Source organism: Priestia sp. P5 (genome assembly GCF_029522155.1).
Classification (GTDB): Bacteria; Bacillota; Bacilli; order Bacillales; family Bacillaceae_H; genus Priestia; species Priestia megaterium_E.
In genome coordinates, this window is the sequence record NZ_JAKWFJ010000002.1 from 519,043 (window position 1) to 749,728 (window position 230,686).

The 230,686-nt window shown below is 38.4% G+C and carries 230 protein-coding genes and 7 riboswitches (2 of these 237 running past the window's edge); of the genes, 161 read left to right on the forward strand and 69 right to left on the reverse strand.

What is annotated here, in order from left to right; genetic code table 11:
• The 25 genes from MMB69_RS19420 to MMB69_RS19540 all read left to right on the forward strand — a co-directional run.
• Positions 1 to 353, forward strand: partial view of a hypothetical protein gene (locus tag MMB69_RS19420; RefSeq protein WP_277448266.1) — the final stretch only. The gene continues 562 nt to the left of window position 1, outside the view; only the last 353 of its 915 coding nucleotides appear in the window; the start codon falls outside the window, past its left edge; its stop codon occupies positions 351 to 353.
• 65 nt (positions 354 to 418) lie between these two features.
• Complete coding sequence (locus MMB69_RS19425; protein ID WP_277448267.1) at positions 419 to 1,606, forward strand: glycosyltransferase family 4 protein; 1,188 nt, start codon at positions 419 to 421, stop codon at positions 1,604 to 1,606.
• A gap of 189 nt (positions 1,607 to 1,795) precedes the next feature.
• Positions 1,796 to 3,346: a lipopolysaccharide biosynthesis protein gene (locus MMB69_RS19430; protein ID WP_277448268.1), complete on the forward strand. Its 1,551-nt coding sequence runs from the start codon at positions 1,796 to 1,798 to the stop codon at positions 3,344 to 3,346.
• Positions 3,336 to 3,887 carry an acyltransferase gene (locus MMB69_RS19435; RefSeq protein WP_277448269.1) on the forward strand — a complete coding sequence of 184 codons (552 nt, stop codon included), beginning with the start codon at positions 3,336 to 3,338 and terminating at the stop codon, positions 3,885 to 3,887. The genes MMB69_RS19430 and MMB69_RS19435 overlap by 11 nt, the downstream gene beginning before the upstream one ends.
• Before the next feature lie 74 nt (positions 3,888 to 3,961).
• Positions 3,962 to 4,975 (forward strand): acyltransferase, encoded by a 1,014-nt coding sequence (locus MMB69_RS19440; RefSeq protein ID WP_277448270.1) that lies wholly within the window; start codon positions 3,962 to 3,964, stop codon positions 4,973 to 4,975.
• Between the two features lie 302 nt (positions 4,976 to 5,277).
• Positions 5,278 to 6,597 carry a UDP-glucose dehydrogenase family protein gene (locus MMB69_RS19445; RefSeq protein ID WP_277448271.1) on the forward strand — a complete coding sequence of 440 codons (1,320 nt, stop codon included), beginning with the start codon at positions 5,278 to 5,280 and terminating at the stop codon, positions 6,595 to 6,597.
• Positions 6,598 to 6,680: 83 nt separating this feature from the next.
• Positions 6,681 to 8,069 (forward strand): sugar phosphate nucleotidyltransferase, encoded by a 1,389-nt coding sequence (locus tag MMB69_RS19450; protein ID WP_277448272.1) that lies wholly within the window; start codon positions 6,681 to 6,683, stop codon positions 8,067 to 8,069.
• Between the two features lie 67 nt (positions 8,070 to 8,136).
• Positions 8,137 to 9,240, forward strand: a complete 1,104-nt coding sequence (locus tag MMB69_RS19455) for a glycosyltransferase (protein ID WP_277448273.1) — start codon at positions 8,137 to 8,139, stop codon at positions 9,238 to 9,240.
• A complete protein-coding gene (gene manA, locus MMB69_RS19460) occupies positions 9,237 to 10,247 on the forward strand; it encodes a mannose-6-phosphate isomerase, class I (protein ID WP_277448274.1) in 1,011 nt (336 codons plus the stop codon). Before MMB69_RS19455 ends, manA begins: the two co-directional genes overlap by 4 nt.
• A gap of 203 nt (positions 10,248 to 10,450) precedes the next feature.
• On the forward strand, positions 10,451 to 11,206 hold the full coding sequence (locus MMB69_RS19465; RefSeq protein WP_277448275.1) for a YveK family protein: 756 nt from the start codon (positions 10,451 to 10,453) through the stop codon (positions 11,204 to 11,206).
• Positions 11,196 to 11,906, forward strand: a complete 711-nt coding sequence (locus tag MMB69_RS19470) for a CpsD/CapB family tyrosine-protein kinase (protein WP_277448276.1) — start codon at positions 11,196 to 11,198, stop codon at positions 11,904 to 11,906. The genes MMB69_RS19465 and MMB69_RS19470 overlap by 11 nt, the downstream gene beginning before the upstream one ends.
• A 393-nt stretch (positions 11,907 to 12,299) precedes the next feature.
• Positions 12,300 to 13,067 (forward strand): tyrosine-protein phosphatase, encoded by a 768-nt coding sequence (locus tag MMB69_RS19475; protein WP_277448277.1) that lies wholly within the window; start codon positions 12,300 to 12,302, stop codon positions 13,065 to 13,067.
• Between the two features lie 20 nt (positions 13,068 to 13,087).
• Entirely contained in the window at positions 13,088 to 13,258 is a 171-nt protein-coding gene (locus MMB69_RS19480) for a hypothetical protein (RefSeq protein ID WP_157876213.1), read from the forward strand.
• Positions 13,259 to 13,318: 60 nt separating this feature from the next.
• Entirely contained in the window at positions 13,319 to 14,443 is a 1,125-nt protein-coding gene (gene wecB / locus MMB69_RS19485) for a non-hydrolyzing UDP-N-acetylglucosamine 2-epimerase (protein WP_277448278.1), read from the forward strand.
• Between the two features lie 24 nt (positions 14,444 to 14,467).
• Positions 14,468 to 15,349 (forward strand): UTP--glucose-1-phosphate uridylyltransferase GalU, encoded by an 882-nt coding sequence (galU, locus tag MMB69_RS19490; protein WP_043979854.1) that lies wholly within the window; start codon positions 14,468 to 14,470, stop codon positions 15,347 to 15,349.
• A gap of 58 nt (positions 15,350 to 15,407) precedes the next feature.
• Positions 15,408 to 16,661 (forward strand): glycosyltransferase family 4 protein, encoded by a 1,254-nt coding sequence (locus tag MMB69_RS19495; protein ID WP_277448279.1) that lies wholly within the window; start codon positions 15,408 to 15,410, stop codon positions 16,659 to 16,661.
• Positions 16,655 to 17,941: a glycosyltransferase gene (locus MMB69_RS19500; RefSeq protein ID WP_221813185.1), complete on the forward strand. Its 1,287-nt coding sequence runs from the start codon at positions 16,655 to 16,657 to the stop codon at positions 17,939 to 17,941. The genes MMB69_RS19495 and MMB69_RS19500 overlap by 7 nt, the downstream gene beginning before the upstream one ends.
• Before the next feature lie 23 nt (positions 17,942 to 17,964).
• On the forward strand, positions 17,965 to 18,222 hold the full coding sequence (locus MMB69_RS19505) for a hypothetical protein (protein WP_043979847.1): 258 nt from the start codon (positions 17,965 to 17,967) through the stop codon (positions 18,220 to 18,222).
• The gene (locus MMB69_RS19510; protein ID WP_277448280.1) at positions 18,222 to 21,734 is read left to right on the forward strand and encodes a CgeB family protein; all 3,513 of its coding nucleotides are present in this window, start codon (positions 18,222 to 18,224) and stop codon (positions 21,732 to 21,734) included. Before MMB69_RS19505 ends, MMB69_RS19510 begins: the two co-directional genes overlap by 1 nt.
• 10 nt (positions 21,735 to 21,744) lie before the next feature.
• On the forward strand, positions 21,745 to 22,746 hold the full coding sequence (locus MMB69_RS19515; protein WP_071276413.1) for a glycosyltransferase family 4 protein: 1,002 nt from the start codon (positions 21,745 to 21,747) through the stop codon (positions 22,744 to 22,746).
• A gap of 72 nt (positions 22,747 to 22,818) precedes the next feature.
• Positions 22,819 to 25,509: an accessory Sec system protein Asp2 gene (locus MMB69_RS19520; protein ID WP_277448281.1), complete on the forward strand. Its 2,691-nt coding sequence runs from the start codon at positions 22,819 to 22,821 to the stop codon at positions 25,507 to 25,509.
• 35 nt (positions 25,510 to 25,544) lie between these two features.
• Positions 25,545 to 26,822, forward strand: coding sequence for a nucleotide sugar dehydrogenase (locus MMB69_RS19525; RefSeq protein WP_277448282.1), 1,278 nt, complete (start codon positions 25,545 to 25,547; stop codon positions 26,820 to 26,822).
• On the forward strand, positions 26,819 to 27,622 hold the full coding sequence (locus MMB69_RS19530; protein WP_049163404.1) for an ABC transporter permease: 804 nt from the start codon (positions 26,819 to 26,821) through the stop codon (positions 27,620 to 27,622). Before MMB69_RS19525 ends, MMB69_RS19530 begins: the two co-directional genes overlap by 4 nt.
• A 16-nt stretch (positions 27,623 to 27,638) precedes the next feature.
• Entirely contained in the window at positions 27,639 to 28,604 is a 966-nt protein-coding gene (gene tagH, locus MMB69_RS19535; protein ID WP_057241646.1) for a teichoic acids export ABC transporter ATP-binding subunit TagH, read from the forward strand.
• A 75-nt stretch (positions 28,605 to 28,679) separates the two neighbouring features.
• Positions 28,680 to 29,060 carry a triple tyrosine motif-containing protein gene (locus MMB69_RS19540; RefSeq protein ID WP_043979836.1) on the forward strand — a complete coding sequence of 127 codons (381 nt, stop codon included), beginning with the start codon at positions 28,680 to 28,682 and terminating at the stop codon, positions 29,058 to 29,060.
• Positions 29,061 to 29,097: 37 nt separating this feature from the next.
• Here MMB69_RS19540 and tagU read toward each other — a convergent pair whose 3' ends face one another.
• The gene (gene tagU / locus MMB69_RS19545; protein WP_277448283.1) at positions 29,098 to 30,060 is read right to left on the reverse strand and encodes a polyisoprenyl-teichoic acid--peptidoglycan teichoic acid transferase TagU; all 963 of its coding nucleotides are present in this window, start codon (positions 30,058 to 30,060) and stop codon (positions 29,098 to 29,100) included.
• Positions 30,061 to 30,255: 195 nt separating this feature from the next.
• Here tagU and MMB69_RS19550 point away from each other — a divergent pair, with 195 nt between their 5' ends.
• Positions 30,256 to 31,017, forward strand: a complete 762-nt coding sequence (locus MMB69_RS19550) for an SGNH/GDSL hydrolase family protein (RefSeq protein WP_277448285.1) — start codon at positions 30,256 to 30,258, stop codon at positions 31,015 to 31,017.
• A gap of 45 nt (positions 31,018 to 31,062) precedes the next feature.
• Here MMB69_RS19550 and MMB69_RS19555 read toward each other — a convergent pair whose 3' ends face one another.
• Entirely contained in the window at positions 31,063 to 31,794 is a 732-nt protein-coding gene (locus tag MMB69_RS19555) for a DUF6270 domain-containing protein (protein ID WP_098239346.1), read from the reverse strand.
• A gap of 313 nt (positions 31,795 to 32,107) precedes the next feature.
• On the opposite strand from MMB69_RS19555, the gene MMB69_RS19560 reads away from it, so the two are divergent.
• The 4 genes from MMB69_RS19560 to MMB69_RS19575 all read left to right on the forward strand — a co-directional run bounded on the left by MMB69_RS19560 (position 32,108) and on the right by MMB69_RS19575 (position 37,353).
• Positions 32,108 to 32,860 (forward strand): CpsB/CapC family capsule biosynthesis tyrosine phosphatase, encoded by a 753-nt coding sequence (locus MMB69_RS19560; protein ID WP_277448286.1) that lies wholly within the window; start codon positions 32,108 to 32,110, stop codon positions 32,858 to 32,860.
• A 279-nt stretch (positions 32,861 to 33,139) separates the two neighbouring features.
• Positions 33,140 to 33,907: a tyrosine-protein phosphatase gene (locus MMB69_RS19565; RefSeq protein WP_221813102.1), complete on the forward strand. Its 768-nt coding sequence runs from the start codon at positions 33,140 to 33,142 to the stop codon at positions 33,905 to 33,907.
• 100 nt (positions 33,908 to 34,007) lie between these two features.
• Positions 34,008 to 35,729 (forward strand): pyruvate oxidase, encoded by a 1,722-nt coding sequence (locus tag MMB69_RS19570; RefSeq protein WP_277448287.1) that lies wholly within the window; start codon positions 34,008 to 34,010, stop codon positions 35,727 to 35,729.
• A 43-nt stretch (positions 35,730 to 35,772) separates the two neighbouring features.
• Positions 35,773 to 37,353, forward strand: coding sequence for an FMN-binding glutamate synthase family protein (locus MMB69_RS19575; protein WP_277448288.1), 1,581 nt, complete (start codon positions 35,773 to 35,775; stop codon positions 37,351 to 37,353).
• 24 nt (positions 37,354 to 37,377) lie between these two features.
• Here the strand turns inward: MMB69_RS19575 and MMB69_RS19580 are convergent, their stop codons facing one another.
• The gene (locus MMB69_RS19580) at positions 37,378 to 38,004 is read right to left on the reverse strand and encodes a GntR family transcriptional regulator (RefSeq protein WP_098525367.1); all 627 of its coding nucleotides are present in this window, start codon (positions 38,002 to 38,004) and stop codon (positions 37,378 to 37,380) included.
• A gap of 293 nt (positions 38,005 to 38,297) precedes the next feature.
• On the opposite strand from MMB69_RS19580, the gene garR reads away from it, so the two are divergent.
• The 4 genes from garR to MMB69_RS19600 all read left to right on the forward strand — a co-directional run bounded on the left by garR (position 38,298) and on the right by MMB69_RS19600 (position 42,720).
• A complete protein-coding gene (gene garR, locus MMB69_RS19585; protein WP_277448290.1) occupies positions 38,298 to 39,200 on the forward strand; it encodes a 2-hydroxy-3-oxopropionate reductase in 903 nt (300 codons plus the stop codon).
• Positions 39,197 to 40,636: a four-carbon acid sugar kinase family protein gene (locus MMB69_RS19590; RefSeq protein ID WP_277448291.1), complete on the forward strand. Its 1,440-nt coding sequence runs from the start codon at positions 39,197 to 39,199 to the stop codon at positions 40,634 to 40,636. Before garR ends, MMB69_RS19590 begins: the two co-directional genes overlap by 4 nt.
• A 106-nt stretch (positions 40,637 to 40,742) precedes the next feature.
• Positions 40,743 to 42,101: a GntT/GntP/DsdX family permease gene (locus MMB69_RS19595; protein ID WP_013055857.1), complete on the forward strand. Its 1,359-nt coding sequence runs from the start codon at positions 40,743 to 40,745 to the stop codon at positions 42,099 to 42,101.
• A 139-nt stretch (positions 42,102 to 42,240) separates the two neighbouring features.
• A complete protein-coding gene (locus MMB69_RS19600) occupies positions 42,241 to 42,720 on the forward strand; it encodes a competence protein ComK (RefSeq protein ID WP_277448292.1) in 480 nt (159 codons plus the stop codon).
• A 106-nt stretch (positions 42,721 to 42,826) separates the two neighbouring features.
• Here the strand turns inward: MMB69_RS19600 and MMB69_RS19605 are convergent, their stop codons facing one another.
• Positions 42,827 to 43,318 carry a sigma-70 family RNA polymerase sigma factor gene (locus MMB69_RS19605; protein WP_257041167.1) on the reverse strand — a complete coding sequence of 164 codons (492 nt, stop codon included), beginning with the start codon at positions 43,316 to 43,318 and terminating at the stop codon, positions 42,827 to 42,829.
• Between the two features lie 471 nt (positions 43,319 to 43,789).
• Here MMB69_RS19605 and MMB69_RS19610 point away from each other — a divergent pair, with 471 nt between their 5' ends.
• The 5 genes from MMB69_RS19610 (at position 43,790) to MMB69_RS19630 (ending at position 49,725) form a co-directional block, all read left to right on the forward strand.
• Positions 43,790 to 44,536 (forward strand): SGNH/GDSL hydrolase family protein, encoded by a 747-nt coding sequence (locus tag MMB69_RS19610; protein WP_277448293.1) that lies wholly within the window; start codon positions 43,790 to 43,792, stop codon positions 44,534 to 44,536.
• Between the two features lie 726 nt (positions 44,537 to 45,262).
• Entirely contained in the window at positions 45,263 to 47,677 is a 2,415-nt protein-coding gene (gene nirB / locus MMB69_RS19615; RefSeq protein ID WP_277448294.1) for a nitrite reductase large subunit NirB, read from the forward strand.
• A gap of 18 nt (positions 47,678 to 47,695) precedes the next feature.
• Positions 47,696 to 48,022, forward strand: coding sequence for a nitrite reductase small subunit NirD (gene nirD, locus MMB69_RS19620; RefSeq protein ID WP_264387927.1), 327 nt, complete (start codon positions 47,696 to 47,698; stop codon positions 48,020 to 48,022).
• Between the two features lie 71 nt (positions 48,023 to 48,093).
• Entirely contained in the window at positions 48,094 to 48,864 is a 771-nt protein-coding gene (gene cobA / locus MMB69_RS19625) for a uroporphyrinogen-III C-methyltransferase (RefSeq protein WP_221813083.1), read from the forward strand.
• 24 nt (positions 48,865 to 48,888) lie between these two features.
• Positions 48,889 to 49,725, forward strand: coding sequence for a formate/nitrite transporter family protein (locus tag MMB69_RS19630; protein ID WP_277448295.1), 837 nt, complete (start codon positions 48,889 to 48,891; stop codon positions 49,723 to 49,725).
• Positions 49,726 to 49,941: 216 nt separating this feature from the next.
• On the opposite strand, the gene MMB69_RS19635 is transcribed toward MMB69_RS19630, so the two are convergent.
• Positions 49,942 to 50,268 (reverse strand): cyclic-phosphate processing receiver domain-containing protein, encoded by a 327-nt coding sequence (locus MMB69_RS19635; protein WP_075422303.1) that lies wholly within the window; start codon positions 50,266 to 50,268, stop codon positions 49,942 to 49,944.
• Between the two features lie 455 nt (positions 50,269 to 50,723).
• Between MMB69_RS19635 and MMB69_RS19640 the strand changes: the two genes are divergently transcribed.
• From MMB69_RS19640 to MMB69_RS19670, 7 genes are all read left to right on the forward strand, one after another.
• Positions 50,724 to 51,701, forward strand: coding sequence for a carbohydrate kinase family protein (locus MMB69_RS19640; RefSeq protein WP_016763311.1), 978 nt, complete (start codon positions 50,724 to 50,726; stop codon positions 51,699 to 51,701).
• A 455-nt stretch (positions 51,702 to 52,156) separates the two neighbouring features.
• Positions 52,157 to 53,020 (forward strand): GRP family sugar transporter, encoded by an 864-nt coding sequence (locus MMB69_RS19645; RefSeq protein ID WP_050691765.1) that lies wholly within the window; start codon positions 52,157 to 52,159, stop codon positions 53,018 to 53,020.
• A 274-nt stretch (positions 53,021 to 53,294) separates the two neighbouring features.
• Entirely contained in the window at positions 53,295 to 53,753 is a 459-nt protein-coding gene (locus MMB69_RS19650) for a VOC family protein (protein WP_277448296.1), read from the forward strand.
• A 405-nt stretch (positions 53,754 to 54,158) separates the two neighbouring features.
• On the forward strand, positions 54,159 to 55,292 hold the full coding sequence (locus MMB69_RS19655) for a DUF2087 domain-containing protein (protein ID WP_277448297.1): 1,134 nt from the start codon (positions 54,159 to 54,161) through the stop codon (positions 55,290 to 55,292).
• A 62-nt stretch (positions 55,293 to 55,354) separates the two neighbouring features.
• On the forward strand, positions 55,355 to 56,677 hold the full coding sequence (locus tag MMB69_RS19660) for an MATE family efflux transporter (protein WP_277448418.1): 1,323 nt from the start codon (positions 55,355 to 55,357) through the stop codon (positions 56,675 to 56,677).
• Positions 56,678 to 56,787: 110 nt separating this feature from the next.
• Positions 56,788 to 57,432 carry a cupin domain-containing protein gene (locus tag MMB69_RS19665; protein WP_277448298.1) on the forward strand — a complete coding sequence of 215 codons (645 nt, stop codon included), beginning with the start codon at positions 56,788 to 56,790 and terminating at the stop codon, positions 57,430 to 57,432.
• Between the two features lie 131 nt (positions 57,433 to 57,563).
• Positions 57,564 to 57,836, forward strand: a complete 273-nt coding sequence (locus MMB69_RS19670) for a hypothetical protein (protein WP_277448299.1) — start codon at positions 57,564 to 57,566, stop codon at positions 57,834 to 57,836.
• On the opposite strand, the gene MMB69_RS19675 is transcribed toward MMB69_RS19670, so the two are convergent.
• Both MMB69_RS19675 and MMB69_RS19680 read right to left on the reverse strand, forming a co-directional pair.
• Positions 57,787 to 58,617: an LCP family glycopolymer transferase gene (locus MMB69_RS19675; RefSeq protein WP_277448300.1), complete on the reverse strand. Its 831-nt coding sequence runs from the start codon at positions 58,615 to 58,617 to the stop codon at positions 57,787 to 57,789. The genes MMB69_RS19670 and MMB69_RS19675 overlap by 50 nt on opposite strands.
• A 76-nt stretch (positions 58,618 to 58,693) precedes the next feature.
• A complete protein-coding gene (locus MMB69_RS19680) occupies positions 58,694 to 59,065 on the reverse strand; it encodes a PilZ domain-containing protein (RefSeq protein ID WP_277448301.1) in 372 nt (123 codons plus the stop codon).
• A gap of 614 nt (positions 59,066 to 59,679) precedes the next feature.
• Here MMB69_RS19680 and corA point away from each other — a divergent pair.
• Positions 59,680 to 60,651 carry a magnesium/cobalt transporter CorA gene (corA, locus tag MMB69_RS19685; protein ID WP_013055874.1) on the forward strand — a complete coding sequence of 324 codons (972 nt, stop codon included), beginning with the start codon at positions 59,680 to 59,682 and terminating at the stop codon, positions 60,649 to 60,651.
• Positions 60,652 to 60,690: 39 nt separating this feature from the next.
• Here the strand turns inward: corA and MMB69_RS19690 are convergent, their stop codons facing one another.
• Positions 60,691 to 63,879 (reverse strand): S8 family peptidase, encoded by a 3,189-nt coding sequence (locus MMB69_RS19690; RefSeq protein ID WP_277448303.1) that lies wholly within the window; start codon positions 63,877 to 63,879, stop codon positions 60,691 to 60,693.
• Positions 63,880 to 64,333: 454 nt separating this feature from the next.
• Here MMB69_RS19690 and MMB69_RS19695 point away from each other — a divergent pair, with 454 nt between their 5' ends.
• The 3 genes from MMB69_RS19695 to MMB69_RS19705 all read left to right on the forward strand — a co-directional run bounded on the left by MMB69_RS19695 (position 64,334) and on the right by MMB69_RS19705 (position 65,721).
• Positions 64,334 to 64,843 carry an SUKH-4 family immunity protein gene (locus tag MMB69_RS19695; RefSeq protein WP_223546654.1) on the forward strand — a complete coding sequence of 170 codons (510 nt, stop codon included), beginning with the start codon at positions 64,334 to 64,336 and terminating at the stop codon, positions 64,841 to 64,843.
• Between the two features lie 140 nt (positions 64,844 to 64,983).
• On the forward strand, positions 64,984 to 65,235 hold the full coding sequence (locus MMB69_RS19700) for a YesK family protein (RefSeq protein WP_277448304.1): 252 nt from the start codon (positions 64,984 to 64,986) through the stop codon (positions 65,233 to 65,235).
• Positions 65,236 to 65,262: 27 nt separating this feature from the next.
• Positions 65,263 to 65,721 carry a GNAT family N-acetyltransferase gene (locus tag MMB69_RS19705; protein ID WP_277448305.1) on the forward strand — a complete coding sequence of 153 codons (459 nt, stop codon included), beginning with the start codon at positions 65,263 to 65,265 and terminating at the stop codon, positions 65,719 to 65,721.
• Positions 65,722 to 65,778: 57 nt separating this feature from the next.
• On the opposite strand, the gene MMB69_RS19710 is transcribed toward MMB69_RS19705, so the two are convergent.
• From MMB69_RS19710 to nagA, 6 genes are all read right to left on the reverse strand, one after another.
• Positions 65,779 to 65,913: a hypothetical protein gene (locus MMB69_RS19710; RefSeq protein ID WP_260506576.1), complete on the reverse strand. Its 135-nt coding sequence runs from the start codon at positions 65,911 to 65,913 to the stop codon at positions 65,779 to 65,781.
• A 98-nt stretch (positions 65,914 to 66,011) separates the two neighbouring features.
• A complete protein-coding gene (locus MMB69_RS19715) occupies positions 66,012 to 66,524 on the reverse strand; it encodes a DUF6241 domain-containing protein (RefSeq protein ID WP_277448307.1) in 513 nt (170 codons plus the stop codon).
• 353 nt (positions 66,525 to 66,877) lie between these two features.
• The gene (locus MMB69_RS19720) at positions 66,878 to 67,603 is read right to left on the reverse strand and encodes an SIS domain-containing protein (RefSeq protein ID WP_047751446.1); all 726 of its coding nucleotides are present in this window, start codon (positions 67,601 to 67,603) and stop codon (positions 66,878 to 66,880) included.
• Positions 67,604 to 67,618: 15 nt separating this feature from the next.
• Positions 67,619 to 68,344 carry a GntR family transcriptional regulator gene (locus MMB69_RS19725; protein WP_277448308.1) on the reverse strand — a complete coding sequence of 242 codons (726 nt, stop codon included), beginning with the start codon at positions 68,342 to 68,344 and terminating at the stop codon, positions 67,619 to 67,621.
• Between the two features lie 143 nt (positions 68,345 to 68,487).
• Positions 68,488 to 69,219, reverse strand: a complete 732-nt coding sequence (gene nagB, locus MMB69_RS19730) for a glucosamine-6-phosphate deaminase (RefSeq protein WP_277448309.1) — start codon at positions 69,217 to 69,219, stop codon at positions 68,488 to 68,490.
• Positions 69,220 to 69,221: 2 nt separating this feature from the next.
• Positions 69,222 to 70,406, reverse strand: a complete 1,185-nt coding sequence (gene nagA, locus MMB69_RS19735; RefSeq protein WP_277448310.1) for an N-acetylglucosamine-6-phosphate deacetylase — start codon at positions 70,404 to 70,406, stop codon at positions 69,222 to 69,224.
• 330 nt (positions 70,407 to 70,736) lie between these two features.
• Between nagA and nagE the strand changes: the two genes are divergently transcribed.
• The 4 genes from nagE to MMB69_RS19755 all read left to right on the forward strand — a co-directional run bounded on the left by nagE (position 70,737) and on the right by MMB69_RS19755 (position 74,426).
• Positions 70,737 to 72,614, forward strand: coding sequence for an N-acetylglucosamine-specific PTS transporter subunit IIBC (gene nagE, locus MMB69_RS19740; RefSeq protein WP_269871770.1), 1,878 nt, complete (start codon positions 70,737 to 70,739; stop codon positions 72,612 to 72,614).
• Positions 72,615 to 72,803: 189 nt separating this feature from the next.
• On the forward strand, positions 72,804 to 73,523 hold the full coding sequence (locus tag MMB69_RS19745) for a DUF554 domain-containing protein (protein WP_269871769.1): 720 nt from the start codon (positions 72,804 to 72,806) through the stop codon (positions 73,521 to 73,523).
• A 131-nt stretch (positions 73,524 to 73,654) separates the two neighbouring features.
• Complete coding sequence (locus tag MMB69_RS19750; RefSeq protein ID WP_269871768.1) at positions 73,655 to 74,029, forward strand: VOC family protein; 375 nt, start codon at positions 73,655 to 73,657, stop codon at positions 74,027 to 74,029.
• Positions 74,030 to 74,108: 79 nt separating this feature from the next.
• Entirely contained in the window at positions 74,109 to 74,426 is a 318-nt protein-coding gene (locus MMB69_RS19755) for a hypothetical protein (protein WP_013082157.1), read from the forward strand.
• Between the two features lie 54 nt (positions 74,427 to 74,480).
• On the opposite strand, the gene MMB69_RS19760 is transcribed toward MMB69_RS19755, so the two are convergent.
• The gene (locus MMB69_RS19760; protein ID WP_176344415.1) at positions 74,481 to 74,798 is read right to left on the reverse strand and encodes an iron-sulfur cluster biosynthesis family protein; all 318 of its coding nucleotides are present in this window, start codon (positions 74,796 to 74,798) and stop codon (positions 74,481 to 74,483) included.
• 517 nt (positions 74,799 to 75,315) lie between these two features.
• Between MMB69_RS19760 and MMB69_RS19765 the strand changes: the two genes are divergently transcribed.
• From MMB69_RS19765 to MMB69_RS19780, 4 genes are read left to right on the forward strand one after another with little or no spacing between them, the layout of a single operon-like run.
• A complete protein-coding gene (locus MMB69_RS19765; RefSeq protein ID WP_277448312.1) occupies positions 75,316 to 77,010 on the forward strand; it encodes a DUF6583 family protein in 1,695 nt (564 codons plus the stop codon).
• 14 nt (positions 77,011 to 77,024) lie between these two features.
• A complete protein-coding gene (locus tag MMB69_RS19770; protein ID WP_277448313.1) occupies positions 77,025 to 78,248 on the forward strand; it encodes an ABC transporter permease in 1,224 nt (407 codons plus the stop codon).
• Positions 78,245 to 79,390: an ABC transporter permease gene (locus MMB69_RS19775; protein WP_277448314.1), complete on the forward strand. Its 1,146-nt coding sequence runs from the start codon at positions 78,245 to 78,247 to the stop codon at positions 79,388 to 79,390. The genes MMB69_RS19770 and MMB69_RS19775 overlap by 4 nt, the downstream gene beginning before the upstream one ends.
• Complete coding sequence (locus tag MMB69_RS19780; RefSeq protein WP_221782284.1) at positions 79,387 to 80,097, forward strand: ABC transporter ATP-binding protein; 711 nt, start codon at positions 79,387 to 79,389, stop codon at positions 80,095 to 80,097. Before MMB69_RS19775 ends, MMB69_RS19780 begins: the two co-directional genes overlap by 4 nt.
• A gap of 52 nt (positions 80,098 to 80,149) precedes the next feature.
• Here MMB69_RS19780 and MMB69_RS19785 read toward each other — a convergent pair whose 3' ends face one another.
• The 3 genes from MMB69_RS19785 to MMB69_RS19795 form a co-directional block, all read right to left on the reverse strand.
• Entirely contained in the window at positions 80,150 to 81,505 is a 1,356-nt protein-coding gene (locus tag MMB69_RS19785) for a hemolysin family protein (RefSeq protein WP_116737495.1), read from the reverse strand.
• Positions 81,506 to 81,564: 59 nt separating this feature from the next.
• Positions 81,565 to 81,930, reverse strand: coding sequence for a MerR family transcriptional regulator (locus tag MMB69_RS19790; RefSeq protein WP_481861926.1), 366 nt, complete (start codon positions 81,928 to 81,930; stop codon positions 81,565 to 81,567).
• A 228-nt stretch (positions 81,931 to 82,158) separates the two neighbouring features.
• Complete coding sequence (locus MMB69_RS19795; protein WP_029325051.1) at positions 82,159 to 82,359, reverse strand: hypothetical protein; 201 nt, start codon at positions 82,357 to 82,359, stop codon at positions 82,159 to 82,161.
• A gap of 147 nt (positions 82,360 to 82,506) precedes the next feature.
• On the opposite strand from MMB69_RS19795, the gene gloA2 reads away from it, so the two are divergent.
• Both gloA2 and MMB69_RS19805 read left to right on the forward strand, forming a co-directional pair.
• Complete coding sequence (gloA2, locus tag MMB69_RS19800) at positions 82,507 to 82,905, forward strand: SMU1112c/YaeR family gloxylase I-like metalloprotein (protein WP_277448316.1); 399 nt, start codon at positions 82,507 to 82,509, stop codon at positions 82,903 to 82,905.
• A gap of 5 nt (positions 82,906 to 82,910) precedes the next feature.
• Positions 82,911 to 83,777, forward strand: a complete 867-nt coding sequence (locus MMB69_RS19805; protein WP_277448317.1) for a gamma-glutamylcyclotransferase family protein — start codon at positions 82,911 to 82,913, stop codon at positions 83,775 to 83,777.
• 144 nt (positions 83,778 to 83,921) lie between these two features.
• Here the strand turns inward: MMB69_RS19805 and MMB69_RS19810 are convergent, their stop codons facing one another.
• Positions 83,922 to 84,797, reverse strand: coding sequence for an aldose 1-epimerase family protein (locus tag MMB69_RS19810; protein WP_277448318.1), 876 nt, complete (start codon positions 84,795 to 84,797; stop codon positions 83,922 to 83,924).
• Positions 84,798 to 84,937: 140 nt separating this feature from the next.
• Here MMB69_RS19810 and MMB69_RS19815 point away from each other — a divergent pair, with 140 nt between their 5' ends.
• Positions 84,938 to 85,384, forward strand: a complete 447-nt coding sequence (locus tag MMB69_RS19815; protein WP_221782293.1) for a YndM family protein — start codon at positions 84,938 to 84,940, stop codon at positions 85,382 to 85,384.
• Positions 85,385 to 85,420: 36 nt separating this feature from the next.
• Here the strand turns inward: MMB69_RS19815 and lepB are convergent, their stop codons facing one another.
• The 3 genes from lepB to MMB69_RS19830 all read right to left on the reverse strand — a co-directional run bounded on the left by lepB (position 85,421) and on the right by MMB69_RS19830 (position 87,429).
• On the reverse strand, positions 85,421 to 85,972 hold the full coding sequence (lepB, locus tag MMB69_RS19820) for a signal peptidase I (protein ID WP_013055900.1): 552 nt from the start codon (positions 85,970 to 85,972) through the stop codon (positions 85,421 to 85,423).
• Positions 85,973 to 86,163: 191 nt separating this feature from the next.
• The gene (locus tag MMB69_RS19825) at positions 86,164 to 86,499 is read right to left on the reverse strand and encodes a LapA family protein (RefSeq protein WP_014461129.1); all 336 of its coding nucleotides are present in this window, start codon (positions 86,497 to 86,499) and stop codon (positions 86,164 to 86,166) included.
• Between the two features lie 591 nt (positions 86,500 to 87,090).
• The gene (locus MMB69_RS19830; protein ID WP_013055902.1) at positions 87,091 to 87,429 is read right to left on the reverse strand and encodes a YmaF family protein; all 339 of its coding nucleotides are present in this window, start codon (positions 87,427 to 87,429) and stop codon (positions 87,091 to 87,093) included.
• 253 nt (positions 87,430 to 87,682) lie between these two features.
• On the opposite strand from MMB69_RS19830, the gene MMB69_RS19835 reads away from it, so the two are divergent.
• Entirely contained in the window at positions 87,683 to 88,090 is a 408-nt protein-coding gene (locus MMB69_RS19835) for a DUF1259 domain-containing protein (RefSeq protein WP_277448319.1), read from the forward strand.
• Between the two features lie 212 nt (positions 88,091 to 88,302).
• Here MMB69_RS19835 and MMB69_RS19840 read toward each other — a convergent pair whose 3' ends face one another.
• Positions 88,303 to 89,055 (reverse strand): M48 family metallopeptidase, encoded by a 753-nt coding sequence (locus MMB69_RS19840; protein WP_028414208.1) that lies wholly within the window; start codon positions 89,053 to 89,055, stop codon positions 88,303 to 88,305.
• A gap of 301 nt (positions 89,056 to 89,356) precedes the next feature.
• On the opposite strand from MMB69_RS19840, the gene MMB69_RS19845 reads away from it, so the two are divergent.
• The 5 genes from MMB69_RS19845 (at position 89,357) to MMB69_RS19865 (ending at position 94,021) form a co-directional block, all read left to right on the forward strand.
• Positions 89,357 to 89,551 carry a hypothetical protein gene (locus tag MMB69_RS19845; protein WP_260506578.1) on the forward strand — a complete coding sequence of 65 codons (195 nt, stop codon included), beginning with the start codon at positions 89,357 to 89,359 and terminating at the stop codon, positions 89,549 to 89,551.
• Between the two features lie 203 nt (positions 89,552 to 89,754).
• Positions 89,755 to 90,261 (forward strand): GNAT family N-acetyltransferase, encoded by a 507-nt coding sequence (locus MMB69_RS19850; protein ID WP_221782298.1) that lies wholly within the window; start codon positions 89,755 to 89,757, stop codon positions 90,259 to 90,261.
• 47 nt (positions 90,262 to 90,308) lie between these two features.
• Positions 90,309 to 91,463: a M20 peptidase aminoacylase family protein gene (locus MMB69_RS19855; RefSeq protein WP_277448320.1), complete on the forward strand. Its 1,155-nt coding sequence runs from the start codon at positions 90,309 to 90,311 to the stop codon at positions 91,461 to 91,463.
• 63 nt (positions 91,464 to 91,526) lie between these two features.
• Positions 91,527 to 91,628, forward strand: a riboswitch (SAM riboswitch).
• 68 nt (positions 91,629 to 91,696) lie between these two features.
• Positions 91,697 to 91,939: a hypothetical protein gene (locus tag MMB69_RS19860; protein WP_028414204.1), complete on the forward strand. Its 243-nt coding sequence runs from the start codon at positions 91,697 to 91,699 to the stop codon at positions 91,937 to 91,939.
• 468 nt (positions 91,940 to 92,407) lie between these two features.
• Positions 92,408 to 94,021 (forward strand): M20/M25/M40 family metallo-hydrolase, encoded by a 1,614-nt coding sequence (locus tag MMB69_RS19865; RefSeq protein WP_221782302.1) that lies wholly within the window; start codon positions 92,408 to 92,410, stop codon positions 94,019 to 94,021.
• Positions 94,022 to 94,039: 18 nt separating this feature from the next.
• Here MMB69_RS19865 and MMB69_RS19870 read toward each other — a convergent pair whose 3' ends face one another.
• Together MMB69_RS19870 and MMB69_RS19875 are read right to left on the reverse strand one after the other, a co-directional pair.
• Positions 94,040 to 94,837: a VOC family protein gene (locus MMB69_RS19870; protein WP_277448321.1), complete on the reverse strand. Its 798-nt coding sequence runs from the start codon at positions 94,835 to 94,837 to the stop codon at positions 94,040 to 94,042.
• Positions 94,838 to 94,984: 147 nt separating this feature from the next.
• A complete protein-coding gene (locus tag MMB69_RS19875; protein ID WP_277448322.1) occupies positions 94,985 to 95,389 on the reverse strand; it encodes a CotG/ExsB N-terminal domain-containing protein in 405 nt (134 codons plus the stop codon).
• A gap of 113 nt (positions 95,390 to 95,502) precedes the next feature.
• Between MMB69_RS19875 and MMB69_RS19880 the strand changes: the two genes are divergently transcribed.
• A complete protein-coding gene (locus MMB69_RS19880; RefSeq protein ID WP_221782308.1) occupies positions 95,503 to 95,964 on the forward strand; it encodes a GNAT family N-acetyltransferase in 462 nt (153 codons plus the stop codon).
• Here MMB69_RS19880 and MMB69_RS19885 read toward each other — a convergent pair.
• Both MMB69_RS19885 and MMB69_RS19890 read right to left on the reverse strand, forming a co-directional pair.
• Complete coding sequence (locus tag MMB69_RS19885) at positions 95,891 to 96,151, reverse strand: hypothetical protein (RefSeq protein ID WP_221782390.1); 261 nt, start codon at positions 96,149 to 96,151, stop codon at positions 95,891 to 95,893. The genes MMB69_RS19880 and MMB69_RS19885 overlap by 74 nt on opposite strands.
• 94 nt (positions 96,152 to 96,245) lie before the next feature.
• Positions 96,246 to 97,415: an MFS transporter gene (locus MMB69_RS19890; protein ID WP_221782310.1), complete on the reverse strand. Its 1,170-nt coding sequence runs from the start codon at positions 97,413 to 97,415 to the stop codon at positions 96,246 to 96,248.
• Positions 97,416 to 97,589: 174 nt separating this feature from the next.
• Here MMB69_RS19890 and MMB69_RS19895 point away from each other — a divergent pair, with 174 nt between their 5' ends.
• Complete coding sequence (locus MMB69_RS19895) at positions 97,590 to 97,784, forward strand: hypothetical protein (RefSeq protein WP_013082184.1); 195 nt, start codon at positions 97,590 to 97,592, stop codon at positions 97,782 to 97,784.
• 31 nt (positions 97,785 to 97,815) lie between these two features.
• On the opposite strand, the gene MMB69_RS19900 is transcribed toward MMB69_RS19895, so the two are convergent.
• The 3 genes from MMB69_RS19900 to MMB69_RS19910 form a co-directional block, all read right to left on the reverse strand.
• Positions 97,816 to 99,117 (reverse strand): NCS2 family permease, encoded by a 1,302-nt coding sequence (locus tag MMB69_RS19900; protein WP_014461116.1) that lies wholly within the window; start codon positions 99,115 to 99,117, stop codon positions 97,816 to 97,818.
• 218 nt (positions 99,118 to 99,335) lie between these two features.
• Entirely contained in the window at positions 99,336 to 100,286 is a 951-nt protein-coding gene (locus MMB69_RS19905; RefSeq protein ID WP_277448324.1) for a sensor histidine kinase, read from the reverse strand.
• A 17-nt stretch (positions 100,287 to 100,303) separates the two neighbouring features.
• Positions 100,304 to 101,002: a LytR/AlgR family response regulator transcription factor gene (locus MMB69_RS19910; RefSeq protein ID WP_016763353.1), complete on the reverse strand. Its 699-nt coding sequence runs from the start codon at positions 101,000 to 101,002 to the stop codon at positions 100,304 to 100,306.
• A gap of 175 nt (positions 101,003 to 101,177) precedes the next feature.
• Here MMB69_RS19910 and MMB69_RS19915 point away from each other — a divergent pair, with 175 nt between their 5' ends.
• From MMB69_RS19915 to msrA, 7 genes are all read left to right on the forward strand, one after another.
• Positions 101,178 to 101,915 carry an ABC transporter ATP-binding protein gene (locus MMB69_RS19915; protein WP_098333623.1) on the forward strand — a complete coding sequence of 246 codons (738 nt, stop codon included), beginning with the start codon at positions 101,178 to 101,180 and terminating at the stop codon, positions 101,913 to 101,915.
• Between the two features lies 1 nt (position 101,916).
• Complete coding sequence (locus tag MMB69_RS19920; RefSeq protein ID WP_269871753.1) at positions 101,917 to 103,083, forward strand: ABC transporter permease; 1,167 nt, start codon at positions 101,917 to 101,919, stop codon at positions 103,081 to 103,083.
• Between the two features lie 114 nt (positions 103,084 to 103,197).
• Positions 103,198 to 103,377, forward strand: coding sequence for a hypothetical protein (locus MMB69_RS19925; RefSeq protein WP_269871778.1), 180 nt, complete (start codon positions 103,198 to 103,200; stop codon positions 103,375 to 103,377).
• A gap of 66 nt (positions 103,378 to 103,443) precedes the next feature.
• Positions 103,444 to 103,755, forward strand: coding sequence for a hypothetical protein (locus tag MMB69_RS19930; RefSeq protein ID WP_277448325.1), 312 nt, complete (start codon positions 103,444 to 103,446; stop codon positions 103,753 to 103,755).
• 273 nt (positions 103,756 to 104,028) lie between these two features.
• Positions 104,029 to 104,529 carry a MerR family transcriptional regulator gene (locus MMB69_RS19935; RefSeq protein WP_107917835.1) on the forward strand — a complete coding sequence of 167 codons (501 nt, stop codon included), beginning with the start codon at positions 104,029 to 104,031 and terminating at the stop codon, positions 104,527 to 104,529.
• A 202-nt stretch (positions 104,530 to 104,731) separates the two neighbouring features.
• Positions 104,732 to 105,160, forward strand: coding sequence for a MarR family winged helix-turn-helix transcriptional regulator (locus MMB69_RS19940; protein ID WP_221782318.1), 429 nt, complete (start codon positions 104,732 to 104,734; stop codon positions 105,158 to 105,160).
• Positions 105,161 to 105,313: 153 nt separating this feature from the next.
• Positions 105,314 to 106,276, forward strand: coding sequence for a peptide-methionine (S)-S-oxide reductase MsrA (msrA, locus tag MMB69_RS19945; RefSeq protein ID WP_269871751.1), 963 nt, complete (start codon positions 105,314 to 105,316; stop codon positions 106,274 to 106,276).
• A 25-nt stretch (positions 106,277 to 106,301) separates the two neighbouring features.
• Here msrA and MMB69_RS19950 read toward each other — a convergent pair whose 3' ends face one another.
• From MMB69_RS19950 to MMB69_RS19960, 3 genes are read right to left on the reverse strand one after another with little or no spacing between them, the layout of a single operon-like run.
• Positions 106,302 to 107,426: a GerAB/ArcD/ProY family transporter gene (locus MMB69_RS19950; RefSeq protein ID WP_221782321.1), complete on the reverse strand. Its 1,125-nt coding sequence runs from the start codon at positions 107,424 to 107,426 to the stop codon at positions 106,302 to 106,304.
• Between the two features lie 12 nt (positions 107,427 to 107,438).
• On the reverse strand, positions 107,439 to 108,524 hold the full coding sequence (locus MMB69_RS19955) for a Ger(x)C family spore germination protein (RefSeq protein ID WP_221782323.1): 1,086 nt from the start codon (positions 108,522 to 108,524) through the stop codon (positions 107,439 to 107,441).
• A 14-nt stretch (positions 108,525 to 108,538) separates the two neighbouring features.
• Positions 108,539 to 110,059: a spore germination protein gene (locus tag MMB69_RS19960; RefSeq protein ID WP_221782324.1), complete on the reverse strand. Its 1,521-nt coding sequence runs from the start codon at positions 110,057 to 110,059 to the stop codon at positions 108,539 to 108,541.
• A gap of 202 nt (positions 110,060 to 110,261) precedes the next feature.
• Between MMB69_RS19960 and MMB69_RS19965 the strand changes: the two genes are divergently transcribed.
• The 5 genes from MMB69_RS19965 (at position 110,262) to sigI (ending at position 118,744) form a co-directional block, all read left to right on the forward strand.
• Positions 110,262 to 111,917, forward strand: a complete 1,656-nt coding sequence (locus MMB69_RS19965; RefSeq protein WP_277448326.1) for an alkaline phosphatase — start codon at positions 110,262 to 110,264, stop codon at positions 111,915 to 111,917.
• A 751-nt stretch (positions 111,918 to 112,668) separates the two neighbouring features.
• On the forward strand, positions 112,669 to 113,412 hold the full coding sequence (locus MMB69_RS19970; RefSeq protein WP_221782328.1) for a LytR/AlgR family response regulator transcription factor: 744 nt from the start codon (positions 112,669 to 112,671) through the stop codon (positions 113,410 to 113,412).
• Positions 113,413 to 113,571: 159 nt separating this feature from the next.
• Positions 113,572 to 116,595, forward strand: coding sequence for a PAS domain S-box protein (locus MMB69_RS19975; protein WP_260506581.1), 3,024 nt, complete (start codon positions 113,572 to 113,574; stop codon positions 116,593 to 116,595).
• 76 nt (positions 116,596 to 116,671) lie between these two features.
• Positions 116,672 to 116,767, forward strand: a riboswitch (yybP-ykoY riboswitch).
• A 95-nt stretch (positions 116,768 to 116,862) separates the two neighbouring features.
• Positions 116,863 to 117,678: a TerC family protein gene (locus MMB69_RS19980; RefSeq protein ID WP_221782331.1), complete on the forward strand. Its 816-nt coding sequence runs from the start codon at positions 116,863 to 116,865 to the stop codon at positions 117,676 to 117,678.
• Between the two features lie 355 nt (positions 117,679 to 118,033).
• Positions 118,034 to 118,744 carry an RNA polymerase sigma factor SigI gene (sigI, locus tag MMB69_RS19985; protein WP_221782333.1) on the forward strand — a complete coding sequence of 237 codons (711 nt, stop codon included), beginning with the start codon at positions 118,034 to 118,036 and terminating at the stop codon, positions 118,742 to 118,744.
• Between the two features lie 52 nt (positions 118,745 to 118,796).
• Here sigI and MMB69_RS19990 read toward each other — a convergent pair whose 3' ends face one another.
• From MMB69_RS19990 to phaQ, 3 genes are all read right to left on the reverse strand, one after another.
• Positions 118,797 to 118,994 carry an alpha/beta-type small acid-soluble spore protein gene (locus MMB69_RS19990; protein ID WP_013055933.1) on the reverse strand — a complete coding sequence of 66 codons (198 nt, stop codon included), beginning with the start codon at positions 118,992 to 118,994 and terminating at the stop codon, positions 118,797 to 118,799.
• Between the two features lie 143 nt (positions 118,995 to 119,137).
• Positions 119,138 to 119,650 (reverse strand): polyhydroxyalkanoic acid inclusion protein PhaP, encoded by a 513-nt coding sequence (gene phaP / locus MMB69_RS19995; RefSeq protein WP_014461097.1) that lies wholly within the window; start codon positions 119,648 to 119,650, stop codon positions 119,138 to 119,140.
• 168 nt (positions 119,651 to 119,818) lie between these two features.
• Entirely contained in the window at positions 119,819 to 120,259 is a 441-nt protein-coding gene (gene phaQ, locus MMB69_RS20000; RefSeq protein WP_013055935.1) for a poly-beta-hydroxybutyrate-responsive repressor, read from the reverse strand.
• Between the two features lie 392 nt (positions 120,260 to 120,651).
• Here phaQ and phaR point away from each other — a divergent pair, with 392 nt between their 5' ends.
• The 8 genes from phaR to MMB69_RS20040 all read left to right on the forward strand — a co-directional run bounded on the left by phaR (position 120,652) and on the right by MMB69_RS20040 (position 125,910).
• The gene (gene phaR, locus MMB69_RS20005; protein ID WP_057238759.1) at positions 120,652 to 121,251 is read left to right on the forward strand and encodes a polyhydroxyalkanoic acid synthase subunit PhaR; all 600 of its coding nucleotides are present in this window, start codon (positions 120,652 to 120,654) and stop codon (positions 121,249 to 121,251) included.
• A gap of 81 nt (positions 121,252 to 121,332) precedes the next feature.
• Positions 121,333 to 122,076, forward strand: coding sequence for an acetoacetyl-CoA reductase (phbB, locus tag MMB69_RS20010; RefSeq protein ID WP_216142587.1), 744 nt, complete (start codon positions 121,333 to 121,335; stop codon positions 122,074 to 122,076).
• 76 nt (positions 122,077 to 122,152) lie between these two features.
• The gene (locus MMB69_RS20015) at positions 122,153 to 123,241 is read left to right on the forward strand and encodes a class III poly(R)-hydroxyalkanoic acid synthase subunit PhaC (RefSeq protein WP_013055939.1); all 1,089 of its coding nucleotides are present in this window, start codon (positions 122,153 to 122,155) and stop codon (positions 123,239 to 123,241) included.
• A 121-nt stretch (positions 123,242 to 123,362) separates the two neighbouring features.
• Positions 123,363 to 123,647: a hypothetical protein gene (locus MMB69_RS20020; protein WP_221782392.1), complete on the forward strand. Its 285-nt coding sequence runs from the start codon at positions 123,363 to 123,365 to the stop codon at positions 123,645 to 123,647.
• 118 nt (positions 123,648 to 123,765) lie between these two features.
• Positions 123,766 to 125,145, forward strand: a complete 1,380-nt coding sequence (locus MMB69_RS20025; protein WP_264409228.1) for a TrkH family potassium uptake protein — start codon at positions 123,766 to 123,768, stop codon at positions 125,143 to 125,145.
• Between the two features lie 126 nt (positions 125,146 to 125,271).
• Entirely contained in the window at positions 125,272 to 125,451 is a 180-nt protein-coding gene (locus tag MMB69_RS20030; RefSeq protein ID WP_221782335.1) for a hypothetical protein, read from the forward strand.
• Positions 125,452 to 125,575: 124 nt separating this feature from the next.
• Positions 125,576 to 125,734, forward strand: coding sequence for a hypothetical protein (locus tag MMB69_RS20035; protein WP_025749458.1), 159 nt, complete (start codon positions 125,576 to 125,578; stop codon positions 125,732 to 125,734).
• 2 nt (positions 125,735 to 125,736) lie between these two features.
• On the forward strand, positions 125,737 to 125,910 hold the full coding sequence (locus MMB69_RS20040; protein WP_013082205.1) for a thiamine pyrophosphate-dependent enzyme: 174 nt from the start codon (positions 125,737 to 125,739) through the stop codon (positions 125,908 to 125,910).
• Positions 125,911 to 125,937: 27 nt separating this feature from the next.
• Here MMB69_RS20040 and MMB69_RS20045 read toward each other — a convergent pair whose 3' ends face one another.
• The gene (locus MMB69_RS20045; RefSeq protein WP_221782337.1) at positions 125,938 to 127,707 is read right to left on the reverse strand and encodes a B12-binding domain-containing radical SAM protein; all 1,770 of its coding nucleotides are present in this window, start codon (positions 127,705 to 127,707) and stop codon (positions 125,938 to 125,940) included.
• A 193-nt stretch (positions 127,708 to 127,900) separates the two neighbouring features.
• Between MMB69_RS20045 and MMB69_RS20050 the strand changes: the two genes are divergently transcribed.
• From MMB69_RS20050 to MMB69_RS20085, 8 genes are all read left to right on the forward strand, one after another.
• Positions 127,901 to 128,620, forward strand: a complete 720-nt coding sequence (locus MMB69_RS20050; protein WP_014461089.1) for a FadR/GntR family transcriptional regulator — start codon at positions 127,901 to 127,903, stop codon at positions 128,618 to 128,620.
• Positions 128,621 to 128,758: 138 nt separating this feature from the next.
• Positions 128,759 to 130,279, forward strand: a complete 1,521-nt coding sequence (locus tag MMB69_RS20055; protein WP_277448328.1) for a nicotinate phosphoribosyltransferase — start codon at positions 128,759 to 128,761, stop codon at positions 130,277 to 130,279.
• Positions 130,280 to 130,314: 35 nt separating this feature from the next.
• Complete coding sequence (nadE, locus tag MMB69_RS20060) at positions 130,315 to 131,145, forward strand: ammonia-dependent NAD(+) synthetase (RefSeq protein WP_221782340.1); 831 nt, start codon at positions 130,315 to 130,317, stop codon at positions 131,143 to 131,145.
• Positions 131,146 to 131,533: 388 nt separating this feature from the next.
• Positions 131,534 to 132,253: a (Fe-S)-binding protein gene (locus MMB69_RS20065; RefSeq protein ID WP_277448420.1), complete on the forward strand. Its 720-nt coding sequence runs from the start codon at positions 131,534 to 131,536 to the stop codon at positions 132,251 to 132,253.
• 17 nt (positions 132,254 to 132,270) lie between these two features.
• Positions 132,271 to 133,710: a LutB/LldF family L-lactate oxidation iron-sulfur protein gene (locus MMB69_RS20070; protein WP_221782342.1), complete on the forward strand. Its 1,440-nt coding sequence runs from the start codon at positions 132,271 to 132,273 to the stop codon at positions 133,708 to 133,710.
• On the forward strand, positions 133,688 to 134,401 hold the full coding sequence (locus MMB69_RS20075; protein ID WP_269871743.1) for a LutC/YkgG family protein: 714 nt from the start codon (positions 133,688 to 133,690) through the stop codon (positions 134,399 to 134,401). Before MMB69_RS20070 ends, MMB69_RS20075 begins: the two co-directional genes overlap by 23 nt.
• Positions 134,402 to 134,806: 405 nt before the next feature.
• Positions 134,807 to 136,987: a PAS domain S-box protein gene (locus tag MMB69_RS20080; RefSeq protein ID WP_481861927.1), complete on the forward strand. Its 2,181-nt coding sequence runs from the start codon at positions 134,807 to 134,809 to the stop codon at positions 136,985 to 136,987.
• A 19-nt stretch (positions 136,988 to 137,006) separates the two neighbouring features.
• Positions 137,007 to 137,504: a methylated-DNA--[protein]-cysteine S-methyltransferase gene (locus MMB69_RS20085; RefSeq protein ID WP_277448331.1), complete on the forward strand. Its 498-nt coding sequence runs from the start codon at positions 137,007 to 137,009 to the stop codon at positions 137,502 to 137,504.
• Positions 137,505 to 137,507: 3 nt separating this feature from the next.
• On the opposite strand, the gene MMB69_RS20090 is transcribed toward MMB69_RS20085, so the two are convergent.
• From MMB69_RS20090 to MMB69_RS20110, 5 genes are all read right to left on the reverse strand, one after another.
• A complete protein-coding gene (locus MMB69_RS20090; RefSeq protein WP_013055953.1) occupies positions 137,508 to 137,672 on the reverse strand; it encodes a hypothetical protein in 165 nt (54 codons plus the stop codon).
• 74 nt (positions 137,673 to 137,746) lie between these two features.
• Positions 137,747 to 137,986: a hypothetical protein gene (locus tag MMB69_RS20095; RefSeq protein WP_221782348.1), complete on the reverse strand. Its 240-nt coding sequence runs from the start codon at positions 137,984 to 137,986 to the stop codon at positions 137,747 to 137,749.
• Positions 137,987 to 138,113: 127 nt separating this feature from the next.
• Entirely contained in the window at positions 138,114 to 139,172 is a 1,059-nt protein-coding gene (mtnA, locus tag MMB69_RS20100) for an S-methyl-5-thioribose-1-phosphate isomerase (protein ID WP_277448332.1), read from the reverse strand.
• 35 nt (positions 139,173 to 139,207) lie between these two features.
• Positions 139,208 to 140,380 (reverse strand): S-methyl-5-thioribose kinase, encoded by a 1,173-nt coding sequence (gene mtnK, locus MMB69_RS20105; protein WP_277448333.1) that lies wholly within the window; start codon positions 140,378 to 140,380, stop codon positions 139,208 to 139,210.
• Positions 140,381 to 140,515: 135 nt separating this feature from the next.
• Positions 140,516 to 140,666, reverse strand: a riboswitch (SAM riboswitch).
• A gap of 91 nt (positions 140,667 to 140,757) precedes the next feature.
• Positions 140,758 to 141,540 carry a carbon-nitrogen family hydrolase gene (locus MMB69_RS20110; protein WP_028414170.1) on the reverse strand — a complete coding sequence of 261 codons (783 nt, stop codon included), beginning with the start codon at positions 141,538 to 141,540 and terminating at the stop codon, positions 140,758 to 140,760.
• A gap of 111 nt (positions 141,541 to 141,651) precedes the next feature.
• On the opposite strand from MMB69_RS20110, the gene MMB69_RS20115 reads away from it, so the two are divergent.
• The 10 genes from MMB69_RS20115 to MMB69_RS20160 all read left to right on the forward strand — a co-directional run bounded on the left by MMB69_RS20115 (position 141,652) and on the right by MMB69_RS20160 (position 151,873).
• Complete coding sequence (locus MMB69_RS20115; protein ID WP_277448421.1) at positions 141,652 to 142,824, forward strand: pyridoxal phosphate-dependent aminotransferase; 1,173 nt, start codon at positions 141,652 to 141,654, stop codon at positions 142,822 to 142,824.
• Between the two features lie 130 nt (positions 142,825 to 142,954).
• Positions 142,955 to 143,061, forward strand: a riboswitch (SAM riboswitch).
• An 80-nt stretch (positions 143,062 to 143,141) separates the two neighbouring features.
• Entirely contained in the window at positions 143,142 to 144,386 is a 1,245-nt protein-coding gene (gene mtnW, locus MMB69_RS20120) for a 2,3-diketo-5-methylthiopentyl-1-phosphate enolase (RefSeq protein ID WP_277448335.1), read from the forward strand.
• On the forward strand, positions 144,383 to 145,048 hold the full coding sequence (locus MMB69_RS20125) for a 2-hydroxy-3-keto-5-methylthiopentenyl-1-phosphate phosphatase (RefSeq protein ID WP_277448336.1): 666 nt from the start codon (positions 144,383 to 144,385) through the stop codon (positions 145,046 to 145,048). Before mtnW ends, MMB69_RS20125 begins: the two co-directional genes overlap by 4 nt.
• Positions 145,045 to 145,683, forward strand: a complete 639-nt coding sequence (locus MMB69_RS20130; RefSeq protein ID WP_042992255.1) for a methylthioribulose 1-phosphate dehydratase — start codon at positions 145,045 to 145,047, stop codon at positions 145,681 to 145,683. Before MMB69_RS20125 ends, MMB69_RS20130 begins: the two co-directional genes overlap by 4 nt.
• A 15-nt stretch (positions 145,684 to 145,698) precedes the next feature.
• Positions 145,699 to 146,214, forward strand: coding sequence for a 1,2-dihydroxy-3-keto-5-methylthiopentene dioxygenase (locus tag MMB69_RS20135; protein ID WP_277448337.1), 516 nt, complete (start codon positions 145,699 to 145,701; stop codon positions 146,212 to 146,214).
• Positions 146,215 to 146,336: 122 nt separating this feature from the next.
• On the forward strand, positions 146,337 to 147,413 hold the full coding sequence (locus tag MMB69_RS20140; RefSeq protein WP_277448338.1) for a sugar ABC transporter substrate-binding protein: 1,077 nt from the start codon (positions 146,337 to 146,339) through the stop codon (positions 147,411 to 147,413).
• A 16-nt stretch (positions 147,414 to 147,429) separates the two neighbouring features.
• On the forward strand, positions 147,430 to 148,935 hold the full coding sequence (locus MMB69_RS20145) for a sugar ABC transporter ATP-binding protein (protein WP_277448339.1): 1,506 nt from the start codon (positions 147,430 to 147,432) through the stop codon (positions 148,933 to 148,935).
• Positions 148,932 to 149,966 (forward strand): ABC transporter permease, encoded by a 1,035-nt coding sequence (locus MMB69_RS20150; protein ID WP_277448341.1) that lies wholly within the window; start codon positions 148,932 to 148,934, stop codon positions 149,964 to 149,966. Before MMB69_RS20145 ends, MMB69_RS20150 begins: the two co-directional genes overlap by 4 nt.
• Positions 149,967 to 150,052: 86 nt before the next feature.
• Positions 150,053 to 151,393 carry a CoA-disulfide reductase gene (locus tag MMB69_RS20155; RefSeq protein ID WP_277448342.1) on the forward strand — a complete coding sequence of 447 codons (1,341 nt, stop codon included), beginning with the start codon at positions 150,053 to 150,055 and terminating at the stop codon, positions 151,391 to 151,393.
• A gap of 240 nt (positions 151,394 to 151,633) precedes the next feature.
• Complete coding sequence (locus MMB69_RS20160) at positions 151,634 to 151,873, forward strand: aspartyl-phosphate phosphatase Spo0E family protein (RefSeq protein ID WP_013082228.1); 240 nt, start codon at positions 151,634 to 151,636, stop codon at positions 151,871 to 151,873.
• Between the two features lie 64 nt (positions 151,874 to 151,937).
• Here the strand turns inward: MMB69_RS20160 and MMB69_RS20165 are convergent, their stop codons facing one another.
• Complete coding sequence (locus MMB69_RS20165) at positions 151,938 to 152,669, reverse strand: ZIP family metal transporter (protein WP_221782362.1); 732 nt, start codon at positions 152,667 to 152,669, stop codon at positions 151,938 to 151,940.
• A gap of 156 nt (positions 152,670 to 152,825) precedes the next feature.
• The gene (locus tag MMB69_RS20170; RefSeq protein WP_025749436.1) at positions 152,826 to 153,593 is read right to left on the reverse strand and encodes a DUF4931 domain-containing protein; all 768 of its coding nucleotides are present in this window, start codon (positions 153,591 to 153,593) and stop codon (positions 152,826 to 152,828) included.
• Positions 153,594 to 153,792: 199 nt separating this feature from the next.
• Between MMB69_RS20170 and MMB69_RS20175 the strand changes: the two genes are divergently transcribed.
• On the forward strand, positions 153,793 to 154,263 hold the full coding sequence (locus MMB69_RS20175; RefSeq protein WP_221782364.1) for a MarR family winged helix-turn-helix transcriptional regulator: 471 nt from the start codon (positions 153,793 to 153,795) through the stop codon (positions 154,261 to 154,263).
• A gap of 170 nt (positions 154,264 to 154,433) precedes the next feature.
• Positions 154,434 to 156,128, forward strand: a complete 1,695-nt coding sequence (locus MMB69_RS20180; protein ID WP_277448422.1) for a M3 family oligoendopeptidase — start codon at positions 154,434 to 154,436, stop codon at positions 156,126 to 156,128.
• A gap of 25 nt (positions 156,129 to 156,153) precedes the next feature.
• Here the strand turns inward: MMB69_RS20180 and MMB69_RS20185 are convergent, their stop codons facing one another.
• On the reverse strand, positions 156,154 to 157,737 hold the full coding sequence (locus MMB69_RS20185) for a PAS domain S-box protein (protein WP_277448344.1): 1,584 nt from the start codon (positions 157,735 to 157,737) through the stop codon (positions 156,154 to 156,156).
• 340 nt (positions 157,738 to 158,077) lie between these two features.
• On the opposite strand from MMB69_RS20185, the gene MMB69_RS20190 reads away from it, so the two are divergent.
• Positions 158,078 to 158,344 (forward strand): hypothetical protein, encoded by a 267-nt coding sequence (locus MMB69_RS20190; protein WP_013055972.1) that lies wholly within the window; start codon positions 158,078 to 158,080, stop codon positions 158,342 to 158,344.
• A 50-nt stretch (positions 158,345 to 158,394) separates the two neighbouring features.
• Here MMB69_RS20190 and MMB69_RS20195 read toward each other — a convergent pair whose 3' ends face one another.
• Positions 158,395 to 160,509 (reverse strand): ATP-dependent Clp protease ATP-binding subunit, encoded by a 2,115-nt coding sequence (locus tag MMB69_RS20195; protein WP_277448345.1) that lies wholly within the window; start codon positions 160,507 to 160,509, stop codon positions 158,395 to 158,397.
• A 420-nt stretch (positions 160,510 to 160,929) separates the two neighbouring features.
• On the opposite strand from MMB69_RS20195, the gene nhaC reads away from it, so the two are divergent.
• The 3 genes from nhaC to MMB69_RS20210 all read left to right on the forward strand — a co-directional run bounded on the left by nhaC (position 160,930) and on the right by MMB69_RS20210 (position 163,700).
• A complete protein-coding gene (nhaC, locus tag MMB69_RS20200) occupies positions 160,930 to 162,312 on the forward strand; it encodes a Na+/H+ antiporter NhaC (protein WP_264409003.1) in 1,383 nt (460 codons plus the stop codon).
• Positions 162,313 to 162,605: 293 nt separating this feature from the next.
• Entirely contained in the window at positions 162,606 to 163,487 is an 882-nt protein-coding gene (locus tag MMB69_RS20205; RefSeq protein WP_277448346.1) for an alpha/beta hydrolase family protein, read from the forward strand.
• An 87-nt stretch (positions 163,488 to 163,574) separates the two neighbouring features.
• A complete protein-coding gene (locus tag MMB69_RS20210; RefSeq protein ID WP_013082238.1) occupies positions 163,575 to 163,700 on the forward strand; it encodes a DUF6254 family protein in 126 nt (41 codons plus the stop codon).
• A 65-nt stretch (positions 163,701 to 163,765) separates the two neighbouring features.
• On the opposite strand, the gene MMB69_RS20215 is transcribed toward MMB69_RS20210, so the two are convergent.
• Positions 163,766 to 164,485: a 3-ketoacyl-ACP reductase gene (locus MMB69_RS20215; protein ID WP_277448347.1), complete on the reverse strand. Its 720-nt coding sequence runs from the start codon at positions 164,483 to 164,485 to the stop codon at positions 163,766 to 163,768.
• Positions 164,486 to 164,692: 207 nt separating this feature from the next.
• Between MMB69_RS20215 and MMB69_RS20220 the strand changes: the two genes are divergently transcribed.
• From MMB69_RS20220 to MMB69_RS20260, 9 genes are all read left to right on the forward strand, one after another.
• The gene (locus tag MMB69_RS20220; protein ID WP_221785713.1) at positions 164,693 to 166,291 is read left to right on the forward strand and encodes a spore germination protein; all 1,599 of its coding nucleotides are present in this window, start codon (positions 164,693 to 164,695) and stop codon (positions 166,289 to 166,291) included.
• A 24-nt stretch (positions 166,292 to 166,315) separates the two neighbouring features.
• Positions 166,316 to 167,515: a Ger(x)C family spore germination protein gene (locus MMB69_RS20225; protein ID WP_221785712.1), complete on the forward strand. Its 1,200-nt coding sequence runs from the start codon at positions 166,316 to 166,318 to the stop codon at positions 167,513 to 167,515.
• A gap of 11 nt (positions 167,516 to 167,526) precedes the next feature.
• Complete coding sequence (locus MMB69_RS20230) at positions 167,527 to 167,763, forward strand: hypothetical protein (RefSeq protein ID WP_013055980.1); 237 nt, start codon at positions 167,527 to 167,529, stop codon at positions 167,761 to 167,763.
• 26 nt (positions 167,764 to 167,789) lie between these two features.
• Positions 167,790 to 168,911 (forward strand): GerAB/ArcD/ProY family transporter, encoded by a 1,122-nt coding sequence (locus MMB69_RS20235; protein WP_221785711.1) that lies wholly within the window; start codon positions 167,790 to 167,792, stop codon positions 168,909 to 168,911.
• A 72-nt stretch (positions 168,912 to 168,983) separates the two neighbouring features.
• A riboswitch (PreQ1 riboswitch) is annotated at positions 168,984 to 169,027 on the forward strand.
• Positions 169,028 to 169,257: 230 nt separating this feature from the next.
• On the forward strand, positions 169,258 to 169,920 hold the full coding sequence (gene queC, locus MMB69_RS20240) for a 7-cyano-7-deazaguanine synthase QueC (RefSeq protein ID WP_221785719.1): 663 nt from the start codon (positions 169,258 to 169,260) through the stop codon (positions 169,918 to 169,920).
• Positions 169,920 to 170,360 carry a 6-carboxytetrahydropterin synthase QueD gene (gene queD, locus MMB69_RS20245; protein WP_013055983.1) on the forward strand — a complete coding sequence of 147 codons (441 nt, stop codon included), beginning with the start codon at positions 169,920 to 169,922 and terminating at the stop codon, positions 170,358 to 170,360. The genes queC and queD overlap by 1 nt, the downstream gene beginning before the upstream one ends.
• Positions 170,353 to 171,084 carry a 7-carboxy-7-deazaguanine synthase QueE gene (gene queE / locus MMB69_RS20250; protein ID WP_025749424.1) on the forward strand — a complete coding sequence of 244 codons (732 nt, stop codon included), beginning with the start codon at positions 170,353 to 170,355 and terminating at the stop codon, positions 171,082 to 171,084. Before queD ends, queE begins: the two co-directional genes overlap by 8 nt.
• A 98-nt stretch (positions 171,085 to 171,182) precedes the next feature.
• On the forward strand, positions 171,183 to 171,680 hold the full coding sequence (gene queF, locus MMB69_RS20255; protein WP_013082243.1) for a preQ(1) synthase: 498 nt from the start codon (positions 171,183 to 171,185) through the stop codon (positions 171,678 to 171,680).
• A 68-nt stretch (positions 171,681 to 171,748) separates the two neighbouring features.
• Positions 171,749 to 172,450 (forward strand): NAD(P)H-binding protein, encoded by a 702-nt coding sequence (locus MMB69_RS20260; protein WP_013055986.1) that lies wholly within the window; start codon positions 171,749 to 171,751, stop codon positions 172,448 to 172,450.
• Between the two features lie 33 nt (positions 172,451 to 172,483).
• Here the strand turns inward: MMB69_RS20260 and MMB69_RS20265 are convergent, their stop codons facing one another.
• Together MMB69_RS20265 and MMB69_RS20270 are read right to left on the reverse strand one after the other, a co-directional pair.
• Positions 172,484 to 172,711, reverse strand: a complete 228-nt coding sequence (locus MMB69_RS20265) for a hypothetical protein (RefSeq protein ID WP_029325093.1) — start codon at positions 172,709 to 172,711, stop codon at positions 172,484 to 172,486.
• 313 nt (positions 172,712 to 173,024) lie between these two features.
• Positions 173,025 to 173,210, reverse strand: a complete 186-nt coding sequence (locus MMB69_RS20270; protein WP_013082245.1) for a YkvS family protein — start codon at positions 173,208 to 173,210, stop codon at positions 173,025 to 173,027.
• 307 nt (positions 173,211 to 173,517) lie between these two features.
• Between MMB69_RS20270 and MMB69_RS20275 the strand changes: the two genes are divergently transcribed.
• From MMB69_RS20275 to MMB69_RS20295, 5 genes are all read left to right on the forward strand, one after another.
• A complete protein-coding gene (locus MMB69_RS20275) occupies positions 173,518 to 174,363 on the forward strand; it encodes a patatin-like phospholipase family protein (protein WP_013055989.1) in 846 nt (281 codons plus the stop codon).
• Positions 174,364 to 174,380: 17 nt separating this feature from the next.
• Positions 174,381 to 174,575 carry a hypothetical protein gene (locus MMB69_RS20280; RefSeq protein ID WP_013055990.1) on the forward strand — a complete coding sequence of 65 codons (195 nt, stop codon included), beginning with the start codon at positions 174,381 to 174,383 and terminating at the stop codon, positions 174,573 to 174,575.
• A 147-nt stretch (positions 174,576 to 174,722) separates the two neighbouring features.
• On the forward strand, positions 174,723 to 175,049 hold the full coding sequence (locus MMB69_RS20285; RefSeq protein ID WP_014461050.1) for a hypothetical protein: 327 nt from the start codon (positions 174,723 to 174,725) through the stop codon (positions 175,047 to 175,049).
• Positions 175,050 to 175,361: 312 nt separating this feature from the next.
• Positions 175,362 to 176,063, forward strand: a complete 702-nt coding sequence (locus tag MMB69_RS20290) for a cell wall hydrolase (protein WP_221813071.1) — start codon at positions 175,362 to 175,364, stop codon at positions 176,061 to 176,063.
• Between the two features lie 130 nt (positions 176,064 to 176,193).
• Positions 176,194 to 176,448 (forward strand): hypothetical protein, encoded by a 255-nt coding sequence (locus MMB69_RS20295; protein WP_264409006.1) that lies wholly within the window; start codon positions 176,194 to 176,196, stop codon positions 176,446 to 176,448.
• On the opposite strand, the gene MMB69_RS20300 is transcribed toward MMB69_RS20295, so the two are convergent.
• Positions 176,401 to 176,760: a YueI family protein gene (locus MMB69_RS20300; RefSeq protein WP_221785677.1), complete on the reverse strand. Its 360-nt coding sequence runs from the start codon at positions 176,758 to 176,760 to the stop codon at positions 176,401 to 176,403. The genes MMB69_RS20295 and MMB69_RS20300 overlap by 48 nt on opposite strands.
• Before the next feature lie 675 nt (positions 176,761 to 177,435).
• Between MMB69_RS20300 and MMB69_RS20305 the strand changes: the two genes are divergently transcribed.
• From MMB69_RS20305 to MMB69_RS20325, 5 genes are all read left to right on the forward strand, one after another.
• On the forward strand, positions 177,436 to 177,732 hold the full coding sequence (locus MMB69_RS20305) for a hypothetical protein (RefSeq protein ID WP_221785676.1): 297 nt from the start codon (positions 177,436 to 177,438) through the stop codon (positions 177,730 to 177,732).
• Positions 177,733 to 177,962: 230 nt separating this feature from the next.
• Entirely contained in the window at positions 177,963 to 179,261 is a 1,299-nt protein-coding gene (locus MMB69_RS20310) for an NCS2 family permease (protein ID WP_221785675.1), read from the forward strand.
• 174 nt (positions 179,262 to 179,435) lie between these two features.
• Entirely contained in the window at positions 179,436 to 179,810 is a 375-nt protein-coding gene (locus MMB69_RS20315) for a cytochrome-c oxidase (protein ID WP_277448351.1), read from the forward strand.
• A gap of 204 nt (positions 179,811 to 180,014) precedes the next feature.
• Complete coding sequence (locus MMB69_RS20320) at positions 180,015 to 180,278, forward strand: hypothetical protein (protein ID WP_013055998.1); 264 nt, start codon at positions 180,015 to 180,017, stop codon at positions 180,276 to 180,278.
• A 48-nt stretch (positions 180,279 to 180,326) separates the two neighbouring features.
• The gene (locus tag MMB69_RS20325) at positions 180,327 to 180,533 is read left to right on the forward strand and encodes a hypothetical protein (RefSeq protein WP_013055999.1); all 207 of its coding nucleotides are present in this window, start codon (positions 180,327 to 180,329) and stop codon (positions 180,531 to 180,533) included.
• A 57-nt stretch (positions 180,534 to 180,590) separates the two neighbouring features.
• Here the strand turns inward: MMB69_RS20325 and MMB69_RS20330 are convergent, their stop codons facing one another.
• The 3 genes from MMB69_RS20330 to MMB69_RS20340 form a co-directional block, all read right to left on the reverse strand.
• The gene (locus MMB69_RS20330) at positions 180,591 to 181,388 is read right to left on the reverse strand and encodes a Cof-type HAD-IIB family hydrolase (protein ID WP_013056000.1); all 798 of its coding nucleotides are present in this window, start codon (positions 181,386 to 181,388) and stop codon (positions 180,591 to 180,593) included.
• Between the two features lie 325 nt (positions 181,389 to 181,713).
• The gene (gene metH, locus MMB69_RS20335) at positions 181,714 to 185,157 is read right to left on the reverse strand and encodes a methionine synthase (protein WP_277448353.1); all 3,444 of its coding nucleotides are present in this window, start codon (positions 185,155 to 185,157) and stop codon (positions 181,714 to 181,716) included.
• Positions 185,158 to 186,996, reverse strand: coding sequence for a bifunctional homocysteine S-methyltransferase/methylenetetrahydrofolate reductase (locus MMB69_RS20340; RefSeq protein WP_221785674.1), 1,839 nt, complete (start codon positions 186,994 to 186,996; stop codon positions 185,158 to 185,160).
• A 107-nt stretch (positions 186,997 to 187,103) separates the two neighbouring features.
• Positions 187,104 to 187,210: riboswitch (SAM riboswitch) on the reverse strand.
• Positions 187,211 to 187,553: 343 nt separating this feature from the next.
• Here MMB69_RS20340 and MMB69_RS20345 point away from each other — a divergent pair.
• The 9 genes from MMB69_RS20345 to ptsP all read left to right on the forward strand — a co-directional run bounded on the left by MMB69_RS20345 (position 187,554) and on the right by ptsP (position 198,176).
• Positions 187,554 to 188,588: a YkvI family membrane protein gene (locus MMB69_RS20345; RefSeq protein WP_260507798.1), complete on the forward strand. Its 1,035-nt coding sequence runs from the start codon at positions 187,554 to 187,556 to the stop codon at positions 188,586 to 188,588.
• A gap of 107 nt (positions 188,589 to 188,695) precedes the next feature.
• Positions 188,696 to 188,846: riboswitch (FMN riboswitch) on the forward strand.
• Positions 188,847 to 189,124: 278 nt separating this feature from the next.
• On the forward strand, positions 189,125 to 189,784 hold the full coding sequence (gene ribE, locus MMB69_RS20350) for a riboflavin synthase (protein ID WP_013056005.1): 660 nt from the start codon (positions 189,125 to 189,127) through the stop codon (positions 189,782 to 189,784).
• A 16-nt stretch (positions 189,785 to 189,800) separates the two neighbouring features.
• Positions 189,801 to 190,994, forward strand: coding sequence for a bifunctional 3,4-dihydroxy-2-butanone-4-phosphate synthase/GTP cyclohydrolase II (locus tag MMB69_RS20355; protein ID WP_097824380.1), 1,194 nt, complete (start codon positions 189,801 to 189,803; stop codon positions 190,992 to 190,994).
• A gap of 91 nt (positions 190,995 to 191,085) precedes the next feature.
• Positions 191,086 to 191,556, forward strand: a complete 471-nt coding sequence (gene ribH, locus MMB69_RS20360; protein ID WP_013056007.1) for a 6,7-dimethyl-8-ribityllumazine synthase — start codon at positions 191,086 to 191,088, stop codon at positions 191,554 to 191,556.
• A 435-nt stretch (positions 191,557 to 191,991) separates the two neighbouring features.
• Positions 191,992 to 192,864, forward strand: a complete 873-nt coding sequence (locus MMB69_RS20365; protein WP_221812805.1) for a hypothetical protein — start codon at positions 191,992 to 191,994, stop codon at positions 192,862 to 192,864.
• Positions 192,865 to 192,995: 131 nt separating this feature from the next.
• Positions 192,996 to 193,844, forward strand: a complete 849-nt coding sequence (gene glcT / locus MMB69_RS20370) for a glucose PTS transporter transcription antiterminator GlcT (RefSeq protein WP_013056009.1) — start codon at positions 192,996 to 192,998, stop codon at positions 193,842 to 193,844.
• A 271-nt stretch (positions 193,845 to 194,115) separates the two neighbouring features.
• Entirely contained in the window at positions 194,116 to 196,170 is a 2,055-nt protein-coding gene (ptsG, locus tag MMB69_RS20375) for a glucose-specific PTS transporter subunit IIBC (protein WP_098900754.1), read from the forward strand.
• An 18-nt stretch (positions 196,171 to 196,188) separates the two neighbouring features.
• Entirely contained in the window at positions 196,189 to 196,455 is a 267-nt protein-coding gene (locus MMB69_RS20380) for a phosphocarrier protein HPr (RefSeq protein WP_013056011.1), read from the forward strand.
• Complete coding sequence (gene ptsP, locus MMB69_RS20385; RefSeq protein WP_277448357.1) at positions 196,455 to 198,176, forward strand: phosphoenolpyruvate--protein phosphotransferase; 1,722 nt, start codon at positions 196,455 to 196,457, stop codon at positions 198,174 to 198,176. Before MMB69_RS20380 ends, ptsP begins: the two co-directional genes overlap by 1 nt.
• A gap of 41 nt (positions 198,177 to 198,217) precedes the next feature.
• Here ptsP and MMB69_RS20390 read toward each other — a convergent pair whose 3' ends face one another.
• The 3 genes from MMB69_RS20390 to MMB69_RS20400 form a co-directional block, all read right to left on the reverse strand.
• Positions 198,218 to 198,904, reverse strand: coding sequence for an LrgB family protein (locus tag MMB69_RS20390; RefSeq protein ID WP_013056013.1), 687 nt, complete (start codon positions 198,902 to 198,904; stop codon positions 198,218 to 198,220).
• Positions 198,901 to 199,269 carry a CidA/LrgA family holin-like protein gene (locus MMB69_RS20395; protein WP_013082263.1) on the reverse strand — a complete coding sequence of 123 codons (369 nt, stop codon included), beginning with the start codon at positions 199,267 to 199,269 and terminating at the stop codon, positions 198,901 to 198,903. The genes MMB69_RS20390 and MMB69_RS20395 overlap by 4 nt, the downstream gene beginning before the upstream one ends.
• 496 nt (positions 199,270 to 199,765) lie before the next feature.
• Positions 199,766 to 200,641 carry a LysR family transcriptional regulator gene (locus MMB69_RS20400; protein ID WP_013056015.1) on the reverse strand — a complete coding sequence of 292 codons (876 nt, stop codon included), beginning with the start codon at positions 200,639 to 200,641 and terminating at the stop codon, positions 199,766 to 199,768.
• Between the two features lie 241 nt (positions 200,642 to 200,882).
• Between MMB69_RS20400 and MMB69_RS20405 the strand changes: the two genes are divergently transcribed.
• A complete protein-coding gene (locus MMB69_RS20405; RefSeq protein ID WP_033578396.1) occupies positions 200,883 to 201,659 on the forward strand; it encodes a hypothetical protein in 777 nt (258 codons plus the stop codon).
• Between the two features lie 139 nt (positions 201,660 to 201,798).
• Here MMB69_RS20405 and MMB69_RS20410 read toward each other — a convergent pair whose 3' ends face one another.
• A complete protein-coding gene (locus MMB69_RS20410) occupies positions 201,799 to 202,494 on the reverse strand; it encodes a GNAT family N-acetyltransferase (RefSeq protein ID WP_221785670.1) in 696 nt (231 codons plus the stop codon).
• 144 nt (positions 202,495 to 202,638) lie between these two features.
• Here MMB69_RS20410 and MMB69_RS20415 point away from each other — a divergent pair, with 144 nt between their 5' ends.
• The gene (locus tag MMB69_RS20415) at positions 202,639 to 203,424 is read left to right on the forward strand and encodes an SDR family oxidoreductase (RefSeq protein WP_221785669.1); all 786 of its coding nucleotides are present in this window, start codon (positions 202,639 to 202,641) and stop codon (positions 203,422 to 203,424) included.
• A 36-nt stretch (positions 203,425 to 203,460) separates the two neighbouring features.
• On the opposite strand, the gene MMB69_RS20420 is transcribed toward MMB69_RS20415, so the two are convergent.
• The 5 genes from MMB69_RS20420 to MMB69_RS20440 form a co-directional block, all read right to left on the reverse strand.
• On the reverse strand, positions 203,461 to 204,072 hold the full coding sequence (locus MMB69_RS20420) for a nitroreductase family protein (protein ID WP_014461024.1): 612 nt from the start codon (positions 204,070 to 204,072) through the stop codon (positions 203,461 to 203,463).
• Positions 204,073 to 204,224: 152 nt separating this feature from the next.
• A complete protein-coding gene (locus MMB69_RS20425) occupies positions 204,225 to 205,388 on the reverse strand; it encodes an aminotransferase A (protein ID WP_016763417.1) in 1,164 nt (387 codons plus the stop codon).
• 96 nt (positions 205,389 to 205,484) lie between these two features.
• Positions 205,485 to 205,706 (reverse strand): IDEAL domain-containing protein, encoded by a 222-nt coding sequence (locus MMB69_RS20430; protein ID WP_028414125.1) that lies wholly within the window; start codon positions 205,704 to 205,706, stop codon positions 205,485 to 205,487.
• 203 nt (positions 205,707 to 205,909) lie between these two features.
• Positions 205,910 to 206,104: a hypothetical protein gene (locus MMB69_RS20435; protein WP_013056022.1), complete on the reverse strand. Its 195-nt coding sequence runs from the start codon at positions 206,102 to 206,104 to the stop codon at positions 205,910 to 205,912.
• Positions 206,105 to 206,217: 113 nt separating this feature from the next.
• Entirely contained in the window at positions 206,218 to 206,817 is a 600-nt protein-coding gene (locus tag MMB69_RS20440) for a TetR/AcrR family transcriptional regulator (protein WP_277448360.1), read from the reverse strand.
• Positions 206,818 to 207,113: 296 nt separating this feature from the next.
• On the opposite strand from MMB69_RS20440, the gene MMB69_RS20445 reads away from it, so the two are divergent.
• A complete protein-coding gene (locus tag MMB69_RS20445; RefSeq protein ID WP_221785666.1) occupies positions 207,114 to 208,019 on the forward strand; it encodes a chemotaxis protein in 906 nt (301 codons plus the stop codon).
• A gap of 49 nt (positions 208,020 to 208,068) precedes the next feature.
• Here MMB69_RS20445 and MMB69_RS20450 read toward each other — a convergent pair whose 3' ends face one another.
• Positions 208,069 to 208,536, reverse strand: a complete 468-nt coding sequence (locus tag MMB69_RS20450) for a YkyB family protein (RefSeq protein ID WP_013056025.1) — start codon at positions 208,534 to 208,536, stop codon at positions 208,069 to 208,071.
• Between the two features lie 255 nt (positions 208,537 to 208,791).
• Complete coding sequence (locus tag MMB69_RS20455) at positions 208,792 to 209,304, reverse strand: L,D-transpeptidase family protein (protein WP_221785665.1); 513 nt, start codon at positions 209,302 to 209,304, stop codon at positions 208,792 to 208,794.
• 109 nt (positions 209,305 to 209,413) lie between these two features.
• On the opposite strand from MMB69_RS20455, the gene MMB69_RS20460 reads away from it, so the two are divergent.
• Positions 209,414 to 210,940, forward strand: a complete 1,527-nt coding sequence (locus MMB69_RS20460) for a Ppx/GppA family phosphatase (protein ID WP_277448361.1) — start codon at positions 209,414 to 209,416, stop codon at positions 210,938 to 210,940.
• Positions 210,941 to 211,013: 73 nt separating this feature from the next.
• A complete protein-coding gene (locus MMB69_RS20465; RefSeq protein WP_221812803.1) occupies positions 211,014 to 213,137 on the forward strand; it encodes an RNA degradosome polyphosphate kinase in 2,124 nt (707 codons plus the stop codon).
• Between the two features lie 39 nt (positions 213,138 to 213,176).
• Here the strand turns inward: MMB69_RS20465 and MMB69_RS27335 are convergent, their stop codons facing one another.
• Complete coding sequence (locus MMB69_RS27335; RefSeq protein WP_075420657.1) at positions 213,177 to 213,485, reverse strand: hypothetical protein; 309 nt, start codon at positions 213,483 to 213,485, stop codon at positions 213,177 to 213,179.
• A gap of 145 nt (positions 213,486 to 213,630) precedes the next feature.
• Complete coding sequence (locus MMB69_RS20475) at positions 213,631 to 214,497, reverse strand: metallophosphoesterase (RefSeq protein WP_221785662.1); 867 nt, start codon at positions 214,495 to 214,497, stop codon at positions 213,631 to 213,633.
• 171 nt (positions 214,498 to 214,668) lie between these two features.
• On the opposite strand from MMB69_RS20475, the gene fadH reads away from it, so the two are divergent.
• From fadH to MMB69_RS20490, 3 genes are all read left to right on the forward strand, one after another.
• Positions 214,669 to 215,433: a 2,4-dienoyl-CoA reductase gene (gene fadH, locus MMB69_RS20480; protein ID WP_277448362.1), complete on the forward strand. Its 765-nt coding sequence runs from the start codon at positions 214,669 to 214,671 to the stop codon at positions 215,431 to 215,433.
• Between the two features lie 105 nt (positions 215,434 to 215,538).
• Entirely contained in the window at positions 215,539 to 216,750 is a 1,212-nt protein-coding gene (locus tag MMB69_RS20485; RefSeq protein ID WP_050689396.1) for an EAL domain-containing protein, read from the forward strand.
• A gap of 156 nt (positions 216,751 to 216,906) precedes the next feature.
• Positions 216,907 to 217,377: a DUF3993 domain-containing protein gene (locus MMB69_RS20490; protein WP_277448363.1), complete on the forward strand. Its 471-nt coding sequence runs from the start codon at positions 216,907 to 216,909 to the stop codon at positions 217,375 to 217,377.
• Positions 217,378 to 217,418: 41 nt separating this feature from the next.
• Here the strand turns inward: MMB69_RS20490 and MMB69_RS20495 are convergent, their stop codons facing one another.
• Entirely contained in the window at positions 217,419 to 217,655 is a 237-nt protein-coding gene (locus MMB69_RS20495; RefSeq protein WP_013056034.1) for a glutaredoxin domain-containing protein, read from the reverse strand.
• 280 nt (positions 217,656 to 217,935) lie between these two features.
• On the opposite strand from MMB69_RS20495, the gene MMB69_RS20500 reads away from it, so the two are divergent.
• The 6 genes from MMB69_RS20500 to MMB69_RS20525 all read left to right on the forward strand — a co-directional run bounded on the left by MMB69_RS20500 (position 217,936) and on the right by MMB69_RS20525 (position 222,411).
• Positions 217,936 to 218,172, forward strand: coding sequence for a YkuJ family protein (locus tag MMB69_RS20500; protein ID WP_013056035.1), 237 nt, complete (start codon positions 217,936 to 217,938; stop codon positions 218,170 to 218,172).
• A gap of 382 nt (positions 218,173 to 218,554) precedes the next feature.
• Positions 218,555 to 219,010 carry a cyclic-di-AMP-binding protein CbpB gene (gene cbpB / locus MMB69_RS20505; RefSeq protein WP_013056036.1) on the forward strand — a complete coding sequence of 152 codons (456 nt, stop codon included), beginning with the start codon at positions 218,555 to 218,557 and terminating at the stop codon, positions 219,008 to 219,010.
• Between the two features lie 99 nt (positions 219,011 to 219,109).
• On the forward strand, positions 219,110 to 219,988 hold the full coding sequence (locus tag MMB69_RS20510; RefSeq protein ID WP_013056037.1) for a LysR family transcriptional regulator: 879 nt from the start codon (positions 219,110 to 219,112) through the stop codon (positions 219,986 to 219,988).
• Positions 219,989 to 220,117: 129 nt separating this feature from the next.
• Positions 220,118 to 220,837 carry a 2,3,4,5-tetrahydropyridine-2,6-dicarboxylate N-acetyltransferase gene (dapD, locus tag MMB69_RS20515; RefSeq protein WP_013082280.1) on the forward strand — a complete coding sequence of 240 codons (720 nt, stop codon included), beginning with the start codon at positions 220,118 to 220,120 and terminating at the stop codon, positions 220,835 to 220,837.
• 144 nt (positions 220,838 to 220,981) lie between these two features.
• The gene (locus MMB69_RS20520) at positions 220,982 to 222,109 is read left to right on the forward strand and encodes an N-acetyldiaminopimelate deacetylase (RefSeq protein WP_277448367.1); all 1,128 of its coding nucleotides are present in this window, start codon (positions 220,982 to 220,984) and stop codon (positions 222,107 to 222,109) included.
• A 56-nt stretch (positions 222,110 to 222,165) separates the two neighbouring features.
• Positions 222,166 to 222,411, forward strand: a complete 246-nt coding sequence (locus tag MMB69_RS20525) for a YkuS family protein (RefSeq protein ID WP_013056040.1) — start codon at positions 222,166 to 222,168, stop codon at positions 222,409 to 222,411.
• A gap of 36 nt (positions 222,412 to 222,447) precedes the next feature.
• On the opposite strand, the gene MMB69_RS20530 is transcribed toward MMB69_RS20525, so the two are convergent.
• Positions 222,448 to 223,311, reverse strand: coding sequence for a mechanosensitive ion channel family protein (locus MMB69_RS20530; RefSeq protein ID WP_043979565.1), 864 nt, complete (start codon positions 223,309 to 223,311; stop codon positions 222,448 to 222,450).
• A 356-nt stretch (positions 223,312 to 223,667) separates the two neighbouring features.
• Between MMB69_RS20530 and MMB69_RS20535 the strand changes: the two genes are divergently transcribed.
• The 6 genes from MMB69_RS20535 to MMB69_RS20560 all read left to right on the forward strand — a co-directional run bounded on the left by MMB69_RS20535 (position 223,668) and on the right by MMB69_RS20560 (position 230,600).
• Positions 223,668 to 224,216, forward strand: a complete 549-nt coding sequence (locus MMB69_RS20535; RefSeq protein ID WP_014461006.1) for a peroxiredoxin — start codon at positions 223,668 to 223,670, stop codon at positions 224,214 to 224,216.
• A 102-nt stretch (positions 224,217 to 224,318) separates the two neighbouring features.
• Complete coding sequence (locus MMB69_RS20540) at positions 224,319 to 224,765, forward strand: redoxin domain-containing protein (protein ID WP_013056043.1); 447 nt, start codon at positions 224,319 to 224,321, stop codon at positions 224,763 to 224,765.
• A gap of 187 nt (positions 224,766 to 224,952) precedes the next feature.
• Positions 224,953 to 225,849, forward strand: coding sequence for a phosphogluconate dehydrogenase (NAD(+)-dependent, decarboxylating) (gene gnd / locus MMB69_RS20545; RefSeq protein ID WP_013056044.1), 897 nt, complete (start codon positions 224,953 to 224,955; stop codon positions 225,847 to 225,849).
• A 375-nt stretch (positions 225,850 to 226,224) separates the two neighbouring features.
• Positions 226,225 to 227,961, forward strand: a complete 1,737-nt coding sequence (locus MMB69_RS20550; protein WP_277448372.1) for an ABC transporter ATP-binding protein — start codon at positions 226,225 to 226,227, stop codon at positions 227,959 to 227,961.
• Between the two features lie 15 nt (positions 227,962 to 227,976).
• Entirely contained in the window at positions 227,977 to 229,782 is a 1,806-nt protein-coding gene (locus MMB69_RS20555) for an ABC transporter ATP-binding protein (RefSeq protein ID WP_221785658.1), read from the forward strand.
• 155 nt (positions 229,783 to 229,937) lie between these two features.
• Positions 229,938 to 230,600, forward strand: coding sequence for a potassium channel family protein (locus tag MMB69_RS20560; protein WP_013056047.1), 663 nt, complete (start codon positions 229,938 to 229,940; stop codon positions 230,598 to 230,600).
• A 42-nt stretch (positions 230,601 to 230,642) separates the two neighbouring features.
• On the opposite strand, the gene rnjA is transcribed toward MMB69_RS20560, so the two are convergent.
• Positions 230,643 to 230,686, reverse strand: partial view of a ribonuclease J1 gene (gene rnjA / locus MMB69_RS20565; RefSeq protein ID WP_013056048.1) — the final stretch only. The gene runs 1,624 nt beyond the window's last position; 44 of the gene's 1,668 nt are visible here — the last part of the coding sequence; the start codon falls outside the window, past its right edge — the gene reads right to left on this strand; it ends in the stop codon at positions 230,643 to 230,645.

The window sequence follows — 230,686 nt, forward strand, 5'->3', positions numbered from 1 at the left end:
AATATGAATCAAATTATTTTAATATACCTACTAAACTATTATTTGCTACAGGTGTAGGAGGAGTGTTATACCCTCCAGGATGTTTGGATCAGAGAGCATTTGACATCAAATTGATACGCGAGTTGTGCTTAAACGCAGATGATATTTGGTTAAAAGTGATGGGAACATTGAATAACAAATCTGTAGTGGCTATACCATCAACAAAATCAAAATACGTAGTGGGAATTATTAACGCAGAAAAAATTTCATTATCGAAAAATAATGTGCTTCATTCCGATAATGATTTTTATATAAAAAAAGTATTTGAAAAATTTAATGTAAGTTATAAGGACTTTAAGGAAACTAATATTTGAATTTTTATAACTGTGAATAGAAATCATTATAAAAAATTAAGGCTACTACAAGGAGCACGTGAATCATGAGGAAAGTATTATTTGTCCCCTCTCCGACACTACCTTTTCCTCCAGTTAATGGAGGAGCAGTTCAAAACCTACTAAATTTTCTTGTTGAAAGTAACGAGATGAATAAAAATTACAATATTGAAATCACTAGCATATTTGATAGTGAAGCAAAAAAAATATCTGACAGATATTTAAACTGTAAAGTGCATTATATTAATATCCCTAATTTACTTGTTCAACTACGCGATAAACAAATACGTTATTTATCAGGAAGGTTTTCAAGTTTTATCGAATATGTTTATCTAAACGGAATCAAAAAAATACTAACTTCTAACAAGTACGATATAGTAATCTTTGAAAATACTCATAAATACGCCTACTTGTTAAGAGGTTATTTAGAAAATACTTACAAGTTACTTCATTTGCATAATGATTATCTAAATAGTCAGATACGTAATGCTGAATTATATACCAATGCTTTTGATGAAATAATATGTATTAGCAAATACATTCAAAAACAAGTATTGAGTATTGGTAACAATATTAAGACTGAGGTTGTTTATAATGGAATTGATACATCAAAATTTCAAAAGAATACTAGGGCTAGAAGTATAATAAGAAGTCAGTTAAAGATTGATGACAATACCAAAGTCGTTTTATTTTCAGGAAGACTCGTCAAGGAAAAAGGTGTATTAGAATTAGTAAAAGCATTTAGTAAAGTAGATGAAAAATTAAACACTGTCCTACTAATAATTGGAAGTAAGACGTATGGAACAACCATAAAAGATAAGTATCTGAAAGATTTAGAAAAAATGGTTGGTTCTTCAAAAATGAGGATTATGTTTACTGGTTATGTTAACTATAACGAAATTGCTGACTATTATTCAGTATGCGATATAGGTGTAATGCCAACTACTTTGTATGAGGAAGCTTTATCACTCTCGGTTATTGAATATATGAGCATGGGTATGCCAGTTTTAATTAGCAATTCAGGCGGTATGGTGGAATTGATAGATCATAATTGTGGTTTTGTAATTGAAAGAAATGAAGAGTTTATAAGTAATTTAACAGCTAGGATGGAAATGTTAATCAGAGATGAGAATAAGTTTAAACTTTATTCTGAGGAAGCATCTATCAGAGCAAATCAATTTGACAAAAAAATATATTGTGAATCTATGTGGAATGTTATAAAACGTAGATTATAAAGTTAAATCATCTAATTATGGAGCAAAGATGAATTTTACTACACCACAAATGTTTTGAAGATAATGGTATTTTAAACACTTCCTCTCTAAAATAAAACCAGATGAGTTTTTGAGATTTATTTTCAATTACAATTCATTAGAAATATTGAAGAAGGAGACCACGAAGAATTTTAGTAGGGAGACTTTAAAGTGAAGTCAAGAACATATAACGTAATAAGAAATACAGCATCTGCATTAATTTCTCAAGGCGCAGCTAGCGTTCTAACTTTTATAACTAGAACAGTATTTATTAACCAACTGGGTAAAACGTATTTAGGGCTAAACGGACTTTTTAGTGACATTCTTTCTCTCCTATCACTTGCGGAATTAGGTATAGGAACGGCTATTATCTATTCAATGTACAAGCCTATAGCTGAAAGTGATGAGAGAAAGGTAAGTGCATTGATGAGGCTGTATGGAAAAATATACACATTCATTGGATTATTTGTGACAGGAATAGGGTTGTGTATAACTCCATTTTTATCTTATTTTATTTCAGATATGCCTGATATTCCGGAACTTAGTTTAATTTATTTATTATATCTATTTAATACGACATTTAGTTATTTTTTTGTATATAAAAAAAGTATACTTATCGTGACTCAAAATTCTCATATCTTATCCATAACGCAAATTTTAACTGCTATTATACAGAATGTTGTTCAAATTTGTGTATTAATAGTATTTAAAGATTTCATTACTTATTTAATAATACAAGTAGTGTGTGTGTTATTAAATAACATCTTTATGTCAATTTATGTTGATAGAAAGTACAGGTTTTTAAAAAAATATAAAGATGAAAAAGTTGATAGTGAAACAAAAAGAGAAATCAAAAAAAATGTTGCAGCAATGTTTTTAAGTAAGGTTAGTTCAGCTATTGTTACCTCTACTGATAGTTTATTAATTTCAGGTTTTGTCAGCACTATGCTCTTAGGAGTTTACTCAAATTATACCCTATTCATAAACTTAATACGTCAAATCTTTACAAAAATATTTGAATCGATAACAGGGAGTGTAGGAAATTTAGTAACTATCGAAGAGAAAGAAAAATCTCATGAAATATATCAAAATATCTTTTTTGTTAATTTCTGGATGATTAGTTTTTGTAGTATAATGCTTTTTGTGAACATAAATCCATTTATTAATTTATGGCTTGGGAAATCATACTTATTAAAAACGAGCGTAGTTTTCATTATTTGTTTAAATCTTTATATGAGATTTATTAGGGATGTATCGCTAGTGTTCATTGATACATACGGTCTTTTTTGGAATATTAAATGGAAATGTGTTGCTGAGGCTGTATTGAATTTAGCTTTTTCTTTATTCTACTTAAAATATTTACATATGGGAATATTTGGAGTGTTGCTAGGCACATTAACAAGCAATGTTTTAACAAATATATGGTATGAACCACATGTGATTTATAGATATAAATTTCACCAAAGAACAAAATCTTATTTTTTGAAATTTGCATCATATTTATTTGTAACTCTTTTTATCGGAGGAGTTCTGTTTGAACTCTGTAATATAATAGTAATTGTTAATAAATATGTAGATATTGTAGTAGATATTGTGTTTGGTTTTATATTTGTTAATGCCATGATTACTATTATATATAGAAATACAAATGAATTTAAATATTTTATTTCTATATTAAAAAGGATTTTGAAAAGAAAAGGAGTTAATACAGTTGAAAAGTAATTGGTTTAAAATTTTCCTGCGGATCAATAAGGTTAACTACGGGAAAAACTTGAAATTAAGAGGAGTACCAGTCATTTTTAGTAGGTCTGGTAATAAGTTGTTTATCGGTAATGATGTTACTATTAATTCCTCTTTTTTATCTAACCTGGTGGGCTTGTATCAAAGAACCATTATAGTGACACGATCAATAGATGCTGAAATCTGTATTGGAAACAATGTGGGGATTTCTGGAGCTACCATTTATGCTCGTAGAAGTATCAAAATTGGTAATAACACCCTAATTGGTGGTAATACTAAAATTATTGATAATGATTTTCATCCTACTGACCCAGAGGTGAGAAGGAATACGCCAAATGAACGCATGGAAGTCCAACCGATTGAAATCGGTGATAATGTATTTATTGGATGTAATTGTTTAATTCTAAAAGGTGCGAAGATTGGTGAAAATACAGTTATAGGTGCTGGCAGCGTGGTTATTGGTAAAATACCAGCAAATTGTATAGCGGCAGGTAATCCAGCAAGAGTTATAAGACATTTATAGACAAGAGAAAAAATACTTAATAGGATAGAGTCAAACTCTCCGTAATTATATTATTTTTGAAGGAGATTTAGTAAATGAATATGCCTAGGCAGAGTAATTTAGAATTACTTAAAATTGTTGCCATTCTAATGGTGATTATACTCCATTATTTTAACGCTGACATGGGAGGTGGTCTGAAATATGTTAATTCGGGAACTTTTAATTATTATGCTATGAATTATATAGAAAGTTTAAGCATTATTGCAGTTAACTGCTTCGTATTAATTACAGGCTATTTTTTGACTGGAAAAGAGACAATAAGGGTGAAAAAGGTAATAGATTTAGTTTTTGTTACTATATTTTATGGATTGCTTTTTTTCTTTTTTATAAGTAAACACCAGGCTATCAGTTTACAAGGAGTGATCCATGCAGCTATACCTTTCTACGTATCAAATTGGTATGTTGCGTCGTATTGTGCTTTGTACATGCTTAGTCCTTTTCTAAATATACTAATAAGGCAACTAACAAAAGGACAATTTCAACAACTTATTATAGTAGGAATTCTCTTCTTTTCTCTTGTTCCAACTTTTCTATCGAAAGTTTCTTATAATGATAATGGATATGGTGTTTTAAGTTTTCTTTTACTATATTGTATTGGATCATATATTAAGACTTATTCTGTGGGGAATAAAAGTAAATGGGTTTATTTAACTATATACCTTTTATCTACAACAATTACATTTATCATTTTTAATTTAGCATATAATACAATCTTTACAGTAATTAGCTCTATATCATTATTTTTGTTTTTTTCAAAGCTCTCTTTGCATTCTAAAATTATTAATTATCTTGCATCTTTTACGTTTGCTGTGTATATCATTCATACAAACGAATTCTTTACAAATATTATCTTTCATAAAATATTAAAAACACAATTGTTCTGGAATAGTTCTTGGTTCTTGTTGCATATAGTTTTTTCGGTAATACTAGTTTTTATAATATGCATGGGTATTGAGATAATAAGAAGGATGTTAGCTATACTACTTTTGGGTAAAATTAAAATACCTTTTCTTGAAAAGCTAACGGTTGGCACACAAAAATCATTTTAATAGTTTTTTATTTCAATGAAGCACTAATTAATATATGGAAATTTGGTGATTAAGCGTACAAATTAAGTATGCAAAAAAGCGGAATTTACGAAATCTCTAAAGGAGCATAATAATAGAAACTAACTCTTCATATGGTAAGTTAGTATGTTTAAATAACTGTTTTGGACATTAATTAAGATCTAAGCAAGATATTCTAATATATTTCTATTACAGAAAACAATTCGATTAAGTAGATATTAATACCTGTATTAAGTACTCTAGTATATTCATCTAAATTTAAAAATGCGATAGGGAGAGAACCAATGAAAATAGCAGTAGCTGGAACGGGATATGTAGGCTTGGTCACCGGAGTCTGTCTTGCAGAATATAGACATGCTGTTACTTGTGTAGACATAGACGATAAAAAGGTAGAGTTAATGGAAGCTGGAATTTCTCCTATTTATGAACCAGGTCTTGAAGAATTAATGAACAATAATATGGAACGTTTGCATTTTACAACTGACTATCAAGCAGCTTATAAAGATGCAGACGTTATTTTTATAGGTGTTGGTACTCCAGAAAAGTCAGATGGTTCAGCGAATTTAAGCTATGTTTATGGTGTAGCTGAGCAAATCGCGGCTAGCATCGAAAAAGACTGTGTAGTAGTAGTGAAATCAACTGTGCCAATTGGTACAAATGATAAAATTGAAAGTTTAATTAAATCTCAGTTAAAACATAATGTGAATGTATACATTGCGTCGAATCCAGAATTTTTATCTCAAGGAACGGCTGTAAGCGATACGCTGCATACTTCACGAATTGTAATTGGAGTAGAAGAAGAAGCTGCGGGTGAGACATTAAAAGAAGTATATAAAAACTTTAATGCTCCAATTGTATTAACAAATAGAAAAAGTGCTGAAATGATTAAGTATGCATCTAATGATTTCTTAGCGTTAAAAATATCCTTTATCAATGAGATTGCGAATTTGTGTGAGATTATTGGTGCAGATATTGAAGACGTGGCGCTTGGGATGGGGTACGACGGTCGTATTGGTAACAAATTCTTAAATGCAGGAATTGGCTACGGGGGATCTTGTTTCCCTAAGGACACGAAAGCATTGCATTGGCTGGCGAATTTCCATGATTATGAGTTGAAAACGGTTAAGGCTGCAATTGATGTAAATGAAAATCAAAAGCTCAAGCTTATTAAGAAATCCCGCAAGTACTTTGATAGTTTAAAAGGATTAAATGTAGCCGTTCTAGGACTAACGTTTAAACCAGGAACGGATGATTTAAGAGAAGCACCTACGCTTGTAAATATTCCGCTTATGCTAGAAGACGGAGCAAATGTTAAGGCATGGGATCCGATTGGTATTGATAACTTTAAGAAAGTACATCCGGAAGATGTGACATATTGTTATTCAATTGAAGAAACGCTGCAAGATGCAGATGTTTGCTTTATCTTTACAGAGTGGGATCAAGTAAAGCACTTTGATTTAGCAAATTACAGCAAACTAATGAAAAATCCAATTGTCATTGACGGTAGAAACTGTTACGACTTAGAAAGCGTAAAAAGTACAACTATGGTATACGACTCTATTGGAAGAGAGACGATTCATAACTTAGAGGTTTCATTAATTTAATAATGTAAGTCTGAAATGAATTTAAAATAAACTAAACGCAAGAGCTGCACAGAAGTAGGTCTTTTTTTATTGGAGGGAAATAAATGAAACTTGTATTGTTATCGGGTGGATCTGGTAAGCGTCTATGGCCATTATCAAATGATACGCGTTCGAAGCAGTTTTTAAAGGTATTAGAAGGACGAGATGGACAGAAAGAGTCAATGGTTCAACGCGTTTGGAATCAAATTGAAACGGTTGGGTTGAACGAATCAACAGTCATTGCGACGTCTAAGCTTCAGCGTGATATGATTCGAGGTCAGGTCGGAACCGACATTCCGCTAATTATCGAGCCTGAGCGCCGTGATACGTTTCCAGCGATTGCTTTAGCTGCTTCTTATCTTCATTCCGAGGAACAAGCATCTGAAGATGAAATCGTTGTGGTGCTGCCAGTTGATCCGTACGTGGAAGACGGATTTTTTGAACGAGTAAAAGATTTAGAAAGCGTGCTTCGTGATTCAAAAGCGGATTTAGCGTTGATGGGGGTTACCCCTACGTATCCTTCATCTAAGTACGGGTACATCGTGCCGGAAGGAAAGGTACAAGGGGACAGTTATTTTACAGTGGATTGTTTTACAGAAAAGCCGAGTGAAGAAGCAGCTGTTGGATTAATTAATCAGCGTGCGCTTTGGAACTGCGGCGTTTTTGCGTTTCGCTTAGGTTATTTGCTTCAAATTTTACAAGAGAAAAAACTTCCACTTCAATTTGAAACGCTACATAAAGAATATGCAACATTGCCTAAAATTAGTTTTGACTATGAAGTGGTGGAAAAGGCAAGTCATATTGTCGCGCTTCCGTATGATGGGTACTGGAAAGATCTCGGTACATGGAATACGTTAACGGAAGAAATGGCGACATCTCAAATTGGAAAAGGTGTATTAACGGAAGACTCAGCTAATACGCATTTAGTGAATGAATTAGATATTCCGGTTACGGTATTAGGCGTAAAAGATGTAGTTGTTGCCGCTAGTCCAGATGGAATCTTAGTTGCGGATAAAGCATCTAGTCCTAAGATTAAAGAAATTATTGGCGACTGGAACTATCCTCCAATGTATGAAGAGCGCCTGTGGGGCTGGTCACGCGTGTTAGATTATGCGAAGTATGATGAAGAAACTGAAATGGTGACAAAACGTATTCATATTTCTAAAGGAAAGAACTCGACGTATCACTATCATAACTTACGTGATGAAGTATGGACAATTGTACGCGGAGAAGGAGAGCTTGCGCTTGATGATTACATCCGCCGCGTAAAAGCAGGGGATATTATTCATTTGCCGGCTGGCAAAAAACATGGAATTCATGCATTAACCGACCTTGAATTTATTGAAGTTCAAACGGGAAAAGTCATTTCAAATGAAGATAGTATTCGCCTTATCTATGAATGGAACGATGTGATTAAACAATTCCAATCATCAAGACCGCAGGTGATTTTATAAAAAGTAGAAGCTTAGATATAGTCAAAGCTTCTATTTTTTTATGTAACTAATGAGGAGGTGCTTCTGGTTGAAAACAATTGCCTATTATATTTCAGACTACGGATATGGTCATGCGACTAGAAGCACGGCCATTATTCGTGAATTATTAAAGAAAAATGAAGAAATAGAAATCATTATTTGTCATTCATTTGCGATTGAGTTTCTTAGACAATCTTTTAGACATGAACATCGTGTGAGGTTTCGAGAGATTTTAACGGATGTTGGCTACGTGCTAAGAGAAAATTCTCTAGAACCAGACGCTGATTTGTTAAATCATAAAGTTGCTTCTTACGTCTCAAGCTTTCATACAAAGCTTATGTATGAAAAGCGATTTATGAAAGTAGCCAATGTTTCATTTGTGATTTCGGATATTTCTCCGTTAGGGATCTCAGGTGCCTATCTATTAAACCTGCCTTCTTTAGGAATATCAAATTTTACTTGGTTTACAGCATACGAAGGGTTAATTGGAGAATTATCGCTGGAATTTTTAGAAAAACGTTATGAACAGATGACGTATCAGTTTTCGCTAGCGTGCAGTGATGAGCCGCATTGGGGCATCAAAGAAAATCAAAGCTTCGGTTTTTATTCAAGAGAAATAAACGATACTGAAGTACAGCGTATTCGTAAAGAGATTGACCCTGAAGGTGACAGTCACATCATCTACTTCGGCCTGGGGATGAAAGTAGATATTGAAACATTGTCGGACTTGCCCATTTGGCAAAGTCCAAACTGCAAGTTTATCGTTTCATCGAATGTTGATGTTACTCGTCCAAATGTATATAAAATTCCTCAAGGTGAAACAGAAACGCAGCACTATGTAGCAGCGGCTGATCTTGTTTTAACAAAAGCAGGCTGGGGGACGATTAGTGAAGCGGTTTGCGCTGGTGTGCCGCTACTGATTACAAATCGCAGCAGCATGAAAGAAGATCGTCATACGATTGATTATTTAGTTCGTCATCAGCTATGCGACTTAATAGAGTGGAAAGAGTTAGAAGGTTTAGTAGTAACTCCTTCGCTTATTGAGACATGCAGGCGGCAGCAAATCAATTGCTATAAAAATGAAGCGACGCATATCGCCGAAGAAATCAATAAAAAAATAAACAGTAAGCAAGGAGTTCATTCAAAACGATGAAAAAAGCACCTATTTTTTTAGCGCCTCTATTTCAAGAACGTATCTGGGGTGGAACGGAGTTGGAGAGTCAGTACGGGTATCGTATACCTTCTGCTCAGACGGGCGAGTGCTGGGCGATTTCTGCTCATCCAAACGGTCCGAATACAGTTCGAGAAGGTCATTATGCCGGCAAAACGCTAGGTGAGCTTTGGGATGAGCATCCAGAAATATTTGGGCATTTTAACAGCCCAAGATTCCCTCTTTTAACAAAAATTTTAGATGCAAATGATGATTTATCCATTCAAGTGCATCCAGGTGATGAGTATGCACAGGAGTTCGAAAATGGTGAGCTCGGGAAAACAGAATGTTGGTATATCCTAGACTGTAAAGAAGATGCGACGATGATTTTTGGTCACCGTGCACAAAGCAAAGAAGAATTTATGCAGTTGGTAAACGAAGGTCACTGGAATGATTTATTGCAGCGTGTAAAAATCAAGCCCGGTGATTTTTTCTATGTTCCAAGCGGTACGCTGCATGCTCTTTGTGAAGGAACTCTAGTGCTTGAAACGCAGCAAAGTTCAGATACAACGTATCGTGTGTATGATTACAATCGTCTTGGCCAAGAAGGGGAACTGAGAGAGCTTCACTTAGAAAAAGCGATTGATGTGACGACTATCCCACATACTGCAACACATATAGAGCCTATTAGTATTCAAGAAAAAGGTGGCACCATCACTACTTTTTTAGAAGAAGATTATTTTTCTGTTTATAAATGGGACATAAAGTCTTCACTTGAGTTAGTTCAAACTCACCATTTTACATTAGGAAGTGTAATTGAAGGAAACGGGGTGCTTTGGACAGAAGAAGGAGAATTTCCGTTGCAAAAAGGAGAGCATTTTATTTTGCCAAATTCGATTGAAACATTTACTTTAACAGGCCAGCTCGAAGTTATTGCTTCTCATCCAAATGAGAAGAGTAAGCGTATGTACGAAGCTGCAAATGTTTTGGAAGATATGGCGAGGATCTAATGGGGTGTGTAAGAGAATAGTAGGTCATTTGTCATGAATAGTATAAATATTTTACATGCTATGTCGATATAAAGATAGAAAGAAAAAATAAGAACTGTCAATATTTCATTTAATTTACAAAAGAATATAGTAAAAGAATCTTTTGTCAACTATAATGAACAGTATATTGAATTTTTAGAAGTTACTAAGTTCGGAGGTCAACTATGGAAGAGACAATTAGTTTGCGAGAGTTGTTTGCAGTGCTTCGTAAGCGTCTTTGGCTTATTGTACTGATTACAATTATCGCTGCAACCGTAAGTGGAGTGATTAGTTTTTTTGTGCTAACGCCTGTGTATCAATCGAAAACGCAGATTTTAGTGAATCAAGCAAAAAGTAATGAACAATTGTTATATAATACGCAGGCTGTTGAAACGAATGTGCAGCTTATTAACACGTATAATGACATTATCACAAGCCCGGCTATCTTAGATAAAGTGGTCAAAGAGTTAAAAATGAACAAGTCCGCTCAATCTCTAAGCGGTCAAATTCAAGTAACAAGCGCGCCGGACTCGCAGGTAGCGCAGATTGTCGTACAAGATACAAGTGCAAAACGTGCAGCTCAAATTGCGAATACGACGGCTTCGGTTTTCCAAAAACAAGTGCCTAAGCTTATGAATGTAGACAATGTCAAAGTGCTGTCAAAAGCAACGCTTGGCGAAAGTGCAAGCCCTATTAAACCTCAGCCGCTTTTAAATATTGCCATTGCAGTAGTAGTTGGCTTAATGGTAGGTATCGGGCTATCATTCCTGCTTGAGTACTTAGACAATACGTTAAAAACGGAGCAAGATATTGAAAATATTCTAGAACTTCCTGTGATTGGAGTCGTCACGAATATTAAAGATGTGCCTAAGCCAACAAACGTATCGCGCCCAGATGTAGCTGCTCGCGTACCGCAAAGAGGTGAAACGTATGGCTCGTAAAAACAAAGCTCAAAAAAATGATAAAATGCTGACGTTAAAAAGACGTTTGCTTGCTCATAACAGTCCAAAAGATCCCGTAGCTGAACAGTACCGTACGATTCGTACAAATATTCAGTTCTCAAACGTTGATCAAGATATAAAAACAATTGTCTTAACATCAAGCGGAGCGGAAGAAGGAAAGTCTACGACTTCTTCTAACCTAGCAACGGTTTACGCGCAGCAAGGTTTAAAAGTACTACTAATTGATGCTGATTTACGTAAACCAACGGGTCATTACACGTTCCGATTAGAAAACCACATTGGTCTTACGAATGTATTAACTCGTCAATCTACGTTAGCGCAAGCGGTTCAAGAATCAGAAATTCCTCATCTTTCTGTTCTAACAAGCGGTCCTATTCCGCCAAATCCATCTGAACTGCTAGCATCTGTTCAGATGGCTGAGTTGTTAAAAGAAATGAAAGAGCAGTTTGATATGATCATTTTTGATACGCCTCCGATTTTAGCTGTAGCTGATGCGCAGATTTTAGCGAATCAAGTAGACGGCACGATTTTAGTCGTCAGCAGCGGTAAAACAGAGAAAGACGCTGCGTTAAAATCAAAAGATCTGTTAAGTAATGCGCAAGGCAAACTGCTTGGGGTTGTGTTAAATAACCGCAAAGTAGAAGAAGGAAACTACTACTATTATTATGGTAGCAATTAATCAAAGCCTCCCCGCTAGCATCTGCTAGCGGGGAGGCTTTTTGACGTATTTTTATAGAAAAAACATATAAGAAATTATGACTATTGTTATAAAAAGCTTAAAATGTGAGATTTTTCATAGGTGAAGTATTTATAAAGAATTGGTAAAATTTTTCTATTTGTTTATGTATTGATAAGATAGCTAAAAAGTAGGTTTTTCTCGATAAACAGCGCTTTTTAGGGCTTGTTTAGTAGTTCAAATGAAATGAATAGTTTTATTCAGACTATTCTTAAATATTTACAGGGCGTTGATTCGCAGATGTTTCGACAAAAAAAGACATAGAAATACATGTTATAATATGCTAACATAAGTATTGCTTTTATTAGGTCTTAAGAAGGATAGGGGTGAGGGTAGATGATTGACTTACATTGTCACATTTTGCCTGATGTGGATGATGGTTCTGCAAGTGACGAGATGAGTATTGAAATGGCAAAACAAGCGGTATCAGAAGGCATTACGGCTATTGTTGCTACGCCTCATCATCAGAATGGCAGATATCATAATGAAAAAGAAGCTATTTTACAGAGTGTTGAACAGTTAAATAGTTTATTAGTTCGTGAAGGAGTGCCATTAACCATTTTACCTGGTCAAGAAAACCGTATTTATGGTGAAATCTTAGACGACTATCATCAAGACAAAATTCTCACTTTAAACAATACGGGAAAATACTTGTTTGTTGAATTTCCTTCGAGTCAAGTCCCTCGATATGCGGAGCGGCTGCTGTTTGATATTCAATCACAGGGAATCATCCCTATTATCGTCCATCCAGAAAGAAACAGTCGGTTGTTAGAAGACCCTGATCTTCTCTATAACTTTATTAATAAAGGAGCATTAGCTCAAGTTACAGCTTCTAGCTTGGTTGGACACTTTGGAAAGAAGATAAAGAAATTTTCTCACCAGTTAATAGACGCCAACCTCGTGCATTTTGTTTCCTCAGACGCCCATAACCTCCAACATCGCTCTTTTCATATGCAAGCGGCGATTGATGTGATTGAGAGTGAGCATGGAAGAGATTATTATTATATGTTTCTAGAAAACGCTCAATGCGTTATCGACGGTACACAGTGTTACAAGGAATCTCCAGAAAAAATTATGCGGAAAAAGTTTCTAGGTATTTTTTAATGCCTAGAGGGTAGAAGCTATTGAGCAGTATAGAAATTATGAAAGAATTTGATCATTTACCTAAGAGCGTAAAAAAGGCTGTGCGGTATATTTACCAAGATGCATCTTACGATCAGCTGCTGATTTTAAAGAAACATTTAGCACATGCCATTCAGCAGAAAGAACAAGAACTTTATAAAAAAAGAGACTAGTATTTTCTATTAAAAATACTAGTGCTTTTATACATAATTTAATGAAACTAGGTGACTGCATTGCAACAGCGTATTAAAGTAATGACGATTTTTGGAACACGTCCAGAAGCCATTAAAATGGCTCCCCTTGTATTAGAATTAAATAAACGTTCAGAAGAATTTGAATCTATTGTAACGGTGACAGCTCAGCATCGTGAAATGCTAGATCAAGTGCTGCGTGTATTTGATATTACACCGGATCACGATTTGAACATTATGAAAGACCGTCAAACGCTTATGGACGTAACAACACGCGGACTTCAAGGACTAGATCAAGTCATGAAAGAAGTTCAGCCTGATATCGTACTTGTTCATGGCGATACAACAACAACCTTCATTGCAGGTCTTGCGGCTTTTTATAATCAAATCAAAGTGGGTCATGTAGAAGCGGGTCTTCGTACATGGAATAAATACTCTCCGTACCCGGAAGAAATGAACCGCCAGTTAACAGGTGTATTAGCGGATCTTCATTTTGCTCCTACTACAAAGTCTGCTCATAACTTATTGCAGGAAAACAAAAAAGAAGAAACGTTGTTTATTACAGGAAACACGGCAATTGATGCTCTAAAAACAACTGTGTTAGAAGAATATTCTCACCCCGTATTAGATCGTGTAGGCGATGACCGTTTAATTCTATTAACCGCTCACCGTCGTGAAAATCTTGGTGAACCAATGCGCAATATGTTCCGTGCGATTAAACGAATTGTAGAGGAGCATGATGACGTACAAGTAGTCTACCCTGTACATTTAAATCCTGTTGTTCGTGAATTGGCAGATGAAGTGTTAGGAAATGATCCTCGCATTCAATTAATTGAACCTCTAGAAGTAGTAGACTTCCATAATTTCGCTTCACGTGCTCATATCATTTTAACGGATTCAGGCGGCGTGCAAGAAGAAGCTCCTTCATTAGGTGTGCCGGTATTAGTACTTCGTGATACAACCGAACGTCCTGAAGGTATTGAAGCTGGAACGTTAAAGCTTGCAGGTGTAGAAGAAGAAACGATTTATTCACTTGCTAAAGAGCTTCTAACAAATGAAGAAGAATATGCACGTATGTCTAAAGCGTCCAATCCGTACGGTGATGGCCTTGCTTCAAAACGTATTGCCGATGCGATTAGCGAATATTTTAATACTCAAAATAAGTAATTAGTAGATGGGGGAAGTTTAATCATGTCAAAAGTAAAAAAAGCAATTATTCCAGCTGCTGGATTAGGTACACGTTTCTTACCGGCAACAAAAGCAATGCCAAAAGAAATGCTTCCAATTGTAGACAAACCGACTATTCAGTACATTATTGAAGAAGCCATTGAATCTGGTATTGAAGATATTATTATCGTAACGGGTAAAGGAAAACGTGCGATTGAAGATCATTTTGATAATGCTCCAGAATTAGAACAAAACCTAGTAGAAAAAGAAAAGTTCGAACTTCTAGAAAAAGTGCGTCAATCAGCGAACGTAGAAATTCACTACATCCGTCAAAAAGAGCCAAAAGGATTAGGACACGCGGTTTGGTGTGCGCGTAAATTTATTGGAGATGAGCCGTTTGCGGTACTGTTAGGAGACGACATTGTTCAAGCTGAAACGCCTTGCTTGCGTCAGTTGATGAATCAGTATGACGAAACGTTATCTTCTGTGATTGGTGTGCAGACGGTTCCAGAAAACGAAACAAATCGTTATGGTATTGTAGATCCTATTTCAAGCAACGGCCGCCGTTATCAAGTGGATACATTTGTTGAAAAGCCGGCATTAGGAACAGCACCTTCTAATCTAGCTATTATGGGACGTTATATCTTTACACCTGAAATCTTCAAGTTTTTAGAACAGCAGGAAGTAGGCGCAGGTGGAGAGATCCAATTAACAGATGCAATTCAAAAGCTTAACGAAATTCAGCGCGTATTTGCTTACGACTTTGAAGGCAAACGTTACGACGTAGGTGAAAAGCTAGGATTTATTCAAACGTCGCTAGAATTTGCTCTTCAGCATGAAGATTTACGTGATGATTTACTTACATTTATGGATGAGCTATTACAAAGAGAAAACGTAAAAGCTTAATTGATGTTTCACTAGTTCGCTTGGCGAGCTAGTGAAATTGTATTGGAGTGAAGTTGCTTTGACAAAAAGGGTACTTGTGATTTCTCAACATTTTTATCCTGAAATCGGTAGTGCAGGAAATCGTATAAAAAATATATATAAACTCTTAAAAGATGAAAATTATGACGTAAATGTACTGACGACTGAGCCCACATATCCAAATAAAAAGATCTATCATGACGAACAGTTTTGGGATGATGAGTCAATTGATGAAGAAAATGATGTAACGCGCATTGGTGTGAAAAATCGCAAGTATTCTAGAAGTATTATCAATCGTTTAATGTATTATTTAGAAATTGCTTTTAAAATGATGTTATTCATTTTAACTGACCGAAAACAGTACGATGTGGTTTTCGTTACGTCTCCGCCTATTTTTATTGCTGTCGTCGGGCTGCTTGCCAAATATCGTTATCGAAGGCCGCTTATTTTAGACATTCGAGATTTATGGCCTGAATCGTTAAAAGGGGTAGGGGTATTCAATTATCCGGTCGTTATTTCTGTGTTCAGCCGCCTTGAGAAAATTCTCTATGTGAAAGCTGATCATATTATTGTAAACAGCGAAGGCTTTATTCGGTTTATGACAGAGAAATATGCTATTCCGTTAAATAAAATTCATTTTATGCCTAATGCTGCAAATCGTAATGAAATTTCAATGATTGAATCCGGAAGCGATGTATTTAAAGTTATGTATGCAGGCAATATTGGTTTAGCACAAGATGTAACGGTTCTAATGGACCTTGCAAAAGAACTAAATGAGTATAATATTGAATTGACGGTTATGGGATATGGATTTAAAAAGAAAGAATTTGTGAGCTTTGCCAAAGAGCATAAGTTAACAAATGTTCGATTTATTAAGCCAACTACCCGTCAAGAATGTTTACATATTATTTCTGAACATCATATTGGAATTGTGACGTTGAACGGCAAGCAAGTATTTGAAACGGTTCTTCCTGGTAAGATTATTGATTACATGACTTGTGGAATCCCGATTGTCGCATCGGTTTCTGGCTATGCCAAAGACGTAATTGTTTCACATGAAGCTGGAATTGTATCAGAGACAAATACAGCAGATGAGATGCTCAGACATATTCTGTACTTGTATCAGCATCCTTCTAAAAGAGGTCAAATGTCTCGCAATAGCTTAAATTATGTAAAAAAGCATTTCTTCTGGGAGAAAAATATCGAAGTATTAATACGTTTAATTGAGAATAAAAGTTCTGAACCGCTGCACGTGGAGCAGACAGAATCAGTGGATAAGGTTGAAGTATTATGAGAAAAAATGTCTGTATGTTTGTATGGAATCATTTTACCAATGATGCGCGCGTCCTGCGCGAATGTACGGCTTTATCAGAGAATGGTTATGCCGTTGATTTAATTTGTATTCATGATCCGAACAATCCGGATTTAAAACAGTATGAAGAAGTAAATGAACATTTTCACGTTCATCGCGTAAAGCGTTATCCTTCTTCGCTGCTTTTTATGAAAAAAGCGTATCGTGCCCTTCTAAAATATAAAGTGCTCGCTCTGATCGCTTTATTGCTGTGGTTAGGAGCAGCGTACGTAGCTCCTTATGTAGTTCTTCCTGTTACGATCGTAGCCGCACTGTTATTAAAAACGAAGCTGCAAGTGGTTTGGGTAAGAGGAAGCATTATCTTAAGGATGATTTTAAAAGGCAGGAAGAAGAAATACGAAATTTATCACTCGAATGATTTAAATACGCTTCCTCAAGGGTTTATCTGCTCCAAGCTTCGCTTTAAGCGCAAGTACCTTGTCTATGATTCTCACGAGGTGCAAACGAGTAGAACGGGCTATGACAGCGGCGTATACGCAAAAATGGAGTCGTTCTTTATTAATAAAATTGACTCTATGATTGTAGAAAATCATACACGTGCAAAATACAATGAAGATTTATATGGCTTTTATCCAAACGTTGTCTATAACTATCCGTTTAGACCAAAAAATAAGCAGCAGCAACAAGTGAATTTACACGAACGCTTAGGGCTTCCTGAAAATGAAAAAATTCTGTTGTATCAAGGCGGTATTCAGACGGGACGAGGCCTTGAAAAGCTTGTTAAAGCCGCGCCATTATTTAAAGAAGGAACGTTAGTCTTTATTGGAGACGGACGTATCAAACCAGAGCTAGAGCGTATGGTAGCTGAAATGAAGTTAGAAGATAAAGTGAAGTTTATTCCAAAAGTGCCCTTGCAAGACTTGCCGAAGTATACAAAAAATGCGTACTTAGGTTTTCAAGTATTAAATAATGTGTGCTTCAATCACTATTCGGCTTCTTCAAATAAGTTGTTTGAATACATCATGAGCGATGTACCGGTAGTAGCATGCGACTTTCCGGAGATTAAAAAAGTAGTAGAAGGCGAGCATATTGGATTGTGTGTAGATTCGCATGACTATAAAGAGATTGCGAGTGCTGTTAATCAGTTATTACGAGATCCTGTGCTGCGTGCAACGATGAGCAACAACTGTAAAACAGCGAAGTTCAAGTACAACTGGGAAAGTGAACAAGTTCAATTTTTGAAAGTCTATCAAGCAATATAACGTAAAAGGAGGAACTTACGCGTATGGGTGTCAAACTCCATAGCCATGTATCTGTAGAAGTTCTGGAAAAAGAACTTCAAGTGGTTAAATCGGAACTAATCGAACAATTAAACATAAGAGAAAAAGAATTAAAAGAGTACCAGGATTTGCAAAAACGTTATACGATGCTAGAAAAAAGATATGCGGCTATCAGCCGTTCTTTTCTAGGAAAGTTAACGCTAAAGTATTGGACGGTTCGAAAGCGAATGGGTACAAATAAAGCAACAAAGGGGCATAGATAATGATCAGTGATATTCAAAAGCGTATGAAGTCGATTACGCAAAAAAGAGATTGGGCAAAAGCACATCGCATTCCAAGCCTAGAGTTTTCAGAAGTCGAAGCGAATAGCGGCTGGTTTAAAAAGAATCAAGTTGCTGTTTCATTTAATGAAGACGACCGAAGTTTTACTGTTGATTTGAATTCTAACAACTATACGTATCTAACTTATCGCGAGCAGAATATCGACTTTCAACAAGCTCCTGTAGAAGAAAATATTGCGTTTGACTTTTCAAGTCAGCAAACGCTTGTCTTCAAAGGGACAAAAAGTGAAAGTGTCTCCGTCGAGTTATTCATTATTGAATATAAAAATCGTCAAAAAGTAGGTATACATAGATTTGAAATGAACAGTGAAGGCATTATACCGTTCTCTCAATCTACTGATTCTATCCGCTTAGCGCTGCGCGTGAAAGGGCAGGGAACATTTAAAATTGAGAGCATGTTAATTAATGACCGAGGATTCTGGAATCAAAGCGAACTTTTGACAGAAGGAAATTATATTGTTTTAGAACAAAATCAGTGGTACATGCCTAAGTCCGATCAATTATACTATGATCCATTTAACAAAAAGTTCAACGTAAGTTTTGAAGATAAGCAATTCGCGTATGTAACGCACAGAGAAGGAAATGCTGCTTTCTCTGCTCAGCCTGCAAGTCCAGTGGCTGTTCATGACGATACGCTATCGGTTTGCTTCCAAGGCGAGAAAGAGAATTCTGTTGATGTACGTCTTGCTATTGTCTTTTACCAAGACGGGAAAAAAGTAGGAACAGATGAATTAAAGTTAAACAATAAAAAGCTGATTCATTTCCAAGAAGAATATAACGCTATTCGTCTAGCAGTGAGAGTATCTGGTAAAGGTGAATTTAAGCTTGATGATATCATCATCAACAACGTGTCTTATTGGTGGGTTCATGATGTTGAAGTAACCGTTCCTAAAATGACGGTTGATGCACCTATTAAATATGCTCTTAACGAACACTCTCTTAAAGGATGGCAAGAGTCAAACAATGGTGTTATTTATCATCCTTGGAACCAGCTGTTTCAATCTAAGTTAAAAGGGCAGGAATTCATTCATTTAACAGCTCAGCACTTTAACACAAGTGAAAATATCTCAGTAGCTGTTGATCATGATTCTACGTATGTTATTACGCCAGCAGGTGAAGTGTATGAAGGTATTGAGTTAGTTGTATATGCCGTAGGATATAAAAACAGCAAGCAAAATGAAATTCATCAGCTTGAGCTAAATGAAAAAGCTGAACTGCGTTTCAAAAAAGATACGGAACACGTTGAGTTTTTAATACGTGTGACGGAGAGCGGATTCTTTAAAGGCTTGCAGATTAACATTCAAGAAAAGCCAATTGAAATTACCAACAGTGCACAGCTAGAGTTACAAGCTTCAGATTGGTTTGCAAGCGCGAAGAAATTAGTACAGCTTTCTACATCAGAAAAAGGGCTCCGCGGTTCAGTAAATATTGAAGCTGGCAAAAACAGCTATATTTCGTATAAAGAAACAAATAATAGTTTTAAAATGCTTCCGACTCACCATATCATGACGATGCAAAAAGGATTTGAATATGAGTTCACTGTAAAAGGTAAAGCAGATGAAGATGTAGCTGTGATTCCAATGTTTATTGGGTATTCAGATGAAGAAAAGCTTCAAGTGCTGCAGCTAAAATTTAACTCAATGACAAAAGTGCAAATTCATCCTGACATTACACAGTTCCGAATTGCTTTACGCGTTTCTGGAAAAGGTGAATTTGATGTTCATACGATTTCTATTAATGAAATGAAAAGCATTGAACGAGAGCAGTCATTAGATTACGTAGCAAAACAAGAAGTAGATGCATTTAACATGCTTCCTCCAAAGCCAATCAAAGAAATGAAGATGGCAGTTATTTTTGACGAATTTACGACGGCTTCTTATGAACATGAGTGTAAATTAATTAAAATGACTCCGGATAACTGGCTTGAGGTTATGACAAAAGAACAGCCAGACTTGCTAATGGTTGAATCTGCTTGGCGTGGTAACGGAGGCGTTTGGAATAAGCGTGTTGGTTACTACGGAGAAGAGAATATGAAGCCTCTTTACTCACTGTTAGCTTGGTGCAAAGAGCATAATGTGCCAACCGTATTCTGGAACAAGGAAGATCCTGTTCACTTTAATCGTTTTATTGAAACAGCTAGACGATTTGATTATATTTTCACAACGGATGAAAACATGGTTCCTTACTACCAAGAAAGAGCTGGACATCAAAACGCATTTGCGCTGCCGTTTGCTGCGCAGCCGGCTATTCATAACCCGATTAAAATCGTGGATGAACGCGAAAACAAAGCATGTTTCGCTGGATCTTATTATCGTCATCATGAAGAAAGATGTATTGATATGGACCGATTATTAGATGCCGCGGCTAAAGTGGGATTAGATATTTATGATCGAAACTATATTCAAAACTTAAAAGGGCTTATGCCAAATCATCAATTCCCGGATCGCTTTGTTCCTTATGTAAAAGGAAACTTAAAGTATTACGAAATTGATAAAGCATATAAAGGCTACAAAGTTATGATTAACGTAAATACAGTAAAAGAATCTCCGACGATGTTCTCTCGCCGTGTATATGAAGGGTTAGCATGTGGAACACCTGTTATTAGTACGTATGCACAGGGAATTGGAGAAATTTTCGGCGATCTTGTTTATATGTCTGAAGATCCAACGAGTTTGCATGAAGAATTCAAACAGCTGTTAGAAGATGAGCGTTACTACGAAGAAAAAGCTTTAACGGGTATTCGAGATGTATTAACTAAGCATACGTATACGCATCGCCTAGAGTACATCATTGAGAAAGTGGGCTTAAACTTTGCTTTTGAACTGCCAACAGTTACGGTAGTTGCGATTGCTAATACGCGTCAAGAGTTTGAGAGCATCGTTGATCAATTTAACCGTCAAGCTTATGAAAATAAGCAATTATATATTCTAGTAGATACATTCGATGGCTATTTAGACCTTTACAATAAGTACAACACAAAAACCATTCACACGTTTGTTCGCAGTTATATGCACAACTACTTAAACATTCGCGACTGGATTTCAAGTGAGTATGTAACGTACTTTGGCCAAGGTAGCTATTATGGGCAAAATTATTTACTAGACTTAATGCTGAGTACAACGTTTACGGACAGTGACTTTATTGGTAAAACAACTCACTACAGTGTGGAAAACGGAAAGCTTGAAGAGAAAAATGCAGGTCAAGAATACGAGTTTGTAAGAGAGTTATCGTCACAGAGCTCCGTTGCTAAAACAAATGTATACAGCAATCTTTCACTTGAGCAAGTAATTAATCTCTTTGAACAAGATCAAAGTCTTGCGTCATATGCTAAATACGGCAAGCAGTTCTTTAGTAATGACAAATTTAATTACTTGAAATTAGAAGATAGCAGCAAGGACGACATCACTGCTATGGTAAATAAAATAGAGCTGTGAGGTTACAAAAATGAAAAAGATATTATTTGCAGGACATGATTTAAAATTTGCACGTATCATTATGGACCGTTTGGCAAGCCGTCCTGGGTTTGAAATTAAAACGGACGAGTGGAGTGGCCATAATGCTCATGATGAAGAACAGAGCCAAGCTTGCTTAGAATGGGCCGACGTTATTGTTTGCGAATGGGGACTTGGAAATGCAGTGTGGTATTCTCATCATAAAAAGCCTCATCAGCAGTTAATTGTACGCATGCATCTTCAAGAGCGTGATACGATTTACCCTCATAGTTTTAACATGGAAAATATCGATAAAATTATCGCGATTTCTCCATACGTATATGAAGAGTTTTATCGAACGTTTAATTTTCCGCGTGAAAAGATGACGATGATTTATAACGTAGTAGATACAGAAAAAGTGGATGGCTCCAAAACGGAAGACGCTAAATATCATTTAGGCATTATTGGAATTTGTCCACAGCGAAAGCGTCTAGACTTAGCTGTAGATATGCTAGATAAGTTATGGCATCAAGATAATCGCTATAAGCTGTTTGTTAAAGGAAAAATGCCGCAGGAATATTCATGGCTGTGGAATAAAGAAGAAGAGCGTGAATATTACGAAGCAATTTTTAATCGTATCGAAAAAGCTCCGTGGAAAGACGCTGTTATTTTTGAAGGGTTCGGTGATATTTCTGAATGGCTTTCAAAGGTAGGAATTATTCTATCAACAAGTGATTTTGAAAGCTTCCACCTTTCACCAAGTGAAGGAATGGCTTCAGGCGCTTATCCAATTATTCTCAACTGGGATGGCAGTGATACGATCTATCCTAAAGAGTATCTTCTATCTGATGTGGAGGAAGCAGTAGCACGTATTCTAGCACTGAACTCAAAAGAAACAGATGCAGAGCTTCAAGCTTCTTTAAAAGAGTATGTAAAGCAGCACTTTGGAGCTGAAAAAGTAGCGAATCAATGGGAAGAGTTAATTGTGAACGTTGCGGAACCTGTTTTAAGTTAATCTATAAGTTCCTTTTGAAATTTATAGTTTGTATGCGTACAGCGCGCATATGAGAAAGTGGGAAATGACTGAATGATAAATACAAAAAAAGCATTAACGGCATTGGATGAAGAAAAAATTCAAAAGCTGATGAGGATCTTACCGAAAAGTCGGAATAAAGATCCGCTAGCAGCTGCTAAAAACATTATGGGTAATAAATATCCGCTTCCGCCTTTTGGGGTCATTCGATACCCAAAAGGAATTCTATGGAATGAAGATAAATCTAGAAGTTTTTTACGCTTGATTCATGGTCATACTTTTTTAGGATGTTTGACGGATGCTTACGAAGAAACCAAAGAAGAGCAGTACAAAGATAAAGCCATTGGTTTAGTCAAAGATTGGATTCAAAAAAATCCTTATCCTAATGGTTCAAATGAAATGGCTTTTCACGATGAAACAACGGCAATGCGTTTGCAGTATTGGTTGAGATTATACATCTTAGCGAAGGACAAGCTTGCTTCGTCGGATGAACAGCTTATCTTAGAGAATATGGCTAAAACAGCTAATTTACTGTCTCAAGATGATTTTCATTCAACAAATACAAATCACGGCATGTTCCAAGATATTTCTTTGCTTGCTTACGCGATGTATTTCGAAGAGGCAGATAATGAGTCGGATCGTTATCGTGATATTGCATTAAAGCGTCTCGTTGATTACTTTACCTATGTGTATACAGAAGAAGGCGTACATAAGGAACATTCGCCGTCGTATCATTTTCTTGTATCTAATTATTTAAATAAATTGGTCGTATGGCTGAAAGATTTGAGCCCTAACCATGCAAAGTTTTTTGTTGATTTATTTAAAAAGACAGAAAAATATGCAACCTATATTATTCGACCAGACGGACTGTTCCCGCCTCTTTGTGATACAGAATCGAAGCCTGTTGTAAACAGCAGTTACCGAAGCTTGTACAAAAGTGAAGAGTTTCTATATGCAGTTCACCAAGGTAAAGCTGGGAGAATGCCTGTAGAAAAAGATGCGGTGTTCAAAGACTCCGGTTATGCGATTTTCAGGAGCGGATGGGAAAGAAAAGAAAAAGAAACGTACGTACTGTTTTCTGCAGCTTATCACACTAGTTACCATAAGCACAGTGACGACTTAAATATGCACATTTATTCAAACGGTGATATCATTACGGAAGCTGGGCCAAATGGATATAATTACAAAGATAAGTTTACGAAATATGCATATTCTTCATTTGGACACAACACGCTAATCGTGGATGGCCGCGGTCTTCCTCGAGTGGATCATCAGCACGAAAAAGTATATATAAAAGATTATCAGCTAACGGAAGACTACTCGGAAGCAACGGGAGTGAATGAACGTTATAGTGGAGTTACCCATACGCGTAACGTACGCTATAACAAGCAGCTTGAGCATATCACTGTACGTGATCAAATCGCTTCAGAAGATACTCATCAATACAAGCTGTTTTGGCATGTAGCTCCGGACTTAGAAGTTCACGTAAGAGATCAAATTGTGGAGTTATTTAGAAACAATAACAAAGTAGCTGAACTTGAAATTACGTCTACTACAGACGTGAATATACGAGCAGTGCGTGAACAAACAGTTCCGCACGTGCAAGGATGGGTATTTCCTAAAATGGAATCGAAACAGCCTGCTACTGTGCTGGAACTGGATTTCAGCAGCGGCAAAGATTCCGTTGAAGTAGTAACAGAATTCCGCTTGGCGAATTATAAAATCGCAGCAAGAGATCAAGGGCCATTTGAATTAGAGTCACACTATCAATCTATGAATGGCGTGAAGTATCATTTTGTTCCAGCAGCTGATGAGACATTACAGGATAAATTGGTTATTGTCTTTTCTGCTTTAGCTAATAAATATCATTATGTATATAATTATATGAAAACGTTAGATGAAGTTGGAGCAAATAAACTTTTCATTTTAGATGATTTTGGTGAACAAGGATCTTACTACTTAGGCAAAAATAGAAATCATGTGATTGAAACAAGCGTATCTTCGCTTATTCAATATATTATGTCCAAGCACGGTTTTACGCACAAAAATGTTATGACCGTAGGCTCGTCTAAAGGCGGCTATGCGGCGTTATACTATGGAATTAAGTATCATTTTGGACAAGTAATTGCCGGTGCTCCTCAAAGTAAATTAGGAGACTTTTTGATTGATCAGGCAGAGCATGTCAACATTGCAGAGTATATTTCAGGCTCGGATAATGTAAACAAAGAATACTTAAATCAAATTCTATTTAACTTACTAGATCAGCCTGTAGATAGCGCACCAGACATCCGTTTGTATGTAGGAACGTGGGATTATCATCACAAAAGTCATGTTCTTCCGCTGTATCACCAGCTAAAAGACAGAGGGTATAAAGTAACGCTAGATTTAGAAGATCGAGCAAACCATAAGGATTTGAAAGGTTATTTTCCTCTGTATCTTGGCCGAACGATTAGCGAAATTTTAGATGTGCAGTATGTCGAACATGTGCCATTTAAAATTAAAAGAGCTCTTTTAAAAGATAACAAGAGCTACTTTATTGCAAGATGTGATACAGAAGGCCACGGCAATTTGGAGTACGCATACTACATTTACAAAGACGACAAAATCGTTCACAAAACGTCTTATATCGAGGAAGAAATTTTTCGTTACAAGCCAAGAGCTAAAGGCGAATACAGATGTAGAATTTTTGTAAGAAATCAATACAAACAAAAAGCGGTTAGAGACACGAATAGTGTCTTTATATAAAACATTATTAAGCAGTTAACACAGGAGGAAATAAAATGAAACTTTGTACAGTAGGATTAGGATATATTGGATTACCAACGTCTATTATGTTTGCAAAACATGATGTGGACGTTGTGGGTGTCGACGTAAGTCAACGCGTAATTGAATCATTAAACAATGGGAAAATCCATTTAGAAGAGCCTGGTCTGCAGGAAGCATTAAATGAAGTAATTGAAAAAGGTACATTCCGCGCAGCATTACAGCCGGAAAAAGCAGATGCATTCATCGTAGCTGTACCAACACCAAACCATGATGACCAACACAAATCTTGTGATCTATCATATGTATTAAGCGCTGTAAGCAACGTTATTCCTTACTTAGAAAAAGGAAACGTATTAATCGTAGAATCTACAATCGCACCGCGCAGCATGGATGACCATGTGAAACCGTTAGTAGAAGCAGCTGGCTTTGAAGTTGGAAAAGACGTGTTCTTAGTACATTGTCCAGAACGTGTACTTCCAGGACAAATCCTTCATGAACTAATCCACAACAACCGTATTGTTGGAGGACTTACGCCAAACTGTACAGAAGCTGGTGCAATGGTATACAGCACATTTGTAAAAGGTGAAATCATTAAAACAGATGCAAAAACAGCAGAAATGTCAAAACTAATGGAAAACACATTCCGTGACGTAAACATCGCATTAGCAAACGAATTAACAAAAGTATGTAACGAATTAGAAATCGATGCGTTAGAAGTTGTTCAAATGGCTAACAAGCATCCGCGTGTAAACCTTCATACACCAGGACCAGGTGTAGGCGGGCACTGCTTAGCTGTAGACCCATATTTCATCGTTGCAAAAGCGCCTAAAACAGCGCAGCTTATTAATCTAGCAAGAACAATTAACACATCTATGCCTCAATACGTAGTAGACAACACAAATGCTCTAATGGAAAAAGTAGACGGACGCGTTGTGACAGTATTCGGTTTAACGTATAAAGGAAACGTAGACGATATCCGTGAAAGTCCGGCAATGGAAATCTATGATTTATTAAAAGCAGAAGGCAAATACGAAATTCGCGCATTTGATCCTCACGTAGAACAAGATTGGGTTGAACAAGATATCAAGGAAGCTGTACGCAATTCTGATCTAGTTCTTGTGTTGACAGACCATAATGAATTTAAAGAATTAAACTGGAGCGAATTGGAAGGTATGGCAACAAAACGTATTTTCGATACGAAAAACGTGGTAGCTAACCGTTCTGACGATTTCAGCTACATTAACTATGGTAACCTACATGCATTCCTTAAGAAGGAAGAAGTAATGGCATGAATTCTGTAGGGAGGATTTTGAAAGAACAATCCTCGAATTTTCATTTAATATTGAGATTATCTCTTTATGATGCAAAAAGTAAATACCAAATGCACTATCTTGGAGCTGTATGGCAGTTTTTAGGACCTGCCATACAGATTCTTCTGTACTGGCTTGTTTTTGGATTAGGAATTCGTGGAGGAGCACCCGTACACGGAATTCCATTTTTTGTATGGCTAATTGCAGGGTTAATCCCTTGGTTTTTTATTAGTCCTTCCATTACTCAAGGTTCAAACAGTGTGTATGCAAGGGTAAGTTTGGTTTCAAAAATGAAGTTTCCAGTCAGTGTACTGCCAACTGTCACGATTGTCAGTAACAGTTTTCAGTTCATCATCATGATGCTGGTTATGGGAGTTATCTTTGTCATTTACGGAATTAATCCGGGATGGTATTTACTTCAATTGCCATATTATTTAGTAGCATTATTTGTGTTTTTATTTGCACTCACGCTGCTAACATCAACTATTTCAACGTTAATAAGAGATTTTCAGCAAATATTACAATCATTAATGAGAATGGTGCTTTACTTATTGCCTATTTTATGGGATACGTCTAAATTGTCACATGTATATGAAACGATTTTAAAATTAAATCCACTCTTTTACATCGTGCAAGGATTTAGATATTCATTGTTAGGTTACGGTTGGTTTTATGAGGATTGGATATACACATTATATTTTTGGGTTATCACATTATTAATACTAACAGTAGGATCAATCCTACATTTGAAATTCAGAAATAAATTCATCGATTACTTGTAATCTAGGAGCGTAATCTATGGCACTAAAAGTTCAGTTTGAGAACGTTAGTAAAAAGTATGTTTTATATAAAAAAAGATCCGATAAACTGCTTGAAATTTTCTTTCCAAAAAAGAAAAATGAAAGCTTTTACGCACTAAGAAACATTTCTTTTTCTGTAAATGAAGGAGAAACAATTGGTGTTGTAGGAATTAATGGATCGGGAAAATCAACTCTTTCTAACTTGCTGTCGCAAGTTGTGCCTCAGACGTCAGGTGATATTAAAATCAATGGTGAAACATCATTAATTGCTATTTCGGTAGGGTTAAATAATAACTTAAATGGATTAGAAAATATCGAATTGAAGTGTCTGATGCATGGACTAACGAAAGAAGAGATTAAAAAAATCACTCCTGATATCATCGAATTTGCTGATATCGGAAAATTTATTACTCAGCCTGTTAAAAACTATTCGAGCGGTATGAAATCAAGGCTTGGATTTGCCATTTCGGTTCATACTAATCCTGACATACTGGTAGTCGATGAGGCTTTATCAGTAGGAGATCAAACATTTTACGATAAGTGTTTGAAAAAGATTAATGAATTTAAAGAACAAGGTAAAACTATTTTCTTTATCAGTCATTCGTTGACTCAAATCCGCAGTGTATGCAACAAGGTCATGTGGATTCACTTTGGAGAGTTAAAGCAATTTGGCGGCACTCGTGTTGTTTTAGAAAAATATAAAGAGTTTGTTAAATGGTTTAATGGATTAACTGATGAAGAGAAAAAGCAGTATAAACTAGATATGCTGGCTAATCAGGCAAAAGATGAATATGCCTTGATGAATGAAAAGAGTGAGTATAATCAGTCATTATACTCGTTAGAGCAGCGTACGAAGCGACGTGAACGGAAAAAAGAAAGACGAAAAACGTTCAAGCTTTATTTTCAAGTAGGCATTTTATCTATGCTGTCTTTGTTTTTAGCGATTTTAATGTTTTATACATAAGGTTTATAAAGCATTTTAATAATATTGAGAATAGATATGTAGATTGATATATCTACTATTCAAGGAGGATCTCTAATGAAAGCAAAAGTATTAATTCCAATCGTAGCAGGTGCACTATTATTCACAGGCTGCAGCAATGACAAAGAAACTGCAAGCAAACCAACTAAAACGGAACAAACTCAACAAGAAAAAACAGCATTAAACAAGGTCTCTATTAAAAACGTAGGAGACAAACGCTTAGAAGTAAAAACAACAGCGGAAGGGAAAGACCTTAAATACGCTTATTCCGTTTATAAAGACGGAAAGCTATTCCAAAAAATCCCTTATTCATCAAAAAAAGAGTTGGCTTATAAGCTAACGAAGTCTGGCGACTATCGTGTACGCGTATACGTGAAAGCTGGAAAAGAAAAAGCTGTTGCTAAAAGCACAGAATTAGTAAAAGTAACGAAATCATAATAAAAAAAGATCACGGGATACATCCCGCGATCTTTTTTTATTTTAGATTTAAACTTTCTTTTAATTCAGCAGATAGTTGGTTACGCGTGTCATCAGATACGGCATAGTAATAGATACCGTTAATCTTTTGGCCTTTTCCATCTATTTGAAGCTGTTCTGAATGTTTACGTGCGTCTTTATAGTTTGATTGAATTTGCTTCATATCATCAAACGTAAGGTTTGTTTTTACATTTTGGCCAATTGCATCTAGAATTGTACCGTAGTTTGTTAAAGACTGAACGCTAGCTCCTTCGTCAATAACGCCTTCAATTACTTGACGCTGACGCTGTTGACGTCCAAAGTCACCGCGAGGGTCTTGTTTACGCATACGTGTGAAAGCCAATGCTTCTTTACCATCTAACGTTAGAGGGCCTTTTTGGAAGCTGTAGCCGTCATAATCAAATGCAAGAGTATTATTTACAGTTACGCCGCCAACAGCGTCTACAATGTCTTTAAAGCTTTCCATATTCACTTGAACGTAGTAGTCTACAGGAACGTCTAAGAATTTTTCTACCGTATTTACGGACATGTCTACGCCACCAAAAGCATAAGCATGGTTGATTTTATCTTGTGTGCCTTTTCCTACAATTTCAGTTCGCGTATCACGTGGAATACTCACCATCTTCATAGACTGTGTCTTTGGGTTTACCGTCATTAAAATAGTAGAATCTGAACGTCCGCGGTCACCGGCACGCTGATCTACTCCTAATAGTAAAATAGAAATAGGATCTCCATTTGCTAAGCTCACTTTATTTGAGCGCTTTTCAGATACATCACGTTTTAACGGTTCGTGAGTTTGTGTAAATGTCTTTTCAACGGAATGCCATATGCTATATGCATAGCCTGCTACACCTAGAATTAATACTAAAATAATACCAAGAATAATTTTAAACGCGCGTTTCTTTTTCGGTTTTTTTCGTTTGCGTCTGCGCGCGTTTGAAGGTTGTACTTGTTCTTCCATGTGGAACCTCTCTTCCTTTTCCTTATGTATTGATAAAATAAATGTCTTCTATGTAAGCCATTATTCTTATCTTATTCATCAGAAAACACGTCAAAATGATTAAAAAAATGACAAATTTAATCAAATTTCTTCATGTACTTTAAAATTATATTATAATAAAAGAAAAAAAGAAAGATATAGTAAGGGAGACATTTTATGAAAATTTTAATTAATGCATTTGCTATTCTCATCTTTATCTCGTCTTTAGTAGCAGGAAAGATGTATTGGAATCATCAATTAGACAAACAGTTTGAAACGAAGCCTATAAGAGTAAGCGCAGCCGAAACAAAAAAGGATCTGCAAACCGAGACTAAGAATCTGCCGGAATCAATTGTAAAGAAATTAGAGAATGCAAAGAAAACAGGAAATCCCGTAAAACTTGTAATTGCAGGATCCGCTCCCGAGAAAGATGTAAAGACATGGGGAACTTTATTGAAAGATAAAGTAGAAGATACATATGGGACAGATTTAATAAATGTAGAGTTGTATGAATACAAACAAATGAATACATTACAATTTGTGAAATCAAAAACGTATGAAGAAATTACAGAAGCAAAGCCTGATATCTTGCTTTTTGAACCATTTTTATTAAATGATAACGGCGTAGTAGGTATTAACAATACAATTGATAACTTGCAAATTATTATGAATCATATTGAAAGTGAAAATAAAGACCTAGTTACTATTTTTCAACCATCTGCTCCGGTCTATCAAGCTCAAAATTATCCTAACGACGTAAATGCTTTAGAAACCTTTGCTAAAGAAAATGGATACGAGTTTGTAAATCATTGGAGTGCATGGCCAGATTATAATGAGGAAGGCATTTTAAAGTATTTATCTGATGAAAATGGTCAACCGAACGAAGAAGGTGAGAAGGTATGGTTCAAATTTCTCTCTGAGTATTTTACCAATTCATAATGAAAAAGCACGCTACCTTATAAAGAAGGTGCGTGCTTTTATTTTTTAATTTGCTGCAACAAGTAAAAGTAAAGCGTTAAGCTGTTCTAAAAATCTTTCATAATAAGCTGGCTGATAGTGTCTTGGCGTAAGACCCCATTTGTGATTTTCATCTGCCATAAATTCTTCTTTTATTTCAAGGTATGTACTATTGTTAATTTTGTTGCCAAGGTATGTATACATATACTCTAATTGCTGATTGTGACGCTGAATTTCGTCTTGATTTTCAAAAACTTGAACGTTTCCTTCTTTATCTACATATTTTTCTTTCCAAAACGCTTTATGAATAATGACTTTTGAAATGCTGCTTGCGTTGATTCTTTCGCATATTTTATCAGCAGAGCTTTCCCATAATTCATCAGTGCGTTCTACAATTCTTTTACTTTTTAAATCATTCATTAAATTAGATTGAGCAAATTCTTTAGAAAGAGCGATGTAAGATTCTCCGCGTTTCATAAGTCTTAATCTTTCAGAGAGTAAGTCAATGATTAACGTGTCGGCAGGCTCTTCATCCACATGTTTTAAGAAAAGTTTATTAAGATCATTGTATACACTTCTACGCTGGAATTTGGACTCAATGTGGATGCCTCGAATGGAAAGTCCAACAGGTTTGGATGCTAGCGATATAATATTCGTTCTAGCAAAATACTCATTAATTTCATATTGATGGTCAAACATAGCAAAAGGGTCTCTAGAAACGCAGCTTCCTAGAATGTCAATTTTCTTCTTCAAATTCATCTACAACTCCTACAATATTTTCTCATTTTTAGACACATATAGAAAAACTATAAACGAAGAAGAAGAGAAAAGTCAATCAGTGTTTAGGTATATTTACTCATTTTCTATCTTGTACATTTTGAATCGTTTCTTTTTAACATTTTCTTCAAGAAAAGAATGTTGCATTTCATTACAAAATGAACGTCTATCAACCCCAAAAGAGAGCATGAGCAAAAATAGATACTTATGCTAGAAGATAGAAAAAAAGCCCTGTGATATAATATAATTCATGGAATACTATCCATGATCTGAGGCATAGAAAGAGGAGAAAAAAATGATAGATATATATACCAATATCTTGCCAAATGTGAACAGTGGTCCCAAAAGTGTAGAAGAGTTTTTAGAAATGGCAAATGTATTAGTGAAACAAGGAGTAACAGAAGTCGTAGCAGCACCTCTTTATGACGGAAAAGATTCCAGCTATAAAGAAGGCGTGGATCTTGCGAATGAATGGTTAAGAAAATCTTCTATTTCGTTAAGCGTTTTACCAGGTCAAAAAGTAATTGCCTCTACCAATATGATTGTATCAAACGAAGAGTATTACACGATGACAATAAATGAAAATGAAAAATATATGTTTTTACACATTCCACAAGACGTGGAAATTGAAGTGTTAGAAAATATTGCTTACGAGCTTCAGCTAAAAGGTATTGTACCGGTTTTAAATGAGCCTGAGTGTCATTCATTATTTGTGGAGAACCCTCCGCACTTGTACAAGCTCGTAAAAAATGGAGCAGTCGTTCAGCTGTCTGCACAAAGTGTGCTGGGCCGCAACGGCAGTAAAGCTAAAAAAGCAGCTTATCAGTTCATTGATCACGGATTAGCACACGTTATTGCATCAGGTGTAAATCGTGAAAATTACCAGCAGTACGGCCTGCAAAAAGCCTATTCAGCCGTTTCTAAAAAATACGGCAACAGCAAGCTCTATCATTTCATGGAAAATGCTGAGGCTATTGCGAGTGGAAAGGCTGTTTATAAACAAGAGCCTGAACGCATCAAAAAAACAAAATTTCTAGGAATCTTTTAACTTTTCCCTTTGTACCCTGATTAACTTCTGTTTAATCAGGGTATTTGCATACAAAGACCTATTTAAATCCCTTCTTTTATCATCATTATTTGGAGTTATTTTACAAATTTTGTTTGCGTTCTCACATAGAGTGATAGTAAAATATTGTTAGTTAAGTAGATGACAGGAAAGTACGCGGTTTTCCGGGGTTCGTGGAGGTAAATGTCGAGAAGAATACATAGTTTCACACTAGAAATCGTCGTAGAATAGAGCTATACAAGACGCAGGGAGGGAAATAAAGTGATTGATATTCATACGTACATATTGCCTAATATCGATAGCGGACCTGAGGAAGTAGACGGCTTTTTGAAGATGGCACGCTCCTTAGCGGATCAAGGTGTTCAGTCCGTGGTGGCGACGCCGCTTTATGATAGCGATCAAGAATTTATGAAACACCATTTATTTCTCTATGTAAATGCAGCTAATGAATGGCTCACAAATTCATGTGTTCCTCTACAAGTATTACCAGGTCAGCTTGTCCCTTTATCGCCTCAGCTTCTGCGAAACTATGAGCGAAATCAGCTTCTTACACTTAATCACACCGATAAATATTTGTTTCTTTCACTGCCTGAATATGATATCTCACCTTATTTTGAAAAAACGCTGTATGATCTTCTCACAAAAGGCGTTGTGCCTATTCTACGTTCACCAGAATGTCATCCGATTTTCCGAGATCACCCTGAGCGTTTGTATGAGCTTGTTAAAAAAGGCGTACTCGTTCAGCTAAGCGCCGCTAGTATTCTTGGTTTAAACGGAAAAAAAGAAAGAAAAGCGGCGTGTATGTTTATTAAATACCGCTTAGCCCACGTGATTGCCTCTGGCGTTCATGCTCGCAATTACCACGACTATTCACTTTCAAAAGCGTATGATTACATTTCCGATATGTACGGTGCGTCAGAACTTTATTTTTTTATTGAAAATGCAGAGGCGATTATCGACGGTCGTCCGGTTCATCAATTAGAGCCTGAGCCAATGAAAAAATTTAGTTTATTTAAATTATTTAGCTGAAAACAAGGGACTTTTCCATAAAAACGGGAAAGTCCCTTGTTTTGTCTTTCTTTCATTGTGGTATGGAATAGAAACAAAGTTAAAGAAAGGAAGGCTGAATATGATAAAAACTACAGCTGGAAAAGCAGCTATGTCCGTGTTAAAAGAATGGAAGATCGATCACATTTTCGGTATGCCGGGAGATTCAATCAATCATTTTATGGACAATCTGCGCAGTGAAAAAGATGAAATTGAGTTTATTCAAGTCCGTCATGAGGAAGTAGGCGCACTTGCGGCATCTTCTTACGCTAAAATCACGGGTAAAATCGGCGTGTGTCTATCAATTGGAGGGCCGGGTGCGATTCATCTGTTAAACGGCTTATATGATGCCAAAGCAGACGGTGCACCGGTGCTAGTGCTAGCCGGACAGGTGCCACGTGCAAAGCTTGGCAATGAATCATTTCAAGAAGTGAATTTAGAACGTGTTTTTGACGATGTGTCGGTGTTTAATCACCGCGTAGACTCGCCTGAATCATTTCCGCATCTGCTGCAGCAAGCCATTCGAACGGCTTATGCGAAAAAAGGCGTTGCGGTTCTAGTTATTCCAGATGATATTCCGTCTTCAACGATTAAAATTGATGAAAAAACGCCAATTGCTAATGTCTCAAAATCCATTTCTCACAGTGACCCAGAAGATGTAGCTAAAGCGCTTCTAGCCATTAAATATGCGAAAAAACCGGTTATTTTAGCAGGAACGGGTGCAAAGCATGCGAAGCTTGAGTTAGCACAGTTTGCGGAAAAAATCGCGGCGCCGATTATCTTTACGCTTCCGGGTAAAGGCATACTGCCTGATCATCATCCTTATAACCTCGGTCAGCTCGGGCAGATTGGGACAAAGCCGGCGTATGAAGCAATGGAAGAAACCGATTTGTTAATTATGATTGGAACTTCGTTTCCATACCGTGAGTTTTTACCAGATGGAGTCGAAGCAATACAGCTAGATTCCGATGCCACACAAATTGGCAGACGCTATCCTGTATCGATTGGATTAGTCGGAGACTCGAAAACGACGCTGTCGCAGCTTGCGCATAATTTAGATTATCAAGAAAACCGCCGTTTCTTAGAAGAGTGTCAAGTTAATATGGAAAACTGGTGGAAGCACGTAGAAAAAGAAGAAAATGAAGTGAGTACGCCAATCAAGCCGCAGCAAGTCATTCCTAAGCTGCAAAAAATCGTAGATGATGATGCGATTGTATCTGTTGATGTCGGGAACGTGACGGTATGGATGGCGAGACATTTCCGCATGACGAATCAAAAATTTGTCATTTCCAGCTGGCTGGCAACGATGGGCTGCGGACTTCCGGCTGCGATTGCAGGAAAGCTTGCCCATCCGGAAAAACAATCGGTAGCCGTGTGCGGTGACGGAGGCTTTACGATGGTCATGCAAGATTTTGTGACGGCTGTGAAGTACAAGCTGCCAATCGTTGTAGTCGTCCTTAATAACAGTGAAATCGGGATGATTAAATATGAACAAGCGATTCAAGGTCATTTGGATTACCAAACGCAGCTTGGTGAAATGAACTTTGCAAAGTTCGCTGAATCGTGCGGAGGGATTGGCTATCGTGTTGAAAAACACGAAGAGCTCGAAACAGCATTTGAAAAAGCAGCGCTTGCGAATGTCCCTGTTGTGATTGATGTCGTTATTGCGGATGAACCGCCGCTTCCAGGCAAAATTTCATTTGGACAAGCAGCGAATTATTCAAAGCACATCATGAAAAAGTTTTTCAAAGAACATGAGCTCGAAATGCCGCCGCTTCGTAAAGGACTAAGCAGAATGCTTTAATCAGTGACTCTCCGCATAGGAGAGTCTTTTTAGGAGGGATATCATGGGAGTGTTTGAAATCATTTTACTTATTTTTGGTGCGGTCATGATGCTTGTGATTGTAGTGCCGGTTATTATCGCTATTATTCTTTGGATGAAAGATGAAAAACAAGAAGAGCATTCGGTTTTGAGAAACTATCCGCTGCTCGGGAAAATGCGCTATATTTTTGAGAAAATGGGGCCTGAACTGCGTCAGTATTTATTTTTAAATAATAACGAAGGCAAGCCGTTTTCTCGAAATCAATATGAACAAACCGTTAAGTCAGGCAAGTATCTCAACCGAATGATAGGATTTGGCTCAGAGCGTGATTTTAGCGAACCGGGCTACTACATTCGAAACGCGGTGTTCCCAAAGCAGCGCGACGAAATGAAAGCGGATAATACGCAAAAAATTAAAACGAAAGTATATAAAATGGACGCGGATAACTTATTCAGCCGAAGAGAGCACCGAGAAGAAAAAGAAGCGGATCCGTTTTATTTGCGGGATGAAGAAGCGGTCGTTATAGGGCCTTCATGCAAAAAGCCGTTTGTTGTAAAAGGATTAATCGGCCAATCCGGCATGAGTTTTGGTGCGCTTGGTGACCATGCGATTACCGCTTTATCATTAGGATTAGGACGAGCAGGCGGCACGTGGATGAACACGGGAGAAGGAGGCCTGTCACCGTATCATTTAAAAGGAAACGTCGATATTATTTTTCAAATTGGGCCAGGGCTTTTTGGCGTTCGGACAAAAGAAGGCGAATTTTCCTGGGAAGAATTTAAAAAGAAAAGTGAAATGAACCAAATCAAAGCGTTTGAAATCAAGCTGGCGCAAGGAGCCAAAACGCGAGGCGGTCACGTGGACGGTTCAAAAGTAACGGAAGAAATCGCCAAAATCCGCAACTTGAAGCCAGGAGAATCGGTAGACAGTCCAAACCGTTTTAAAGAGTTTGCTTCGTATCCTGAAATGTTCCAGTTTATTGAAAAACTTCGAGATGTAGGGGGCAAGCCAGTAGGCATTAAAATGGTTGTCGGAAACACAAATGACCTTGAAGAAATGGCGGCGTATATGAAAGAGACAGGAAGCGGTCCTGACTTTATTACGATTGACGGAGCAGAAGGAGGAACGGGCGCATCGTTTCAAGAATTAGCGGACGGAGCGGGGGTACCGCTGTTTTCAGGACTTCCTTTTGTAGATGAACTGCTTAAAAAGTATGGAGTTCGCGATGAAGTGAAGCTTTTTGCATCCGGCAAGCTGCTAACGGCTGATAAAATTGCAACTGCTTTATCACTGGGTGCCGACTGCGTTAATATTGCCAGAGGCTTTATGTTTTCTGTTGGCTGTATTCAAGCGCAGGTTTGTCATAATAATAGGTGTCCCGTGGGCGTAGCGACAACAGATCCGAAGCTGCAAAAAGCGCTTATTATTGAAGAAAAGTCATACCGCGTGTGCAACTACGTGCTGTCATTACGTGAAGGGTTGTTTAATTTAGCCGCCGCAGCCGGTATTGATTCGCCAACGAAGTTTTCAAAAAAACACGTGGTGTTCAAAAACAGCAGTGGACAGTTAGCTGATATTTCTGTAAAAGAAAAGATGTACGTATAAAAAAGCTGCCGATTGGCAGCTTTTTTATTGTCTTCTTTGAAGCAAATGCAGGCAAAACTCTAAGTCTTTTTGAAGATGCTCTTGCATTAACGCTTCTGCTTTTTCAGCATTGCGTTCTTTAATCGCTTTATAAATGTCTTCGTGTTCGTCAATTAAAAACGGGCGGTTGTAAAACACCACGGTATGACGGAATAAGTAAATGATGGACTGCATGCGGTCGATGATATTAATCATTACGTCATTGTTGCTTGCGTTCACAATAATGGCGTGAAAACGTTCATTTGCGCTCATAATTTCTTCAAACGAGCCGTTTCTTCCGGTGTCTACGCATTCCTTTAACTCTTCTAATTCATTATCAGATAAAAAAGTTGCCGCAGCTTTAGAAGCTGAGCCTTCTAGCAGCATTCGCACTTCAAACAAGTTGCGTAGATCTTTTTCTGTCGGTGACACCACTTTTTTTCGAACAATCAGTCCTTCATATTCTAAGCGTCTGATGGAATCACGAATCGGCGTTCGGCTGAATCCAAGCTCGCTCGCTAATTTTTCTTCGACGATTTTTGTACCGCCTTCAAGCTCACCGTTTAAAATTTTATCTCGAATCATCTCATAAGAAGGGTGATGAGACGAACGAGAACCTTGATTTCTTAACATACTCTACTTCACCTCTAGCATTGGACACGAGGAAATCTCGTCTCTTTCTCTCTTTATTTTTTATCATTTTGTACGTGTATACCCAAATCATACTATAACTTGTGAAAAGGTGGGACGGAAAGTTTCGCTTTTAGAAATAAATTTCATTTAAAAAAAGGCTAGACAAATAAATAAAATGCGAATATGATGAGTGTATACAAAATTATCAGAAATGTATACAAAAAATATTTTAACGTATACATTCTTTTTTAAACACTATTTGAAAACGTATACAACAAGGGGAGGAAACGAAAATGACAAAACGCGTTGGATTTATTGGACTTGGAATTATGGGAAAACCGATGACACTCAATTTATTAAAAGCAGGTTTTGAGGTAACGGTTTACGATATTAATAAAGCAGCAGTAGAAGAAGTGAAAGCAGCAGGAGGATTTGGAGCAGAAAGCCTTGCTGAAGTTGCGGTGAACAGCGACGTAATGATCACGATGCTTCCAGCTTCACATCATGTAAAAAGCGTAGTACTTGGAGAAGAAGGGTTAATTCATAGCGCAAAAGAAGGAAGCGTTATCATCGACATGAGTTCCATTTCACCGGTAGCATCAAAAGAAATTGCGGCTGAGCTTTCACAAAAAGGAATTCACATGCTAGACGCACCTGTTAGCGGAGGAGAGCCAAAAGCAATTGACGGCACGCTTGCGATTATGGTCGGAGGAAATGAACATATCTTTGAAAGCGTTTCATCTATTCTTCATTCGATGGGAGCAGAAATAACGCTTGTTGGAGACAACGGAAGCGGCGTAACAGCTAAGCTTGCAAATCAAGTGATTGTGAACTTAAACATTGCAGCAATGTCTGAAGCGCTTGTACTAGCAGCCAAAGCAGGCATTGACGTTGAAAAAATGTATCAAGCGATTCGCGGCGGATTAGCAGGAAGCGCTGTATTAGATGCAAAAGTGCCGCTTATTTTAGACCGCAACTTTGTAGCAGGCGGACGCATTGATATTAACTTAAAAGATATGACAAACGTGATGGAAACGGCTCATGACATTGGCGTACCGCTTCCGCTTTCAAGTCAGCTTGTGGAAATTTTCCATGCGTTAAAAGTAGACGGAAAAGCAAGCGATGATCACGGCGGAATTGTACAGTACTATGAAAAGTTAGCAAACGTTGAAGTGAAAAAGAAGGTGGAAGCATGATTAAACAACAAGAAAAACGCCTTGTAAGCGATGTGTTTAAAGACATTCCAGCGGTCGATGAAGCACTTGTGCAAAAAATGCTCGACGAAGAGCTTCTGACGTTCAACCAAAAAATCATTGTGTTAGACGATGATCCAACGGGTGTTCAAACGGTTAACGGTATTTCCGTGTACACAGACTGGAGCAAAGAGAGCATCAAGCAAGGATTTTTAGAAGAAAACTCCATGTTTTTTATTCTAACAAATTCACGCGGATTTACCGCTTCTGAAACGGAAAAAGCGCACGCGGACATTGCCGCCGTTATTACAGAGGTAGCGGCTGAAGTAAATAAAGAGTTTTTAATTATCAGCAGAGGTGATTCAACTCTTCGCGGTCACTATCCGTTAGAAACGGAAGTATTAAAGAAAACCGTTGAACAGCACTCAAACCAAGTGCTTGACGGCGAAGTGATCTTTCCTTTCTTTAAAGAAGGTGGAAGATTTACGATTGATAACATTCACTACGTGCAGGATGAAGACTACTTAGTGCCGGCAGGAGAAACCGAGTTTGCAAAAGACCGTACGTTTGGCTACAGTAAGTCTCATTTAGGCGAGTGGGTAGAAGAAAAGTCAGCAGGGAAATTTAAAGCAAGTCATACGACATATATTTCGCTCGGGAGCATTCGTGCACTTGATTTAGTGACGATTACCAATCAGTTAATGGAAGTGAAAGACTTTAATAAAGTAATCGTGAACGCAGTGGATTATGTAGACGTGAAAGTTGTGACGATTGCGCTTCTTCGCGCGATGAAGCTTGGAAAGCACTTTATGTATCGAAGCGCTGCGGCTCTGACAAAAGTGATGGGCGGCGTGAGCGATAAAGATTTGTTAACAAAAGAAGAGCTCATTAAAGAAAAGTCATCAAACGGCGGATTAATTATGGTAGGTTCGCATGTTAAAAAAACAACGGAGCAGTTAGAAGAATTAAAGAAATGCAGCTTCATTGAATTTATTGAATTTGATTGTCATCTTGTCTTAGAACCTGAAAAGTTTGAAGAAGAAGTGAACCGTATTATCAATGAAGCAGAGAAGCTTATTTCACAAGGTCAAACGGTAGCCGTCTATACAAGACGTGAGCGCTTAGATCTTGGCGAAGGCAAAAAAGAAGAAGAGCTTAAATTATCGGTAAAAATTTCAGATGCGGTTACAAGCATTGTTCGCCGCTTAAACGTTCGTCCAAACTTTATCGTCGCAAAAGGCGGCATTACGTCAAGTGATATTGGCGTAAACGGCTTATCTGTAAAGCGTGCAACGGTTGCTGGACAAATCAAGCCGGGCATTCCGGTATGGGTAACGGGAGAGGAAAGCAAGTTTCCGGGCATTGCATACATTATTTTCCCTGGAAACGTTGGAACCAAAACAACGCTTCGAGAAACGGTTGAATTACTAAGTAAATAGAAAGAAGTGAACGTACGAGGTGCGTTCACTTTAGAAAATATTTGAAAGCGTATACATTATTTGGATGTACGTACATGAAAAATGGTCACACTAAGGGGATGAACATATGAATTCAGTATTCGGATTAAGTCATGAAGCAAGTCTTTTGCTGTATGCGATTGTATCGATTGTCGGACTGATCTTTTTAATTGCTAAATTTAAAACAAATCCATTCGTAGCGCTGATTGTTGCGGCTTTGTTTATGGGTCTTATTTCAGGAATGAAGCTGCCTGATATCGTAACGGCTTTCCAAGAAGGAGTAGCGAGCGTCTTAGGATTTATCGCGATTGTTCTTGGTCTTGGAACGATGTTAGGTAAAATGATGGCAGAGTCAGGTGGAGCGGAGCGTATTGCCCGCACGTTAATTAAAGTATTCGGTGAAAAGAATGTACACTGGGCAATGATGGTTGTAGCCGTTATTTGCGGTATCCCGGTCTTTTTCCAAGTTGGTGTTGTATTATTAATTCCGCTTGTGTTTGTAATTGCCAAGCATACAGGTACGTCACTTATTAAAATTGGTTTATCGTTAATTGCTGGCTTAGCTGTTGTTCACAGTTTAGTACCTCCGCATCCGGCAGCGATGCTAGCGGTGGATATCTTTAAAGCAGATTTAGGTAAAACGATTTTGTATTCATTAGTTGTGGCATTCCCAGCTGCAGCCGTGGCAGGTCCTATTTACGGATCGTTCATTTCACGCCGTGTTCACGTCGAGCCAACGGGTGAAATTATGGAACAGTTCACAGAGTCGAAGCATAAAGATCTTCCTGGCTTCGGAATTACGTTATTCACGATTCTACTTCCGGTACTATTAATGCTTTTAGCAACAATTACTGGGTTTGTTTATCCAGAAACAAGTACGATTCGCTACGTAACAAACTTTATTGGAAGTCCAATCGTAGCGCTGTTGATTTCGTTAGTTTTTGCTTTTTATTCGTTCGGCTTTGCAAGAGGGTACAACAAAGATGATTTATTAAAATTCACAAACGAATGTCTTGGACCCGTTGCTTCGATCATTTTAATTATCGGTGCAGGCGGCGGTTTTAATAAAATTTTAACAGCAAGCGGTGTAGGTGACGCAATTGCAGGATTTGCTCAAGATGCACATCTTTCTCCTATCGTACTTGCATTTGTGATTGCAGGGTTAATTCGTGCAGCAGTTGGCTCAGCAACAGTAGCCATGACAACAGCGGCAGGTATTGTCGCACCGATTGCAGCAACGATGCCAAACGTAAGCCCAGAGCTATTGGTGCTAGCAACGGGCGCAGGTTCTGTTATGCTATCACACGTAAATGATTCTGGCTTCTGGTTAATCAAAGAGTTCTTCAACATGTCAGTGGCTCAAACGTTAAAAACGTGGACAGTGATGGAAACGATTCTATCATTTGCAGCGTTTGCAATGGTTCTTATTTTAGACATTTTTATTTAAAAGAAAAGCGCTGGCTTCAGCGCTTTTTTCTTTGGATATGAAATAAATTCAAAATATTTCAAATAATGAGAAAAAAGACTAGATTTTCCTCTTTTCGATAGTATAGAATAGTTATAAAGTAGCAAAAGGGGGTAGATGTATGACAAATGTTGAAAATTATCAAATTGGTTTGACGACAAAAGCCTTAATTCCAGTGAATGATCCTATTCACCGAACGAAAGTGCTAGATGCAGCAGGAGAATACATGTTAAGCAAGACGTGTAAGCAATTATTAGAAGAAGCGTGCATTCGAGAATTAAGTACGTTTAAGGGATCCATTGCCGCCGTTCGAAAAATGTTTCCGTACAAACAGCTTACGCCGCTTGTTATTAGTCGTTCACAAGCGATTATTGCGTTCCCTACATCTTCGCCCAATGACTACAGCTGCGCTTGGATTTTCTCCTCTCACGTTCATACTTCACACACGCTTGCTACAGTTGATCCAACCTCCATGCTAATTCACTTCAAAGATGGAACGTTCATTCCAGTGAAGCTTTCTTATTATAGTTTAGAAAAAAAGCTGGCCAGAGCGGCTGTTATTCGCAATTATTGTTTAGAAAGTCCGCTTTTTTTAGCGTAGTTCGTTCGATTTATCAAACGAACTTGTCCTACATATGAACAATCGGTTGCATGGGACTACACATATGGACCAAAGGAGGAAGCTTATCATAAGCTTCCTCCTTTTCTTACTCCTGAAGAAGTGAGGCCTTTAGCTTTTTGCGAGCAGCTTTTCCCCAGTTTTTAACGGCCCCCGTGGAGACTCCGTATTTGTAGGCAATATCTTTATACGAGTAGCCTTCTAGCAGATGTTCGAGTACATAGATTTTTTCTCTCCCTGTTAAGTGTTCGATATGCTGCTCGATGATTTCACTTTCTAGCGGAACGGGAAGAGCGGGATCTTCGTTCAGTGAAAGCAGGTTCTGCTCAGCAGGTGTTTCACGTTCTTCGTATAAAATGGTGCCTTTTAAATGAGAAAGGATCGTACCGCGCACGGTTGTGTAGGCATAAGCGGAAAAAGAGCCTTTGTTTTCGTCAAATTTTTGATACGCTCTCCATAAACCAATCAACGCAATTTGATAATATTCGTCGTAGTCTTTGTAAATGTGAAACTTTTTAATCATCGATACAATTAATGGATGAAAAGATGAAGCAATTTGATCAAACGAGCTTTTTTGCATGTAGCATTCCTTTTTCAAAAACGCGTTTTTGCTGTATTCCGCCGGTATCTCTACTGTACAAGGGGAAGATCACATGCGCGAATGAATGTACATTATGTTTTCTTTTTAAGAAACGTGACGTAATTTCCCCGGAAACTTCATGTTTCGCTAGGAAATATGCGAAGTATACGTGTATTTGTAGAGATTTTACGTACGAAAGGTCCCCCATTCCAATTTCTACTAATCTATAATTATTTCTATATCTATTATCGATGTAGCAACTCTACCATCACGGAAGAGCGGTGATGGTAGAGTTGCTAGACCTATCCGGATGAGTCCCTCCCTTGCGGGCTGGCCTCATCCGGATAGGTGGACCTTTGAGGGCAGATTCAGTGAAGTATTTTTGTGTTCGTCCATTTGTTTATTTTGTTGAATGTAAGTTTGGTGGATAGGATATATTTGGTTTTTTAAAACGGGTAAAGGGGAGATTGAATGAAGGCAATGATTGGGGTAAATGTGGCGGCGGCTGTTTTGTGCGGGGCGGTGATGTATGCGGGGACGCAGCACTGGCAGGAGCAAACGGAAGCGCAGGCAAGTGAAGTAAAAACTGCTGTGGTACATAAAGAAAAACAGTTTTCCGATGTATCTGCTTATACAAAAAATCTTCCAGACTTTATCACAAAGCAAATCCAGTCATCTATCGCAAATAAAAAACCTCTGACTCTTGTAATTGCCACATCCGCAAAGGAAGCAGGGTGGCCTCAGCAGGTAAAAAAAGAGCTAGCAGCTACATATGGACGTGATGTATTTACGGTTAAAACACTTTCATATGGTAACGGGACAACGGATGAGCTTTTATCCTCACATATTGCTGATCAAATTGATCAACTTCAGCCAAACATTATTCTGTTTGAAGCCCCTCTTAAAAATGATTATCAGCACCTTACGCTAGATGAGACGCTTGAAAATACAGACAAGCTGATTCATCAGCTTAAAGACTTGAAAAAAACCCTTATGATTCAGCCTTCACAGCCGTACATTTCACAAACGGAGTCCTATGAAGAAGGGGTAGAAGCAATCAGGGGAGTATCTGAAGCAAACTGGGTATATTATATGAATCACTCGCTCATTTGGCCCTTTCATTTAGGAGAGTATATAAATAAAGACAGCGGTAATTTAACAAAAAAAGGAAATGAGGTGTGGGGAGAGTACGTTGTGAATTGGTTTACAGGAGAATAAAAAGACAAGCCCTCTTTCAAAAGAAAGAGGGCTTGTCTTTTTATAGTTTTATTAGATTATGACTTTTCCTTGTTTTATAGTAATAGCTTTTTGTGTCTCTGCACTTATAAAGCTTAAAGCCAAAAATCTCTAAAGGTGTCCAAAGTTTTTTAATGTTTACGAGTGGCATGATGATTCTCCGTTCTGTTCTTTATAAAGGTTTCATTATTTCATTATAAAGAATTCAAGGGAGATAGTAAATACTATAAAGAACAGTTTATCTAAAAAATTCTTTATAAAGAATTTTTTGGGATTATTATTTTTGGTATATAAACATTTAGGATTGCTCGGTCTGTGATACAGGCAATAATCAGTTTACATGCTGATAAAAGATAAATGATAAGATACTAACCCAAGTAATTAAAACGAGACTATGAAACCATTAATCATTTTTAATGGGAGTGATTTTTATCATAGCTCAGGTTATTTATTCTTGCTACATTAATGTTGTGAAAAATATCACAAAATAAAATGCAAAGGATGATACAAATAACATCATTAGATCATTTATTTTTTTTGCTTGCTGTTAAAGTAATGGAATCGCATACATACCATAACTGTGTTAGATAACCTAACACATAAGTTGAACGATTCAGAAAATTCATATATCTTAAATGTATCTTTAAAGATGCATAGAAAATATATCTTTGAAACAAGCAGGTATAGACGCCAGGGGAGGAATGGAAGATGCAAAAAAAGAAACTCGTATTGATTGGAAATGGAATGGCTGGAGTTCGAGCGATTGAAGAAGTATTGAAGGTTTCAAGCGAAACGTTTGAAATTACGATTTTCGGAAGCGAGCCGCATCCGAACTATAATCGTATTTTACTATCAAAAGTGCTGCAAGGAGATACGAATGTTGAAGACATTACGTTAAACGATTGGAACTGGTATCAAGAAAACAATATTACATTATATACGGGCGAAACGGTTACTAGTATCGATTCAGTAAAAAAAGAAGTAGCGACAAACAGCGGCAGAGTAGAATCGTATGATGAGTTAATTTTAGCAACGGGCTCTCTTCCTTTTATTCTTCCGATTCCAGGGTCTGATAAAAAAGGAGTTACGGCTTTTCGAGATATAAAAGACACGGATGAAATGCTGCAGGCATCTCAGCAGTATAAAAAAGCAGCGGTTATTGGAGGCGGACTGCTTGGATTAGAAGCGGCGCGCGGACTTTTAAATTTAGGAATGGACGTATCTGTGATTCATCTAGCTCCGTATTTAATGGAACGCCAGCTTGATCCAACTGCCGGCAAACTGCTTCAAAACGAATTAGAAAAACAAGGTATGAAGTTTTTGCTTGAAAAACAAACGGGGGAAATCGTCGGCGATGAGCGAGTTGAAGGGCTATCCTTTAAAGACGGGACGTTTTTAGAAGCTGATTTAGTCGTGATGGCCGTTGGAATTAAACCAAATGTTCAGCTTGCAAAAGCAGCGGGACTTAACGTAAACCGAGGAATTGTCGTGAATGACTATATGCAAACGGATATCCCAAACATCTACGCCGTTGGAGAATGTGCAGAGCATAGAGGAATGGTATACGGACTGGTAGCACCTTTGTATGAGCAAGGAAAAGCATTAGCAAAAGCGATTTGCGGGGCAGAAAAAGTGCCTTATGAAGGATCGGTTTTATCCACGCAGCTAAAAGTATCAGGTGTTGAAGTGTTTTCGGCAGGAGACTTCACAGAAGATGAAGAGAAAAAAGCGATCAAAGTGTTCGATGAACAAGACGGCATTTATAAAAAGCTTGTTTTGCGAGGGAATCAAATCGTAGGAGCCGTTCTTTTTGGAGACAGCAGCGACGGAAATCGACTGTTTTCAATGATTCAAAAGCAAGAAGATGTATCCGATGTCGCGAAAGTGTCGATTTTACAGCCGTCTGGCGGTAACGCCGGTGAAAGCTTAGTCGCAAGTATGAGTGCAGATGATATTATTTGCGGCTGTAACGGCGTAACAAAAGGTACGATTGTGGAAGCTATCCAAAAACAAGGATGCTCATCGGTTGATGAAATCAAAGCTTGTACAAGTGCCTCTCGCTCTTGCGGAGGGTGTAAACCGCTTGTAGCGGAAGTGCTTCAGCATACTCTTGGCGCTGATTTTGACGCGGCGGCTCAAAAAGAAGCGATTTGCGGCTGTACGACTCTGTCACGAGATGAAGTTGTCGAAGAAATCAAAGCAAAAGGACTTTCGCATACGCGTGAAGTTATGAATGTACTCGGATGGAATAATGAAGAAGGCTGTTCGAAATGCCGTCCGGCGCTAAACTATTATTTAGGTATGGTGAATCCAACCGGATACGTTGATGAACGCGAATCAAGATTTGTGAATGAACGGATGCACGCGAATATTCAAAAAGACGGCACGTATTCTGTTGTTCCTCGCATGTACGGAGGCGTCACTAATGCAGAAGATTTACGAAAAATTGCAGATGTTGTTGATAAATATGAGATTCCGCTCGTAAAAGTGACGGGTGGGCAGCGTCTTGATTTGTTTGGTGTTAAAAAAGAAGATTTGCCTAGCGTATGGGAAGAGTTAGATATGCCTTCTGGCTACGCGTACGGTAAGTCGCTGCGGACGGTGAAAACATGCGTCGGCGAACAGTTTTGCCGATTTGGCACGCAGGATTCAATGGGCGTTGGCATTGCGCTTGAGAAAAAATTTGAAGGATTATGGACGCCTCATAAAGTAAAAATGGCTGTATCTGCTTGTCCGAGAAGCTGTGCTGAGTCAGGTATTAAAGATATCGGCTTTATTGGAATCGACGGCGGCTGGGAAATTTACGTGGGCGGAAATGGAGGTACGCATCTTCGCGGCGGAGATTTGTTGTATAAAGTAAAAACAGACGAAGAATTGATGGACATTACAGGAGCGTATTTACAGTATTACCGAGAAACGGCTAATTACTTAGAACGTACCTCTGCATGGATTGAGCGCATGGGACTTTCGCACATTCAGTCCGTGCTTGATGACGCTGAGACGAGAAGAGAGCTGAATCTGCGGATGGACGAAGCGTTATCTACGTACCGTGATCCTTGGAAAGAAATCGTCGAAAGTAAAAAGACAAAAAAAGAGCTGTTCGAAACAGTTGTCACATCATAAAGCTGGGGGGAAATAAAGATGGTGAATAAAAACATTACAAAAGTATGCGTAGGGTCGATTCATGATTTTCCAGTAAGCCTGGGTAAAACAGTGAAAGTAAACGGAAAAGAAATTGCGGTGTTTAAGCTATCAAGCGGAAAAATACGGGCAATTGAAAATCGCTGTCCGCATAAAGGCGGGGTGTTAAGTGAAGGAATCGTGAGCGGCGACTCGGTGTTTTGTCCGATGCACGACTGGAAAATTTGCTTGCATGACGGTAACGTGCAAGAGCCTGACAGCGGATGTGTAGACACGTACGAAGCGGCTGTTGAAGGAGATTTGCTGTATCTTTTAATTGAAGAATAAGTAACGTGGCGCGTTGATTTTCAACGCGCCACAAAAATTCAAGGGGACACACTAAAAGGAGCGAAGCAAAAATGAGAACAGGAAAAGTGTACATTGTAGGAGCCGGACCAGGAGATCCAGATTTACTAACGATAAAAGCAGCCAAATGTTTAGAAAAAGCAGATGTTATTTTATACGACCGGTTAGTGAACCCTGTTCTTCTTCAGTATGCAAAAGAAGGAGCCGAACTCGTCTACTGCGGGAAAAAGCCTGGTGATCACTGCGTTTCTCAAGAGGATATTCATGATTTGCTTGTATTCTATGCAAGAAAAGGAAACATCGTCGTCCGGTTAAAAGGCGGAGATCCGTTTATTTTCGGAAGAGGCGGGGAAGAAGCAGAAGTGCTCGCTCAGCATGGAATTCCATTTGAAATCGTTCCGGGTATTACAGCAGGCATCGCGGCACCGGCCTATGCTGGAATCCCTGTGACGCATCGGGAGCTGAGCCGTTCGTTTGCCGTTGTGACGGGACACTGCTTGAGCGGCAAGCCGGAAAGTATTCGCTGGGAGCATTTAGCAAAAGGCGTTGATACGCTTGCGATCTATATGGGCGTTAAAAACTTACCGTATATTTGCCGTCAGCTTTTAGACGCCGGAAAAAGCGCAGATACGCCGGTCGCTCTTATTGAACAAGGCACGTCGGTTTATCAGCGCACGGTTACAGGTACGCTTGGCACTATCGTAGGCGTAGCCTCGGAGCAGCAAGTGAGCAATCCCGCGATGATTGTGATTGGTGAAGTGGTGAAGCAAGCTTCTGCTCTTTCTTGGTTTTTGGAAAAAACAGAAGAAAAAGTATGCGTCTAAGATGAATAAAAGGAGGAAACGCTTTTGTTTAAGAATTCACTGCAGTCAATGAATGAGTTAGCCCGTGAAAAAACGAAGCTTGTGAATGATCATTTGCCGAGTTATTTGCTGTTAGCTGTGCTAGCGGGTGCTTATGTAGGACTTGGCGTTATATTAGCTCTATCGGTAGGAGCGCCTTTAGCTTCTGCTTCTTTACCGGTCGTTTCTCTTGTGATGGGGTTATCTTTTGCTGTTGCTCTTCTGCTTGTCGTATTTGCAGGAGCTGAATTGTTTACGGGGAATCATATGGTTTATACGGTCAGTACGCTATCGGGAGTCACCACATGGAAAGATACGTTCAAAAACTGGACGTGGTGTTTTATCGGAAATGGAATAGGTGCGTTTGGGCTTTGTTTGTTAATTACCGGAACCGGTTTGTTTAAAGGAATTGAACCGAACCATTTACTCATGACGCTGGCAGCTAAAAAAATGAATTTGCCGGTCAGTGAATTATTTTTCCGCAGCATCCTTTGCAACTGGCTTGTGTGCCTGGCGATTTGGACGGCTGCGCGCACTAAAAGCGATGCGGCAAAGATCATGCTTATTTTTTGGATGCTTTTTGCATTTGTGGCTTCAGGATACGAGCACAGCGTGGCAAATATGACGTTTCTTGGTCTAGCTTTATTGCTTCCGCATTCCGATGCGATTTCGGCTGCTGGACTATTTCATAACTTGATTCCTGTTACACTCGGAAACATCGTAGGGGGAGGATTGTTTGTAGGAAACATTTACTGGTTCGTGAACGCTAGGCAACTAAAAGAAGCTAAAAAACAGCCGGCTGCTCTCTCAGCTGATTTGGATTCTGCTAAACTGTCTAAATAGCAAAAACCGCTCTTTGTACCATATAGTCTGCTTTTTAAAGCTATCATAACGGTATTTTAGAGCGGTTTTCTTCTATATAATATAAACTGCTTAAAGCGTATTCACATCTATACGTATCGAACAAGCAGTATCGTTCTTCATTTTATAGAAACAGGAAGTCTGTGAGAATTGAATCCGGACAGATTCTGTTGAAATGAATGTGTGAGGGTGCAGATATCATCGAAGAGGCAGAGGGCATCTTAGAATTTTAATATTGTTTGGCATTTTATGCTCTTTTTGAGCTTCCTTAAAGCAGTTGTACATTGCTTTGCTGCCTGAATGATTAGCGGAGTGAATCGTAATTCGATCGGCATATAAATGATGCTTTACCATAAAATGCACGAGCATTAATCCATTCCGTGTCTTGCTGAGTAAATCGTGATCGAGTGATAAATGTTCAACGTCGAATGATCTTAGCAGATCAATACATTCATCAATCGTTTCGGCTAAAACATGACCGTCAGGGCACTTGCGATAGTCGTCTAGAAAAACATTGATTTTCATGACTGATTCTCCCTTCCTTGCCTTGTATTTAGTGTAACATACATAATGTCATATACCTACCTAAGTCTATTCGACACATTTTAAGCTATTCCTTCTTAAATAGGGGTAAAAACACGAATTTTTATCATTATTTGCATATCTGAGGCGAATAAACAGGAAATAAGGAAAGAGATGTCGAACGAAAAATTAATAGAGAGACAGTTTAAACTGGAAATTCACTTTTTTTATTCTGTGATCTTTGTTTAACAAGGTCATTTAAATCCCAGATTTGACAAGGGATGGAAAAGGTTTAATGAATAAAAGATTGTGAGAAAAAAACGATAATTTACGACTTTTTTAAAATAAATTGGAAATTTCTCTTTACGAAAAAGATGTTTGGGACGTATAATTTGATTTAAGGATTTTTTGGAACATAGTATGACAATATGACAAAAAAGAAAAGTAAGGTGAATAGAATGGGTAAGTTATTTAGTATCGGTGAAGTATTAATTGATATGATTCCAGCTCAAAAAGGTCTTCAATTGAAAGAAGTGGAATCGTTTACGCGTGTGCCAGGCGGAGCGCCGGCAAACGTTGCAGCAGTTGTTGCTACATATGGTAATGAATCAGCGCTTATTACAAAAGTTGGGGAAGATGCGTTTGGAGACTTTCTAGTAGATACGCTTCGTGAAGTAGGAGTAGGTACTGATATGGTTTATCGTACAGAAGAAGCAAACACAGCTTTAGCTTTCGTTTCCTTGCGTGAAGACGGAGAAAGAGATTTCAGCTTTTATCGTAATCCTTCAGCAGATTTATTGCTAACTGAAGACGAAATTAACCCTGATTGGTTTGCAAGCAACGATGTTCTTCATTTCTGTTCGGTTGATTTAGTTGAAAGTCCTATGAAATACGCTCATATGAAAGCGATTAAAAGCATGAAAGAAAAAGGCGGAGTTATCAGCTTTGATCCAAATGTACGTCTTCCACTGTGGAAAGACCATGAGCTATGCCGTCAAACGATTTTAGAATTTATTCCTCAAGCGCACATTGTCAAAATTTCAGACGACGAGCTAGCGTTTATCACAGGAATTGAAGATGAACAGCAAGCGATTCAGTCTCTATTTACAGGTGACGTTCAAGTAGTTGTGTTCACAAAGGGTGCAGAAGGCGCAACGCTTTATACAAAAGAAGCTGTCTATGAATCAAACGGTTACAAAGTAGCGGTTGTTGATACAACAGGTGCAGGAGATGCGTTTATTGGCGGATTCCTTTATCAGCTATTAAGCCGCGATGTGTCACAAGAAAACTTAACGGCTATTCTTGATTCTGATCACGATGCTATTTTACGTTTTGCAAATGCAAGCGGTGCCTTAACGACAACTGGAAAAGGTGCGATCAGTTCAATTCCGGCTAAAGAAGTAGTAGAGCAATTTTGTAAGCCTGTAGCTAACTAAAATGAAAAGGCTTTATCTCTTCTTATTTTCAATCAGCAGAGGCGCTAGTTTCTGCTGATTGCAGATCACATATGAGGAAGAAGCGAGCTGCGGAGCAATAAGAAAAAAATTTTTTCTGTTTTTAAAAAATAATCAAAAAAATTTCTAGCTAAATAATAAATGTTCGTGTTAGTATAATACGAGCAGCAAGAAATAGCAGTTTTACCACCATTTATGAAAACGTTATATATTTTTATCGATGTAGAAAATTTAATAGGATCAAAAAGCGATCCTATTAAATTTTCTAGACCTATGCGTCTGTTGCCCCCCTTGCGGGGTAGGCAGCAGACGCATAGGTGAACCTTTGGGGGAATATTCAAGGGGGAACAAGCGTGTAGCCCTTGATAAAAGAAAAGCAGCAGGTCGTTACATACGATGTACATAGATTAGAAATAGGAAAGTAGGTTAAGAGAAAGATGGATATTTTGCTAGGTGTTCTTCCTTCCGTTGCGTGGGGAAGCATGATTTTAGTTAGTATGAAGATGGGCGGTGGACCTTACAGTCAAACGCTTGGAACAATTATTGGAGCTTTGATTCTTTCATTTGTTCAGTTTATGATTGTTCAGCCGGTGTTAACGCCAACGCTTGTTATTGTCGGAATTGTTTCAGGTTTGTTCTGGTCAGTAGGTCAAAGCAATCAGTTTAAAAGTGTTCCATACCTTGGTGTTTCAAAGTCAATGCCGATTTCAACGGGTATGCAATTAGTATCAACAGCTCTTTTTGGTGTTATTGTATTTAAAGAATGGTCAACGCTTCAAACGATTGTACTTGGATCTATTGCGATTCTTTTAATACTAGCAGGCGTTGTGCTTTCTTCATTAGATGGTAAAAAAGAAGGAGCACAAGGGACTCCGGGACAAACGAAAAAAGGAGTTATCACTCTTATTATTTCAAGTCTTGGATTCTTAGTTTACGTCGTTATCGCACGTATTTTCAACGTAGACGCATGGGCAGCGCTATTCCCGCAAGCAATTGGTATGTTAATTGGCGGTTTAATCATTACATACAAACATAAGCCATTTAACAAATATACGATTCGTAATATCTTACCAGGTCTAATCTGGGCATCTGGAAATATGTTCTTATTCTTATCTCAATCAAGATTAGGCGTAGCAACAAGCTTTTCATTATCGCAAATGGGTATCGTTATTTCAATTTTTGGCGGTATTGTCTTCTTGGGAGAAAAGAAAACAAAGCGTCAATTATTTTATGTATCTCTTGCGAGTGTACTGATTATTTCAGGCGGTATCTGCATAGGCCTCGCAAAAGCCCACGTTTAATTTATCGATGTAGAAAAACCCCCATGGCTAGAGTGCAGCCATGGGGGTTTTTCTAGACCTAAGGGTTTGAGGCACCCCTTGCGGGGTAGCCTCAAACCCTTAGTCAAATTCAAAGTCAAACCCAAGCCCAAACCCATAGTGCTCTTCGGGATTTCCAAGCTGTACGTTTGTGTGAGTGTTTCTCGTTCTTAAGGCTGATTGTTTTTCGTTCTTTGTTAGGAAGCTGTTTGGTGTGAAATGGCTTATAGTAGTAGGAAAGGATGGGGGAGAGGCTATGATTAAGAGTATTTATGAGACGCATGTGCAGGTTCGGAGTTTAGAGGATTCGATTGAGTTTTATAGACGTCTTGGGCTGACGTTTGTTCATAAAATTGAAGAGAGGCGCTGTGCTTTTTTCTTTGTCGGGGAACAAAAGCAGATGCTTGGACTTTGGGAAACCGATGAAAAAGAGCTGAAAAGAAGTCATTTTGCTTTTGGAATTGAAGCAGCAGATATTCATGAAGCGTTAACGTGGCTGCGTTCAAAAGGCATTAAACCGGAAGAAACGTCGTTTGGAAAGCCGCAAACAGAGCCGATTGTTCATACGTGGATGCCGGCAGCGTGCGTGTATTTTAATGACCCTGACGGTAACAGCTTGGAATTAATTACGCTTTTGAATGATGAGCCTGTTGTATCTAAGGATTTTCCGTATTTAAGTGAGTGGAATAAAGAAACCGGGACGAAATTATTTTAGCCCAAGTGAAAAACGATCCATTGATCAACGTGTTTGATTAGTGGATCGTTTTTTTTAGTTATGGTAAACCCAGGTTTCATATGTGTAGGTCTTTCTAGCAGTTGATTGGAGGGCAAGGCGAAGACTCCTGCGGGAAAAGCGGAAAAGGTGAGACCCCGCAGGAGCGCAAGCGACGAGGAGGCTCACCGGCCGCCCGCGGAAAGTGAAGCCTTGCACGGGAATCAACTGCGGTGTCATAAGCGATCTATACGAGCTCGTGTATCCCGTTTGTTCATCTTTAGGTTGGATTCATTTCGTTATGTCTCAACATTTTTTATGTATCATAAACGTAAGATTGACATAATAATAAACATATAATATATTTGTTTATAAATTAATAAACAAAATAGAAAGGTGTCTATTTAAATGGTAAACGACTTGTTTTGGGAATCATCTTTTGAAGATATGAAGAAAGGGTACGGGGAAAGCGAAGATCACTACCACTGCTTACTGTGCGGTGAAAGTATTGAAAAAGGCATTATTTATCCGGTGGAAGGTGTTTTTTATGAAGCAAAACGTTATATGAAGCTTCATGTGGAACAGCAGCACGGGTCTGTGTTTCATCATTTAATAGAGCTAGATAAAGAGGTAACCGGTCTTTCTGATCATCAAAAAAATTTAGTGAAGTTTTTTAAAGAAGGAAAAAGCGATAGTGATATTCAAAAAGAAATGGGAATCGGCAGTTCATCGACCATTCGGAACCACCGCTTTACGTTAAAGAAAAAAGAGCGTCAGGCAAAAGTGTTTTTAACGCTGATGGAACTGTTGAACGACGGGGAAGAAGAGAAGGCGGTACCCGTAACCAATACGGCGCCTAGAAGAAGTCAGCGCTACAGCGTGAGTGATGAAGAGCGTGAAAAAATTTTAGCGAAGAATTTTCCGCAAGGTTTAAGCGGACCTCTTCGCACCTTTCACTTGCAAGAAAAACACCGTCTTGTTGTTCTTGAAGAATTAAGCGGGCATTTTGATTTTGGTAGCACGTATACCGAAAAAGAAGTAAATGATAGGTTAACACCTTTTTATGACGATTATGCGGTGCTGCGACGCTATTTAATTGAGTACGGGTTCTTAGAGCGCAGCGCAGACGGAAGCAGCTACTGGAGAAAAGGAGAGACAGGGATGAGTATGGACTCAAAAGACTATAAAAAACAAATGAAACAGCTAGCGAAAGAAGTAAAAACAGAAGGCGGCGTGTATCAAATAAAAAACCTTCAAAACGATAAAATTTACATTGGCTCTACGCCTAACATCAAAACGTTAAACGGCGTAAAGTTCACGTTAAAGACGAACACTCATCAAAATAAAGAGCTTCAAAACGAGTGGAATACGTACGGAGCGGATGCTTTTTCAATTGAGATGCTGGAAACGATTAAAAGAGAAGAAGAAAAACCACTTTCAAAAAAGGATTTGCTGAAACTGGAAGCGAAATGGTTAGAGAAGCTGCAGCCTTACGGCGAAAAAGGCTATCATTCGCCGAAAGCTGATACAAAGGAGAAATAGGTGTGAAGAATCAAGATGTTAAAAGTGAAGTAGTGGAATCAGAAAAGTCCGTCAGTAAGCTGATGCTTGTGTTTTTGATTCCGCTCATGTTAAGTAATGCTATGCAGTCAGTTGGGCAGCTGGCGGGAAGTATTATTGTCGGAAGAGCGCTTGGAGTTGATGCATTAGCCGCTATTTCCGCTTTTTTTCCTCTGTTTTTTCTGCTCGTGTCGTTTTCAATTGGAATTGGGTCAGGAAGTTCCATTTTAATCGGGCAAGCGTACGGGGCACAAAATGAAAAACGAGTGAAAGAAATTATCGGTACCACGCTCACGTTTACCTTTTTAGTCGGAATTGTGCTTGCTGTTTTGGGAAGCATATTTGCTCCGGATATTCTTCGGATTATGGGAACGCCGGCTAATATTATCGACGTAACGGTTCACTATGCGCGCATTTTGTTTGTGGCAATTCCTGTTTTGTTTTTATACTTTGTTTATACGACGTTTATGCGCGGAACCGGAGACTCTAAAACGCCTTTTTACTTTTTAGTTGTGAGTACGGTCTTAAATATCATTTTCCTTCCGATTTTAATTTTTGGATGGATCGGAGTACCAAAGCTTGGCGTGTACGGCGCTGCGTACGCAACGGTGTTTTCAACCGTATTAACGTTCGTTATTATGATTATCTATTTACGCAAGAAAAATCATCCGTTAAAGTTTGACTCATCTATTTCATTAAAAATGGACGGAACGCTTTTAAAGCTGCTTATGCGTTTAGGGATTCCAGCTAGTATCAATATGATTTTAGTTTCTCTTTCTGAAATCGCGGTTATTACGTTTGTAAATGGATTTGGCTCAGACGCTACAGCAGCGTACGGAGCGGTGAACCAAGTGGCAAGCTATGTACAAATGCCGGCAATCAGCTTAGGAATTGCGGTTTCTATTTTTGCGGCGCAGTCGATTGGCGCCAATAAATTTGAGCGTTTAAAAGAAGTTATCCGCTCTGGAATTATGCTGAATTACGTTATTGGCAGCGTATTGATTTTACTTATTTATCTCTTTTCCAATCAAATTTTAGCGCTGTTTTTAACAAGTCAGCACACGCTCCATATTGCTGAAGAGCTGTTAGTGATAACACTTTGGAGCTATTTGATTTTCGGTCATGCGCAAATTATTACCGCTACGATGCGAGCAAGCGGAACGGTGCTTTGGCCTACGGTCTTTAGTATTATGGCTATTTGGTGTGTAGAAGTACCCGTAGCCTACGTGTTATCGCAGTTCACGTCTCTTGAAATCAAAGGGATTTGGATTGGGTATCCAGCGGCGTTTGTGGTCAGCTTAATCCTGCAGTACAGCTATTATCAATTTGTATGGAAGAAAAAGAAAATTGAACGTCTTGTCGGATAAAAAACGAGTGGAAACGCTCGTTTTTTATTTTTCCTAATTAAAACACCCTGAGCTAAGAATTTTAATAGGATAGTGCATATAACTTTTTGATGAAAAGAGGGTATGACACTATGAGTAAATCTGGATTTGTGCCGGATAATTCAAATATTAAAAAAAGCTCAGGAACGCCTAATCTGTCAGTGAACTATAAGCAAAACGTCCTGTTCAAACGAAATGATCAAAATATAGCGTATCAACTAACCTCAACTCAGCTGCCTGCAATGCTCGGAGGTGCGTTTGTTGATTTATATATGACGAAAGGGCATATGAGAGAGCCGCACTGGCATCCAAATGCGTGGGAGTTAGATGTCGTCGTTTCAGGTGAAGTGCAGGTGTCTGTCTTAGACCCTGATACAAGCAGCATGCACAATTACCGGATAAAAGAAGGGGAAGTGGTATTTATACCGATGGGCTGGTGGCATTGGATTGAACCGTTATCGGAAGAAGCGCATCTTCATCTCTTTTTTAACAATGATCAATTTGAGTCTACAGAAGGATCCGACGTGCTGCGCTTAACGCCTCCGCTCGTGTTTCAAAAAGCATACGGAGTAAGCGCAAGCGAAGTAGCAGAAGCCGTTGCACCGATTACGGATACAGTTGTGATTGGACCGCCTAATAATCATTCTATTTATCAAAAGAGCTATCTCAAAGATGAACGGGCTGAAAAGGTTGTTGTTAAAATAAATGAGAAAGTTGTGCCTGCTGAAGATAAGTAGCAAAAAAAGAGGCTGGGATAAAAGTCTTTTAGGCGAAGTGAAAAACGAACCATGAATCAAAATGTTTAATTCACGGTTCGTTTTTCTGTTATAGTGAACGTAGATTTCATCTGTTTCATTCCTTCTAGCAGTTGATTGGAGGGCAAGGCGAAGACTCCTGCGGGAAAAGTGGAACAGATGAGACCCCGCAGGAGCGCAAGCGACGAGGAGGCTCAGCGGCCGCCCGCGGAAAGCGAAGTCTTGCACGGAAATCAACTGCGGTGTCACAAGCAGTTCAGCTTATGTATCTCCTTTGGTCGTCTTTAGATTGGTTTCATTTTGTTATGTCCCAGCCTCTTTTTCGTGAAGCGTTTTTTATAAAAACAGATCGCTACGTTCTAAGTGCTTATAAAGCCGCGTTGTGACTTGTTTTTGGTTCCATTCGTTTTGCGGAAACTGCTGCTTGTCTACGTGAGAAACGGCCGGTTTGTAGGTTTTTTGAATCCGTTTGATATCATTAAACGTTGCATTGGTTTCAATGTGATCAGCGAGCGTAAATACAAGGGAATGCAGCTTTGCAACATTGGGAATCGTAGCTGCTTGGCTGAAAATGGCTTTCGCGACAGACAGCTGTCTTTCATGCGCAGTAAAGATGTCTTGATCATTACGCTCCTTTAAAAAAACAAGCGCTTCTTTTCCGTTAAGGCGAATCGATCCTTTTGGAAAAACAATGTTGCTATGTTCAAAAGCACGTTTGTTTGTGACGATAATGCCGCCTAATTTATCTACAGCATCGACGACTGACTGCTGATCCATTTTGACATAATAATCAACAGGAAGCTTTGCATACGTTTCGACGTTCTTTACGACAGCCTTCATATTTCCTTGGTGATAAATGGTTCGCAGTGTTTCATTGCCGAGCTGAGTTGACCCTGGCAAGTGGGTCATTTTTATTGATTCATGCTGCTTATTAACAGTCATATACACAAATGAAGTATTTTGATGGTTTTCTTGAATTAAAAGCAGGGAAAACGGTTGCCCTTTTTTTAAATTGACGTGTGTTTTGTTACCATGCTCAAGCGGTACATACGTTTGATCAACGGCAGCTTTCACCGTATGATAGCCTGCAAATGTGATGCTGACAAAACTGACGAGTAAAAATAGTACGAGACCGCCAATCCACTCTTTTTTTGCTTTGCTGCTCATCGTCTCACCTTTTTCTATCGAAGTCGTTCGTAGTATTGCCATCTTAAAAGGGGAGTAAAACAAATGAGCGCTATTTTTATTGCTTATCTTGCTTTTTCTTGGCGTAGGTTTTGAGCTCTGTAATTAAAATCGCTTGTTCTTCCACATTGTTAAAAGCTTCAATGCCATAAAGGTATTCGGTATGCCGTTTTTCTTTCCACACGCAAAGTCCGGTAATATGGATGGGTTTTTCATTTAAATAAAAGCTGATTTTTAGCTGAATTTGATGGTTGAAAATAGGTAAATCAAGCGGCGTAATTATTTTGATTCCTTTCGGTGAAAGGTCGATAACAGACAAAGGACCTGGCTTAGAATCGATTTCTTTGTTGTCGTATTTAGCAATGGAAAACGTTCCAACAATGGGAGTCTCAAATAAAAAGCGAAACGGTTCTTCACGTTTGAAATGCATGTATTATCAGTCCTTTTCGTAATCTAAGTTTGTTAAGTAAGTATTCGATGAAAGTCCAAAAATTCCTACACGTTTTTCCCCATCCCCCATATAATGTTTATCGATGTAGAATATCTACCATGGCCATAGACCGGCCATGGTAGATATTCTAGACCTAATCGTAGACGATCCCCCTTGCGGGGTTGATCGTCTACGATTAGGTGGACCTTTGTGGGAGTATTCGAGAGGTCTGAGGTAGTGGTTACTGTTTGTAAGTACTATTGTATTATTAAATAGTGGATACACTAGTAGGGCTTTTATAAAATAAGGGCATAATAACTTGCTTTTATAGTATCGGAAGTTTTGTTTGAAACTTTAAATGGTGAGGAAAAGGTTTTGAAAAAAGCGCTACGCTAGAGTTGGATTGTATGTTAAAATTAAACTTTGTGAAGTAGCTGTATTACAAGTCAGCGTTCCTTCAACTAATTAGGAGGTGAGATGAATGGGCACTGATGACCCCATTTCGATGAAGGTTACTGCAAAACAAGATAGGGGCAACAAAGGTGTATATGTTCCTCTCATTTCAACAAAGGAAAATACTCCTTAATGCCTCAATGATGTGAGGTGAAAAATCAATGATTAAAACATACTTATATGATGATGAAACAAAAGAAATGGTAACGAATCTTGATTTAGGAGACGTGCATGAGAAATTGCGCAATCCTGATAATTTGCTGTGGATTGATTTGTATGATGTCCACGGACAAGAGCTTGCTCAAATTGCTAAATTATTCGATTTTCACCCATTGGCGATTGAAGACTGCTTACACGACAGTCCTCGCGCTAAAATGGATGATTACGAAGACTATAAATTTTTCGTTTTTCACGCGCTTCGCTATAACGAAGAAAGTGATGACGAGATTACGACGCTTGAGTTAAATGCATTTGTCGGATCCAATTACGTAGTGACGATTCATAAACATAAAATGGGCTGGCTTCGCAAAATGGATGCTGTGTGCTCACGCTATCCAAAGTTTATGAACCGCGGCGCCGACTTTTTACTGTATGCTTTGATTGATGGCATCACGGACGAATACTTTCCGATTTTAGACCGAATTGACATGCGTATTGATGAATTAGAAGATGAAATCTACAACAAAGAAGTCCGCGGAGTGACGGAAGAGTTCTTGGCGTTAAAAAGAACGATTATCTTAATCCGGCGCGTTATTCTGCCTCAGCGCCGAATTTTCTTAACGGTTAATGGAAAGTGGAAATTCGACATACGAGAAGAAAATGTTCCTTTCTACATTGACTTGCTTGACCACTTAGAGCGTATTGTAGACTCTGCTGAAACATTTAGAGACCTCGTAAACAGTGCACTTGATACGTATTATTCTATTACCAATGCAACTTCATCTGAAAAGCTGAACGTCTTAACGCTGATTTCAACGATTATGCTTCCGCTCACGTTCGTAACCGGATTTTTTGGGATGAACGTACCGATTCCATATCAAAATTCCCACTGGGCTACTGCTGTTATTATTGTTATGTTAATTGTGTTAACGTGGGGAATGTGGAAATACTTTAAAAACAAACAGCTTTTATAACAAAAAGGCACTTGGCCATAAGCCAAGCGCCTTTTTTCTTTATTTTGTCACCGTTTTTGTTGTTGCTTTACTCGTATTGTTCGCTTTGTCTTTTGCGGTTACGCTTAAGACTGTTTTTTCTTTTTGCTTTTTAATTTTTACTGAGTATTGTCCTTTGCTGTTAGCAGCAGCAGAGCCAATGCTTTTTTTGTTTACTGTTACCGTTACGGTAGTATTTGCTTCTGCTTTACCTGTTACAGCCGTGCTTTTTGTTGTGACAGCATTTACGCTTGGTGCAGCAGGCGGTGTTTTATCGCTCACTTTTACAGTCGTAGCTTTACTTGTGTTGTTGGCTGCGTCTGCTGCTGTTACGCTGATTGCTGTACCTGCTTTTTGTTTTTTAATTGTTATGCTGTACTGACCTTTTGCATTGGCTTTTGCTTTGCCAATTTCTTTGTTATTTACTTTGGCTACAACAGATGCATTTGCTTCCGTTGTCCCTTTAATAGCCGTATCCGCGTCGCTGACTGGATTTACTTTAGGTGCATTTGGAGCAATAACGTCACGCACCGTTACTTTTACTTCTTCACTTTCCTGTTTTTGGCTGTTTGTAGCCGTGATATATAAAACTGTATTTTCTTTTTGTTTTGGAATTTTCACTTTGAACGCGCCTTTTGCGTCAGCTTTTGCTGAAGCAATCACTTTCTTGGCGCTGTTTTTAACATTTACCGTAAAATTCGCTTTAGACGTTCCTGTTACATACTCATCTTTATTCGTGACCGCTTTTACCGCTGGTTTGGCAGGTGCTTTTTGAACAACTGCACGAATGCTCGTACTTGCTTTTCCGTCTGTGACAACTACTTGTAAAACGGTATCAGCTTTTTGAGCTGGAATGTTCACAGAGAACGTATTTTTTGCATCAGCTTTAACTGTGCCAAGTGTTTTTGAGCCGTTCATTACTTTAACAGTTGAACCGCTTTGAGCTTTACCTGTAACAATTTTTTGCGTGCTGACAAACGTATTTACCTGCGCTTGCAGCTGCTGTGCACTTACCGCGCTGTACGCATTTAAACGTCCCCATCCTGATACGTAATCGTAGCCTGGAGCAGGGGGTTCTGCCGGACCTTCTTCATCATCGTATACAGGAGCATCTTTTTCATCAAATTTAATATCTTTAGCTGTATCCGTTAGGCGTTTTTCAACGTCTTTTGGCTTTAAGCCTGGGTTTTGGGATAGTAATAATCCCGCAACGGCTGCCACGTGAGGCGTTGCCATTGATGTTCCGCTTAAATAAGTGACGTTTCCGTCTGGAACAAGACTTGGAATATCAGAGCCAGGAGCTGTAATATCTAATCCTTTTCCGTAGTTTGAGTAGTCAGATACGATATCTAAACGGTTTGATGCGCCTACTGAAATCGCATAGGCAGATGAAGCAGGGTAAGAGAGCTCTTCCATACCGTCGTTTCCACTTGCAGCTACAACCGTTACGTTATGATCGTATGCGTATTTTAACGAATATTCAAGCACGCGGCTGTAAGATCCGCCAAGGCTTAAGTTAATAACTTTTGCACCGTGATCAACCGCGTATTTAATACCGTACGCAATTTGTTCTGTATCTCCGCTTCCAGATGCATCTAGAATTTTAACCGGTAAAATTTTTGCGTGAGAATTAATGCCGGCCATTGAATAGTTATTATTTGCAGAGGCTGCGATAATACCTGCTACGTGAGTTCCGTGTCCGTTGTCATCAGTTGCATTTGACGAACGATCCACGTAGTTATAGCCTGTCTTTGTATCCACTACGCCTTTTAAATCAGCTAGTGATGAATCGACGCCCGTATCGGCAACGGCAATAACCGTATCTTTTAATTTTTGACCGTTTAGTAATTTTTCAAGCGATTCATATTGAATATCGGCATGTTGAGTGCCATCATTTTTACCCGTGTTGTTTAATGACCATTGATACGGATATTGTGAATCCATCGAAAGAGCGTGGTACTCTTGAACCGGCTCGATAAATTCAGTTTCAGGAAGTGCTTGAATTTGTTTTGCCGTCATTTTACCTTGAGCAGATGACGTGCTGAAGCTTTTTGCATTACTGTCATCTAATTGAATAACAAACATATTATCAAAAGAAGCAGCTGATTGTTTTAATGGATTAATAGATTCAATGCTTGCTGATTTTGACTGTGCTTTTGTTTTGAATGATTTAGCATTTGCACCATCTTTTAATTTAACAATATAGCGCGTTTCAGCTTTTGTTGAAACGCTGTTTGCGCTGACTAACTTAGCTCTTACTAATACAGACGATACGTTTAAGTCCGTTACGTCTTTTAATTTTGTCTGTGCTGCTACTTTTTCCAAGTCTTTCTTTAAAGCAGCGGGAACGGATTTATAAGCGATGCTGTATAAATCATTGATTGCTTTTTGATCAGCACTTGTAATCATATATGTGCTTGATGCGCCGTTTTTCGCTACATCTGTAAATAGACCCTTTAGCTGAACTAAATCTTTGTATACTTGTTCACGCATCGATTTATCAATAATCATTTTAGAACTGATAAACGGAGCGGCTTTGTAGTAAAGAGAAGAAAGGTCTTTTCCGCTTGCTGTTTTTGAAAGCACAGCGTCACGAATCGTACGCAAATCTTTTAAAATACCTTTTCCGTTTTCTTTTTGGCTTGTACTTAATTCAGCCGGGCATTCTTCTTCCATCATTTGAGAAGGAGGAAGTGAAGCGCCTTCATAGCTGATTATATATGGAACTTCTGTTTTTTCTTCCGGCTGTGGTTCTGGAGAAGTTGAACCATCTTCCGCATCTTCTTCAATCATGTCGTCTTCGCTTCCATAATACTCAACTTTCACATAATAAGGGCCAGTCCAAGCGATTGGAAAATCTAGCTGAGCAGGCTCGTCTTTGTAGGAGTATCCCATATAACGGTCAAATGCCACGTTGTTTTTGGCATTTTCAAGACTAGAGTAAACTGTGATGTTTACTTCATCATCACTTTGAAGCTTAATTCGGTAGTGTGAAAACTTTGCTACATCTTGTTTAGAAGGATTAATTTTGTACCAATGTGCTTGTTCTGGTTCTGTAAATGTTCCTTTTGCTGCTTTACCAATGCTTAATGTTTTTTCATTAGCAGGAGGATTGCCTGCCGCTTGTGTTTTCAGTAAGCCTAATTGGCTAAAACACAAGGTGAACATTAAAGCAAAAGCAATAAAACGATAAATTGACCCTTTTTTCATGTTAAACCTCCAAAAAAATATAGTAAAAAACAGGAATTACATACCTATTAAACCATAAAGTTTAAAAACTTGTAAATAATTACTGTTGCTTATTTTAGTATTTTGTCAAGTTATTAATCTCGTATAAGAAATGGTGAGATAAGTCCTAGTTGCAAAAAGTAGAAAAAATTGGAATAATAAAGATTGAGCCTGTTTATAAGAGGCGAAAGTACGCTGAAAAGGAAAGAAGGGAATGAGAATTATTTTTAAAAGCAGAATCTGTTGGAGAAAATCTGATCGGTTTCTTTTTACCTGTGTTTATAAAGAGGAAATCGGGCTATATAAATAAAGATTGGAAAAAATTTCAGTCTAATTAAGTTCATTTGTAGCATATAATACGAGCTGGATTTCTTTTATAATAAACAAAAGCAAAGAAAGAGCAAATGGTGAAAAGGAGTGAAAGAAGTTGTCAAATGTGATGCAACGACAAGAAAAACGAATGAAGTTTGATGCCGAACAGCTTGCACCCCTTGATATTGATAAAGAGACAAAGAAGTTGCTAACAGAAAAAGGATTGCCCAAAGAAGCTTCACCATTTCTAGAGTTCGTTTCATCCAAAGGAAAGCTAACAACATTATGCGAAACATTTGAGTTATCATCTCGCTATCAACACTATTGGTTTTTAGGAACAACCGGCGCTGGAGATCCAATTTGTCTTCATCAAAAAAACGGTTCGGTTGTGCTGCTCGATACGTCCAACGATGACTGCGAGCGTTTCGTGAATACAACTTTTCCGCAGTTTTTAGCATGCTTAGATGTGTTTGAAGAGCTAGTAGAAGAAACGATTCAAGCTAACGGAGAATCTGCATACTTAGAGAGACACATTCCTGCTGAGGTGCTGCAGCGATGCAAAAAACGTATGAATGAAATTGATGAAGCTTGCTTAGCCCCTTATTCTTTTTGGTTCAAAGAACTTTCTTTTTAATATAGTAGAAAAATAGACATGGCCGCTTTGGTCATGTCTATTTAGTTGTGGCTGCAGGGCTATTAATATAGATAGAATAAATAAAAATGATAGTATATAATGGATATAAATTCCTTTTTTAGAGAAGGAGGAAGGTGTAAATGATTTCTTTATTTGGATTAATGGGTGCTTTCTTTGTGCTGCTTGCTGGTGCGTCGTATTTCTTCTATAGAAAGAACTCGCCCGTGCAGTACGGAATTTCACTTAGCAGCATGATAATAAGTATATTTCTATTTCTATATAGCATATTTGGAGTTGGTGGCTTTGAAGGAATGAGTCTTGGTGCTTTAGCGGCTGCTTTGTTTTTGGCGTCGGTTCTCAGCTTGTTCGTCATGTTCTTTTTAACATCATAAATAGACACGGGAAAGGTGCTGTGTGAAATGGGAGAAATAACCTTTAGAGAAGCAGTGCGGGAAGATTTAGAACAAATTGTTGAAATGCTCGCTGATGATATGCTCGGAAGCAAACGAGAGCGCTACGAATTACCGCTTCCAGACTGTTATGTTCAAACATTTCAGGCAATTGATGCGGATCCAAACAATGAACTGATTGTCGCATGTAAAGATAGTAAAGTAATAGGTGTTCAACAAATAACCTTTACGCCCCACATTGCACGACAAGGCGGGTGGAGAGCCACGATTGAAGGAGTTCGAACCGCTTCGTCACAGCGCGGAAAAGGGGTTGGCTATCAGCTGATTACATGGGCGATTGAACGAGCGAAAGAACGTAATTGTCAGTTAGTACAATTAACAACGGACAAGGAACGATCGGAGGCTTTGCGTTTTTATCAAAAGCTTGGGTTCACAGCTTCTCATGAAGGATTAAAGCTCCATTTATAATAGGGTGCTAATGGTTATGAACATAAAATAATAAGTATAGATGAGCTGGACCGCTTATTACACCGCAGTTGATTTCCGTGCAAGACTTCGCTTTCCGCGGGCGGCCGCTGAGCCTCCTCGTCGCTTGCGCTCCTGCGGGGTCTCACCCCTTCCGCTTTTCCCGCAGGAGTCTTCGTCTTGCTCTCCAATCAACTGCTAGAAGCAACTAAACAGATTAAATTTGCGTTCATCCTGCAACAAAAATACTTTTTTCTCAGCCGTTTTTTTTGCGTCTAGCTTACTGCAAGAAGCTAACGGAAATTGTTTTTAATAAATGTTTTTTCATCCGATTCGCTGAGTCTGCCGGTTGCTTCTCCAATGTTGCCTCCTTGAAGGGTCCAAAAATAATTATGATCTTCTACTACCTTACTAAAATCATTATTCTCCCATCTATTTAAAATTTGAAGAAGCTGAGCTTTATGTTCAAATTCATTTATCTCTAATACATGTTTAACTTTTTGAATATTAGCCGAAGTCATTTCAACTGCGCCCCATTTATCAGGAGAATATACTTTTTGATGAGTCATTTTATGCATCGTTTCAATGACTGTTTCTTCACTTGTAGATTGATTCAGTTCAACTTCGGGCTCAGGCGTTCCTCCTATGTAAGAAACTTGCTCTTCTAATTGTTGGTCTTTTTCCTTACTTTCTTTAGCTGCTGGAAGGGCAGATTTAGTATGGAAAGCGCTAATCAACCCAACACCTAATGCAATAATTACCGTACAGCAGGCTGCTATAAATGTCCAAAATAGGATCTTCTTCATAAAACGTTAGCTCCTCACTTCATAAAAAAATATGTATATATACCTAATTATGTATAAGTATAAACTTATTTGCTAGTATAGTAAATATAAGGTACTAGTATATTGCCATTGTAGTAGGTAGTGAGAATGACACGAAGTGGAGTAGCAGTACGGACAATTATTGTTTGACACTTAAAGTATAAAAGAGTATACTTATGTTAAACATAGTAATTATGTAGGATAAGTAGGTTATGGTGCTGTGAACAAGACTTCTACTGATAAAGAGGAGATCTAGTCCAAATCGTACAGTCCGACTTTGATGAGATGCTTTCAAGCATCTTTTTTTTGTGCAAAAAAAACAGCCGCAGGGGCTGTTATAGGGCAGTAATTCTTCCTTTGTAAGCATCAATCAACCGCTGGTTATGTTCATCTGAACCTTCCATGTTTCCGCTTAAAAAGACAGGAGGCGTAATGCCGCGGCTGAGCAGTTTTTGGATGGCTTTAGATAGGACATCATTTAGGATAGCGCCTCCAATTACAGTGGAACCAGAAGCGAAGGAAATGTCTTGCTGATGAAGAAGAACGTCTCCTTTTGGAATATGATTATTAATAACAAGATCCACGACATCATGAAGGTATTTTCCGCTTTTATGCCGCGAAGCCCGGCTCGTGGCATAAGAAGGAGAGGTAAGTCCGATCACAAAGGCGCCTTTTTCTTTTGCAATTAAAGCCACATCAATCGGAACGGGATTTACGCCCGACGTAGAAATTACAATCATGATATCGCCTGGTACGATATCTTCTTTTTCCATAAAGGTGGAGGCATAGTCGTTTTTACGCTCTAGCTGTGAAGAGCGCGAAGCTCCTTTATGAAGCATCAGTTCTTCTACAAAAATAGGATGAATCGGTGCAAGCCCTCCGGAACGGTAAAACACTTCTTCTGTTAAAATATGAGAATGACCGCACCCAAATAAATGAATGAGGTGATGAGAAGCTAATTGCTGTGAAATTTTCTCGGCTGCGGATTCTATTGCCTGCTGTTCATGCGTCTCCACTTTAGCAAGCAGTTTTGTTAGTTCCTGTAGATATAAACTAGACATAAAAAAACTCCTTAGTTAAGATCGTGTCATGTTAATCGTAAACTTATAGCGGTCTGCTCTGTACGAAGACTTCACCACTTCAAGCGGCGTGCCGTCTTGCAAATACGTATTTCTTTGAATCAATAGAACGGGTGAATATGAGCTGATTCCAAGATGCTTCAATTCGGTTTCAGAAGCTAAAATGGATTCTAACGTTTGATTAGCTTCGCCAATTTTCAGCCCGAGCTCTTCTTCAATATAACGGTAGAGAGAGTCATTAACAATGGATTCTGTTAATCCTTTGACTAAGTTAGCAGATACATACACGCTTTCGAGCGCCATTGGCACGTCATCAGCTAAACGAATACGCTTGATTTCATAAACAGGTGCATGAAGAGAAATGTGCAGCTGCTCGGCAATTTTTTCCGAAGCCGCAATGATTTCAAAACTTAGCAATTTACTGCTTGGCACCATTCCGCGCGCTTTCATATCTTCTGTAAAACTCGTTAATCCAACGAGCTGCTGCTCTAATTTTTTTTCAGACACAAAGGTGCCGCGCCCTTTTTGACGATACAAATAACCGTCGTTTACTAAATTGTTAATCGCTTGGCGAACGGTCATTCTGCTGATTTCAAATCGTTCTGCAAACTCTCGTTCAGAAGGAAGCGAATCATTTGGTTTTAACTCTCCGTTTTCAATTTGTTTTTTCAACTGTTCTTCAATTTGATAATAAATCGGAAGAGGTGAGCTTTTATCAATCACTTAAGTTCTCTCCTTTATGTAAACCTCCTCATCTAAAAAGACGAGGAGGTATGTTATCTATATATGCTCTAACTAATAGTCAAATATCTTTCTTTCATAAAGACGGATTGATTATAGCCAGGGCAGGCTACTTGACTATTCTTTCAAAGGTTCACTTTAGCTAAAGCTTCTTGGTCCGCAATAATTGTAACACAGTGATGCTTCTTTAAAATAGAAGCAGGAAAGTCTTCTGTGATTTCTCCGTTAAGCAGTTGGTACATGGCTTCTGCTTTGGCTTCCCCGGAGATAAGCAGTAAAATTTCTTTGCTTTTCATAATTGATTCAATTCCCATTGTAATAGCCTGAGTAGGCACTTCGTCAAGAGAATTAAAGTAGCGCGCATTGGCTTTTCGCGTTGACTCTTCTAACGTCACAATATGAGTAGGAGAGTTGAATGACGTACCAGGTTCGTTAAAGCCAATATGTCCGTTTTGGCCGATTCCAAGAATCTGAAGGTCAATGCCTCCGTGATTTTGAATCATTTCATCGTAGCGGCGGCATTCTTCTTCAGGCGTATCAGCCAGCCCGTTAGGAACGTGCGTGTTGCTTACGTCAATATCAATGTGATTAAATAACGCATCTGCCATATAGTAGTGATAGCTGTTTGGATCTTGCGGCTTCATTCCGACATATTCATCTAAGTTAAAGGAAGTAACGTGTTTGTAAGACGTGCCGTGCTCTTTATGATCTTGAATTAAACGATCATATAATCCTTTCGGTGTGCCTCCCGTTGCAAGTCCCAGATTCATATTTGGTTTTTTATGAAGTTTGCTAATCAGCATATCAGCTGCTTTTGCACTCATTTCACTGTAGTTTTTCACTTGGATGATATTCATTGTTAGTCCTCCTTTTGAAAGCTCAATGTGCCTCGGCAAAATGTCATTTCAACATCTAGGTTTTCATTTAACACCACGATATCCGCATCTTTTCCAATTTTGAGACTTCCCTTTGTATCAAACAGATTAAGCTGTTTTGCTGGGTTTTCAGCAGTCATTTTTACGATGTCTTCCAATGAGCAGTTCGTAAAGCTCATCGTGTTTTTAATTGCATCGTTCATCTTTAAGATGCTTCCCGCTAACGTTCCATCTGCAAGGGTAGCCGTTGTGTCGTTTACGTGAACAGGCTGTCCTCCTAAATCATACGTACCGTTTTTTAGCCATTTGGCACGAAGAGAATCCGTGATAAGAATCATGCGTTCACTTGTGATTTGATCGTACGCAAGCTTGACCATTTCAGGTCGGCAGTGGATGCCGTCTGTAATGAGCTCTACAAATAATTCATCTCTCAAATAAGCGGCGCCTGATACGCCCGGCTCTCTATGGTGAAGGCCGCGCATGCCGTTATATAAGTGCGTAATATGAGACGCTCCGGCTTCGATAGCTTCATCAACTTGATCATATGTGCTATCAGAATGGCCAATAGAAGCGACAACGTTTGTTTCTTTTAAATAAGAAGTAAGCGCTAAGCCGTTTGGCTGCTCTGGAGCTAATGTGACAAGTTTAATATGTCCTCCGGCTGCTTTTTGCCATTCTTGAAACAGTGACACATTTGGATCTTGAATGTGAGTAGGCGGCTGTGCACCCGCACGTTTTGGTGAAATAAACGGACCTTCTAAGTGAATACCCACTACTTCAGCATCTTGATCTGTCTGTTCTTCAATATAAGCGCCCGCATTGCGAAGTGCTTTTTCAACCGCTTCATTTGATTGCGTCATAGTGGTTGCTAAAAAGCTTGTTGTACCTTCTTTAGGAAGCGTGCGCGCCATTGTTTTTAATGCTTCTGCAGTACCGTCCATAGCGTCCGCATTGTTCACGCCATGAATATGCACATCAATGGCACCAGGAATGACTTTATAGGAAGGAGAAAGCTCAATCACATGATCTTTTGGCTGACCTACGTATTGATGGATCTCTCCGATTTCAGTAATTTTCTTGTTCGTTAGTTTAATATACCCGTTTTTTAATGTCTGATTTTCACTATAAACGGTTACATTATAAATAATGATGGATGAATGTGTATCCATACATACACTCCTTTGCTCGTGGTATTGATTTAAGTGTAACGCTTTTTGGAATAGTTGTCTAGACCAGTTAATTCTTTTTTGTGAACTAGAAAGTTTTGTAAGGGCTTTTAACATTGATATAGAAAGATTTTTAAAAAGAAAATTGGTATAGACAACTATATATTTTATGTGCTAGTATGAGTCCATGCAGTAAAACCGCCGTTATTTCAGCTGATGATGATGTAATCATAGGCCGGGACGAATGCGGTAACTTGTCATCCGATAAATATTGTTACGAAAATCCTTGCTCGTAACATCGGGTTAAATACGTTATACAAAGGGGATAGAAACATGCTGAATTTTTTACAACGTATTGGTAAATCGCTTATGCTGCCAATCGCAGTATTACCTGCTGCGGCATTGCTTCTTCGTTTAGGTCAAAAGGACTTATTAGATATTCCATTTATGGCTCAAGCCGGAGATGCGATTTTTGCGAATTTAGCACTACTGTTTGCACTCGGAATTGCTGTAGGACTTTCAAAAGATGGAAGCGGGGCAGCAGCACTTGCCGGAGTCGTCGGTTATTTTGTGTTAACAAAAGGAACTGTAGCTATTGATAAAGATATTAACATGGGAGTACTCGGCGGGATTGTTTCAGGTGTAACGGCTGGTCTATTATACAATCGTTTCTCAGCGATTAAGCTGCCCGAATGGCTCGGCTTCTTTGCGGGAAAGCGGTTTGTACCGATTATTACCTCAGTCGTTATGCTTGCGCTTGCAGGAATCTTTGGAGTTATTTGGCCACCGATTCAAGATCAAATTAACAACTTAGGAACGTGGATTACAGGAGCAGGAGCGCTTGGTGCAGGTATATACGGATTTTTAAACCGTCTACTGATTCCAATTGGACTGCATCACGTGTTAAACAGCTTAGTATGGTTTGTATTCGGAGATTATCACGGCGTAACGGGAGATTTGAACCGCTTCTTTAAAGGTGATCCAACGGCAGGAACATTTATGTCTGGATTCTTCCCGGTTATGATGTTTGGTTTACCGGCAGCTGCGCTTGCGATGGTTGCAGCAGCTAAAAAAGAAAAACGCAAACAAGTCAGCGGTATGTTAATTGGACTTGCTGTTACTTCTTTTTTAACGGGAATTACGGAACCAATTGAATTTCTATTTATGTTCGTAGCACCGCTATTATATGTTATTCATGCCGTTTTAACGGGAATTTCGATGGCTTTAGCTGTTGCTCTGGGTATTCACGCTGGATTTGGATTTTCAGCAGGGGCCATTGATTTCTTCTTAAACTACGGAATTTCACAAAAACCGCTGCTGTTAGCGGGAATTGGAATTGTGTATGCAGTCATTTACTTTGTTATTTTCTATACGCTGATCAAAGCGTTAAATTTAAAAACACCGGGACGTGAAGATGATGAAGAAGTAGACACATCAAACGAAACGGTTGTGGCAACAGGCGATAAATATGTGGATATGGCCTCTTATTTTATTGAAGATTTAGGCGGAAAAGAAAACTTAACCGTAATTGATAACTGTGCGACTCGTCTTCGTTTACAAGTAGCTGATGCCGGCAACATTAACGAAGCTGCCTTAAAGCGTCACGGAGCGAGAGGCATCATGAAGCTCAGCAAAACAAATGTTCAAGTCATTGTCGGAACAGAAGTAGAGTTTGTTGCGGACGCAATGAATCAATTAGTTAAATACGGCACAGCATCAACCGCTGCACCTGTTGTACAACCGTCTCTTCAAGCAGATGCACGTACAGAGTTTTTATTACCGTTTGAAGGCGTTGTAAAGCCGCTTAGTGAAGTAGAAGATCAAGTGTTTTCACAAAAAATGATGGGTGACGGCTTTGCGATTGAACCGATTGAAGGAACGCTCGTATCACCGATTAACGGTGAAGTCATGACTGTATTCCCAACAAAACATGCGATTGGCTTAAAAACAGTAGAAGGAATTGAAATCCTTATTCACGTTGGGTTAGATACGGTGAATTTAAAAGGCGAAGGGTTTGAAGCGCTCGTTCAAGAAGGGGACAGCGTTCAACAAGGGACGCCGCTTTTACAAGTGAATTTAGACTATGTTAAAAAGCATGCACCGTCTATTGTGACACCAGTTGTATTTACCAACTTGCCAGCGGATAAAGAAGTGAAGCTGTTAAAAACAGGCTACCAAAAGCAAGGTACAAAAGACGTTATTACATTTTAATAAAAAGGCTGGAACAAATGTGTTTTAGTTAAAGATCCGAATGATTCATCGTTCGGATCTTTTTCTTTTCTTCATAATTGCAAGAATTTTGTGTTAAAATTTAGTGTGTTTGATACAGCTAGTGCAGAGCAGAGAGGGAGTAGAACAAATGAAAACAGAAACGGCATTATTCAGAGTAAAGGTGACCGCATGTTTATTATAGGAGCATTAGTAAATGGACTAGCGATTGTTGTAGGAACATTAATGGGCAAGCTTGCTCACCGCATTCCTGAAAAAGTAAGCGTGACAGTGATGCAAGTGATGGGTTTATCCGTTATCACGCTTGGTTTGCAAATGGGCTTTAAAAGTCATCAGTTTTTAATTGTAATTTTGAGCTTAGCCATCGGAGCGGTTATTGGTGAGTTCATTGATTTAGATGAAAAGCTAAACCTTTTAGGCAATATGATTGAACGAAAATTTCAATCACCGCAAAATGACAAGCAAACATTCAGTATTTCACAGGGCTTTGTAACAGGGACGTTAATCTTTGTCATTGGAGCGATGGCGATTGTCGGGGCATTAGACAGCGGAATACGCGGCGATCACAGCGTATTGTTTACAAAAGCGGTGATGGATGGATTTATCTCATTATTATTAACGACTACGCTTGGAATAGGCGTCATTTTCTCAGCAGTGCCCGTGTTTCTATACGAGGGCATCATTGCGTTATTTGCCACGCAAATCAATGCGGTCGTGCCGCAAGATTTAATGAATAGTATCATTGCCGAAGTCACAGGGGTAGGGGGCGTATTAATTTTAGCGATTGGAATTAATTTATTAGAAATTATTAAAATTAAAGTTGCGAATTTACTGCCTTCGATTTTAATTGCGGTTGTGATTGTAGTTGTACAGCATACATATTTTTTATGAAGAAAAAGCTTGTGGATAGTATTCGCAAGCTTTTTTGTATCTATATGAGCAAAAGTTAAGGGAGTAGCAGGTATAAAGTGATACGTGGATAATGGTATAGAATGAACAGAAAAACAAAAAGGAGGGTAAAAATGCCGAGTCCTGTTTTCAACAAAATGAATACGGTATTTATCCACGTATCTCATTTAAAAACTTCAGTAAAATGGTATAGCGAGTTATTGAATCAAGAATACAAGATGAGCGAGGTGAAGAACCCCGTTTATAATCTTAAAATTGTTGGAGAAACAGGGTTAACACTAGACGCGGGTCCTGAAGGAACAGAAAAACAAATAGTGGCTAGTCTCCATCCAATTTTTAATTTCCATACGGAAGATATTAAAGAAGCGTATGAATTTGTTAAAGAGCTGCACTATACGATTGATTCTCCGATTACTTCTTTTGAGGATTTTTCGTTTTTTACTATAAAAGATCCGGATGGACATGTGGTCATGATTTGTACAGGTTAAGTCGTTAGCTCCAGAAGTTTAAGGTATAATATACTAATAAGAAAACCCTAATGAGATGAAGTAAGGAGAAATACTGCTTATGAAAGACAATCAACAGATTACAGCTCTTATTGCTGCACAAGTGGAGAAGTTAGCACGTCAATTTGGCTATGACTTTTTATCTGAAAAACAAGGGAATCAAACGCTCTGTCAAATTCTTCAGCGAGATGAAGACGGATCTATTTTGGCAACGCCGCTTAGTTTTCATTTACATATGAATGAAGACAAAGGAACGGGAGATATTATTTACTACCATGAACAAGGGGAATTTAAGCGTCAGCAAGTGAATGTATATGAAGAAAATAGCCTTGTGAACGTGTTGTTATTTATCCAAGAGCGATTGAAAGTCAATCGATAAAAACGATTGTACTAACATATGCAAGAAAAAAAGCAGGGAGCTCCCTGCTTTTTTTTATGAATTGATATAGCGCAATCCTACGCGATTATTAAAAATTTGGTTGTGATTTTTGAAGACAAAAGCACCTGCTGCATGATCAATCACCAGCTCATTGTCGTACACTTCTTCCATGTCATCATCAACAATAAATTCTAAGTCTTCAACCGTTACAACTTTTTCATAAGGTTGAAGGCTGCGCTTTGAGATGATCTTCATTTCATAAATTGTATTAACAATATCGCAGCTCCCCCGATCAAAAGAAAGCTGAATCATTTGATTTTGTTCTACTTTCTGCAACGCTTCTTTTGCAGAAGGAGTGACGCGTATATTCATAATGATATCCTCCTTTTTCTATTCTCAAATTAAATTGTGTGAAATGTATTTAGGAATACTTTATTCGATTTTTATGTCACGGGCAAGAAAAAAGCTTTCTTACTATTATTATTTCCCTTTCAAAACGGAACAAAACGCTGATGTTTTTATCATGTTTTCATAAAGACATACATAGATATCACCTGTATGTGATTATAGAAAAAAGAGATCAGCTATAGAAAAACTGCGCTTTGTAATTCTTAGGTGTAAATGCTTAATTATAGGAATATATTGTAAAAATATAAGAAGATAAGTCATTTACCTATTTTAATAGTTATTGAGATAGTTTTGAATAATTGGTTTTATTTTCAATATATTGGGTACTTAAGTAGAGTACTTTGCACACGATATTGCACCGAAAGACATCGGTTTATCGGACTAATTATTGTCTTATTTTGTCGAAGTAGTAGAATTTATGGAAACCATTCCTTATCATGTACAAAGTGACTAACAAAATACATAGGAGGTTCTGGTGTAGATGAGTGAGAAAGATCAAAACAGAACAACAGACGAAACAGCGGCTTCGCTAGAAACAGCGCCCGCTCCCAAAAAAGCGCCGGCTAAATGGATTATCATTTTGGCAGCTTTAATTGTGATTATTGGAGGAGTAATTACATTTGCTACGGTATTTAAAAAATCTCCTAAGCAATTATACTTAATTTCTGAAGTAAATACGTATCAAAAAGCAGCAGATGAATTAGAAACGAAGTACAGTGAAACGGTGGCTTATCAGGAAAAAGCGATGAAGCAGCCTTCTACCACAAATGCTACTATCAAAGGCGGATTTAACATGGATTCACTTTCGTATGATCCAAGCTTTAAAATGATTCAAGACCTTATCAGTAAAGCTGAAATTAAAATTAAAACGGAACAAGATCCGAAAAAAAGTGAAGGATACGGTTCACTGGCTCTTAATATCGGCGGTTCAAAAGCGCTTGACCTAGAAGGTTTTCAAACGAAAGAAAGAATAGGCTTTAAAGCCCCGATTCTAGCAAATGAATATTTCTATTTAAACTTAGACGAATATGGACAGGTAGCGCGTAAGTTCGATCCTTCGTATTCAGGTCCTGAAACGCTTGATATTAACACAAGCAACGTGAGTTTAGAAGACTTAAAGTTAACGGAAAAAGAAAAGACCTACATTGCAAAAGAGTACGGAACGTTCATTTATGATCAGTTAGACAGCGATTATTTTACAAAAGAAAAAAATGTGGATTATAAAACAAATGGCAAAACGCTTCAGTTAACAAGCGTGACGCTTAACATGTCTGATAAAGAAACAAAACAATTTATGGATAAGCTTATTGCGAAAGTAGCAAAAGATGACAAGCTTCATACCATCTATGCAAATCATGTATCTAAGCTGTTTAAATCTTCGGCAGCAACGAATCCAGAATTAAAAGATATGGCAGATCCAAAAGAATTGAAAAAATCAGTAAAAGAAAGTCTTCAAGACTTCCAAAAAGAAGCAAAAGATACGACTTACCCTGGCGGTGTTAAATCAACTGTGTACGTTCAAGATGATGTTGTGGTAGCTCGGGATATGAACATGGGCGTAAAAAATGCTTCTAACGATAAAGGCAAACTTAACGTAGTGACTAAAAATATTCCATATGAAGATAACAAAACGGCTAAGCAGTTTAAAGCAGTTCTAGCGGATAGCACTACCGATGATGCGTTTACGTTTGATATGAAAAATGACGTAACAACGGAAAGTGAAAAACGAAAAGAAAACATGTCTATTCATTTGTTAACAAAAGATTCAAAAGATGAAGACACGAATATGACGTTTAAAATGAATTCGGTCATCAATGGTAAAACCGATGCGAAACAAACGGCTGACCGTACTTTCTCTTTAGACTTAGGTGATCAAGAAGATCTAGTAGTAAACGGGGAAGTAAAGCAGAATCAAGCAATCAGTGCTTCAAAAGGAAAAGCAGATTATTCGTTTGATATTCGTACAAAGATAGGACCAAAAGCAGATCCGGCAAACGTTACGTTAAAAATTGACTCTGCTTCTCAATTAAAAAAATCAGCAGCTATTCCAGAGCTTGACGCATCTAATGCAACAAATGTAAAAGATGTAACGCCTGAAGATATGCTGTCGATTCAAGAAAATTTCGCTAAAAATGTTCAAGGTCTCATGATGAATATGGGAACCGCTGGTTACTAAAAGGTGCAAAGCAGATGAAGATATATTTCTCTTTGACTCTTTTTACATGTAAAGCTCTATTGAAAAATATAAAATCTCTCATACTGCTAATAATGATCCCTGCTCTGTTTTTACTTGGAGCAGGGATCATTATTAGTCAGACCATGCAAGGTGAGGAGAGAGTAAATCGGTTCCCCGTGGCAATTGTAGATAAAGATGATACTGCACAAACGAAGTACGTCATCGAACAGCTGACTGAAGGTAAGCTTCGCAAGATCATGAAACCTCTTTACACGAATGAACAGAAAGCTAAACAGCTGCTGCAACAAAATAAAGTGGCAGCCATTGTGACGCTGCCAAAAGGTTTTAGTCATGATATTGCTCATGGAAAAAATCAGCCTTTACACGTCATTGGGAATAGCAATAAGCCGCTTCAGTCACAGCTGTTTCGCTACGTAATGGAAAGTGCAGCTGACTACACGTCAGCTGCTCAAAGCGGTATTAATACGGTTGATGCCTTTTTAGAAAAAGAAAATGTTTCCGATGAAAATAGACGCGCAGAATTTAAGAGAAGCTTGGTGACGTTTGGGCTTCACGTACTAGATAGAGGAAGTTTATTTGATGAACAAATAGAAACGAGTTTCTTTCAGCAGGATATGAAGCAATATTATGTCCTGTCTTTTGTTGCTTTGCTGCTTATGATTTGGAGCTACGGCGGATGGCTGCTTGCTAGTGAAACGCAAACTTCTCCCGTACTGGCTCGAATGAAAACAAGAGGTGTATCGTTTCTCCACATTTATTTATCGCAGCTGACGGCTCTGTTTGTTCTTTTGCTACCGGTATCTGTCGTTTTGTTTGGAAGCCTCATTAAAGGACTGAAACTGCCTGTAACCGGTACGTACGGAGAGCTTTTTTCAGGGGTAAGCGGAAGCTTGTTTGCTTTTTTATGTTTGTTTTTACTTCTTCGAGTTCTTTTTTTATCACAAAAAGCTTATCAACTAACCGGTTTGCTGTTTATTTTGCTGAGTGCGATTTTAAGTGGACACGTTGTGCCGGTCGTCTATTTACCGGACTGGGCAAGTGTTTTTCAGAAATGGTCACTCAACACCCGCGTCTTGGAGCTGTTATTTTATGAATTTGCTGGATATAACACAAACGAAGCTTTTCTTTACCTTAAGCCTATTCTCATTACGGCAGCGGGAAGTTTTCTTCTTACTGTTGGCTACGTGATGACTTTGCAAAGGCGGTGGAGAAAATGATCAGTGAAAAAATAAAGCAGCTGCTGAAGCGCCCTATGCTTGTTATCATGATCTTCTTTTTACCTTTAATAGGAACGGTCATCAGCAGCTCGTTTTTAGCAAAAGTACAAAGTGATTCAAAAATACCCGTTGCTCTTGTCGATCAAGATCACAGCAACATGTCTAAACAAGTGATGGATCGACTACGGAAAACAACAGAAATTCAGTTTCTTTCTATGAATGAAGAACAAGCGAGAAAGCAGCTGGCCAAAAATAAAATTGACAGCATTTTTGTGTTTCCTAACGGATTTCAGCAAGAAGTAGAAGCGGGGAATTATCAAGGAGTCATTGATTTGCTTACACTGCCTTCTTCTGTTGCCACAGAAGCGGTTCGAGAAGTCGTGGCGAGTGAAGTGACAAGGTTAACGACAAATGTTAAAGCGGCAAATGAAGTGCGTTTTTTATATAAAGTCTATAACATTCATGCAGGATCGGATTTATGGAAAGAAGCGTATCACTATACCGATAACCAGTGGAAGCCAAAGCCGCTGATGACAATTGATTACGAGGTGCAAGGAACGAAGAAGCATACAAAGCAAAGGAACGTTCAAATGACCGGATACGTGCCGGTATGGGGATTTTTTACGCTTTTACTTTGCTGCATCACATCAGATTGGATGATTAAAGAGCGGAGTCATCTTTTTAAACGAATGAAAACAATGCAAAAAGGACTTTACGGTTATATTCGAAGCGTCAGCGCCGCTTATGTGGTGCTATACGTGCTTCAAGCTCTCATCAGTTTTGCTCTATTTAAATGGCTGTATGGAGCGGAGTCTTACAGTGTGCTGCTATATATGTGTATCTATGTGATTGTGTGCGTTGCTTTTAGCACGTGGCTTGCAAGTGAAAGTCAGCGAGTTGGATCTTATTATATGATCAGCGTTGTCATGGTCACAGGACTCAGTATAATAGGAGGGAGCTTTTTCCCGGTAGGAGAGCTTTCTGCAACGATTGAAAGAATAAGTCAGTGGCTTCCGCAACATCTGCTTCTGTATCAGCATACACTGCCGCTTACGTTCCTTTGGAAAGAGATAGCTGTTTCCATTGCATGTATATGTTTGTGCGCGTTTAAAATAGTGTGGAATGTGAGGAGCATCAAATGATTGAAATTAAAAATGTTAGCAAAACATACGGAAAAAAACGGTCGTTAGCAAATGTTACGCTGACCGTAGAAAGTGGAGAAGTCATTGGTCTTTTAGGACCAAACGGCGCTGGTAAGTCAACGCTTCTGTCTATTTTGTCTACCATTACGGCTCCTTCAAGCGGTAATGTCATGATTGGAGGCTTATCGCTTAAGAAAAATCAAAAAGCAATTCGAGAAGTCATTGGCTACGTTCCACAAGACATAGCGCTGTGGGAAGAGCTTAGCGTAAAAGAAAACATGAAAATGTGGAGCAAAATGACTTCACGCTCTCTGTCGAATGAACAGCTTCAGTCTCTTTGCTCAGCTGTACAGCTAGAAGGAAAATGGAAGGAAAAAGTGAAAAATTTATCAGGAGGCATGAAGCGAAAGCTAAATATAGCCGTAGCGCTTATTCATGAACCGTCCGTCTTGTTAATGGACGAGCCGACGGTCGGAATTGATTTGCAATCTAAGCTTGAGATCATTCGTTATATTAAACAGCTGGCTGCAGAAGGAAAGACGATTATCTATATCACCCATGATTTGAATGAAATCTTAGACGTGTGTCATCGGTTTGCGGTCTTAAAGGAAGGAAAGCTGGAATTTGTCGGCACGATGGACCAAGCGAAGGAAAAGACTGGGGAAGAGGCAGAAGAGAACGTTGTGTATAAGCTGCTGCATGATTAAAGTAAAACAATAATAAAAAAAGAGCCGCTTCATGAAGAAGCAGCTCTTTTTATTATGCTTGTGTAACTTCTTGTTCTGGTGAATGGCTTTCAGGCTGCACGCGTTCTTCTTCAGGAAGGGCGCGTACTTCTACTTCTTTCATTTGGTGACCGTCCATTTCTTTTGCAATAAACTCGTATCCAAAAAGTTTGAACGATTCGCTTTCCTGGATATCGATATTTTGCATTAGCATCCAGCCGCCAATTGTATCGATATCGTCGTTTTCAATTTCGATATGAAGGACTTCGTTGACTTCTTCAAGCAGTACTTTTGAGTTAAAGACAAAGTGCTGATCGCTGATTTTTTGAACAAGCGGCTTTTCATCTGTATCAAACTCATCTCGAATTTCTCCAACGATTTCTTCTAAAATATCTTCAACGGTAACGATACCAGCCGTACCGCCGTACTCGTCAATCAACACAGCCATATGCGTACGTTTCTTTTGCATCGAGCGCAATAGGTCTTGAATCGCTACGGTTTCAATTACTTGAATAATAGGATTCATATAAAGCTTCACGCTTTGCTTTTTTAACGCATCGTTAATGACGACATCGTTTAGAATCTCTTTGACGTTGACTAAGCCGATAATGTTATCTTTGTCTCCGTCAACGGTAACAGGGTAACGAGTGTAGCGATCTTCTACAGCAAGCTTTAAGAAATCTTCAATGCTGTCGTCTTCAGAAACAGCTGAAATTTCTGTTCTTGGTACCATGATTTCGCGAGCAACACGGTTATCGAATTCGAAAATGTTGTTCACATACTTATATTCAGACTGGTTAATTTCCCCGCCTTTAAAACTTTCTGATAAAATAATGCGCAGCTCTTCTTCACTGTGCGCAAGTTCATGCTCTGAAGCTGGCTTTAATCCAAACATTCCAGTTAATAAACGGGCAGAACCATTTAACAACCAAATGAAGGGGAACATAATTTTATAGAATAAAATTAACGGACGAGCAAACAATAACGTAACTGTTTCAGCTTTTTGAATGGCAAATGTTTTTGGCGCTAATTCACCAACAACTACGTGAACAAACGTTACAAGCGCAAATGCGATAATGAATGAAAGGATGTGTGTTAAAGATGCAGCAACACCCAGTTCTTCAAACAGCGGTTCTAAAATCTTCGCAACAGTCGGTTCTCCTAACCAACCTAAACCTAAAGCAGTAATCGTAATACCAAGCTGACACGCAGATAAATACTCATCTAAGTGTGTCGTTACGGTTTTAACCGCATTCGCTCCTTTTTTTCCTTCAGCAACAAGTTGATCTACCCGTGAACTACGAAGCTTCACAATTGCAAACTCTGAAGCAACGAAAAAAGCAGTGAGTACAATTAAAATCGCAAAAATAATTAAGTTAATGGTTATCAATGAATATACTTACTTTATAGTGCTATAAAGTAAGTAAACACCTCCTGTAAATAATAAATTTACGACAGCAGCAGCAGTAAAGAGTGCAAAAGAGTGACGCTTTCTGGTGAGAGCCGATTCATCATTACTTTTCGATCTTCTTCATTAAGCTTTTCCATAAGCGGTGCAACTTCTTTTAAACTGTCGTTTAGTACGTAAAATTTGGATGCTAATTCGTCTTTGGAGTGGCTATTCTCGGATTGCTCTATAGAAAATAGAGAAGAAATCTCATCAAGAGAACGGCCTTCGTTTTTTAATTTTTCAATTAAGTAAAGACGTTTCAGCGCTTCTTCGTTATAAAAGCGATAGTTAGAAGCAGAGCGTTCTGCTTTTAACAACCCAATGTTGGTATAATAGTCAACCGTGCGTTTCGTTACATGTGCCATCTCTGCAAGTTCGCCAATTTTGTATGTCGCAACCCCATCAGAATGCCACCTCCTTTAACTATATCAACCATCACGTGATGGTTTTTATCTACGTAACTATTTATCTTTTATCCTATCGTAATTAAGTATACGCGCGTAAGATCAAAAAGTTTCATTTTTTTTGTTAGCATTCAGTATATCTCAAAATAAGGTAGTTTGACAAAGATTTTATAAAAAAACTCGCTTGTATTAAGCGAGTTTTTTAGTAGGATGACGTACGATAATGTGCATGCGTTCATACACATATTGAATACGTTCAGTATATTCTATGAACTCAGGGCTCATTGGAGATAGCTGATCAGCAATACGGTGCATAATAGCAGCTTCTTCTTTTAACGAATCTAAATTTTGAGTTCGGTCAATTCTTGCTTTAAATGTTAACGAAATCATGTTATTCACCTCGTTGTTATATTACTTGTTATGAGGCGCTATGTCCGTGACTTTTATCACTCTAGCCAAAGGTGATAACGTAATTATTTGATGTTTGCCGGCATTTTGTGTAGGATGATTAGAAAAGGGTTTTTATGGGAGAATGAAATGAATTTAAAACGAATGCACCACGTAGCCATTATAGGAAGTAATTATGAACGTTCAAAAGCTTTTTATGTAAATGTGTTAGGATGCAAGATTATAGAAGAAATATATAGAAAAGAAAGAGATTCATATAAGCTAGATTTAGAAGTAGCTCCTGGCTATCAAATTGAGTTGTTCTCGTTTCCAAATCCGCCACAACGTCCTTCAAGACCTGAAGCGTGCGGCTTACGCCATTTAGCTTTTGCGGTTGAAAGCGTAGAGGATTCCAAGCGTGAACTAGAGCAGCAAGGGATTGATGTGGAACCTATTAGGGTAGATGAACTAACGGGAAAAAAATTCACATTTTTTGCTGATCCGGACGGGTTACCGCTAGAGCTTTATGAAGAGAAAGAGGGGGAATAAGAAGTATGTGCAATTATTTATTTGTATACGGAACGCTTCTTGAAGGAGAAGGTAATCACGGATTGCTGCATCATGCGCGCCCTATTGCCAAGCAGGCAAAAACGAAAGGGAAATTATATGACACTAAGCACGGCTATCCTATGCTCGATATCGACAGTGAACATATTACGTACGGAGAAGTATATGAAGTGACCGATCAGCTTATGTGGAAGGCGCTTGATGAATTAGAAGGGTACATTCACGAAGGTCATAAAGACAATGAATATGATAAAATTGTGCAAACGGTTGAAACGGACCAAGGTGAATTTGAAGCCGTTGTGTATGTAGCAAGAGACCGTTCCCTGCTGCAAGAATTTATCCCAGGCGGAAACTGGCGCGTATGGAAAGAAGGTTTATTAGAAGGTATGCTATATTTTGCTTACGGTTCATGTATGGATAACGATCGTTTTATTAAGCACGGGGTGGATCAGCATTTCCAGGACTGTCTCGGCAGAGCGGTTTTTAAAGGCTATACGCTTCGATATAACCACGTTATTCATGACGGAGGACGTGCAGACATGGTTGAAGAAGGCGGAGTCGTTGAAGGCAAACTATACCGCGTGCCGCCCGAAGCGATTACGTACTTGTATGGCAGAGAAGGCGTAGATAATAACGGCTATCGTCCTGCTATTATTTCTGTCGAGCATGAAGGTAAGATGGTGGATCATGTTCTTACTTTTTTTGTGTTAAATAAAGAAAAAGAAGTCGCACCTCCGGATCACTATTCGACTGAAATTATTCGAGGAGCAACAGGTGTACTTAGCGAAGAATACGTTCAGAAGCTAATAGAGCAAGTCCATGCGCTAAAAAATAGCGATGTTGTAAATAACTAATATAAAAAGAGGCAGAGACAAAAGTAGTTTAGTCGAAGAAAGCTCCGAACGAGTAATCGTTCGGAGCTTTCTATTGTTATGGTGAACGCAGACTTAATCTATTTAGCTGCTTCTAGCTGTTGATTGATTTTATTATGTGTTGAATTAGCTAAAGAAAACAGAGAATTCTGTTTGAAATACACCGTCTTTTGATAAACGGTTGATGCCTAATTTTTCTTTGAAATTTCCGTTGTGATCATGCGTATCTGCAATTCCAAACCAAGGTTCGATGCAAAGAAATGGAGCGATTGTATGATTTTCTGCATCATACTTTGACCAAATACCGACATACGGGAAATCATTAAACTGAACGTTAATTTGATTTTCATTAACCGGTGATTTAATCGTAATTCCGTCAATATGGCTAAAAATTAACGCATCATTTGCAAATAAATCTGCGCTTAGCGGCAGCTGGTGCAAATTTTCTGCATCTCCTTTTTCATGAATAAGAGCGTCTTTTAATACAAATTCCTTTGGCGTAGTTTCAGAAGGCTCTATTTCTAAAAAGTAATCAGAAATCTGCTCGTTTTCACGTAACGGAATACGAAAGGCAGGGTGGGCTCCAATTGAAAAATACATATCGTCTTTATCTTCATTCACTACTTTCCACTGAAACGTTAATCGGTTGTTTTCAAGACGATAGCTGATTTCAACTGAACATTCAAACGGATATACGTCTTTAAAGCGGCCGTTTGTAGCAAATTGCAGCCGTGCTGTTTCGTTTGTTTGTTCGATTACGCTAAAAGTAGAATCACGTAAAAAACCGTGCTGTGGCAAAGAGTATTCGCACTGATCAACGGTATACTGATCATTTTTTAATCTGCCTACGATTGGAAACAACACGGGCGATACTCGTCCCCAATAAGCGGGGTCTCCGCTCCACATGAACTGCAGGTCTTTTTCTTTATGAAATACTTCTACAACTTCCGCTCCTTTTTCTTGAATGCTGACTTTCATTTTGCTATTTTCTAGTACAATCATTACAACATCTCCCAAATCATTCTTGTACGATTGAGCAGCCTCAAACGTACTGGCTTTGCTTATATTATACCCTTCTTGGCAAAAAAGGTATTAATTTCCCTATTTTTGTTCAAATTAAATAGAAAAAGGAGGGTTCAAATATGAATCATGCAACATTATTGCTCATTAAATTTGCAGCGGCACTTATTGCGTTTGGTATAGGCCTTGATTTGTTTTTTGATGCAACCATCGGAGACATTATTTCTTTTAGCTTGCTAACAACAGTTGTGACATATTTAGTAGTAGATCGAATTGTACTGCCTCGAGTGGGCAATCGCGATGCCATTATTGTTGAATTTGTTCTAACCTATATGAGCGTATGGATTTTTGGCACATTGTTATTAGACAGCTACGTTCAAATTGCGTGGGGAAGCATTATTTCTGCAGCTATTATTACATTTGCCGAGGTTTTTGTTCACCGCTACTTATTCAACCATATTGAAACGAAACATACAGCAAGAACGCGTCCGGCTTTTAAGCGAAAACTAGCGTATGACACAGAATTTGCAGAAGAAAAGCATGTAGAAAATAAGGAAAATCCAAAATAAAAAGAAGGCTCACTTTTGAGCTTTCTTTTTTATGTGTTAATGCATAAAAGTCATTTCCTTTAAAGGCCAGTATTTCATATTGACTTCTCCCATGATTGAAGAAATCGGAGTGAGGCCAAAATGCCTGCCATCTCGGCTAATGCGTCTGTTGTCACCTAGCACTAATACGTATCCATCCGGTATCGTGCCGTCTGGAGACAATTCGTACGTGGAAAAATTTTCAGTAAATCGCTCGTAAGCGGGCACTTTGGATAAATATTTATGAAGATGCGGCTCTTTTTTGACTTTGTTATTTATATAGAGAACATCATCTTTGTATTCGACCGTTTCTCCTGGTAAGCCCACAATCCGCTTTACTAGAAAATCACTGCTATAAGGAGCTTGCAAAACGACAATGTCAAAGCGCTCCAGCTTGCTGTGTTTGTTAATAATAATTCGATTGCCTTCGTGCAAAATAGGCTTCATAGAATCGCCTTTTACAGTATAGGGCTGAAACCAATAGTGCTGAACGACAACAGAAAGCAAAACGGTGCCGAGGATGACGCTTGTGTATGTAAGAATTTCACGCTTTATTTTTTTATTGACCATAATGGATGAACACCTTCTTAACGGTAAGACTGTCAATTTAAGTTTTTCATAGAGATATAACAGTGTTGATTGTACCACTCAGAACTAAAGTTTTCCATATCTATCTGTTTATGCGTATATGCCAAAAATATGCTTGGCGGAACAAAAAAATGAAAAGAGCCGCTATTCGAGAGAATAACGGCTCTTCTTTATTATAACTGAGCGCGCTCAGTTCGAGTAGCTGGTTGATTTGGTTCTTCTTCCACAACAGGCTCAACAGGCTTATGCTGCTTGATTTCTTCTTCCAGCTCAGCAATTCGCTTGTTTTTCTGTTTCACTTGTCCTCTTAGTTGAACAATTTTTACAAAGCTCAATGAAGCAGCAACAACTCCTCCAAACACAGCCGTTGTTAAGATAATTAAAATAAGAGGCCATTTTTGTGAACCAAATACATAGTTAAATTGTACAGGATCGTTGTTAATTACAGCTAAAACAGCAATGATAAGAGCAAATATAAGTCCTAAAATAAAAAAGCTCTGTCCTTTCATAAGCTGCACTTCCTTTCTTTACATGGTCATTACAACTTTTACAGCGTAACCACTCATCTTAAGTGTTTGCTATCTTGCTTATAGGTATAGGTATCCACATTTAAACAAAATCAAACATTTTCTTGATTATATATATCTTTCTTTTAAAACACAATATATCGATTAGTGTAGAAACTTTGACATGTCCAAAGACCTGGTATGTCGAATTTTTGGAATAAAGAGCTCGCGTATCCTTTTTCGCTTAAGCAGATTAAGCATAAGCAGAGGGAGAGACTTGTACAAAGAGGCTGGGACATAACCAAATGAATCCAACCTAAAGACGAACAAATGAGATACATGAGCTGAACCGCTTATGACACCGCAGTTGATTTCTGTGCAAGGCTTCGCTTTGCCCTTCAATCACCTGCTATAAGGGACGAAACAGATGAAGCTATATTCACCATCACAAAAAAACGAACCACTCATCAAACATGTTGATCAATGGTTCGTTTTTCACTTGGGCTAAGATACTTTTATCCCAGCCTCACTTTTATTAAAGAGGTTATATAAACGCAAGCTGAGACTTTGGCTTTATTGCATTAAATTATTTCATTATCTATCGCCCGGAGCAGGATGGTCTACACCTTTGACATGATGCCGATGCTGGTTGTCTTCGCTGGTGTAAAAGTCATAATAGTGAACATGCATACCGTTGCCAATAGGAATAGCGGGACCAGAGTAGGCTTTGTAATGATGGGTATGTCCGTCTTCAAAAACAACATAGCCTTCTGTATAGTGAATGTGGCTTCCATCCTCGCTTTGAATTGGAGGAGACGTTACATCGAGGCACTGATGGACATGTCCTGACGCAACAGAAGTGTAGTCCACTGAGCCATGATTATGATGAGGAACAAACCCTGAAATAAAATCATCTTTGCCTATTTTTTTCATTTTACTTCCCCCTACAAATTCAATTTTAAAAAATTGTTTAAGTAAATTCTTTAAATGGGCATTTGAATTTCTCTTTTTAGTTAAATTCAAAAATACATGCTATTGATATGAACAAAGAAAAATAAATATGACTTTTGATAAGCAGGATTCATAAAATGGGTAGTTTCCCTGTGTGTCTGCCGTTTCTACTTGACAACTTTCACATATATTGATTAAGGAAGGACAAGTTATTATAAGAGAGGAAGTCAGCATAATGAGTTGGGAAAATAAAAAGAGTCTGTGTCAGGAGTTTGCGAGAATTCTAGGTGGACAAGGCAGTTTAGATGAAAATGGCGTTTGTTTGGTACAAAAGTTTCGTACGATTCGTTTTAAAATTTTAGGGCGTCCAACACGCTCTCCGTTAGTTACCCCTCAATTTTTCACTTTTGAAGATTTAGACAGCAAAGGAAGAGCGCTAAATCTAGGTGAAACCGTGCTTTTGCAAGAAGAAGTAAATCCATTATTAACGGAGCTTAGAAAAAGAGATATTAAGGTTACGGCCGTTCACAACCATTGGCTATTTGAAGAGCCGAGAGCAATGTATATGCACTTTGAATCCGTAGAGTCACCGTTAGATTTTGCACGAAAAGTAAGAGAAGCGTTTAGAGTATTAAAAGGATAAAAAGCAGCTTTTTATAGAATCAGTTTAGTCTTACTTACTGCTTTTAAAATTAGGTTAATAACATTTTAAACATGTATATTATATATTTGTTTATAAGATGCACTTGAATGAACCTATCAGGTTAACTAATTTTTGAGCAGTGAGATTATTCGAGTACTTCTATTTAAATAAAAAAAGCACGCGTTCGCCGCGTGCTTTTTTTATGTATAAACTTAAAATGCGTTTAGGGTGTTATCGCTTAACCACTGTTTGCGTTCAGCTGCATCTTCGAATAACTCATCTGCATTTGTAAATTGAGAAGCGATGACATATTCAATTGTTGCAAGAGGAGCTGTTAGCAAACGCCAGTTTAATACGATTGTATTATCTTGAGTCGTAGCGTATTCTTCACCTAACTCGTCCCACTTAACAGATTCAGGAGCATTGTCAGCTGCTTTTTTAACAGATTTCAAAGCTTCTTGGAATTTTTCACCTGCGCGGCCTTGGTACCACTCTGTTAATAGTTGTCCAATACCTTCATTTGTTTGCTGCTCGTTCCAGCTTTCAGGTACTGTAGCAATGAATTTTGCACGGAATGTCATTTCAGCCTTTGCTACATCTCCACGAACGATGTTTAAGCGGTATTGACGTCCTAGGTAAGGGAATTTGTCTCCTTCTTCAAAAGAACCAGTTTTAGCTGCAGAAGCTGCTGCTTTAGGAGCCTCTTTTTTAGCTGTTTCTTTTTTTACTGCTTCTTTCTTTGGAGCAGCTGGCTTTTCCTCAGCTGGCTGTGAACCGTTTAGTTGTTTTAAAATCCATGTTGCTTTGCGTGCGATGATTGAACGCACATTGTTTTCATTAAGACCTCTTGGGATAATAACTTTTACCCCTTCTTTGTCACAAATTTGCACCGTGATATCGGTTCTATTTGGAACGACTTCAATTTTGTAGTCAATTGTTTGATTGCCTGTTTGATACGTATACATAAAATTTTTCGTACTCCTTTCTACAAATCTTCATTTTATAAGCAAAGGTAGAGTTTGGTCAAATGAAAGAATAATCAGACAGTTATCAACTGCTGTTGCAGCGCCTTGCAGAATGATATGTATTCCAATATTTAGTGGAAAAGCGCCAATAATAATTGCTTCAATTCTTCTTTAGTTTTTACAAAAACATATAAAAATATGCCGATACTACTAATATAGATTAGACATTCTATGTCTTTAGATGGTATAGGGAATGAAAAATAAAAAAAGCGTTTCAAAGTTTACATGTGAAATGCTATATATGATGGTCATAACACTTACTGTAATTGAAGTGACAAATTATTATCTTATTATGAAACAAGAGCAAGCAGCCTCGATTATGCTAGTGATTACATTTCTGTTTGCTTTTCTTACAACTACCGTGTTCTATTTTATCATACGTGGCTCTATAATTGCGGTTGAAAATTTAACGAAAGTAATGAAAGGGGTTTCGTAAGGGGATTTATTGATATTTGTTCAGTATAATAAACTGTAAGTATTGGTTTTTATGATAGCTTTCATAGAAAGAGATAATGAAATTTGACACGTTATAAAAGCAGTTGTATAGTGAGTACGCAAGGCGGCAGTCTGTCTTTTTTAATTCTTAGTAAACTTATAAGTTAAATGAAATATTTAAGCACTACATAAGGAGACGAAGAGATGAAAAATGAATTCCGTTTGGCAACAAATGACGATGCAGATAACTTATTGAACTTGACTCTACAAGCATATAAGCCTATTCGAGAGCTAGGCATTCCTTTCTTAGCAGCTACTGCTGATCTTGCCCTCGTTAAGAAAAACATTTCTCAAAACCTTTGCTATGTATATGAAGAAGATAAAAGAATCGCTGCAACTGTGTCTATACGAATGCCTTGGGGAGAACATCCAGGTCCGTTTGCTGTTCCGCACCTTTGGTGGTTTGCAGTGGACCCGTCGTTTGCCAGTAAAGGCGTTGGATCTAAGCTGCTGCATCTAGTAGAGGAAGAGATAATAAAAAATATGTTTAAATCACCAGGTGTGTCTTTAGGAACAGCAAAAGAACATCCTTGGTTAGTTGAGATGTATGAACGAAAAGGATATGTTCAAGCTAAAGAAAAGCACCTTGCAGAAGGTTATACGACTGTATTTCTTTATAAAAAATTCAACGAGGTACATTCTTTGTCGTAAAAGATAGAGAAGTGATCCAAATTAAGACATGTGAAAGAGTGATAAAGATGACAGATCAATTACTACTAAATAAGCTAATAGACATACGCCGTGAGCTGCACCGGTTTCCAGAACTTTCAATGAAAGAATATGAAACAACTAAACGTATTAAAAAGTGGTTAAAACACTATGATATTTCTATAGCGGATGAATTCCAATTAGACGTAGGAGCAGTAGCAGAAATTGTGGGAGGAAAGCCGGGACCTACTATCGCTATTCGAGCTGATATTGATGCGCTGCCAATTGAAGAAAAAACCAATCTGCCCTTTGCTTCTGAAGTGAACGGTGTTATGCACGCATGCGGCCATGACTTTCACACGGCTTCTATAATCGGAGCAGCCATTCTTCTCAAAGAGCGTCAGAAGGAGCTTTGCGGCACGGTTCGATTTATCTTTCAACCAGCTGAAGAAACGGCTTCTGGAGCAAAAATGCTAGTTGAAAAAGGTGTGCTCGAAGGAGTGGAAGCGATATTTGGGATGCATAACAAACCGGATCTTCCTGTAGGAACCATTGGTATCAAACCGGGACCTTTAATGGCAAGTGTTGATCGTTTTGAAATTGACGTCAAAGGAGTAGGAGGTCACGCGGGTATTCCTGAAAAAACAATAGATCCGATTGCTGCTGCTGGTCAAATTGTTACTAGTTTACAAACCATTGTCAGCCGTAATCTCAGCCCCTTTCAAAATGTTGTTGTCAGCATAACTCAAATCCATGGAGGGAGCTCGTGGAACGTCATTCCTGACAAAGTAACGCTTGAAGGAACGGTGCGTACCTTTCAAGAAGAAGCGAGAGAAAAAATACCGGCTCTTATGAAACGAACTGCTGAAGGGGTCGGCGCAGCTTTCGGGGCTTCAGTAGACGTTAAATGGTATCCATATCTTCCTGTAGTAAACAATGATGATACGCTGGAAAAACTGGCTATTAAAGCGGCGGAGGATCTTAGTTATCAAGTCGTAGAAGCTGAACAATCGCCTGGAGGAGAAGATTTTGCCGTATATCAGCAGCATATACCAGGATTTTTTGTATGGATGGGTACAGCTGGAGAATATGAATGGCACCATCCTTCTTTTTCATTAAATGAAGAGGCATTGCTTGTAGCAGCTGCGTATTTTGCTAATTTAAGCTTTCATTTTTTGAATTCATTCCATTACCTAAAAAATTAAAATATTTTTATTTTTCTATTTACGCGGATGAAATTGTTTGATAAAATAAATTTTAAATTAAAAAAGTTATCACGAGTGGACGAGAGATCTGGCTCTTTGACTCCACAGCAACCTACGAATGTAAGGTGCTCCTACCAGCAAAGCATGTGCTTTGGGTGATAAAACGGGTGAAAAACTCATTTTGCATCAAAGCAAAATGAGTTTTTTTTATTTTTCTAAAAGGAGAGGGTTTTATGAGTCATACAGCAGTTGCAGCACATACAGGAGAGAAAGCATTAAAGGAAGCGGTGAAATTATTAGGAAAGCATTATCAAGTAGCTTATCGTGAGTTAGAAACATTTTATGAAATTGTGGTCGAAAACCATGTTCGTACATATGCTGTAGGCATAGATATTAAAGATGTACAAAAAGCAAATGAACTAGAAATTTATTCATCATGCTGTTCCAAACTTGAGCGAGTAGGCTGTCTTTTATAGAAGAAGTCTGCTCGCGCCTCTATTTTTTAAGTATTTTTAAATAGAAAGCATGGTTTTTGACAAGCAAAGAATCTGGTGGGTATAATCAATATTCACTAGGTTTTAAGATTAATCATAAATTGTCGAAATTTTTACACAAATTAAAGGTTACATTCGAAATGAATTGTGGTATGTTATAAAACAAGAATATTTTATGAAAGGAGCATTGAAATGGAAATGTCTCTTGAACACGGAAACGATGCAGGAAGCGAACAGCTTATTGATCGTATCCTAGACTTTTTAGAAGATGACGAAAAGTAAAAAAGAGTGTGCGGTGCTATCCCTAGCCGCGCACTCTTTTTTTATCATGTGCGTAAAGGCAGCGCCATACTATGATACATAGGGATAGAATGAAAGGGTCTCTGTCAAAGGGATTGACGAATGGTTTTGTTTGATAGAAAATTTAGAAAAAGGAAAGAGATGAAGGGTATGTCGAACAAAACATCTTTGTATCAAACAAAAGAACAGTTAAAAAAGCTTGTAAGCGAATTGGTTTCTATACCTAGCGTGACAGGAACGATGGCAGAAGTGGAAATGGCTGAATCGATAGCGTCGTATTTATTGAAGCTGCCTTACTTTCAAAAAAACGAGCAGGTCGAGCTTCATTCAACAGGAGACGGGCGATCAATTGTCACAGCTTTTGTTCAAGGGAAAAATACGAATAAAACAGTTGTATTAGTAAGTCATTACGATGTAGTGGATGTACAAGATTATGGACAGTGGAAAAAGGATGCTTTTCACGCTGATACATTAACGAGTACTTTTTATAACCATATGGAACAAGTTCCGGCACACGTACAAAAAGATATGATAAAAGGAGACTGGCTTTTTGGCCGAGGAACGATGGACATGAAAGCAGGCATTGCCTTGCATATCAGTATGGTTGAACGAGCGTGCAACGGAGAGTTTGACGGAAACATCCTGCTGCTGTCGGTGCCGGATGAAGAAGTAAATTCGCTTGGGATGAGAAAAGCAGTGCCTGTTCTTTTAGAGATTGCCCGCAAACATAAGCTGGATTTTTCTCTCATGCTGAATGCAGAACCAGTGTTCAGCCGCTATCCTGGAGATCAAACGAACTACGTGTACTCAGGATCGATTGGGAAAATCATGCCAAGCTTTTTGTGTTATGGAAAAGAAACTCATGTAGGGGAACCGCTAGCTGGTTTAAATGCTAATTTACTAGCTTCTTATTTAACAAAAGAAATAGAATTAAACGTTGATTTTTGCGAAAAAGTAAGAGATGAAACAAGTCCACCTCCTACGGTGCTGATACAAAAAGATTTAAAAGAAGAGTATTCAGTTCAAGTTCCGCACTCTGCCGTTGTCTTATTTAATTTATTTATGTTAAACCGCTCTCTTAAAGAAGTAACAGATCTGCTGTCGAAATCGGCTGACAAAGCGGCTTTGAATGTGAAAAAACACTATAATAAAGCCGCTAGGCAGTATGCTGCGGGAATGGAGGGTTCATCTCTTGACGTGAACGTATGGACGTATGAAGAACTTTATACTCATGCAGTCAAACAGCACGGTGAAAAATATGTGCAAGAAATGGAAGCAGCACTTTTGGCACAAGAGGATGACGATAGAAATAAAACCATTAACTTAGTAAACTCTTTAGCTGGTTTATGTAAAGAATCAGCTCCGATGATGGTCTTATTTTTTACGCCGCCTTTTTATCCGGCCGTTTGTTCACATGATGATCCGTTTGTACAAGAGATTTTGTCAAACGTACAGGCAACTGCCAAAGAGCAATTCCAAGTGGAGCTAGTTGAACAAAGTTATTTTGGCGGAATTTCGGATCTAAGCTATGCCAGCCTGCAGCATCCGCTTCATACATTTAACACGTTGGTAGCAAACATGCCCCTATGGAATAAAGGGTATCATATCCCGCTAGAAGATCTAGAGAAGCTGAAGATGCCGGTGCTGAACATTGGACCGCTGGGAAGAGATGCGCATCAATGGACCGAAAGATTAGACGTTCAGTATTCCTTTGAAATTTTGCCTCATTTCATTTATCAAGCTATAAAAGAAGCACACAAATAAACATCCGTCCGCGGATGTTTATTTGTTGAATTTAAAAGAAGCTCCTTGTACGGTAATTTGTTGCGGTGTTAGAGCGTGATCTAATTCAACCAAAAATGGACGCTCTCCAACTTTTTTTAATGTATCATGGACAACACCTTGTGTTCCGCTGCAAAAAATAAGGTTTCCCCCATTGACATATAGTTTTTGACAACGTGCATCAAGTAAAGAGTCTTTATAGCTTTCGGCAGACTGAATGTCCAGCAGTTTCGTCCACTTGCTGATGGATTCTTCGAGGTTATGTACAGCACAGTAAATATTTTTTAGCTGCAGCTGACCAGCTTGGTGAGAAGAAAGAGCCGCTAGCTTTGGCTTGCGTTTTTCTTCTGGTTCACCCCATTCAATAAAAAAAGGAAGAGGCAGGGAATGGTGGTCAGCTTCAATAAAACACATTTTCCATTGAAGTCTTTCTCCATCATTGGTTTGACGAGAACCCGCTACAGGACCTTTTAGAGTGACGTTCTTGCTTTCCAGCTCTTTTATCAGCAAATCCATATCATCTGTACGGAATGCAAATCGACCAAAATGACCAACCGGTGTATGTTCGTTAACAAGCTGCTGAATAAGGTCATTATCTGTAACAGTTTGAGCTAACGCGATATCTCTAAGCCCAAGCCATTCAATATAGCTGAGGTTAAAATAAGCCAACGTGTTAAAAGTGCCCCATTTTTCATGGATGCCGCCTTTGACGACATTTATTCCGTATTCGTTTAGTTCTTTCTGAGCTTTAATAGGATCAGGTGAAAAATGAACAAGATGATCAAAAGATAAGTGCACGGATAGGCCTCCTTTTAAGAGAGATTCTTTCCCATTATTATACGTTGTTTTCCTTTTCAAGAAGAGTAAAACGAATGATTATGTAAAATGAAAATCTTAAAAAAAGCAAGCCGCGTATGTTTTAAACTCGACTTGCTTTAGATTTATTTAGCGACGACAGCCATGCCCTTTAAAGCAGCAGCCAAATGATTTATTAAACCATGGATATGAGCAGCAAGGTGAACCGCAGCGACAGCGGCGAGGGCTAGAACGGCGAGTAGTGCGAGTAGTGCGGCGAGTAGTGCGGCGAGTAGAACGGCGGGTAGTGCGGCGAGTAGAACGACGAGTAGTGCGGCGAGTAGTGCGGCGAGTAGTGCGGCGAGTAGAACGGCGGGTAGTGCGGCGAGTAGAACGACGAGTAGTGCGGCGAGTAGTGCGGCGAGTAGAACGGCGAGTAGAACGGCGACGAGAGCGTCTGTGGCGTGCAGTTGGCTCTTGGTACATAAATGTTTCAAGCTCAGTAGAAGCAATCGCTTCTGTTGCTTCTCTAATTCTTTCAGCAGTGATATGCATATAAACACCTCCTGGCTAATTCGGTACATAATACAATATGTACAAGGAAGGCGTTTGGATATAGTGAAAACATGGAATTTGTCTAAATTTGTGAAAGAAATGGAGTGGTTTTCATGCTTCAAATCCTCGAACATCAAAGAGTGGATATCGCTCTTCAAATAGTAGCTGTGCAAATAGAAGCTTATCAAGAAGAAGCAAGGCTTATTGGTTTTTCAGACATTCCTCAGCTTACAGAAAGCAAAGAAGATATTATGAAAAGCAAGGAAGTGTTTATCGGAGAAATGATTGAAGGTAAGCTAGCTGGCGTGCTGTCGTTTGAAATAGAAAATGAGCGATTGACGATTTGCCGCCTCGTTGTGCGTCCTCGTTACTTTCGAAAAGGAATCGGAAGCCGTCTTTTAACACATGTACTTCAAAGATATTCTGAATGTGAATGTATGGTGTCTACAGCCGAAAAAAATATACCTGCGATTAAGCTATACGAAGCTCATCAGTTTTCAATTATAAAACGTACTGCAGCTGCTGATAATCTTGTGTTAGTAACGATGAAAAAGATTGAGACATCGCTAAATTAATCCAAAGGCCAACAAATAAGCCACATGAGCTAGTAGGAATCGGCTGTTGATTTCCGTGCAAGACTTCGCTTTCCGGAGGCGGGGATGGGCCTCCTCGTCGCTTCCGCTCCTGCGGGGTCTCATCTATTCCGCTTATCCCGCAGGAGTCTCCGTCTTGCTTTTCAATCAACACAGCTAGAATACTCATAACAATGAAAAATCCGAACGCGTTGGATTCTCCATCAAGAATCTTGATTCACCGTTCGGATCTTCTTTCAACTAAAATAATGTTGTTCCAGCCTCTACGATGAGAGTGTTTGTTCAGAATAATCTAGAGCTGTATGGCGCTGAATCAACAGTAAAGCAGCTAGAGTTACAACTGCTCCGATAATAAAAGGCAGCGTCATATTGAGTTTAAAGGCAAATGCACCAAGCAGAGGGCCAAAAATACGCCCTAAGCTATCCATTGAGGCGGTTAGCCCCGAAGCAGAGCCATATCCTACTTTGGTTCTCATCGTAATTAATGAGAGGACACAAGGACGAATAAGGGCATTTCCTGCTGTAAATATGCACAAAAATAAGGTAGCATTAACGGCACTGGAAGATAACAAAATAGACGTAAATCCCATTGCTGAAACCAATAAGCCAATGGCCATCAGCTTTTTTTCATTTCCTTTTTTAAATCGCTGCAGCACACCGCCTTGAATCAGCGCTTGAGTTAAACCGCTCGCCATAAACATCCATCCGATTGTCGTAGGAGTAGCATTAATTTTCGCTATTTGAAAAAATTGAAAAGTAGCTTCTAAACCAGCGAGCGTAAAAGTCGCTAAAAATGAAAGAACATATAAATACTTCATAGCTCCTTGGAAATCTGACGTGAAGTCATGCCATCTCGATGTCTGTACTTTATCAGCAGATTCTTTTCGTAACGATTCTTTTAACGTAAAGAATGAGAACGCTGTCATAATCAGTGACAAGATACCAGAGATAACGAAGGGAACAAACAAGCCGAAAGATGAAAGGACACCGCCTAATGCCGGTCCAAAAATAAAGCCTAAGCCAATCGACATTCCTAACAGTCCCATTGCTTTCGTGCGGTTTTCTTCATCTGTACTATCAGAAGCGTATGCAAAAGCACAAGGAATAACAGCTCCTGCAAACAAACCTCCGATGATGCGTGACGTATACATTAAAGTCAGGGAGTTTTCTGCCACCGAAAAAAGAAAAAAGCTTGCGCTAAAGCCGAGTAAGCCCCAAAGTAAGATGGGACGCCGGCCTTTTATATCGGAAAGCTTCCCCCAAAAAGGTGCAGTAATAAAAGATGCGATCGAATAGCTAGCCATTAGTATTCCTAAATTGACCGTGCTTGCACCCGTGGCACGAATAACTTCAGGTACGATCGGGATGATCACTCCAAAGCCTACAAATACCATAAAAATAACAAACATTAACGTTCCAAGCTGTTTGTTCATATGCAATTAAGCCCCTTTCTCTGTAGAACATGCCGTGAGTTTAGTATACCAAATACAAAGACGTTTTTTGCGTATATTTGGTAAAAAGCGTTTTATTTATAAGTGAAGAAAATATGTTAATATTTACCTGTTGTGCTGATGATGATATAATTTTAAAAAAAGGGAGTGAAGCAATTGCCGATATGGATTGTATTTGCTGGGATCATAGGCGGTCTTTTAGGATTTGGGGCACTAGTGGATTATATAGCTAAAAAGAGAAGTATCGAGCTAGATCCAGAAGAAGGGATAAAGAATGCTTCTGACGCAGAACAAATCTATGTGGAAAATTATCTTTATCAAACAAAAGAAAATAACAATCACTTTCAATAAAAAAAGCTTGGAGACGAATCTCCAAGCTTTTTTAATGCGGTAAAAAGATGAGCTGATAGAGAAATAAAACAGCAAAGACATACACAAGCGGATGAACTTGTTTGCCTTTTCCTTTTACCAGCTTCATTAACGGATAAGAAATGAAGCCAAGCGCAATTCCTGTTGCAATACTTGATGTAAGAGGCATCGCTAGAACAACTAAAAAGGCAGGGAACGCTTCATCAAAGTCATTCCAATTAATTTTAGCTACAGCACCCATCATCAAGCTTCCGACAATAATTAATGCAGGTGAAGTAATAGCTGCTACGCCAGAAACCGAGCTTACAACTGGACTAAAGAATGCTGCCACAATAAATAAAATAGCTACTGTCACACCCGTTAGACCCGTACGTCCGCCTGCTGCTACACCAGATGAAGATTCAACGTAAGCCGTTGTTGGGCTTGTACCAAATAAAGCGCCAATCGTTGTACCAAATGAGTCAGCAAGCAATGCTTGACGGACGCGAGGCATCTTATTACCTTTCATAAGACCGGCCTGTTGAGCTACTCCTACCATTGTACCTGTTGTATCAAAAATCGTAACAAGTAAGAAAGAAAAAACAACTGTGTACAAATCATGATGAATAACATCTCCAAAAGCAGCAAAAGGATTTGAAATCATTAAGCCGTCTGGAAGGTGAGGAGATGCAAACAAACCTTTATCAAATGAAAGCTGTCCTCTAAAGAAAGCAATTAATCCCGTAATAATCATACCGAAGAATAGAGCGCCGTTTACATTTAGCGTATATAAAATGATTGTAATTGCAAGTCCGATTAGTGTTAACACTACTTTTTCAGACTGCAAATCACCAAGTCCGATTAAATTTGATTTATTTGCAACAATAATACCGGCTGAACGAAGCCCGATAAAAGCAATAAATAAACCGATACCAGCACTAATCGCGTGCTTTAAATTGCTTGGAATAGCTTCAATTAATTTTTCACGAAACGATGTTAACGATAGGATGATAAAGATAATACCCGCTACAAATACAGCTGAAAAAGCAGTAGCATAGTCGATACTTCCATTTGAACCAACAACTAAAGCAGCAAAGTATGCGTTCATTCCCATACCGGGAGCAATAGCGATTGGATAGTTAGCTGCAAGAGCCATCCATAGCGTAGCTACGACCGCTGAAATAATAGTAGCTGTAAAAACTTGATCAAAAGGAACGCCGGCGCTGGACAAAATAACTGGGTTCACAATGACGATATAAATCATGGTTAAAAACGTTGTAATACCAGCTAAAATCTCTGTTTTAGCATCCGTGTTATATTCTTTTAACTTAAACATAAGTAACCTCCAAAAATAACGAACATTAAAAGCAACATGATATATAATATTCGTTTTTTACTTGAAATGCAATAGATTTGCATATAAAAAATCAAAAACTAAAAAAGTGACGATAAAAGAGCTAAAACAAGTGTGAAATATTTCTTTTTTTCGGTGCTTTTTATAGTGTGTACGTATAGAAGAGGCTCATACGAAAAAAGCCGCTTGGGCTGCAGCGGCTATGTTGCTTGTCTTGATGAAACGACTATCGGAAATTTTATTTTAATGGAAAGAGTTAAATCGTGGTACGTATATTCCAAGCGTCCGTGGTAGTTGGAAACAAGTTCAGAAATGATCCACGTGCCAAGGCCTTCGTGGCGTTCTTTCTTTTCCGTAACATGAAAAGAAGTAAACAAGTGATCTTGACGCTCTCGTGATAAAGGAGCGGTAGAATTGCTGACTTCTAAAATGTAAATGCCACTTCGAATCATACTCGAAACGGTTATCTCTTTTTTCTCAGAAGAATGAGCGGCTTCTAAAGCATTATGCATTAAATTCATGATGAGATTCATTTGGTCAAGGTGCTTTAAAGGCAGCTGTGATAACGGTGAATCTAATTGAACATTCATATGTATTCCCCACGTATGTGCTTGATTCTTGCTTTGATGTACAACAGAAGCAACGTGCGAATGTTCACCTTGAATATATGAATGGGTATCATTCAAAGCTTCAACGTAATCTTGAATGTACTCTTGTGCCTGCTGTCTTTGGTTTGTTTCTAGAAGATAGGATACGGCACTGACATGTTTAATAAAATCATGTCTTTCAGCTCTTAACGCTTGAAAAAGCTCATTGCTCTTTTGAATTTCACGTGAAGCACTGCTTTCCCGGTTAGTTACGAATATGTATTGTTGATAAGAAGAAAACATGTCGGTCATGTAACTAATCATTGCGATAACGGTTAGGCTAACACTAAAAGGTGAAGCTAGGCTAAATAAAAGCAGAAAAAAAGACGTCAGTACGATTGCTTTTTTTATAGTTATTAAAGGAGCCGTTTGATATTTTTTTCTCCATATAAAAAATGAACCAATTATAAAAAAACTAAGTAGGAGATGTAAACTAACAGGCAGGTCTTTAAAAAAGAGGAGCACGAAAGCAGTTAGTAAAACTAGTGTGTAAAATAGTTTCATTTTAGATAGTCCCTCCTTTAAAAGTATTCTTTTTGCAAGATGTCTAAATTTGTTTTCGTGATTAAAGCTGTTTTTTCGGTGCTTTGAAACATCACTGAGTAGGAGTGCTTAGTATACAGGGAGAAATTTTGAATATAGGAAATGTTGATAATAAAAGCTCGATGCGACCTTAGAAAATGACTCGCTGTTAATTCTTTTTCAATTTCGTTTAATGATTGATAGGTACTAAATTCTCCATTTGTCGTTATGATTGTGGTAGAACGACCCGTTCGTTCTGCAAATATAATATCTTGTTTGTTCAGCACTTGCATTTCGGTTTTTTGTTTTAAAATAAGCTTATCTCTTGTGTCAGTTGATTGTTTTTTTTGATGAAAACGCTGAATGCCTTTTAACAGACGCTCTTTAGAATAAGGCTTCATAATGTAGTCTAAAACGTTGAGTTCAAATGCATGAACGGCAAAGCCGCTGTGCCCAGTGACAAAGATGACTTGAATATCAAGTGCGTAAGCATTGATAAAGTCTGCAAGCTCATAACCTGATAGCTTTGGCATTTCAATATCTGTAATTAATAAATCAATTTCATTTTTTTTAATTTCGTTATAAGCTTCCTCCGCGCTGCTAGTCGAAAAAAGTATGTCTATATCATCTTCTCTTTCTAAAGAAATCCTCAATTTTTCTAAATCATATGAATGATCGTCCACTAATCCTACCTTCATAAATAAAAACCCTCTTTGTTTCATTCTATTGGATATTACCACACTATTTTACCATGATTTACAAGATGGAAAGGACGTTTCGCGACATAAAAAACCCTCTTTATGACAAGATGGAAGATGCTGTATAAAAAAAAAGCTAAGATATAGTCAATCACAGTAAAAGGGGAGAGCGGATATGATTGAAATCAAAGGTGTTACAAAATATTTTAAAGAGAAAAAGCAAACAATTGCAGCTGTTCAAGATATTCATGTAACCATCGCACAAGGAGAAATTGTAGGACTATTAGGTGAAAATGGAGCGGGGAAAACAACTCTTTTACGTATGCTGTCGACTGTACTTGAACCATCGGAAGGTAATATGTTCATTCACGGAATTAACATTCATAAACAGCCTGATAAAATAAAACAAAGAATTGGCGTGCTTTTTGGCGGTGAAACAGGTTTATACGACCGTTTGACCGCTCGTGAAAACTTGGCTTATTTTGCTAAGTTTTATGGCATGAGCAAACATGAAACAAAGATAAGGATTGAGGAACTGGCCAAACGTTTTGGAATGAAAGACTACTTGGATCGCCGCGTCGGAGGCTTTTCAAAAGGAATGCGTCAAAAAGTAGCCATTGCACGCACTATTCTTCATAACCCGGACGTTATCCTGTTTGATGAGCCGACTACAGGATTAGACATTACATCAGCAAACATGTTTCGTGAGCTTATTAAAAGTCTGCAAAGAGAAGGGAAAACGATTATTTTTTCCAGTCACATTATGGAAGAAGTGGAGATGCTGTGTCAGTCTATCATCATGATTCATAAAGGAAAAATGATTTATCAAGGAACAAATGAACAGCTGTATAAAGAAGAAGAAAGCACAGACTTAAACTACATCTTTATGTCGCGTATCGTGAGGGGGGCTTAATATGATTTGGCACATTTATAAAAAAGAGTTAATTGATTGTTTACGAGATCGCAAAACGATTATTTTTAGTGTGTTGATTCCTATTTTGTTAAATATAGGGATTATCTTTTTTATCGACAAAATAATGGCTAGTGATCAATCTAATAGCATGTCCGTAGCTGTTAAAAAAGATTCTGATACTAGTGTTATCGACTGGCTAAAAAATGACGACAATATCAAAGTAGTCGAAAGTGAAAATCCACTCAACACTGTAGAGGAAGGAAAAGCATTAGTGGCGTTAAAGGTGCCATCCAACTTTTCTTCAGCAGTCCTTAACATGAAATCACCAGAAGTTACCGTTTATACCGATTCTGGGAGTATGAATTCAGGTGCTACGGCGGAGTATATACAAAATATACTGAATAAACATCGAGAAGCTATAGTCAACGAACGTTTAGGTCAATTAAATATTAATAGTCAAACGATTGACCCTTTTAATGTAATTGAAAAAGGAGTGTCTAAGGAAGATGACGGCTCCTTAACTATGATTGCTATGTTCGCGCCAATGATTATCATTATGGGGGTTTTAGGTGGTATTCTTCCTTCCGCAAATGATATCTTTGCAGGTGAAAAAGAACGAAAGACGATGGAAGCTTTATTGATGTCTCCTGTCAAAAGAACTCAATTATTGGTTGGGAAATGGCTGACTATCTCTACGTTTGGTATAGTAAGCGGTCTTTTGTCCACTTTTGCATTTGTGCTTTCTGTACGTTATTTAACAACCACATTGAATGAAGCACTGCAGCTCAACGGTCATTTTACAACATTTATTTTCTCGTTTTTAGTCAGTCTTACCCTATTAGCGCTTTTAGGAGCGATGGTATTATGCATCCTTAGCCTTTTAGCGAGTTCCGTTAAAGAAGCACAAAGCTATACATCACAAATAGTGGTGGTAGCGATGCTTCCATATTTCCTAATGATGGGGAAGTCCGTACACGAACTGCAGTCAAATGTATTTTTAATTCCTATTTATAACGTATTTGCACTTATGAAACAGCTTCTATATGGTGTCTATGACATGCAGAGTCTTGCGTATACAGCAGGAAGCTTGTCGGTTTGTATTATTGCTTTATTTACGATTGGTTATACAATGTTTAACAAAAGCCGTTGGGTGCTTGGTAAAGGGTAAGAGATTGGGCAAAAGTAATTTAGTTGAAGAAAGAGCCGAACGAGTAATCGTTCGGATTTTTTTATTAGAATGGTGAACGTAGGTTTCAAGTAAATAGTTATTTGCTTCTAGCTGTTGATTGGAGGGAAAGACGGAGACTCCTGCTGGAAAAGCGGAACAGGTGAGACCCCGCAGGAGCGGAAGCGACGAGGAGGCTCCGCGGAAAGCGAAGTCTTGCGCGGAAACCAACAGCGGCGTAACAAGCGCTTCATAACAGCTCATTTACCACATTTGTTTGTTTCTAGATTAAAGTGATTTCGTTATGTCTTATCCTTTTTGTAGGGAAAGAGCAATCAAAAGAGAATGTAGAAAGAAAGGAGAGTGAGACAGCTGCATCCTATTATAATAGAAGAAATTCCTTATTCAATAAAAAAATATGTAAAGCAAATGGAAAAAGTGACGTTTCCAAAGCAAAGGTGTACCTCAGATGTTGATATCCTTCATACGGCTAAAGGGAGATATGTTTTAAAGAGAGCAAAAAGGGAAAAGTACAGAAAATGGTTATATAAGGAATATTATGTATTAAAAAATATACGGGCACTGGCGGACTTTCAAAGCCCGAGTGCTTACAAATTCGTTCTAACAGCTGTTATTGACTGGAGCGGAGAACCTGCGGAGATGCTCGTTATGTGATATGGCGCTTGCTGTGCGCTTTGAAGACGGAATCTTTATAGGTAAAGAGCGCGCTGCTTTTATTAAGGGATACGGCAAGGGGATTTCACAGCACGAATTTTGTTATTTTGCAGAAGGATTGTACGAGTTTTTCTAAGCAATAATGACATCATTTTCTTCATTTGTTGAACGTCCACTTTCTTTGACGAATTCATACTAGTTTTGTCACGTATGAAGGGATTTGAAAATTTCTCTCGAAATGGCTAGTAAATGAAAAAAATGGAGGGATGGAACATGACGATGAAAACGGTAGATGTGGCAAAGTCGCTGGGAATACATCCAAGTACGGTATTAAAATGGGTTAAAATGGCGGATATCGAGCTAGAGAGAAATGAATCGGGACACTGTGAGTTTACAGAAGAAAATGTTGAAGCACTTAGAAACTTTCAAAAAAACCGCAATCGCCAAGCCGTCGTCAAAGTGGTAGAAAAAGTAGTGGAAAAAGAGGAAGTCGTTATATCTGATGAACGTGCACAAGACATGCAAAAGCAGCTTGATCAGCTTTTTTTAAGGCTAATTGAAAATGAAAAGCGTACAGAAGAAAAAGCGGGAGAAGTAGTGACGTTTCAAATTTTAGAGCATCGTTCAGAAATCGATCGATTAAATAAAGTTATTACGAAATTAGAAAATCGAGTAGTGGAACTTGAAAGTCAGTTAAAAAGTGAAGACAGCTTAAAAGGTAAAAAGCCTGTTCCGAGATGGAGAAGCTTTTTAACCGGTATTTTTAGCTACTAGCAGCGATTTACCATAACGGTAAATCGCTTTTTTTATGGAATTTTATGAAAAATACATCAATTCGTACAGAATTGTGGAAAAAAATCTCAATAATAGTTGACGAAACGCTTAGTAATTTGATAAAACTAATTAAGTTAAGAAAGTGAAATACTTTCGTAAATACATATTCGTTATCATGCGATAGCGTTAAGGAGAGTGACAAGTGAAAAAAAGAGAAGAGCTCGTCCAAGAAATGGAGACGCTGTTTCGCTTTGTGTTCAGACAGCTTCGCCAAGAAATTAATGAAGTATACAATTCAGAGCTATCAACAAATGAATTTATGGTGCTTCGTATGCTGGTTGATTCAGGTAGACAGCGATCAACTGATTTATCCAAGTATCTTCAAGTGTCAGCAAGCCACATTACGGCGGTAACCGACTTGCTTTTATCAAAAGGCTACATTGCACGCAAACGGTCTGAAAACGATCGGCGTATTATTGATATTGAACTGACCAAGGAAGGACAGGATATTTTTAATGCTATTCAAGAGAAGAAACGAGCCTATTTCCTTGAGCGTTTTGAGCACTTTACAGATAAAGAAATTGAAACGATGAATCAGCTGTTTCACAAAATTAAAGGCCATCAAAAATAAAGCGCTTTAAATACGGAAGAATAATCAGTGAATATGAGCTTCACTGATTATTTTTTTGTTTTAAAACGCAAAGAGTATAAAAGGCAAGTTAGTTGGTGAGAACATAAAATCAGCGTATAATAATAGAAAGAACACATGAAGGAGGTCATCTTTTTGACAGAACAATATGAAGTAGCAACTTTTGCGGGCGGCTGTTTTTGGTGTATGGTGAAGCCCTTTGATGAACAGCCAGGCATTATAAAAGTTGTATCTGGCTATACAGGCGGTCACAAAGAGAACCCGACGTACAAAGAAGTATGCTCAGAAACCACGGGCCACTATGAAGCGGTCCAAATTACATTTGATTCAGAGGTTTTTCCATATGAAAAGCTTTTAGAACTATACTGGCCTCAAATTGATCCAACGGATGCAGGCGGACAATTTGCGGATCGAGGCGATTCATATCGAACAGCTATCTTTTATCACAATGAACACCAAAAGACACTAGCTGAAGAATCGAAGCAGCAATTAGAAGCAAGCGGTCGTTTTTCTGAGCCGATTGCTACACAAATTCTACCGGCAAAACCGTTTTATGAAGCGGAAGAATACCATCAAGGTTACTATAAGAAAAATAAATTCCGCTATGCTATGTATCGACGCGGGTCTGGACGTGATCGTTTCATTAAAGAAAACTGGAAAGACTTTGGACGCGATGAGAAGCTGAAAACGACATTAACGCCTATTCAGTATGAAGTGACTCAAAATGATGCAACGGAACCTCCGTTTCGCAATGAATTTTGGGATCATACAGAAGAGGGAATTTATGTAGATGTTGTATCAGGAGAGCCATTGTTTAGTTCAACTGATAAATATGATGCCGGATGCGGATGGCCATCTTTCACAAAAGTGATTAATAAAGATGAAGTAAAAGAAAATATGGACGTTAGTCATAATATGGTTCGTACAGAAGTACGAAGTAAAACGGCTAACTCTCATTTAGGCCATTTATTTGATGATGGTCCCCAAGATGCAGGCGGCTTGCGCTACTGCATCAACTCAGCAGCTCTTCGCTTTGTTCCCAAAGAAGATTTAGAAAAAGAAGGATACGGGGAATACGCTGTTTTATTTAACAAATAAGGTAGTATGAAAAGAAGAGAGTGATTCAACTTAAAGTTGGCTCACGCTCTTCTTTTTGTGTTTTCTTTTGTTTTATTTTGGCTCGAATGAGGCTATAGAGAAAAAGGAAAGGAATGTAGCCATAAATAAAATAAAAGCCGGTCATGGATAAACGTGTATTAAGCTGATCGATGGTTTCCCGATCATCAAAGAAAATAGAAAAACCAAGAAGGGCAATAAGAGCTAATATGAGAAAAATCGTAGGCGGCTTATTAAATGTTTTACTAAATCCACGAATTGTACACCATACGCTGACAGCAATTGTAGGAAGAACGACTAAAAGCCACAGAGAAATTAAAATATATTCAAAACGCTGTAAAAATGGAATTTCAATAATTTTGGCCATCGTTAAAGTTGGCCAGATCGTATGCATTAACTGTCCTTGACTAAAGTAGGCAAATGAAACTAATGCTGTGCACAAGTATAAAAAAGTGCTGAACAAAACGCCAAGTTGCCCCCACTTCTGACTAGTAGCGCCATTTTTTATAAAAGGATAGAAAAAAAGCACGGCTTCAAATCCTAAATTCTCAAAAGTCATCATTTTAGTTGAAATTAAAAATTCCCATATCGTGTGGTCAAACAAAGGAAATAAATTATTAAGGTGCCCATATTTTAATGGGTAAATCAATGCAAATACGAGCGGTAAGGGAAGCACGACCCCAAAAAAAGCAATCCCAGTGATCACACGAAACCCACCGGAAACTGTATAGTAAATAATAGGTAAGTAAACAAGTGATACAATCCATGTTTCCAGCTGTGGAAACATCCATATTTGTAAAATTTCTACGTACGTCCGGTAAATGGTTAACGCAAAGATAAAATAATAAGCCGATGCCGCAAGAGTTAAAGCTCCTCCAAGGTATTTCCCAAAGTATAACCGGTGAATATCGACAATATCGCTGTTTTCGCGAGTTAAGATATTAAAAATCATCGCTAATAAAATACAGACGCTGATCGCAGCAAGAAAGATGGATATCCAAGCTTCATATCCAGCTCCTTTAATAATATAACGCTGAAATCCTAGGATCCCAACGCCAATTTGCGTAGAATGCACTAAGAAAAAAAGAAAAGAAGGGGAAACTTGATTTTCTTCTTTAATTGTATTATGCATCTTTTCTTCCTCCTAGTTGCTAATACCGGTTTGAATAAGATGAACGCGAGCTTTTACTTCAATATTCATATCCGGATATTGCGCTTTGAATTTTTCACTGTTAAACCCGCGTGTTTTACTTCGAACATAATCTGTAAAACAAATGGGGTCGATTTTGTGCCGCTGAAGTTTCTTAATAAATGCATCCCCATCTTTTTCAATATGTTTTTGAAGCGTTTTTTCAACCATTTTAATACTAGACGAGTCTGTTAAATTTATCCATCCAGGAAACTCTTTTACAAGGCCATCGATAGTTAAGTGCGCAATAATACTTGGGTGTTGATGATTTCCTTTAATTTCATACTTTGTTTTGGTGCGCAAGTTTTGTAGAATGATTTCGCCTTCGCGGTCACTTTCTTTAACTTTCACTGAGTAGCGGCCGTGCTTTGTTCCGCTTGTTAGCAGCTTAAATAAAAATGTTTCTTTCATTCCGATAGTTGTAACGACTTTTTGTTTTTTGAAAAGCGCCAGTCCCTTTAATTTAATAGCATCTTTTTCTTGTGCTAAAACAGGAAGATACGGGTCCCGGTCGTCGCTAAAAAAACTGAATAAAAAAATTTGTAAATTAGTGTTAGGCAAATTTTCTGTTCGGATATTTTGTTCAATCAAATTAGAAATAAACTGATAGTCTTTAATTTTCTTTTTTGTAACGGAGCTCAATAATTCATGTGCGTTGCCGTCTGCAATGCTTAATTTAATATTACGTCCAAGGTCTGGATTTCTAGCAATTGTATTTACTAATTCATCCACGCCATGTGTTGCAAATTCTTTTCCCATGACGATGCTCCTCAGCTGCCCAAAAGCGACCGGAAGAGATGATTTATTGTTTAAGCGAAGTGGAATATCAAATGATGAATTAGCAGTAGCCGCAATAATACTGGGTTCTTCCGTTGGCCCGTACTTATAGATAGGGTATAAAATGGTTCCTCTCACTTTATTGCTTTGAGGAATATAATCATATCCTATGGAGTTAACTACTTGAATTTCGTCAATTGTTTCACGGTCTGCACAGCTCGTTAAGAAAGTAAGGCAAGTGCATAAAATAAGTATTCTCTTCATGACGTTTCCCCGCTTTACTCATTATCTAAATTACTTTTTCGTTTAGTCTTATTCGCTTTATTAGGGTTATAGCGAAAGCGTTCTAAAGGACGCAAGTAGCTTGGACGCTTTGCCGTATGACTATAGGGCAATCGCAGAAAGGTATCCCTATACTCTGTTGGACGAAACGGAAAAAGCGGAACAAGATAAGGCATGCCCAAAGACTTTAAACGAAGCAAATGAACCAGTAAGAAACAAAAACCAAAGGTGATGCCGACTAAACCAAACGCAGTGGCAAACAAAATAAACGGAAAACGTAGCAGCCGGATGGTATTAGACATTTTAAAAATAGGCGTTGTAAAAGAAGCTAAAGCTGTCAGTGAAACAATAATAAGCAAAATATTGCTTGTTAACGCCGCTTCGACTGTTGCTTGCCCAATAACAATCCCGCCTACGATTCCCAGCGTTTGACCTACTTTTGTTGGAAGTCTGGCTCCGGCTTCGCGAAGCAGTTCAATGGTTATTTCTAAAAAAAGTACTTCGATGACGGGTGGAAAAGGAACATTGGTCCTTGAAAAGATAATAGGACCCAGCAAATCTTTTGGAAGCATCTCATAATGATAAGTAACAATGGCTACATAAAGAGGCGTAGCAAAAATAGAGAAAAAGACGCCTAAAATACGAATAACGCGGAAAAACGATCCTAGAACCCATGGTAAATAGTAGTCTTCAGGTGAAATAAAGAAGTCAAGCAGCGTTGACGGTCCCGTAACTGCGTAGGGTGAACCGCTTGAAAAGAAGGCAGCTTGCCCGTTTAACAGACTAAACAAGACTCGGTCAATCCGCTCTGTTGTTAAGAAAAGCGGAAACGCCGTAGAAGAATTATCGGAAATTAATTGATCAAGCATTGTGCTATCAAAAATGACGTCGAAATCTATATCTTTAAGGCGTTGGGTCATGGTGTCCACGTGCTGAGGGTTCGTTACGCCTTCTAAGTAAACAAGCACCACGCGCGTTTTCGATTTATTTCCTACGGTGAGTTCTTTAAAAATAAGGTTTTCGGAAATGACCGTTTTTCTCATTAAATAGAGATTGACATCTAAATCCTCTACAAAACCAATTTTAGGACCAACGACGCTGAACTCATTTTCCGTTTCATTTTCTTTTCGAAACCCTGTATCAAAGCTTTGAACTTTAATAAGCGCTACTAGCTTATCGTCTTTATGTAATTGAAACATCACATAGCCGCGCAGCATCTTTTCTAAAATTTCTTTTGTATCTTTTGTGACTGAAATATCTTCAATCGGCAGAACATTTTCAACTTCATATATACTGCTTAACGTGAAGTCTAGTTTTTGAAAAGGCTCGAGTATTTTATCTTCAACACTTTGCATGTTTACGAGCTGCTTAAAATAAGTAATGATGTACTTTCGATGCTGCGAACCAATGGCTAATGTTGTAAAATCACTTGATTTTTTAAATTGTTTAATCAGTTCATCCAATGTTTTTTTGGGCTGATCGTCTGCATTCTTTTTTTTAAATAAATGTTTAAACATAACCGTGCCCCTCGCATGACTTTCTATTACTGGTAGTTTGTTCATGTACTTCCTTTTTATTCGACTATTTTTTCTCAAGAAGAAAGGAAGAATATAAAGACAAACTTTACACTCTTTTACAGCGGGTAAACAGTGGATTTACGTTTGAATGGTAACTTTAGACATGTCGAAGACAATTAAATAAAGGGGCGGGTACATTTATATGAAGAAAGAATTAGCAGGTATTACACTGGCAGGAGCAGTAGCATTGGCCTCGTTTGGTGTAGGAAACTCCCTTATTCAAACGGAAGCAAAAGTGGAGCATAAGTCAGCTAAGAAACCTCAAAATGTCATTATGATGGTAATGGATGGGACGAGTTCAAATGCTACTACACTCGCAAGATGGTACAAGGGAAAACCGTTACATATGGATCAGCTGATGGCCGGGGGAGTACGTGCGTATTCGGCAGAATCTGCTATTACAGATTCCGCTCCGGCAGCTACTGCTTTAGCGACAGGAAATAAATCAAATTCAGGTTATGTAGGTGTGCTGCCTTCGGTAGTGAACACGCCTGGGGTTAAACCAGTAGAAAAAGAGGATCAATTTCGTCCGGTAGCAAACGTTCTAGAAGGAGCAAAGCTTTCAGGGCGCGCGACAGGAATTGTGGCTACTTCTGAAATCCAGCATGCCACACCAGCTGGTTTTTCAGCTCACAACTATAATCGTGATGATTTTCAAACGCTAGCGGAGCAGCAAGTGTATCAAAACATTGATGTAGTACTTGGAGGAGGTAAGCAATCTCTTCTTCCGGGAAAAGAAGAAAAAAGCCGGAAAGACGGTGAAAACTTAGTCAATGTATTGAATAAAAGAGGATATGACTTTGTAGAAAATAAAAAGGAATTAGAACAGTCACGCGCCAAAAAAATCTGGGGGAGCTTCGCCGACCGAGACTTGGCGTATGATATGGACCGCCCGCAGACAAAAGCAGAACAGCCAAAGTTGTCCGAGATGACAAATAAAGCAATAACGACGTTGTCAAAAGATAAAGACGGTTTTTTCTTATTTGTTGAAGGCAGCAAAACGGATTGGGCAGCTCATGCGAATGATCCAGTAGGAATGATTAGCGATGTATTAGCGTTTGATGAAGCAGTGGGCAAGGCAGTAGAGTTCGCTAAAAAAGATGGAAATACGATGGTTATTGCGATTGCCGATCACGGAAACAGCGGTCTTTCAATCGGTAATGCAAATACAACAAAAGGATACGATACTACACCTGTTTCTGCTTATATTAATCCATTAAAAAAAGCAAAAATGACGTTAGAAGGTGCCACGTCTAAATTAAAAGAAGATTTATCAAATAAAGAAGAAGTAGCTGCTTTGCATGGTTTATCAAATCTAACTTCAGAGGAAAAAGCGCAGCTGACTAAAGCAAGAGATAAAAAAGAAATCAGTGCTGCACTATCGAAGTTATTAGCCAACCGAGCAAACCTTGGATTCACAACGGGCGGTCATACGGGTGAGGATGTATTTCTGTATTCATACGGCGTAAATCGACCAACGGGGCACTTGGATAATACGGATATTGCCAAACATATGGCTAAATCAATGAATATTAACTTAAATGAGTTAACAAATGAATTATTTATTGAAGCAAATAAAGCTTTTAAAGGCTCAAAGGTAGCGGTTGACCCAAAAGACAAAAAAAATCCTGTGCTGGTTGTTACAAATAATAAGCGAACGGTGCGTTTTCCAGTAAATAAAAATATTGCTATTGTAAATGGAAGAGAAATTCAAATGGACAGCGTGGTGGTACAGGATAAAAAGAATCGCTTCTTTGTATCAAAACAAGCACAGCAAATTGTAAAAAATGAAAAATAAGAAATGAATGCAAAACAGGCCGCGTTATAACATTAGGCCTGTTTTTTTACAAATAATAGATGGTTAATTAAGTTATGTAGCCTTTATAGAAGAATGAATTAATTTATTTTACAAATAAATAGCTTTGAACACTTAAAGGAATGGAAAGTCTTCACGTTTAACTATATGTGATTTATACTATGAAATGGTATAATAATCATAGTTTTAAAAGGAACTAGTTCGGAATACATATGTAAGTTCATACCTTTATATGCTAGAATTTTTATAATAAAATGAATAAAAAATACATAAATTCTTTTGGGTGAAATCACAAAGTCATGGTTATTAAGGACAATATGTAAGTAATTACCTTGAATAAAAAGTAAAAAAATTAACAAAAGTATGGGTGAAAGAGCGTAGAACATGTTTTAATAGTAAGAGAAAACAAAATGATTGAAAAGAGCGTGTCGCCTTTATCGAAAATGTTAAATAAAGATTTTGGCATGCTGATTTACAGATTATAAAAAGGGTATTAAATCATTGTTAGGAAAATAAATGATAATAGATAAACGGTTTTTATGTCTTCTTCTAGAAAACCTACAATTATTGCAATATTCCCCATGAACAATCGTTGTGTGTTCATTAACGATTAGCGTCCGTGTAGATCATTCATCTCAACATAAAAACACTATAACGATGTGTAGACATGCATAAAACAGAATGGGCAATAGTTCGTACTATACTTTAACATTGTATCCTAGGGGGAGTCAGGATGAACAAAATTAACTTAATTATTGCCGATGATAACGAAGATTCGGTTGAAATTTTAGATTATTTTATAGAACAGCTTCCGGAATTTGAAGTGATTAGCATCTGCAAAGACGGAGAGCAGCTTGTACAGGAAGTGATGGCTAAGAGTCCAGACCTTGTGCTCGTAGACATTAATATGCCTACGATTAACGGTGTAGATGCCATAAAAAAGTGCCTGCGCATTAAGCCGAATTTAAACTTCATTTTTATCACCGGTTATGATGAATTTGCGGTGAAGGCATTTGAGTTGTCAGCACTGGATTACATTGTAAAACCGATTGAAAAAACCAGGCTTTATATGGCGTTAGAGCGGGCAAAAAACTCCATTGGAGTTGATAAAAATCAGTCAAAAAAGCCAGGTGAGCAATTAAAAAGACTGCCTGTAAAATTTAATGGTTCTACTTATTACATTCCAATTGATCAAATTATTTTTATCGAGAAATCCGGAAAAAAATGCTTAATTTATACTCAATCACGTGTCTATGAGACATATGAAAATATTAGTGATATCTATATGTATTTGAACCCTTCTGTATTTAGTCAAACACACCGGTCTTATATCGTGAATTTACAGAAAGTTTCGCACATCACACCAAAAAACGAAACATATCTTGTTTATTTCTTAGAAATTGATGAATATGCTCATATCTCAAAATTAAAAATCCAAGACGTTCAAAAACAGCTGCATCAGTTAATGACGAATTAAGAGATGCTGCTGCTTCTAAAATAGTTATGTTGATGAAAGGACGAAGCTTATGTAAGTTTCGTCTATTTCATGTGTCTGCTTTCGGAACAAACAATAGTAATATAGTTCTTATGAGAAGAGTTAGATAGAAGAAGTAACGTTGAATTGAAAGGAAAGAAAATGATTTCAATTACTGGTCACTATAATGAATTTACCGTATTTCTTGCTGTCATTGTAGGGATTCTTGCCTCTTATACAGCACTTGATATTATGAGCAAAATGATGAAAAAACAGCGGAACAATTATTTGTGGCTTACACTGTCAGCGGCTTCAATGGGGCTTGGAGTGGGGGCGATGCATTATATTGCTATGCTTGCTTATTATGTTCCTGTTAGCTTTCATTTTGATGCTGTACTTTCTATCCTTGCTTTAATGATAGCAATTAGCGGGTCACTAGTTGCGTTTTGGACATTCTGGAAATGGCGCACGTCGGTATGGTCAGGGCTTATTTTAGGAAGCAGTATTCTGGGTACACATTATATTGCAATGGCAGCAATCGAAACAGAAGCACGCATTCATTATGCAGTGCTATCTGTTTTGCTTTCCGTCATCATCGCCCTGGTCGTTGCATTTTATGCGATGCACTTGTTTTTTCGTTCGAAAAGCGTGAAAGCTAATCCGTTTCTTAAACTTGTTAGCTCTATTTTGCTAGGTATTGGAATTTCAGTTATGCATTTCATCAGTATGTATGGAATGAAGCTGCATATTACACATTCAGTTGCTAGAAGGTGGGGCCAGTGGCTGCCGTATCAAGCGCCATTTTCCAACATTATTGCAAGCATCACGATTACGCTACTCATTGTCTTCCTGCTCGTTGCTGCTTTTAAGCGTCAGGAAGAAGTGAGGGAAAGTCAATTAAAAGAAGAGTATTATCAATCTCTTTTTAACTACAATCCCAATATTGTGTGTGCGGTTGATTTGTACGGTAATATTCAAACGATTAATCCAAAAGGAATAGAACTAACAGGATACACGTTGCATCAAATGGAGAAAATTCCGTTTCCTTATATGTTCAGAGAAGCCGGAAAAGCTGAAGAATATATGTGGAAATCCCTGAGCGGAGACTCTGTTTATTATGAGGCAACGCTCATTCGCAAAGATAATCAGCCTGTATACGTTGAAGTAACGCAAATGCCTATTATTGTTCATGGTCAACTTAAAGGCAGTTACGTCATCGCCAAAGATGTTACAGACCGAAAAAAGGCGCAACAGCAGCTTATGGATTTACAAGAAGATTTAAAACGCACGCTTTCACAGCAAGATGGCGCTATTTTTAAATTTGTGAAAAACGATAAAGGGTATATTCATACCATGTGCGAAGGCAAAATGATTCGTGAAATGGGATATGAGGAAATAGATGTTGTCGGTAAAACACTTGAAGAATTTTTACCTGAATCCTACGCAAAAGAAAATAAGAGATACTATGAGAAAGCATGGGCGGGAGAGAAAGTGTCGTATGAAGTACTTTTGAACGACTTTGCTTATTATACGAAGTTAATACCTCATATTTCCAAAGGAGAAGTAAAAGAAGTCATTGGTTCTATAGTAGATATTACAGATCTTCACGAAGCAAGAGAAAAGCTGGCTAAAAGTGAAAGCATGTATCGATCCGTTCTTTCTACAATGTCAGAAGGGGTGGTGTTTCATGACCTTGAAGGTAACTTAATTGCTGCCAATGCATACGCTGCTAAGATTCTAAACGTACCTTATGACCAAATGTTATCGGTTAACCCGTTTGGTTTAGACTGGGAAATTATTCATCCTGATGGCACAGCTTTTGCACTCGAAGATATTCCATCTGTCCGCTGTCTTCATACAAAAGAGCCTGTGCGAAATACAGTGATGGGCATTTATTTAAATGAGAAAAAGTTGACTTGGCTTTCGGTGAATGCTGAACCTCTTCAAGAAAGCAAATATTATAAAGGCGTAGTTGTCACATTTTATGATATTACAAAGCAGCAGGAACAAGAACAAGACCTGCTTCATTCCAATCAACAAATGATTATAGCAAAAGAAGAAGCCGAAAAGGCAAATCAAGCCAAGTCTGAATTTTTATCAAAAGTAAGTCATGAGCTTCGTACGCCTTTAAACAGTATTTTAGGTTATGCACAGATATTGGAAGAACAAGGGGAAAAAGATTTAACAGAAAAACAATTGAATCGTATACGAAAAATTTTAAAAGCAGGTAATCATCTTCTTTATTTAATAAATGAAACGCTTGATTTATCGAAAATTGAATCAGGTCACTTAGCGATTAATCTTGAACCGGTGTCGGTAAAAGAGGCGATTGAAGACGCGCTTAAAATTATGAAACCATTAGCAAAAGATAAGCATAGTATCCTTTATACTCGCTTTCACGCATACCAAGAAGTCTTTGTTGAAGTAGATGAACTTCGGTTTCAGCAGATCTTATTAAATCTGCTTACAAACGCCATTAAATATTCGCCCGCTTATCGCGATATCACTATCTATACCGACATCACTCAGCATCACGTAACTATATCGATTGAAGATAAGGGCTTTGGAATTCCAGCTTCAGAATTAAATCGGATTTTTGAACCTTTCTACCGTGTAAATAGACTAGAAAAAGACGGAACAGGAATTGGATTGGCGCTGGTAAAGCAGCTTGTTGTATTAATGAATGGTACGTGCGGAGTGCGAAGTGAAGAAGGAAAAGGCAGTACATTTTGGGTTCGTTTTCCCTTAGTACATCCACCTGTTCCTAAAAGATTATCCGATGAAGGAGAAGCCGAGCCGTTTTTAGGTTTTTCCATGCCGACATCAATTGTATATATTGAGGATAACGATACAAATATTGAGCTTATGCAATCGATTCTTTCTCCATATAGAAACGTTAAGCTCTTAGTTGCCAAAACAGGAGAAAACGGCATCGGGCTAATCAGGTCCATTTCACCGGATATAATCTTAATTGATATTGATCTGCCTGATATGAATGGTTTTGAGGTATGCACACAGCTGCAGCTGGAAAAAGAATTGAAGCATATTCCGCGAGTCGCCCTGAGTGCAAGCGCAATGCAAAGCGATATCGATCAAGCTTTTTTAGTCGGTTTTAGTGAATACGTAACAAAGCCTATTCATATTGCAACGTTTTTGAATGTATTAAAACGCTTAACAAAAGCTTAACAAAAGTTTAGAGGGCTTTTAATTGACTTATTAGTGGACTCTTTGTAAAATAAAAACAACTTAATACATTTACTTCTTAAGGAGTAAAGGGGAGTAGCGTCAGGGAAACCTGAAACAAAGTCGTCATTACATGGAGTATTCCATCGGCTTTGTTGGCATAATGATTATGCTTAGCAAGACCTTTGCCATATTTGGCAAAGGTCTTTTTGTGTTTTATTCCTGTAATGAGGATAAATAAACTTATACAAGAAACGAGAGGGGATTTTTATGGATGCATCGCTTTTGTTAGAGTATGGATGGGTATTGCTAGTGCTGGTTGCATTAGAAGGAATTTTGGCGGCGGATAATGCTCTTGTGATGGCTATTATGGTCAAACATTTACCGGAAGAAAAACGCAAGAAGGCATTATTTTACGGACTAGCCGGTGCCTTTATTTTTAGATTTGGTTCGTTGTTCTTGATTTCATTTTTAGTCGACGTATGGCAGCTTCAAGCTATAGGAGCCATTTACTTATTGTTCATTTCCATTAATCATATTGTGAAGCGATATGTGAAAAAAGACAATCATGAAAAAGTGAAAGAAGCAGACGAGAAAAAGGGCTCAAGTTTCTGGATAACGGTTTTAAAAGTAGAAATAGCAGACATTGCTTTTGCCGTTGATTCAATTTTGGCCGCTGTGGCTCTCGCCGTTACATTGCCAACAACAAATCTTCCTCAAATTGGCGGACTCGATGGGGGACAATTCTTGGTGATCTTCGCCGGAGGAATTATGGGATTAATTATTATGCGTTTTGCTGCAACTTGGTTCGTGAAGCTATTAAATACGCGCCCAGGTCTAGAAACGGCGGCTTTTGCTATTGTAGGCTGGGTAGGAGTTAAGTTAGCGGTGTATACCCTTGCTCATCCGGAATTAGGTATTATTAATGAACATTTCCCTGAATCAAAAGTGTGGAAAATTACGTTTTGGATTGTGTTACTTGCCATAGCAGCTTCAGGGTGGTTTCTATCTAAAAATAAAGAACAAACTGATCTTGAAGGCTCAGAGAAAGAAAAAGAATCGTTAAAAAAAATTGAAAATCAATAACAAAAAAACGCGCCTTCAATGCTAATTGAAGGCGCATTTTCTATATTGAGACAAAATACCTAGTTTAGATTGTTTAGATAAAGGGTAAAAGAACTAACTGCTGTTTAATTACTGTATATCCGAATGTTTTGCTTTTTCGTTCATATTCTGTAGAGAACAGAAGCAGCCGTGAGTAATTCAGTTCAATGAAGTTTATTTCAGTTTATAAACATATATTTCAAATGTATGTTAATTGGTAAAATTGAGCTATTATGGGTTATAATAAAGGGAAATTAAAAGGAGCAGAGCGCTTCTCAACCCTGTTCGATATTAACATGGTATAAAGCAACTGAGTATAGTAAAAGAGGTGAAGCCAATGCTCACAAAAGTTCACACGCCTCCATCGCTTGAAACGCTTGTACTGACGATTCAGCAAGGGGATAAACAATTACATAATGAAATGATTCAACAATATAAACCGTTTATTGCTAAAGTTGTTTCAGCTGTATGTAAACGTTATATAAGTGAAGCTGACGATGAATTTAGCATTGGTCTGATTGCATTTAATGAAGCCATTGAAAATTACACAATCCAAAAAGGGCGATCTCTTCTTGCATTTGCGGAACTTATTATTAAAAGAAGAGTAATCGACTATATTCGAAAAGAAAAGAGAAATCAAACGCTGCTCTATAGCCGAATTGAAAATGAAGGTTTTATTCAAGGTAAGGTAGAAAGGGATATATCGCTTTCTAACTATAAAAGGCAAAGTGAAACTTCATATATTCAAGAGGAAATGACTTATTTTTGTCAGACGCTAAAATTGTTTAAATTAACTCTTGAAGACATTATCAACACGTCTCCTAAACATAAGGATGCAAGGGGAAATGCTGTGGAAGTTGCATCATTTATCGTCAATGAAAAAGAATTAAAAGATAAGCTGTTTTTAAAGCGGCAGCTTCCTATTCGCTTGATTGAAAAACATGTTAAAGTGAGCCGGAAAACAATTGAAAGAAACCGTAAATATATTATCGCGATGGTTATTATATTAGCGGGGGACTACGTGTATTTAAAAGACTATATTATGTAAGAAAAAGGCACACGCAGGTGCCTTTTTTTTAGCCATGTTATGAAGTTATGTTTTATTTTTGTGTGCTGCCGCTTAAGTGAGCTTGAGCTTGTTGCACCAAGCGTTTTGTGATTTCTCCGCCTACTGAACCGTTGCTGCGTGCAGCAGTGTCAGAACCTAGAGTTACCCCAAATTCTTGAGCGATTTCATATTTATATTGATCTAAAAATTGTTCTACGCCTGGTGTTAATAGTTTATTTGTTCTAGCCATGATTAGTCATCTCCTTTTTTAGTGGTACAGCAGTTCACTGCTGTACCTGTATTATTTGCTGTTTACTATTTTGCATACTGGTAATGGTTTGCAAGAAAGTATAAAAAAGCCCAGCTTTCAAAGAAGCTGGGCTTTTTTATATATTATTTTACAACTGCATATTGCTCAAGAGACTGAGCAAATGACTTTTGAAGAGATTTTACTTGTTCTACGTATGCATCAGATACGTGTTGGAATTCTTGGCGTGTTTTCTTTTGCTCTTCTACTAATTGTGTTACTACTTGATGATATTGTTCTTGAGCTTGTTTTACTAAAGAATAGCTTGATTTGCTTTGGTTAAGAGAAAGCTCTTGTAATTTATTTAATGCTTCATGCGTGCGGTTTGTCCATTCTTCATAAGAATCGGCAACAGCGTTTCCAGCTGTTTTACGTAAATTTTCAACTGTTTTTTGTTGAAGGTCTTCTAATTCAGCTTTCCATTGTTTGTCTGTTGCTTGAAGCTGTTCAACTGCTTTTGTTACAAATTCTTGCTGTTGCTCAAGTGCTTTTAACGTCCATTGCTCAATTTGTTTGTTTCCGTCTGCAATGTTTTGTAACCCCTTTGTCCATTGTTCCCACATTGCATCAATTACTGTATCATACTTTACTGTTGACATAATCAAATTCCTCCTTGAATAATTTGGTCTGGCGAACAGTTATCGTAATGAACAAAACGTTAAAGAAGAAATTCGTAGTTGTGTGATAAACCTAACATTCCGCGCTCGCTGGTTGACCGTGAAATTTAACATTATATTAGGAAACGCAGATGTACTGCGTGAATCCCTTTAATCGTTTTCTTCCTCTTTTGATTCTTTTGACTTTTTAGAAGAAGAAGAGCTAAAAGGGAACAACATGTCGGTATACATGTGAAAAAATGAATCTAACATGTTTTGATACTGTTCAAGTGAATTAGCCCACATGCTTAAATATTGTTCACCGGCATCTGTTAATGAATAAATCCGGCGTGCAGGTCCTTCAGCTGACGTATCCCATTGCGATGTAATCAAGTTGTCCTTTTCAAGCTGTCTCAGCGTGCGGTAGACATTTCCTTGATCAACTGATGTGAATCCAAAGCTCATTAGTTGCTGAATGAGCTTGTAACCATGTAGATTCCACCCTCTTAAACTTAAAAGAAGAAAAGGAACCATCAAGTTTTTTGGTGCACCGCTAATCGATTTTTCTAAGTTGTTTGAATTAGAGGTGTTATCTTTTTCACTTGATCCCAAGGTAATCACCCCTTCGAAAAAAGAGAATTTGTTTTCTATATGTGTAATTTACACCTAGATGAAAAAATTGTCAACACTTTAAAACAGGTCTTTCAAATACAGGAAAAAAGAACGATTTTTTGGATTTCGACAAAAAGCGTCAAAAAAATTCAAAAATAAACAAAGATTTAGAATTGTTTATTTTGGAAAACGAATTTATAATAGTACATGTAGGTAATTTTTATAACATTTATAATTTGTTGGTAAGTGAATTGTGAAAAGATTTACATTATCCAATAAATAAACGCAGAATTGGTTGCGTTTACTTAGAGCTTCTAATATGTCGCTTGTCACATTAAGTGTCCATATTGAAAGCCATCACTTTTAACGTACACAAGAAAGGAGATGGAGTTTTGGAACAGCAAAAAGTATTTGATCCGTTTCAAGCATGGAAAGACGTATATGACAAAACCGAATCTTACTGGGGTAAAGTTATTGGGGACAATATGAATCGTGAAGAATTTTCCCAGCTCATGGGAAATGTGCTAAATATGAACCTTCAATATCAACAAGCAGTAAATGAAGTAACGGGGCGCTATCTGCACCAAGTAAATGTACCCACAAAAGAAGATGTAGCAAACGTTGCGTCATTAGTCATCAATGTGGAAGAAAAAGTAGAATTATTAGAAGAGCAATTTGACGATCGTTTTGATGAATTAGAAGCACAGCAAGAAAGTGCATCTGCTTTGAAAAAAGATGTCACTAAGCTGAAATCTGATGTCAAATCGTTAGACAAAAAACTCGACAAAGTTTTGTCTCTTCTTGAAGGGCAGCAAAAAAACCAAGACGAGTTAAAAGAAACTATTCAAAAACAAATTAAAACTCAAGGTGAGCAGCTTCAGGCTCAGCTGTTAGAAAAACAAGAAAAATTAGCTGAAAAGCCAAAGGCAGAAGCTAAATCTGAAGCAAAACCGTCAAACGCTCAAAAAACTGAGCAGCCGGCTCGCAAGTAAGGTGTAGGGGATTTTATAACAACATTAACTGCTGTATTTACAGTAAAAATCATCGCTGAAGAAGCAAGGGGGAAATTTTTCATGACAACATTACAAGGTAAAGTAGCAATCGTAACAGGCGGATCTAAAGGTATCGGGGCAGCAATTACACGTGAGCTTGCTTCTAATGGAGTAAAAGTAGCAGTAAACTATAACAGCAGTAAAGAATCTGCAGAAGCTATCGTAAAAGAAATTAAAGACAACGGCGGAGAAGCTATTGCGGTTCAAGCCGACGTGTCTTATGTAGATCAAGCAAAACACCTAATCGAAGAAACAAAAGCTGCGTTTGGTCAATTAGACATTCTAGTAAACAATGCTGGAATTACGCGCGACCGTTCATTCAAGAAGTTAGGTGAAGAAGATTGGAAAAAAGTAATTGATGTAAACTTACATAGCGTATACAACACAACATCAGCTGCGCTAACGCACCTTTTAGAATCTGAAGGCGGTCGTGTTATCAATATTTCATCAATTATTGGTCAAGCGGGCGGATTTGGTCAAACAAACTACTCAGCTGCTAAAGCAGGTATGCTAGGATTCACTAAATCATTAGCTCTTGAGCTAGCTAAAACTGGCGTAACGGTTAATGCAATTTGCCCAGGATTTATTGAAACGGAAATGGTAATGGCAATGCCGGAAGAAGTTCTTGCAAAAGTTGTAGCAAAAATCCCAACTCGTCGCTTAGGCCATGCTGAAGAAATTGCACGCGGAGTTGTTTACTTAGCAAAAGACGGCGCGTACATTACAGGACAACAGTTAAACATTAACGGCGGCTTATACATGTAATAGATGCTGGCCCTGACTTTTGTCGGGGCTGTGCTTGTTAACTAACTACTAATGAAATGAAAGGGTGTGTATATTCGTGGCAATTCCTTACGTGCAAGAGTGGGAAAAATTAATCAAATCAATGCCAAGTGAATATAAAAGTTCTGCAAGACGTTTTAAGCGTGCATATGAAATTATGACAACAGAAGCGGAACCGGAAGTTGGATTAACACCAAAAGAGGTTATTTGGAAAAAGAACAAAGCGAAATTATATCGCTATACGCCAGTAAAAGATAACCTGCACAAAACACCAATCTTACTCGTATATGCACTGATCAATAAACCGTATATTTTGGATTTAACACCTGGAAACAGCCTTGTTGAATACTTATTAAACCGCGGTTTTGACGTGTATTTGCTTGACTGGGGAACTCCTGGGCTTGAAGACAGCAATATGAAGCTAGATGATTATATCGTGGACTATATTCCAAAAGCGGCGAAAAAGGTGCTGCGCACTTCTAAATCTCCTGATTTGTCTGTTCTTGGTTACTGCATGGGCGGAACTATGACATCTATTTTTGCTGCATTAAATGAAGACTTGCCGATTAAAAACTTAATTTTTATGACAAGTCCATTTGATTTTTCGGATACAGGTTTATACGGAGCATTCCTAGACGATCGCTACTTTAATTTAGATAAAGCAGTAGATACATTCGGAAACATCCCTCCAGAGATGATTGACTTTGGAAACAAGATGTTAAAGCCAATCACGAATTTCTACGGCCCATATGTAACGCTAGTGGACCGTTCGGAAAATCAGCGTTTTGTTGAAAGCTGGAAGCTTATGCAAAAGTGGGTTGCCGATGGAATCCCATTTGCTGGTGAAGCTTATCGTCAGTGGATTCGTGACTTCTATCAACAAAACAAATTAATCAATGGTGAACTTGAAGTTCGCGGACGCAAAGTAGATTTGAAAAATATTAAAGCTAATATTTTAAACATTGCTGCTAGCCGTGATCATATTGCGATGCCGCATCAAGTGGCAGCTTTAATGGACGCTGTTTCAAGTGAAGATAAAGAGTACAAATTGCTGCAAACAGGTCACGTATCTGTTGTATTTGGCCCAAAAGCAGTGAAGGAAACATATCCTTCAATCGGCGATTGGCTAGAAAAACGTTCTAAATAAAATAAAGACGCGGCTGGGACAAAAGTGTTTTAGCCGACGTGAAAAACGAACCACTGATATCAGTGGTTCGTTTTTTTGTTATGGTAAACGTAGGTTTCAAATATATAGTTGCTTTTAGCTGTTGATTGGAGGGCAAGGCGAAGACTCCTGCGGGAAAAGCGGAACAGGTGAGACCCCGCAGGAGTGTCAGCGGCGAGGAGGCTCACGGGCCGCCCGCGGAAAGCGAAGTCTTGCACGGAAATCAACAGCGGTGTCACAAGCGGTTCAGCTCATGTATCCCATTTGTTCGTCTTTAGATTGGATTCATTTAATTATGTCTCAACCTCGTTTTTTTTGTAAACAGACAATATTGATTGACGGTTCTTTATGCGGGCTGCTGGAATATATGATATCTAATGACAAGTGAGGTGACTTCTTTTATACTAATGTAGTCACCTTCTTGAACATGGGATTTTTTACATGGATATTGCGATCCGTGTAACAATGAGTATGCTTTGGGAAGAAAGAAGAAAACTATTAGTATTATAACAAAAAAGGAATGTCAGATTATGCCGCAACCATGGAAACGACGAGTAAGGCAGATGTCTTCAGCTCAAATTATTGTTACATTTTACATAGTGGCTGTTACGCTTGGATTTCTATTACTTAGTATCCCAGAAGCTTTAAAGCCGGGAGTGAAGTTAGCATTTATTGATCGCTTATTTATTGCCGTCAGTGCGGTAAGTGTAACAGGGCTGACACCTGTCTCTACTCCGGATACATTTAGTACGACGGGCTATTTTTTGCTCGCTTTTATTTTTCAAATCGGTGGTATTGGTGTAATGACACTCAGTACATTTATTTGGATGATTTTGGGTAAAAAAATCGGTTTAAAGGAACGTCAGCTCATTATGACAGACCATAACCAATCCCGTTTATCAGGATTAGTTGACTTGATGAGAAATATTTTATTTATTATTTTTGCCATTGAACTAGCTGGGGCCATTATTTTAGGATTACATTTTCTCCGTTATTATTCGAGCTGGACAGATGCGTTTCTGCATGGTTTCTTTGCTTCTGTCAGCGCTACAACAAATGCTGGCTTCGATATTACAGGATCTTCATTTATTCCGTATGCCCACGATTATTTTGTGCAGGTGGTAACCGTTATTTTAATTACGCTTGGAGCGATTGGATTCCCTGTATTAATTGAAATTAAGCATTATTTTTTAACATTTAAAGATAAGCGTAAATTTCAATTTTCGCTATTTACGAAGCTAACGACCATTATGTTTTTTCTGCTGTTAGCAGGGGGAACAATCTTGATTCTTGTGCTAGAGCATTCAGGGTTTTTAGCAGATAAGTCTTGGGATGAATCGTTTTTTTATGCGTTTTTTCAATCCGCTGCCACAAGGAGCGGAGGAGTGGCGACCATGAATATTAATGAGTTCTCACTTCCTACGTTAATTATGATGAGCGCGATGATGTTTATCGGGGCTTCACCAAGCTCAGTAGGGGGAGGAATTCGTACGACGACGTTTGCATTAAATATTCTTTTCCTGTTTTATTACGTAAGAGGAAATAAGACGATTAAAATCTTTCGCCGCGAAATTCATGAAGATGACATTATTAAATCGGTAGCTGTATCGATGTTAGCGGTAATCATTTGCTCGATTTCTCTTCTTATTTTAAGTATTACAGAACATTTTTCTCTCATTGAGCTTATTTTTGAAGTGTGTTCAGCTTTTGGGACAACAGGTTTATCAATGGGAATTACTGGAGGGCTTTCTGATATCGGTAAATGCGTTATTATGATTTTAATGTTCATTGGCCGAATCGGCATGTTTTCATTTATTTTAATGCTTCGCCGTCCAACGTCTGGACCGGATTATCACTATCCGAAAGAACGTATTATTATTGGATAAAAGAGGCTGAGGTAAAAATATGTTAGTTGAAGAAGGATCCGAACGAGCTTAATTCTTAATCAAGCTCGTTCGGATTTTTTTATGATGGTAAAACATAGGTCTCATATGTTTAGCTGCTTCCAGCTGTTGATTGGAGGGCAAGGCGAAGACTCCTGCGGGAAAAGCGGAACAGGTGAGACCCCGCAGGAGCATAGGCGACGAGGAGGCTCAACGACCGCCCGCGGAAAGCGAAGCCTTGCACGGAAATCAACAGCGGTGTCACAAGCGGTTCAGATGAACTCATTTATCCCATTTGTTTGTCTTTAGATTAAAGTGATTTCGTTATGTTTCAACCGCTTTTTTACAGCTTTTTCTGCTTATATTGCGCATCAGAAAGTGCATTCTAAGAAAAGGAAGTTCAGTGAGCTTCCAAGCATAGGAGGGATAGATGATGGCAAAGCGTAAAGTAGGGTACAAATCAGCACTAACTAACAACAATACACCAAAAGAGAGCCTTTCAGATGCAGAATTTGCTGCTGAATATGCTGGCGGCGAGGAGCCGGCTAAAGGCGCGAATCGTAATTCAAAAAAAGGAAAGCAAGGTAAGTAACAATGAGCAAACATAAACAAAATAATAAGCACATCGCGAGCACTGAAGCAAAACAAAAACAATTACTGCAAGAAGAGTTCGGAGCGGAAATGGGCGATCCTAACGCAGCTAAAATATATGAATCCCTAGGAAAGACAAAGTCTGATAAAGAGCATGAAAAGAAAAAAGAATGTTAAAGAAAAAAACCTCGGGTATCCGAGGTTTTAGCTTACAACTGGAAGGCCAAATGCCTCTACAGGTGCTGAATAAAGTTTTGTATCATTTGCTTTTTGATCATAATAAGCAAGAAGAACAGATGGTTGTTCATTGATTTGGCCCGTTTGTTTATAATACATATAGTCAAATGGAAGAATCTCTAAAACAGTGTGCTTGTATAATTCTTTTTCAGCAAGCTGTTCAGCTTCAAAAGCCTGTCCCATAATAGAAGGATTAGCAAGCATTTGCTGATAGTAATGAGAGCGGACTTGTTTTTCTACTTTATCGTCCCACCAAGGCTTACGAGGCTTATGCTTTTGGTTTTGTAAATAATCAATTTTCATAAACCCTTCAATTACTTCTTCATTTGAAAAATTTTCTGTTTCAATATACTGTTTAAGACGTCTGAATAAATCTTCAAGCTGATGACCGATTCGAACCCAGCCCATTTCATCCCAATACGTTCCGAAGTTTTGGAAGAAATCAAAAGGTGTATCATAGCAGTGCTCTACTAAAAACTCTATTGTTTCATCCATTCGGTGGTCATTCCAAAACTTTTCTAAAATATCTTCTACATGTTTAATACGTACGACATCTGAAAATCGTAAGACGTTATTGCTTAAAATTTCATAAGGCGACTGATCCATGTATTGATAATTATAGCGAGGCGCACTTAAGCGTAAGCCGGTGCCGCGAAGCATTTTTAAAAAGCCTAACTGAAGCTCTTCAGGGCGAAGTGCAAATACATCATTAAACGTATTCTTAAATGAGTTATAATCTTCGTCTGGCAGTCCCGCGATTAAGTCTAAATGCTGGTCGATCTTTCCGCCTTCTTTTACCATTGTTACGGTACGCGTTAATTTTTTGAAATTTTGCTTGCGTTTGACTAGTTCATTGACAGCATCATTTGTAGATTGAACGCCAATTTCAAAGCGGAATAATCCTTTTGGCGCATGATCGTTTAAGAACTGAATAACTTCTGGGCGCATAATATCGGCAGTGATTTCAAATTGAAATACCGTACCTTCGCGGTGTTCATCAATTAAAAATTGGAACATTTCCATGGCGTAGCTGCGGCTGATGTTGAACGTGCGGTCTACGAACTTAATCGTGCGCGCTCCGTTATCCATCAAATAGCGAATATCTTCTTTTACTTTTTCTCGGTCGAAATAACGAACGCCTACTTCAATAGAAGAGAGACAGAACTGACAGCTAAACGGACAGCCGCGGCTCGTTTCAATATACACAACGCGTTTTGAAAGTTCTTGGCGGTCTTCTTCAAAACGGAAAGGAGAAGGCATTTCGCGCAGATCAATTTTATTGCGCTGCGGGTTAACAACTGGTTTTCCTTCTTTTCGGAAAGCCACGCCGCTTACGTTTTCAAACTGACGCTCTCCGTGAAGTTCGTCTAACAGCTGCTTGAATGTCTCTTCTCCTTCACCGATCGCGATAAAGTCAGCTTCAGGAATACGCTCTAGCCAGTGAGTTACATCATAGGTTACTTCTGGTCCACCGAATATAATGATGAGCTCGGGATTGATCTTTTTAAGCATTTGTGCGACTTTAATCGTTTCTTCAATATTCCAAATGTAACAGCTGAAACCAATAATATCTGGGTTGCGTTTATATAAATCCGTGACAATGTTCATAGCAGGATCTTTAATCGTATATTCGGCCATATCCACTTTATAGTCAGGCTCGGCATAGGCTTTTAAACATCGAAGGGCTAAAGAAGTATGAATATACTTCGCATTCAATGTACTGACAACAATGTTCATTCAAAAAGCTCCTTTTAACTCGTAATATGAAATCAATTTACTATTTTAGCACATTTGAGAAATAAAGTATAAATACCTTGCCACTTTTGTTGTGGAGGGGAAAAGATTTCGGTAAAATGTAACAGAAACGTAAAAGAAGAAAGAGTCTCGGTTAATATGAACCTTGGTGAACGAAAAAAATGAGGTGGAAAACGTGGAATATAAGCGAATTAAGCCAAAAAAAATATACGAAGAAGTAGCCGAAACGCTTCTTGAAAATATAAAAGAAGGCAGTTTAAAGCCTGGAGACCGTTTGGATTCAGTGCAGCAGCTGGCGGAAAACTTTCAGGTAGGGCGCTCAGCTATTCGTGAAGCTCTTAGTGCTTTGCGGGCGATGGGGCTGCTCGAGATGAAGCAGGGGGAAGGCACATTTGTACGGGAATTCAACTCAGACATGCTGTCTTTGCCTGTAACTAGCGCTGTATTAATGAATAAAAATGATATTGAACATTTGCTTGAAGTGAGAAAAGTATTAGAAATTGGAGCTGTTCGAGCGGCAGCTCAAAAGAGAACAGATGCGGATCTCAACCAGCTGTCCGATAGTCTAGAACAAATGAAAGGAGCGTTTGGCAATGAAGAGCTGGGAGAGAAAGCGGATTTTGCTTTTCATTTAGCCATTGCCAAAGCCTCGCAAAACCCTCTTTTAGTGAAGCTTATGAACAACGTATCAGAAATGATGATTGAAACGATGAAAGAGACAAGACGCATCTGGCTTTATGCAGAAGAAAAAACGGCTGAACGGATTTATAAAGAGCATCAGCAAATTTATGAAGCTATTCTTTCTCAGCATGCAGAAGACGCTCAGCATTTTATGATGAGTCATCTTGATAATGTTGAACACGTGTTAATGAAATACATACCGGAAGAAAAATAATGCCATTTCAGGTAGAAAAGTGTGCACCAAATAACAGAAAAACTAAAATTCAAGCACCTTCCGATAATTTATGCTTGCTCTATTGTGAAAAGATTTACATAATAGAAACTAGGATTGTCAAATGGAGGGTTACAAAGTATGAAAAAGCAATATAGAGATGATAGTTTAGCTTTGCATACAGATTTATATGAACTGAATATGGCACATACGTATTTTAAAGACCATATTCATAAACGCCGTTCTGTATTCGAAGCTTACTTTCGTCGGATGCCGTTTGAAAGCGGTTATGCTGTGTTTGCCGGGCTAGAAAGAGTAATTGATTTTATTGCTAATTTCAGATTTAGCGAAACGGACTTAGATTATTTATATGAAGAATTGCATTACGAAGCGGAGTTTATCGACTATTTAAAGCAAGTTCGCTTTAGCGGTAATGTTCGTTCGGTTGTAGAAGGCGAAATGATTTTTGCTAACGAACCGATGCTGCAAATTGACGCTCCTTTAGCGGAAGCGCAGCTTATTGAAACGCCGCTTTTAAATATTTTAAATTTCCACCCGCTGATTGCGACAAAAGCATCGCGTATTCGCCTAGCCGCGGGAGAAGATAATTTATATGAGCATACGGGTACGAATCAGCTTATGGAATTTGGCTCAAGAAGAGCACACGAGATGGATGCTGCATTTTACGGAGCAAGAGCTGCTTATATTGGAGGCTTTGATGCAACCAGTAATGTAAGAGCGGGGAAAGTATTTGGAATCCCCGTGTCCGGCACTCATGCTCACGCACTTGTTCAAGTCTATCGTGATGAGTACAGCGCGTTTAAAAAGTATGCGGAATCACACCGTAACTGTATCTTTTTAGTAGATACATATAATACGTTAAAATCAGGTATTCCCAATGCTATTAAAGTAGCAAAAGAAATGGGAGATCGCATTAATTTTATCGGTATTCGATTAGATAGCGGAAGACTTCCATATCTTTCTCAAGAGGCAAGAAAAATGCTTGATGAAGCTGGCTATTATGATGTGAAAATTTTTGCTTCGAATGATCTCGATGAGTACAGCATTCTAGATTTGAAAGCGCAAGGTGCCAAAATTGATGGATGGGGAGTTGGAACAAAACTCATGACATCTTTTGATCAGCCTGCGCTAGGAGCTGTGTACAAGCTGGTTTCGATTGAAGATGATCATGGAAACATGGTGGATACGATTAAACTGTCAGAGAATCCAGAGAAAATTTCCACTCCTGGTTTAAAAGAGGTATACCGAATTGTAAATCAAGTGAATCACAAATGGGAAGGCGATTATATTACGATGCAAGACGAAGTGCCGAATGAAGAGCAGCATTTAAAAATGTTTCATCCTATTCATACGCACGTCAGCAAGTTTGTCACGAACTTTAACGCACGTAAAATTCACCAGCCAATCTTTGCGCAGGGAAAGCTTGTGTACGAGCAGCCTACCATTGAAGAAATGAGAGCCTACTGCTTACAAAACTTAAAGCATCTATGGGATGACTACAAAGTTATTACAAAATCGAACGAAGATGTATTCCGTCCTACAGAGTATCCGGTAGACTTGAGTACGAGCTGCTGGGATAACAAAATGCAAAATATTGAAGAGACTAGAAGCAAGTTACTATCTGATACCGTACTTGTGTAGATTCCGTCAGCTAGTGATGAGAGGAGAGTTTTTTTATGAAAGAGCTACAAAAGCAAATTATTGAAGAAATGCATGTCCAAAAAGAAATTAATCCCGTGGAAGAAATTCGCCGCAGCGTTGATTTTCTGAAATCCTACATGAACAAATATCCTTTTTTACGTTCGTTTGTACTAGGTATTTCCGGCGGGCAAGATTCTACGTTAACTGGAAAGCTGGCGCAGCTAGCGGTTAATGAGTTGAACGAAGAAGCGGGAGAAGAGCGCTATCAGTTTATTGCTGTTCGTCTTCCATACGGTGTGCAGGCAGATGAAGCAGACTGTCAAGATGCACTAGGTTTTATTCAACCAACAAAATCTATTTCTATAAACGTAAAACCAGCAGTAGATGCGATGCTTTCTGCTGTTGAAGAAGCGGCAGAGGATAAAGTTTCCGACTTCAACAAAGGAAATGTAAAAGCACGTGAACGAATGATTGCACAATATACGGTAGCTGGCATGTACAGTGGAGTCGTACTCGGCACGGATCACTCCGCTGAAGCTGTTACAGGATTTTATACAAAATTCGGTGACGGAGGAGCTGACTTAGTACCTATCTTCCGTCTGAACAAGCGACAAGGAAAACAAATGCTAAAAGAATTAGGCTGTCCCGAGCATCTATATATGAAAAAACCAACAGCAGATTTGGAAGAAGATCGTCCACAGCTTCCGGATGAAGAAGCGCTTGGCGTAACGTATGAGCAAATCGACGATTATTTAGAAGGCAAAGATGTAGGTGAACATGCAAGTCACGTCATTGAAGGTCACTTTTTAAAGACGCAGCATAAACGCCAATTGCCAATCACAGTGTTTGATGATTTTTGGAAATAAATAAGTAAGAAGCTGAAACGAACGTATTGTTGAAGGAAATCCGAACGAATTTGATTCTTGATAGAGAATGAAACTCGTTCGGATTTTTTTATGGTTGTGGTGAACGTAGGTTTCACGTGTTTCGTTTCTTCTAGCAGTTGCCCGGAAATCAACCGCGGTCTAACAAATAATCCACATTAAATCATTTATCCAATCTGTTCGTCTTTAGATTGAAATGATTTAGTTATGTCTCAATTTCCTATTTTTTATGAAAAAAAGATAGCAAACAAAGAAAGGTATTTTTGAAAAACTAGTGAAATTAGAAAAACATAGGAGTATAATAGCATTAAGTCATCTGATGACCTGTTAACTAAAAGAAGTAAAATGATCAACTTGGAGGGAGCAAATGATGAAAGTATCTTTATTTGCGACATGTTTGATTGATATGTTTCAAACAAATGTAGGAAAAGCGACGGTAGAATTGTTAGAACGACTAGGATGCGAAGTGGATTTTCCAAAGAGTCAAGTTTGCTGCGGACAGCCTGCATATAACAGCGGTTACGTAAAAGAATCAAAAGAAGCGATAAAAAACATGATAAAAGCGTTTGAGCATGCAGAGTACGTTGTATCTCCATCCGGCTCGTGTGTGACAATGTTCAAAGAGTATCCCCATCTTTTTAAAGGTGATGCTGCATGGTATGAACCTGCCGTGAAGCTTGCTGATAAAACGTATGAGCTAACGGATTTTATTGTAAACGTTTTAAAAGTTGAAGATGTAGGGGCCAGCTTAAATGGGAAAGCGACTTATCATTCTTCCTGTCATATGACGCGTTTGCTAAACGTAAAAAAAGAACCTTTTACACTATTAAACAATGTAAAGGGTCTTGAAATGGAGAACCTTGAAAACAGTCATAACTGCTGCGGATTCGGCGGGACGTTTTCGGTTAAAATGGGGCAAATCTCTGAACAAATGGTCGATGAAAAAGTGGGCTGTATAGCTAAGACAAACGCAGAGTACTTAATTGGAGCCGACTGCGGCTGTCTTATGAATATTGGAGGAAGAATTGAACGAAAAGGACAGCCTGTAAAAGTGATGCATATCGCTGAAGTGTTAAATAGCAGAATGTAAAGAAAGGAGAATGCTGAATGTCTATGAAAATAGGAAACGATCAGTTTAAAAAACGCGTTGATGATGGAGTCAATAATGCGTTTATGCGCTTTGCGGTTTCAAGTGCTCAAGAGCGCTTAAGAAGCCGTAGATTAGATGCGGCAGAAGAGCTAGGGAACTGGGAAGAATGGCGAGCGCTTGGTGAAGAAATTCGTCAGCATACGCTTGAAAATTTAGATTACTATTTAGAACAGCTCACTGATAATGTAGCTAAACGCGGAGGCCACGTTTTTTTCGCTCAAACAGCTGAAGAAGCGAATGAGTACATAAAAAATGTAGCGAGGCAAAAGCAGGCAAAGAAAGTCGTTAAATCCAAGTCAATGGTTACAGAAGAAATTCATATGAACGCTGCTTTAGAAGAACTGGGCTGTGAAGTTATTGAAACGGACTTAGGAGAATATATCCTGCAAGTAGATGATCACGATCCGCCTTCTCATATCGTCGCTCCTGCACTTCATAAAAATAAAGAACAAATTAGAGATGTATTTCAGGAAAAGCTTTCGTATAAAAAAACAGAAAAACCTGAAGAACTAGCTCTTCACGCCCGGGAAATGCTGAGAAAAGAATTTTTATCAGCAGATATTGGCATCACGGGATGTAATTTTGCGATTGCAGAATCTGGATCTATTTCACTTGTAACCAATGAAGGAAATGCAAGGTTAACAACTGCCCTTCCTAAAACGCAAATTACGGTTATGGGAATGGAAAGAATTGTGCCAACTTTTGAAGAGTTTGAAGTGTTGGTAAGCCTGTTAACTAGAAGTGCAGTAGGTCAGCGGCTTACAAGTTACGTAACGGCGCTTACGGGACCTAGACTTCCAGGGGAAGTAGACGGACCGGAAGAATTTCACCTAGTGATTGTAGATAACGGACGATCTGCGATTTTAGGAACTGAGTTTCAATCTGTTTTACAGTGTATTCGCTGTGCGGCATGTGTGAATGTATGTCCCGTGTATCGCCATATTGGAGGACATTCATATGGATCTATTTATTCAGGTCCGATTGGAGCTGTATTATCTCCTTTGCTTGGAGGCTATGAAGATTACAAAGAGCTTCCATATGCTTCAACGCTATGCGCGGCCTGTACAGATGCCTGTCCAGTCAAAATTCCGCTGCATGAGCTATTACACAAGCACCGTCAGCGGATTGTCGAAAAGGAAGGAAAAGCACCTATTTCAGAAAAGCTGGCGATGAAAGCATTTGGCTTGGGGGCAGCTTCTTCTTCTCTATATACAGTGGGCGCTAAAGTAGCACCGGCAGCTCTTAATCCTTTTATGTCAGGAAGCAGTATTTCCAAAGGACCTGGTCCATTAAAAGCGTGGACGGAAAGCAGAGAGTTTCCGGCGCCTACAAAAGAGCGCTTACGAGATTGGTTTGATAAAAGGAGTGATGATGATGAACGGAAGCATTCAAAATAGAGACAGTTTTTTAGATAATATTGCAGCTAATCTTAAGCGAAGCAGGCGAACAAGCGGCGTAGTAAGGCCACAATGGAAGCATGCTCCTCAGCATGAGGTCTACCGCAGCTATTCGCCAGATCAATTAAAGAAAGAGCTTGAAAACCATTGCGAACGTATTCATACCCGCTATGTAGAAACATCATCACAACACTTGCCAGCTGTCCTTGAGGAAGCCGTAGCGAACTATGGAAATGGTCTTGTGAGCACGTGGGATGATCCTAGGTTTTCCGAATATGGATTGAACCTGCTGATGGAGAAATGGGAAACAAGCAGTAGCCTTCATGTATGGAATTCTGCAAAAGGCGAGGAGAATATTAAACTAGCTGAACAAGCAAATGTTGGCATTACCTTCAGTGATTTGACGCTAGCGGAATCCGGCACAGTTGTTTTGTTCAGCAGCGCTGAAAAAGGACGATCGGTCAGTTTGCTGCCCGCCACTTATATTGCGATCATTCCTCAAAGCTCAATTGTCCCTCGCATGACACAAGCCGCTGAAATGATTCATGAAAAAGTAGAGCGAGGAGAAACGATTGCTTCTTGCATTAACTTTATTACGGGACCTAGCAATTCAGCTGATATTGAAATGAATTTAGTAGTTGGCGTGCATGGACCTATTCAAGCAACTTATGTTGTAGTAAATGATCGATGAGGCTGGGACAAACGTATTTTAGCCGAAGTGAAAAACGAACCGTGAATCAACATGTTTGATTCACGGTTCGTTTTCTTTGTTATGTTGAGCATAGGTTTTATCTGTTTCATTCCTTCTAGCAGTTGATTGGAGGGCAAGGCAAAGACTCCTGCGGAAAGCGAAGCTTTGCACGGAAATCAACAGGGGTGTCACAAGCGGTTCAGCTAACTCATGCATCTCATTTGTTCGTTTTTAGATTGAATTCATTTTGTTATGTCTCAGCCTCTTTTATTCATGCTCCATTTTTAAATAGCGGGAGAATGCGAAGAAATGTCGCATTTTGAATAAACGTGGCTAATTTTAAAAAGGTAAAAAGCAAATCTTGTAGAATACTAAGTCTATAGATAAAAGGTGGGGAAATGGGAAGTGCAAAAGAAAGGAGCAATGAGCATGTCACCACACAGAGAATTAACATCTGAAGCTGAGCAAAAGCAGCAAGGTGAATTACAGCAGCTACGAGCTATTTTTAATGACGTATTAGATGCCATTGTCGTATTTGATGAGTATTTTCAAGTTATGAATGCAAATGAATCAGCCTGCGGGCTGTTTGAAAAAACAAAGGATGAGCTATTAACGTATCAAATGAAAGATTTTCTGATGTATTTTCCGTATGACATGATTGAAGCGTATTATCCAGCACTTTTAGAAGAAAGCTATTTCAAATATGAAGGCGCGATGACGCTTCGAAGCGGCATGATGAAGCATGTTGAATTTACTTCACACAAACATAGTCACATGTCGGGCATTATTGTGTGTACATTTCGAGATATTACGCAGCACAAGATGATGGAAAATGAACGGTTTATTAGTCATCATATGTTTATGGATGTATTTAATGAAGCGGTAGACGGAATTGTCATTTTTGATCGAACTGGTCAGCTTATCGACGCGAACCCTTCATTTTGCGAACGATTAAATTATACAAGAGCACAGCTTCTAACCAAAACATTAGAAGAGCTTGTAGAACCTACTTATCATTATAAGGTAAAAAAATTATGGAGAACTCTGCATCAAGAAGGAAAGACAAGCGGTGAGCTGCCAATCAGGCTCGAAAATGGAGACGTTACTTTTTTTGAATTTACCACAACGGCTAATATATACAGTCAATACTATATGTCCATTATGAGAGACGTGACGGAAAAACGGCTGATGGAGCAGCAGCTGTTGAGAAGCGAAAAAAATTTCAGGGCCATTTTTGAAAATGCGATTGAAGCGATCTTGATTTGGAGAGACGGTGGTGAAATCTTGAACGCTAATCTTGCTTCTTCGCGTACATTTGAGCTGCCGTTAAATAAATTAATTGGAAGCAATTTGTATACATTTATTGATACGAAAAGCTTTAGTGCGTTAAAGGTGCTCCAAACGTTTCAAACAAAAGGAGAAATTCGCAATCAGCTTCCTTTTTACATGCCAAATGGAGAAATCAAACAGTTGGAATTCACAGGGAAAAAAGGCATTATAGAAGGAGACCATTTAACGATTTTTCGAAACATCAGTGAACGTACAAAAATCGAACAGGAGCTTCGGAATAACGAAGAGAAATTTAGACAGATTTTTAATGGTTCGATCGATGGGTTAGTTTTATGGGACGGCAAGCGAAATATTATTGATGTAAATTCCTCTCTTTGTGATATTTTAGAACTCAGCAAAGAGGAGATTTGTGCGCACTCCATGGAGGATTTTATTTCTTCAGCGAATTTAGATGCGGTCATTGAGCACAAAGAAACAATTGAGCAAAAAGGGGAAGCTGAAGGAGAGATTACGTACGTTACGGGAAACGAAAAAGTTAAAAATATCGAATTTTCCACGAAAAAAGATATCTTGCCAGGTCTATATATGACGCTTTTAAGAGACGTAACGGAACGAAATCAAATGCAGGAGCAGATTCGGAAATCAGATACGCTTCAAGTAGTCGGACAGTTAGCAGCTGGGATTGCGCATGAAATCCGCAACCCAATGACAGCTTTAAAAGGGTTTGTTCAGCTGTTAGAAAGCAACATTCAAGAAGATCATTCTCTTTATTTTGATATTATTAAATCCGAATTAAAAAGAATTGAAACCATTATTACAGAGTTTCTAGTACTAGCTAAGCCACAGGCCGTAAAGTTTGAAAAGAAAAATCTAGCTGCGGTTGTTAAAGAAACGATTGATCTATTAAATGCTCAAGCACTTTTAGAAAATATTCAGTTTGAACTAAGCGTGTCCCCTCAGCTGCCAATGGTATACTGCGAACCTAACCAAATTAAACAAGTACTAATAAATGTAATTAAAAATGCAATTGAAGTCACGTCAAACGGAGGAAGAATTTTTGTTGACGTTTACTCGACAGAGCCGCACTACGTGACTGTCTCCATCCGAGATCAAGGAGACGGAATGCCCGAAGAGCGCATCAAGCGCTTAGGAGAACCATTTTATACGACAAAAGAAAAAGGAACGGGACTCGGTTTGATGGTCTCGTATAAAATTATCGAAGAACATAAAGGGCGAATTGAAGTGGAAAGCAAAATAGGAGAAGGCACAGCTTTTCGTATTATTCTTCCAGCCTAAAAAGAAAGGATACGCAAGTATGTACTATGGAGAAATGAACTTATTTTCTGATTTGAAAATTTATATTGTAGCCTCGGAAAAAGGGGTTCAACATATTTGGTTTGATAGCGATGATCATAACGAGCAGCTTAAAAAACTTGTCCATGACGAGAATTATCACCATGTGAAAGAAGCAAAGAGACAGCTGCAGGATTATGCTGCAGGGCGCACGCTAACATTTGATTTACCTTTGGATATAAAAGGAACAGACTTCCAAAAAGAAGTGTGGTTAACGCTTGAACATATACCTTATGGACAAACGTGGTCTTACAGTGAGGTAGCGGAGTCTGTTAATCGCTCTAAAGCCGTAAGAGCTGTGGGACAAGCGAATCGTCGAAATCCACTGCCTATTATTTTGCCTTGTCACCGTGTGATTGGCAAAAATGGAGCTTTAACAGGTTATGCAGGCTCCCAAACTCATATAAAAGAGAAGCTATTAATGCTTGAAAGAAATGTAGCAAAAGGCGCTTATAGTTAATAGCTATTCACCGTCTAATTTCCAGCCTTCTCCTTGCACAAACACACCGTCAATTTGCTGAGGAGAAGGGAGGGAATTTAGTTCTTCATCTTTGGATAAATCGAATAGTTGATATTGCTGCTTGCGATTCAGCGCTTTGTTTTTATCCGTTTTTTGCTCTGAACTCATATTTACTCCCCCTTATTCAAAAAGAATCCCCTATAATATATGTAGAAAAAGAAGAGAGTACTGTTACAATTGTGTTACAAATGCAGCCGAAAAGCGCTGTTTACTAAAAGAGGTTGAGACATAACAAAATCAATGCCATCTAAAGATGAACAACTCGTATACATGAGCTGAACCGCTTGTGACACCGCAGTTGATTTCCGTACAAGACTTCGCTTTCCGCGGGCGGGCGCTGAGCCTCCTCGTCGCATACGCTCCTGTGGGGTCTCACCTGCTCCGCTTTTCCCGCAGGAGTCTTCGCCTTGCCCTCCAATCAACTGCTAGAAGGAACGAAACAGATAAAACCTATGCTCAACATAACAAAGAAAACGAACCATTAATCAAATATGTTGATTAATGGTTCGTTTTTCAGTGGGGCTAAAATACTTTTGTCTCAGCCTCTTGTTATTGAGCGGATTGCAGCAAAACTTTTTGAATGGATTCAAAAGACGGGGAATGGATAATTCCATGCTCTGTAATAATGGCCGTAATCAGTTCGCTTGGCGTCACATCAAAAGCGGGATTGTACACAGAGATTCCGTCTGGAGCAATTTGCGTATCTCCAATGTGCGTTACTTCTTTAGGTGAACGTTCTTCAATAGGGATGCTGCTGCCGTCTTGAATAGATAAATCAAATGTGGACTGCGGCGCTGCTACGTAAAATGGAATACCGAATGCTTTCGCTAAAAGAGCAAGTCCATATGTTCCAATTTTGTTAGCCGTATCGCCATTTGCTGCAATGCGGTCAGCGCCTACAATAATCCCATTAATTCCTTTTGTTTTAATCGTATGAGCGGCCATATTATCCGTAATCAGCGTAACGTCCACTCCCGACTGCTGAAGTTCCCATGCTGTTAAGCGAGAACCTTGAAGAACAGGTCTTGTTTCACAGGCAAATACTTCAAGCGGAATATCGCGCTGCTTAGACAAGTGAAAAGGTGCTAAGGCTGTTCCATAATAAGCTGTAGCAATTGAACCAGCATTACATATGGTCATGATTTTATCTTTCTTTTTAAATAAAGAAAGAGCATGATCTCCAATTCGGTAGCACGTTTCTTCATCTTCTACTTGAATTTGAATAGCTTCATGAACAACTTTTGTTTTAGCTTCATTAACGGACGAAGCCGACTCAGCGCTTTTTGCTACGCGTTCTAGTGCCCAAAATAAATTGACGGCAGTAGGGCGTGAACTAGCTAAATACTGTTGATCAAGAGCTAGCTTTTGGTTAAATTCCTTGACTGAATCTGTGTCATAGCTAAGCGCAGAAAGAGCAAGACCAAAAGCCGCCGTAATGCCAATTGCAGGGGCTCCGCGTACTTTCAAGGTAGTGATAGCATCCCATACGTCTTTAATGGTTTGCAGCTTAATATATTCAACTTTGTCAGGAAGCTGCTGCTGATCTAATAAAGTAATATATGATTCATTCCATTCCACTGAGCGCGGAAGTGATAGTGTATTTGTCATGCTGATACCGATCCTTTCATTGTGTACATTATTCGTTATCGAAGTAAATGTTCAAATTCATTTGGTGAAACGTCTTGTTGGTGCAGAAGCAAATAGCGTCCAATTTTTAACGCAGTACGTTTAGCGTTAATTTTTCTTTCCTCTGAAGAAATTTCGTCTAAGTCTGCGACGTGAGCTAAGCCAATTGTACGTCGAATGATTTCACATCCTGCATATCCAACAGCATCTTGCCACGTTTGCGTTAAAATTTCATGTAATAAGCGCTCATCTTTAGCGAAAGGTTCAGTGTTTTCAGAATGCCAAAGCGCAGTAAAGGTATCTTTAAATACGTTCCATGTGTTCGTAATGTGTTCAAATAATGGTTCGCGATTTGTTTCTCGAGAAAGAGCATTTAAAAATAAATTCGCAACAAATTGTCCTAAATCGAATCCAAACGGACCGTAAAAAGCAAACTCTGGATCAATCACTTTTGTTTCTTGACTGCTAGCAAAGATGCTGCCTGTATGTAAATCACCGTGGATTAGCGTTTGCGCATTTGTTAAAAATTTATATTTTAATTTTGCTGCTTGTAGCTTTACATCACTATCATTCCATAATTCTTCTACATCAGGACGCAGCGCTTTTTCGAATTCATTTGTATCAATATCAAAAAAAGGATCTGTAAAAACTAAATCTTCCGTAATATTGCATAAGTCCGGGTTGCTGTACTTAACAATTTCTTCTTTTTTATCCTGAGGCTTTAAGGCGAAATCAGACGTTTTGAACGCAATATGTCCTAAAAAAGAACCGATATGCTGTGAGAGCAGAGGATAACTTTCACCTTGAATAAGTCCGGCGCGAGAAATCGTTAAATGAGACAGATCTTCCATGACCGTAACAGCAAGCGTTTCATCGTGGTAATAAACAGCGGGCACAAGTTCTGGCGTAAATGCACCAAATTGCTTGAGCGCATTGCTTTCAATTGTGGCACGGTTCAATGATAGAGGCCAGCTTTCGCCTACAACTTTTGCATAGGGAAGTGCTTGTTTGACGATAATGGATTTATTCGTTTGATCATTTATGATGTGAAAGACGAGATTTAAGTTGCCGTCACCAATTTCACGGGCAGTCAGCGCTTCTGTGGCATCAAAAAGACCTAGCTTTTTCACAAGTTTGATTGCTGAAATTTCTGTTAAAGGCTGATACTTCTCTGTTTTTGTTGTTGACATCGGAATCCCTCCATAGTTTATTAAACTGATTTGTTTACTAAGTTAATAGGTTTAAGAATATATGGAGGCTTTTATAATTTTAGAAAATATAAAAGCCTCTTTCGTTGGAAAGAGGCTTGATTGTAGTGTTCAAACCTCTTATCTGCCAGAAAGAATTACTTTCTGTTGGAATTAGCACCGTGCCTTTGTAAAACATGTTTTACGGGTGTGATCCATCTTAGGATGGAATGACGGTCGGTTGCTGGGCTTCACAGGGCCAAATCCCTCAGCCAACTCTTGATAAGAGTACGATTACTTATTCAATTTTGATTTGTTTGAATATTTTATGATATCTGGTGAAAATCGTATCATGCAAAAAAACGGCTGTCAATACATAATTAATAAAATTCTGTGCGGCGATCTGTAAAGACAGGAATTTGTTTGCGAATTTCTTTTACAAGTTCCAGGTTAACGTCAGCACTTAAAAGTTCTTCGCTATCGCCAGCTTCAGCGATTATTTCTCCCCACGGATCGATGACTAAGGAATGTCCGGCAAATGTGTTATTAGGATCTTGGCCTACACGATTACACGCGATTACATAGCATTGATTTTCGATTGCACGGCTAATGAGAAGTGCTTTCCAGTGGGCAAGTCTTGGAGCCGGCCACTGAGCGACAACAAACAAGACTTCTGCTCCGCTGCTAGTATGAACCCGAATCCATTCTGGAAAACGAATATCGTAACAAATAACTCCTGCGCATAGTGACTGTTCAAGTGTAAAAAGATTTTTTGCCGTTCCTGCTTCTAGATAGAGGTGCTCATCCATTAATTTAAACAAGTGCAGTTTACTGTATTGTGATACTTCACGACCTTTTCGGTCAAAAATATACATCGTATTCGTGACGCCTTGCTCTGTTTTTTTCGCGATCGAGCCTGCCACAATATTTACTTCGTTCGTTTTAGCAAACTGAGAGATTAATTGCTTGGCCTGCTGTCCTTCATCATCTGCAATTTCGTCTAGCCGCGTCAAATCATAAGCTGTATCCCATAGCTCAGGAAGCACGAGGATATCAGGGTTTTCTTTCAGAGCTTCTGTCATTTTTTGTTGAATATATTTTCGGTTTTTAGTTGGGTTTCCAAACGCAATATCAAGCTGCAAACACGTAATTTTTACACTCACTTTATCATCCGTCCTTTTTTAGTAGTTGAAAAAAATGACTTTACAAGTTGAATATTACAATATATTATTTGTGACTAGAATTTCAAGAATTTTTTGAGAAGGTGTGCGATGATGAAACAATTTGAGCAATCGGAACTATTAAAAAGTTTACCAAAACAATTTTTTGCATCACTTGTAGGCAAGGTAGGAAAAGTAATGGCCCAAGGGCACGACGTTATTAACTTAGGGCAGGGAAATCCTGATCAGCCTACTCCTTCACATATTGTAGAAACACTGCAAAAAGCAAGTTCTAATCCTATACATCATAAATATTCTCCATTTCGGGGGCATCAGTTTTTGAAAGAGGCCGTTGCGACTTTTTATAAGCGAGAATACGGGGTTGATGTGGATCCCGAAAAAGAAGTAGCTATTTTGTTTGGCGGGAAGGGTGGACTTGTTGAAATCCCGCAGTGCTTATTAAACCCTGGAGATACGGTGCTGGTTCCGGATCCTGGATATCCTGATTACTGGTCTGGAGTAGAGCTTGCAAAAGCCAAGATGGAAGTGATGCCGCTCACGGCTAAAAATCATTTTCTACCCGTATACGAAGAGATAAGTGAACGTGCTAAAGAACAGGCAAAGCTCATGTTTTTAAACTATCCCAATAATCCTACTGGTGCAGTGGCAACGGCAGAATTTTTTGAAGACACCGTGGCGTTTGCTGCCAAGCACGATATTTGTGTGGTACACGACTTTGCCTACGGAGCAATTGGATTTGATGGTAAAAAGCCAATCAGCTTTTTACAGACTCCTGGTGCAAAAGAGACGGGAATTGAAATTTATACTCTTTCTAAAACGTATAACATGGCGGGATGGCGAGTTGGATTTGCTGTAGGAAATGAAAGTGTTGTAGAAGCTATTAATCTTCTTCAAGATCATATGTATGTCAGTCTCTTTGGGGCGGTTCAAGAGGCAGCAGCCGCAGCTCTGTTAGAATCTCAACAATGTGTGAATGATTTAGTTAAGCGCTATGAATCTAGACGCAATACATTTATTCAAGGGCTTCGAGAAATTGGCTGGGACGTTACATCCCCAGCAGGCTCCTTTTTTGCATGGCTAAAAGTTCCTGGAGGATATACTTCTGAACAATTTTCAGATTTACTTCTTGAAAAAGCCCACGTTGTAGTGGCACCTGGAGTAGGCTTCGGAACATATGGTGAAGGCTATGTGCGCGTAGGACTGCTGACGGATGAAGAGCGCATGAGAGAAGCTGTATCTCGAATAAAAAAATTAAATTTATTTTAAAAACGCATTGACAATCCTTTTTGAGTTGGCTTAATATGTAAGAAGTTAACGAGATTAATAACCGATAAATCCTAGCGGTATTTTTTATTTAGTATATAATCTACGAATTCAATTTAAATAAATAGCAACTTTCTTATTAAGAGTAGGTGGAGGGACTAGCCCGATGAAGCCCGGCAACCGACTTAACGCATGTTAAGCACGGTGCTAATTCTTGCAGCAGCAGCTGAGAGATAAGAAGAGCAACGAAAGCCTCTTCTTAATCACAGAAGAGGTTTTTTTTATTAACGATATTAAACAGCAAGGGAGTTTTTAGCATAATGAGTGAAATCGTTGCAAGCTACTTACTACATGACAATAAAGGAAATTTTCATAAAAAAGCGGAAGGAATCGCTTTAGGACTAACCGTCGGCTCATGGACAGATCTGCCGCTTTTAGATCAGCAGCAGCTTCAAAAGCATAAAGGGCGCGTCGTGTCCGTAACGGAGCTTCAAGATTGCGAACGTGTTAACGGATATTTAGGCAGAGAGGTTAAGCAGGCTATTGTCAAAATTGCTTATCCAACTGCCAACTTTTCAAGAGATTTACCGGCTATTTTAGTTACTGTTTTCGGAAAACTATCACTTGATGGAAAAGTGAAATTATTAGACTTGGATTTTCCTGATGAATTATTAGCTGAATTCCCAGGACCGCGCTTTGGAATAGAAGGTATCCGAGAGAAACTAGGCGTTTATGACCGTCCGCTTGTGATGAGTATTTTTAAAGGCGTGATTGGAAGAGACATGACGTACTTAACAACTCAGCTGCGTGAGCAAGCGCTTGGCGGAGTGGATTTGGTTAAAGACGACGAGATTTTGTTTGATAGTGAACGAACACCTTTTGAAGCTCGCGTTACAGAGGGAAAAAAAGTACTGAATGAAGTATACGAAAAAACGGGACACCGCACGCTGTATGCTGTTAATTTAACGGGACGAACGTTTGAATTAAAAGAAAAAGCGAGAAAAGCAGCTGAGCTAGGAGCCGATGCTCTTTTATTCAACGTATTTGCTTACGGATTAGACGTACTGCAGGCACTTCGAGAAGATGATGAAATTAACTTGCCGATTATGGCTCACCCAGCTGTTAGCGGAGCGCTTACGCCATCAGAGTTTTACGGTTTTTCAAATTCATTACTGCTTGGAAAGCTATTACGCTTAGCCGGAGCAGATTTTTCGCTATTTCCATCACCATACGGAAGCGTAGCGCTTTCTCTTGAAGACACGACAGGCATTGCCTACGAATTAACGCGTCCTGTGTACAAATATAAGCAGACTTTCCCGGTTCCTTCAGCAGGAATTCATCCTGGAATGGTACCGCAGCTTGTGAAGGACTTTGGAATCGACAGCATTATCAATGCAGGAGGCGGAGTTCACGGTCATCCAGACGGCGCTATCGGAGGAGGAAAGGCATTCCGTGCGGCGATAGATGCAGTACTCTCTCATCAAACACTAGCCGAAAAAGCGGAAGAATCAAAAGAGTTGCAAAAAGCTTTGCAACTATGGGGAACAGTAGAGGTGAAAGCATGACATCGTTAAAAATCTTTTGTGACTTTGATGGAACAATCACAAATAGCGATAACATTATTGCGATTATGAAACAATTTGCTCCTCCGGAGTGGGAAAGTATTAAAGACGACGTACTAGCACAGCGCGTTTCTATTCAAGAAGGAGTAGGGCAAATGTTTGCCTTACTCCCCGTGGAATTAAAGGAAGATATTATTTCTTATATTTTAAAGACGTCTGCTATTCGAGATGGATTTGATGATTTTATTGTCTATACAAAAGAGCATCATATTCCGCTTTATATTGTAAGCGGAGGAATTGACTTTTTTGTAAAACCGCTTTTGGGAAATCGAGTTGCAGAGGAAATGCTCTACTGCAACGGATCTGATTTTTCTGGTGAACATATTTCCATTACGTGGCCTCATACATGTGATAAACAGTGTGCAAACGACTGCGGCTGCTGTAAGCCAACGATTATTCGCAATCTTGCAGATGAAAGAGATCATACGGTTGTTATTGGCGATTCCATTACGGATTTGCAGGCTGCCAAATTAGCTGACACTGTCATTGCACGTGACTTTTTAATTGAAAAATGCGAAGAGCTATCTCTACCGTATCGTCCTTTTTCTACTTTTTATGATGTCATTCATCATTTACAAGAATTAACAGAAGAGGTGAAAGCATGAGTATCATGGCTCAGCAAAGGTTGCATGAGCTTGCGGATATAAAAGATGAGTTGGCAGAACGCGATTGGTTCTTCGGTACAAGCGGAAACTTAGCAATTAAAGTGGACCAAAATCCGACAACTTTCTTTGTATCAGCAAGTGGAAAAGACAAAAGAAAACGTACAAATGAAGATTTTTTATTAGTTGATCAACATGGAAAACCTGCAGAAGAAACGCATTTAAAGCCTTCTGCTGAAACGCTTTTACACGTTAAGATTTACGAGTTAACGAACGCTGGGTGCAGTCTTCATGTACATACAATCGACAACAACGTGATCTCTGAACTGTACGGAGATGAAGGGCTTATTTCATTCAAAGGCCAAGAAATTATTAAGGCACTGGGTATTTGGGAAGAAGATGCGGAAATTACTGTTCCGATTATTCCGAATTACTCGGATATTCCGACACTAGCAGAAGAGTTTTCTCACCATATAAAAGGCGATCAAGGCGCGATTTTAATTCGTAACCACGGGATTACGGTATGGGGGAAAAATGCGTTTGAAACAAAAAAAGCGCTAGAAGCCTATGAATTTCTATTTAGCTACCATGTGAAATTACTGTCACTTAAAGGCATTAAGCCAAAGGTGCATTTATAAAAGGAGGAAACAACAATGGCGCAAATTCGCTTACATATAAACAATAAAAGAATTGAAACTCAAGAGGAAGTATCAGCTTTTCTGGCAAACAATGAAGTTATTTATGAAAATTGGGACATTACAAAACTTCCAGAAAATCTTCGTGAAAAATATGATTTAACTGATGAAGAAAAAACAGAAATTTTAAACGCTTTTGGTGAGGATATTAAAGATATTTCTGAACGCCGCGGCTATAAAGCGCAAGATGTTATCTCGTTATCGGAATCTACACCAAATATTGATGAATTGTTAAAAAACTTTCAGCGCAAGCATATTCATACAGATGACGAAGTTCGCTTTATTGTAAGCGGTCATGGAATCTTTGTTATTCAAGGAAAAGACGGCGAATTTTTTGATGTTGAATTAGAGCCGGGCGATTTAATTTCAGTACCAGAAAACATTCTTCATTACTTTACATTAATGGAAGATCGTAAAGTAGTCGCTGTCCGAATTTTCGTGACAACTGAAGGATGGGTACCTATTTACGCATAACAACTACTTGTAAAGCATAGGTCATGATCACCCCGCTTTTACATCTAAAAGCGGGGTATTCTTTGGATTATTATAAAACTAACTATTTTTATATGAATAATAAGTTTAATGGGAGGAACACCATGAAAAAGAGTAAAAAAATGCTGTGGCCACTTACTTTGCTCGTGCTTCTAGTTTTTGCACTGGCTGCCTGCACGAAAGAACAGCCAAGTCTAAACGAGAAAACACAGGCAGCTCCAGCGCCGCAAGCGGCTTCTGCTAAGCCTGTACAGCAAGAAGGAAAAAAGATTACGAAAGATACAAAAATTGCGCTTATTTCTGAATTTACATCAGGCACTCACGCTGCTCAGTACATAACAGGTGTGACAAAAGCGGCTAAAAAAGAAGGAGTACAGCTATCCGTTTCTGATTCAAACAATGATCAATCTAAAATGGCGGCTTATTTAGACACGGCTATTAACCAAAATGTTGACGGCATTATGATTGACCACGGCCGGGCTGAAACCCTTGAACCTGGCGTGAAGCGCGCGATTGCAAAAGGAATTCCCGTTATTGCAACCGATGTAGAATTAAAAGCAGAAGGCGTTACAACCATTGATCAAGACGATTATATGCTTGCGCTGCAGGGTCTGAAACAAATGATGCAGGACATTAATGGAAAAGGAAATATTGTATATGCATTTGTTGGAGGCTTTGCACCGATGGAAAAACGCGACAGCATTTATAAAATTATGATGAATCGCTATCCAGATGTAAAACAAATTGCCACGTTCGGAAGCGCAACGGACAATACTTCTCTAGACACGCAAAATAAAATGGCAGCTGTGTTGAAGCAGTATCCAAATAAAGGAGACATTGCGGCCGTTTGGGCGCCTTGGGACGAATTTGCAAAAGGAGTCACAAGAGCTATTAAAGAAGCAGGACGAGACGAGATTAAAGTGTACGGAGTAGACTTATCTGATGAAGATCTGCAAATGATGCAGGCAAAAAACAGCCCGTGGAAAGCGTCAGCTGCCGTAAATCCAGCTTCAGTAGGAGAAAAGCAAGTTGATCTGCTTCTTAAAAAGATTTCCGGTCAAGAGATCCCTCGCTACTATTCCTTTGATCCGGTTTTAGTCAAACAAACTGACTTGCCTAATCAAACGATTAATATGGATCAGCTTAGTCAGTACGTAGAAGAATGGGGCAAAAAAGAGTAGAAGTGGAGGGACAGACATGACGAACGAGCTTTCAATGAAGAACATTACAAAAAACTTTGGTTCTTTTCAAGCGCTGAACAAAGTTGATTTTACTGTTCAAAAAGGGGAAATTCATGCTTTATTGGGAGCCAATGGTGCCGGTAAAAGTACGCTGATGAAAATATTGTGCGGAGCTTACGACGAGTACGAAGGAAAAATCTATAAAGACGGAGGAGAAATCTCTATTTCTTCTCCTAAAGAAGCTAAGCGCCACGGAATTGGAATTGTGCATCAAGAAGTGGATGTAGCGCTGATTCCTTCGCTGTCAGTAGCTGAAAACATCGTGCTAGACGTGCAGGCTTCTAATAAAAGTAAGGCATTTGTAAACTGGAAATCTATTTATAAGAAAGCGGAAGAAGCTCTTTCTTTACTTGGTTCTTCTCTATCCGTTAAAAAAAATGTCGTTGATCTAACTCTATCAGAAAAACAGCAGGTGCTTATTGCACGTGCAATTGTACAGAACGTTGATTATTTAATTTTGGATGAACCAACCGCACCTCTTAGTGTGGAAGAGACGAAACAATTGTTTTCTGTGATGAGAGAGCTGAAGAAAAGCGGAGTAGGCATTATTTACATTTCACATCGCCTTCAAGAAGTGGTTGATATTTGCGACCGCTTAACAGTTTTAAAGGACGGACGCTATGTAGCTACAAAAGAAACTGCACATACATCAATTGAAGACGTGATTACGCTCATGTTAGGAACGTCTTCTGTAAAACAGTGGGTCAAAAAATCAGTAGAAGTTGGAAACGAACTTTTACATGTAGAAGTATTATCTCTTCCAGGGCGCCTTTCGAATATCTCTTTTCATGTAAAAGAAGGAGAGGTAGTCGGTATTGCAGGGCTTGTAGGAGCGGGGAAAACGGAGCTTTGCCGAAGTCTATTTGGTTTAGAGCAATATGTCAGCGGCAGCGTTCGGTTAAAAGGCAAGAAACTAAAGTTGAATAAGCAGCCGTATTATTATATTGCACAAGGTCTGTCTCTTGTTCCTGAAGAACGAAGAAAAGAAGGAATTTTTGTTCATGAATCGATTGCCGATAACTTAGTTTTGCCAAGTCTGTCCCGCTTTACAAATTATTCGTTTCTAAAGCAAGGAAAGATCAAAGAAAAAGCGCAGAAAACGACTGGGCAAGTTGGCGTAAAGTCTCATTCTATCGAGCAGTCAGTTGGAACGTTAAGCGGCGGAAATCAGCAGAAAGTAGCAATCGGAAAATGGCTTGTTACGGACTCTGACGTACTGTTGTTTGATGAACCAACTAAAGGAGTTGATGTCGGCTCTAAGCGAGAGATATTCGACTTAATTACAAATCTTGTGTCACAGAAAAAAGGTATTGTTTATGCAACCTGTGAATTCGAGGAGCTGCTAGGGGTAGCGGATCGAATTTATATTATGTACAACGGAAAAATCGTGAAAGAATTATCCAAAGAAGAAGCAACTAGCGAAAAATTATTTTATTATACAGCAGGAGGAGTAAAAGGATGAGTGCGGAGTATGTAACAGAACCTGTAGCGAAATCAAAGAGAAAAATAAGCGTTTTCGACTTTTTTTATAAATATGGGACAGTCTTAATGATTTTTGTTATTATGATTATTTTCTCCATTGCCACACCTAACTTTTTAACAGGAGAAAACATTAGTGATATCCTGCGTTCTATTTCCATTGTTACCTTAATAGCGCTTGGTGTGACGATATCGTTAACCGTCAATGGACTCGATTTATCTGTAGGGTCTACGGCTGGGCTAGCCACTATTTTATCAGCCTCTATGCTTGTTTTACACAGACAAGAAATTGCAGTTGCTATTATTGTTCCGATTATTGCATCGCTTCTTATCGGGTTAGTAAATGCTTTTTTAGTAGTGAAAGTAAAGATTCCTGATATTTTAGCCACTCTTTCCATGATGTTCATCGTACAAGGGATTTTATTAACGTATACAAAAGGCTCAGCTATTTATACCAATATGCCTCTACCAAGCGGAGACAGAGCTCCGGGAATTTTTATTCCTTCTTTCCTTGCACTGGGACAAGGTCACTTTCTAGGTATTCCCGTTCCTGTTATCATTATGATGCTGACTGTGCTGCTTGTTCATATCGTTTTTTCCTATACGAAGTTTGGGCGTTTTTTCTACGTAACAGGAGGTAACATAGAAGCAGCAAGACTTTCGGGTGTACCGGTTAATCGTTACCGTATGTATGCCTATATGTTTTCAGGTTTGCTTGCTGGAATTGGAGGAGTCGTTTTAGCTGCCCGTATTGGAGTAGGAGAAGTGAACGCAGGCTCACCATTTTTAATGGATGCCGTAGCTGCTACATACATTGGCTTTTCCGTATTTGGAGCAGGGAAACCGAATGTATTCGGGACGCTGATTGGCTCTATTTTAATTGGTGTGCTGTTAAATGGGTTAACGATGCTAAATGTTCCGTATTATATGCAAGATATTATTAAAGGAGCTGTATTGGCAGGAGCCTTGGCTTTAACGTATTACCGCTCGAAACAAACATCTACGGCTGTGTAAACAGCCGTTTTTTTTCGTTTGAAATCGGGAAGAATAAGGAAAAACAATAGTATAATCTATTATTTATGTAGAAAGAGGGAGTATAGATGAAACGTGTCGTCATTATAGGAGGAGTAGCCGCCGGAATGAGCGCAGCTTCACAGCTTCGCCGGATGAAAGAAAAAGAAGAAGTGGAAATCCTTGTGTTTGAAAAAGGTGGAGATATCTCTTACAGCGCATGTGGCATGCCTTACTATCTATCAGGTGTTGTAAAAGAAAAAGACGATTTGATTGCTCGGACGAAACAAGAGTTTGAAGAGCGAAATATCTCCGTCCATCTTTTTCACGAAGTTAAAGAAGTAAACCATACAAAAAAATACATAGTAGCACAAGATGTAAAAACGCACGCTGAAAAAGAGATAACATATGATGAACTCATCATTGCAACTGGAACAACTGCTGTTAAACCCAATTTTATGAGTGATAACATGCCGAATGTATGCACATTAAAGTCACTAGAAGACAGCGAAAGAATCTATACATATCTGCAGGCTCACTCCGTAGAGAAAGTCACCATTATCGGCGGAGGGTATGTCGGAATGGAAGCAGCTGAAGCAATGAAGGCTTTGGGAAAAGAAGTACGGGTTATTGAACAGGGAAAGCAGATTCTATCCATTTTAGATCAAGAAATGGCAGAGCATTTACAAAAGCAGCTAGATGACGATGTTTTATTTCATTTCGAAGAAGAAGTGGAAGCATTGCTGCATTCAGATGGTTTCGTCACTCACGTTCAAACAAACCGTCAAACGTACCAAACGGATTTGGTGATTGTAAATGTAGGAGTTCGTCCGAATACGCAATTCTTAGAAAGAAACGGACTAAGAATGCTTGAAAATGGAGCTATTTTAGTAAACGAGAAGTTGGAAACCAACGTGCCTCATATCTACGCAGCAGGAGATTGTGCAACGAGCTATCACCGCGTATTAAAAAAAGATGTTCATATTGCTCTTGGAACCATTGCCAATAAGCAGGGAAGGGTTCTTGGCTACCGATTAGGGGGAGAAAATAGAGAATTTCCGGGTGTTGTAGGTACAAGTATTGTCAAAGTGATGGACTATGAAATTGGAAAAACCGGCATTTCGGAAAGAGAAGCAAGAGAAAATTCTCTTTTATACAAAGCCATCACAGCCAAAGCTCCGAGTCATGCTTCTTACTATCCAGGAGCTGAAAAGATTGTGATAAAACTTGTTTATCATCCTGAAACAAAAGAGATTTTGGGGGTTCAAATGATTGGTAAAAAAGGAGTAGCAAAACGAATCGATGTATTTGCGACAGCTATTACTTGCCGCCTCACAACAGATGAAATAACCATGCTAGATCTTTCGTATGCTCCTCCTTTTGCTACGGTATGGGATGCTGTACAAATTGCTGCCCAGAAAGCCGAATAAAAAAGTCACCGTCTTACAAAAGACGGTGACTTTTTTATTCGACAAGCAGCATCTTTTGTCGAAAAACAACTTGTAAAAAAAAGATAAACGGTATTCCTATAGTAATGTAAGCGTTTGTAAATTCCGACAAAATAATTTTTTCGCGAAAAAAATGTCTATTATTGCGACTCTATTTACATATTTAGTAGAATTTGTAATAATGCGTTATAAGCTAATTTCTTTGTCATAGGAGAGGATTTTGTGTTTGGAGTGAGAAATAGAACGAAATCAGAGAGATTATTAGTGGAAATCGTCCAAAAAAGACAAAAGATGGTGCAGCTCGGAGAAGAAAAAGGTCTGACTAATGAAGAAACCGTTACCTGTAGTCAAGAGCTTGATCAGCTCTTACTCGTTTATCAAAAGCAGCGTTTAAAAGAAGAGGAAGAAAAGACATCGTTTGCCACACTGATTAGCCGTTTTTTATCTTTTTCAAAGCTGTAATGCAGGACAAGCATTCGGGATCGGGCAGTAAAACAATTACGCTGCCCGTGGCCTCTCTTCAGCTTTAAAAAATGTTAATTAAAAAAATCATAAACAAAATACCAAAAATAAACGAATAAGTGGCAAATCTTTCGTTTCCATCGCCGTGACTTTCTGGAATCAACTCTTTATAAATAATAAAAAGCATGGCTCCAGCAGCAAAAGCTAATCCATATGAAACGAGAGAATCAACAAAATTAGTTAAATAAAACCCGAGTAAAGACGTTACAATTTCAACGGAGCCTGTAAGGGTCGCAATTAAAAATGCTTTTATTTTACTAATATTTTGCTGAGCTAAAAATAGCGCGACCAACAGTCCTTCAGGTGCATTTTGAAGACCGATTGCGAGGGCAATTAAGTTCCCTGTATTTTCAACATTTGAAGCGTAGCTAACACCAACAGACAATCCTTCAGGAAGGTTGTGTAAAGTAATAGCGGAAACAATTAAAAGCGCTTTTTCATCAAACTGAATGCCGGTTTTAGAATGCTCAAGATCAATGTGAGGAATATTCTGCTCCAAGAGTGTTAATGTTACAACTCCAAGCAGTAAGCCAATTGCTAAGGCAAAAAATCCGCCGCTTTGAAGAGATTCTGGAATCAAGCTCATAGTAGAAGCAGCTGTCATAATACCTGCAGTGAGCGCAAGAAGTATATCTTTCCAGCGATGAGTGAGTTCTTGATTCAAAAACAGAATAGGCAAAGCGCCTACTCCAGTCGATAGCGCAGAAAGAATGCTTCCAATTAGTACCTCAGTCATAAACCGTCTCCTTTTACGTATTCTTCTTTTTATCCTCAATTCACATCGTTCTTTTAGTGTATGTTTTTTTGGTTTCTATGAGCATGACTATTTTAAAAATGAATAGCTTTATGCAATAACCTTACAAAAAAGTTGAACCAGTGAAGGTTCAACTTTTTAGGTAAAGTACAGCTCCTGAACTTGGTTAGCAATATGCTCAAGCTTATTGGAAACTTGAGGAATGCCATATCCTACATACAAAGGAGATGTGGCAAAGCGAGGAATGATTTTCGCCGCAATTTTGCCGTTTTTAAGATTATAAAAAAATAAGTTGTAGCTCGTGCAGCTACGATGAAAATGATTTAATAAATAGTGAGCAGCCGTTTGAAGATAATCTGCAAATGCGTGCAGCTCTTTGTCAAGCTGATCCGTTATCACGTTAAATTCAAAAAAGCCCATTCTAGGTTTTACAGATAAATTAAATGTGACGTGTTCATTTTTGGCAATTGTGACTCCTTCAAACTGCTCTAGCTTCACGTTTTCATTTACATCCATCTCATTTAAACCAATAATTTGCATATGAGGATGCCGTAACGATCCTCCGGACATAGGTCCATGGTTTTTGAAGAAAAGAACAGAAGCATATTCACCGCTGTTCATCATCGATATCCATCGTTCAGTAGCGAAGCTCAGCAAGGTGTACAGATGTTCTTTTGGATAAATAGACAGTTCTGAAGAACATTCATCGGTCTCAATAATAACCGTTTGATAAGCATCTTGCAGAACAGGAAATTTATTTTTCAGCCAAATGATAGGTCCTTGTTTTTCAATGATGCCTGTGAGAGATTCAACGTCACAAAATGGACAGGGATTTTGCCGGTTAACGATTGTTTCAGGCTTTTGTGAACCAATCGCGGAATTAAATAATAAATGGGTTGGTTTCATAATCATTCACCTTTTTATGTAATGGTCATATGTTTATTGTATTAAAAGCATATGTATAAATCCACTTATATACATTTTTTATCAAAAAAATTGTACAAGCGGAGAGAATAACCGATGAAATAAGCCTGCTTTGATTGACTTTGAAGGGAAATTTTAGTATTATCTTGATATCAAGATAATATTAAAGGAACTGATTAAAATGACGAATGATGTAACTAGAGAAGAGTTAGACCAATCTCTTAAATTATTTATTGTACTATCTCGTGCCAATCGTTCAATTAATGATCATGTGCATAAATTTATTCAACAGCATGGAATGAATCCAACCGAATTTGCTGTCCTAGAGTTATTGTACCACAAAGGCCAGCAGCCTCTTCAGCAAATTGGCGGAAAAATTCTGTTGGCAAGCGGCAGTATTACGTATGTAGTAGACAAGCTTGAGAAAAAAGGCTTCTTAGAGCGCGTTGCTTGTCCGAACGATCGTCGCGTAACCTATGCAGCTATCACCAAGCAAGGCAAGGAAATGATTGAAAGCATGTTTCCGAGTCACGAAAAAAGAATTCATGATATTTTATCCGTTTTATCTAGCGAAGAAAAGGAAGTTGCCATTTCGCTGCTTAAGAAACTAGGGCACTATGCAGATGAATTTTTGCCGGAATCGACTAATTAATTAAGGAAAGCTCGTTTGTTTCTGTTGAACAAACGAGTTTTTTCTATGACTTCTTTCATGACCAATCGACATAAAAAATAAAAAGTGACAAAAAATTGAAATTAACAGGAATACAGCTGGATAAAAACGAATTAGGTTACATACAGACAATAGAGGAAGGGGAACAAATGATGAGATTTGAGAATTATACATATACGCGACCTGATATGAATGAAATTGAAAAGCAGTTTGAAAAGGCCATTACACATTTTACGGAAGCAGCGTCAGTCAGTCAGCAAAATGAGGCAATTCGTCTAGCAAACGATGCGTATTCTCAGTACAGTACAATGGGGAACATCTGCTATATTCGTCATTCTATCGACACAGCGAATGAATTTTATAAAGAAGAACAAGACTATTTTGATGAAACACAGCCGCTTTTAGAAGGATATGTAGAGAAATTTTACAAAGCCTTAATCTCTTCGCCTTTTAAAGAGAAACTAGAAGAAAAGTGGGGAAAGCAGCTGTTTTCTCTTGCTGAAATGCAGTTAAAAACGTTCTCTCCTGAAATAGTAAAAGAGCTGCAGGAAGAAAATAAGCTATCATCTCAATATACGAAACTAGTGGCATCAGCTAAAATTGTATTTGAAGGAGAAGAAAGAACGTTAGCTCAGCTCGATCCGTTTATGGAGTCACCTGATCGAGAAATGAGAAAAAAAGCAGCAGAAGCGAAGTTTCAATTTTTCACCGATCACGAAGAGGAATTTGATGATATTTACGACAAACTTGTAAAAGTAAGGACCAAGCTTTCTGAAAAATTAGGCTATAAAAATTTCGTAGAAGTGGGCTATGCTCGTATGTCTAGAATAGGCTATGATGCTGAAATGGTTGCCGCTTTTCGCAAACAAGTAAAAGAGTATATTGTTCCCCTTACTGAAAAACTAAAAAAGCGTCAGCAGGAAAGAATTCAAGTAGAGAGCTTAACTTATTATGATGAACCGTTTCAGTTTGAAACAGGAAACGCAGTGCCAAAAGGTGATGAAAAGTGGATTATTGAAAATGGACGGGTTATGTATAAGGAGCTTTCTAAAGAGACGGACGAATTTTTTTCCTTTATGCTTGAAAATAATTTGATGGATTTAGTCGCTAAAAAGGGCAAAGCAGGCGGAGGCTACTGTACGTTTATTGAAGAATACAAAGCGCCGTTTATTTTTTCAAATTTTAATGGAACATCAGGCGATATCGATGTGTTAACGCATGAAGCAGGGCATGCTTTTCAAGTGTATTCCAGCCGAGATATGGAAACCAATGAGTATCACTGGCCTACGCATGAAGGAGCTGAAATTCATTCGATGAGCATGGAGTATTTTACATGGCCTTGGATGGAGTTGTTCTTTAAAGAAGACAAAGATAAATACCAGTTTTCTCACTTAAGCTCAGGCTTAACTTTCTTGCCTTACGGGGTAGCGGTAGATGAATTTCAGCATGCTGTATACGAACGCCCTGAGATGACGCCTTCGGAACGAAAACAAACGTGGCGAGAAATTGAAAAGAAATATATGCCTTCTAAAAACTATGACGGCCATCACTATCTAGAAAGCGGGGGCTTCTGGCAGCGCCAGCTTCATATTTACACGTCTCCGTTTTATTATATTGATTACACCCTCGCTCAAATTTGTGCATTTCAATTTTGGAAAAAAGATCGAGAAAATCATGAACAAGCATGGCAAGATTACGTTCATTTGTGTAAGCTTGGGGGAAGTAAGCCGTTTTTAGAATTAGTAGAGGAAGCGAATTTGATTTCTCCATTCGAAGAGGGCTGCGTGCAGTCTGTGGTAGATGAAATTGAAAACTATTTAAATAGTATTGATGATAAAAAGCTATAAAAAAAAGCCGCGTTCGCGGCTTTTTTTATTGACATGTTCCTTCTTTCCATAGAGGAATCATAAGGGTAACGCTGGTTCCTTCGCCAACAGTGCTTTTAATCTCAAATGTTCCTTTATGCTGATACAAAATGTTTTTAATCACAACAAGTCCAAGACCGGTGCCTGAGGGCTTCGTGGTAAAAAAGGGCTTTTGAATGTGCGTAAGCAAATGTGAAGGAATGCCGACTCCTGTATCTTTAATGAAAATAGTAAGGTCTTTAGTATGCTGAGTAACGTTTAAATGGATTTCTCCTCCGCTAGGCATAGCTTCGAGCGCATTTTTTAATAAATTAATGAGTACTTGCTTAATTTGATTTGCATCACAGCAGATGTATGTATGCGGGGCTTCCACCTGCGTTTTAACTATGACATTTTTTAATACACATTCTGATTCATACAGAAGGATAACGTCATTTAAAATAGTAGAGAATGCATGCTTTTTCATAACCGTATCATGAGGTTTAGCGAGCAATAAAAATTCTCCAACGATTGAGTTAATACGATTCAGTTCACTCAGCATGATGGTTGTATAAGAATGATAGCGGCTGCTGTCTTCATGAATAAGCTGAATAAATCCATTCAAAGAAGTAAGCGGATTTCGAATTTCATGAGCGATTCCCGCTGCCATTTCGCCCGCTAAAGATAACTTATCGGTTTGGCGAAGAAATTTTTCTGTTTCCTTTTCTTCTGTAAGATCGCGTGAAATACCAAAAAGCGCAACGACTTGCTGATCACGATTAAAAATAGGTGAAACAGTGATTTCTACATCAATTATTTTTCCGTCTTTTCGCTTATCTTGGGTTTCAAAGGCTACCAGCTTTTCTCCTTTTTTAACCCTTTCTAATCGGCTTTCAGCGTCGCCTTTTAAGCCAGCAGGAATGAATGGAATGGCTTTTCCGACAATTTCTTCCGCTTTCCATCCGTATATTTGCTCAAAAGCATCGTTTACTTTAATCACTTTGCCGTCTAGACTGAACACGGAAATGGCGTCGCGATTGTATGTGAAAAAAGATTGTAAATACTCTTGAGCTGAGTAAAGTTCATCTTCGGTTTTGTTCATTTTGACCGTCGTAATAGCAATCAATTTTTTAGAGAAATGAGCACAATACAACAAAATAATCATTGTGATCAGCGTAAACAAAATGAAATAAACGATATCTAATTTCACGAAAGTCACAGATGTAAAAAGAGTGTTGCTTACATAAAAGTACAAAACAATTATTATGGACATTAATGTAGAGGTTACAATAGCGATATAGCTATAGTAAATAAAGCTAACAATTATTCCAAGAAACAAAAACAAATAATTAATAACAGCAGGTTCAATAGATGTTATGTACGCAATATAGGCATAATAGCATATAAAAAAAGAATACATAATGATAGCCGGATGAAAACGAAAGTAGTACATAGCCGTCACTACCAATAATAAAATTCCTCCGCTTATAAAAACAATCATATGAGGATCAGCTGCAATAAAGTGATATAACACGATGTGGACAAGATATAGCAGCCAAAAAATAAGTAAAAGAATAAAATTCCGTTTTTTTATGAGGTTGTGTGATTCCATAAAAAATCCCTTTCTTAAATGGTGAATAATTTTATAGGAGAATAACTTTATAGTCAGCTAGTCGCACGATATAGTGATATATCACTCATATTAGCATAGTTACAACTGTGTGAATAGCCGAATTGAGCACTTAGACCAAGGAAGATAGATCTAGAATGTAGCTGGTCATAAACTATTAAGGAAATATAAGGGGAATATGAACGAAATGAAGGGGATGTAAAGCTTTTGTGATAACCTTGTAAAAGTGAACTTTTTTCTAATTGGATAGGCTATACTCCCAGTAGAGCCATATGAATGGTGACTACATAGAGGCTCAGATGATTCGAAAGGAGACGGTAAAATGAACAAAAGTTTATTAGTCAAGTTATTTGGATCACTTCTAGCAATTATGTTAATCACAGCATGCAACTCACAAACAGATGAAAAAGATGCCACAGAACAGCAAACAGAACAGTCGGATGATACTCAAGCGGAGGATACAACTACAGATGATTCACAGGAAACAATGAAGCAAGACGAAGCAGATGATTCATCTGGGGATGAAGCAGCTGATGATCAAGAAGAATCAACGGATAGTGCTGACGAAAAAACAGATGAAAGTAAATAAACGTAAGTATTTCTATAAAAAAAGCGACTCAAGTAGAGTCGCTTTTTCTATTAGTTTTGTACGATGATTTCGCTTGCTTCATTTAACGTTACGTTCACTGTCGATACGTCTGCGTCATCTAAAAGTAAGTCTGTAATTCGATCTTCAAGCTGTTCTTGAATTGCTCGGCGGAGCGGTCTAGCACCGAATGCAGGGTGATAGCCAAGTTCAGCCAGTTTTTCTTTTACTTCAGCTGCTACGCTCAGCGTGATATTTTGTTCTTGTAATGTTTCTTTTAATTCAGCAAGCATAAGGTCCACGATTTTAATCAAGTTGTCTTTTTCAAGATGATTAAATTCAATGATTGTATCAAATCGATTTAAAAACTCTGGTTTGAAATAAGATGAAAGTGAATCTAAAACGGATGCCTGTTTAAGTGCGTCATTTTCTGCGTCAAACCCAACCGTAATTTTCTTTTCACCTATACCAGCGTTACTTGTCATAATGATAACTGTGTCTTTAAAGCTTACTGTGCGACCTTGACTATCTGTTAGACGTCCGTCTTCTAGAATTTGCAGAAACATATGCTGAACGTCTGGATGAGCTTTTTCAATTTCATCTAGTAAGATGATGGAATAAGGATTACGGCGTACTTTCTCTGTTAATTGTCCTGCCTCTTCGTGACCTACGTAGCCAGGAGGTGAACCGATTAATTTAGACACCGCGTGTTTTTCCATATATTCACTCATATCTAGACGAACCATAGCATCTTTTGAGCCGAACAGTTCTTCAGCTAATGTTTTGGTTAACTCTGTTTTACCGACACCTGTTGGGCCGACAAATAAGAATGAACCAATTGGGCGATGCTTCGCTTTTAATCCAGCACGAGAACGTCGAATCGCTTTTGCTACTTTTTCTACAGCTTCCTGCTGTCCGATTACTTTTTGAGCTAAGTGCTCTGCTAAATGCTTCATTTTTGCTGATTCATTTTCTTGAAGTTTACCAACAGGGATACCCGTTTTCTTTTCAATAATTGCTTGAATGTCAGCAATATCCACATTCATTTTTTGCTGTTCTTCGTTTAGTTGTTTTTCAAGAGCAGCTTCTTCATCGCGCAGTTTTGCCGCTACTTCATATTTTTCATCCTTTAGCGCCTGCTCTTTTTCTTTTGTAATTTCTTTTAAGCGAGCGGCCGCGTCGTCTTTATTTGTAATGCCTGCCTGTAAGTTCATTTTTGAACCCGCTTCATCTAGCAAGTCAATTGCTTTATCAGGCAAGAAGCGATCTTGAATGTAGCGGTGTGATAAATTTACACAAGCGCGGATCGCTTCATCTGTATAGCTAACGCCGTGATAATCTTCATATTTACTTTGAATTCCTTTTAGAATTTCAACGGCTTCTTCTACAGACGGTTCGTGAACCATAACCGGCTGGAAGCGTCGTTCAAGAGCCGCGTCTTTTTCAATGGAACGGTACTCTTTTAAAGTTGTAGCTCCGACTACTTGAAGTTCGCCTCGTGCAAGAGCTGGTTTTAAAATATTGCTTGCGTCCATTGAACCTTCCGCTGAACCGGCTCCTACAAGAAGGTGAATTTCATCGATAAATAAAATTACGTTTTTTCGCTGTTGAAGCTCAGAAATTAACTGTTTCATGCGCTCTTCAAATTGACCGCGCACGCCCGTATTAGCTACGAGAGATGCTACATCTAACAGATATACATCTTTATTTAACAGCTTGGCAGGAACTTTTCCTTCCGCAATTTTTAAAGCTAAACCTTCGACTACAGCTGTTTTACCAACACCGGGTTCTCCGATTAGCACCGGGTTGTTTTTGTTTCTTCTATTTAAAATTTCAATGACACGCTCTACTTCTTCTTCGCGGCCAATAACAGGGTCAATTAATCCCGTTTTCGCAATTTGAGTTAAGTTTCGACCAAATTGATCTAAAAAGCTTCCGCCGCCATTTCCTTGCTGCGGCTGTTCCGGTGCAGCTTGTTCGTGAGCCATTTGCTTGAATAAATCATCGATGTTCATAAAGCCGCCACCTCCAAAACCCGATGGGATTTTATGTTCTTTCATTAGTGCTTGATAACATGTATGACATAAACGATATTGAGATTTTTGGTTATTTGTTTGTACATTTAATTGAATAGATGCTTCACGTTTATTACAGTTTTGACAAATCATTTAATTAGCCTCCCTAAATGATTTTAATCGAAGATCAGTAGGTGTTTGACCTTTCTTGACCTTTCGTAATTCCATTATACTTTGACCTTTTTTGACTTTCAAGTCTTTTGCTTAAGAAATTTTTGAGGGAAGTTCTTCTCTTATGTACAAAAGGTAGTACATTAAAAAAACGTGTGTTTTGTGTGTACCCGTTTTATATATGTAAAAACATTAGAAGCATTTTGTAAAATGATTTGCTTAGATAGAGAACAAATATTAATAAGAAGAAAAGTGGACAAAATGAGTGCAGAGCTTACCGTTGGATAAAATAAGTTATTGACAGCAAGAAGGATAAAAATTATACTCAAGAAGGTTTGCACTTAACTGCGTAAAAGCATAAAAGCGTTTAAGTGAAAAAGAAAGATAGAAAGGGAATACCTCATGAAAAAAGAAATTTCATTTATACAATCAATAGCGGTGGTTTTGGTGCTATTAGCTATTATTTTTGTTTCATTATTTATGTTAAAGCTGCCGCCTCATATTCCGCTGATATTTGGTGTAGCATTTATTAGTGTGATTGGCTTTTTGTTGAAATATAAGTGGACAGAAATGGAAAAAGGGATTTTAGACGGTGTTAGACTGGGCATTAAGCCTATCCTTATTTTAATGCTGATCGGGATGCTTATTGCGATTTGGATGGTAGGAGGAACGATACCGACGATTTTATCCTACGGCTTTCACTGGATTTCACCGCAGTACTTTTTAATTAGTGCTTTGGTTATTACCGTATTAGTTTCAACATTCACGGGAAGTTCATTAACAACCGTCAGTACGGTAGGGGTTGCTTTATTTGGCGTAGGAACTGCTATTGGTGTACATCCAGGTCTAGCAGCGGGGATGATTGTTTCAGGAGCTGTGTTTGGAGATAAGATGTCTCCATTGTCTGATACAACAAATTTTGCTTCTGGTATCGTTGAAGTCCCGCTTCCTAAACATATTCAGCACATTACGTGGACGACGGTTCCAAGTATTGTCATTACAGCAATCATTGCACTGGTAATCGGAATCAACGGAAATCAGGAAAGCGTCAATTACGGGGAAATTCAAGGAATTCAAGACGCATTAAAACATACGTTTAATTTACACGTGTTAACGTTGCTTTCTCCACTTTTAGTTCTTGTTTTTTCCATGAGAAGAGTCGATGTATTGCCAACGTTAGTTTTAGGGATTGTAACCGCCATTATTACAGGAATGATTACACAGCATGAATTTACGCTGAGTCAATTGCTAGGCGTTCTTCAAAGCGGGCCGGCAGTAGAGTCAGGAAATAAAGTAGTCGATGCGATTGTAAATAAAGGCGGATTACAGTCCATGATGTTTTCTATTTCTCTTATCATGATTGCCTTGTCGCTAGGTGGCTTGATGAGAGCGATTGGAATTATTGATGCTTTATTAGAAGGATTAGCAAAACAAATCCGCCGCAGCGGAGACGTTATTTTTGCTACGCTTCTATCTTCAATTGGAGTGAACGTTATTACAGGAGAACAGTATTTATCGATTCTTCTGCCTGGGCAAACGTTTAAGCCGCTCTATGAAAAGTGGAACTTAGACCCAAAAAACTTATCACGAACGCTTGAAGACGGAGGAACGGTTATTAATGCTATTATTCCGTGGGGTGTCAGCGGTGCTTTTATTTCAACAGCATTAAATATTCCAGCAGCTGACTACGTTCCATTTACATTCTTTAGCATTTTATGTCCGATCTTTTCGGTTATTTTAGCATATACAGGCATTGGTATTGCCAAGAAAAAAGCTCAGTCTTAACTGGGCTTTTTTCTTTTTGAAAAAGGACAGGTAAAAAACGACAAAAAAAGTATTATTCCACTTTTCAAATCTATAATTTAATAATACAATTTACTATACGTCTTTCTTGTTCATGTATTCGTATGAATTCTTATTTCTTTACAGATGAAGAAATTTGGGTTTTGCGTTATGATAAATAAGCTGTATTGGCGATGGGATGAATGCCCTTTTTAGCAAACATTTAAGAAGGGTAAAGCCAAATGAAAACACTCATTATAAAAGAGAAAAGATATTTATTGAGGAGAGGGTTTCTGTTGAAAAAATGGGGCATCATTGCATTAATCACTGTAGCTGTGCTCGGTGTGACAGCGGTTTTTAACCGAGCTGAAAGTGATGATGTAAATAAAGAAAAATTGAATTTATTATCGCCTTATTCAAATAAAGTAGATGTATATAGCATTACGTATCCTAGTGATAATTTAAAGATAAAAGGGTTTTTAGTACAGCCTAAAGACATTGCAGACAAACATTATCCGCTTTTAGTATATAATCGCGGAGGAAATCGCGAACATGGCATGATTCGCGCAAAAACACTGCAGTACTTATCATATTGGGCAAGTAAAGGCTACGTCGTGGTTGCGACTCAATACAGGGGAAATGGCGGAAGTGAAGGTACAGAGACGTACGGCGGTAAAGATATTGACGACGTATTAAATCTTATTAAGTGGGGAGAACAGCTTCCTTATGTAAATCACCAGCAAAAGGTAGCGCTAGGATATTCACGCGGCGGCATGATGACGTATTTAACGATGAAAAACGGCGTTAAATTTGATGCAGTTGTCGTACAATCAGGTATTACAGACATGTTTCAATTCTATGATCAAAGAGGGCCTGAAATGAAACAAGTGCTGCGGACGATTGTAGGAGATCCGGCGCAGTATCCAGAGAGGTATAAAAGTCGTTCTGTTGTCTATTGGAGCGATAAAGTAAATTCACCTCTTTTGATTTTACAGGGTGATCATGATCGTAAAGTTCACCACACGCAGGCTGAAAAGCTTTTGAAACAATTAGATGAGCAGGGAAAAGAATACAAATATGTACTGTACAAAAACGGAGACCATCCCCTAACTGCTTATTATGATCAATATAACGCGGAAATTGATAAATGGTTTAAAATACATTTAGCTAAGCAGTAAAGAAATTGGAAGCAGTTTTGATGAATGGAAAAGAGCAGCTTGTTTTATCCTACTACATGTAAGCATATAAAAAGGGGATGAAGCAAAATGACTCAGTCTAAAAGTCAAAAAGAGCGTCAGTGGAATGTACGAAAACAATCACAAAACCCATCGCATGGAAAAGTAAAATCTTTTGAAGAACTATCAGAAGAAATCACGCCTAAACGTAAATAAGGTAACCATCATATAAAGGAAGACACAAAAAAGGAGAGCTGAAGCTCTCCTTTTTCTATGTTTGTTTATGGATTTGTGGACCACATGCCCGCAGATTTGATAAAAATACGCGGATGCAGTTTTAATTGTGCTACCATAATTTCTGCTAGGTCTTCAGGCTGCATCACTTTATCAGGATTGCCATCCGTTAAGTTTTCTTTATATGCTAATTCCGTTGCTACTGTACTTGGTGTTAGCGCTGTTACACGAATATTGTGTTTGCGTACTTCTAGCGCTAGAGATTCAGTTAAGCCGAGCACGCCAAATTTTGAAGCACTGTAAGCACTTGTAACGGGAGCGCCTTTTTGACCAGCAGTGGATGAAATATTGATGATGTCTCCACCGTTTTTTTCGATTAATTGAGGTAGAACGGCGCGCGTTACGTAGTAAACGCCCATTAAATTCACATCAATGATTTGTTTCCACTCAGCTGGGTCTAGCTCTAAAAAGCTTCCGAATTTACCGATTCCTGCATTGTTGATTAAGATATCCGTTGCCCCTAATTTTGTATGTAGATGCTCAACTGCTGCGTTTACTTCTTCCATAGAAGAAACATCTGCTGTTGCATAAGCAACGTGTACATCAAATGCTTCTAGTTCAGAAGCAACAGCCTTTAAATCTGCCTCTGTACGAGCAATTAAACCGATATTTACGCCTTCTTTTGCTAATTCAACCGCAGTTGAACGACCGATGCCTTTTCCTGCTCCTGTAATAAGAGCTACTTTGCCTTTAAGTGATTGTGCCATGTATAGACTCCTTTCAATATTCTGCATAAACATTCTTCATAATAACAAAGAATTATCCATTACTATCCTATAGAAATGCACAAATGATGTCAAAAATAAAGATTATTAAAATGGCTTCAAGTATAAATTTCCTTTTCATACAAAAACTATAAAGACTAAAAAGAAGAAATTCCGTTTCTTTTCGTTCAATGTAGTGGAGGATGAGCAATGCGTATAAAAAAACTATCTGAGTTAACGAATAAATCCAAACAGCGGAAAGAAAAAGCTGATGAATCGAAGGACTCTAAGGAAACTAGTGCTTCTTCTACACAGGAAGAGCAGAAATTATCGGAGAGGGTGGGAGATAATTTATCCCGCATGAAAAAAGCACTGGGACAGAGCACGGACTTAGTTGTGCGAGAGTTTCGAATTTCGATTGAAGAAAAATTCACTTTAGGCGTTGCTTACATCGACGGATTAGTAAATAAAGACGAAGTTGAACACTATGCGCTGGACTCCATTATGCACTATCACGATGAACATTTAACACATGATGACGGCATCGTTAATATGTACGAATTGATTAAAAGCTATAGTTTGGCAGCGGGTGAAATCACCGAAGCAAAAACATTGAATGACGCTCTTCTTCATATTTTATCAGGAGACACCGTGCTATTTTTAGAAGGGTATCAAACGTGTATTGTCGCAAGTACAAGAGGCTGGAGAGACAGAGCCGTTTCTGAACCACAATCTCAGACCGTTGTAAGAGGGCCTCGAGACAGTTTCACAGAAACACTGCGAACGAATACCGCATTGATTCGGCGCCGAATAAAATCTCCAAAACTTTGGATTGAATCTCAGCAAATAGGAGAGTTTACAAAAACGGATATTGCGCTCATTTATATAGACGGCATTGCGGATGAACAGGTCATTCAAGAGGTAAAAGAGCGTCTTTCTAAAATTGATATAGACGGTATTTTGGAGAGCGGATACATAGAAGAGTTGATTCAAGATGAAGATTATACACCTTTTCCTACTATGCATAACACGGAGCGTCCAGACTCCGTGGCAGCAGGTCTTTTAGAGGGGCGAATAGCCATTTTAGTAGACGGTACACCTTTTGTATTAATGGTCCCTGCCCTATTTATTCAATTTTTTCAAGCAGCCGAAGATTATTACCAGCGTGCAGATATTAGTACATTGATTCGCTTAATGCGCTACATGGCATTTTTCTTAGCCCTTTTAACACCTTCCGCTTATATTGCTTTAACTACTTTTCATCAAGAGATGCTTCCTTTTGCTTTGTTAATTAGTATTGCAGCTCAAAGGGAAGGTGTTCCGTTTCCTGCTATTATTGAAGCGTTTATTATGGAAATCACGTTTGAAATTTTACGAGAAGCAGGAGTCCGATTGCCTCGAGCAGTAGGTTCAGCTATTTCGATTGTGGGAGCACTCGTTTTAGGAGAAGCTGCCGTACAAGCGGGATTAGTTTCACCTGCAATGGTTATCGTTGTATCCATCACCGCTATTAGTAACTTTGTGTCACCTGTGTATGATATGGCTATTGCAGTAAGGATGCTGCGCTTTATTTTAATGGTTTTAGCAGCTACTTTTGGCTTATTCGGTATTATTCTGGGGCTAATTTTAATGATTTTACATTTATGCAGCTTAAGGTCATTTGGAGTCCCTTATATGACACCTATGGCTCCATTTGTGAAGCGTGATCAAAAGGATGTTCTAATTAGACGTTCGATCAAAAAAATGAAAACAAGGCCAAAGCTTATTAACGAGAAGAATATTTCACGTCAAAAGACGCAAAAAAACTAAACTGTGTAAAGGTGGCCGTTTACTATGAAAGCATTTCTAATGTTATGTATCTGTTCATTGCTATTAAGCGGCTGCTGGAGCAGTCGAGAGTTGAATGAACTAGCCATTACGGTTGCTGTCGGAATTGATAAAGCAGAAGATGGCATCATTGTTACAGTTCAGCTGATTAACCCTGGTGATATTCAGGCCAAAACCCCTACAAACGGGCCTTCTGTTACCACATTTTCTATTAAGGCTTCGTCTGTAATGGAAGGGTTAAGAAAAATAACGACAAAATCCCCGCGGAAAATTTATCTTTCTCATTTACGAATGCTCGTCATTAGCGAAAGTATGGCGGAAGACGGTATCGCTGAAGTGCTTGATTTCTTTGCTCGGGATCATGAAGTGCGTACCGATTATTTTGTTGTTATTGCTAAAAACACGAAAGCATCGAGCGTGCTGAACGTATTAACAACAATCGAAAAAATACCAGCTAACCATATGTTTGCTTCATTAGACGTGTCACAGCGTATTTGGGCACCTACTAGAGGAGTAAAGTTAAATGAACTGATTAGCAATTTAACCAGCGAAGGAAAGCAGGCGGTGTTATCAGGAGTATTGTTAAAAGGCAATGTGAAAAATGCAGGAGATATGTCTAGCATTTCTCGCACCAATCTTTCCACTCTGCTCAATTTCAAAGGATTGGGTGTCTTTCAAAATGATAAGCTTATCGGCTGGTTCAATGAAGACGAAAGTAAAGGATATAACTATATTACAGGAAATGTAAAAAGTACGTTAATTGTTATTCCATGCGAAAAAAAAGAAAAACAGCATGATATCATCGGAGTAGAAATGCTTCGAACGAATGTCAAGGTGACAGCTACTATGAAAAATCATAAACCTCATATTCACGTTGATTTAAAAGGAGAAGCGAACGTGGCTGATGTAGAGTGTCAAGTGAATTTACAGGACCCAGCTGTAATCAATATGCTCGAACGAAAAACAGCAGCCGACGTAAAAGAAAAAATGAATGACGCGGTGGAAAAAGCTCAAAAAACCTATAAAAGCGATATCTTTGGTTTTGGCGAAGCGTTTTACAGACAAGATGTGAAAAGATGGTACAAAATGAAAAGAGACTGGAACAGAATTTACGCAGAGGATTTAACCGTCGATTTAGATGCAAAAGTTCAAATCCGTCGCTTAGGCACGCTAAATAACTCATATATGAAGCAAATGAAGCATTAAGGAGAAAGAAAATGGAGGGATTTATCGCCTTACTTGTACTGCTTGCTTATTTGACTAAAAAAATCATGATCAACTTCCGAAAGGAAAAGTATTACCGTGAAATAGTCGTCTACCTTTGTCTCATAGGTTTGGGTCTATTCTTTTGGGGAGCGATTACACTCCGTAAAGAAGTTCCTACGCCTCTGTACTTTTTAGAGGCACTAATTAAGCCTCTTACTAGAACCGTTCATCATCTGTTATTCACGTGAGCAAGCATGTAGGAGAGAAGGTGTGTATGATGCAAATAAAAGAATATATTAGTCCGAAACAATTTCTTTTTCTAATTTATGTTTTTTGTATCGGAAGCGCCATCTTGGCAGTTCCGGCTACATTATTAGAGACGAATAGACAAAATGCGTGGTTTTGCGGTGTGCTTGCTATTGGCTTTGCACTTTTAATCGTTGCGGTGCTTTTATGGCTGATTCAGTGTTACCCTCAGCAAACATTCATTCAAATAGCTAAAAAGGCGCTCGGTCGTTATGCCGGAACGTGTATTTCTCTTATTTACATTTTCTTCATGTTCATTCAATCTACGTTTTCGCTTCGAGACATCAGTACGTTTATGACGACTCAAATTGTCCCTGAAACGCTGCCTACGTGGATTCATGCTCTTGTTCTTTTAGCTGTTATATACGGAGGGTATTTAGGTATTGAAGTGGTAGCTAGAACCGCGGAAATCTTTTTGCCGTGGATTGTGGTCCCCTTTTTATTGTTAATTGTTTTAAATATTCCTCAGATGAAAATTGATCGTCTTTATCCTTTTTTTGAATTCAGCATGGGTGATTTAGTATTAGGGACCACTTATTTTTTAGGAAACCCGTTTATGGAATTGATTTTTATTCTAATGATTACGCCTCATGTAAAAGGTGGAAAAAAGGTAAAAAAAATGTTTGTTATCGGCACTGTCGCATCGGGCTTGACGATTACGATTGCAGTTGCGGCTTGTATATTAGCTCTTGGCGCGAATATTGCATCGATGCACAGTTATCCAGTTTATTTATTAGGGAAAATGATTTCGTTGGGTGCAACGATTCAGCATGTTGAAGTATTAGTAGCTATTATTTGGATGTTATCTATCTTTTTTAAAGTTGTCATTGTGTTCTATGCTATTCAGTTAAGTATCGTCCAATTGTGTAATTTACGGGTGCGCAATTTTTTAAGCTTTCCTTTAGGCCTAATTATTACAGGCGTGGCGTATTACATTATTCCCAATACAGCGTACTTCAATTATTTTGAAAAATATTACTGGCCGTTTTATTTATTTGTACTAAGCGTCTGTTTTCCGTTGTTATTTATTGCGCTTTCTTATATAAAGAAAAATAAGGCAGCTAAAGGCGATAGAAGCCAACAAACATAGCATTATTTATACACATGTGGTATAGTATACGATGACAATTCAAGAAGAAACGCCGTACACGTTTGTATACGTACGGGAGAGGTTCGAAAACTCCCTCTATAAAAAACTAAGATCATCGTTGATGACAAAAGACACGGTTTTAGCGTGTCTTCTTTCACGTGCTTTTCTATTAACACGTCTTTTTGACGTGTTTGGTAAGGACGTGTATCTTAGTTGCTTTTTAGGGAGATTGCTGGAAAAGAGCAGTCTCTTTTTTGTGTTATAAAATTAGTCACAAAGGGAACGAACGGTTCAATAAAGTTTCTTCTTCTTTTGATTTCAATCAAAAAGGAGACGAACAATAATGATGAAAAATGAAAAAGCGATTGTTGTATTTAGCGGAGGTCAAGATAGTACAACATGTCTGTTTTGGGCTTTGAAAAACTTTAAAGAAGTAGAAACGGTTACTTTTCAATACGGTCAGCGTCATAGTCAAGAGATAGAGGTAGCAAAAGATATCGCAGCTGATTTAGGTGTGAAGCATACCGTACTAGATATGTCACTTTTAAATCAATTAGCACCAAATGCCTTAACGCGAGATGATATTGAGATCGAGCAAAAAGAAGGAGAGTTGCCTACAACGTTTGTGGATGGCCGCAATCTGTTATTTTTATCATTTGCAGCCGTACTGGCTAAAAACAGCGGAGGCCGTCATATCGTAACAGGCGTTTGTGAAACTGATTTTTCAGGATATCCAGACTGTCGAGACGTATTTGTGAAATCGTTAAACGTCACGCTTAATTTATCAATGGACTTTGAGTTTGTGATTCATACGCCGCTTATGTGGATTGATAAAGCAGAAACGTGGGCATTAGCGGATGAGCTAGGAGCGCTTGAATATGTGCGTGAAAAAACGTTAACGTGCTACAACGGTATTGTTGCTGACGGATGCGGTGAATGTCCCGCATGTCAATTGCGAAAGCGTGGATTAGATCAATACCTGCAAACAAAAGAAGGAGGAGAAAAATAATGCTGCAACAAATGTATCCTCAAGTGTTTCATGACTATGAATATGAACTGAACAAAGATATGCAGTTTGCTGCGGCACATTTTGTTCCTCACACAGAAGCAGGTAAATGCCGTCAAGTCCATGGACATACGTATTTTGTAAATCTAACTGTTGCCGGAGATACATTAGACGAAGCGGGCTTTTTAGTAAACTTTGCGCTATTGAAAAAAATTGTTTCTGGTCAATTTGATCATACATTATTGAACGATCATTCTATCTTTAACGAAGAAAATCCAAATGATTTTCCTACAACTGAAGTTGTTGCCCGTAAAATTTATGAGTTGGTTCAAGAATATCTAGACACACTACCAAATAAGCCTTCTTGCGTACAAGTATTCGTGCGGGAAACGCCGACAAGTTACGTAGTTTACCGCCCAAAGAAGGTGAAAAAACGTGGCTAATACAATTCCAGTACTTGAAATATTCGGACCAACAATTCAAGGGGAAGGAATGGTTGTAGGACGTAAGACGATGTTTGTTCGTACCGCCGGTTGTGATTATTCCTGCAGCTGGTGTGATTCAGCTTTTACATGGGATGGATCAGCTAAAAACGATATTCGTCAGCTAACAGCAGAACAAATTTGGACGGAGCTAAAAGAAATTGGAGGAGAGTGCTTTGATCACGTCACCATTTCTGGAGGAAACCCTGCGCTTATCAAGGCGATTGGTTCACTTGTAGAGCTTTTGCACAGTCATGGGGTAAAAGCAGCTCTTGAAACACAGGGAAGCCGTTATCAGGATTGGTTTCTAAAGATCGATGATTTAACGATTTCTCCTAAGCCTCCAAGTTCATTAATGAAAACAAATTTCTCCGTATTAGACGATATTATAGAGACATTAATAAAGGAAAAACGCATGGCGCATATAAGCATAAAAGTCGTTGTATTTAATGATGAGGACTTTGAGTATGCAGCGTCTGTTCATGAACGTTATCCTGAGGTTCCATTTTTTGTTCAAGTAGGCAACGAGGACTTAACGACAATCGATAATGCGTCGTTAACACAAGAATTGCTTAAAAAGTATGAGTGGTTAATTGATAAGGCAGTAGCAGCTAAAAACATGAACGATGTAAGAGTTCTGCCGCAGGTTCACGCCCTTGTTTGGGGAAATAAACGAGGCGTGTAAGCGTATAGCAAAAAATTTACAAAGAAAAATAAAAACAGATATATACAAAATAAAAAAACGCTGTTAGAATGACAATCGTAGAAAGAGAGGAAATGCAAATGAGCGGTCGAAAAGATGAAGAATTAGAAGGTGTATCACTCCTTGGAAATCAAGGAACAAACTATTTGTTTGAATATGCACCAGAGATTCTAGAAGCATTTGATAACAAACACCCAAATCGTGATTATTTTGTGAAATTCAACTGTCCGGAATTTACGAGCTTATGTCCAAAAACAGGTCAGCCGGATTTCGCAACCATTTATATTAGCTACATTCCAGATGAAAAAATGGTAGAAAGCAAGTCGTTAAAGCTTTATTTGTTCAGCTTCCGTAACCATGGAGATTTCCATGAAGACTGTATGAACATTATTATGAATGACTTAATTAAACTGATGAATCCAAGATATATTGAAGTATGGGGAAAATTCACACCGCGCGGCGGGATTTCAATTGATCCATATACAAACTATGGCCGTCCCGGTACGAAGTATGAAGAAATGGCTAATTATCGCCTGATGAATCATGATTTATACCCAGAAACAATTGATAATCGTTAATTCGAACAAACAGGTTGTGTATGCAACCTGTTTTCCATTGCAAAAACAACAGGTGAGAAGGTGAAAGAATGTCACAGAGATCAGCATTAGTATTAGGTGCAAGCGGACTTGTTGGTCAAGAACTTTTAAAAATGTTATTAAGCAACAGCTTATATAACCATGTGACAGTGTTTGTTCGAAAAAAGCTACCAATCGAACACACAAAGCTACGTCAGCTTGAAATTGATTTTTCAGAGCTTGATAAGCACGAAGAATGCTTTGCAGTTGATGATGTATATTGCTGTTTAGGCACGACAATGAAAAAAGCAAAAACAAAAGCGAAATTCATTAAGGTGGACTACGAATTTCCTTTAAAAGCGGCTAAATGTGCAGAAAAATATCGCTGCAAAAACTTTTTAACGATTACAGCAATTGGTGCTGATCTTCGTTCGCCATTCTTTTACAGTAAAGTAAAGGGACAAGTAGAAGAAGATATCGCAAGCTTGTATATCCGTTCTACTCACTTTTTCCGCCCATCGTTATTATTAGGCAAGCGCCAAGAGTTTCGCCTATTTGAAAAGATTGGGGGATACACGTTGAAGTCGTGTTCATTTTGCCTTGTAGGAAAGTGGAGAAAGTATCGTCCAATTAAAGCGTATAACGTAGCCAAATCGATGATGAAAGCTGCTCTTGAAGATAAATGTGGCGTTCATGTACATGAAAGCCAAGACATTTATACAGGTGAATGCTATTATTCGTTTACCAACGGCAAGCGAGTATTATCAAAATAAAGAAAAGCCTCTTCATAAGAAGGGGCTTTTTTTCTATCTTCCGTCACCATCCGCATCTCCACCGCTATCTCCATCGCCATCATGATCGTGATTAGAAGCAGATTCACTCCAGCTTGTGTAGGAGTTAGAATCTTCTTCGGCATAATTCATGGGCTCAACGGATGTTTTTTTATTTGAAGTTTGTTTGCGTTTAAAAACGAACTGCACGATGAAAAAAAGAATGACAATAAGAGCGACGATAAACAATACAGTATCAAACATGCTAGTAGTTCCTTTCGGTAAGAAGATAGTAGTAGCTTTTTTATTGTCACACGAAAATAAGCCCCTTTCAAGAAAAAAGGGGCCTGTTTTTGTTTCTTTAAGGAAACTTTTTTTATCTTAGCCATATATTATTGTATGAAGAAACATTTTAGAAAAGAGGGAGTACAGTGAAAAAAAGTTCGAAGGATGTTAAGGTGCAACAGTATATTTACCTCATGTATAAACTAGGGATTATTACAGAAGAACAAAAGAATCAATTCTTTCAAAACCAATAAAAAAGCAACCGCTTTTGCTTTCCGGCTGCTTTTTCTCTTTACATAGCTGGATTAATGATGATGTAGTTTTTGTGGTTGACAACAGTTCGCTGTTCTAAGTCTAAATCGCGGTAGTTTGTCATGTAAGTCAAATCTACAATCACGGAGTTTTCATTTACTTTTTCGACAATGCCCTGTAAGCCATTTTTAAATTCTATCAAGTTTCCTACCTCTGCTATTTTCATGATTCATCGCTCCTTTGTTTTAAATTAGTTCATTATAAATTTTTTCAATAATTTTAATTTTAAAAATAGTAAAACTAGTTAGCGTTTTCTTTTTTACAATTTTGCCTTAAAACTGGGAATTAGTAAAGAGTTTTTTGAAAAAATATAAAATAAAATTGAAAAAATAAGTAAAATGTGCTGAGAAACAAAAGGAATTGGTAGCTTTTACGAAAGAGAGAAGCAGGACAGTTCCATCTTTGTTCATCTTTCGTTATAATAAACGAGGTATAATCTTGTCATAAATTATAAGAATTAGAAGGTGTAGAAATTGAAAGATACTGGACTCGTGCTCGAAGGAGGCGGTATGAGAGGCCTTTATACAACTGGAGTTTTAGATTACTTTATGGAAAGAAATCTGTACCTTCCGTATGTAATTGGCGTTTCAGCCGGCGCTTGTCATGCCACTTCTTATTTATCTAGACAAATAGGAAGAAGTCGCAAAGCTAATTTAGATTTTTTAGAGGATCCTCGCTACTTGTCGTGGAAAAATTATTTTAAAACAAAAGAGATATTTGGAATGGATTTCGTTTTTGATGAAATTCCTAATCAGCTTCTTCCATTTGACTTTGAGGCATTTGCTGAGCGTACAGAGAAGCTTGTAGTAGGAGCAACGGACTGTGTGACGGGAGAACCCGTTTATTTTGATGAGTATGACCGGGACATTTTGACAGCGGTTCGCGCTTCTAGTTCCCTTCCATTTTTAGCACCTGTCGTTACATATAAAGGAAAAGAGCTGTTAGACGGAGGAATCAGTGATCCGATTCCAATCAAAAAAGCAGTGCAGGATGGATATAGAAAAAATATTGTTGTGCTAACGCGAAATGAAGGATATCGAAAAAAGAAATCAAATATGCTTTGGTTATTGAAGCGCAAATATCGTCATTATGATGGGCTGACTCGTGCGCTTGAAAACCGCTATAAATTGTATAATGAAACATTGTCATATATTGAAGAACAGGAAAGACAGGGGAATATCTTTGTGATTCGTCCGCAAACCCCTCTTGTAGTAGGACGAATTGAGAAGAATCGTGAGCGTCTCGACGCTCTTTACAACCAAGGATATAAAGAAGCTGAAGCTCAATTTGCATCTCTGCAAAATTGGCTGAACAGTTAAAAGCGAGGTGAAACTGAATGGATGAACAAACAGCCATAAACATGTTGAATGAGTTAAGTGAAGGAAAAGTAACCGAAATTAAAGTTAAAAAAGAAGACTTTCTTGCTTTTCGCCCTTTTTTAGTAAATCGCCCTGATTTCAAACATTTTCGTGGAATAGCCGGACGCGGTGGAGATTTCACCTATACGTATCTAGAAATTCCTAGGAGCTAAACGAAATGATGGCATTATTTGATTATGCCTTATATAATGGATGTATGAGCCTGTACAGTAGAGAATATACTGTTACAAGTGCTTGTGCGTTTATTTAGTAGCGTACGGTAAGAGCGAATAAACGTTTTTAGTTATAGGAGGGATATTATGGATGAGTTTCGAAAAAGTACAGCACCTTTTTATTTTGCAGATCATATATGGAAAGATAAAAATGGAATGACGACTTATGGGATGCTGTTAACGAACCGGCCCGAAGATGACGGGGACTATGACCTCCATTCGTTATTAGAAGAAGCATATGTAGATCATAAAAAAATTCTAATTACTACTGTTTACGACAACAGTGAACAGCAGTTGACCGGATACGTGATACATTTAGCAGATGATCAAGACGTCTTTACGTTTATGGATGATACGGGTGCTAAGCTAGTGATTGATTTCTATGACGTTGTAGAAATTGAGATTGAAGATTAAAAAGAGCTGAATGTTGATTACAACATTCAGCTTTTTTATGTAAAAGCAGATGAATTTAGATGTTTACTATGAGAAGCAAAAGGGAAATAAAATTGGAGAAATTTCTGATTAAACTGAAATAAAGCGGGAAAATATACCTGTATTTTAGAAAAATTACCGTGATTATGACAAAAAACAAGGTACAATGTCATATTTGTGTTCCGAACGTAATTTTGTTCATCAAACTTAAAGAAATGTAATTGAATCGTTCGGTGAAACCCCTATATAGCTATGATAGAGTAATACCATACGAAATTTCAGGAGGTATTACCTATGAAACATAGTTATATGAAATCAATGGTAGTAGCATGTTTAGCTACTCTTTCATTTATAGGTTTTAATGCAACAGCTACGGCTGCAACTAATTATAAAGTAGTCAAAGGCGATAGTCTTTGGAAGTTAGGTAAAAGATATAGTGTAACAATTGACGATATTAAAAAATTAAACAATCGTCAAGGAGATATGATTTATATTGGTGAAACATTAGCTATTCCGAGTAAGACAAAAGTGCTGGCTGCTGAAACAACGGAACCTTCAACGGCAGCACCGGCTCATACGGCTAAGCCAGAAGCAAAACCCGCAGAGCAGGAAACACCTGCAGTTTCGATCTCTGCAAGTGAAAAAGATTTATTAGCTCGCTTAGTAGAAGCTGAAGCAAAAGGCGAATCATATGAAGGAAAAGTAGGGGTAGCAACAGTGGTGTTAAACCGTGTAGATTCTCCGAAGTTTCCAGATACGGTAACAGGAGTTATTAAACAAGTTGTCGGAAAAGCATATGCTTTTTCACCGGTCCAAAACGGATCAATTAACAAACCTGCTTCAGAAGATTCGAAAAAAGCAGTAGAGCAAGCATTGACTAGAAAAGATCGTTTAGATGATTCCATTTACTTTTATAATCCAAAAACAGCTACCGATAACTGGATTCGTTCACGTGCTGTAATTAAAACAATTGATCATCATGTATTTGCTAAATAAAAAAGAGGCTGCGACAAAAGTATTTTAGACGAATTAAAAAACGAACCCTTAATCAAGATGTTTGATTAGTGGTTCGTTTTTTATTAAGGTGAACGTAGGCTCGATTTGTTTAGGTCTTTCTAGCAGTTGATTGGAGGGCAAGGCGGAAGACTCCTGCGGGAAAAGCGGAACAGGTGAGACCCCACAGGAGCGTATGCGACGAGGAGGCTCAGCGGCCGCCCGCGGAAAGCGAAGTCTTGCACGGAAATCAACTGCCGTGTCACAAGCGGTTCAGCTCATGTATCTTATTTGTTCGTCTTTAGATTGGATTCATTTCGTTATGTGTCAACCTCTTTTTTTAGTCTACAAAGATATCTCGTTCCAAACTGCCTTCAGAACCCGTTAAAACCAGACCAATATCAGTATCAGCTTCTAAGTTCTGAACGATGGTAAAAGGCACTTTATGTTGGTTAGCCGCTTGAATATAGGGGGAGAGGTATGAATAAGACAAGGAGCCATTTAAAAACAAATGACCGTCTTTCACTTTTTTTAAAAGAGGCTTTATTTTTGCTGCATCCTTTTTCATGACTTGCCCCTTTTTTAGCGCAAATTCAATATTCTCACGTAGAGCAGTTAAGAAATATCTTCTTTCGTCTCTTTTTGTTTCCTTTGCTCCGTACATTCCTCGTTCTAAGTATTCTTCTAGTTGATCAGACATTGCGTCACTTCCTTTCGTTATAAACTATAAACGATTATGGCTATAAGTAAAAGGGACAGGAAAAAAGGAAAATCACTGTGCTATATCACCTGTTTTTTTGCTGAGTACAAAGAAAAACAAAAAAAATGTTGAAATTTAGCCTGAAATATTGTTTAATGTAAATAGATAGAAAATCATATCGGTTTTTTATTAAAGGTTTGTAAGCGATTACAGATATACATACATAGCAGCGTTTGGGGAGACGCTCCTATGATTTTATGTTCAAAGCGTATTGTATAAAAAGGGGATTATATAGCTTTAGGGCATATACGGTCAAGCAAAGGGTCAGATAAATTAATAAAAAATCGCTATGTATTTTCATAAGAAGAACGGTCAACATTTTTGTTGAGCGTTCTTTTTATATGTTCATATTATGTTTATTTCTCATTGCAGCAGCTGCTGCAAATTATAAAGGTGCATTCCTCGTTTCATCTCTCTTATTTTACATAAGTTACATGTAGTATGTTTCAAAGCCTTAAAAAATATATGTTTGTACGCTTGTTTAATCCTAATGAGGTAGTAGAAAAGGAATATTTTTTAAGAAATCACAAAAAAAGAGGCGATTGCCTATGCAAGAAGTAGGTGAATAACATATGTAATAAAGAGAATGAAATATAATTTGAGGAGGCATGTATCATGCAAGAATTTGATATTAATGACATAAGAAGACCATTCGGTGGTTTTGGAGGCTTTGGAGGCTTTGGTCGTCCAGGATTCGGTTTCGGTCGCCCAGGTTTTGGTTTCGGCCGTCCTGGTTTTGGTTTCGGTCGTCCTGGTTTTGGCTTCGGCCGTCCGGGGTTCGGCTTTGGCTTTGGAGCTCCATTTCTTGGAGGATTAGTTCTTGGAAGTGCACTAGGAGGTCCAGGTTATTACGGTTATCCACCACCATATTATTATCCGCCGTACCCACCATATTACCCTTATTATTATTAAAACAATGAGCGCTGATAAAGCGCTCTTTTATTATGTCCAATCCAAGGTATATATAGAATGAATGGAAGACGTTACGTTTAGAAAATGATAACAGTTTTAAATAAGGAATGAACGCTTAAGCTAAAGGAGACAAGTTTTCCTTGCAACAATTGTTGATTTTGCTATAATAACTTCGGTGGCATTTTTGGTCACTGGGTGGGCGAGGGATAGATGAAAAGAAGGAAATTAGATTGAACGCATTATTTGAAAAGTTGTTTCGTTTAAACGACCACCAAACAACTGTTGGAAAAGAAAGCTTAGCTGGGGTCATTTCATTTCTTTCCATCGTGTATATTATTGCTGTTAATTCAACCATTTTGTCTGATGCCGGTATTCCGCTTGAAGCAGGAATATTCGCAACAGTAGCTTCGGCTTTTGTAGGCTGTGTTATTATGGCTTTTTGGGCAAATGCGCCTCTTATTCTGGTGCCAGGTATGGGGATTAATGCATTGTTTACGTATACGATGGTTCAATCAATGGGGTTATCTTGGCAAGAAGGGTTATTAGCAGTAGTGATATCCGGCTTTCTTTTTATAGCATTAGCTTTTTCACGACTGTCTGCCAAAATTGTCTCTTCGATTCCGCATTCGCTAAAAGAAGCGATAACAGTCGGTGTTGGCTTATTTTTAACATTTATCGGTTTGCAAAAAGGGAAGCTTGTAGTTCCAAGCGAAAACACTTTTGTAGCACTTGGAGACTTGTCAGATCCGTTTGTGATCAGTACGCTGTTGACGTTAATTATCACAATCGTACTGTTTATCCGAAATGTGAAAGGTAACTTTTTGTTAAGCATGATTGCTGGATCAGTCCTTGCCTTCTTGCTTGGTGTAAGAAGCGGTGCAGAAAAAGGACAGTCCGCTGAGAGCGTGAACGACTTCTTTAGCAGCTTTGGCACATTGTCTTTTGGAGCTATTGGAGACGTTGCGTTTTGGGCAGCTGTCTTTTCATTAACAATGGTATTGATTTTTGAAAATATCGGTTTGCTGCATGGTCAGCTAGGTATGATGAATCAAGATAGCAAATTTCCGCGGGCCTTTCAAGCAACAGCCGCCTCAGCGTTACTAAGCGGCGTGTTTGGAACAAGTCCAACGGTGTCTTCTGTAGAAGGAGCATCTGGTATTGCAGCTGGAGGGCGAACGGGTTTAACATCGCTGATTACAGGAGTTTTATTTTTAAGTTCACTTCTGTTTATTCCATTTATCAAGCTGGTTCCAGATAGTGCTATTGCACCTATTCTTATTGTTATTGGAGCATTGATGATTCAAAATATCAAAAACATCAATTTACAGGACTTAACAGAAGGTTTCCCTGCATTTTTAATTATTGCGCTTATTCCTCTTACGTACAGCATTGCTGATGGAATTGCATTTGGGTTCATTGCGTATCCACTGCTTAAATTATTCCTTGGTAAAATGCGTGAAGTATCGATGTTTATGTATGTAAGCGCGCTGTTGTTTTTCTTGAATTTTGTGCTGCATTATATTGCTTAAAATAGACAGCTGAGTACTTTTGCTCAGCTGTTTTTTGTGTTTGCGGTAAAGAATCCTCTTTTTAGATATCATACTCCGTATTTCGTGTCCTTTGGTTAATCAGCCGCTTCTAAAATGACGTTTCCTGCGTAAAGTAGTACAGAAGTCGTAGGGGGATATAAGGGGGAGAAAACAATGGGAATTAAATTAATTAAAATATCAGCCGTTTATTTTGGAATTGGCATCATATTGGGGTATTATATGTCAATTGTTCACAGCTACGCTTTGACGCCTGTTCACGTGCACATCAATTTATTAGGATGGACGTCGCTTACATTAGCGGGGCTTATTTATTATTTGTTTCCTGCGTTTAGCGAAAGTAAATTAGCTAAACTGCACGTATGGTTGCATAATATAGGATTACCGGCCATGATGATTGGTTTATTTTTCATGATCGTACTAGAAAACCAAGCTTTTACACCCGTAGTGGCAGCAGGAGCAACACTTACGGCTATTGGCGTTTTAATTTTCGTATATCACATCCTTAAAAATTTGAAATCGGAACGATAAACGAAGAAGGTCGTTGACGATGGCTGCTAATTTCAAAAGGAAAAAGAACCAGCTATGGCGAATATACATGTAAACAAGGTGAAAGTGCGATTTACATAAAGGTGTGCTAGGCATCTTTATAAGGAGGGGTAAGCTGCAGGGATTTCTAGCTCTTATAAAAGCCAATAAAAGGGCTGATTATAAGTTTCCTGCGGCGGAGATACTATGGGAGAACATCAACAATTAGTGCGTGTTAGGGAGCTAGCAAATGAAATTATTCGACTTCGTCTTCAAGACCGTACGACTTATGACGAATTAGAGTTGCAAAATAATGTAGAGTTGTTGTCTCGTTCTGTGGTTGACTTAGTAAACATTATGTTAGCCGAAGATGTGGATTCGTCTACGTCTTTAAAAGCTACAGCCTCTAAAATGAAAATGGTGTATAATAACATGCATCAAGCTGAGAAAAAAGATTATTTGCATTTCTAATTGCTAGGCTCCTTTTCGCCACAAACGAAATGGAGGTGTACGAGGCAGATGCTATCGTCACTAACGACTTCTGAAGCTATTGTAGCATCCGTTCTTGCACTGGTTGTCATTGCCGTTTCCATTATCTTTTTTGCCACTCTTATTATGGTTGTTGTTCGACGAGAAAGAATCAGCAGCTTGGTTAATCACGGAGAGCATGCAGATGGGAAGCAAAAAAGCTTAGGTGAATTTTTTCGTTCTTTACGAAAAAAATAACTACCGTTTTCTTATTAAATAGATAAAAGCGGTCAATTTAAACGTTGACCGCTTTTTTTAGGTTGTTTGCTTATTTTTTTCTAATACAATACGCGCTGCTTCACTAACAGATGACACAACGGCAGAGGCGTGGCGCTGAACAGCTTCAGGAGCTGTAGCCATAGCGAAACTGTTCGGCGTTAATTGAAACATAGGAATATCATTAAATGAATCCCCCACACATGCAATTTCCTCTGGTTTTAGCTGAAGATGATTTAATAAAATTTCAATGGCATTTCCTTTGCTGATATGTTTAGGCATAATATCCAAACACTGCTTGGCAGAAATATATGTATCAATATAATCACCAAACTCTTCGTTCACTTCTTTTTGCAGAGCTACCATTTCATCATGATCTCCAAGAACCGTGATTTTAGATGGAGAAAGAGCGTGACCAAATGAATCCGTCATTTCAATTTGTTCTTCGATAGGGAAAAACATGTGAGTTTCAATTGCTTCAATAATTTCATTTCGCTGCTCTACATAATTCGTGTCGTTTGAACAGACAAGCGTAATACGATTAGGATCTATCGTTTTTTTATAAAGTTGAACCGCTAAATCATCTTCAAACACTTTTCCATGAAGTTCTTGATTTTCTTTGGTCCACACAAATCCTCCGTTTTGGCTAATGCGATGAAATGTATTATTAATATCAGTAGAAATTTTTAAAATTTCCGTATCCATTCGTCCAGAAGCAAGACAAACCTCTACTCCCTGGCGCTGAAGTTCACTAAGTGCGTCTGCATTATGCTGTTCTACGTATTTTTCTTCGTGTAAAAGAGTGCCATCTAGGTCGCTTACAAATAATTTAATCATACCTTGAAAATTCCTTTCCCTGAAAAATTTGCTGTGATAAGAGTGTTACAAATTTATTACATTCCTTATTCTATCAGTGTTTCCCAAGAAACTCATAAAAAAAGCTCAAACCGGCGGTGAATTCAAAGAGATTAAGACATAACTATATCAATTCTTTTCCCCGGAGTCTTGGCCCTGTCCTCCAATCAACAGCTAGAAACAGCTACATGAAATCTAGTTCACCATTACAATGAAAAAAATCCGAACGGAGTTGATTCTCAATTAAGAATCTGGATTTGCCGTTCGGATCTTTCTTCAACTAAAATACATTTGTCGCAGCCATGTTTTACAATACGTTAAAATATTTCGCTTCAGGATGTGCAAAAACAAGAGCTGTAACAGAAGCTTCTGGTTCCATCATGAAACCGTCTGTTAACTGAATGCCGATGTCTTCAGGTTTAATTAATTTAAACAGTTTTGCTTGGTCTTCAAGGTCCGGACATGCAGGATATCCGAATGAAAAACGCTGACCTTGGTATTTGGCTGAAAAACGCTCCGCCATTGTAAAGTCTGGCGAATCGGGGAATCCCCATCGGTCACGAATTTGCTGATGAACACGTTCTGCTAATCCTTCAGCTAGTTCAAGCGCAAGAGCTTGGAACACGTGACTTTTTAAAAACTCGCCGTTTTCTTTGAATTTCGCCGCGCGTTCGCGAATGCCTGTTCCTGCTGTTACAGAGAAGAAACATACATAGTCCATCTCGTTTTCTTTAGGCTTTGCAAAATCAGATAAGCACAGGAACTGTCCTTTTGCTTGTCGAGGGAAAGTAAAGCGTTCAATTTCTGTTTTTTCATCAGCAGGATCATAAATAATTAAATCATTTCCATCTGCTTGAGCAGGAAAGAACTGATAAATAACCGCTGGCTTAATTAAGTTTTCTTTTAGCGCCAGTTCGAGCAGGTCATCAACGGTTTCTTTTAATTGAACGGCACGCTCGTCTTTTTCAGCAAGCAGCTTATTTACTTTTCCTTTTAGTCCTAAGTGATGGCCTAGAAGCATCTGCCAGTTAATATACGGAAGAACCTGTGCCAAATCGTAGTGTTTGACAACGTGCCGCTTTAAATCAGCCGGTACAAAAACAGGAACGTCCGTTGAAATGGCGGATCTTTCTAAAACAGCCGTAGCTGCTTGGGCGGTTTGAGGCTGGCGTTCTCGAACCGTTACTTTCTTTTCTTGCCGCGTTTTTAAATCTGCTAAAAGCTGAATAACTTCTTCTTTGTTCTGCAGCTTATTTGCTAACGCTAATCCGTCCATCGCATCTTTGGCGTAGAGGACCGCACCTTCATATTCCGGGGCAATTTTAAAGTCAGTAAATTTACGGGAAAGGGCAGCGCCTCCTACCATAATTGGAACATCAATGCTTGATTGTGTTAAATCTTGGGCAGTCAAAACCATTTGCTGAGCTGACTTTACTAGAAGACCTGACAGGCCAATGATGTCTGGCTTTTCGTCTTTTACTGCTTCAATCAGCTGCTGGGGCGTTACTTTAATTCCTAAATCAATTACTTTAAAACCATTGTTGCTTAAAATGATGTCCACTAAGTTTTTACCGATATCGTGCACGTCGCCTTTAACCGTTGCAAGAATCACTTTGCCTTTTCCAGAATCATTTTCAGTTGCTTCCATATGAGGTTCTAAAAAGGCAACGGATGCTTTCATAACTTCCGCACTTTGAAGCACTTCTGCTACAATCAGCTGGTTGTCATTAAACAAACGTCCAACTTCCGCCATCCCCTTCATAAGCGGTCCATTAATAATGTCTAACGGATCATCATATTGAGCTAAAGCCTGTTCTAAATCAGGAAGCAATCCTTCTTTTGTACCTTCGACAACATACATTGCCAATCGTTCTTCGAGTGTTAACGTAGAAATTTCTACTTTTGCTTCTTTCTTTTTATCACGATAAAAGTCGGTAAACGTGCTTAACGTTTCATCAGTTGTGTTAAATAATAACGCATTAGCAAGCTCAATTTCAGCTTCTGGAATAGAAGCATAGCGCTCTAATTTTTCTGTATTAACAATGGCATAATCGAGTCCAGCCTGCGTACAGTGATAAAGGTAAACCGCATTTAGTACTTCACGTCCGACTGGAGGAAGACCGAATGACACGTTACTTACGCCAAGAATGGTCAGGCAATCAGGCAGGGCTTCTTTAATCATTTTAATTCCCTTAACTGTTTCTTCAGCAGAACCAATATATTGTTCATCACCAGTCCCTACAGGAAACACAAGAGGGTCAAAAATAATATCTTTTGGATTAAAGCCATGTTTTTCAACAAGCAAATCATGTGAGCGTTTAGCAATCTCTACTTTTCGTTCTGCAGTAACGGCCATGCCTGTTTCATCGATTGTACCGACAACCAGAGCTGCACCGAATTTTTTTACTAGCGGTAAGATTGCGTCAAACCGCTCTTCACCATCTTCTAAGTTAATGGAGTTAATAATGACCTTACCTTGCGAGTACGTTAAAGCTTTTTCAATAACTTTCTCGTCGGTTGAATCGATTACAAGAGGAACCTTCACTTTTTTTACAACTTCTTGAATAAATTCCTCCATGTCTTCCATTTCTTCACGGTCCGGATCTGCTAAGCAAATATCAATAACGTGAGCACCATTTTTAACTTGAGCACGCGCAATTTCAGATGCTTCTTCAATTTTTCCTTCCGCAATCAGGCGTTTGAACTTGCGAGAACCGATTACATTCGTGCGTTCTCCCACAAAAAGAGGGCGCATAGAATCGTCATATACAAGTGGTTCAATACCGGTTACAGCATGGTTATGCTCGGAGCGATCAAGCGAACGAGGCGCAACCTCTTTTACCGCTTCAGCCAGTGCTTTAATATGAGCAGGCGTTGTACCACAGCATCCGCCTACAAAGTTCAGCCAGCCTTTATCAGCAAACCCTTTAATTTTTTGAGCAAGCAGCTCAGGGGATTCATGATAATTGCCTTCTTCATCCGGAAGTCCAGCGTTTGGATAACAGCTAACTGCTGAAGTGGCTAGGTCTGAAAGAGAGCGAATATGATCCGTCATAAATTCAGGGCCTGTCGCGCAGTTAAGTCCGACTGAAAGAGGCTTCATGTGTTCCAGTGATAAGTAAAAAGATTCGATATCTTGACCAGCGAGAGTTGTTCCCATCGGCTCAATTGTTCCTGAAATCATAATAGGAACTTCGATTTTTAGTTTTTCAAACGCCGCTGTAATGCCTAGAAATGCGGCTTTTACGTTCAGCATGTCTTGACAGGTTTCGACTAAAAGCAAGTCAACGCCGCCGTCTAACAAACCTCGAGCTTGCTCTTCGTACGATTCTACTAACTCAGGGAATGTAATACCTCCGGTAACAGAGAGAGTTTTAGTGGTAGGACCGATAGCTCCAGCTACGAACCTAGGCCATTCGGGAGTTGAATATTTATCGCGGGCTGCACAAGCAAGCTTCACAGCTTCGATATTCAATTCATACGCCAAGTGACCTAAATCGTATTCATCAAGTACGGTAGATGTTGAGCCGAACGTATTGGTTTCAATGATGTCAGCACCTGCTGCAAAGTACTCTTCATGAATGCGCTGAATGACATGAGGCGCTGTTCGAGTCAAATATTCGTTGCAGCCTTCATATTCTTCGCCGCCAAAATCTTCAGCGGTTAAATCAGCGTCTTGAATCATCGTTCCCATTGCTCCATCGATGACGAGTATTCGCTTCTTTAGTTGTTGTTCGATAAGTGAGCTCATTTATATCTTCCTTTCTGATGTAACAAGTTGCTTGTCATGAATATAGCGTGTTAGAATTTCGGTCATTTCATAGCGCATAAACGGCGTAATTAAGTAAATACCGTCAAATAGCTCATATGCTGTATCAATTAAGTTTTTTGCAATCGCAAGGCCTTCGACTTCACCGCGAAGCCGGTCATTTCCCGTTGCGTCCATGCGTTCTAGAATATCTTCTGATAATTTAATTCCAGGTACTTCATGGTGAATAAATCGAGCATTTCTTGCGCTTGTTAACGGCATGATCCCGATGTATACCGGCGTTGTTAAATGTTTGGTTGCTTCATATACCTCTTCAATTTGCTTAGTTGAATAGAGAGGCTGAGTAATAAAATAGTGAGCCCCGCAGTCGATTTTCTTTTCCAAACGCTGAACGGCTCGGTCTAAGTGACGCACGTTTGGGTTAAAGGCAGCTGCAATGGAAAAATTGGTTTTTTGACCAAGCGGTTTGCCGGAATAAGATAGTCCTTCATTAAACTGAGCGATTAAACTAATCAAGTCAAATGAAGATAAATCGTAGACTGAAGTGGCGCCAGGGAAATCGCCAACTTTTGACGGATCACCAGTAATTGCAAGTACTTGATTCATTCCTAGCGTATGAAGTCCCATTAAATGAGATTGAAGTCCAATTAAATTTCGATCGCGACAGGTAATATGAATAAGCGGTCGTGCTTTTGTTTCTTGCTGCATCAGTGTTGCCATTGCCAAGTTGCTGATGCGAGGTGAGGCAAGAGAATTATCAGCTAATGTAATAGCATCTACGCCGACTTTATCAAGTGCTTTTGCGCCTTCTAAAAATTTCGTCGGACCAAGCTGTTTGGGCGGATCTAGCTCGACGATAACCGAGCGGCGCTTCTTTACAATTTCATGCATATGAGGTTTATCCTGCTGCTCACGCTCTTGAACCGTAACGGCAGGTCTCATTTTAACGACTTTACTTGTAATCGGAGGCAGGTCTTTTAAGGCAGATGACATTGCGCGTACGTGGGCTGGTGTTGTACCGCAGCATCCTCCAATCAAGCGAACCCCTTGTTCGCGGAATAAACGTGCGCTTTCTACAAAGTAGTCTTCATTCGTTTCATATTCGAGCTTTCCTTCTACATACGCCGGAAGGCTGGCATTAGGGTAAGCAGATAAGAAAGCCCGATCAGGAAGCGGTACTTCTTCAAGAGACTGAATCATATGATAAGGACCTAAACGGCAGTTTAGCCCGACAACATCTGCTCCCAAGTCTTCTAGTTCTTTTAATGCATCTGCTAAAGGACGCCCATCTTGCAGTACGCCAATATCATGCAGGGAAACGTGGGTAATAATAGGCTTATCCGTTTCTTTTCTTGCCAGTGTAAGAACGGTCTTTAATTCTTCGAAATCATAGTATGTTTCAAATAAAAGGCCATCCACGCCTTCATTTAAAAGCCAAAACATTTGTTCACGAATGCTTCGCTTAACTTCTTCTAAACTAATAGCGTTTTTTTGGAAAGAACGAATTCCGCCGAGTGTACCAACCACGTAAGCCTGATCTTTTGCAGCTTGTTTCGCTAATTTTACACCAGCAACATTGATGTCTTTGACTGAATCTTCTAATCCATAACGGGCAAGTTTTTGATAATTAGCAGCGTACGTATTTGTTTGAATAACGTTTGCACCAGCTTCTACATAGGCTCTGTGAATACGAGAAACCTCTTCTGGTTTGGTGATGTTTAGTTCTTCAAAACAGCTGTCAATACCGTGTGAGTAAAGGAGGGTACCAGTGGCACCATCCCCAATTAAAATTTTAGACTTTAAATCTTCAAGTAACCCCATGTCAAAACCTCCTTAAATTGTTCCGCTTCTATTTCACGAGTGATTCGTTTTATGCAATATGCCGATAAAATAGAAAAAGTCTTCTTAAGAAGAAGACTTTTTTCGCCTTCTTATCTTCCAAGCAATAAATTGCTTGCTGGATTTAGCACCATGTCTCTAACGACTGGTTGCTGAGGTTTCAAAGGGCCAGTCCCTCCACCTCTCATGATAAGAATCAATTGTATATAATTGAAACATATTTTTTTAAATAGAAAGAATACTTATTTAATAATTTATCTGATTTTTAGAAATTATACAACAGTAAATTATGAATTTCCAGCAAATATTGAGGAAAATTTAAAAGGTAAAGGGAAAATATCCGTATATTTTGTTTAAAAATGACTGTTATGTTAGGGGTTAAGGAGTTTTTTTTAAGAAATACAAAAAGAAAATGAAAAATAAAAAATAAACGAAAAGGCACAAGCGCTGGGTATGCGTAGATTTACACGTAAAAAGGCTCGTCTTTTTTTAATCATTTCTACATATAGTGAACTATGAAGGGTAGAAGGGTGATGGGCATGAAAAGGTGGAAACTCACGCTGCAGGTTGCTGCTACGTATGTAGGAACCGTTGTAGGAGCCGGTTTTGCAACAGGCAAGGAAATTGTTCAATTTTTTACACAGTACGGAGAACTTGGAATGGTCGGAATTTTGGTCAGCGGCTTGTTTTTTATTTGGCTAGGTTCAAAAATGATGCTGCTTTCGCACGCAATTGGGGCTTCTTCTTATCAGCAGCTTAATACATATTTATTTGGTGATGTGCTTGGAAAAGTGGTAAACGGTGTAATGATTGTCATTTTATTTGGAGTAACTTCAGTCATGCTAGCGAGTACGGGGGCAATAGGAAAAGAACAGTTTGGGCTGTGGCCTCCTGTTGGGATGATTTTTACAATTGTTTTAACTTATATATTTATCGCAAGAGGAATTAACGGTATTTTAATGGTTAATTCTCTTGTTGTGCCGATGATGCTTTCATTTGCTTTTATCATCTTTGTGCCAAATATCAGCTATTTCTCACTGATTCAAACGAAGCCGGATTTAACGCTCGTCACGCAGTGGAAGTGGGCGGTTAGTCCCTTTTTATATATTTCCCTAAATCTAGCTTTGGCTCAGGCCGTTTTGGTTCCATTAGGAAGCTCCGTGAAAGATAGGAGCGTGATTAAAAAAGGGGCCGTAATAGGAGGATGTGTACTTACGTTTATGCTTGTTTCTACTCATCTTGCCCTTTCCAATTTGCCTTATTCATTTCAACTTGATATTCCTATGAGTGCCGTTGTTAAAAATATCTCAGCGTGGGTGAATGTTTTATTTACGGTAGTTGTGTTAGGCGAGATTTTTACTACATTGATTGGAAATGTATTTGGAATCGCTAAGCAGCTTCAGTCATTTCTTCCCCTGAATGATAAGCAAGCTTTTGCGTTTATTATCTTGGCATGCTTTATTATTGGGCAATTTGGATATGCACAGCTTCTTGAGTTTTTGTATCCGATATTTGGCTATATTGGACTAGCTTTTGTATGGATGCTATGTATTAAAAAAGAAAAAATAAGCTAAAAGCTAGATTTTAAAGAATAGATGTGAAAAAACGAAGTTAAATGATGTGACAAGTCGATTTTACTTTGCTATAATGTAAAACAAATAAGACTCTAGTAGTCGAATATATTATCCTTCGGGGTCGGGTGTAAGTCCCAACCGGCGGTGATAAAGCATATGCTTTTAAGCCCGTGACCCGTTTTCATACGATGTATGTTAGCGGTGGATCTAGTTAAAATCTAGAGCCGACAGTAAAAGTCTGGATGGGAGAAGGATCAGGAAGCACAGTTGTTTTTTTGTGTTGTATTAATAAGGGACAGGTTTGCCTTTTTTAAAGCTACCCTTGTTTTTGTACACAAAATATAACTGTTTATTTCGTATACAATTAGCGGAATTTTGCATAGATAAAACTGATTCAGCTCAGCCGACCCCTTGGACGTTTGTTCAAGGGGCTTTTTTATTTTCAGTGGTTGGGGGAAAGATAAATATGAAAAAAAAGCAGCTGCTGTTTCAAAACGGCATAAGAAGTTGGAATAGCGCCAAAGCAGGTGAAGAAAATGTTCACAGGTATTATTGAAGAAATTGGAAAAATAAAACGTATTCAAAAGGCTACAGAAGCAATTGTTCTTACGATTGATGCTAAGACCGTGTTAGAAGACGTGAACTTAGGGGACAGTATTTCAGTTAACGGCGTTTGTTTAACCGTAACGGCATACTCTCAAAATGAATTTACGGTCGACGTCATGCCGGAGACGATTAAAGCAAGTACCCTTCAGCTTCTAACCGTTGGATCACGTGTTAACTTAGAACGGGCGATGGCTGCAAATGGCCGGTTTGGAGGGCATTTTGTTAGCGGACACGTTGATGGAATTGGAACCATTGTAAGCAAAACACGTAAAGGAAATGCCTTTTATTATGAAATTCAAGTCGATCCTGAACTTCGTGAATTTATGATGTTAAAAGGATCTGTTTCCGTAGACGGAACAAGTCTTACTATTTTTGATGTCAGCAACCAATCATTTACTATTTCTCTTATTCCTCATACGGTGCTTCACACAGTCGTTGGAGACAAACAGCGAGGAGACAAGGTGAATATTGAATGCGATATGTTAGCTAAATATATGCATCAGATGATGACAAATAAGTCAACTCCTGGCGCCTCGAATCGTTCAGGTAACATGAAGGATTTATTGCAGCAGCATGGTTTTACAAATTAACAGTGAGGTGAAAGAGATGTTTCATAAAGTAGAAGAAGCCATTGAAGAGTTAAAAAAGGGAAAAGTGGTTATTGTATGCGATGATGAAGATCGAGAAAACGAAGGAGATTTTATTGCATTAGCCGAAAAAACGACGCCTGAGGTTATTAACTTTATGGCTACTCATGGAAGAGGATTAATTTGTACACCTGTTAATGAAGAAATTGCGCATAAATTGAATCTTCACCCGATGGTAGCGAACAATACGGATGTCCATGGAACAGCATTTACAGTAAGTATTGATCATATTTCAAGTACAACAGGTATCAGTGCATACGAACGCTCTGCTACCGTTATGGCTCTTGTAAATGAAGCGACGGTAGCAAGCGATTTTCAACGCCCAGGACATATTTTCCCGTTGATTGCAAAAGACGGGGGTGTTCTGCAGCGTGCAGGTCATACAGAGGCTGCTGTTGATTTAGCCGTATTAGCAGGAGGGAAGCCTGCGGGTGTTATTTGTGAAATTATGAATGAAGATGGAACAATGGCACGCGTACCGGATTTAACAAAAATTGCAGAGCAATTTGATTTAAAAATGATTACGATAAAAGATTTGATTGCCTACCGCCGCAAACATGACCAGCTTATTAGCCGTGAAGTAGAAGTGAGCTTACCTACGGCATTTGGTGAGTTTAAAGCTGTAGGGTATACAAATAAACTTGATAATAAAGAACATGTGGCTCTTATCAAAGGTGATATTGATCATAATAGCCCCGTTCTCGTTCGCGTTCACTCCGAGTGCTTGACTGGAGATGTGTTTGGCTCTGAGCGCTGCGACTGCGGTCCTCAGCTTCACGCGGCTCTTACGCAAATTGAAGAAGAAGGACGCGGCATTCTGCTGTATATGCGTCAAGAGGGCAGGGGCATTGGCTTATTAAATAAGCTAAGAGCATATAAGCTGCAGGAAGAAGGATACGATACCGTAGAAGCGAATGAAAAACTCGGGTTTGCTGCAGATTTACGAGAGTATGGAATCGGTGCTCAAATCTTAAAAGACCTTGGAGTCAAACAAATGAAGCTTTTAACGAATAACCCTCGTAAAATTACTGGGCTAAAAGGCTACGACCTTGAAGTGGTCGAGCGCGTGCCTCTTCAAATGCCGGCAGTGGATGCCAATAAAAAATACTTAGATACAAAAGCTAAAAAATTAGGCCACTTATTACATTTATAAGTTTACACTTTTTTTCGTTATAACAAATGAAGCTAATTCATGAAAAGAAATGTAAATAACTATACATTACTACTAGCAGGAGGAACAAAAGATGAATCATTTATATGAAGGAAATTTAGTAGGCACAGGATTAAAAATCGGAATCGTGGTAGGGCGTTTTAATGAATTTATTACAGGCCGTTTACTTAGTGGCGCAGAAGATGCGCTCAAACGTCACGGCGTAGCTGATGAAGATGTAGACGTGGCTTGGGTGCCGGGCGCTTATGAAATCCCATTAATCGCCAAAAAATTAGCTGAATCTAAAAAATATGATGCAGTTATTACGCTAGGCACCGTTATTCGAGGAGCTACTCCACACTTTGATTTTGTATGTAATGAAGTAGCAAAAGGTGTTGCATCTCAAAGCTTACAAACAGGCGTGCCAATTATCTTTGGTGTATTAACAACTGAAACAATTGAGCAAGCAATTGAGCGTGCAGGAACAAAAGCAGGAAATAAAGGATGGGAAGCTGCAGCATCAGCTATCGAAATGGCTAACCTTTCAAAAATGATTGAAGGATAATAGAGACCATTCCAGTTTTTATAAGCTGAAGAGTTAAAAGAGGCTGAAACAAAAGTATGTTAGTTGAAGGAAGATCCGAACGATGAATCGTTCGGATCTTTTCATTAGTAGGGTGAACGTAGGTTTCATTTATATGGTGGCTTCTAACTAAAGGGTAAGGCAAAGACTCCTGCAGGAAAAGCGGAAGAAGTGTGACCCCTCAGAAGCGGAAGCGACGAGGAGGCTCAGCGGCCGCGCGCGGAAAGCGAAGTCTTGCACGGAAATCAATTGCAGTGTAAAAAGCGATCCATACTATCTTATGTATCCCGTTTGTTCGCCTTTAGATTGGATTGATGTAGTTATGTCTCAAGCTCTTTTGAATAGAAGCTAGCTATGTATAATTTGGCTAAAACGTCTTACTCTAAGTAATAATTAGGTCGTAAAAGGGAGACGTCTATGCCTCATTATACTGCTTTTTTTGCATTGATTATTATCAGCACAGCCGTTTTGCTTACAGTATTCATACGTAAAAAAGATAAAAAGCTAGTTGTTTTGCTTTTTTTTATCATTGGAATGGCTTATGTACTAGAATATGTTGTATTTGTGTTGTTTGAAAGTTACGATTACGATCCTGATTTTATGACCAATGAATATTTTGATAATTTGTTTGGTTCCTTAACTTCTCAAGCGTTTGCTTTTCCAATCATGGCTATGGTGGTAGCTGCTTATCAATTAAAATTCCGCTATATTTTATTCATTTCAGCTATATTTATGGGGATTGAAGAATTATTTTTACACTGGCATATTTATGAACATCACTGGTGGAAAACAGTTTATACAGGCGTTTTAATGACTATAGGCTTTAGCATTTCAAAGATTTGGTATGTATGGCTAACAGAACGGTATATGACATTTGTGCATTACGCTACATTTTTTCTCGGGATGCTCGCCATTACTTCTACTATTATGTTTATGCTGTTAGCATATTTTCATAATAATTGGTTTTATACGGGATGGTTTGCGTCGGCTACTCATGATTCCGTAAATGCAACGATGATTTACGTTTGTGTTGTTACGATTCTCCTCGTTTGGAGTGTAGCCAAAGAATTTTTTGTTGGAGCTGGAATGATTATAGCGGGGCTGCGTATAGTAGATATTTTGCTGATTCACTATGGGATTTTGCTGGTATCTATTACCACTTCACTTGTTCTTTTTACGCTTCTACAAGCGGTTGCATTCATTCTGAGCGTTATGCTTCAAAACTTTATTATGAAAAATTGTTATGGGACGAGCAAAAAAGACGTTGCGTTTCCAGCGAAGAACTACTAAGATAATACGTAACTCAAATAGTTTAGTTCAATAATATTTGAAACAAAGAAAAATGAATTGACGGTTATGCGTATTATTTGTAAGATAGGAAAGCAAATAATAGAAAGCCGAAACAGGGGAGTGAAGGATTCGTGAAAGAGTCCTTTTTTGTAGAAAAGGTACTTAATAATAATGTATTAATTGCTAAACACCTTACCTATGATGAAGTTGTGCTAATTGGGAAAGGAATAGGGTTTAATAAGAAAAAAGGCGATGAAATCGATGCAAAAGCCGTGGAGAAAATGTTTTTGTTAAAGAGTGAAGAAGAGCAAGAACAGTACAAGCAGCTCTTAGCTCAGGTGGATGAAGACGTGATTGAAATGATGAATGATATTGTAACCCACATTCAAAAGCGTGTTAACATTCCTTTGAATGAGCATATACACATTTCATTAACGGATCATATCGCGTTTGCGATAAAACGTTTTCAGCAGGGAATGGGGCTTAAAAATCCATTTTTACTTGAAACAAAAGCTTTATATCCAGAGGAATATACGATCGCATCTGAAGTGGTAGAAATTATTAGTCGCAAAATAGGCGTGCAGCTTCCAGTAGGAGAGATTGGTTTTATTGCGCTTCATATCCACAGTGCGCTGACTGAAAAAAACCTGCTGGAAGTGAATCAAGACTCGCAGCTTATTCAAACGATTATTAATGTGATTGAAGAGTCGCTTCATCTGCAGGTAGACAAAGAATCTGTGCACTATATGAGATTGATTCGTCATTTGCATTTTGCTATTGATCGAGTAAAAACAGGAGAAAAAATAGAAGAGCCAAAAAAAATTGCTTTGCTATTGAAAGAAGAATATCCCCTGTGTTACAATGTGTCTTGGAAAGTGATAAAAGTAATGCAGCAAGCGTTACATTTACCTGTGTATGAAGCAGAAGCAGTTTACTTAACGATGCATCTGCAGCGACTTATAACAAAAACGGATTTATAAAATCATTTCAATACGTGTTACTGATACGATCAGGCATGAGTGAGAAATGAAGCGATGTGTAATTGGATGAGTGTATCCATTTATCGTTTCTTTTTCCTCATGCCTTTTTTTGTTATAAGAAAGCGCAATCATTTAAAGCTTAGGCTTCAGGACACCAGGAGATGTAATGAGTTTTCTAGTTAAAGAAAGCGTTTTATGAAAGCGCGTTAATGATTCACGTATCAAATAAATAGCTTGTTGCACACTAAATATATAAAAGGAGGTAAGCGCCATGTTTAAAAAACTTTTTGGAGTATTACAAAAAGTCGGAAAAGCGCTTATGTTACCGGTTGCGATTTTACCGGCAGCAGGGATTTTACTTGGGGTAGGGACAGCGCTTCAAAACCCTACATTGTTGGATGCAGTACCGGCACTTGGTGCAGACTGGGTTCAATTGGTTTCAAATGTTTTGTCGCAAGCAGGTCAAATTGTATTTGACAACTTATCGCTATTGTTTGCCGTTGGTGTTGCCGTTGGTTTAGCTGGTGGTGACGGTGTAGCAGGTATTGCTGCAATCGTAGGCTACTTAATTATGAACAAAACGATGAGCACAATCTTAGTTGCTACAGGACAACTAGATCCTGACAAAATGGGTGCCAATCCAGCTTACACTAGCATCTTAGGAATTCCTACGTTAGCTACAGGTGTATTCGGGGGTATCATAGTAGGTATTTTAGCTTCATCCATGTATAATCGTTATTTCAATATTGAATTACCATCTTATTTAGGGTTCTTTGCAGGAAAACGATTTGTACCAATCATTACTGGGGTATTTTCAATTGTTTTAGGTGTTATTATGATTTTCATTTGGCCGCCAATTCAAAGCGGATTAAATGCTTTCTCTACTAACATGATTGATGCAAACCCAACTTTATCAGCTTTTGTATTTGGATTGATTGAACGTTCATTAATTCCATTTGGACTTCATCACATTTTCTACTCTCCGTTCTGGTTTGAGTTTGGTGATTACGTTAATAAAGCAGGTCAACATATTCACGGTGACCAAAAGATTTTCTTTGCTCAATTAGCAGATGGCGTGCCTTTAACAGCAGGAACATTCCAAGTTGGTAAATTCCCGTTCATGATGTTCGGACTGCCAGCAGCAGCTCTTGCGATTTATCACGAAGCTCGTCCTGAAAACAAAAAATATGTAGCTGGTATCATGGGTTCAGCTGCTTTAACATCTTTCTTAACGGGTATTACAGAGCCGCTTGAGTTCTCATTCTTATTCGTAGCACCAGTACTATTTGCAATTCACGCAGTATTTGCTGGTTTATCATTTATGGTTATGCAATTATTAAATGTTAAAATCGGTATGACATTCTCAGGTGGGGTTATCGATTACGTTCTATTTGGAGTTATGCAAAACCGTACAGCATGGTGGCTAGTTATTCCAGTAGGTTTAGTTCTAGCAGTTATTTACTACTTCGGTTTCCGCTTTGCAATCCGTAAATTTAACTTAAAAACACCGGGTCGTGAAGATAAAGAAGAGGGAGAAGAAGATGTAGCAGTAGAAGCAGCAGAGCTTCCGACAAATATTTTGGCTGCACTTGGCGGTAAAGAAAACATTACACATTTAGATGCTTGTATTACGCGTTTGCGTGTATCAGTAGATGATGTAGGTAATGTTGATAAAAACCGCTTGAAAAAACTTGGAGCAGCTGGTGTTCTTGAAGTTGGTAACAATATTCAAGCTATTTTCGGTCCGAAATCTGACACGTTAAAAGGTCAAATTCAAGACATTATGAATGGCAAAACACCGGTTGTCACAAAAGAAGAGACAAAAACAATTGAAAAACCTGTTGCAACATCTGAAGTAGGAAGCGATAATGGTAATGATATTGTTTCACCGATTGAGGGAGAATTGGTACCTTTATCGGAAGTACCAGATCAGGTATTTTCACAAAAATTAATGGGTGACGGTTTTGCAATTATTCCGAAAACAGGCACAGTAGTTGCACCAGTGGACGGAAAAATAGTAAACTTATTCCCGACGAAACATGCTTTAGGTATTGAATCAACGACTGGACGTGAAATTTTAATTCACGTTGGTATTGATACAGTTAATTTAAAAGGCGAAGGTTTTGAAGCTTTAGTTGCCCAAGGCGATGAAGTGAAAAAAGGACAGCCTCTATTGAAAATTGATTTAGACTTTGTAAAAGAAAATGCGCCGTCGACGATTACGCCGATTATTTTCACGAATTTACAAGCTGATGAAAAAATTGATATCTTAAAGCAGGGCCAAGTTTCTCAACAAGAAGCAAATATTATTAACATTTCAAAGTAAAAAGGAGATTGATTTAACATGGCACAAAAAACATTTACAGTAACAGCAGACTCAGGAATTCACGCACGTCCGGCAACAACTTTAGTACAAGCAGCAAGCAAATTTGATTCTGATATCAACTTAGAATTCAACGGTAAAACTGTAAACTTAAAATCAATCATGGGCGTTATGTCTTTAGGTATTCAAAAAGGCGCTACAATCACTATCTCTGCAGAAGGTTCTGACGAAGCAGATGCACTTGCTGCTCTTGAAGATACAATGAGCAAAGAAGGATTAGGCGAATAATGACAAAGGAAATTCAAGGCATTGCCGCTTCTAGCGGCATTGCTATTGCTAAAGCATTTCGTCTAGAAAATCCAGAATTAACCGTTGAAAAAAAATCAGTAACTGAAGTTGAAGCAGAAGTAGCACGTCTAGAAGCTGCGCTAGAAAAGTCAAAATCAGAACTTGAAATTATTAGAGAGCACGCTCGTAAAGAACTTGGAGATGACAAAGCAGAAATCTTTGAAGCTCACTTATTAGTTCTAAGCGATCCTGAACTTATAAATCCAATTAAAGATAAAATTACAAATGAAAATGTAAACGCTGAACATGCACTTGATGAAGTAGCGGCAATGTTTATTAATATGTTTGAGTCAATGGACAATGAATATATGAAAGAACGTGCTGCTGATATCCGTGACGTAACAAAACGTGTATTAGCTCATCTTTTAGGTGTAAACGTTTCAAATCCAAGCTTAATCTCAGAAGAGGTTGTCATTATCGCAGAAGATTTAACGCCGTCTGATACAGCACAGTTAAATCGTAAGTTCGTAAAAGGATTTACAACAGATATTGGCGGACGTACTTCTCACTCAGCAATTATGGCGCGTTCAATGGAGATTCCAGCTGTTGTAGGTACAAAAACAGTTATGGAAGACATTCAAAACGGCGTATTAGTAATTGTTGATGGTTTAGATGGCGAAGTTATCGTTGACCCAAGCGAAGAAACAGTAAAAGCTTACGAGAAAAAAGCCGCTGAGTATGCAGAACAAAAAGCTGAGTGGGCTAAGCTTGTAAATGAAAAAACGGTTTCAGCTGATAATCATCACGTTGAACTTGCAGCTAACATTGGTACACCAGAAGATGTAAAAGGCGTATTAGAAAACGGCGGCGAAGGCGTTGGACTTTATCGTACAGAATTCTTATATATGGGCCGCGAAGAGCTTCCGACGGAAGAAGAGCAGTTTACTTCTTATAAAACAGTTCTTGAACGTATGGAAGGCAAACCAGTGGTTGTTCGTACTCTTGACATTGGTGGAGACAAAGAGCTTCCTTATTTAAATCTACCAAAAGAAATGAACCCATTCTTAGGATTCCGTGCCATTCGCTTATGTCTAGAGATGCAAGACATGTTCCGTACACAGCTTCGTGCGCTTCTACGTGCAAGCGTATACGGTAATCTGAAAATTATGTTTCCTATGATTGCTACTGTTGATGAGTTCCGTCAAGCAAAAGCTATTCTTTTAGAAGAAAAAGCTAAACTTCAACAAGAAGGCGTACAAGTTTCGGAAGACATCGAAGTAGGGATGATGGTAGAGATTCCTTCTTCAGCGGTAATCGCAGATTTATTTGCTAAAGAAGTAGATTTCTTCTCTATCGGAACAAACGATTTAATTCAATACACGCTTGCTGCTGACCGCATGAATGAGCGCGTGTCTTATTTATATCAACCGTATAACCCAGCGATTCTTCGCTTAGTGAATATGGTAATCAAAGCGGCTCACAAAGAAGGTAAGTGGGTAGGCATGTGCGGAGAGATGGCAGGAGATGAGATTGCAATTCCAATTCTTTTAGGCTTAGGCTTAGATGAATTCTCAATGAGTGCAACATCTATTCTGAAAGCTCGTTCTCAAATCCGTCAATTATCAAAAGCTGATATCGAACCTCATTTAGATACAATTCTATCAATGTCTTCTACGGAAGAAGTTATTGAGTTCGTAAAATCAACTTTTCATATTGGATAATAAAAAGGTGTGATCATATATGATCACACCTTTTTTATCTTTTAAGCGAAAATAGTAGGCAGAAGCATATTCGCAAACAGCATTGTAAGAAGGGCTGCTACGATCATGCCAAGGCTAGAAAAAGTACCTTCAATTTTTCCAAATTCAAAAGCTCTTGCTGTACCTGTCCCATGAGAAGCTACTCCTAAAAGAAGACCTCTTGCTAGAGAAGAGTGCAGTGCGAGGAGCTTAATCAGTTTTGGAGCGACCATACATCCTACTACACCGGTTATAATCACAAACATAATGGTAATATTCGGATCTCCTCCTAGCGTTTGAGATACATTAACGGCAATAGGAATCGTAACCGATCTTGGAATCAAGCTATGAACCAGCGTTGATTGTAAATGAAACACTAATGCTAACAGCATGGAAGATATCATGGCAGCAAACGTACCGAGCCCTACGCTTAAGCTGATTTCAACACGATGTTTTTTCAGTAAATCAAAATACTTGAACATAGGAACAGCAAAAGCAACGGTTGCTGGCCCAAGCATAAAGCTAATAGCACTGGCACCTTGCTTATAATGATCATAAGAGCCATTCGTTACTAATAAGATGCCAATTAAAAGAATGGGGGCTAGTAAAATAGGGGAAACTAGCATAGACTTATATTTTTTATAGAGCACTTTTGTGCCGACATAAACGAGCAGTGTAAGCGGAAGAGCAATCCATGTGAGCAATGTCATTTTAGCGAACCTTCCTTTCTTCTTGAAATATGTTCTGCAATGATTCCCGTTATAGACATCACAATAATCGTACTGATTGTGATAATAATCACAATCTGGATTCCAAAATGCATCAATACATCTCCATAATTGATGAGTCCAACGACGGCTGGTATGAAAAATAGTAATAGTTCTCCCACTAACAGTGTTCCACCTTGTTCAACCCAGCTTAATTTAATTACTTTAAAGTACAGTAAGAAAAACAGTAAGAAAAATCCGATGATACTACCTGGCACTGGGAGGTCAAACCACTGTGAAATACTTTCTCCTATTAAAAACAGAGCCGTTAGTAATAAAATCTGTAAAATCACCATAATCAGTTTCATGATTAGCCTCCTTTATTTATGTTTTTATTCATTCATTCCTAGTTTGTTGAGACAATAATGGAGTCGTCTATGCTGAAAAGACGACTCCATCATGGGAAAAGAGAAACTATTTGGATTTTGCAAATGGGGATACAACTTAAGTAAATGAATGCTACACACTTATCTTACAAAAAAACGACTATAATATGAAATATATAATAACTATGATAACTATTCTTTTTAGTTATAGTTGAAAGAAATCTCTTTACAAATGCATTGGTAACCTTTTCAAAAAAGAGTTTGTGAAATATCAGGTGTAACTATTTAATAAAAGGCAATCAAAAAAAGAAATGGAGACATGCCTAAAACAATTCCATATCAAAACGAACCAATAGGATAAATGATTTAGTATGAATGACTTGTTACACCGCCATGAAAAAATCCGAACGAGTTTGATTTTCTATCAAGAATCAAACTCATTCGGATTTTTAATTAAACTACTTTTGTCTCAGCTTTGTTAAACTGTACTTTTAATATAGTCAATAAAAGCCTGTGTAGCATAAGAGATATAGCGATCTTTTTTAACGATTAAAGCAATTTCCCATGGAATAGCATTCTCGAGATTAATTACTTTCACATGCTCTAAATCAAGCTTTTCACATAGTGAATAAGGGAAAAGAGCAATGCCGAGATTAGCAGCTACCAGCTCTCCAATGAAGTCCCACTGAGAGCTTTTAAAAGCAATATTAGGTGTAAATCCATTTTTTAAACATTCGTTATAGACCATTTCATGCATGGTGAAGTCTTCATGAAAGGAAATAAGCGTTTCGTCTTTTAACTCTTTTAATGAAATCGTAGAATGCTGAGCCAACGGATGAGATTTATGAACAACAAGCTGCAGTGTTTCTCGAGCTAAAGGAGTCGTAAAAAACATGTTTTCATCAACTGGAAGTAAAACTACGCCCACATCCACTTCTCCTTGTTCCACAAATTTTTGCATTCTTTTAGCGCCATATTCCACTAATTGAATATGAATCTCAGGGTATTGCTCTCGAAATGCTTTAATGATAGTAGGAAAAAACAATGTACCAATAATAGGGGGAATGCCTATTTTGATGGTTCCTCTTTTTAAATGCATTAAATCATAGAGGGAATCCGATAAATCTCGGAGAGAAGATAAAATGCTTTCAGCTTGCTCGTACACGATTATTCCTGCATCGGTAAGCTGAACTTGTTTGCCAGCGCGATCAAACAAAGGGGTGCCGAGCTCTTCTTCTAATGATTTAACCATTTTACTGAGAGAAGGTTGAGAAATATGCAGCGCTTCAGAAGCTCTTGTGAAATTTTTATGTTTAGCCACTTCTGTTAAGTAATGCAAATGGCGAACATCCATTTTGTATACCTCCGTGTTCATACATGCTAATTAATAAGATACACACATTCTACCACATTCACAATCAGCTCTATACCTTTCTTTCCTATCAAATAAAATGATCAGTAGAAGAGGTAGTGAATACAAAAGAAATTGCCAACAATATATATTTACACATTGTTTATTTTAGAAGTATAATATATAAATCAGTAGAACGGTTACATATCGATCACAGAATCAATCAATAAGGTGGTTAGAACGGTTGAGTAAAGCAGATGAAATAAGAGATATCGTTTATATTAATGGCCATGTAAATAAAAAATGCTTTATTACATATGGAATTGAATTTAAAGAGTTTTATCATTCCCTTCCTACGCCGCTTGCAAATATATTATTGTTAAAGCACGGTTTTGAAGACAGTGATTACCACTACCAAACCCATATGGACTACGTAGAAGAAGAACAAATTCATCTTTTAGCAGAGGATGATGTTTATAATTATGGTGACTTTTGTTGGATTGATTTTGAGGATATATCTTCGTTGGATTTGTTAGAACCTCAAGATATTGCAGCGCTGCTGTATTTAGGTCATTTAAAAAAACCGCTCAATTCACCATTTAATAATAAACTCGGTAATCAATTTGTTTATTTAGCTCATGATGATGGATTTTATAACAAAATCTATTTTCGAGATGTATATGATATGAAGCATATTTTAAGCCGAATCATTCCGTTAAAAATGTCAGCAATTAAGCAAAAAAGATTTGTATTTAGAAGGAAGAAGTTAGAATATCCAATATTGCCGCTCGTGTTAGCAAATACGCTTCTTACTTTAACGAATGACGGTTTGTTTATTGATTTCGAACATATGGTTCAATCCCGTAAAGATATTAAAATTCCTTTGTATACAATCGGTGATTTTGACGATATGAATGAAATGTATAATGATCGGTTTGAGCACAAAGAGATGAGTAAATTGCAGGCGCATCTTGTTCTCACTCACAAAGAACTAGAGTGGAGCATTGAAGAAGTTCAATAATCTAAAAAGACGTTGAGACATAAAGAAATGAATCCAATCAACTGCTAGAAGGAACGAAACAGATAAAACTATATTCACCATCACAAAAAAACGAACCGTTAATCAAACATGTTGATTAACGGTTCGTTTTTCACTTGGGCTAAAATACCTTTGTCCCAGCCTCTTTTTGAATAGCTGTATAAAATGGATTTTTCCATTCCATTAGTACGGCGTAGTTGTGCGAATCTTCATCTTCAATATAGTTTGCTGCGAGACCAATGGGCGTTCTGCCACAGCGCATTAAAAAGGTCATAACCGGGTCGTAGAGAGTTCCGGCTGATACAAGGTTCATGTATTCAACGGGCGTGTACAAGGAAGACACTGATGCGTATCCAGGGATGCGGCACCCGCCGAGCAGCCTTTCTAACTTGTAATGAATCACGACTTCATATAAAGACTGCAAAAGCAGCTTCCCAAGCCCCATCGATCGATGCGAAGGAGTGACGCATACGTCCACTACATAAAGCGTATTACCAGAAGGATCGTGCGTATGAATATATCCGCTTCCTGTTACTTCATCCCATGTGTGAGCCGCATTTCCTTCCACTGAAACAATCGCGCTTGTGATAGATCCGCATATTGTTCCGTCTATCTCCACGCATAGCGCTCCATCGGGAAAAAGGGAAACATGGTTATTTAACTGATCTTTGCTCCATAATAATTCAGAAGGGAAAGGAGCGGGAAAACTTTCTTCTTGAATCCGAATCAACTCATCGAAGTCGCTTGATGTATATGATCGTAATGTACATGTTACAGGCTTATTTTGATGAAAGACAAAGCATTGCTTTTTATACACTGCTTTTTTGCCTCCTTTAGAAAATAATTTTCAGATAATTAAGTATACCATATGGAAAAAAGAAATTATTTCATATTTATTGAAGAATTTGACGAGAACGTGATAAAGTTAAAAAGATTCGAACTATTAGACGAGGTGAAAGAAATGGATGTTGAATTAAAAGGAAAAACAGCGCTTGTATTTGCGGCCAGCCAAGGGCTTGGCAAAGCGATTGCTGCCAGACTTGCTGAAGAAGGCGCAAACGTTATGATTGCAAGTCGCTCAGAAGAGAAACTAATTCAAGTAGCGGAAGAGATTTCATATCTTGGAAGCGGACAAGTGTTACATAAAACGGCAGATGTCACGAAAACTCAAGACATTCAAGATGTTATTCAATATACAGTAGATACGTTTGGAACCATTGATATTTTAATTAATAATACAGGAGGTCCTAAAGCTGGGAACTTTCTTTCTTTAACAGATGATGATTGGAAGCATGCGTTTGAGTTAAATCTTCTCAGCTATATTCGTATTATTCGTGAGGTAGTGCCCGTTATGAAAAAGAGCGGAGGACGTATCGTCAATATTGCTTCTTCTTCCATTAAAGAGCCAATCGCTGGACTTATTCTGTCAAATACCTTCCGTACAGGAATCGTGGGACTTACCAAAACACTTGCTTCAGAACTAGCAGAGGACGGTATCTTAATTAACACGGTTGCTCCCGGAAGAATCGCAACAGACCGAGTGAAAGAACTAGATACCATTCGTGCTGAAAAAATGGGAGTAGAGGTTTCAGAAATTGAAGAAGAGATGAGAAACCAAATTCCTCTTAAACGCTACGGTCAGCCTGAAGAGTTTGCTAAAGCCGTTGCTTTCTTTGTTTCGGGAGCGAATTCATATATGACAGGCCAGTCGTTTCTAATCGACGGAGGCATGGTAAAATCCATTTAGTTACATAGAAAAACCCTGCAGCTGCAGGGTTTTTTGTTAAATCCAAGTTGTAACTTGATCTAATGGTAAACGATCGCTAGCGTGAGCTTCTTTAGCCGCTTTTCCAACTGAGATAAGCATAACCGGAATGTATCGATCCTCAATTTTAAATTCTTCTACAAATTTTTGAGCGTTAAATCCGCCCATTGAGCAAGTGTCATATCCTTTTGCTTTTGCTGCAAGCATGAATGTCATAGATGCAAGAGAAGCATTTGTAAACGCGGCATCGCGGGCAAAAGCACCGTTTTTATAAGCGCCGTTAATTTGTCCTGACAAAATGTTTTTTACGTCTTCTGTCATGTGACCTGCTTCGACTAGTGGGTTGTACACGTCATCTACATTTTTATTGGCTTCTAAATCACCTAAGACAGCTACTACAGCGCCTGCTTCTGTAATTTGTTTTTGGTTGTAAGCGATTGGAAGTAGACGTTCTTTCGCATCTTGGTCTGTAATAACAACGAAATGCCAGTGCTGTAAGTTCCAAGCTGATGGTGACTTCACTGTTGCTTCTAAAAGTTCCGTTAATTCTTCTTTGCTTAATTTAGCTGAAGAGTCATATTCTCGAATCGATGTACGTTCATTTACCACATCAAAAAAATCTTTTGTCATAATAAAAACCTCCGTTAAAAGTATGTATTTCTTTAGTGAATCGATGCACATTTTATAATGATACACTATTGAAGTCAATTTATATGCTTCTAGTATACCCGCTCTTATGTGCTGTCACTCACAAAAAAATGCATACACTTTTTATCATCGGCTTAACGTGATTGACGAGATGTAAGATAAGCTTCAATTCGATCACAAGCTTCACGCAGTGTATTCATGGAATACGCATACGACAGGCGGACATATCCTTCACCGTGGGAAGAAAAAGCGCTGCCGGGTACTAGTGCAACACCCGCTTCTTTTACTAACTCCAGGGCAAAATCAAATGAATTACTGTGGAAGTTCTGAATAGAAGGGAAGATATAAAAAGCACCGGTCGGCTTTTCTACGTCAAATCCCATATTTACTAGTCGGTCATACACATAATTCAGTCTTTGTTCGTATTCTTTTTTCATATCCACCGCATCGTTTTTACCTGCTGTCAGTGCCTCGAGTGCAGCTGCTTGAGAGACAGAAGAAGCACAGCTCACGTTGTATTGATGAACTTTTAAAATATGTTTGGCTAAATAAGAAGGAGCAAATAAAAGACCAATTCGCCAGCCCGTCATGGAATGAGACTTTGATACTCCGTTAATAACAATTGTTTTCTCTCTCATAGAGGAAATGGAGGCAATGGACTGATGTTTTTTATCAAAAACGAGCTCGCTGTATATTTCATCAGAGAGTACAAAAATATTTTTATCGCTTAAAAGAGCGGCAATTTCTTCTAATTCTTGCTGTGACAACGTCACGCCTGTAGGATTAGACGGATAAGGTAAGATGACGCATCTTGTTTTAGACGTCAAATGTTGTTGGATTAAATCCGCTGTTAGTCGAAATCCTGTTTCGGTTGTATCAATATGTACAGGTTTAGCGCCGTTTAACCGGATAAGCGGTTCGTATCCTGGGTAAACAGGTCCAGGTAAAATAACTTCAGAATCTTCTTCTAAAATGGTGCGAAGAGCAATGTCAATTGCTTGACTAGCTCCAATGGTCACAATCACTTCATCCGCTGGGTTATAGTGCAAGTCATATTTTTCTTTGACAAATTGAGCTGCTGCCTCGCGCAGTTCTATTGTTCCAGCATTGTGGGTATAAGAAGTTTGGTTACCATCAATTGCAGATTTTGCCGCTTCTTTTACATGCTGTGGAGTTAAGAAGTCAGGTTGTCCAATTGTGAGGGATAAAACATCTTGATATTGTGAGACCATATTATAAAATGTACGTATTCCTGATAGTTCAATTTCTTTGACACGTTTATTGATTAAGTGCTCCATGGTTTCAAATCCTTCCGCGTATTTTCAACTCATTTTATCACAATGAAAATAGGTAAAAAACCACTATTTGCGCATTTTGCAAATAGTGGTTTTAAGTTAGGTGTTATATAGCTTATTATAAGCAGTTGTTAGTTCATAAAATTGTTCTTCGTCTCTGTTATCTAACGCATCGTCGATAAGAGATTTCAAATGCTGTTTATTAAAGTTTGTACTCATAGCCGTTAAAATACGATCAGCTTCTTTGGCGTAATAGTGTTGGTAAGGTGTGTACTGAGATGAGTGAGGATAGTGATTCATATTTTTTCGATAAGAACTCATAACATAAACCTCCTTTTTTTAAATAAAACGCAGCTTCTATTACTTGAAATGTACCCTTTCTATATAGTTGTTAACCCTGTTTTTAGCTGCGAATGTGCTAAGGTATGTGTTAGGAAATCAGAGGTTCCTCGCTTCACGTTCAATTCTAGTTTCAAAAAAATAAGCGTATAAAAAGACCTGCATATATATGCAGGTCTTGTATATTAGTCAGTGTGTATTTGGCCTTCACGCCAATAAACGGGGGAAACGTAGCCAAAATCAACTTCATGATCGTCCAATGTTACAACGCAGTGATCAGAGCCTTCTTGTTCTTTAATATCTTGATATACAGCTTCTTCTACGTTTTCAATAATGGTCATTTCATTATCGTCATTAAAAAGAATGACGGAGCCTTTCATATTACGAACACCTTCTTTTAAGATTATTCATTCACTTTGTGTAGTATAAACCGTTTTGGCTGTAGAGTCCACAGCTATCTTCGATTTCTTGTTAAAAATTTGTGAACAGGCTTTTAGGAATGAATAAGAAACCCTCTAAATAGAAGAGTAACCGACTTGTCTATTCTTTCTTGAAGGGCAGTAGAGTCGGGTTGGTTGGTACACCAGTAGAGAAGTGTGCCAAAAAAGTTAAGTATAGCAATAGAAGCCATTTCTTCGGCCGGGATATCGACTATAAGTTCACCTCGGTCTTGTCCTGTTTGAAAAACTTTTGTAAAATGAGCACGCATTTTTTCAATTTGAAGAATTTCAGATTGTTGAAAGGAACTGTTGGTAATAGCAATATGAAACCAGGAACGGATTAGGTGAGGGTTCGCTTCTTCGTTTGATTGTGCTAATAATAAAAACAGTTGTTTAACAATGGCAGCAGTTGATTCTTTTGTTTTAAGGAGCTGTTCTAATTTATAGGAGATACGGTTTGTAAAATTAATTCCAAGGTAGTGAAGAACTTCTTCTTTCGTTTTGAAGTAATTAAAAAATGTTCCCTTTGCTACACCCGCTTCATGGGTAATTTGAGACACAGTCGTTTTTTGATATCCCTGCTGTTGGAATAAAGAGATAGCGGCTTTTTGGATGCGTTTTTTTGTTTCTTCTTTTTGTAATCCTCTGTTCATAAATTACACCTCGTTCGAATAGGAGTAGTCGTTTGACTCAAGTTCATAAGCTAGTATAGAGAAGTAAAGTAGAGTAAGTAAAAAACTGAGCAGAGGATGAGACGAAAGGGATCGACGCTCATGTTTTTATATAGTATATAATATTCTGTCAATTCGTAAAACAATATTTTATGTATATGTTTTAGGGAAAAAGGATAACAAAATAAGAAAATTTTTCTTTACGGATATAAGAGGCGGTCACTATAATGGGAAATATGGACTATTAGATAAGCAGGTGAGATGAGAGGAGTAAGTATATGAATCCAGATAAAGGAATACTGTTAGAAAGTGGTACAAACGAACTGGAAATTGTCGAATTTGAGATAGGAAATGTTTGGTTTGGCATCAATGTAGTAAAAGTTAGAGAGATTATTAATCCCGTATCTATTACACCTGTTCCAAATGCGCATTCTTACATAGAAGGTATTATAGAGCTAAGAGGGGAAGTACTTCCTGTTTTTGACATAGCAAAAGCGTTAAAAATGGAACCTTCAAATACGCCGGAGAAGGATAAGTTAATTGTTACAGAGTTCAATCAGCAAAAAATTGTCTTTCATACCCATGCAGTGACGCAAATTCACCGTATTTCTTGGAAAGAAATTGAGAAGCCTTCAGATTTGTACCAAGGTTTGGAAACGCAGATTACTGGAGTGGTGAAATTAAACGGTCAAATGATTCTGCTGTTAGACTTTGAAAAGTTGATTTCTGACGTAAACCCTGATGCGGGTATTAATCAGTCGAAAATAAAAAAGCTAGGGGCTAGGGAACGCTCTAATAAAAAGATTGTTGTGGCTGAAGACTCGCCGCTGCTGCGCCGAATGATTGAAGATACTCTTGCACAAGCAGGTTATGAGAACACGGAATTTTTTGAGAACGGCGAGGAAGCATGGAACTATCTAAGCTCGGTGATCGATGAAGGAGTGGAAATCAGTGATCAAGTCCAGCTGCTTATTACAGATATAGAAATGCCGCAAATGGATGGGCATCATTTAACTAAAAAAGTAAAAGAAAATCCTCAGCTTTCTATACTTCCAGTCATTATCTTCTCTTCTCTTATCACAGAAGATTTACGTCACAAGGGAAAAATGGTAGGAGCGGAAGGACAAGTAAGTAAGCCGGAAATCGGAGAGCTTGTTGAGTTGATCGATCTCTATATTTTGTAGGATGACAAAAAAGTGCCTGAAAGCAGATTGCTCCACTTCAGGCACTTTTTTAAAAATAACTTTTACCCAGCGGTTTAAACACAGGTGCTTGCCGTTTTCTTGGAGTCGAAACAGGGCTTTTGGCCGGCTGTACGAGATGACCCGTATATTTAGATAATAAGCGCTTCGCATAAGATAATGACATAGTCGTTTTGGGATTTCGATACTGATGGTTTAAATGGCCGAGGTGTGATAACTCTTTGAAGTCTTCTTTCTTTGGAGGCATATGGAAAAAGTAGTCTCCAACTGATACAAGTACATCTGATTTTTGTTGACTTTTACCAGGGTTTGGCGAAAAGTGAAGTCCTTCTTTTTTGGCTTTTCCTTCTAAAATTAGTTGATCTAATGCAATTTTCTTTAACGTATATAACTGCTTAGGATCAGGAGCAGCTTTTGCGTGACGATTTACAGTGAAAATAGCTTGTGCAATCTCAGATACAGACGGGGTCAAAGAGCCTTGTCCATTTGCTTGAGACATACGTTCACTCCCTTTCTATCATATCAGCTGTTCAACCTATAAGGTGAAAGCTGATACGTTCATTATAGCGTGTCTTGTCCCATTTGAAAATAATTACACGAAGAAGTATTTTGGTAATTAATGAAATTTCCTATGTATAGGGTTTGTTTTGTTACGCTTCCTTATACAAGTAAAGTGGAACAGCACGTCATACTTTCTATTTTAAAAAAAGTGCTGCTCGCACAGTTAAGCCATCATTGATTAGTAAATCCCGAACTACTGAGCCATTCGTCGAGAAGGTCGAATATACACACCAGTCCCATTTGGCACAATTTGAGCTAGCTCATTTACTTGGGCATTATACATGCGAATGCATCCTTTGGATACGGCTTTTCCAATAGAACTTGGATCATTTGTTCCGTGAATGCCATATGACTTTTTAGACAAGCTTAGCCACATTGTGCCAAAAGGCCCCCCGGGGTTTGGCTCCCGGTTAACGATAACAAAGTCTCCAGTAGGGGTTGCGCTCAGCATTTTTCCTGCTGCAATGGGATAGACTTTTTGTATGATATTATTTTTTCGTAATTCAAGCTGTTTTTCAGCAATAAACACGTGAATCGTGTAAGGAATGAGTTCTTTATCAGGGAGGTTTGGAATGATGATTACTTGCCCAGGCTTCAGCGTGCTATGGCTTACAAAAGGATTAGCCATCCACAGGTCTTCAACCGGAATCCGGTAGTCACCTGAAACGCTTTGCCAGGTTTCACCGCGCTTTACTATATATCTCATTAGCTTCGCTCCTTTGATATATGACTATGTTGTAACAGTATACGATTAAAAAAAGTAAAAGTGACCTTTGTGAGCATAAAGTTATTTTGAAAAAGGTGTTGAAATTACATTGACTTATAAGCATGGACTGATTGATATAGGTTCAAATACGATACGCCTTGTTATTTATGAATACAAAAAAGGCAGAGGGTTTAAGCAAATTGAAAACGTGAAAGTAGCTGCACGGCTTCGAAATTATTTAAGTAAAGAAGGAGTGTTAACGGCTAAAGGAATATATACCTTGCTTGATACGCTTAAAACGTTTGGAGTTATTACCAAGCATCAGCAGCTGCCGCATGTTACCTGTGTGGCCACAGCTACCATCCGTCAAGCGGCTAATGCAAAAGAAGTTCTAGCGCTTGTAAAAAAAGAAACGGACTTTTCTATTCAACTATTGTCTGAATATGAAGAAGCGTACTACGGCTTTGTTGCCGTTATTCATTCCACTTCGGTCGAAGAAGCCATTACAATTGACATTGGCGGGGGAAGTACGGAAGTTACGTATTTTCGCAATCGAGAGTTAGTGCAGTACCACAGCTTTCCATTCGGTGCCTTATCTCTGCGTCTGCAGTTCGTTAAAGGCAATATTCCCACTGCAGAAGAAAAAATGAAAATCCGAGATTTTGTGATCCGGCATTTCCATACCGTCCCGTGGCTTTTAAATCGCCAAGTTCCGATTGTAGCAATTGGAGGAAGCGCAAGAAGTATGGTGCAAGTGCATCAAGGTTTTATCCACTATCCTCTCGCCGGTCTGCATCAATATGAAATGAATTTAGCTGATATATTGCATGTGAAATCTGCTATAGGCTCATTGTCTTATCACAATCTTCAAAAGCTAGACCGCTTGTCAAAAGATCGCGTGGATACAATTTTGCCAGCGATTGAAGTATTTCAATCATTATATGAAACAGTGAACGCGACTCGCTTCATCTTAAGCCGCAAAGGCTTAAGAGAAGGGGTGTTATTTAAGGAAGCGTCTGATGCTAATATCCAGCCAATGTACCCCGATGTCATACAGCAAAGTTTTCAAGAAATAATGGAAGAGTTTGAAGTAAGTAAAGATTACGTCAAACAGCTTACGCGCACAGCTAGTATGATGTTTCAGCATCTTAAGGAGCAGGGACCGGTTGATTTAAAAGAGGATGACTTAGCGCTTCTTATAAAAGCTGCGCAAGTGTATGATATAGGAAAGTATATTGATGCGGAATCAAGCAGCCAGCATACGTTTTATGTGCTTGCTAATCGTACAATTGATGGTATTTCACATAGAGAACGTTTAAAGCTGGGGCTTGTTTCTTCATATAAAGGGAAGTCTTCTTTTAGGCAATATGTTGCTCCTTTTAAAAAGTGGTTAACAAAAGAAGAACAAAAAAAAGTCCAGCTGCTCGGTGCGGTTTTAAAAATAGCTGACGGTTTACATGCAACAAAGCGAAATGTTGTTCAACATATTGACATGAAAAGCGATGAAAACACAGTTACGATTAAACTATTATGTACAAAAACCTTTCGTCCTGAACAATATCAGGCTGAAAAACAGAAAAAGCATCTAGAAAAAGTAGTGAAAAAAAATATTGTTCTTGAATTTACTAAGCTTTAGAATAACGCTGGATCGGTTAGAATATTCAGTATAGCTAACTAGATTAAATCCATTATCCTGGAAGGTGAAGCTAATGTTAGAAAGTAATCGCACTTATAAGCAAACCATACAAGTAGCTGATTCAGCTTATTACAATAATCGTGAATTGAGCTGGCTGGCTTTTAATAAGAGGGTGCTGGAAGAAGCAGTAGATACGAAAAACCCTTTGCTTGAGCGGTTTAAATTTCTAGGAATTTTCAGTTCAAATCTGGATGAGTTTTTTATGATTCGGGTAGCCGGATTAAAAGATCAAGTGAAAGCTGGATTTAGCAAACCTGAAAACAAAGCAGGCTTAACTCCTAAACAGCAGCTATTTTCTATCTCCAAACAAAACCACGATCTAGTCAAGCAGCAGTATGATACCTATATTCACACACTTCTTCCCGAATTACAGAAATACGGTGTGGAAATCATTACGGTTGAAAAGCTGGAGAAATCAAATCTAGATAAGCTTGAACAGTATTTTGACGAGCAAATCTTTCCCGTATTAACTCCTATAGCTATTGATGCCTACCGCCCGTTTCCCATGTTGATGAATAAAAGCTTGAACTTAGCAGTCGTCCTTTCAGAAAATTTAAATGATGAGCAGCAAATTGCCGAGATAAAAGGAAGGTTAGCTATCGTTCAAGTACCTTCAATGCTAACGCGCTACATTGAAATAGCCACGTCAGATTCTACCCGTCTATTTGTATTGCTAGAGGATGTGATTGCCTATTTTATTAAAAAGTTGTTTAAGGGATATCGGGTTTCTTCCGTTTCTCAATTTCGAATTACCCGCAACGCAGATATGACTATTCACGAAGAAGACGCTCAAGATTTACTAAAAGAAATTGAAGAAGAGTTACAGAAGCGAAAATGGGGAGCGGCTGTTCGACTTGAGATTAAGAGGCCATATGATCAGGGTGTACTAGCGTATTTAAAGTCAGTACTTGAAATTGACGATGAAGATGTGTATGAGATTGAAGGACAGCTGGATTTAACCAGTTTATTTTCGTTTTATAGATTACTTAAATCTACGCATGAAGAGTTGGCTGAAAAAGCTTTTATTCCCAAGCTTACAACAGAGTTACATCCAGATCAAAATGTTTTCGACCAAATGATGCAAAGAGATATTTTGCTTCACCATCCTTATGAATCGTTTAAGCCGGTACTTGATTTTGTTAACTGTGCAGCAGACGATGAAAATGTGCTCGCTATTAAGCAAACGTTATACAGGGTAAGCGGAGATTCTCCCGTTATTAAAGCATTAAAACGAGCAGCTGCAAAAGGTAAGCAAGTGACGGTACTAGTTGAACTAAAAGCGAGGTTTGATGAAGAGAATAATGTGCAATGGGCTAAAGAGCTAGAGCGGGCAGGGTGCCACGTGATATATGGAATGCCTCATTTAAAAACGCATGGTAAAATTACGCTCGTGGTGAGAAGAGAAGGAGAGCATATTAAGCGATTTGTTCATCTTGGCACCGGGAATTACAACGATGCGACGGCGAAGATCTATACAGATATAAGTCTTTTTACTGTCAACAGAAACATCGGGATAGATGCGGCCAATTTTTTTAATTACTTAAGTGGCTATACGCAAAAACCAGTATATCATCATTTATCCGTTTCACCATTTGATATAAGAAATGATTTTTTGCATCTCATTGATCAGGAAATCCATTATCACAGACGGTATGGCAATGGAAGAATCATTGGGAAAATGAACTCATTGACGGATAAAATTTTAATTATGAAGCTATATGAAGCTTCTATAGCTGGTGTGACAATCGAACTCATTGTTAGAGGAGCGTGCTGCTTGCGCCCTCAAATTCAAGGCGTTAGCGAAAATATAAGAGTAAGAAGCATTGTCGGACGATTTTTAGAGCATAGCCGAATCTATTATTTTCATCATAATAAACAGGAAAAGTGTTTCTTTTCATCTGCAGATATGATGACAAGAAACATGGTGAAACGAGTAGAAATTTTATTTCCTATCTTGGATACACGTTTGAAAAAAAAAGTGTGGAAGTGGCTTCAAGTTATGCTTGCTGATAATGTAAAAGCACGAGAACAAGACCAACAAGGGAATTATCATTACGTCATAAAAAAAGAACATGAGCTCTCTATTAATAGTCAAGAGATCTTTTGTCAATATGCTCTTTGCAACAATCAAGAATAACATAAAAAAAGCCGAATACTCGGCTTTTTAGTCATGTTATTATCTAGGAATGGGACCAACAGGACCGTATCCAGGTCCGTAGTATGTGTTATAAACAGGAGCACCGCCTCCATAGCCGGCACCAGGGTAGCCTCCTCCAGGAAATCCTCCTCCAGGAAATCCACCGCCGTAAAAAGGAACTGGATAAGGATAAGGTGGTGGACAGCACCCAGGTCTGCCTCCAAAACCGCCAACAGCTAGTCCGCCAAGCAGCCCACCAGCTAAGCCAGCAACAAAAGGAAATCCAAAAAAGCGCTCGTCACCATTTGGAATATTACGATATCCTGTATAGGGATATTGATAGTACATAATTTAACCTCCTTGTCAGTTGTCTTTGTAGTGTATGGCTGAACGGAAACTTTTGAGCCTGGTTTATTTCTTTAAGACTAGAATTAGGCGGTCATGATCAGCTAAAAAAAGACAATCAACATAAAAACGCCCTGTAAGGGCGTTTTTATGTTGATTGCAAGGTGAAAAGCGTAATTTCAGGCGTAGCTAAAAAACGAAAAGGAATGCGAGTGGTTCCTAAGCCTCTATTCACATAAAGCTTCATTTTAGAATCTCCAACTTCGTACATTCCTTCAGGGTAAACCGTCCCAAAGGGCGGTGTAATCAAAGGACCGTAAAAAGGAATTTGAATTTGGCCTCCATGACTATGGCCGGAGAGCTGAAGATCCACTGGAAAAGGAGCTGCTTTGACAGCAACGTCAGGTTCATGAATCATAGCAATAGAAAAAATATCCGGCTGTAATTGCCCTAGCGTTCCTTCATATTGTGGGTTCCCAAGCATAATATCATCCAGTCCACAAATATGAATGTAGCTTTTATCGGGCATGGATACTCTGTCAACTTCATTTACTAAAAGTCTAAATCCTGCGTCTTCAATGGCTTGTTTGTAGATATTTGTTCCATATCCCCCATGATCATGATTACCATATATGGCATATTTTCCAAGAGGAGCCTGAAGCCTCTGTAAAATCGGGGGAATTCTTTCTGGATGCGGGTATTCATTAGGTACATCCATTAAATCTCCGGTAAATAATATAATAGTAGGCTTCAAATTATTTATGGTCACCATAAGCTGTTCCAGTTGTAATAAATCATAAGAGAGTCCAAGATGAATATCACTAAATTGTAAAATTTTTATTCCGTTAAAGCTTTTCGGAATGTTTTTAGAAGTAATTGTATGACGAACAATTTGCAGACGTCTAGGCTCAATATATTTGGCATATGTATACCCAAAAGACGTGGTGAGCAAAGACCCTAACGAAATAGACGCTAGTCCTTTCAAAAAAGATCGTCTTGTATACGTCTTTTTCATGCAAAATCAACCTATTCCTTATAGTTTTCAAGTTTTCATTATAGCATTGTTTTTTTTATCATCACAACGAGAAGTCTGCTTTTGAGTTAAATAGATAAAAGTTTCACTTTATTCAGAAAAAATAGTAAAATGATAGTTGTAAAACACTTACGTTTTGGGGAGGAATATAAATTGAAGAACAAGGTCGTAATTGTTACTGGCGGTTCAAGTGGAATGGGAAAACATATGGCGAAGCGATTTGCAGAACAAGGTGCTCATGTGGTAATTACAGGTAGGTCAGCCGATCGATTACAAGAGACAGAAAATGAAATTAAAACGTTTGATGGACAGGTACTTTCAGTGGTGATGGATGTACGCAATCCAGAAGATGTGGAACGAATGGTTCAAGAAACGGACAAGGCATTTGGCCAAATTGATTTTTTAGTTAATAATGCTGCAGGCAATTTTATATGTGCAGCTGAAGACTTATCCATTAACGGATGGAACAGCGTAATTAATATCGTATTAAATGGTACATTTTATTGCAGTTCCGCAGTAGGGAAATATTGGATCGATAAAGATACAAAAGGGGCCATTACAAACATTGTGGCTACATATGCCTGGAATGCAGGAGCAGGTGTTATTCATTCAGCTTGTGCCAAGTCAGGAGTTTTAACCATGACGCGCACGCTCGCAGTAGAGTGGGGAAAGAAATATGGTATACGGGTGAATGCAATTGCACCGGGGCCGATCGAGCGAACAGGAGGAGCCGATAAATTATTTGAGTCAGAAAAAATGAAAGCGCGTACATTAAATTCTGTACCATTAGGACGCCTTGGAACTCCTGAGGAAATAGCAGGATTAGCCAGTTTCTTATTCTCCGATGAAGCGTCTTATATCAATGGAGAGTGTATCACAATGGACGGGGGGCAGTGGCTAAATCAGCATCCTTTTTAAGGTTGGATACGTACTAAAAAGTACAAAGCAAACCGAGAAGGGCTAGCAAAATTATGCTATTCGTATTATACTAACGTAAAGTGAACAAGGAGAGGGGAGAGTTGAGTGGACCCGTTAGATGTATTAACAAACATAGAGAAAACTCTTCCGTATTATCAAGCAATTTTTAGTGCAGATGGACATAGAGTAATTGGCTATGAAGTGTTGGCGAGGTTTCAAAATGAAGGGGAAATTGAAAGTCTCGGCCCATTCTTTCATGATGATGCGATTCCGGATGAATATCGCATAGAAGTTGATTATGCTGTTTTAACACAAGCGCTCGAGCATATGTTGACCCAGGAAGAGCAATTTTTAATTTTTATTAATCAGAACCCTAATTTATTAATGAACGATCATGGAGAATCCTTGCTAGAATTATTGCAACTTTTCGAAAATAAAGGATTATCGCTTGATCGAATTGTTCTCGAAATTACAGAACACAATTTTAGTGGAGATTTGGAATCACTTCAACACTTACTAAAGTATTATCAAACATATGGTATTAAGATTGCAATTGATAATATAGGAAAAGAAAGTAGTAATCTAGACAGGATTGGGTTGCTTTCACCAGATATTTTAAAAGTAGATTTACATATTCTGAGACAAACGGACATGGCGCAGTCGTATCAAGACGTATTGTATTCTTTATCTCTGTTAGCAAGAAAAATGGGTGCTACGCTTCTATACGAAGATATAGAAGCCTCCTATCAGCTGCAATATGCATGGAGAAACGGAGGCAGGTATTTTCAAGGTTATTATTTACATAAGCCGGCTGCTGAACTTGTCGATCCGAACATCTTAAAGGATAAACTAAAGGAACGTTTTGAAATGTATATCGCTCATGAAAAGAAAAAGCTGCTTGCTGTTTACCAGCTGACAGAACGCTTTCAAGATAAAATGCAGCAGGTAATGACAAAGTGCAGAAAGCTAGAAACGTATGACGAGATGCTGCCTGTTATTGCAGAAGAACTATCCAACGTGTGTTTTCGCCTTTACATCTGCGATGAAAACGGATTTCAAAAGTCTTCTAACTATGTAAAGAAAAATGAGGATTGGATTCTTGAGCCTGAATATGTAAAGAAAAATTGGAGCTGGCGCCCATATTTTCTTGAGAATATTATTCGAATGAGCTATGAAAAAAAAGGCATATTATCAGATTTGTATAATGATATTGAAACAGGTGAGAATATCCGGACTTTTTCGTATCCGATTGATAATATGCACTATATATTCCTTGATATTTCATATTCTTTTTTATACGAAAGAGACGTTTTGTAGAGAATAAATAAGTTGAAGTTAAACCGGCAACCAGCAAAAGTGGTTGCCGGTTTTTTATGTTTTTTTAGAGGAGAACGACAGTCGATTATAGAGATATGCATAGGCAGGGGAAATTTCGGAATTCTAATAAAAAAGAAGTGAAGGAGCTGATTTAATTTGAAAAAAATATGCTTACTTGTCTTTTTGCTGATTGTCTTGTACTCAGGAAAATCTGTTCATGCAGAAGTATCAGGAGAGATTAGGCATGAAATCTTTATAAATTTGCAGGACGCTTATCAGGCTCAGCTAAGAGCTGCGTCTGCCCATACTAATCCAGGCGCTGTTCGTGAGCTGAAATTGTTTTTAGATGATGAGTATGCATCTGTATTTTTTAATGAGGCTCTCTTACAAAAAGCTCAAGGGTATGTCGGAGAGGGACCTGAATATTTACCACACTACATCCCTTTCTTTTCTTTCGATGAACAGACGAAGGTAGCTCTTCATTCCGACCAAAACAAAGCTTATGTCTATCAATTTTTTCCGGCCGTGCATAATGAACGGGTAAAATACCAAGATCATTATGAAATGATCACGTTAGTAAAAAAACAAGGGAAATGGAAAGTGCAAAAGTTTATATATAGTAAGTAACACTCAAAATAGCCGAGGAAAGCTTATTTTGAGTGTTTCTGTTACCCGATGTTAAGAAGCTTCTCAAGTGCTTGAAGATCAAATCCTCTGATAATTTCCTGGTCAACACGAATGGTCGGAGTGGAATAAGACTCTAACTCGGTAGTCATTCGTTTTCGAGCAGAAGCATCTTTAGATACGTCAAATTCTTTATACGAAACGTGATGATGCTGTAAAAACTGTTTAACAATTTCGCAAGGTGGGCAAGCTGGTTGTGTGTACAACTCTATAGATCTCAATGAAAGCACCTCCCTATATTAAAATGAATGGTGTTAAAGTAGAATGAAGTTTTGTATGATACATAGTATATCGCTATGTTATTATAATAAAAAACGACATATATCGCTATAATAAGGCATTTTCTTATGAAAAATCACGTAAAGTACTTGTGTTTTTTTAGTATGTGGCATATAGTGAAATGGTGTCTTTTAAGTATTAGTTTAGATAAAGTATTTATTTGAATTGATATTGTAGAAAAGTCGAATGCGTAATGATGTAATAGGTGAAAGGAGAGATTATATGTCACAATTACAAGGTATTTTAACTCGTCTTGTGAATCTCCGTGAGCAAGCAAGTGGAAGTGAAGCGCCACAACGCTTCTTCGAAGTAGAGGGAAAAAGAATTTGCAGCGTGAAATATCATGCAAAAACTGAAACATACGAACTTGAAGTATATCAAGATGGTGAAAAGCCAGCCGTTTATCAATTTGATAACGTTGATATGATTGCAATTGAAATTTTTGAACTTATTCATTAAGGGATAAAGCAAAACGAATGCCGCAAAGGATTTTATACTTTGCGGCATTTTTTTGTTACTGCGTATGGAGTTTTTGCGGTGGCTTCCGCCCTATTTTCCCGAGAAATATCGACAAAGTGATAGCAGATTTTCTGATAAATAGAAGGAACGGGTCGAATGCTGTAAAAAAATCAAGATAAAAAATTCAGATAATTATGAACTTTCGTTGACACTTGTTTTAAAAAAATCTAGACTTAACATATAAGGGAGAACATCGAGTGTGTCTGCTTCTATTCCCTCTTAAAGGTTCGCATTTACGTAAGCAAGCTATTTTCATTTTGTAGCTTGTTCTTTTTCTCTTTACACACGTGGAAGTTATGAGAAATGGAAGGAGAATGTATAAATGATTGATATTGATCACAATCAGTTAAATCAAATTGAACTTCGAGATTTGCTTGTCACTTCTGATAAAGTTGCTCATGTTCAAGTGGGAAATAATTTAGAACATGCTTTGCTTGTGTTAACAAAGACTGGTTATACGTCCATTCCCGTATTAAATCCAAGATTTCAGCTGCAGGGGTTCGTGAGCATGACGCTTATTTTAGATTCGATTTTAGGATTAAAGCGCATTGAATTTGAACGATTAGAAACCATGAAAGTAGAAGAAGTTATGAATCAAAATGTTCCTCGTGTCTCCATGAAAAAATCCGTATTAAAAGTCATAAATGCCATGATTAACCATCCTTTTTTGTGCGTAGAGAATGAAGATGGCATTTTTGAAGGGATTTTAACACGAAGAAATTTGTTAAAATCATTAAGAAGGCAGTCCATCATTCTCCCGAAAGAGTCATTTCAATAATTTTTTTAAGAAATCGTGTTTCAGCCTATCTTTCTCCGTTTTTTTCTTATATGATAAAGGTAAAATGAAAGTAAAAAGAGGCTTGAAAGGAATAACTGAATGCAATTAATAGAATGTCGAATGCTCGTTGTATTAGCTCAAGAATTAAATATGAGAAAAGCTGCAGAGAGATTATTTGTATCGCAACCAGCTTTATCACAGAGGCTGCAAACCATTGAAAAAGCATGGGATACACAAATCTTCATTCGTTCGCAAAAAGGACTGTCATTAACGCCTGCTGGAGAAAAGATTGTTCAATTTGCAAAAGAAGTGGTAGAAAAAGAAGATCGGGTTCGTGAGGACTTGCATCATTTAGATAATGAAGTATATGGTACACTCAAATTAGCGGTGGCTTCGATTATTGGACAGCACTGGCTGCCGGCGGTGTTAAAACGCTATATGGATCGTTACCCACATGCTAAAATCTCTCTTGTAACCGGCTGGAGCAGTGAAATGCTTCGCTATCTGTACGAAGATGAGGTACATATTGGAATCATACGCGGAAATCCGGATTGGAAAGGCGTCAAAGAACATTTGTTTACAGACCCTCTTTACCTAGTTGATTCAGAAATTGAAAGGGCAGCGGAAGTAGTAAACACTCATCGACCATTTATTCAATTTAAAAGTGACTCAACGTATTATCAAGAAATTTTAGAATGGTGGCATCGAGAGTTTCATACTACACCGAAGCGTACAATTGTAGTGGATCAGATTGAGACGTGTAAGCAAATGGCTTTGAATGGTCTTGGGTTCGCTATTTTACCATCGATTGCTATTAAAGAAGCTGGAAGCCATATTCACCGGACGCCGCTTCTGAAAGCAAATGGAGAGCCAATTACGCGAGACACTTCTTTAGTTGGATATGAATCAGCGTTTAAACTGAAGCAAGTTCGAGCATTTGTTGATATTGTACGTGAATATGTAAGAGAAACGGTCTAAAGCGAGCCCAGATGCTCGCTTTTTTTATTTGCAATCGTTATCTTTTTATTAAAACGATAATGATGCTTGTCATTGTGAAAGCATTTTGTTACATTAAATGAGACATTGCTTACTTAGGAGGAATACATAATGAAAATGATGGATGCTAATGAGATTATCTCATTTATTCAAAACAGCACAAAATCAACACCGGTAAAAGTTTACGTAAAAGGTGAAGTAGAAGGAATTGACTTTGGTTCATCTTCTAAAACATTCGTAACGGGCAACACAGGTGTAGTATTTGGTGAATGGAAAGAAATCAAAGCTGCTATTGAAGCAAACGAAGGAAAAATTGAAGACTACGTAATTGAAAACGATCGCCGCAACTCTGCGATTCCTTTATTAGATATGAAAGGAATTAAAGCTCGTATTGAGCCAGGCGCTATTATTCGCGATCAAGTTGAAATCGGCGACAACGCTGTTATTATGATGGGTGCATCTATTAACATCGGCTCGGTGATCGGTGAAGGAACAATGATCGACATGAACGTAGTACTTGGTGGTCGTGCGACAGTAGGTAAAAACTGTCACATCGGCGCAGGTTCTGTATTAGCTGGTGTTATTGAGCCACCTTCTGCAAAACCAGTTGTAGTAGAAGATGATGTAGTAATCGGTGCTAATGCTGTTGTTCTTGAAGGTGTAACAGTAGGTAAAGGTGCCGTAGTTGCTGCAGGTGCAATTGTGGTAGAAGATGTAGCTCCTTACACAGTAGTAGCAGGTACACCGGCTCGCGTTATTAAAGAAATTGACGAAAAAACAAAGTCTAAAACAGAAATCAAGCAAGAATTGCGTCAATTAAACGAAGAATAAGAAAAACGATCAGTTTGCGCTTTTTCTTTGCTGAATTAATAGGTTTTAGCGATTGGGATACTGAATCCTTGAACGTATCATATGGACAAGTTGGAAGCGTGGGCAACCACGCTTTCTTCTTTATTTCGTGAGGAGGACATACACATGGCTGAAAATGAATTTGTGAAAATAAGAAGAGAGCTACATAAAATTCCTGAATTAGGGTTTCAAGAGGTGAAAACACAGCGTTTTTTGCTTGATTATATTAACACTCTTCCGCAAGAGCGCTTAGAAGTAAAGACGTGGAAAACAGGACTCTTTGTTAAAGTACATGGTACAAACCCAACTAAAACAATAGGCTACCGAGCAGATATTGACGGTCTTCCTATCACGGAAGAAACGAATTATTCTTTTCAATCACAGCATGAAGGACTTATGCATGCCTGCGGACATGATATGCATATGGCCATTGGGCTAGGCGTACTAACTTACTTTGCTCAGCATGAAATCAAAGATAATGTACTGTTCATCTTTCAACCTGCAGAAGAAGGTCCAGGAGGAGCACAGCCAATGCTCGAAAGCGATATCATGAAAGAATGGCTTCCAGATTTCATCTTCGCCCTTCACGTAGCGCCTGAATATCCGGTTGGTTCGATTGCGCTGAAGGAAGGGTTGCTATTTGCTAACACGTCTGAGCTATTTATTGATTTAAAAGGAAAAGGCGGCCATGCTGCTTATCCACATACAACAAATGATATGGTAGTTGCTGCATGTCAGCTCGTTTCACAGCTTCAAACTATTGTTGCTCGCAACGTTGATCCGCTAGACAGCGCTGTAATTACAGTAGGAAAAATTCAAGGCGGGACGGTTCAAAATATTATTGCGGAGCGAGCTCGCATAGAAGGAACCATTCGCACGCTATCTCCTGAATCAATGACGCGTGTTAAAGAACGAATTGAAGCGATTGTTAAAGGAGTAGAAGTAGGGTATCAGTGTGAAACAGCCATTGATTATGGCTGTATGTATCATCAAGTATATAATCACCATGAAGTCACGCGAGAGTTCATGGAATTTGCCAAAGCGCAAACGGACGTGGATGTGATTGAGTGCAAAGAAGCAATGACAGGAGAAGATTTTGGCTATATGCTAAAAGATATTCCTGGATTTATGTTTTGGCTTGGCGTTCAGTCTGAATATGGGCTTCATCATGCAAAGCTGCAGCCTCATGAAGGCGCAATAGATATTGCGATTACACTTATTACAAAATATTTTGAACATAAAGGCAATCAATAAATCGTATAATCATTTTTCCTTATGGCTAAATTAATACCATGAGGAGGTGGGCAACGATGGCACGAATTGGTGTAGAATACGGTTTAACAGATGTACAAGCTGCACTTCAGCAGCTCGGACATGAAGTGGTACAATTACGCAACGAAAGTGATGCACAAGGGTGCGATTGCTGTGTTGTAACAGGACAGGATTCAAACGTAATGGGGATTTCTGATGCAGTAACGCAAGGCTCAGTTATTACAGCTAGCGGATTAACGGCAGAAGAAATTTGTCAGCAAGTAGGCAACAAGGTACAAGGGTAAAAGAAAGCCGAAGGATATAAATCCTTCGGCTATTTTTTATGCATGCTGAGGCTGCTTGGCATCTTCAGGCTGCTTTTTATCAATATTTACTTGATGAGGGAACGGAATATCAATACCGTTTGCGTCAAACGCTTCTTTAAACTCTTTGCGAAGCTGACGTTCAACTCCCCACTGTTCACCGTTTTTAGCTTTGCCAACTACACGAAGCACAACGTCCGATGCGCCTAGGCCTTGAACTCCTATCACGCTTGGACCTTCTACAATGTTTTCATTTGTTGCAGCAACGCGCTCGCATACTTTTTCTAGTACGGAAATAGCTTTGTCAATATCATCATCATACGAAATGCCAATATCAATCAACGCGCGCATATTGCCTCGGGAATGATTGCTTAAGCTTGTAATTTCACGGTTAGGCACATAGTGTAGAGTTCCATCAAATCCGCGAATTTGAGTAGTACGAAGACCTACTGATTCGACAATTCCTGAAAAACTTCCGGTTGTTACATAGTCGTCAACATCAAGCTGTTTTTCAAGAAGTAAAAAGAAACCTGTTACAACGTCGCTAACCAGTCCTTGAGCACCGAACCCGATTGCTAGACCAACAACTCCGGCACCAGCTAATAAAGCTGTCGCGTGGATATTTACTGCTTCAAGCAGCATAACGACAAAAATAAAAATAAGTACATATGAAAACACATTAACGGTTAAACTTTTGAGTGTGAGCATACGTCCGCGCGTAGCATTTTCGCGCTCGCTCATTTTTTCAAAGGAACGTTCAATAACTTTTTTACCAATTGCTCGTACAAGTAAAAATACAATGGTAATGGCAATGAGTTTTAACACAATAACTCCAGCATTGGTAAGAAGCTGTTCCCAGTTGATGTCTTGCATCTTAAACATTAGTTGTTCATCCTTCCTATGTTCTGTTTCAATATTAATAAGTGGGAATTTATTCTCTGGAAAAGATTTTGTAAGAGTATGAGCACATTTGTTTATTCCCGATATTAGACATGCTAAACTGAGAAGGTAAATAAATGCAACCCTTTTATAGCATTTTTTTGCTGAAGTCAGGGTTTAATTTGCCCTAAAGGCGGGCATAACAACTATGTTACCATTATAAGGTGTTGTTTAAATTCATTCTTAATTAATATTGACTAAAAAAACAATATCCATTATAATGAAAACCGTTATAACAGTACATAAGTGAGAATGTTTTATACATTTTCTCATTTAATAATTATTTGGAGGGATCATGTATGCCAGAACGTATGGTAGGTAAACAAGCTCCACGCTTTGAAATGGAAGCTGTATTATCAAACAAAGAATTCGGTAAAGTTAGCTTAGAAGAAAATATTAAAAATGACAAATGGACAGTATTATTCTTCTATCCGATGGACTTTACATTTGTATGTCCAACAGAAATCACTGCACTTTCTGACCGTTATGATGAGTTTGAAGATCTTGACGCAGAAGTAATCGGTGTTTCTACAGACACAATCCATACACACTTAGCTTGGATCAACACTGATCGTAAAGATAATGGTTTAGGTGATCTTAAATATCCATTAGCAGCTGATACAAATCACGTTGTTTCTCGTGAGTACGGCGTTTTAATTGAAGAAGAAGGTGTAGCACTTCGCGGTTTATTCATCATCAGCCCAGAAGGCGAATTACAATATTCAGTTGTAAACCACAACAATATTGGCCGTGACGTTGATGAAACTTTACGTGTTCTTCAAGCGTTACAAACTGGCGGACTTTGCCCAGCTAACTGGAAACCAGGTCAAGCTACTTTAAACGCGTAAGCACAACGTTTAAAAGGTCTAACGTCCACGTTAGGCCTTTTTTTCATCGGATAATAAAGAACATATAGTTAATAATAGTGAAAATAAGGGAGGCTTTTATTCATGAAATTACGTCAGCCAATGCCTGAGTTAACGGGCGCTACAGAATGGTTAAACGGAGAGGTTACAAAAGAGCAGCTAATCGGCGAAAAGCCAACGCTTATTCATTTTTGGTCAGTAAGCTGTCATTTATGTAAAGAAGCAATGCCTCAAGTAAATGAATTTCGCGACCAATACAAAGATCAATTAAACGTAGTAGCAGTTCATATGCCGCGCTCTGAAGATGATTTAGACTTATCAAAAATTAAAGAAGTAGCAGCAGAACATGATATTACGCAGCCAATTTTTGTAGACAGTGAGCATAAATTAACGGATGCATTTGAAAATCAGTATGTACCGGCATATTATGTATTTGACAAAACAGGTCAGCTACGCCACTTCCAAGCTGGTGGAAGCGGTATGAAAATGCTTGAAAAGCGCGTGAATCGTGTATTAGGCGAGAACGAATAAATACAGGCAGTTGTAACAGGTGAAAAGCATTCGATGCTTAGTAGAACTTGCATCGAATGTTTTTCTTTTTTGTGTGTAGGAAGTAACTGATAAAGGAAATATAAAAATGTGGATTTTTTCTTGTGAGTTTACACCATACTAACACTAACAACATGATACGAAACTTACTATTGGAGGTAATTTACATATGAAATTAGGTATGATTGGCTTAGGGAAAATGGGAGCAAACTTAGTATTGAATTTACTAGATCATAACCATTCTGTGGTAGCATTCGATGTGAATAACGAAGCCGTACAGAAAGTAGCAGAAAAGGGAGCAGAAGGCGCTTCTTCCATTAAAGAATTAGTGAGCAAATTAGAGAAACCACGCATTGCTTGGGTCATGGTTCCGGCTGGAGAGCTCACAGAAAAAGTAATTTCTGAGCTCCAAGAACTACTTGAAGAAGGAGATATGATTATTGAAGGCGGTAATTCTAAGTATAAAGATTCTGTACGACGTGCTGCAGCTTCTGCTGAAAAAGGAATTCACTACTTTGATGTCGGAACAAGCGGCGGAATGGAAGGTGCCCGAAACGGTGCTTGTATGATGATTGGGGGAGATAAAGAAGCATTTGCTACAATCGAACCTATTTTCCGCGACATCAACGTAGAAAACGGCTATCTTTATTCAGGTGCAGCAGGAAGCGGCCACTTCTTGAAAATGGTTCATAACGGAATTGAGTACGGAATGATGCAAGCAATTGCTGAAGGTTTTGATGTGTTAGAGAAAAGTGAATTTGACTATGATTATGAAGCTGTAGCCCGCGTATGGAATAATGGCTCTGTTATTCGCTCATGGTTAATCGAATTAATGGAACGTGCATTTTCAAAAGATGCAAAACTTGACAGTATTAAAGGAGTTATGCATTCTTCCGGTGAAGGAAAATGGACGGTTGAATCAGCTTTAGATTTACAAGTGCCAACGCCAGTTATTGCTCTATCGTTAATGATGCGCTATCGCTCACTTGAAGACGATACGTTTACAGGTAAAGTAGTTGCCGCTCTTCGCAATGAGTTCGGCGGACACGCAGTAGAAAAACAATAAAAAAAGAGGCTGGAACAAACGTATTTTAGACGAAGTGAAAAACGACCCATTGATCAACATGTTTGATTAGTGGGTCGTTTTTTGTTATAGTGAATAGTTTCGTCTGTTTAGATCCTTCTAGCAGTTGATAGGAGTGCAAGTTGGCCGCCCGCGCAAAGTCTTGCATGGAAATCAACTGCGGTATCACAAGCAGCTCAACTAATGTATTCCATTTGTTCGTCTTTAGAGTGGATTCATTTAATTATATCACAGCCTCTTTTTTTATGACTATTTACCTTTTTTTGAAAAATTATCTAAAAATTATGGTAATTTATTTCGGGAACCGATATATTTAAATATGTGTGCCACATTTTAGCTAAAGGAAGGACGGGGTATATGGAAACGTTTAAAAAATTAAAAGATTTTTATTTGCCGTACCGAAAGTACTTTTTTTATTCTGCTATTTGCTTGTTGTTTGTAACCTCCATCACTGTGATTTACCCTATTGTGTTGCAATATACGATTGACCATATTGTGTTAGGAAAAAAATATCAGCTAGTCGATAATGTAGCATTTATTTTTATTGCGCTGATGATTGTCAAAGGAACCTTTACATATATTCAGCAATATTACGGCGACTTATTTGGAATTAAGTCCGTGTATACTCTTCGCAATAAACTTTACCGCAAACTTCAGTATTTACCGTTTTCTTACTATGACAATGCTAAAACAGGGGACTTGATGTCCAGGTTGACAGCTGATGTAGAAGGATTTCGTTTTTTTCTATCTTTTGGCTTCTCAGAATTAATTCGCTTCGTTATTTTACTTACTGCCAGCTTTTCCGTTATGTTCTATTACTCTATTTCACTCACTCTCGTCACAATCTGCCTGCTGCCTTTTTTAGGGGTAGCTGTTTATCGTTTTGATAAACGCGTTCATCCAGCGTTTCGCTTAATTCGCCAATCGTTTGGGGAACTTAATACAAATGTTCAAGAAAATATAAGCGGTATACAAACGGTCAAGTCATTATCAAGAGAAAAATTTCAAACCTCTAAATTTAACGACTCCAACGGAGTTTATAAAAATCGAAATATTGAAACCGCGAATGTGTGGGCAACTTATTTCCCCTTAATGGAGTTTATAGGAAACTTATCTATTGTTGGTCTCCTTGCGTACGGAGGAGCGCTTGTTATGAACGGAAGCGTACGTCCGGGAGAGCTTGTTGCTTTCTTTAGCTTAACCTCTTATTTAATGTGGCCTATTATGAATCTAGGGTTTGTTATCAATATGTTTTCACAGTCTAAAGCTTCAGGTGAAAGGCTGCTAGAAATTTTAGAAGAAGAAGAAAAAGTCCATGAGCATGCCGGAAGTTTCTCTATTAATGGAACGGTCGAGTTTCAACATGTTAGCTTATCCTATCCAAACGAAGAAAAAAAGTCGCTTGAGAACATATCTTTTTCTGCTTCTAAAGGAAAAGTAGTAGGTTTAATCGGAGCAACTGGATCCGGCAAAACAAGCTTAACCCAGCTGCTCACGAGGTTTTACGAACCGACTTCAGGACGAATCTTAGTTAACCATCGTCCGATTAAAGAGTATCCGCTTCCTGTTCTTCGGAAAGAGATTGGCTTTGTACTTCAAGAAACCTTTTTGTTCTCAAGCAGTATAGGAACCAATATTTCCTATGGCGTGCCGGGTATTTCTAGAGAAGACATTATTGATGCTGCAAAACGAGCGCAGGCGCATGACTTTATTATGGAGCTTCCGGATGGGTATGACACGATGCTGGGAGAGAGAGGACTGGGGTTATCAGGCGGACAAAAGCAGCGCATTGCGATTGCACGAGCGCTTATCTTAAACCCTAGCATCTTAGTATTAGATGATGCCACGAGTGCTGTTGATATGAAAACAGAAAGAGAAATTCAATTGGCTTTAAAAGAAGTGATGAAAAATCGTACTACGTTTATTATCGCACACCGCCTTTCTTCTTTGCGACATGCCGATGAAATCTTAGTCTTGCATGAAGGTCAAATAAAAGAGAGAGGAAGCCATGAAACGCTCATTCAAAAGGAAGGGATTTATAAAAATATTTATGGCATTCAATATGAAAGCAATACGTCAGTGATGAACGTATAACAAGGGAGGAATAGAATGGAAGCCGAAAGAAATAAAGTTGTGCGAGAGCGCTTTTATTATCAAACAGATCAAATCATTGATAAGATGTTTAACTGGAAGCAAATGTCCCGCTTGTTTCGTTATCTTCATCCATATCGAAAAAACTTGCTTCCTTTCTCGTTTCTTATGGTCATTATCACAACGGTCATTAGACTCGCTATTCCTATTTTGATAGGTGTATATACGCTTGATCATGCTGTGAAAGATAAAAATAGCACGCTGCTCATGCAGTTAGTTTTCATAATCTTTAGCTTGTATGTACTATCTTATATTTCGAATATTTTTCGAATTAAATGGATGAACCAACTCGGGCAGCACGTTATATATGATTTAAGAAAACATTTATTTACGCATATTCAAGGGCTGTCGCACCGGTTTTTTGATACGCGTTCAGGAGGCTCTATTCTTGTAAGGATCATGAATGATATTAACTCTCTTCAAGATTTATTTACCAACGGGGTAGTTAACCTGTTTATGGATCTCTTATTGTTAGTTGGGATTGTAGTTATATTATTTTCTCTCAGTCCTGCTTTGACATGTGCTGTTTTAATCATTTTACCGATTATGTTTTTGATTTCCACAAAGCTGAGAAGAAGAATTCGTCGGTCGTGGCAAGTTGTTCGTATGAAGCAGTCAGTATTAAATTCACATTTAAATGAGAGTATTCAAGGCATTCGCGTCACTCAATCATTTGCTCAAGAACAAGAAAATATGCTGTTTTTTGAGCGCATAAACAGTGAAAATTACGAGAGCTGGAGGCAAGCTACTCGAAAAAATGCCATGTTTCGACCGTTTGTAGAACTCACAAATGCTGTCGGAACGGCTATTTTAATTTGGTTCGGTGCTGTACTTATTCAAGATGAACGGCTAACAATTGGTATTTTTGTATCATTTGCTTTTTATCTTGGAATGTTTTGGGAACCGATTTCTCGTTTAGGGCAAGTGTATAATCAATTATTAATGGGAATGGCTTCATCCGAGCGTATTTTTGAATTTCTAGATGAAAAACCTCTCGTCGCAGATTTGGAAACCGCTACGTCTTTAGAGGATATGAAAGGAAAAGTCGAGTTCAAACACGTCTCATTTTCCTATGATGGGAAGCGGAAAGCTTTAAACAACGTATCAATTGACATAAAAGAAGGCCAGACGGTTGCTTTAGTGGGGCATACTGGATCTGGAAAAACGTCCATTGCTAATTTAATCACACGTTTTTATGATGTGAACGAAGGGCAGATTTTAATTGATAATATGCCTATTCAAGATATTACATTAGCGAGTTTACGAGCGCAAATTAGTATTGTGCTGCAAGAAACCTTTATTTTTTCAGGAACTATTATGGAAAACATTCGGTTTGGAAAACCGAATGCTACTGATGATGAAGTGATTAAGGCCGCGGAAGCGGTAGGGGCTGCAGATTTTATAAAGCGTCTGAAAAAAGGCTATGATACGGAAGTAGAAGAGCGAGGAAACGTCTTATCCGTGGGAGAGCGTCAATTGATTTCATTTGCTCGAACGCTGTTGGCTAATCCTCGTATTATCATTTTAGATGAAGCAACAGCAAGCATCGATACAGAAACAGAAGTGAAGATTCAACAGGCGCTTAAAACGCTATTAAAAAACAGAACGGCCATCATGATTGCTCATCGGTTATCTACTATACGAGAAGCAGATAACATCATTGTATTAGATCACGGAAGCATTATTGAAACAGGGAATCACGGGGAACTTATGCAGCAAAAAGGCGTATATTATTACCTTGTTCACACCCATGCTACAGCTTAAAAAACAGAGGGAGCTAATCCTTCTGTTTTTTTATGAGTGTGAGAAATAGTAAAGAGATATAAGCATTGTTAACGGGAAAATGAGGTTGATACAAAAGAATTGTGGTAAAATAACGGTAGTTCAGATTTTTTCCTGTACATAATGGAGGAATTCAAATGAAAAAAGAATTTGCAGTCATCGGATTAGGTAGATTTGGTGGAAGTATTTGTAAAACATTAAGCGATCAAGGAATGGAAGTTCTGGCGATTGATATTGATGAAGAAAAGGTAAATGAGTACGCTAACGTTGCTTCCCACGCAGTAGTAGGCGATTCAATGGATGAAGGGGTTCTAAAAAGCTTAGGAATTCGTAATTTTGATCATGTTATCGTAGCTATTGGTGACAATATTCAGGCGAGTATTTTGACGACCCTTATACTAAAAGAGCTGGGCGTTGAAAAAATAACGGTAAAAGCGCAAAATGATTATCATGCCAAAGTATTATCAAAAATTGGTGCCAATTTTATCGTGCATCCCGAACGAGATATGGGACGAAGAATTGCCAATAACATGATTTCAAACAGCGTGCTGGATTATTTAGAGCTATCTGAAGAACACAGCATTGTCGAATTAGTAGCGAGCAAAAGAATGGCTGGCAATACGCTGATTGAGTTAGACATTCGTGCGAAATATGGCATTAACATTGTAGCCATTAAGCGTGATCGAGATATCATCGTTTCTCCTCAGGCTTCCGAAACGATTCAAGAAGGGGACGTGTTGATTGTTATTGGAGCAGATGCAGATATCAACCGCTTCGAAAATAAATTTGCCAGTGCTTAATAAAAAAGAGCAGATGCGATTGCATCTGCTTTTTTTCTTGTATTAAACCTCCATAATGATTGGTAAAATCATTGGACGGCGCTTTG

What these genes read in the sequence shown, in the direction of transcription:
- MMB69_RS19425 (WP_277448267.1), top strand. Translation starts at nt 419, where the DNA reads ATGAGGAAAGTATTATTTGTCCCCTCTCCGACACTACCTTTTCCTCCA.
- MMB69_RS19440 (WP_277448270.1), top strand. Translation starts at nt 3,962, where the DNA reads ATGAATATGCCTAGGCAGAGTAATTTAGAATTACTTAAAATTGTTGCC.
- MMB69_RS19445 (WP_277448271.1), top strand. Translation starts at nt 5,278, where the DNA reads ATGAAAATAGCAGTAGCTGGAACGGGATATGTAGGCTTGGTCACCGGA.
- MMB69_RS19450 (WP_277448272.1), top strand. Translation starts at nt 6,681, where the DNA reads ATGAAACTTGTATTGTTATCGGGTGGATCTGGTAAGCGTCTATGGCCA.
- manA (WP_277448274.1), top strand. Translation starts at nt 9,237, where the DNA reads ATGAAAAAAGCACCTATTTTTTTAGCGCCTCTATTTCAAGAACGTATC.
- MMB69_RS19465 (WP_277448275.1), top strand. Translation starts at nt 10,451, where the DNA reads ATGGAAGAGACAATTAGTTTGCGAGAGTTGTTTGCAGTGCTTCGTAAG.
- MMB69_RS19470 (WP_277448276.1), top strand. Translation starts at nt 11,196, where the DNA reads ATGGCTCGTAAAAACAAAGCTCAAAAAAATGATAAAATGCTGACGTTA.
- MMB69_RS19475 (WP_277448277.1), top strand. Translation starts at nt 12,300, where the DNA reads ATGATTGACTTACATTGTCACATTTTGCCTGATGTGGATGATGGTTCT.
- galU (WP_043979854.1), top strand. Translation starts at nt 14,468, where the DNA reads ATGTCAAAAGTAAAAAAAGCAATTATTCCAGCTGCTGGATTAGGTACA.
- MMB69_RS19505 (WP_043979847.1), top strand. Translation starts at nt 17,965, where the DNA reads ATGGGTGTCAAACTCCATAGCCATGTATCTGTAGAAGTTCTGGAAAAA.
- MMB69_RS19510 (WP_277448280.1), top strand. Translation starts at nt 18,222, where the DNA reads ATGATCAGTGATATTCAAAAGCGTATGAAGTCGATTACGCAAAAAAGA.
- MMB69_RS19515 (WP_071276413.1), top strand. Translation starts at nt 21,745, where the DNA reads ATGAAAAAGATATTATTTGCAGGACATGATTTAAAATTTGCACGTATC.
- MMB69_RS19520 (WP_277448281.1), top strand. Translation starts at nt 22,819, where the DNA reads ATGATAAATACAAAAAAAGCATTAACGGCATTGGATGAAGAAAAAATT.
- MMB69_RS19525 (WP_277448282.1), top strand. Translation starts at nt 25,545, where the DNA reads ATGAAACTTTGTACAGTAGGATTAGGATATATTGGATTACCAACGTCT.
- MMB69_RS19530 (WP_049163404.1), top strand. Translation starts at nt 26,819, where the DNA reads ATGAATTCTGTAGGGAGGATTTTGAAAGAACAATCCTCGAATTTTCAT.
- tagH (WP_057241646.1), top strand. Translation starts at nt 27,639, where the DNA reads ATGGCACTAAAAGTTCAGTTTGAGAACGTTAGTAAAAAGTATGTTTTA.
- MMB69_RS19540 (WP_043979836.1), top strand. Translation starts at nt 28,680, where the DNA reads ATGAAAGCAAAAGTATTAATTCCAATCGTAGCAGGTGCACTATTATTC.
- tagU (WP_277448283.1), bottom strand. Translation starts at nt 30,060, where the DNA reads ATGGAAGAACAAGTACAACCTTCAAACGCGCGCAGACGCAAACGAAAA.
- MMB69_RS19550 (WP_277448285.1), top strand. Translation starts at nt 30,256, where the DNA reads ATGAAAATTTTAATTAATGCATTTGCTATTCTCATCTTTATCTCGTCT.
- MMB69_RS19555 (WP_098239346.1), bottom strand. Translation starts at nt 31,794, where the DNA reads ATGAATTTGAAGAAGAAAATTGACATTCTAGGAAGCTGCGTTTCTAGA.
- MMB69_RS19560 (WP_277448286.1), top strand. Translation starts at nt 32,108, where the DNA reads ATGATAGATATATATACCAATATCTTGCCAAATGTGAACAGTGGTCCC.
- MMB69_RS19570 (WP_277448287.1), top strand. Translation starts at nt 34,008, where the DNA reads ATGATAAAAACTACAGCTGGAAAAGCAGCTATGTCCGTGTTAAAAGAA.
- MMB69_RS19575 (WP_277448288.1), top strand. Translation starts at nt 35,773, where the DNA reads ATGGGAGTGTTTGAAATCATTTTACTTATTTTTGGTGCGGTCATGATG.
- MMB69_RS19580 (WP_098525367.1), bottom strand. Translation starts at nt 38,004, where the DNA reads ATGTTAAGAAATCAAGGTTCTCGTTCGTCTCATCACCCTTCTTATGAG.
- garR (WP_277448290.1), top strand. Translation starts at nt 38,298, where the DNA reads ATGACAAAACGCGTTGGATTTATTGGACTTGGAATTATGGGAAAACCG.
- MMB69_RS19590 (WP_277448291.1), top strand. Translation starts at nt 39,197, where the DNA reads ATGATTAAACAACAAGAAAAACGCCTTGTAAGCGATGTGTTTAAAGAC.
- MMB69_RS19595 (WP_013055857.1), top strand. Translation starts at nt 40,743, where the DNA reads ATGAATTCAGTATTCGGATTAAGTCATGAAGCAAGTCTTTTGCTGTAT.
- MMB69_RS19600 (WP_277448292.1), top strand. Translation starts at nt 42,241, where the DNA reads ATGACAAATGTTGAAAATTATCAAATTGGTTTGACGACAAAAGCCTTA.
- MMB69_RS19605 (WP_257041167.1), bottom strand. Translation starts at nt 43,318, where the DNA reads ATGCAAAAAAGCTCGTTTGATCAAATTGCTTCATCTTTTCATCCATTA.
- MMB69_RS19610 (WP_277448293.1), top strand. Translation starts at nt 43,790, where the DNA reads ATGAAGGCAATGATTGGGGTAAATGTGGCGGCGGCTGTTTTGTGCGGG.
- nirB (WP_277448294.1), top strand. Translation starts at nt 45,263, where the DNA reads ATGCAAAAAAAGAAACTCGTATTGATTGGAAATGGAATGGCTGGAGTT.
- nirD (WP_264387927.1), top strand. Translation starts at nt 47,696, where the DNA reads ATGGTGAATAAAAACATTACAAAAGTATGCGTAGGGTCGATTCATGAT.
- cobA (WP_221813083.1), top strand. Translation starts at nt 48,094, where the DNA reads ATGAGAACAGGAAAAGTGTACATTGTAGGAGCCGGACCAGGAGATCCA.
- MMB69_RS19635 (WP_075422303.1), bottom strand. Translation starts at nt 50,268, where the DNA reads ATGAAAATCAATGTTTTTCTAGACGACTATCGCAAGTGCCCTGACGGT.
- MMB69_RS19640 (WP_016763311.1), top strand. Translation starts at nt 50,724, where the DNA reads ATGGGTAAGTTATTTAGTATCGGTGAAGTATTAATTGATATGATTCCA.
- MMB69_RS19645 (WP_050691765.1), top strand. Translation starts at nt 52,157, where the DNA reads ATGGATATTTTGCTAGGTGTTCTTCCTTCCGTTGCGTGGGGAAGCATG.
- MMB69_RS19650 (WP_277448296.1), top strand. Translation starts at nt 53,295, where the DNA reads ATGATTAAGAGTATTTATGAGACGCATGTGCAGGTTCGGAGTTTAGAG.
- MMB69_RS19655 (WP_277448297.1), top strand. Translation starts at nt 54,159, where the DNA reads ATGGTAAACGACTTGTTTTGGGAATCATCTTTTGAAGATATGAAGAAA.
- MMB69_RS19660 (WP_277448418.1), top strand. Translation starts at nt 55,355, where the DNA reads ATGCTTGTGTTTTTGATTCCGCTCATGTTAAGTAATGCTATGCAGTCA.
- MMB69_RS19665 (WP_277448298.1), top strand. Translation starts at nt 56,788, where the DNA reads ATGAGTAAATCTGGATTTGTGCCGGATAATTCAAATATTAAAAAAAGC.
- MMB69_RS19675 (WP_277448300.1), bottom strand. Translation starts at nt 58,617, where the DNA reads ATGAGCAGCAAAGCAAAAAAAGAGTGGATTGGCGGTCTCGTACTATTT.
- MMB69_RS19680 (WP_277448301.1), bottom strand. Translation starts at nt 59,065, where the DNA reads ATGCATTTCAAACGTGAAGAACCGTTTCGCTTTTTATTTGAGACTCCC.
- corA (WP_013055874.1), top strand. Translation starts at nt 59,680, where the DNA reads ATGATTAAAACATACTTATATGATGATGAAACAAAAGAAATGGTAACG.
- MMB69_RS19690 (WP_277448303.1), bottom strand. Translation starts at nt 63,879, where the DNA reads ATGAAAAAAGGGTCAATTTATCGTTTTATTGCTTTTGCTTTAATGTTC.
- MMB69_RS19700 (WP_277448304.1), top strand. Translation starts at nt 64,984, where the DNA reads ATGATTTCTTTATTTGGATTAATGGGTGCTTTCTTTGTGCTGCTTGCT.
- MMB69_RS19705 (WP_277448305.1), top strand. Translation starts at nt 65,263, where the DNA reads ATGGGAGAAATAACCTTTAGAGAAGCAGTGCGGGAAGATTTAGAACAA.
- MMB69_RS19715 (WP_277448307.1), bottom strand. Translation starts at nt 66,524, where the DNA reads ATGAAGAAGATCCTATTTTGGACATTTATAGCAGCCTGCTGTACGGTA.
- MMB69_RS19720 (WP_047751446.1), bottom strand. Translation starts at nt 67,603, where the DNA reads ATGTCTAGTTTATATCTACAGGAACTAACAAAACTGCTTGCTAAAGTG.
- nagB (WP_277448309.1), bottom strand. Translation starts at nt 69,219, where the DNA reads ATGAATATCATCCAAGTGAAAAACTACAGTGAAATGAGTGCAAAAGCA.
- nagA (WP_277448310.1), bottom strand. Translation starts at nt 70,406, where the DNA reads ATGGATACACATTCATCCATCATTATTTATAATGTAACCGTTTATAGT.
- nagE (WP_269871770.1), top strand. Translation starts at nt 70,737, where the DNA reads ATGCTGAATTTTTTACAACGTATTGGTAAATCGCTTATGCTGCCAATC.
- MMB69_RS19745 (WP_269871769.1), top strand. Translation starts at nt 72,804, where the DNA reads ATGTTTATTATAGGAGCATTAGTAAATGGACTAGCGATTGTTGTAGGA.
- MMB69_RS19750 (WP_269871768.1), top strand. Translation starts at nt 73,655, where the DNA reads ATGCCGAGTCCTGTTTTCAACAAAATGAATACGGTATTTATCCACGTA.
- MMB69_RS19755 (WP_013082157.1), top strand. Translation starts at nt 74,109, where the DNA reads ATGAAAGACAATCAACAGATTACAGCTCTTATTGCTGCACAAGTGGAG.
- MMB69_RS19760 (WP_176344415.1), bottom strand. Translation starts at nt 74,798, where the DNA reads ATGAATATACGCGTCACTCCTTCTGCAAAAGAAGCGTTGCAGAAAGTA.
- MMB69_RS19765 (WP_277448312.1), top strand. Translation starts at nt 75,316, where the DNA reads ATGAGTGAGAAAGATCAAAACAGAACAACAGACGAAACAGCGGCTTCG.
- MMB69_RS19770 (WP_277448313.1), top strand. Translation starts at nt 77,025, where the DNA reads ATGAAGATATATTTCTCTTTGACTCTTTTTACATGTAAAGCTCTATTG.
- MMB69_RS19775 (WP_277448314.1), top strand. Translation starts at nt 78,245, where the DNA reads ATGATCAGTGAAAAAATAAAGCAGCTGCTGAAGCGCCCTATGCTTGTT.
- MMB69_RS19780 (WP_221782284.1), top strand. Translation starts at nt 79,387, where the DNA reads ATGATTGAAATTAAAAATGTTAGCAAAACATACGGAAAAAAACGGTCG.
- MMB69_RS19790 (WP_481861926.1), bottom strand. Translation starts at nt 81,930, where the DNA reads ATGGCACATGTAACGAAACGCACGGTTGACTATTATACCAACATTGGG.
- MMB69_RS19795 (WP_029325051.1), bottom strand. Translation starts at nt 82,359, where the DNA reads ATGATTTCGTTAACATTTAAAGCAAGAATTGACCGAACTCAAAATTTA.
- gloA2 (WP_277448316.1), top strand. Translation starts at nt 82,507, where the DNA reads ATGAATTTAAAACGAATGCACCACGTAGCCATTATAGGAAGTAATTAT.
- MMB69_RS19805 (WP_277448317.1), top strand. Translation starts at nt 82,911, where the DNA reads ATGTGCAATTATTTATTTGTATACGGAACGCTTCTTGAAGGAGAAGGT.
- MMB69_RS19810 (WP_277448318.1), bottom strand. Translation starts at nt 84,797, where the DNA reads ATGATTGTACTAGAAAATAGCAAAATGAAAGTCAGCATTCAAGAAAAA.
- MMB69_RS19815 (WP_221782293.1), top strand. Translation starts at nt 84,938, where the DNA reads ATGAATCATGCAACATTATTGCTCATTAAATTTGCAGCGGCACTTATT.
- lepB (WP_013055900.1), bottom strand. Translation starts at nt 85,972, where the DNA reads ATGGTCAATAAAAAAATAAAGCGTGAAATTCTTACATACACAAGCGTC.
- MMB69_RS19825 (WP_014461129.1), bottom strand. Translation starts at nt 86,499, where the DNA reads ATGAAAGGACAGAGCTTTTTTATTTTAGGACTTATATTTGCTCTTATC.
- MMB69_RS19830 (WP_013055902.1), bottom strand. Translation starts at nt 87,429, where the DNA reads ATGAAAAAAATAGGCAAAGATGATTTTATTTCAGGGTTTGTTCCTCAT.
- MMB69_RS19835 (WP_277448319.1), top strand. Translation starts at nt 87,683, where the DNA reads ATGAGTTGGGAAAATAAAAAGAGTCTGTGTCAGGAGTTTGCGAGAATT.
- MMB69_RS19840 (WP_028414208.1), bottom strand. Translation starts at nt 89,055, where the DNA reads ATGTATACGTATCAAACAGGCAATCAAACAATTGACTACAAAATTGAA.
- MMB69_RS19845 (WP_260506578.1), top strand. Translation starts at nt 89,357, where the DNA reads ATGATGGTCATAACACTTACTGTAATTGAAGTGACAAATTATTATCTT.
- MMB69_RS19850 (WP_221782298.1), top strand. Translation starts at nt 89,755, where the DNA reads ATGAAAAATGAATTCCGTTTGGCAACAAATGACGATGCAGATAACTTA.
- MMB69_RS19855 (WP_277448320.1), top strand. Translation starts at nt 90,309, where the DNA reads ATGACAGATCAATTACTACTAAATAAGCTAATAGACATACGCCGTGAG.
- MMB69_RS19860 (WP_028414204.1), top strand. Translation starts at nt 91,697, where the DNA reads ATGAGTCATACAGCAGTTGCAGCACATACAGGAGAGAAAGCATTAAAG.
- MMB69_RS19865 (WP_221782302.1), top strand. Translation starts at nt 92,408, where the DNA reads ATGTCGAACAAAACATCTTTGTATCAAACAAAAGAACAGTTAAAAAAG.
- MMB69_RS19875 (WP_277448322.1), bottom strand. Translation starts at nt 95,389, where the DNA reads ATGCATATCACTGCTGAAAGAATTAGAGAAGCAACAGAAGCGATTGCT.
- MMB69_RS19880 (WP_221782308.1), top strand. Translation starts at nt 95,503, where the DNA reads ATGCTTCAAATCCTCGAACATCAAAGAGTGGATATCGCTCTTCAAATA.
- MMB69_RS19885 (WP_221782390.1), bottom strand. Translation starts at nt 96,151, where the DNA reads ATGAGTATTCTAGCTGTGTTGATTGAAAAGCAAGACGGAGACTCCTGC.
- MMB69_RS19890 (WP_221782310.1), bottom strand. Translation starts at nt 97,415, where the DNA reads ATGAACAAACAGCTTGGAACGTTAATGTTTGTTATTTTTATGGTATTT.
- MMB69_RS19900 (WP_014461116.1), bottom strand. Translation starts at nt 99,117, where the DNA reads ATGTTTAAGTTAAAAGAATATAACACGGATGCTAAAACAGAGATTTTA.
- MMB69_RS19905 (WP_277448324.1), bottom strand. Translation starts at nt 100,286, where the DNA reads ATGAAACTATTTTACACACTAGTTTTACTAACTGCTTTCGTGCTCCTC.
- MMB69_RS19910 (WP_016763353.1), bottom strand. Translation starts at nt 101,002, where the DNA reads ATGAAGGTAGGATTAGTGGACGATCATTCATATGATTTAGAAAAATTG.
- MMB69_RS19915 (WP_098333623.1), top strand. Translation starts at nt 101,178, where the DNA reads ATGATTGAAATCAAAGGTGTTACAAAATATTTTAAAGAGAAAAAGCAA.
- MMB69_RS19920 (WP_269871753.1), top strand. Translation starts at nt 101,917, where the DNA reads ATGATTTGGCACATTTATAAAAAAGAGTTAATTGATTGTTTACGAGAT.
- MMB69_RS19935 (WP_107917835.1), top strand. Translation starts at nt 104,029, where the DNA reads ATGACGATGAAAACGGTAGATGTGGCAAAGTCGCTGGGAATACATCCA.
- MMB69_RS19950 (WP_221782321.1), bottom strand. Translation starts at nt 107,426, where the DNA reads ATGCATAATACAATTAAAGAAGAAAATCAAGTTTCCCCTTCTTTTCTT.
- MMB69_RS19955 (WP_221782323.1), bottom strand. Translation starts at nt 108,524, where the DNA reads ATGAAGAGAATACTTATTTTATGCACTTGCCTTACTTTCTTAACGAGC.
- MMB69_RS19960 (WP_221782324.1), bottom strand. Translation starts at nt 110,059, where the DNA reads ATGTTTAAACATTTATTTAAAAAAAAGAATGCAGACGATCAGCCCAAA.
- MMB69_RS19965 (WP_277448326.1), top strand. Translation starts at nt 110,262, where the DNA reads ATGAAGAAAGAATTAGCAGGTATTACACTGGCAGGAGCAGTAGCATTG.
- MMB69_RS19970 (WP_221782328.1), top strand. Translation starts at nt 112,669, where the DNA reads ATGAACAAAATTAACTTAATTATTGCCGATGATAACGAAGATTCGGTT.
- MMB69_RS19975 (WP_260506581.1), top strand. Translation starts at nt 113,572, where the DNA reads ATGATTTCAATTACTGGTCACTATAATGAATTTACCGTATTTCTTGCT.
- MMB69_RS19980 (WP_221782331.1), top strand. Translation starts at nt 116,863, where the DNA reads ATGGATGCATCGCTTTTGTTAGAGTATGGATGGGTATTGCTAGTGCTG.
- sigI (WP_221782333.1), top strand. Translation starts at nt 118,034, where the DNA reads ATGCTCACAAAAGTTCACACGCCTCCATCGCTTGAAACGCTTGTACTG.
- MMB69_RS19990 (WP_013055933.1), bottom strand. Translation starts at nt 118,994, where the DNA reads ATGGCTAGAACAAATAAACTATTAACACCAGGCGTAGAACAATTTTTA.
- phaP (WP_014461097.1), bottom strand. Translation starts at nt 119,650, where the DNA reads ATGTCAACAGTAAAGTATGATACAGTAATTGATGCAATGTGGGAACAA.
- phbB (WP_216142587.1), top strand. Translation starts at nt 121,333, where the DNA reads ATGACAACATTACAAGGTAAAGTAGCAATCGTAACAGGCGGATCTAAA.
- MMB69_RS20035 (WP_025749458.1), top strand. Translation starts at nt 125,576, where the DNA reads ATGGCAAAGCGTAAAGTAGGGTACAAATCAGCACTAACTAACAACAAT.
- MMB69_RS20040 (WP_013082205.1), top strand. Translation starts at nt 125,737, where the DNA reads ATGAGCAAACATAAACAAAATAATAAGCACATCGCGAGCACTGAAGCA.
- MMB69_RS20045 (WP_221782337.1), bottom strand. Translation starts at nt 127,707, where the DNA reads ATGAACATTGTTGTCAGTACATTGAATGCGAAGTATATTCATACTTCT.
- MMB69_RS20055 (WP_277448328.1), top strand. Translation starts at nt 128,759, where the DNA reads ATGAAAAAGCAATATAGAGATGATAGTTTAGCTTTGCATACAGATTTA.
- nadE (WP_221782340.1), top strand. Translation starts at nt 130,315, where the DNA reads ATGAAAGAGCTACAAAAGCAAATTATTGAAGAAATGCATGTCCAAAAA.
- MMB69_RS20065 (WP_277448420.1), top strand. Translation starts at nt 131,534, where the DNA reads ATGAAAGTATCTTTATTTGCGACATGTTTGATTGATATGTTTCAAACA.
- MMB69_RS20070 (WP_221782342.1), top strand. Translation starts at nt 132,271, where the DNA reads ATGTCTATGAAAATAGGAAACGATCAGTTTAAAAAACGCGTTGATGAT.
- MMB69_RS20075 (WP_269871743.1), top strand. Translation starts at nt 133,688, where the DNA reads ATGAACGGAAGCATTCAAAATAGAGACAGTTTTTTAGATAATATTGCA.
- MMB69_RS20085 (WP_277448331.1), top strand. Translation starts at nt 137,007, where the DNA reads ATGTACTATGGAGAAATGAACTTATTTTCTGATTTGAAAATTTATATT.
- MMB69_RS20090 (WP_013055953.1), bottom strand. Translation starts at nt 137,672, where the DNA reads ATGAGTTCAGAGCAAAAAACGGATAAAAACAAAGCGCTGAATCGCAAG.
- mtnA (WP_277448332.1), bottom strand. Translation starts at nt 139,172, where the DNA reads ATGACAAATACACTATCACTTCCGCGCTCAGTGGAATGGAATGAATCA.
- mtnK (WP_277448333.1), bottom strand. Translation starts at nt 140,380, where the DNA reads ATGTCAACAACAAAAACAGAGAAGTATCAGCCTTTAACAGAAATTTCA.
- MMB69_RS20115 (WP_277448421.1), top strand. Translation starts at nt 141,652, where the DNA reads ATGAAACAATTTGAGCAATCGGAACTATTAAAAAGTTTACCAAAACAA.
- mtnW (WP_277448335.1), top strand. Translation starts at nt 143,142, where the DNA reads ATGAGTGAAATCGTTGCAAGCTACTTACTACATGACAATAAAGGAAAT.
- MMB69_RS20125 (WP_277448336.1), top strand. Translation starts at nt 144,383, where the DNA reads ATGACATCGTTAAAAATCTTTTGTGACTTTGATGGAACAATCACAAAT.
- MMB69_RS20130 (WP_042992255.1), top strand. Translation starts at nt 145,045, where the DNA reads ATGAGTATCATGGCTCAGCAAAGGTTGCATGAGCTTGCGGATATAAAA.
- MMB69_RS20135 (WP_277448337.1), top strand. Translation starts at nt 145,699, where the DNA reads ATGGCGCAAATTCGCTTACATATAAACAATAAAAGAATTGAAACTCAA.
- MMB69_RS20140 (WP_277448338.1), top strand. Translation starts at nt 146,337, where the DNA reads ATGAAAAAGAGTAAAAAAATGCTGTGGCCACTTACTTTGCTCGTGCTT.
- MMB69_RS20145 (WP_277448339.1), top strand. Translation starts at nt 147,430, where the DNA reads ATGACGAACGAGCTTTCAATGAAGAACATTACAAAAAACTTTGGTTCT.
- MMB69_RS20150 (WP_277448341.1), top strand. Translation starts at nt 148,932, where the DNA reads ATGAGTGCGGAGTATGTAACAGAACCTGTAGCGAAATCAAAGAGAAAA.
- MMB69_RS20155 (WP_277448342.1), top strand. Translation starts at nt 150,053, where the DNA reads ATGAAACGTGTCGTCATTATAGGAGGAGTAGCCGCCGGAATGAGCGCA.
- MMB69_RS20165 (WP_221782362.1), bottom strand. Translation starts at nt 152,669, where the DNA reads ATGACTGAGGTACTAATTGGAAGCATTCTTTCTGCGCTATCGACTGGA.
- MMB69_RS20170 (WP_025749436.1), bottom strand. Translation starts at nt 153,593, where the DNA reads ATGAAACCAACCCATTTATTATTTAATTCCGCGATTGGTTCACAAAAG.
- MMB69_RS20175 (WP_221782364.1), top strand. Translation starts at nt 153,793, where the DNA reads ATGACGAATGATGTAACTAGAGAAGAGTTAGACCAATCTCTTAAATTA.
- MMB69_RS20180 (WP_277448422.1), top strand. Translation starts at nt 154,434, where the DNA reads ATGAGATTTGAGAATTATACATATACGCGACCTGATATGAATGAAATT.
- MMB69_RS20185 (WP_277448344.1), bottom strand. Translation starts at nt 157,737, where the DNA reads ATGGAATCACACAACCTCATAAAAAAACGGAATTTTATTCTTTTACTT.
- MMB69_RS20190 (WP_013055972.1), top strand. Translation starts at nt 158,078, where the DNA reads ATGAACAAAAGTTTATTAGTCAAGTTATTTGGATCACTTCTAGCAATT.
- MMB69_RS20195 (WP_277448345.1), bottom strand. Translation starts at nt 160,509, where the DNA reads ATGATTTGTCAAAACTGTAATAAACGTGAAGCATCTATTCAATTAAAT.
- nhaC (WP_264409003.1), top strand. Translation starts at nt 160,930, where the DNA reads ATGAAAAAAGAAATTTCATTTATACAATCAATAGCGGTGGTTTTGGTG.
- MMB69_RS20210 (WP_013082238.1), top strand. Translation starts at nt 163,575, where the DNA reads ATGACTCAGTCTAAAAGTCAAAAAGAGCGTCAGTGGAATGTACGAAAA.
- MMB69_RS20215 (WP_277448347.1), bottom strand. Translation starts at nt 164,485, where the DNA reads ATGGCACAATCACTTAAAGGCAAAGTAGCTCTTATTACAGGAGCAGGA.
- MMB69_RS20220 (WP_221785713.1), top strand. Translation starts at nt 164,693, where the DNA reads ATGCGTATAAAAAAACTATCTGAGTTAACGAATAAATCCAAACAGCGG.
- MMB69_RS20225 (WP_221785712.1), top strand. Translation starts at nt 166,316, where the DNA reads ATGAAAGCATTTCTAATGTTATGTATCTGTTCATTGCTATTAAGCGGC.
- MMB69_RS20230 (WP_013055980.1), top strand. Translation starts at nt 167,527, where the DNA reads ATGGAGGGATTTATCGCCTTACTTGTACTGCTTGCTTATTTGACTAAA.
- MMB69_RS20235 (WP_221785711.1), top strand. Translation starts at nt 167,790, where the DNA reads ATGATGCAAATAAAAGAATATATTAGTCCGAAACAATTTCTTTTTCTA.
- queC (WP_221785719.1), top strand. Translation starts at nt 169,258, where the DNA reads ATGAAAAATGAAAAAGCGATTGTTGTATTTAGCGGAGGTCAAGATAGT.
- queD (WP_013055983.1), top strand. Translation starts at nt 169,920, where the DNA reads ATGCTGCAACAAATGTATCCTCAAGTGTTTCATGACTATGAATATGAA.
- queF (WP_013082243.1), top strand. Translation starts at nt 171,183, where the DNA reads ATGAGCGGTCGAAAAGATGAAGAATTAGAAGGTGTATCACTCCTTGGA.
- MMB69_RS20260 (WP_013055986.1), top strand. Translation starts at nt 171,749, where the DNA reads ATGTCACAGAGATCAGCATTAGTATTAGGTGCAAGCGGACTTGTTGGT.
- MMB69_RS20265 (WP_029325093.1), bottom strand. Translation starts at nt 172,711, where the DNA reads ATGTTTGATACTGTATTGTTTATCGTCGCTCTTATTGTCATTCTTTTT.
- MMB69_RS20270 (WP_013082245.1), bottom strand. Translation starts at nt 173,210, where the DNA reads ATGAAAATAGCAGAGGTAGGAAACTTGATAGAATTTAAAAATGGCTTA.
- MMB69_RS20280 (WP_013055990.1), top strand. Translation starts at nt 174,381, where the DNA reads ATGGATGAACAAACAGCCATAAACATGTTGAATGAGTTAAGTGAAGGA.
- MMB69_RS20285 (WP_014461050.1), top strand. Translation starts at nt 174,723, where the DNA reads ATGGATGAGTTTCGAAAAAGTACAGCACCTTTTTATTTTGCAGATCAT.
- MMB69_RS20290 (WP_221813071.1), top strand. Translation starts at nt 175,362, where the DNA reads ATGAAACATAGTTATATGAAATCAATGGTAGTAGCATGTTTAGCTACT.
- MMB69_RS20300 (WP_221785677.1), bottom strand. Translation starts at nt 176,760, where the DNA reads ATGTCTGATCAACTAGAAGAATACTTAGAACGAGGAATGTACGGAGCA.
- MMB69_RS20305 (WP_221785676.1), top strand. Translation starts at nt 177,436, where the DNA reads ATGCAAGAATTTGATATTAATGACATAAGAAGACCATTCGGTGGTTTT.
- MMB69_RS20315 (WP_277448351.1), top strand. Translation starts at nt 179,436, where the DNA reads ATGGGAATTAAATTAATTAAAATATCAGCCGTTTATTTTGGAATTGGC.
- MMB69_RS20320 (WP_013055998.1), top strand. Translation starts at nt 180,015, where the DNA reads ATGGGAGAACATCAACAATTAGTGCGTGTTAGGGAGCTAGCAAATGAA.
- MMB69_RS20325 (WP_013055999.1), top strand. Translation starts at nt 180,327, where the DNA reads ATGCTATCGTCACTAACGACTTCTGAAGCTATTGTAGCATCCGTTCTT.
- MMB69_RS20330 (WP_013056000.1), bottom strand. Translation starts at nt 181,388, where the DNA reads ATGATTAAATTATTTGTAAGCGACCTAGATGGCACTCTTTTACACGAA.
- metH (WP_277448353.1), bottom strand. Translation starts at nt 185,157, where the DNA reads ATGAGCTCACTTATCGAACAACAACTAAAGAAGCGAATACTCGTCATC.
- MMB69_RS20340 (WP_221785674.1), bottom strand. Translation starts at nt 186,996, where the DNA reads ATGGGGTTACTTGAAGATTTAAAGTCTAAAATTTTAATTGGGGATGGT.
- MMB69_RS20345 (WP_260507798.1), top strand. Translation starts at nt 187,554, where the DNA reads ATGAAAAGGTGGAAACTCACGCTGCAGGTTGCTGCTACGTATGTAGGA.
- ribE (WP_013056005.1), top strand. Translation starts at nt 189,125, where the DNA reads ATGTTCACAGGTATTATTGAAGAAATTGGAAAAATAAAACGTATTCAA.
- MMB69_RS20355 (WP_097824380.1), top strand. Translation starts at nt 189,801, where the DNA reads ATGTTTCATAAAGTAGAAGAAGCCATTGAAGAGTTAAAAAAGGGAAAA.
- ribH (WP_013056007.1), top strand. Translation starts at nt 191,086, where the DNA reads ATGAATCATTTATATGAAGGAAATTTAGTAGGCACAGGATTAAAAATC.
- MMB69_RS20365 (WP_221812805.1), top strand. Translation starts at nt 191,992, where the DNA reads ATGCCTCATTATACTGCTTTTTTTGCATTGATTATTATCAGCACAGCC.
- ptsG (WP_098900754.1), top strand. Translation starts at nt 194,116, where the DNA reads ATGTTTAAAAAACTTTTTGGAGTATTACAAAAAGTCGGAAAAGCGCTT.
- MMB69_RS20380 (WP_013056011.1), top strand. Translation starts at nt 196,189, where the DNA reads ATGGCACAAAAAACATTTACAGTAACAGCAGACTCAGGAATTCACGCA.
- ptsP (WP_277448357.1), top strand. Translation starts at nt 196,455, where the DNA reads ATGACAAAGGAAATTCAAGGCATTGCCGCTTCTAGCGGCATTGCTATT.
- MMB69_RS20390 (WP_013056013.1), bottom strand. Translation starts at nt 198,904, where the DNA reads ATGACATTGCTCACATGGATTGCTCTTCCGCTTACACTGCTCGTTTAT.
- MMB69_RS20395 (WP_013082263.1), bottom strand. Translation starts at nt 199,269, where the DNA reads ATGAAACTGATTATGGTGATTTTACAGATTTTATTACTAACGGCTCTG.
- MMB69_RS20400 (WP_013056015.1), bottom strand. Translation starts at nt 200,641, where the DNA reads ATGGATGTTCGCCATTTGCATTACTTAACAGAAGTGGCTAAACATAAA.
- MMB69_RS20415 (WP_221785669.1), top strand. Translation starts at nt 202,639, where the DNA reads ATGGATGTTGAATTAAAAGGAAAAACAGCGCTTGTATTTGCGGCCAGC.
- MMB69_RS20420 (WP_014461024.1), bottom strand. Translation starts at nt 204,072, where the DNA reads ATGACAAAAGATTTTTTTGATGTGGTAAATGAACGTACATCGATTCGA.
- MMB69_RS20425 (WP_016763417.1), bottom strand. Translation starts at nt 205,388, where the DNA reads ATGGAGCACTTAATCAATAAACGTGTCAAAGAAATTGAACTATCAGGA.
- MMB69_RS20430 (WP_028414125.1), bottom strand. Translation starts at nt 205,706, where the DNA reads ATGAGTTCTTATCGAAAAAATATGAATCACTATCCTCACTCATCTCAG.
- MMB69_RS20435 (WP_013056022.1), bottom strand. Translation starts at nt 206,104, where the DNA reads ATGAAAGGCTCCGTCATTCTTTTTAATGACGATAATGAAATGACCATT.
- MMB69_RS20440 (WP_277448360.1), bottom strand. Translation starts at nt 206,817, where the DNA reads ATGAACAGAGGATTACAAAAAGAAGAAACAAAAAAACGCATCCAAAAA.
- MMB69_RS20445 (WP_221785666.1), top strand. Translation starts at nt 207,114, where the DNA reads ATGAATCCAGATAAAGGAATACTGTTAGAAAGTGGTACAAACGAACTG.
- MMB69_RS20450 (WP_013056025.1), bottom strand. Translation starts at nt 208,536, where the DNA reads ATGTCTCAAGCAAATGGACAAGGCTCTTTGACCCCGTCTGTATCTGAG.
- MMB69_RS20455 (WP_221785665.1), bottom strand. Translation starts at nt 209,304, where the DNA reads ATGAGATATATAGTAAAGCGCGGTGAAACCTGGCAAAGCGTTTCAGGT.
- MMB69_RS20465 (WP_221812803.1), top strand. Translation starts at nt 211,014, where the DNA reads ATGTTAGAAAGTAATCGCACTTATAAGCAAACCATACAAGTAGCTGAT.
- MMB69_RS27335 (WP_075420657.1), bottom strand. Translation starts at nt 213,485, where the DNA reads ATGTACTATCAATATCCCTATACAGGATATCGTAATATTCCAAATGGT.
- MMB69_RS20475 (WP_221785662.1), bottom strand. Translation starts at nt 214,497, where the DNA reads ATGAAAAAGACGTATACAAGACGATCTTTTTTGAAAGGACTAGCGTCT.
- MMB69_RS20500 (WP_013056035.1), top strand. Translation starts at nt 217,936, where the DNA reads ATGTCACAATTACAAGGTATTTTAACTCGTCTTGTGAATCTCCGTGAG.
- cbpB (WP_013056036.1), top strand. Translation starts at nt 218,555, where the DNA reads ATGATTGATATTGATCACAATCAGTTAAATCAAATTGAACTTCGAGAT.
- MMB69_RS20510 (WP_013056037.1), top strand. Translation starts at nt 219,110, where the DNA reads ATGCAATTAATAGAATGTCGAATGCTCGTTGTATTAGCTCAAGAATTA.
- dapD (WP_013082280.1), top strand. Translation starts at nt 220,118, where the DNA reads ATGAAAATGATGGATGCTAATGAGATTATCTCATTTATTCAAAACAGC.
- MMB69_RS20520 (WP_277448367.1), top strand. Translation starts at nt 220,982, where the DNA reads ATGGCTGAAAATGAATTTGTGAAAATAAGAAGAGAGCTACATAAAATT.
- MMB69_RS20525 (WP_013056040.1), top strand. Translation starts at nt 222,166, where the DNA reads ATGGCACGAATTGGTGTAGAATACGGTTTAACAGATGTACAAGCTGCA.
- MMB69_RS20530 (WP_043979565.1), bottom strand. Translation starts at nt 223,311, where the DNA reads ATGTTTAAGATGCAAGACATCAACTGGGAACAGCTTCTTACCAATGCT.
- MMB69_RS20535 (WP_014461006.1), top strand. Translation starts at nt 223,668, where the DNA reads ATGCCAGAACGTATGGTAGGTAAACAAGCTCCACGCTTTGAAATGGAA.
- MMB69_RS20540 (WP_013056043.1), top strand. Translation starts at nt 224,319, where the DNA reads ATGAAATTACGTCAGCCAATGCCTGAGTTAACGGGCGCTACAGAATGG.
- gnd (WP_013056044.1), top strand. Translation starts at nt 224,953, where the DNA reads ATGAAATTAGGTATGATTGGCTTAGGGAAAATGGGAGCAAACTTAGTA.
- MMB69_RS20550 (WP_277448372.1), top strand. Translation starts at nt 226,225, where the DNA reads ATGGAAACGTTTAAAAAATTAAAAGATTTTTATTTGCCGTACCGAAAG.
- MMB69_RS20555 (WP_221785658.1), top strand. Translation starts at nt 227,977, where the DNA reads ATGGAAGCCGAAAGAAATAAAGTTGTGCGAGAGCGCTTTTATTATCAA.
- MMB69_RS20560 (WP_013056047.1), top strand. Translation starts at nt 229,938, where the DNA reads ATGAAAAAAGAATTTGCAGTCATCGGATTAGGTAGATTTGGTGGAAGT.